This window comes from Paraburkholderia sp. EG286B (assembly GCF_040965655.1).
GTDB lineage: Bacteria > Pseudomonadota > Gammaproteobacteria > Burkholderiales > Burkholderiaceae > Paraburkholderia.
In genome coordinates this window covers 1-224,684 of record NZ_JBFRCF010000010.1, presented here as the reverse complement: position 1 = coordinate 224,684, position 224,684 = coordinate 1, and the positions used below count along the sequence as shown (strand labels likewise).

At 64.2% G+C, this 224,684-nt stretch carries 203 protein-coding genes and 7 pseudogenes (1 of these 210 running past the window's edge); 106 read left to right on the top strand and 104 right to left on the bottom strand.

Annotated features, from left to right (window positions below):
- The 10 genes from AB4Y42_RS22965 to AB4Y42_RS22920 all read left to right on the top strand — a co-directional run.
- Positions 1-1,122 carry the 3' portion of a cyanate transporter gene (locus AB4Y42_RS22965; RefSeq protein ID WP_368695431.1) on the top strand. It extends 183 nt beyond the left edge of the window, so the window shows 1,122 of its 1,305 coding nt (coding positions 184-1,305); the start codon falls outside the window, past its left edge; its stop codon occupies positions 1,120-1,122.
- Positions 1,123-1,356: 234 nt separating this feature from the next.
- Positions 1,357-1,689, top strand: coding sequence for a hypothetical protein (locus tag AB4Y42_RS22960; RefSeq protein ID WP_368688519.1), 333 nt, complete (start codon positions 1,357-1,359; stop codon positions 1,687-1,689).
- 414 nt (positions 1,690-2,103) lie between these two features.
- Positions 2,104-2,796, top strand: coding sequence for an NADPH-dependent FMN reductase (locus tag AB4Y42_RS22955; RefSeq protein ID WP_368695430.1), 693 nt, complete (start codon positions 2,104-2,106; stop codon positions 2,794-2,796).
- 356 nt (positions 2,797-3,152) lie between these two features.
- Positions 3,153-3,368 carry a hypothetical protein gene (locus tag AB4Y42_RS22950; protein ID WP_042266627.1) on the top strand — a complete coding sequence of 72 codons (216 nt, stop codon included), beginning with the start codon at positions 3,153-3,155 and terminating at the stop codon, positions 3,366-3,368.
- A gap of 63 nt (positions 3,369-3,431) precedes the next feature.
- Positions 3,432-4,352: a ferritin-like domain-containing protein gene (locus AB4Y42_RS22945; RefSeq protein ID WP_368695429.1), complete on the top strand. Its 921-nt coding sequence runs from the start codon at positions 3,432-3,434 to the stop codon at positions 4,350-4,352.
- A gap of 63 nt (positions 4,353-4,415) precedes the next feature.
- Complete coding sequence (gene iaaH, locus AB4Y42_RS22940) at positions 4,416-5,870, top strand: indoleacetamide hydrolase (protein ID WP_368695428.1); 1,455 nt, start codon at positions 4,416-4,418, stop codon at positions 5,868-5,870.
- A 264-nt stretch (positions 5,871-6,134) separates the two neighbouring features.
- Complete coding sequence (locus tag AB4Y42_RS22935) at positions 6,135-6,386, top strand: FeoA family protein (protein ID WP_342918972.1); 252 nt, start codon at positions 6,135-6,137, stop codon at positions 6,384-6,386.
- A complete protein-coding gene (locus tag AB4Y42_RS22930; protein ID WP_368695427.1) occupies positions 6,383-8,230 on the top strand; it encodes a ferrous iron transporter B in 1,848 nt (615 codons plus the stop codon). Before AB4Y42_RS22935 ends, AB4Y42_RS22930 begins: the two co-directional genes overlap by 4 nt.
- The gene (locus tag AB4Y42_RS22925) at positions 8,227-8,529 is read left to right on the top strand and encodes a DUF6587 family protein (protein WP_368688525.1); all 303 of its coding nucleotides are present in this window, start codon (positions 8,227-8,229) and stop codon (positions 8,527-8,529) included. The genes AB4Y42_RS22930 and AB4Y42_RS22925 overlap by 4 nt, the downstream gene beginning before the upstream one ends.
- Positions 8,530-8,684: 155 nt before the next feature.
- The gene (locus AB4Y42_RS22920) at positions 8,685-9,452 is read left to right on the top strand and encodes a CDP-diacylglycerol diphosphatase (RefSeq protein WP_368695426.1); all 768 of its coding nucleotides are present in this window, start codon (positions 8,685-8,687) and stop codon (positions 9,450-9,452) included.
- A 23-nt stretch (positions 9,453-9,475) separates the two neighbouring features.
- Here the strand turns inward: AB4Y42_RS22920 and AB4Y42_RS22915 are convergent, their stop codons facing one another.
- The gene (locus tag AB4Y42_RS22915) at positions 9,476-9,982 is read right to left on the bottom strand and encodes a MarR family winged helix-turn-helix transcriptional regulator (protein ID WP_368688527.1); all 507 of its coding nucleotides are present in this window, start codon (positions 9,980-9,982) and stop codon (positions 9,476-9,478) included.
- 66 nt (positions 9,983-10,048) lie between these two features.
- Here AB4Y42_RS22915 and AB4Y42_RS22910 point away from each other — a divergent pair, with 66 nt between their 5' ends.
- Positions 10,049-10,525, top strand: coding sequence for a carboxymuconolactone decarboxylase family protein (locus AB4Y42_RS22910; RefSeq protein WP_368688528.1), 477 nt, complete (start codon positions 10,049-10,051; stop codon positions 10,523-10,525).
- 220 nt (positions 10,526-10,745) lie between these two features.
- On the opposite strand, the gene AB4Y42_RS22905 is transcribed toward AB4Y42_RS22910, so the two are convergent.
- Genes AB4Y42_RS22905 through AB4Y42_RS22895 form a run of 3 tightly spaced genes read right to left on the bottom strand, consistent with a single transcriptional unit; the run spans position 10,746 to position 11,396 of the window.
- On the bottom strand, positions 10,746-10,964 hold the full coding sequence (locus AB4Y42_RS22905; RefSeq protein WP_368695425.1) for a hypothetical protein: 219 nt from the start codon (positions 10,962-10,964) through the stop codon (positions 10,746-10,748).
- A gap of 36 nt (positions 10,965-11,000) precedes the next feature.
- The gene (locus tag AB4Y42_RS22900) at positions 11,001-11,177 is read right to left on the bottom strand and encodes a hypothetical protein (RefSeq protein ID WP_368695424.1); all 177 of its coding nucleotides are present in this window, start codon (positions 11,175-11,177) and stop codon (positions 11,001-11,003) included.
- A gap of 54 nt (positions 11,178-11,231) precedes the next feature.
- Positions 11,232-11,396 carry a hypothetical protein gene (locus tag AB4Y42_RS22895; protein WP_368688531.1) on the bottom strand — a complete coding sequence of 55 codons (165 nt, stop codon included), beginning with the start codon at positions 11,394-11,396 and terminating at the stop codon, positions 11,232-11,234.
- Here AB4Y42_RS22895 and AB4Y42_RS22890 point away from each other — a divergent pair.
- Positions 11,395-11,529, top strand: a complete 135-nt coding sequence (locus tag AB4Y42_RS22890) for a hypothetical protein (RefSeq protein WP_281175080.1) — start codon at positions 11,395-11,397, stop codon at positions 11,527-11,529. The genes AB4Y42_RS22895 and AB4Y42_RS22890 overlap by 2 nt on opposite strands.
- 90 nt (positions 11,530-11,619) lie before the next feature.
- Here the strand turns inward: AB4Y42_RS22890 and AB4Y42_RS22885 are convergent, their stop codons facing one another.
- From AB4Y42_RS22885 to galU, 3 genes are all read right to left on the bottom strand, one after another.
- Positions 11,620-12,948: an ATP-binding protein gene (locus AB4Y42_RS22885; protein ID WP_368695423.1), complete on the bottom strand. Its 1,329-nt coding sequence runs from the start codon at positions 12,946-12,948 to the stop codon at positions 11,620-11,622.
- Entirely contained in the window at positions 12,945-13,682 is a 738-nt protein-coding gene (locus tag AB4Y42_RS22880) for a response regulator (RefSeq protein ID WP_028202613.1), read from the bottom strand. Before AB4Y42_RS22880 ends, AB4Y42_RS22885 begins: the two co-directional genes overlap by 4 nt.
- Positions 13,683-13,840: 158 nt before the next feature.
- Positions 13,841-14,785, bottom strand: a complete 945-nt coding sequence (gene galU, locus AB4Y42_RS22875) for a UTP--glucose-1-phosphate uridylyltransferase GalU (protein ID WP_368688533.1) — start codon at positions 14,783-14,785, stop codon at positions 13,841-13,843.
- Between the two features lie 313 nt (positions 14,786-15,098).
- On the opposite strand from galU, the gene AB4Y42_RS22870 reads away from it, so the two are divergent.
- The gene (locus tag AB4Y42_RS22870; RefSeq protein ID WP_368695422.1) at positions 15,099-15,944 is read left to right on the top strand and encodes a helix-turn-helix domain-containing protein; all 846 of its coding nucleotides are present in this window, start codon (positions 15,099-15,101) and stop codon (positions 15,942-15,944) included.
- A 163-nt stretch (positions 15,945-16,107) separates the two neighbouring features.
- Here the strand turns inward: AB4Y42_RS22870 and AB4Y42_RS22865 are convergent, their stop codons facing one another.
- The 4 genes from AB4Y42_RS22865 to AB4Y42_RS22850 are packed head-to-tail and all read right to left on the bottom strand — an operon-like array spanning position 16,108 to position 21,782.
- A complete protein-coding gene (locus AB4Y42_RS22865; protein ID WP_368688535.1) occupies positions 16,108-18,117 on the bottom strand; it encodes an acetyl-CoA carboxylase biotin carboxylase subunit in 2,010 nt (669 codons plus the stop codon).
- 33 nt (positions 18,118-18,150) lie between these two features.
- Positions 18,151-18,939: an enoyl-CoA hydratase/isomerase family protein gene (locus AB4Y42_RS22860; RefSeq protein ID WP_368695421.1), complete on the bottom strand. Its 789-nt coding sequence runs from the start codon at positions 18,937-18,939 to the stop codon at positions 18,151-18,153.
- 18 nt (positions 18,940-18,957) lie between these two features.
- Positions 18,958-20,565: a carboxyl transferase domain-containing protein gene (locus AB4Y42_RS22855; RefSeq protein ID WP_368688537.1), complete on the bottom strand. Its 1,608-nt coding sequence runs from the start codon at positions 20,563-20,565 to the stop codon at positions 18,958-18,960.
- A gap of 35 nt (positions 20,566-20,600) precedes the next feature.
- Positions 20,601-21,782: an isovaleryl-CoA dehydrogenase gene (locus AB4Y42_RS22850; RefSeq protein ID WP_342946745.1), complete on the bottom strand. Its 1,182-nt coding sequence runs from the start codon at positions 21,780-21,782 to the stop codon at positions 20,601-20,603.
- A 194-nt stretch (positions 21,783-21,976) separates the two neighbouring features.
- Between AB4Y42_RS22850 and AB4Y42_RS22845 the strand changes: the two genes are divergently transcribed.
- Positions 21,977-22,702 (top strand): TetR/AcrR family transcriptional regulator, encoded by a 726-nt coding sequence (locus AB4Y42_RS22845; RefSeq protein WP_368688538.1) that lies wholly within the window; start codon positions 21,977-21,979, stop codon positions 22,700-22,702.
- Here AB4Y42_RS22845 and AB4Y42_RS22840 read toward each other — a convergent pair.
- On the bottom strand, positions 22,699-22,908 hold the full coding sequence (locus tag AB4Y42_RS22840; protein WP_368695420.1) for a chemotaxis protein CheW: 210 nt from the start codon (positions 22,906-22,908) through the stop codon (positions 22,699-22,701). The genes AB4Y42_RS22845 and AB4Y42_RS22840 overlap by 4 nt on opposite strands.
- 559 nt (positions 22,909-23,467) lie before the next feature.
- On the opposite strand from AB4Y42_RS22840, the gene AB4Y42_RS22835 reads away from it, so the two are divergent.
- Both AB4Y42_RS22835 and AB4Y42_RS22830 read left to right on the top strand, forming a co-directional pair.
- Positions 23,468-23,857 (top strand): hypothetical protein, encoded by a 390-nt coding sequence (locus tag AB4Y42_RS22835; RefSeq protein ID WP_368695419.1) that lies wholly within the window; start codon positions 23,468-23,470, stop codon positions 23,855-23,857.
- A 25-nt stretch (positions 23,858-23,882) separates the two neighbouring features.
- Entirely contained in the window at positions 23,883-24,431 is a 549-nt protein-coding gene (locus AB4Y42_RS22830) for a hypothetical protein (protein WP_342918989.1), read from the top strand.
- A gap of 88 nt (positions 24,432-24,519) precedes the next feature.
- Here AB4Y42_RS22830 and AB4Y42_RS22825 read toward each other — a convergent pair whose 3' ends face one another.
- The gene (locus AB4Y42_RS22825) at positions 24,520-27,693 is read right to left on the bottom strand and encodes a transglycosylase domain-containing protein (protein ID WP_368695418.1); all 3,174 of its coding nucleotides are present in this window, start codon (positions 27,691-27,693) and stop codon (positions 24,520-24,522) included.
- A 225-nt stretch (positions 27,694-27,918) separates the two neighbouring features.
- On the opposite strand from AB4Y42_RS22825, the gene AB4Y42_RS22820 reads away from it, so the two are divergent.
- The gene (locus tag AB4Y42_RS22820; RefSeq protein WP_028202622.1) at positions 27,919-28,251 is read left to right on the top strand and encodes a hypothetical protein; all 333 of its coding nucleotides are present in this window, start codon (positions 27,919-27,921) and stop codon (positions 28,249-28,251) included.
- 221 nt (positions 28,252-28,472) lie between these two features.
- Complete coding sequence (locus AB4Y42_RS22815; protein WP_368688721.1) at positions 28,473-28,742, top strand: hypothetical protein; 270 nt, start codon at positions 28,473-28,475, stop codon at positions 28,740-28,742.
- Positions 28,743-28,845: 103 nt separating this feature from the next.
- Here the strand turns inward: AB4Y42_RS22815 and AB4Y42_RS22810 are convergent, their stop codons facing one another.
- The gene (locus tag AB4Y42_RS22810) at positions 28,846-29,580 is read right to left on the bottom strand and encodes a response regulator transcription factor (protein WP_368688543.1); all 735 of its coding nucleotides are present in this window, start codon (positions 29,578-29,580) and stop codon (positions 28,846-28,848) included.
- A 373-nt stretch (positions 29,581-29,953) separates the two neighbouring features.
- Here AB4Y42_RS22810 and AB4Y42_RS22805 point away from each other — a divergent pair, with 373 nt between their 5' ends.
- Positions 29,954-31,255, top strand: coding sequence for an MFS transporter (locus AB4Y42_RS22805; RefSeq protein WP_368688544.1), 1,302 nt, complete (start codon positions 29,954-29,956; stop codon positions 31,253-31,255).
- A 127-nt stretch (positions 31,256-31,382) separates the two neighbouring features.
- Positions 31,383-32,852 (top strand): MFS transporter, encoded by a 1,470-nt coding sequence (locus AB4Y42_RS22800; protein ID WP_368695417.1) that lies wholly within the window; start codon positions 31,383-31,385, stop codon positions 32,850-32,852.
- 25 nt (positions 32,853-32,877) lie between these two features.
- On the opposite strand, the gene AB4Y42_RS22795 is transcribed toward AB4Y42_RS22800, so the two are convergent.
- From AB4Y42_RS22795 to AB4Y42_RS22785, 3 genes are all read right to left on the bottom strand, one after another.
- The gene (locus tag AB4Y42_RS22795; RefSeq protein WP_324160986.1) at positions 32,878-33,147 is read right to left on the bottom strand and encodes a hypothetical protein; all 270 of its coding nucleotides are present in this window, start codon (positions 33,145-33,147) and stop codon (positions 32,878-32,880) included.
- A 70-nt stretch (positions 33,148-33,217) separates the two neighbouring features.
- Positions 33,218-33,655 (bottom strand): DoxX family protein, encoded by a 438-nt coding sequence (locus AB4Y42_RS22790; protein WP_368695416.1) that lies wholly within the window; start codon positions 33,653-33,655, stop codon positions 33,218-33,220.
- A 234-nt stretch (positions 33,656-33,889) separates the two neighbouring features.
- Positions 33,890-34,051 (bottom strand): hypothetical protein, encoded by a 162-nt coding sequence (locus AB4Y42_RS22785; RefSeq protein WP_165979491.1) that lies wholly within the window; start codon positions 34,049-34,051, stop codon positions 33,890-33,892.
- A 187-nt stretch (positions 34,052-34,238) separates the two neighbouring features.
- Between AB4Y42_RS22785 and AB4Y42_RS22780 the strand changes: the two genes are divergently transcribed.
- The 7 genes from AB4Y42_RS22780 (at position 34,239) to AB4Y42_RS22750 (ending at position 44,469) form a co-directional block, all read left to right on the top strand.
- The gene (locus tag AB4Y42_RS22780; RefSeq protein ID WP_368688547.1) at positions 34,239-35,069 is read left to right on the top strand and encodes a helix-turn-helix domain-containing protein; all 831 of its coding nucleotides are present in this window, start codon (positions 34,239-34,241) and stop codon (positions 35,067-35,069) included.
- A gap of 495 nt (positions 35,070-35,564) precedes the next feature.
- The gene (locus tag AB4Y42_RS22775) at positions 35,565-39,368 is read left to right on the top strand and encodes a nitrate reductase subunit alpha (RefSeq protein WP_368695415.1); all 3,804 of its coding nucleotides are present in this window, start codon (positions 35,565-35,567) and stop codon (positions 39,366-39,368) included.
- Positions 39,365-40,888, top strand: coding sequence for a nitrate reductase subunit beta (gene narH, locus AB4Y42_RS22770; RefSeq protein ID WP_368695414.1), 1,524 nt, complete (start codon positions 39,365-39,367; stop codon positions 40,886-40,888). The genes AB4Y42_RS22775 and narH overlap by 4 nt, the downstream gene beginning before the upstream one ends.
- Positions 40,889-40,890: 2 nt before the next feature.
- Positions 40,891-41,586, top strand: coding sequence for a nitrate reductase molybdenum cofactor assembly chaperone (narJ, locus tag AB4Y42_RS22765; RefSeq protein WP_368688549.1), 696 nt, complete (start codon positions 40,891-40,893; stop codon positions 41,584-41,586).
- Between the two features lie 56 nt (positions 41,587-41,642).
- On the top strand, positions 41,643-42,326 hold the full coding sequence (gene narI / locus AB4Y42_RS22760) for a respiratory nitrate reductase subunit gamma (RefSeq protein WP_368688550.1): 684 nt from the start codon (positions 41,643-41,645) through the stop codon (positions 42,324-42,326).
- A 34-nt stretch (positions 42,327-42,360) separates the two neighbouring features.
- Positions 42,361-43,149: a peptidylprolyl isomerase gene (locus AB4Y42_RS22755; RefSeq protein ID WP_368688722.1), complete on the top strand. Its 789-nt coding sequence runs from the start codon at positions 42,361-42,363 to the stop codon at positions 43,147-43,149.
- A 33-nt stretch (positions 43,150-43,182) separates the two neighbouring features.
- Entirely contained in the window at positions 43,183-44,469 is a 1,287-nt protein-coding gene (locus AB4Y42_RS22750; RefSeq protein WP_368695413.1) for a nitrate/nitrite transporter, read from the top strand.
- A gap of 43 nt (positions 44,470-44,512) precedes the next feature.
- Here the strand turns inward: AB4Y42_RS22750 and AB4Y42_RS22745 are convergent, their stop codons facing one another.
- Entirely contained in the window at positions 44,513-44,974 is a 462-nt protein-coding gene (locus AB4Y42_RS22745; RefSeq protein ID WP_133187752.1) for a universal stress protein, read from the bottom strand.
- Positions 44,975-45,877: 903 nt separating this feature from the next.
- Here AB4Y42_RS22745 and flhD point away from each other — a divergent pair.
- Both flhD and flhC read left to right on the top strand, forming a co-directional pair.
- Positions 45,878-46,198 carry a flagellar transcriptional regulator FlhD gene (flhD, locus tag AB4Y42_RS22740; protein ID WP_042266670.1) on the top strand — a complete coding sequence of 107 codons (321 nt, stop codon included), beginning with the start codon at positions 45,878-45,880 and terminating at the stop codon, positions 46,196-46,198.
- An 11-nt stretch (positions 46,199-46,209) separates the two neighbouring features.
- Positions 46,210-46,812, top strand: a complete 603-nt coding sequence (gene flhC / locus AB4Y42_RS22735; protein WP_051481243.1) for a flagellar transcriptional regulator FlhC — start codon at positions 46,210-46,212, stop codon at positions 46,810-46,812.
- Between the two features lie 148 nt (positions 46,813-46,960).
- On the opposite strand, the gene AB4Y42_RS22730 is transcribed toward flhC, so the two are convergent.
- The 9 genes from AB4Y42_RS22730 to AB4Y42_RS22690 form a co-directional block, all read right to left on the bottom strand.
- The gene (locus tag AB4Y42_RS22730; RefSeq protein ID WP_368688553.1) at positions 46,961-48,286 is read right to left on the bottom strand and encodes an Nramp family divalent metal transporter; all 1,326 of its coding nucleotides are present in this window, start codon (positions 48,284-48,286) and stop codon (positions 46,961-46,963) included.
- A 52-nt stretch (positions 48,287-48,338) separates the two neighbouring features.
- Positions 48,339-49,529 carry an acyl-CoA dehydrogenase family protein gene (locus tag AB4Y42_RS22725; RefSeq protein ID WP_368695412.1) on the bottom strand — a complete coding sequence of 397 codons (1,191 nt, stop codon included), beginning with the start codon at positions 49,527-49,529 and terminating at the stop codon, positions 48,339-48,341.
- Positions 49,530-49,613: 84 nt separating this feature from the next.
- Positions 49,614-50,270 carry a methionine ABC transporter permease gene (locus tag AB4Y42_RS22720; protein ID WP_368695411.1) on the bottom strand — a complete coding sequence of 219 codons (657 nt, stop codon included), beginning with the start codon at positions 50,268-50,270 and terminating at the stop codon, positions 49,614-49,616.
- Complete coding sequence (locus AB4Y42_RS22715; RefSeq protein ID WP_368695410.1) at positions 50,263-51,378, bottom strand: methionine ABC transporter ATP-binding protein; 1,116 nt, start codon at positions 51,376-51,378, stop codon at positions 50,263-50,265. Before AB4Y42_RS22715 ends, AB4Y42_RS22720 begins: the two co-directional genes overlap by 8 nt.
- Before the next feature lie 29 nt (positions 51,379-51,407).
- A complete protein-coding gene (locus AB4Y42_RS22710; protein WP_368695409.1) occupies positions 51,408-52,244 on the bottom strand; it encodes a MetQ/NlpA family ABC transporter substrate-binding protein in 837 nt (278 codons plus the stop codon).
- 212 nt (positions 52,245-52,456) lie between these two features.
- On the bottom strand, positions 52,457-54,025 hold the full coding sequence (locus AB4Y42_RS22705; RefSeq protein WP_368695408.1) for an efflux transporter outer membrane subunit: 1,569 nt from the start codon (positions 54,023-54,025) through the stop codon (positions 52,457-52,459).
- Between the two features lie 23 nt (positions 54,026-54,048).
- A complete protein-coding gene (locus tag AB4Y42_RS22700; RefSeq protein WP_368688559.1) occupies positions 54,049-57,234 on the bottom strand; it encodes an efflux RND transporter permease subunit in 3,186 nt (1,061 codons plus the stop codon).
- A 103-nt stretch (positions 57,235-57,337) separates the two neighbouring features.
- Positions 57,338-58,555 (bottom strand): efflux RND transporter periplasmic adaptor subunit, encoded by a 1,218-nt coding sequence (locus AB4Y42_RS22695; protein WP_368688560.1) that lies wholly within the window; start codon positions 58,553-58,555, stop codon positions 57,338-57,340.
- Positions 58,556-58,624: 69 nt separating this feature from the next.
- On the bottom strand, positions 58,625-59,518 hold the full coding sequence (locus AB4Y42_RS22690; protein ID WP_368695407.1) for an alpha/beta hydrolase: 894 nt from the start codon (positions 59,516-59,518) through the stop codon (positions 58,625-58,627).
- Between the two features lie 188 nt (positions 59,519-59,706).
- On the opposite strand from AB4Y42_RS22690, the gene AB4Y42_RS22685 reads away from it, so the two are divergent.
- Both AB4Y42_RS22685 and AB4Y42_RS22680 read left to right on the top strand, forming a co-directional pair.
- On the top strand, positions 59,707-60,711 hold the full coding sequence (locus AB4Y42_RS22685; RefSeq protein ID WP_368688562.1) for a LysR family transcriptional regulator: 1,005 nt from the start codon (positions 59,707-59,709) through the stop codon (positions 60,709-60,711).
- A gap of 198 nt (positions 60,712-60,909) precedes the next feature.
- Complete coding sequence (locus AB4Y42_RS22680; protein WP_368695406.1) at positions 60,910-61,182, top strand: DUF4148 domain-containing protein; 273 nt, start codon at positions 60,910-60,912, stop codon at positions 61,180-61,182.
- A gap of 203 nt (positions 61,183-61,385) precedes the next feature.
- Here AB4Y42_RS22680 and AB4Y42_RS22675 read toward each other — a convergent pair whose 3' ends face one another.
- The 4 genes from AB4Y42_RS22675 to AB4Y42_RS22660 form a co-directional block, all read right to left on the bottom strand.
- Entirely contained in the window at positions 61,386-62,291 is a 906-nt protein-coding gene (locus tag AB4Y42_RS22675) for a cation diffusion facilitator family transporter (protein WP_342919008.1), read from the bottom strand.
- A 7-nt stretch (positions 62,292-62,298) separates the two neighbouring features.
- Positions 62,299-63,366 carry a selenide, water dikinase SelD gene (gene selD, locus AB4Y42_RS22670; protein WP_368688564.1) on the bottom strand — a complete coding sequence of 356 codons (1,068 nt, stop codon included), beginning with the start codon at positions 63,364-63,366 and terminating at the stop codon, positions 62,299-62,301.
- Between the two features lie 97 nt (positions 63,367-63,463).
- Positions 63,464-64,246 carry an alpha/beta fold hydrolase gene (locus AB4Y42_RS22665; RefSeq protein WP_368695405.1) on the bottom strand — a complete coding sequence of 261 codons (783 nt, stop codon included), beginning with the start codon at positions 64,244-64,246 and terminating at the stop codon, positions 63,464-63,466.
- On the bottom strand, positions 64,243-65,277 hold the full coding sequence (locus AB4Y42_RS22660) for a M14 family zinc carboxypeptidase (RefSeq protein WP_368695404.1): 1,035 nt from the start codon (positions 65,275-65,277) through the stop codon (positions 64,243-64,245). The genes AB4Y42_RS22665 and AB4Y42_RS22660 overlap by 4 nt, the downstream gene beginning before the upstream one ends.
- 375 nt (positions 65,278-65,652) lie before the next feature.
- Here AB4Y42_RS22660 and phnC point away from each other — a divergent pair, with 375 nt between their 5' ends.
- The 4 genes from phnC (at position 65,653) to AB4Y42_RS22640 (ending at position 69,409) form a co-directional block, all read left to right on the top strand.
- The gene (gene phnC, locus AB4Y42_RS22655) at positions 65,653-66,480 is read left to right on the top strand and encodes a phosphonate ABC transporter ATP-binding protein (protein ID WP_254316685.1); all 828 of its coding nucleotides are present in this window, start codon (positions 65,653-65,655) and stop codon (positions 66,478-66,480) included.
- A gap of 58 nt (positions 66,481-66,538) precedes the next feature.
- Entirely contained in the window at positions 66,539-67,525 is a 987-nt protein-coding gene (gene phnD / locus AB4Y42_RS22650) for a phosphonate ABC transporter substrate-binding protein (RefSeq protein WP_368688579.1), read from the top strand.
- Between the two features lie 8 nt (positions 67,526-67,533).
- Entirely contained in the window at positions 67,534-68,415 is an 882-nt protein-coding gene (gene phnE / locus AB4Y42_RS22645; protein ID WP_368688580.1) for a phosphonate ABC transporter, permease protein PhnE, read from the top strand.
- 157 nt (positions 68,416-68,572) lie between these two features.
- Positions 68,573-69,409: an EamA family transporter gene (locus AB4Y42_RS22640; protein WP_368695403.1), complete on the top strand. Its 837-nt coding sequence runs from the start codon at positions 68,573-68,575 to the stop codon at positions 69,407-69,409.
- 22 nt (positions 69,410-69,431) lie between these two features.
- Here AB4Y42_RS22640 and AB4Y42_RS22635 read toward each other — a convergent pair.
- Positions 69,432-70,601 (bottom strand): annotated as a pseudogene (locus AB4Y42_RS22635) (PLP-dependent aminotransferase family protein); the annotation flags it as partial.
- 180 nt (positions 70,602-70,781) lie between these two features.
- A pseudogene (locus tag AB4Y42_RS22630) lies at positions 70,782-71,069 on the bottom strand (GntR family transcriptional regulator); the annotation flags it as partial.
- Positions 71,070-71,196: 127 nt separating this feature from the next.
- Between AB4Y42_RS22630 and gabT the strand changes: the two are divergent.
- Both gabT and gabD read left to right on the top strand, forming a co-directional pair.
- Complete coding sequence (gene gabT, locus AB4Y42_RS22625) at positions 71,197-72,489, top strand: 4-aminobutyrate--2-oxoglutarate transaminase (RefSeq protein WP_368695402.1); 1,293 nt, start codon at positions 71,197-71,199, stop codon at positions 72,487-72,489.
- A 115-nt stretch (positions 72,490-72,604) separates the two neighbouring features.
- A complete protein-coding gene (gene gabD, locus AB4Y42_RS22620) occupies positions 72,605-74,056 on the top strand; it encodes an NADP-dependent succinate-semialdehyde dehydrogenase (RefSeq protein ID WP_368695401.1) in 1,452 nt (483 codons plus the stop codon).
- 92 nt (positions 74,057-74,148) lie between these two features.
- Here the strand turns inward: gabD and AB4Y42_RS22615 are convergent, their stop codons facing one another.
- Entirely contained in the window at positions 74,149-74,766 is a 618-nt protein-coding gene (locus AB4Y42_RS22615) for a hypothetical protein (RefSeq protein ID WP_368688584.1), read from the bottom strand.
- 374 nt (positions 74,767-75,140) lie between these two features.
- On the opposite strand from AB4Y42_RS22615, the gene AB4Y42_RS22610 reads away from it, so the two are divergent.
- Entirely contained in the window at positions 75,141-75,605 is a 465-nt protein-coding gene (locus AB4Y42_RS22610) for a hypothetical protein (protein WP_368695400.1), read from the top strand.
- Positions 75,606-75,702: 97 nt separating this feature from the next.
- Here AB4Y42_RS22610 and pcaF read toward each other — a convergent pair whose 3' ends face one another.
- The 6 genes from pcaF to AB4Y42_RS22580 form a co-directional block, all read right to left on the bottom strand.
- Complete coding sequence (gene pcaF, locus AB4Y42_RS22605; protein ID WP_368695399.1) at positions 75,703-76,905, bottom strand: 3-oxoadipyl-CoA thiolase; 1,203 nt, start codon at positions 76,903-76,905, stop codon at positions 75,703-75,705.
- 294 nt (positions 76,906-77,199) lie between these two features.
- Positions 77,200-77,520, bottom strand: coding sequence for a cytochrome o ubiquinol oxidase subunit IV (gene cyoD / locus AB4Y42_RS22600; RefSeq protein ID WP_254353663.1), 321 nt, complete (start codon positions 77,518-77,520; stop codon positions 77,200-77,202).
- Positions 77,521-78,132, bottom strand: coding sequence for a cytochrome o ubiquinol oxidase subunit III (gene cyoC, locus AB4Y42_RS22595; RefSeq protein ID WP_368688588.1), 612 nt, complete (start codon positions 78,130-78,132; stop codon positions 77,521-77,523).
- Entirely contained in the window at positions 78,132-80,141 is a 2,010-nt protein-coding gene (gene cyoB / locus AB4Y42_RS22590) for a cytochrome o ubiquinol oxidase subunit I (protein WP_368695398.1), read from the bottom strand. The genes cyoC and cyoB overlap by 1 nt, the downstream gene beginning before the upstream one ends.
- A 5-nt stretch (positions 80,142-80,146) precedes the next feature.
- Positions 80,147-81,040 carry a ubiquinol oxidase subunit II gene (cyoA, locus tag AB4Y42_RS22585; protein ID WP_368688590.1) on the bottom strand — a complete coding sequence of 298 codons (894 nt, stop codon included), beginning with the start codon at positions 81,038-81,040 and terminating at the stop codon, positions 80,147-80,149.
- Positions 81,041-81,397: 357 nt separating this feature from the next.
- A complete protein-coding gene (locus AB4Y42_RS22580; protein ID WP_368695397.1) occupies positions 81,398-81,700 on the bottom strand; it encodes a hypothetical protein in 303 nt (100 codons plus the stop codon).
- On the opposite strand from AB4Y42_RS22580, the gene AB4Y42_RS22575 reads away from it, so the two are divergent.
- Entirely contained in the window at positions 81,699-82,523 is an 825-nt protein-coding gene (locus AB4Y42_RS22575; protein ID WP_254353659.1) for an IclR family transcriptional regulator, read from the top strand. The genes AB4Y42_RS22580 and AB4Y42_RS22575 overlap by 2 nt on opposite strands.
- Positions 82,524-82,582: 59 nt before the next feature.
- Here the strand turns inward: AB4Y42_RS22575 and AB4Y42_RS22570 are convergent, their stop codons facing one another.
- The 4 genes from AB4Y42_RS22570 to phnF all read right to left on the bottom strand — a co-directional run bounded on the left by AB4Y42_RS22570 (position 82,583) and on the right by phnF (position 85,657).
- Positions 82,583-83,503, bottom strand: coding sequence for a LysR substrate-binding domain-containing protein (locus tag AB4Y42_RS22570; protein ID WP_368695396.1), 921 nt, complete (start codon positions 83,501-83,503; stop codon positions 82,583-82,585).
- A gap of 125 nt (positions 83,504-83,628) precedes the next feature.
- Positions 83,629-84,180 carry a phosphonate metabolism protein/1,5-bisphosphokinase (PRPP-forming) PhnN gene (gene phnN, locus AB4Y42_RS22565; protein ID WP_368688592.1) on the bottom strand — a complete coding sequence of 184 codons (552 nt, stop codon included), beginning with the start codon at positions 84,178-84,180 and terminating at the stop codon, positions 83,629-83,631.
- Entirely contained in the window at positions 84,177-84,905 is a 729-nt protein-coding gene (locus AB4Y42_RS22560) for a DUF1045 domain-containing protein (RefSeq protein ID WP_368695395.1), read from the bottom strand. Before AB4Y42_RS22560 ends, phnN begins: the two co-directional genes overlap by 4 nt.
- Entirely contained in the window at positions 84,902-85,657 is a 756-nt protein-coding gene (gene phnF / locus AB4Y42_RS22555; RefSeq protein WP_368688594.1) for a phosphonate metabolism transcriptional regulator PhnF, read from the bottom strand. Before phnF ends, AB4Y42_RS22560 begins: the two co-directional genes overlap by 4 nt.
- Positions 85,658-85,877: 220 nt before the next feature.
- On the opposite strand from phnF, the gene phnG reads away from it, so the two are divergent.
- The 10 genes from phnG to AB4Y42_RS22505 all read left to right on the top strand — a co-directional run bounded on the left by phnG (position 85,878) and on the right by AB4Y42_RS22505 (position 96,094).
- Positions 85,878-86,396 carry a phosphonate C-P lyase system protein PhnG gene (gene phnG, locus AB4Y42_RS22550; RefSeq protein WP_368688595.1) on the top strand — a complete coding sequence of 173 codons (519 nt, stop codon included), beginning with the start codon at positions 85,878-85,880 and terminating at the stop codon, positions 86,394-86,396.
- Complete coding sequence (gene phnH / locus AB4Y42_RS22545; RefSeq protein ID WP_342919028.1) at positions 86,393-87,034, top strand: phosphonate C-P lyase system protein PhnH; 642 nt, start codon at positions 86,393-86,395, stop codon at positions 87,032-87,034. The genes phnG and phnH overlap by 4 nt, the downstream gene beginning before the upstream one ends.
- Complete coding sequence (locus tag AB4Y42_RS22540; RefSeq protein WP_368695394.1) at positions 87,034-88,164, top strand: carbon-phosphorus lyase complex subunit PhnI; 1,131 nt, start codon at positions 87,034-87,036, stop codon at positions 88,162-88,164. The genes phnH and AB4Y42_RS22540 overlap by 1 nt, the downstream gene beginning before the upstream one ends.
- A complete protein-coding gene (locus AB4Y42_RS22535; RefSeq protein WP_368695393.1) occupies positions 88,161-89,090 on the top strand; it encodes an alpha-D-ribose 1-methylphosphonate 5-phosphate C-P-lyase PhnJ in 930 nt (309 codons plus the stop codon). Before AB4Y42_RS22540 ends, AB4Y42_RS22535 begins: the two co-directional genes overlap by 4 nt.
- The gene (gene phnK / locus AB4Y42_RS22530) at positions 89,087-89,857 is read left to right on the top strand and encodes a phosphonate C-P lyase system protein PhnK (protein WP_342919031.1); all 771 of its coding nucleotides are present in this window, start codon (positions 89,087-89,089) and stop codon (positions 89,855-89,857) included. The genes AB4Y42_RS22535 and phnK overlap by 4 nt, the downstream gene beginning before the upstream one ends.
- 10 nt (positions 89,858-89,867) lie before the next feature.
- Positions 89,868-90,638 carry a phosphonate C-P lyase system protein PhnL gene (gene phnL / locus AB4Y42_RS22525; protein ID WP_368695392.1) on the top strand — a complete coding sequence of 257 codons (771 nt, stop codon included), beginning with the start codon at positions 89,868-89,870 and terminating at the stop codon, positions 90,636-90,638.
- 46 nt (positions 90,639-90,684) lie between these two features.
- Positions 90,685-91,818: an alpha-D-ribose 1-methylphosphonate 5-triphosphate diphosphatase gene (locus AB4Y42_RS22520; RefSeq protein WP_368695391.1), complete on the top strand. Its 1,134-nt coding sequence runs from the start codon at positions 90,685-90,687 to the stop codon at positions 91,816-91,818.
- A gap of 478 nt (positions 91,819-92,296) precedes the next feature.
- A complete protein-coding gene (locus AB4Y42_RS22515) occupies positions 92,297-93,064 on the top strand; it encodes an ABC transporter substrate-binding protein (protein WP_368695390.1) in 768 nt (255 codons plus the stop codon).
- 245 nt (positions 93,065-93,309) lie between these two features.
- On the top strand, positions 93,310-94,425 hold the full coding sequence (locus AB4Y42_RS22510) for a succinylglutamate desuccinylase/aspartoacylase family protein (protein WP_368695389.1): 1,116 nt from the start codon (positions 93,310-93,312) through the stop codon (positions 94,423-94,425).
- Between the two features lie 502 nt (positions 94,426-94,927).
- Complete coding sequence (locus tag AB4Y42_RS22505) at positions 94,928-96,094, top strand: porin (RefSeq protein ID WP_368695388.1); 1,167 nt, start codon at positions 94,928-94,930, stop codon at positions 96,092-96,094.
- A 155-nt stretch (positions 96,095-96,249) separates the two neighbouring features.
- On the opposite strand, the gene AB4Y42_RS22500 is transcribed toward AB4Y42_RS22505, so the two are convergent.
- Positions 96,250-96,591 carry a zinc ribbon domain-containing protein YjdM gene (locus tag AB4Y42_RS22500; protein WP_368688602.1) on the bottom strand — a complete coding sequence of 114 codons (342 nt, stop codon included), beginning with the start codon at positions 96,589-96,591 and terminating at the stop codon, positions 96,250-96,252.
- A gap of 167 nt (positions 96,592-96,758) precedes the next feature.
- On the opposite strand from AB4Y42_RS22500, the gene AB4Y42_RS22495 reads away from it, so the two are divergent.
- A complete protein-coding gene (locus tag AB4Y42_RS22495) occupies positions 96,759-97,175 on the top strand; it encodes a DUF6232 family protein (RefSeq protein ID WP_368695387.1) in 417 nt (138 codons plus the stop codon).
- A 55-nt stretch (positions 97,176-97,230) separates the two neighbouring features.
- Here AB4Y42_RS22495 and AB4Y42_RS22490 read toward each other — a convergent pair whose 3' ends face one another.
- Positions 97,231-99,684 carry a glycogen/starch/alpha-glucan phosphorylase gene (locus AB4Y42_RS22490; protein ID WP_368688604.1) on the bottom strand — a complete coding sequence of 818 codons (2,454 nt, stop codon included), beginning with the start codon at positions 99,682-99,684 and terminating at the stop codon, positions 97,231-97,233.
- A 605-nt stretch (positions 99,685-100,289) separates the two neighbouring features.
- Here AB4Y42_RS22490 and AB4Y42_RS22485 point away from each other — a divergent pair.
- Positions 100,290-101,642, top strand: coding sequence for an MFS transporter (locus AB4Y42_RS22485; RefSeq protein WP_368695491.1), 1,353 nt, complete (start codon positions 100,290-100,292; stop codon positions 101,640-101,642).
- 81 nt (positions 101,643-101,723) lie between these two features.
- Here the strand turns inward: AB4Y42_RS22485 and ltaE are convergent, their stop codons facing one another.
- A complete protein-coding gene (ltaE, locus tag AB4Y42_RS22480; protein ID WP_368695386.1) occupies positions 101,724-102,728 on the bottom strand; it encodes a low-specificity L-threonine aldolase in 1,005 nt (334 codons plus the stop codon).
- A 153-nt stretch (positions 102,729-102,881) separates the two neighbouring features.
- Positions 102,882-103,604, bottom strand: a complete 723-nt coding sequence (locus AB4Y42_RS22475; RefSeq protein WP_368695385.1) for a peptidoglycan DD-metalloendopeptidase family protein — start codon at positions 103,602-103,604, stop codon at positions 102,882-102,884.
- Positions 103,605-103,894: 290 nt separating this feature from the next.
- Here AB4Y42_RS22475 and AB4Y42_RS22470 point away from each other — a divergent pair, with 290 nt between their 5' ends.
- Together AB4Y42_RS22470 and AB4Y42_RS22465 are read left to right on the top strand one after the other, a co-directional pair.
- Complete coding sequence (locus AB4Y42_RS22470; RefSeq protein ID WP_324161282.1) at positions 103,895-104,215, top strand: hypothetical protein; 321 nt, start codon at positions 103,895-103,897, stop codon at positions 104,213-104,215.
- Positions 104,216-104,345: 130 nt separating this feature from the next.
- The gene (locus AB4Y42_RS22465; protein ID WP_342919043.1) at positions 104,346-105,158 is read left to right on the top strand and encodes a DUF2968 domain-containing protein; all 813 of its coding nucleotides are present in this window, start codon (positions 104,346-104,348) and stop codon (positions 105,156-105,158) included.
- Here the strand turns inward: AB4Y42_RS22465 and AB4Y42_RS22460 are convergent, their stop codons facing one another.
- The 12 genes from AB4Y42_RS22460 to AB4Y42_RS22405 all read right to left on the bottom strand — a co-directional run bounded on the left by AB4Y42_RS22460 (position 105,159) and on the right by AB4Y42_RS22405 (position 117,000).
- On the bottom strand, positions 105,159-106,082 hold the full coding sequence (locus tag AB4Y42_RS22460; protein WP_368695384.1) for a dihydrodipicolinate synthase family protein: 924 nt from the start codon (positions 106,080-106,082) through the stop codon (positions 105,159-105,161).
- Positions 106,083-106,099: 17 nt separating this feature from the next.
- Positions 106,100-107,827 carry an IlvD/Edd family dehydratase gene (locus AB4Y42_RS22455; RefSeq protein ID WP_368695383.1) on the bottom strand — a complete coding sequence of 576 codons (1,728 nt, stop codon included), beginning with the start codon at positions 107,825-107,827 and terminating at the stop codon, positions 106,100-106,102.
- A gap of 494 nt (positions 107,828-108,321) precedes the next feature.
- The gene (locus tag AB4Y42_RS22450) at positions 108,322-108,648 is read right to left on the bottom strand and encodes a DUF4148 domain-containing protein (RefSeq protein WP_368688609.1); all 327 of its coding nucleotides are present in this window, start codon (positions 108,646-108,648) and stop codon (positions 108,322-108,324) included.
- Between the two features lie 209 nt (positions 108,649-108,857).
- Complete coding sequence (gene gndA, locus AB4Y42_RS22445; RefSeq protein ID WP_368695382.1) at positions 108,858-110,270, bottom strand: NADP-dependent phosphogluconate dehydrogenase; 1,413 nt, start codon at positions 110,268-110,270, stop codon at positions 108,858-108,860.
- Between the two features lie 119 nt (positions 110,271-110,389).
- Complete coding sequence (locus AB4Y42_RS22440) at positions 110,390-111,010, bottom strand: DUF938 domain-containing protein (RefSeq protein WP_368688610.1); 621 nt, start codon at positions 111,008-111,010, stop codon at positions 110,390-110,392.
- A 42-nt stretch (positions 111,011-111,052) separates the two neighbouring features.
- The gene (locus tag AB4Y42_RS22435) at positions 111,053-111,670 is read right to left on the bottom strand and encodes a pyridoxamine 5'-phosphate oxidase family protein (protein ID WP_368688611.1); all 618 of its coding nucleotides are present in this window, start codon (positions 111,668-111,670) and stop codon (positions 111,053-111,055) included.
- Between the two features lie 28 nt (positions 111,671-111,698).
- Entirely contained in the window at positions 111,699-112,565 is an 867-nt protein-coding gene (locus AB4Y42_RS22430; protein WP_368695381.1) for an NAD-dependent protein deacetylase, read from the bottom strand.
- Positions 112,566-112,585: 20 nt separating this feature from the next.
- Entirely contained in the window at positions 112,586-112,846 is a 261-nt protein-coding gene (locus AB4Y42_RS22425) for an oxidoreductase-like domain-containing protein (RefSeq protein WP_368695380.1), read from the bottom strand.
- Between the two features lie 86 nt (positions 112,847-112,932).
- Positions 112,933-113,697: an SDR family oxidoreductase gene (locus AB4Y42_RS22420; protein ID WP_368688614.1), complete on the bottom strand. Its 765-nt coding sequence runs from the start codon at positions 113,695-113,697 to the stop codon at positions 112,933-112,935.
- A 27-nt stretch (positions 113,698-113,724) separates the two neighbouring features.
- Positions 113,725-114,402 (bottom strand): transporter substrate-binding domain-containing protein, encoded by a 678-nt coding sequence (locus AB4Y42_RS22415; protein ID WP_368695490.1) that lies wholly within the window; start codon positions 114,400-114,402, stop codon positions 113,725-113,727.
- Positions 114,403-114,584: 182 nt separating this feature from the next.
- On the bottom strand, positions 114,585-115,478 hold the full coding sequence (locus AB4Y42_RS22410; protein WP_368695489.1) for a LysR family transcriptional regulator: 894 nt from the start codon (positions 115,476-115,478) through the stop codon (positions 114,585-114,587).
- A 112-nt stretch (positions 115,479-115,590) separates the two neighbouring features.
- A complete protein-coding gene (locus AB4Y42_RS22405; RefSeq protein ID WP_368695379.1) occupies positions 115,591-117,000 on the bottom strand; it encodes a DUF2252 domain-containing protein in 1,410 nt (469 codons plus the stop codon).
- A gap of 252 nt (positions 117,001-117,252) precedes the next feature.
- Between AB4Y42_RS22405 and gltS the strand changes: the two genes are divergently transcribed.
- The 3 genes from gltS (at position 117,253) to AB4Y42_RS22390 (ending at position 120,344) form a co-directional block, all read left to right on the top strand.
- Positions 117,253-118,467, top strand: a complete 1,215-nt coding sequence (gene gltS, locus AB4Y42_RS22400) for a sodium/glutamate symporter (protein ID WP_368695378.1) — start codon at positions 117,253-117,255, stop codon at positions 118,465-118,467.
- An 86-nt stretch (positions 118,468-118,553) separates the two neighbouring features.
- On the top strand, positions 118,554-119,174 hold the full coding sequence (locus tag AB4Y42_RS22395) for a LysE family translocator (protein ID WP_368688617.1): 621 nt from the start codon (positions 118,554-118,556) through the stop codon (positions 119,172-119,174).
- A 192-nt stretch (positions 119,175-119,366) separates the two neighbouring features.
- Positions 119,367-120,344, top strand: a complete 978-nt coding sequence (locus AB4Y42_RS22390) for a 2-dehydropantoate 2-reductase (RefSeq protein ID WP_042268416.1) — start codon at positions 119,367-119,369, stop codon at positions 120,342-120,344.
- A 124-nt stretch (positions 120,345-120,468) separates the two neighbouring features.
- Here the strand turns inward: AB4Y42_RS22390 and AB4Y42_RS22385 are convergent, their stop codons facing one another.
- Positions 120,469-121,590 carry a LysR family transcriptional regulator gene (locus tag AB4Y42_RS22385; protein WP_368695488.1) on the bottom strand — a complete coding sequence of 374 codons (1,122 nt, stop codon included), beginning with the start codon at positions 121,588-121,590 and terminating at the stop codon, positions 120,469-120,471.
- Between the two features lie 22 nt (positions 121,591-121,612).
- Positions 121,613-122,965 (bottom strand): oxalate/formate MFS antiporter, encoded by a 1,353-nt coding sequence (oxlT, locus tag AB4Y42_RS22380; RefSeq protein WP_368688619.1) that lies wholly within the window; start codon positions 122,963-122,965, stop codon positions 121,613-121,615.
- 372 nt (positions 122,966-123,337) lie between these two features.
- Here oxlT (AB4Y42_RS22380) and AB4Y42_RS22375 point away from each other — a divergent pair, with 372 nt between their 5' ends.
- A complete protein-coding gene (locus tag AB4Y42_RS22375; RefSeq protein ID WP_110383445.1) occupies positions 123,338-124,282 on the top strand; it encodes a LysR family transcriptional regulator in 945 nt (314 codons plus the stop codon).
- 103 nt (positions 124,283-124,385) lie between these two features.
- On the opposite strand, the gene AB4Y42_RS22370 is transcribed toward AB4Y42_RS22375, so the two are convergent.
- The 5 genes from AB4Y42_RS22370 to AB4Y42_RS22350 form a co-directional block, all read right to left on the bottom strand.
- A complete protein-coding gene (locus AB4Y42_RS22370) occupies positions 124,386-125,360 on the bottom strand; it encodes a hypothetical protein (protein ID WP_368695377.1) in 975 nt (324 codons plus the stop codon).
- A gap of 51 nt (positions 125,361-125,411) precedes the next feature.
- Positions 125,412-126,224 (bottom strand): fumarylacetoacetate hydrolase family protein, encoded by an 813-nt coding sequence (locus tag AB4Y42_RS22365; protein WP_368688622.1) that lies wholly within the window; start codon positions 126,222-126,224, stop codon positions 125,412-125,414.
- 15 nt (positions 126,225-126,239) lie between these two features.
- The gene (frc, locus tag AB4Y42_RS22360) at positions 126,240-127,487 is read right to left on the bottom strand and encodes a formyl-CoA transferase (protein WP_324160147.1); all 1,248 of its coding nucleotides are present in this window, start codon (positions 127,485-127,487) and stop codon (positions 126,240-126,242) included.
- 462 nt (positions 127,488-127,949) lie between these two features.
- Positions 127,950-128,678 carry a GntR family transcriptional regulator gene (locus tag AB4Y42_RS22355; protein ID WP_133185668.1) on the bottom strand — a complete coding sequence of 243 codons (729 nt, stop codon included), beginning with the start codon at positions 128,676-128,678 and terminating at the stop codon, positions 127,950-127,952.
- Positions 128,659-128,895 (bottom strand): hypothetical protein, encoded by a 237-nt coding sequence (locus AB4Y42_RS22350; RefSeq protein ID WP_368688624.1) that lies wholly within the window; start codon positions 128,893-128,895, stop codon positions 128,659-128,661. The genes AB4Y42_RS22355 and AB4Y42_RS22350 overlap by 20 nt, the downstream gene beginning before the upstream one ends.
- A gap of 557 nt (positions 128,896-129,452) precedes the next feature.
- Here AB4Y42_RS22350 and AB4Y42_RS22345 point away from each other — a divergent pair.
- Positions 129,453-129,866: a DUF2917 domain-containing protein gene (locus tag AB4Y42_RS22345; RefSeq protein ID WP_368688625.1), complete on the top strand. Its 414-nt coding sequence runs from the start codon at positions 129,453-129,455 to the stop codon at positions 129,864-129,866.
- A 117-nt stretch (positions 129,867-129,983) separates the two neighbouring features.
- Here AB4Y42_RS22345 and AB4Y42_RS22340 read toward each other — a convergent pair whose 3' ends face one another.
- On the bottom strand, positions 129,984-131,147 hold the full coding sequence (locus AB4Y42_RS22340; protein WP_368688626.1) for a porin: 1,164 nt from the start codon (positions 131,145-131,147) through the stop codon (positions 129,984-129,986).
- A 625-nt stretch (positions 131,148-131,772) separates the two neighbouring features.
- Here AB4Y42_RS22340 and mprF point away from each other — a divergent pair.
- From mprF to AB4Y42_RS22325, 3 genes and pseudogenes are all read left to right on the top strand, one after another.
- Positions 131,773-134,382: a bifunctional lysylphosphatidylglycerol flippase/synthetase MprF gene (mprF, locus tag AB4Y42_RS22335; protein WP_368688627.1), complete on the top strand. Its 2,610-nt coding sequence runs from the start codon at positions 131,773-131,775 to the stop codon at positions 134,380-134,382.
- Entirely contained in the window at positions 134,379-135,752 is a 1,374-nt protein-coding gene (locus tag AB4Y42_RS22330; protein ID WP_368695376.1) for a virulence factor family protein, read from the top strand. The genes mprF and AB4Y42_RS22330 overlap by 4 nt, the downstream gene beginning before the upstream one ends.
- 231 nt (positions 135,753-135,983) lie before the next feature.
- Positions 135,984-136,241 (top strand): annotated as a pseudogene (locus AB4Y42_RS22325) (HigA family addiction module antitoxin); the annotation flags it as partial.
- 11 nt (positions 136,242-136,252) lie between these two features.
- Here the strand turns inward: AB4Y42_RS22325 and AB4Y42_RS22320 are convergent.
- Positions 136,253-136,516 carry a cupin domain-containing protein gene (locus AB4Y42_RS22320; protein ID WP_368688629.1) on the bottom strand — a complete coding sequence of 88 codons (264 nt, stop codon included), beginning with the start codon at positions 136,514-136,516 and terminating at the stop codon, positions 136,253-136,255.
- A 467-nt stretch (positions 136,517-136,983) separates the two neighbouring features.
- Between AB4Y42_RS22320 and oxlT (AB4Y42_RS22315) the strand changes: the two genes are divergently transcribed.
- On the top strand, positions 136,984-138,327 hold the full coding sequence (gene oxlT / locus AB4Y42_RS22315; protein WP_368695375.1) for an oxalate/formate MFS antiporter: 1,344 nt from the start codon (positions 136,984-136,986) through the stop codon (positions 138,325-138,327).
- A gap of 75 nt (positions 138,328-138,402) precedes the next feature.
- Here the strand turns inward: oxlT (AB4Y42_RS22315) and ahpF are convergent, their stop codons facing one another.
- The 3 genes from ahpF to AB4Y42_RS22300 form a co-directional block, all read right to left on the bottom strand.
- Positions 138,403-140,004 (bottom strand): alkyl hydroperoxide reductase subunit F, encoded by a 1,602-nt coding sequence (gene ahpF / locus AB4Y42_RS22310; protein ID WP_368688631.1) that lies wholly within the window; start codon positions 140,002-140,004, stop codon positions 138,403-138,405.
- Between the two features lie 188 nt (positions 140,005-140,192).
- A complete protein-coding gene (gene ahpC, locus AB4Y42_RS22305) occupies positions 140,193-140,756 on the bottom strand; it encodes an alkyl hydroperoxide reductase subunit C (protein WP_321926040.1) in 564 nt (187 codons plus the stop codon).
- Between the two features lie 312 nt (positions 140,757-141,068).
- Positions 141,069-141,977, bottom strand: coding sequence for a LysR family transcriptional regulator (locus tag AB4Y42_RS22300; RefSeq protein WP_368695374.1), 909 nt, complete (start codon positions 141,975-141,977; stop codon positions 141,069-141,071).
- Positions 141,978-142,104: 127 nt separating this feature from the next.
- Between AB4Y42_RS22300 and AB4Y42_RS22295 the strand changes: the two genes are divergently transcribed.
- The 6 genes from AB4Y42_RS22295 to AB4Y42_RS22270 all read left to right on the top strand — a co-directional run bounded on the left by AB4Y42_RS22295 (position 142,105) and on the right by AB4Y42_RS22270 (position 145,190).
- Positions 142,105-142,830 (top strand): pirin family protein, encoded by a 726-nt coding sequence (locus AB4Y42_RS22295; RefSeq protein WP_342919069.1) that lies wholly within the window; start codon positions 142,105-142,107, stop codon positions 142,828-142,830.
- A 133-nt stretch (positions 142,831-142,963) separates the two neighbouring features.
- A complete protein-coding gene (locus AB4Y42_RS22290) occupies positions 142,964-143,377 on the top strand; it encodes a DoxX family protein (RefSeq protein ID WP_042268447.1) in 414 nt (137 codons plus the stop codon).
- Between the two features lie 79 nt (positions 143,378-143,456).
- Positions 143,457-143,723 (top strand): FCD domain-containing protein, encoded by a 267-nt coding sequence (locus AB4Y42_RS22285; protein WP_368688727.1) that lies wholly within the window; start codon positions 143,457-143,459, stop codon positions 143,721-143,723.
- Between the two features lie 57 nt (positions 143,724-143,780).
- Positions 143,781-144,338 (top strand): FUSC family protein, encoded by a 558-nt coding sequence (locus tag AB4Y42_RS22280; protein WP_342919072.1) that lies wholly within the window; start codon positions 143,781-143,783, stop codon positions 144,336-144,338.
- 266 nt (positions 144,339-144,604) lie between these two features.
- Positions 144,605-144,733 carry a hypothetical protein gene (locus AB4Y42_RS22275; protein WP_281282727.1) on the top strand — a complete coding sequence of 43 codons (129 nt, stop codon included), beginning with the start codon at positions 144,605-144,607 and terminating at the stop codon, positions 144,731-144,733.
- 40 nt (positions 144,734-144,773) lie between these two features.
- Positions 144,774-145,190: a rubredoxin gene (locus AB4Y42_RS22270; protein ID WP_368695373.1), complete on the top strand. Its 417-nt coding sequence runs from the start codon at positions 144,774-144,776 to the stop codon at positions 145,188-145,190.
- Between the two features lie 26 nt (positions 145,191-145,216).
- On the opposite strand, the gene AB4Y42_RS22265 is transcribed toward AB4Y42_RS22270, so the two are convergent.
- Positions 145,217-146,071, bottom strand: a complete 855-nt coding sequence (locus tag AB4Y42_RS22265; RefSeq protein WP_368688728.1) for a response regulator transcription factor — start codon at positions 146,069-146,071, stop codon at positions 145,217-145,219.
- A gap of 130 nt (positions 146,072-146,201) precedes the next feature.
- Between AB4Y42_RS22265 and AB4Y42_RS22260 the strand changes: the two genes are divergently transcribed.
- Both AB4Y42_RS22260 and AB4Y42_RS22255 read left to right on the top strand, forming a co-directional pair.
- The gene (locus AB4Y42_RS22260) at positions 146,202-147,032 is read left to right on the top strand and encodes a carbon-nitrogen hydrolase family protein (protein WP_368695372.1); all 831 of its coding nucleotides are present in this window, start codon (positions 146,202-146,204) and stop codon (positions 147,030-147,032) included.
- 132 nt (positions 147,033-147,164) lie between these two features.
- Positions 147,165-148,520 carry an APC family permease gene (locus AB4Y42_RS22255; RefSeq protein ID WP_368695371.1) on the top strand — a complete coding sequence of 452 codons (1,356 nt, stop codon included), beginning with the start codon at positions 147,165-147,167 and terminating at the stop codon, positions 148,518-148,520.
- 97 nt (positions 148,521-148,617) lie between these two features.
- Here AB4Y42_RS22255 and AB4Y42_RS22250 read toward each other — a convergent pair whose 3' ends face one another.
- Positions 148,618-149,289: a GntR family transcriptional regulator gene (locus tag AB4Y42_RS22250; RefSeq protein ID WP_368688638.1), complete on the bottom strand. Its 672-nt coding sequence runs from the start codon at positions 149,287-149,289 to the stop codon at positions 148,618-148,620.
- 385 nt (positions 149,290-149,674) lie between these two features.
- On the opposite strand from AB4Y42_RS22250, the gene AB4Y42_RS22245 reads away from it, so the two are divergent.
- Positions 149,675-150,832, top strand: a complete 1,158-nt coding sequence (locus tag AB4Y42_RS22245; RefSeq protein WP_368695370.1) for a branched-chain amino acid ABC transporter substrate-binding protein — start codon at positions 149,675-149,677, stop codon at positions 150,830-150,832.
- Positions 150,833-151,217: 385 nt separating this feature from the next.
- The gene (locus tag AB4Y42_RS22240; protein WP_368695369.1) at positions 151,218-152,315 is read left to right on the top strand and encodes a DUF2242 domain-containing protein; all 1,098 of its coding nucleotides are present in this window, start codon (positions 151,218-151,220) and stop codon (positions 152,313-152,315) included.
- Between the two features lie 76 nt (positions 152,316-152,391).
- Here AB4Y42_RS22240 and AB4Y42_RS22235 read toward each other — a convergent pair whose 3' ends face one another.
- Positions 152,392-153,018, bottom strand: coding sequence for a LysE family translocator (locus AB4Y42_RS22235; RefSeq protein WP_368688641.1), 627 nt, complete (start codon positions 153,016-153,018; stop codon positions 152,392-152,394).
- 390 nt (positions 153,019-153,408) lie between these two features.
- Here AB4Y42_RS22235 and AB4Y42_RS22230 point away from each other — a divergent pair, with 390 nt between their 5' ends.
- Positions 153,409-153,891: an Lrp/AsnC family transcriptional regulator gene (locus AB4Y42_RS22230; protein WP_028202732.1), complete on the top strand. Its 483-nt coding sequence runs from the start codon at positions 153,409-153,411 to the stop codon at positions 153,889-153,891.
- Between the two features lie 39 nt (positions 153,892-153,930).
- On the opposite strand, the gene AB4Y42_RS22225 is transcribed toward AB4Y42_RS22230, so the two are convergent.
- The 6 genes from AB4Y42_RS22225 to AB4Y42_RS22200 all read right to left on the bottom strand — a co-directional run bounded on the left by AB4Y42_RS22225 (position 153,931) and on the right by AB4Y42_RS22200 (position 159,925).
- Positions 153,931-154,593 (bottom strand): flagellar motor protein MotB, encoded by a 663-nt coding sequence (locus AB4Y42_RS22225; protein ID WP_368695368.1) that lies wholly within the window; start codon positions 154,591-154,593, stop codon positions 153,931-153,933.
- A 6-nt stretch (positions 154,594-154,599) separates the two neighbouring features.
- A complete protein-coding gene (locus tag AB4Y42_RS22220) occupies positions 154,600-155,403 on the bottom strand; it encodes a flagellar motor protein (protein ID WP_368688643.1) in 804 nt (267 codons plus the stop codon).
- A 20-nt stretch (positions 155,404-155,423) separates the two neighbouring features.
- Positions 155,424-156,647 (bottom strand): cyclic nucleotide-binding domain-containing protein, encoded by a 1,224-nt coding sequence (locus AB4Y42_RS22215; protein WP_368695367.1) that lies wholly within the window; start codon positions 156,645-156,647, stop codon positions 155,424-155,426.
- A gap of 317 nt (positions 156,648-156,964) precedes the next feature.
- Positions 156,965-157,195, bottom strand: coding sequence for a DUF2783 domain-containing protein (locus tag AB4Y42_RS22210; RefSeq protein WP_368695366.1), 231 nt, complete (start codon positions 157,193-157,195; stop codon positions 156,965-156,967).
- A gap of 18 nt (positions 157,196-157,213) precedes the next feature.
- Complete coding sequence (locus AB4Y42_RS22205) at positions 157,214-158,926, bottom strand: FAD-dependent oxidoreductase (protein WP_368695365.1); 1,713 nt, start codon at positions 158,924-158,926, stop codon at positions 157,214-157,216.
- A 39-nt stretch (positions 158,927-158,965) separates the two neighbouring features.
- Positions 158,966-159,925, bottom strand: coding sequence for an MBL fold metallo-hydrolase (locus AB4Y42_RS22200; protein WP_254320125.1), 960 nt, complete (start codon positions 159,923-159,925; stop codon positions 158,966-158,968).
- A 274-nt stretch (positions 159,926-160,199) separates the two neighbouring features.
- Here AB4Y42_RS22200 and AB4Y42_RS22195 point away from each other — a divergent pair, with 274 nt between their 5' ends.
- The 3 genes from AB4Y42_RS22195 to AB4Y42_RS22185 are packed head-to-tail and all read left to right on the top strand — an operon-like array spanning position 160,200 to position 163,439.
- Positions 160,200-161,072 (top strand): IclR family transcriptional regulator, encoded by an 873-nt coding sequence (locus tag AB4Y42_RS22195; RefSeq protein ID WP_368695364.1) that lies wholly within the window; start codon positions 160,200-160,202, stop codon positions 161,070-161,072.
- 59 nt (positions 161,073-161,131) lie between these two features.
- Complete coding sequence (locus AB4Y42_RS22190; RefSeq protein ID WP_368695487.1) at positions 161,132-161,938, top strand: IclR family transcriptional regulator; 807 nt, start codon at positions 161,132-161,134, stop codon at positions 161,936-161,938.
- A gap of 49 nt (positions 161,939-161,987) precedes the next feature.
- The gene (locus tag AB4Y42_RS22185) at positions 161,988-163,439 is read left to right on the top strand and encodes a cytochrome P450 (protein WP_368695363.1); all 1,452 of its coding nucleotides are present in this window, start codon (positions 161,988-161,990) and stop codon (positions 163,437-163,439) included.
- 3 nt (positions 163,440-163,442) lie between these two features.
- Here AB4Y42_RS22185 and AB4Y42_RS22180 read toward each other — a convergent pair whose 3' ends face one another.
- The 3 genes from AB4Y42_RS22180 to AB4Y42_RS22170 form a co-directional block, all read right to left on the bottom strand.
- Positions 163,443-164,354: a MurR/RpiR family transcriptional regulator gene (locus AB4Y42_RS22180; protein ID WP_028202741.1), complete on the bottom strand. Its 912-nt coding sequence runs from the start codon at positions 164,352-164,354 to the stop codon at positions 163,443-163,445.
- A gap of 76 nt (positions 164,355-164,430) precedes the next feature.
- Complete coding sequence (locus AB4Y42_RS22175) at positions 164,431-165,492, bottom strand: ABC transporter ATP-binding protein (RefSeq protein ID WP_368688648.1); 1,062 nt, start codon at positions 165,490-165,492, stop codon at positions 164,431-164,433.
- A 59-nt stretch (positions 165,493-165,551) separates the two neighbouring features.
- Positions 165,552-166,334, bottom strand: coding sequence for an SDR family oxidoreductase (locus AB4Y42_RS22170; protein ID WP_368688649.1), 783 nt, complete (start codon positions 166,332-166,334; stop codon positions 165,552-165,554).
- Between the two features lie 299 nt (positions 166,335-166,633).
- Between AB4Y42_RS22170 and AB4Y42_RS22165 the strand changes: the two genes are divergently transcribed.
- The 3 genes from AB4Y42_RS22165 (at position 166,634) to AB4Y42_RS22155 (ending at position 169,798) form a co-directional block, all read left to right on the top strand.
- A complete protein-coding gene (locus AB4Y42_RS22165) occupies positions 166,634-167,866 on the top strand; it encodes an ABC transporter substrate-binding protein (RefSeq protein ID WP_368688650.1) in 1,233 nt (410 codons plus the stop codon).
- A 184-nt stretch (positions 167,867-168,050) separates the two neighbouring features.
- The gene (locus tag AB4Y42_RS22160; RefSeq protein ID WP_368695362.1) at positions 168,051-168,956 is read left to right on the top strand and encodes a carbohydrate ABC transporter permease; all 906 of its coding nucleotides are present in this window, start codon (positions 168,051-168,053) and stop codon (positions 168,954-168,956) included.
- Complete coding sequence (locus tag AB4Y42_RS22155; protein ID WP_324140996.1) at positions 168,953-169,798, top strand: carbohydrate ABC transporter permease; 846 nt, start codon at positions 168,953-168,955, stop codon at positions 169,796-169,798. The genes AB4Y42_RS22160 and AB4Y42_RS22155 overlap by 4 nt, the downstream gene beginning before the upstream one ends.
- A 15-nt stretch (positions 169,799-169,813) precedes the next feature.
- Here the strand turns inward: AB4Y42_RS22155 and AB4Y42_RS22150 are convergent, their stop codons facing one another.
- From AB4Y42_RS22150 to AB4Y42_RS22140, 3 genes are all read right to left on the bottom strand, one after another.
- Complete coding sequence (locus AB4Y42_RS22150; RefSeq protein ID WP_233884092.1) at positions 169,814-170,017, bottom strand: glycine zipper 2TM domain-containing protein; 204 nt, start codon at positions 170,015-170,017, stop codon at positions 169,814-169,816.
- Positions 170,018-170,080: 63 nt separating this feature from the next.
- Positions 170,081-171,022: an AEC family transporter gene (locus AB4Y42_RS22145; protein ID WP_368695361.1), complete on the bottom strand. Its 942-nt coding sequence runs from the start codon at positions 171,020-171,022 to the stop codon at positions 170,081-170,083.
- Positions 171,023-171,091: 69 nt separating this feature from the next.
- Complete coding sequence (locus AB4Y42_RS22140; RefSeq protein ID WP_368688730.1) at positions 171,092-172,579, bottom strand: DHA2 family efflux MFS transporter permease subunit; 1,488 nt, start codon at positions 172,577-172,579, stop codon at positions 171,092-171,094.
- A gap of 223 nt (positions 172,580-172,802) precedes the next feature.
- Between AB4Y42_RS22140 and AB4Y42_RS22135 the strand changes: the two genes are divergently transcribed.
- Complete coding sequence (locus AB4Y42_RS22135) at positions 172,803-173,246, top strand: MarR family transcriptional regulator (protein WP_342919094.1); 444 nt, start codon at positions 172,803-172,805, stop codon at positions 173,244-173,246.
- Positions 173,247-173,265: 19 nt separating this feature from the next.
- Here the strand turns inward: AB4Y42_RS22135 and AB4Y42_RS22130 are convergent, their stop codons facing one another.
- Both AB4Y42_RS22130 and AB4Y42_RS22125 read right to left on the bottom strand, forming a co-directional pair.
- Entirely contained in the window at positions 173,266-174,756 is a 1,491-nt protein-coding gene (locus AB4Y42_RS22130) for an aldehyde dehydrogenase (protein ID WP_368695360.1), read from the bottom strand.
- 82 nt (positions 174,757-174,838) lie between these two features.
- Positions 174,839-175,390 carry a cupin domain-containing protein gene (locus AB4Y42_RS22125; RefSeq protein ID WP_368688655.1) on the bottom strand — a complete coding sequence of 184 codons (552 nt, stop codon included), beginning with the start codon at positions 175,388-175,390 and terminating at the stop codon, positions 174,839-174,841.
- Positions 175,391-175,835: 445 nt separating this feature from the next.
- On the opposite strand from AB4Y42_RS22125, the gene AB4Y42_RS22120 reads away from it, so the two are divergent.
- The 12 genes from AB4Y42_RS22120 to AB4Y42_RS22065 all read left to right on the top strand — a co-directional run bounded on the left by AB4Y42_RS22120 (position 175,836) and on the right by AB4Y42_RS22065 (position 189,910).
- Positions 175,836-176,060, top strand: a complete 225-nt coding sequence (locus tag AB4Y42_RS22120) for a hypothetical protein (RefSeq protein WP_236596917.1) — start codon at positions 175,836-175,838, stop codon at positions 176,058-176,060.
- Between the two features lie 278 nt (positions 176,061-176,338).
- Positions 176,339-177,148 (top strand): gamma-glutamyl-gamma-aminobutyrate hydrolase family protein, encoded by an 810-nt coding sequence (locus AB4Y42_RS22115; protein ID WP_368695359.1) that lies wholly within the window; start codon positions 176,339-176,341, stop codon positions 177,146-177,148.
- Positions 177,149-177,179: 31 nt separating this feature from the next.
- Positions 177,180-178,514 carry a glutamine synthetase family protein gene (locus AB4Y42_RS22110; protein WP_133185707.1) on the top strand — a complete coding sequence of 445 codons (1,335 nt, stop codon included), beginning with the start codon at positions 177,180-177,182 and terminating at the stop codon, positions 178,512-178,514.
- Positions 178,515-178,532: 18 nt separating this feature from the next.
- A complete protein-coding gene (locus tag AB4Y42_RS22105; RefSeq protein ID WP_368688657.1) occupies positions 178,533-179,975 on the top strand; it encodes an aspartate aminotransferase family protein in 1,443 nt (480 codons plus the stop codon).
- 75 nt (positions 179,976-180,050) lie between these two features.
- Positions 180,051-181,172 (top strand): polyamine ABC transporter substrate-binding protein, encoded by a 1,122-nt coding sequence (locus AB4Y42_RS22100; protein ID WP_368688658.1) that lies wholly within the window; start codon positions 180,051-180,053, stop codon positions 181,170-181,172.
- Between the two features lie 250 nt (positions 181,173-181,422).
- A complete protein-coding gene (locus tag AB4Y42_RS22095; protein WP_368695358.1) occupies positions 181,423-182,574 on the top strand; it encodes an ABC transporter ATP-binding protein in 1,152 nt (383 codons plus the stop codon).
- A 25-nt stretch (positions 182,575-182,599) separates the two neighbouring features.
- Positions 182,600-183,559 (top strand): ABC transporter permease subunit, encoded by a 960-nt coding sequence (locus tag AB4Y42_RS22090; RefSeq protein ID WP_368688731.1) that lies wholly within the window; start codon positions 182,600-182,602, stop codon positions 183,557-183,559.
- Positions 183,556-184,470: an ABC transporter permease subunit gene (locus AB4Y42_RS22085; protein WP_133185711.1), complete on the top strand. Its 915-nt coding sequence runs from the start codon at positions 183,556-183,558 to the stop codon at positions 184,468-184,470. The genes AB4Y42_RS22090 and AB4Y42_RS22085 overlap by 4 nt, the downstream gene beginning before the upstream one ends.
- A gap of 114 nt (positions 184,471-184,584) precedes the next feature.
- Positions 184,585-186,165, top strand: a complete 1,581-nt coding sequence (locus AB4Y42_RS22080; protein WP_368695357.1) for a DUF3138 family protein — start codon at positions 184,585-184,587, stop codon at positions 186,163-186,165.
- Between the two features lie 61 nt (positions 186,166-186,226).
- Positions 186,227-187,519, top strand: coding sequence for an NAD(P)/FAD-dependent oxidoreductase (locus tag AB4Y42_RS22075; protein ID WP_368695356.1), 1,293 nt, complete (start codon positions 186,227-186,229; stop codon positions 187,517-187,519).
- Positions 187,519-188,820, top strand: a complete 1,302-nt coding sequence (locus tag AB4Y42_RS22070; RefSeq protein ID WP_368695355.1) for an NAD(P)/FAD-dependent oxidoreductase — start codon at positions 187,519-187,521, stop codon at positions 188,818-188,820. Before AB4Y42_RS22075 ends, AB4Y42_RS22070 begins: the two co-directional genes overlap by 1 nt.
- A 115-nt stretch (positions 188,821-188,935) precedes the next feature.
- Positions 188,936-189,910 (top strand): aldo/keto reductase, encoded by a 975-nt coding sequence (locus AB4Y42_RS22065; protein ID WP_368695354.1) that lies wholly within the window; start codon positions 188,936-188,938, stop codon positions 189,908-189,910.
- Here AB4Y42_RS22065 and AB4Y42_RS22060 read toward each other — a convergent pair.
- A complete protein-coding gene (locus tag AB4Y42_RS22060) occupies positions 189,858-191,390 on the bottom strand; it encodes a PLP-dependent aminotransferase family protein (protein ID WP_368695353.1) in 1,533 nt (510 codons plus the stop codon). The genes AB4Y42_RS22065 and AB4Y42_RS22060 overlap by 53 nt on opposite strands.
- 100 nt (positions 191,391-191,490) lie before the next feature.
- Between AB4Y42_RS22060 and AB4Y42_RS22055 the strand changes: the two genes are divergently transcribed.
- Entirely contained in the window at positions 191,491-191,955 is a 465-nt protein-coding gene (locus AB4Y42_RS22055; protein ID WP_368695352.1) for an N-acetyltransferase family protein, read from the top strand.
- A gap of 18 nt (positions 191,956-191,973) precedes the next feature.
- On the opposite strand, the gene AB4Y42_RS22050 is transcribed toward AB4Y42_RS22055, so the two are convergent.
- The 3 genes from AB4Y42_RS22050 to AB4Y42_RS22040 form a co-directional block, all read right to left on the bottom strand.
- Positions 191,974-192,555, bottom strand: coding sequence for a DUF3501 family protein (locus AB4Y42_RS22050; RefSeq protein ID WP_368688666.1), 582 nt, complete (start codon positions 192,553-192,555; stop codon positions 191,974-191,976).
- Between the two features lie 39 nt (positions 192,556-192,594).
- Complete coding sequence (locus AB4Y42_RS22045) at positions 192,595-193,932, bottom strand: heterodisulfide reductase-related iron-sulfur binding cluster (protein ID WP_368688667.1); 1,338 nt, start codon at positions 193,930-193,932, stop codon at positions 192,595-192,597.
- Positions 193,933-194,075: 143 nt separating this feature from the next.
- The gene (locus AB4Y42_RS22040; protein ID WP_069261580.1) at positions 194,076-194,498 is read right to left on the bottom strand and encodes a rubrerythrin family protein; all 423 of its coding nucleotides are present in this window, start codon (positions 194,496-194,498) and stop codon (positions 194,076-194,078) included.
- 306 nt (positions 194,499-194,804) lie between these two features.
- On the opposite strand from AB4Y42_RS22040, the gene AB4Y42_RS22035 reads away from it, so the two are divergent.
- From AB4Y42_RS22035 to AB4Y42_RS22020, 4 genes and pseudogenes are all read left to right on the top strand, one after another.
- Positions 194,805-195,164 carry a DUF3564 domain-containing protein gene (locus AB4Y42_RS22035; protein ID WP_042268533.1) on the top strand — a complete coding sequence of 120 codons (360 nt, stop codon included), beginning with the start codon at positions 194,805-194,807 and terminating at the stop codon, positions 195,162-195,164.
- 243 nt (positions 195,165-195,407) lie between these two features.
- Positions 195,408-195,857, top strand: a pseudogene (locus AB4Y42_RS22030) (DNA/RNA non-specific endonuclease); the annotation flags it as partial.
- 250 nt (positions 195,858-196,107) lie between these two features.
- The gene (locus tag AB4Y42_RS22025) at positions 196,108-196,380 is read left to right on the top strand and encodes a hypothetical protein (protein WP_368695351.1); all 273 of its coding nucleotides are present in this window, start codon (positions 196,108-196,110) and stop codon (positions 196,378-196,380) included.
- 331 nt (positions 196,381-196,711) lie between these two features.
- Positions 196,712-197,314 carry a phospholipase D family protein gene (locus AB4Y42_RS22020; protein WP_368695350.1) on the top strand — a complete coding sequence of 201 codons (603 nt, stop codon included), beginning with the start codon at positions 196,712-196,714 and terminating at the stop codon, positions 197,312-197,314.
- A 43-nt stretch (positions 197,315-197,357) separates the two neighbouring features.
- Here AB4Y42_RS22020 and AB4Y42_RS22015 read toward each other — a convergent pair whose 3' ends face one another.
- Entirely contained in the window at positions 197,358-200,687 is a 3,330-nt protein-coding gene (locus AB4Y42_RS22015; protein ID WP_368695349.1) for a UvrD-helicase domain-containing protein, read from the bottom strand.
- A gap of 8 nt (positions 200,688-200,695) precedes the next feature.
- Positions 200,696-201,574: a hypothetical protein gene (locus tag AB4Y42_RS22010; RefSeq protein WP_368695348.1), complete on the bottom strand. Its 879-nt coding sequence runs from the start codon at positions 201,572-201,574 to the stop codon at positions 200,696-200,698.
- 333 nt (positions 201,575-201,907) lie between these two features.
- On the opposite strand from AB4Y42_RS22010, the gene AB4Y42_RS22005 reads away from it, so the two are divergent.
- Positions 201,908-202,876, top strand: coding sequence for a hypothetical protein (locus tag AB4Y42_RS22005; protein ID WP_368695347.1), 969 nt, complete (start codon positions 201,908-201,910; stop codon positions 202,874-202,876).
- A gap of 158 nt (positions 202,877-203,034) precedes the next feature.
- On the opposite strand, the gene AB4Y42_RS22000 is transcribed toward AB4Y42_RS22005, so the two are convergent.
- The 5 genes from AB4Y42_RS22000 to AB4Y42_RS21980 form a co-directional block, all read right to left on the bottom strand.
- Positions 203,035-203,982 (bottom strand): hypothetical protein, encoded by a 948-nt coding sequence (locus AB4Y42_RS22000; protein ID WP_368695346.1) that lies wholly within the window; start codon positions 203,980-203,982, stop codon positions 203,035-203,037.
- Positions 203,983-204,086: 104 nt separating this feature from the next.
- Complete coding sequence (locus AB4Y42_RS21995; protein WP_368695345.1) at positions 204,087-205,778, bottom strand: alpha-ketoglutarate-dependent dioxygenase AlkB; 1,692 nt, start codon at positions 205,776-205,778, stop codon at positions 204,087-204,089.
- A 569-nt stretch (positions 205,779-206,347) separates the two neighbouring features.
- Positions 206,348-207,436, bottom strand: a complete 1,089-nt coding sequence (locus tag AB4Y42_RS21990) for an AAA family ATPase (protein WP_368695344.1) — start codon at positions 207,434-207,436, stop codon at positions 206,348-206,350.
- Positions 207,433-208,257 carry a hypothetical protein gene (locus AB4Y42_RS21985; protein ID WP_368695343.1) on the bottom strand — a complete coding sequence of 275 codons (825 nt, stop codon included), beginning with the start codon at positions 208,255-208,257 and terminating at the stop codon, positions 207,433-207,435. Before AB4Y42_RS21985 ends, AB4Y42_RS21990 begins: the two co-directional genes overlap by 4 nt.
- A gap of 314 nt (positions 208,258-208,571) precedes the next feature.
- The gene (locus AB4Y42_RS21980) at positions 208,572-208,853 is read right to left on the bottom strand and encodes a hypothetical protein (RefSeq protein WP_368695342.1); all 282 of its coding nucleotides are present in this window, start codon (positions 208,851-208,853) and stop codon (positions 208,572-208,574) included.
- 86 nt (positions 208,854-208,939) lie between these two features.
- Between AB4Y42_RS21980 and AB4Y42_RS21975 the strand changes: the two are divergent.
- Positions 208,940-209,217, top strand: a pseudogene (locus AB4Y42_RS21975) (recombinase RecA); the annotation flags it as partial.
- Positions 209,218-209,223: 6 nt separating this feature from the next.
- A pseudogene (locus AB4Y42_RS21970) lies at positions 209,224-210,086 on the top strand (OB-fold nucleic acid binding domain-containing protein); the annotation flags it as partial.
- Between the two features lie 126 nt (positions 210,087-210,212).
- Here AB4Y42_RS21970 and AB4Y42_RS21965 read toward each other — a convergent pair.
- A pseudogene (locus AB4Y42_RS21965) lies at positions 210,213-210,359 on the bottom strand (H-NS family nucleoid-associated regulatory protein); the annotation flags it as partial.
- A 383-nt stretch (positions 210,360-210,742) separates the two neighbouring features.
- Between AB4Y42_RS21965 and AB4Y42_RS21960 the strand changes: the two are divergent.
- Positions 210,743-212,143, top strand: coding sequence for a hypothetical protein (locus AB4Y42_RS21960; protein WP_368695341.1), 1,401 nt, complete (start codon positions 210,743-210,745; stop codon positions 212,141-212,143).
- On the opposite strand, the gene AB4Y42_RS21955 is transcribed toward AB4Y42_RS21960, so the two are convergent.
- Positions 212,074-212,307, bottom strand: a complete 234-nt coding sequence (locus tag AB4Y42_RS21955; protein ID WP_368695486.1) for a nucleotidyl transferase AbiEii/AbiGii toxin family protein — start codon at positions 212,305-212,307, stop codon at positions 212,074-212,076. The genes AB4Y42_RS21960 and AB4Y42_RS21955 overlap by 70 nt on opposite strands.
- Positions 212,308-212,598: 291 nt before the next feature.
- Between AB4Y42_RS21955 and AB4Y42_RS21950 the strand changes: the two genes are divergently transcribed.
- The gene (locus tag AB4Y42_RS21950) at positions 212,599-212,940 is read left to right on the top strand and encodes an H-NS family nucleoid-associated regulatory protein (RefSeq protein WP_368695340.1); all 342 of its coding nucleotides are present in this window, start codon (positions 212,599-212,601) and stop codon (positions 212,938-212,940) included.
- A 38-nt stretch (positions 212,941-212,978) separates the two neighbouring features.
- Here the strand turns inward: AB4Y42_RS21950 and AB4Y42_RS21945 are convergent, their stop codons facing one another.
- Positions 212,979-213,233, bottom strand: coding sequence for a hypothetical protein (locus tag AB4Y42_RS21945; protein ID WP_368695339.1), 255 nt, complete (start codon positions 213,231-213,233; stop codon positions 212,979-212,981).
- Positions 213,234-213,583: 350 nt separating this feature from the next.
- On the opposite strand from AB4Y42_RS21945, the gene AB4Y42_RS21940 reads away from it, so the two are divergent.
- Both AB4Y42_RS21940 and AB4Y42_RS21935 read left to right on the top strand, forming a co-directional pair.
- A complete protein-coding gene (locus tag AB4Y42_RS21940) occupies positions 213,584-214,804 on the top strand; it encodes a DUF2235 domain-containing protein (RefSeq protein ID WP_368695338.1) in 1,221 nt (406 codons plus the stop codon).
- A gap of 12 nt (positions 214,805-214,816) precedes the next feature.
- The gene (locus AB4Y42_RS21935; protein ID WP_368695337.1) at positions 214,817-215,266 is read left to right on the top strand and encodes a hypothetical protein; all 450 of its coding nucleotides are present in this window, start codon (positions 214,817-214,819) and stop codon (positions 215,264-215,266) included.
- Positions 215,267-215,449: 183 nt separating this feature from the next.
- On the opposite strand, the gene AB4Y42_RS21930 is transcribed toward AB4Y42_RS21935, so the two are convergent.
- On the bottom strand, positions 215,450-215,857 hold the full coding sequence (locus tag AB4Y42_RS21930; protein ID WP_368695336.1) for an SOS response-associated peptidase family protein: 408 nt from the start codon (positions 215,855-215,857) through the stop codon (positions 215,450-215,452).
- A gap of 677 nt (positions 215,858-216,534) precedes the next feature.
- Between AB4Y42_RS21930 and AB4Y42_RS21925 the strand changes: the two genes are divergently transcribed.
- Positions 216,535-220,323 (top strand): hypothetical protein, encoded by a 3,789-nt coding sequence (locus tag AB4Y42_RS21925; protein ID WP_368695335.1) that lies wholly within the window; start codon positions 216,535-216,537, stop codon positions 220,321-220,323.
- 313 nt (positions 220,324-220,636) lie between these two features.
- Entirely contained in the window at positions 220,637-224,575 is a 3,939-nt protein-coding gene (locus AB4Y42_RS21920) for an NACHT domain-containing NTPase (protein ID WP_368695334.1), read from the top strand.
- Positions 224,576-224,684: the final 109 nt, after the last annotated feature.

Genomic DNA, 224,684 nt, shown 5'->3' with positions numbered 1-224,684 from the left:
CTCACGAGCCTGCCCGTCGTCGCGATGGGGCTCGGCGCGTTCGGCACCGGCTTGCTCGCGCGCCGGCTCGGCGAAACGCGCGGCGTCGCGCTCGGGCTCGTGGCGATTGCCGCGGCATGCGCGGCCCGCGCGTTCGCCGCCAGCGGCGGCGCGCTCATGCTCACGGCCGCCGCGGCCGGCGCGGGGGTCGCGGCCATCCAGGCGCTGCTGCCCGCCGTCATGAAGCAACGCTTCGCCGCGCAGGTGCCGCTCGCAATGGGGCTGTTCTCGGCGTCGATCATGGGCGGCGGCGGGCTCGGCGCGAGCCTGAGCCCGCTCGTCGCGCGGCTCAGCGGGTCGTGGCATGCGGGGCTGGCCGTCTGGGCATTGCCGGCGCTGGCCGCGCTCGCGATCTGGGGCGTGTTGAACGGCGGGTTCGGCGCAGGCCGGCGCGCGCAGCACGCCGCCAGCGCGCCCTCGCAGGCGCATGCCGACGCGGTAGCGGTGCCGGTCTGGCGCAAGCGCCGGGCGTGGACGCTCGGTTTGCATTTCGGCCTCGTCAACGGCGGCTATACGAGTCTCGTCGCGTGGCTGCCCGCCTACTATCAGCAGCACGGCGCGAGCGTCGAAGCGAGCGGCTCGCTGCTCGCCGCGATGACCGTGTTCCAGGCCGCCAGCGCGCTGCTCCTGCCGCTCGCCGCGGCGGCGTTCACGGACCGGCGTCCGTGGCTCGTTCTGGGCCTGTGCGGCCAGCTCGTCGGCGTGATCGGCCTAGCCGCATGGCCCGACGCCGCGCCGCTGCTGTGGGTCGCGGCGGCCGGCGCAGGGCTCGGCGGCACGTTCTCGGTCACGCTCGTCACCGCGCTCGACCATTGCGCGGACCATCGCCTGGCCGCGCGCCTCGTCGCCTTCGTCCAGGGTCTGGGCTTCGTGATCGCCGCGCTCGCCCCCATCGTGGCCGGCCGCGTGCGCGACCTCACGGGCGGCTTCACGGGCGCGTGGATCATGCTCGCCGTATCGATCAGCGCGATGATCGTGCTCACGCTCGCGTTCTCGCCGCGCAGCTACGGGCGCTGGCTCGGCGCACACGGCCCGGCCGCGAACGGCGCGATCGCGCAAATCCGGGCGACGCTCGACGCCTGAACCGCCCGCACACGCCAGATTGAGCGTCGGCGCAAGCCCCGCAGGGCCGCGGCGCGCCCATGCAACACATGGCCCGCCGCACGTCGTGAAACGTTTGCATAAGCGCCTGTATGAATGTACAGTGCGTGCAGCCGGCCGTTCGTGCCGCCCGGTCGCCGTACCGGGTTACGCCGCCCCATCGCGTCCCGGCGCATGGCGCGGCCCCGGCCTGTACATCGAAACGGAGAACACGACGTGCGATTCTTCATCACGGGGACCTTGCTGGGCGTCCTCGCGTCCACCGCGATCGCCGGGGAACACTACATCGAGATCTGGAATCCGCCGGAAGCGCGCACGCCCTCGGCGCATGCGGGCAATGCCGGCAAGAAGGCGCATCACGGCACGAAGCACAAACTGGCCTCCGCCGACAAGCTCACCACCCGCAAGGTCGCCGAACCGGCCGTGCGCGCGCCCGCGCCCACGCTGCCGGTCACGCCGGGCGCCCCCGTGCGTACCGCGCCGGGCAAGGGAACCCTGCCGGAAATTCCGCCGCAAATCGGCCCCGACGGCAACGTCCTCACGGTTTGAGCTAGCGCGTAGCCGCAGTCAGCGGCGCAAAGCACGTCACACAACGCGGCACGCAGCTGCTGCCGCGATCACGGCCTCGAAGACCTCGAAACGCCGCCCATTCCCGTCTCCAGAAAAAAACAGCCCCGTCACCGGAGAAGTGCGGGGCCGAATCCCATGTCAAGGAGATGTCATGGAGGAGACGGCTTCATCTTAGCCACGGCCCGCCTCGTGTCCAACCAATGGTTTCGCATATGCATTGCGGGCCGCATGGCGCAGCGCAACGTAGCGCCGCCGGCATATGGATAGAACAAAAAGTCGTTTCGCGCCGTGCGGCGCGCTCTCTAAGATGACCCTTTCCAGCCTGCCAGGCTTCGTGGCTGCGTAGCCCGATCCCGCACGAGCCAGGTCTCATCGCAATTCAGGGAGTTCCGCTTGAGCATTTCCGATTCGCATCGCCGCCCGCTCGTGGTGGGCATCGGCGGCACGACGCGCGCCGCCTCGTCGACCGAGCGCGCGCTCGCTTTCGCGCTGCGCGGCGCCGAAGACGCCGGCGCGCGCACGCAATTATTCGGCGGCACGTTCCTGCACACGCTGCCGCATTACGCACCCGAAGACCCCGTTCGCACCGACGCGCAGCTCGAACTGATCGAAGCCGTGCGCGCCGCCGACGCCGTCATCATCGCGACGCCCGGCTATCACGGCGGCGTATCGGGGCTCGTGAAGAACGCGCTCGACACGCTCGAAGAACTGCGGGCCGACGACCGCCCTTATCTGGACGGCCGGGCAGTGGGCTGCATCGTCACGGCCTATGGCTGGCAGGCCGCGGGCTCGGTGCTGACCTCGCTGCGCGCGATCGCGCACGCGCTGCGCGGCTGGCCGACACCGTTCGGCGCGGGCATCAACACGCTGGAGACACGCTTCGAGAGCGCGCAGCAGTGCTCCGACGCCAAGGTCGCCGAACAGCTCGCAACGGTCGGCCGCCAGGCGGCGCAGTTCGCGCTCGCGTTCGGTGGCCAGGGCCAGGAACACTACGCGGCGCCGCTGGCGAGCGCGTTGAACAGCGTCGGCGGCGCACAGGCCGCCAACGCGCCGCGCACCGAAAAGCGCCTGAGCCTCGCTGTCTGAGACGCTGCCCGACCTCTCCCGCTCGCCCAACCGCACGCCGTCGAGTGCGTGGAGCGGGAAACGTTCCCTAACCCACATTGCCGGCGTCGCGCGGCGCACATCGCGTGCGCCATCCCACAGACGCCGCATATCGTCCGGTCCACATTGAAGCCGGATGCACCCCTCGCCTCATCCGGATCATTCTGCTGACCGTTCCAGGCCACACGTGATTTGCTTGCGACGAATGATTGGTTCCATCGACACATGGCGGCCCGTACGCTGGTCCGTGTCGGCACAGTGAGTGGGCAGCAAAACACACGCGCCACCGAGAACGAGAACCCGGGCAAATCAGCAGAAGATCAGCAGGAAGCGCGGCCATGAACACTCCACTACGCTACAAAGGCTATGTCGTCGCCCCCAGCGCGCGGCAGCTCCCGAACGGCCTTTTCGCCGCCAATCTCACCATTGGCACGCAACCGGGCGCGCAGCATTCGTTCGACGAACTCGATTATTTCTTCGAAGAAAGGCACGCGCTCGCCTACGCCTGCCGCTGGGCGCGCATGTGGATCGACCAGCAGCGCCGCTGCGCGTGAGCGCGCATGCTTCCTTACGGTTGTGACAGAATAGGAGTCATACCCCCTTCAGATTAGATGCTCATGTCCGAAACCCTGACGCATCCGGACGAAGGCGCAGCCTTCCTCTCCGACCAGGACGCCGCGCTGCGGCGCTGGACTCACGGCACGCCAGGGCCCATCAGGATCGGATCGGACGAACACCGCAAGATGTTCTGCCGGATGCTGCTCGACACCCACGACCCGTACCGCCCCGCCGTGCTCGACTGGCCGAAGCTCGAGCCCGACGCGCTCCACCGCCTCACATCGCTGCCGATCTGGGACATGGCGGTGCAAACCGAAGGCCGCGCCTCCATCCGCGTGCTGACTTATGCGCAAACCCTGTGCGACCCGCTGCTGCGCGAAGCAATCGAAATGGATGCGGCCGAGGAAGCGCGCCACAAGGTCGTGCTCTCGCATCTCGTGCAGGCCTACGGCATCGAACTTGCGCCTGAACCCGCATACCCGCCGCCCAGAAAGGCGGAATGGGCGTGGATGTTCACCGGCTATAGCGAGTGCATCGACAGCTTCTTCGCGTTCGGCCTGTTTCGCTCGGCGCAGCGCTCGGGCTTTTTCCCGCCAGACCTCGTCGACACCTTTGAACCGGTGATTCAGGAAGAGGCGCGCCATATCCTCTTCTTCGTCAACTGGGTGGCGTGGTATCGCAAGACCATGCCCTGGTGGCGCAGGCCGTGGCATTCCGTGCGCGTGGCCGCCATCTGGTTCATGCTGGTGTGGGAGCGGCTTGCGATCGCGCGAGGCATCGACGCCAGCGGCAACGCGCGCGACTCGAACTTCCTGCCTGCGAACCGCGAGGTGCTGGGCGACTCGCTCGAACCGCGCGAGATGATCGAGCTCTGCCTCGAAGAAAACGACGCGCGCATGAGCGGCTACGACGCGCGCCTCTTGCGGCCGACGCTCGTGCCCACGCTCGCACGCTTCGCGCTGCGCCTCTTGAAGAAGTAGCGCCACAACGCAAAACGCGTGCGTTGTTAGCATGGCTGTATAGCCGCACGAGGAGAACGCTGCATGACCTGGACTGTCGACCAGCAACTTGAACTGAGCGCGACCGAAGCCGTCGAGGCGATCCATGCCGGACAACTGAAGGCCGCCGACTACGTCGCGACGCTGCTCGCGCGCGCGCAGGCGCTCTCCAACCTCAACGCGCTAACCGTGCTCGACGTGGAAGGCGCGCTCGCCGCCGCGCAGCGCATCGACGCGCTCGGCGCCAGCGAGCGTGCGCGACTGCCGCTCGCCGGACTGCCCGTGGTCGTGAAAGACAACATCAATACGCGCGGCCTGCAGACCTCGGCGGCCACGCCCGCGCTCGAAGGCTTCGTGCCCGCGCGCCACGCGCCTTCGGTGCAGCGCCTCGTCGATGCCGGCGCGATCCTGCTCGGCAAGGCCAATATGCACGAACTGGCGTTCGGCATCACCAGCACGAATCTCGCGCCGCATGCGGGGCCCGTGCGCAACCCCTGGGATCCCGAACGAATTCCGGGCGGCTCCTCCGGCGGCACCGCAGCCGCCATTGCGGCGCACATCGTGCCCGCCGGACTCGGCACCGACACCGGCGGCTCCACGCGCATTCCCGCCGCGCTGTGCGGCATTGTCGGCCTGCGCCCGAGCGTGGGCGACGGCGGCACGCAACGCCGCTATCACGACCCACAGGCCGTCGTGCCGATCAGCCATACGCGCGACACGGTCGGGCCGATGGGGCGCACGGTAGCCGATGTCGCACTGCTCGACGCCGTGATCACCGGGCACGGCCCGCTCTCGCCGGCCGCCGTGACGAATCTGCGCATCGGCCTGCCCGCGCCGCTGTGGGAAGGCCTCGAAGCCGCGCTCGAAGACGTGGCGCGCGCCGCGCTCGCGAAGCTCGAAGCCGCAGGCATCACGTTCGTACCGGTCGAAATGAGCGAGCTGCTCGCGCTGAACGACCGAGTGAGCTACGCAATCGCATTGCACGAGCCCATCGACGATCTCGCCGCATGGCTCGTTGCGAACCACGCACCGGCGCAAACCGTGGCCGAAGTCGCCGCGCGCATTGCGAGCCCCGACGTGCGTGCGGCCTACGACGCGGTGCTCGCCGACGCGCGCCGCGGCGACTATCACAGCGCAATGACGGTGTGGCGGCCGCGTCTGCAGCAGCTCTATGCGCAGACTTTCGCGGCCAGCGGCCTCGACGCGCTGCTCTTCCCCACGACGCGGCTCGCCGCCGTGCCGATCGACGAACTAAACGGATCGTCTCGCGTGTCGATCGACGGCGCGGCGCCGATCGACGAGATGGAGGCGTATCTGCGCAACACCGATCCGGCGAGCAACGCCGGCATTCCGGGCCTCGCGCTGCCCGCGGGCCTTGTCGACGCGCGCCTGCCAGTCGGGCTCGAACTCGACGGACCGGCCGGCGGCGACCGCAGGCTGCTCGCGATCGGTCTCGCGTTCGAAGCGATTCTCGGGACGCTGCCTGCGCCGGAAATTTGAGCGCACGGGCCACCCTGGCAACGAGCACGCCGCGCGGCGCATGCTTGCCGCGCCGATCGTTTGATTAGCGATCCGGAATAAACCGCCTTCGCGCCGGACACCGCGCGCAACTGCGGCACATGAGCGCACGCGCCGCCGCTACCCCGCGTCGGCCGCGGGTTCCCCGCCCACCTCGACGGACCCAAGGCGCATTTGCCGCCACAACGACCGCGCTGCCGCTACAATGAGAACGGTTCTCATTCGTTGTAAGCAAGCCCTCCACCTATGCGTCTGACCGATCTGTCCAAAGGAGCGACCGCCCTCGTTGAGCGTGTCGAGGATATCCATGCCCCCGACCCGATCGCGCAGCGTCTGCGCGACCTCGGCTTCGTTGCGGGCGAGCCCGTGCGCGTGGTTGCGCGCGCACCCTGGGGCGCGGACCCGCTGCTCGTGCAGATCGGCTCGACCCGCTTTGCCCTGCGCCGCGCGGAAGCGCAGCGCGTGAGCGTGACGACGAACGGGGAGACCGCGCAATGAGCCTGGTCCCGGTTACGCCGCTGCGCGTGGCGCTCGTCGGCAATCCCAACTGCGGCAAGACCGCGCTCTTCAATCTGCTGACCGGTGCGCGCCAGAAGGTCGCCAACTACGCGGGCGTGACGGTCGAGCGCAAGGAGGGGCGCTTCGCTACGCCCTCGGGGCGCAAGGTGCAGCTGCTCGATCTGCCGGGCGCGTACAGCCTCAATTCGACGAGCCCCGACGAGCGCGTGACGCACGACGTGCTGCTCGGCCGCTACCCGGGCGAGGCCGCGCCGGATCTGATCGTCTGCGTGGCCGACGCGACGAATCTGCGCCTGCATCTGCGCTTCGTGCTCGAAGTGCAGCGCATGGGACGCCCGATGGTGCTCGCGCTGAACATGATGGACGCCGCCAGGCGCCGCGGCGTCGAGGTGAACGTGGCGGAGCTTGCGCGCCAGCTCGGCATGCCCGTGGTCGAAACCGTGGCCGTGCGGCGCGGCGGCGCGCAAGCGCTCATCGAGCTGATCGAGCGCACGACGGCTGAAACACCGCAGACGCAAGCAGCAGCGGCCAACGACGACCTGCACGGCACGGTGCGCGCCATCCTCGCGAGCGCCGTGACGATGCCGCGCGCCACCGACGCGCGCGACGACGCCATCGACCGCTTCGCGCTGCACCCCGTCCTCGGCCCGCTGATCCTCGCGTTCGTGATGTTCCTCGTGTTCCAGGCCGTGTATTCGCTCGGCAAGCCGCTCACCGACGCCATCGGCGACGGCTTCACCTGGCTCGGCGCGGCCGCCGGCGCGGCGCTGCCCGACGGCCCGCTGCGCAGCCTCGTGACGGACGCGCTGTTCGGCGGCGTCGGCACTGTGCTCGGCTTTCTGCCCGAGATTCTGGTGCTGTTCTTCTTCATCCTCGTGCTGGAGGAGTCGGGCTACCTGCCGCGCGCGGCCTTCCTGCTCGACCGCATGATGGTGGCGGTGGGTCTCACCGGGCGCTCGTTCATCCCGCTGCTGTCGAGCTTCGCGTGCGCGATTCCCGGCGTGATGGGCACGCGCAGCATCTCCGACCCGCGCGACCGGCTCGCCACGATCCTCGTCGCGCCGCTCATGACGTGCTCGGCGCGCTTGCCCGTTTATGCGCTGCTGATCGGCGCCTTCATTCCGCACCGCATGATCTTCGGCGTGTTCAACCTGCAGGGCCTCGTGCTCTTCGCGCTCTACGCCGCCGGCATCGTCGGCGCGATGGCGGTGGGCTGGGTCATGAAGAAGCTGCGCCGCGACCACCGCGAACACGCGCTGCTCATGGAGCTGCCCTCGTACCGGCTGCCGCGCGCACGCGACGTCGCCATCGGCCTGTGGGAGCGCGGCGCAATCTTCCTCAAGCGCCTCACGGGCATCATCCTCGCGCTCACGGTGCTGATGTGGTTCATCTCCACGTTCCCCTCGCCGCCCGCAGGCGCGACGCAGCCCGCCATCGATTACTCCATCGCCGGCTATCTCGGCCGCGCGCTGCAATGGCCGTTCGCGCCGCTCGGCTTCAACTGGCAAATGAGCCTTTCGCTGATCCCCGCGTTCGCCGCGCGCGAAACGGCGGTGGCCGCGCTCGCCACGGTGTACTCGGTGGCGGGCGGCGACGCGGATACCGCCGCGCTCGGCCACACGCTCGCGCAGAACTTCTCGCTCGCCAGCGCGCTCTCGCTGATGGTGTGGTTCGCATTCGCACCGCAATGCATGTCCACGCTCGCCGTGATCCGCCGCGAAACGCGCTCGTGGCGCGCCGTCGTGGTGTCGTTCGGCTACATGTTCGTCGTGGCCTACGCGGCCTCGTTCGTCACGTATCAGATCGCGAGGCATTTCGTATGAGCGCCGGACTCGTCGCGCAATATGCAGTGATCGCGCTGCTCGTGGCCGCGAGCTTCGTCTATACGCTGCGCAAGCTCGCGCCGAAAACGGCTACGCGCGTGCAGGCCGCCATGGCCGCCGCACTGTTGCGCCCGCAACGGAGTGCATTCATGCAGCGCCTCGGTCGCTTCGTGCAGCCCAAAGGCGCGACCGGCGATTGCGGCGACGGCTGCGGCACCTGCGGAACGTGCGGACCGACGCCGGCGGCAACGGACGCCTCGAACACGCAACCGGTGACGTTTCATCCGCGCCGCAAATAAGCCGCGCCAACCGCGCACAAGCGACTGTCACGGGCATTGCGCTACACTGCGCGCTGCGTCGCGCCGCGACGTGTACAGGCTTCGCAGCGCGGCGCGTTTGATCGAGTGAACCCAGACACTTCGTGCCGATGCGATCCTTGCGCCTTGCCCCTTTCATGCGGATGTCCCGGCTTGCCGTCGCCACGGCGGCCGTCGTTGCGCTCGCCGCGACCGGCGCCTGTGTGCGCCTCTCCGCGGTCGATTCCAACGGTCTCTGGAAGGTCGTCGGCGGCCAGTGCGTGCCGAACATGCGCGACAAGGGCCAGCCCGGCCCCTGCACCACCGTCGATTTCCAGAAGCGCTATGCCGTGCTCAAGGACATCGCAGGGCGCGCGCAGTATCTCGTGATTCCCACCGACCGCGTGGCCGGCATCGAGAGCCCCGAGATTCTCTACGGCGGCGCGCCCGAATACTGGGTCGGCGCATGGGGCGCGGGACGCTTCGTGGAGGCGAAGGTCGGCATGCCGCTCGCCGGCGACCAGCTCGGCCTCGAGATCAATTCCTCGGAGCGCCGCACGCAGAATCAACTGCATATCCACGTCGATTGCATGCGCCCCGACATCACGAAAGCGCTCGCGCCGTATGGCGGCATCGCGCCGGGCACGTGGCGCTGGACCACGCTCGACGGCTCGCGCTACCGCGTCACGCGCGTGACGAGCCTCTCGGACAACAACAATCCGTTTCGCGTGGTCGAGCGCGATCTCGGTCCGCAACAGACCATGGCCGTGCAGACGATACTCGTGACGGGCGCAGGCCCCGATGCAAAACGCGACGGCTGGCTCGTCGTCAACAGCGGGCTCGATGTCGATGGCGGCACCGGCACGGCGGAAGGCCTGCTCGACCATGCGTGCAGCCTCGCGCAAACGAAGGGCGCTACGCAGTAACGCGCAGTCGCGCGCGGCTGCATTCAGCCCGCGTCGTCCTCGCGTGCGACGCTCACCAGCCAGCGCCTTATCACCTGCTCCTCTTCGGCCGTGAAGCCCGCGGCCATGCGCGCCTCCAGTTTCTTCACGCGCGCGCGGCACTGCCTGAGCAGCGCTTCGCCCGCATCGGTCACGTCGATCTGCTGAATGCGCCCATGCACCGCGTGCGGGCGACGCACGATCGCGCCGCCACGCTCCAGATTCGCGACGATCACGCTCACCGTTTGCGGCGTGAGCGCCGCGAGCCGCGCGAGATCGGCGCCCGAAATGCCGGGGTAGGCGGCCAGCATGGTCAGCACGACGAATTGCGGCGGCGTAATGCCGAGATCGTCGAGCGCGCGTTCCATGCGCAAACGGTGCGCCCCGCCCGCCTGGCGCAGCAGGTAGCCGAAATAGCCCGCCTCGCCGCGCTTGCCCTCGCCGACCGCCGGAATGGCGCTCGTGGGTCCGCCCCTTTCCAAAGCCGGGTCTTTCTTCGCCGTCTTGCGCATGATGTCAGAGTTCGAATATGATGTTCGTGCTCTGATATTAACGGCCAAACTTCGCGAGGTCCAGTCATGTCCAGCACGTCTACCCGCATTGCTTACGAAACCTTCGTACGCGACGCCGCCCCGGTGGCCGCCGCGCTCTCCGCCATGAGCAAGGCGGTCGACGCCTCGGGGCTCGAAAAGCCGCTCACCGAGCTGCTGAAAATCCGCGCCTCGCAAATCAACGGCTGTGCGTTCTGCATTCAGTACCACCTCAACATTGCGCGCGAGAAAGCCGTGCCGCGCGTCAAGCTCGATCTCGTGGCCGCATGGCACGAGGCGCCGGAATACTTCAGCGAGCGTGAACGCGCCGCGCTGGCTTACACGGAAGCGCTGACCGCAAAGCTCCATGACGGTGTGAGCGACGCGCTCTACGAGGACGTGGCGCGCCAGTTTCCCGGCGAGCAGATGGCATTCTTGACCGCCGCCGTGGCGAATATCAATGCATGGAACCGCATTGCGGTAGCGCTGCGCTTCGCGCCGCCGGTGCGCGACGAAGCAGCCTGAGGAAAGGAAAAGTAAGGATTGCACGCATTCCTTACCTGAACTCTTTCCTCGAATTACAAAGCCGCCCCCCGCGGCGAAAGACGACATACGATTGCGCCGACTGAGTGGCCAGACCAGCCGTCTCGGTCGGGCATCGACCATATCGCACATTCACCGGGGGGTTAAACATGTCGATAAGCGCGTTATCCAGCTCCAACTCACTCTATTCGACGTGGGCCGCTTACCAGGCTGACGGGCAAAACACGAGCACCAGCCAGCTGTCGGGCATGCCCATGGCTTCGGACGCCTCGTCGGACTCGAACAACGTCAATCCGCTTGCCGCCGCCATTGCCTCGGCGCTCTCGTCGCTCGGCTTCACCACGGACAGCACGGCCAGCGCGTCCGCGAGCACCGCCAGTTCCGATTCTTCTTCCAGCTCCACCGATTCGACGTCCAGCACGTCGTCCACCTCGGCCGATGCGCTTGCCGCCGCGCTTCAGCAATTCCTCGGCGCGCTGTTCCAGGCCGCCGCACAACAGAGCGGCGTCACCACGACGGCCACGGACGACAGCAGCAACGGCAGCGCGGTGTCGTCGGCAAGCGCGACGTCGGCGACGTCGGCTTCCAGTTCCAGCACGTCGTCCACGTCGAGCGATACGAGCACGACGACCACTGCGGCAGCGATGATGCCCCCGCCGCCGCCTCCGCCGCCCTCGTCGGCAGGCGGTTACGGCAGCGATCTCGCCTCGGCGATCTCGAACCTCGCGCAGTCGCTTTCGTCGGCTTCGAGCAGCACGTCCTCCGATTCGAGCACGGCAAGCAGCAGCTCATCAAGCAGTAACAGTTCGGATAGCGAATTGACGTCCGACTTCCAGAACCTGTTGGCGGCCATGGGCGCCTCGTCGAGCAGTTCGTCGAGCGGCACGACGTCCGAGCTTCAGCAATTCCTCACGACGCTCGCGAGCAACCTGCAGCAGCAGGGCTCGGGCGCCGCGAGCGGCCTGTTCGTCAGCACGACGGCCTGACCACGACGTCCACGAGCGCCCGCTTTTTCAAGCGTTGGCACGTTTGCGCGCCGGTCCGCGAGGGCTCGGCGCGTTTTTTGTGGTGGCGTATCAGCCGTGGGCGACAGGAAAGCTGAGCTGCACGAGCAAGCCGCCATCGGGGTGGTTCTTGACGTCGCATTGGCCGCCGCTATCGCGCACGAGCCGCGCGACGATGGCCAGCCCAAGGCCGCAGTGGCCTTCGCCGCCGCGCGCCGCATTCAGGCGCACGAACGGCCTCATGGCGGCGGGAATACGCTCGGGCTCGATGCCGGCGCCGTGATCGCGTACGCGTATCTGGAACGATCCGCCTTCGATCGCCGTCGAGATTTCGACCGGCGGGGCGCCATACTCGAGCGCGTTATCGACCAGATTCGTGACGAGCCGGTCCAGCGAGACCTGCGGCAGCTTGAACCGGCGACCGGCACGCAGATCGAGCACGAACAGCGGCCCGTTGCCGCCTTCGATTTCGTCAGGATTGCCAAACTGGCTTTGCAGAAACCCGTCGACGCTCAATAGCCTGCCCGCGTCGGGCGACTGCTGTGCGAACTCCAGAAACTGCTGGACGATGTGGGTGAGCGAATCGACGTCGCGCAGCATGCCGTTGCGCTCCGCCTCCTCGGCCATCAGGGTCGCTCGCAGCTTGAGCCGCGTGAGCGGCGTCTTCAGATCGTGCGCGATGCCGCTCAGCATCACCACGCGGTCGTCTTCGGCCTCGTTCACGCAGCGCATCATGTCGTTGAACGACGCACTCACGTCGCGCAGTTCGCGCGGCCCCTTGCCTTCGAGCGGCGCAATGCGCTCGCCGGTGCCGAACCGGCGCGCCGCCTGGGCGAGGCTCGCGAGCGGCTTCTGGATCTGCCAGGCAGCGAGGAACGACAGCGTGAGCGCCGCCAGCAGCATCGAAATCCCTTCGATGACGAAGCGCGGCGGCGGCGGAATATCGACCGGCACGACGACCCAGCTCGTGCTGCCCGGAAAGCGCACCCACAGTTGCGGCGGCCGCGCGTCGTCCACGGCGAACTGCGTGCCGGGCGGCAACTGTTCGCGCAGATGACGCGTCAAGTCGACGAGCGGCCTGCGCTTCGGTTCGTGCAGATGTACGTCCTTGGGCACGTTCCACACCGGCACGCGGTGCACGCGCAACACGTCGCTCAGGTCGCCCCCCCTCGGTGGCTCGAGCGAACCGCCGAGGTGCACCGGGGGCGGCAGCGTGCCGCCGCCGACGTGCTCTTCGCTCGCCACGCGCAGCGCGAGCAGGACACCACGGGCGAAGCCATCGACTTCATGGCGTGGCGGCTGGCGGGCAAGCAGCAAAAACCAGCCGAGCTGCATGGAAAGCAAAACCGCCGCCGAGAGCAACGCCATGCGCCCGAACAGCGTATTCAACGGACTTCTCACTGAATTGCTGCGCCGTGCGCCTCCGAATAATTCGCCGGATCCGGCACGAATACGTAGCCCTTGCCGCGCACGGTCTGGATATGGCGCGGATTCGACGGATCGGCTTCGATCACGCGGCGCAGACGCCAGATCGGCACGTCGAGGCTGCGTTCGTGGAACTCGCGCTCGTCGCGATGCACGATATCGTGGATCAGCGTGCGCGAAAGCACTTTGTAGGGATGCGTGGCGAATACCTTCAGCAAGGCGAATTCGCTCTCTCTCAGCGGGATCTGCGTGTCGCCGCAAGAGAGCGTGCGCATCGTGAAGTCGAGCTCGAAGTCGCCGAACCGGTAGCGCCGGCGCGCCTCCGGTGCGCTGGCGGTGGACGGGCCGCGCCGGCGCAGGATGTTCTGGATGCGCACGAGCAGTTCGTGCGGATCGAAGGGCTTGGGCAAATAGTCGTCCGCCCCGAGCGAGAGCCCGCGAATGCGGTCGCTCACGGCGCCGCGCGCGGTGACGAAAATGACGGGAATGTCGTCGCCGGCCGCGCGCAGGGCGGCTATGGCCTCGAGGCCGTCGGTCTCCGGCATCATGATGTCCAGCACCACAATGGACGGACGTTCACGCTCGAGGCGGCGCTGGAGGTGGACGCCGTCGTGCAGCACGGCCGTATCGAAGTTATGCGAGCGCAGGAAGCGGCTCAGCAGATCGCGCACGACGGGATCGTCGTCGACAATGAGGACGCTGGGGTTCATGCCGCGATTTTAAAGCAGTGCGGCGGGCGGAACCTTGCACGGTTTCTTACCAATCCTTTCTTCACATCGCCTTGAAAAAGGGTGGAATCGTCAAAACGATGTCATCGAGGTTGCTCGCTCGCGGCTAACATTCAATTCTCCTATGCAAAGGCATGGCTTCAATGCGCGAGCCCAGGCGCGACCGGCGCCGGTTGGCTCAGCATCGAACCCGCTGCCCACGCATCCAGTTGCGCCGCGCCAATGCGCTCGCGCAGCCACGCATCGAAGGTTTCCTGCAATTCCGCATGCCGCAGGGCGAAGTCGACCGTCGCCTGCACATAGCCGAGCTTGGTGCCGCAGTCGTAGCGCTTGCCAACGAACTCATAGGCCAGCACCTGCTCCTCTTCACGCATTGAATGAATAGCGGGCGTGAGCTCGATCTCGCCGTTGGCATCGGGTTTCAGCGCGCGCAAATGGTGGAAGATGCTCGGCATCAGCACGTAACGCCCAGCCACGCCAAAGCTCGACGGCGCCAGTTCGGGCGTCGGCTTTTCGATGATGCGGCTCACGCTGATCACGCGCTCGTCCCAATGCCGGCCGTCGATCACGCCATGACTCGTCGACTCGCACGACTCGAATTCCTCCACGGCGAGAACCGAGGAATCGTAATGGCTGAAGATATGGACCATTTGTGCGAGAACGGGAGGCTTGCCGTCGAGCAGATCGTCGGCGAGCACGACCGCGAACGGTTCGTCGCCAATCAGCTTTTCCGCGCAAAGTACGGCGTGCCCGAGACCGAGCGGTTCGGCTTGCCGAACATAGACACACTCGACATTCGCCGGCTTGATGCTCTGCACGAGTTCGACGAGATTCTGCCTGCCGCGCGCCCTAAGCACGTGTTCCACCTCGTAGGACCTGTCGAAATGATCTTCGATGACGCGCTTTCCGCGGCCCGTCACAAAGATCAGCTCGGTAATGCCTGCACCGATGGCTTCTTCAACGGCATATTGAATGAGCGGTTTGTCGATGACCGGCAGCATTTCCTTCGGGCTCGCCTTCGTTGCCGGCAGAAAGCTCGTATCGATTCCCGCCACCGGGAACACAGCCTTACGAACACCAAGCATGATGACCTCACCTGTCTGGTAGCGGGGCGGTACGGCCATGGTGAAGGACGCTGGGATTTGCATTCCGACCCCAGATCCATCCATGAGACGGATCAGCTCGGCGACAAGTCCAGGGTTCGGCCGGAGAGGTCTGCCGAAAGCCAAGCTCAATGATCGCACTGTTTTTGCGCGAAGTGCGCGCGAGTGGAGGTGGCCGTACGCGGCGCGCGCAATGCCTGTGCTGCGCGGCGATTACATGGCATGTAATTGGCGAGCCGCGCATGAGCGCCTATTCTCAACACATGATCGAGTCCGCATCCAACCAGGAGAATCGATGAACCCCACGCGCCCCGACCTGAACGCGCCGCAAAGCGAACTCGGCACCCTGCTGCGCTACTGGCGTGATGCGCGTGGCGTGAGTCAACTCGATTTGTCGCTGGACGCCGGGATTTCCCAGCGGCAAATCAGCTTCATTGAGAGCGGGCGCAGCGTACCGGGCCGCGACACGCTGCTGACCCTCGCACAGACGCTCGACGTGCCCCTGCGCGAGCGCAACGCCCTGTTGCTCGCCGCCGGCTACGCGCCCGTCTATTCCGATGCGCCCTGGAACGCGCAGGAAATGCAGCATGTCGTGCGGGCGCTCGAGCGGGTCATTCGCCAGCACGATCCGTTTCCGGCCATCGTCATGGACCGGCACTGGAACGTGCTGATGGCCAACGACGCCGCGCCGCGCTTCTTCGGCCACTTCATCGACATGGCGGCGCACCCAGCCCCACGCAACTTGCTGCGTTTGATGTTCGACCCTCAGGGCATGCGCCCATTCCTCGCGGACTGGGAGAACGTTTCGCGAAGCCTGCTGCAACGTGTGTATCGCGAAGCGGTCGGCCGCGTGATCGACGAAGAAACACGCACACTACTTGATGAATTGCTCGCGTTCCCCGGCGTGCCGGGCGACTGGAAAGCGCATCATGGGTCGGCCGGCACGCCCACCATGCCGGTCATTCCACTGAGTTTCATCGACGACGGCAGTGTGCTGCGCTATTTCTCGATGGTGACGAGCGTGGGTACGCCGCAAAACATCGCTGCCCAGGAATTGCGCCTCGAATGCATGTTCCCCGCCGACGACGCCACCGAAGCGCGGCATCGGGAACTGCTCGCCGCGCATGCGCAGGAACATTGAGCGGTTCTCATCCACAAGCGCGAAAAAAAGGGCGCTCCGCTTTAGCAGAGCGCCCCAGGGCAAAACTCTCACGTCGTTCTCCGGCTACAGGGGAAGCCGGAAGGGACCGATTGGCCCTGCAAGTCAAACCGCCTCAAGCAAGTTCAAGCGGGTTCAAGCAAGTTCAAGCGGCTTCGAGCACGAGCAATTGCGCGCCGTCGGCCACCTGGTCGCCTACGCCATACAAGACTTCGGTGACCTTACCGGCCGCAGGTGCGCCGATCGTGTGCTCCATCTTCATCGCCTCCATGACGATGAGCGGTGCGCCCTTCTCGACCACGGCGCCCGGCTCGACCAGCACGGCGATCACCTTGCCCGGCATGGGCGCGGTCAGACGGCCCTCGCCGTGCTCCGCATCGGCCGCATGCGCGAGCAGGTTCTGCCACTCGAACGCCATCGCCGTGCCGAGGCAGAACACATGAAACACGTCGCCGTCGATGAATACGCGGCCCGTCACGCGCCTGTCGCCGATGGTCGCGCCATATTCGTCGGCGCCCTCGCCACGCCACCACGTGTAGCGCGCCGCGTGCCCTGCATAGGCGAGGGTTTCCTCGCCGCCGTCATGCGTATGCGCCACCGTGAACGCGGTATCGCTTTCGACCTCGCGCCAGGAGAGCGATTGCGCGAAGCCGCTATTCAGGCGCCAATGCGAAAGCGCGTGCCACGGCGACGCACCATGCGCCGCGCCGCCCTCACGGCCCAGCAGCGCCGCACTCGCGAGCGCGAGCGCTTCGCGCACCGGCTTCTGCTGCGGCGAGAACAACGCGTCATGGTTACGCTCGATCAGGCCCGTGTCGAGATCGGCATTCGCAAATGGCTCGCAGGTCACGAGCCGCTGCAGAAACTCGACGTTCGTATGCGGCCCCACCACCTCGCACGCTTCGAGCGCACGCTTCATGCGCGCAAGCGCGTCCTCGCGCGTGGCGCCGTGCACGATCAGCTTCGCGATCATCGGATCGTAGAACGGCGTGATGGTGTCGCCTTCGCGCACGCCGCTGTCGATGCGCACGCTCGCGCGCTGGCCCGCTTCGCCGAGCCGGAACTCGACGCCCTCCGGCATGCGCAGATGCTTGAGCGTGCCCGTGGAGGGCAGGAAGCCGCGCGCCGGATTTTCCGCGTAAATGCGCGCCTCGAGTGCATGGCCCGTGATCGAAAGCTGCGATTGCCCGAGCGGCAGCGGTTCGCCCGCCGCCACGCGCAACTGCCATTCGACGAGATCGAGGCCCGTGATCATCTCCGTCACGGGGTGCTCGACCTGCAGGCGCGTGTTCATCTCCATGAAGTAGAAGTTAGCGCCCGTCATGATGAATTCGACGGTGCCCGCGCCCTCGTAATGCACCGCGCGCGCCGCGGCCACGGCCGCCTCGCCCATGGCGCGGCGCACCTCGTCTTCGAGGCCCGGCGCGGGCGCTTCTTCGAGCACTTTCTGGTGACGGCGCTGCACCGAGCAGTCGCGATCGAACAGGTAGACCGCGCCGCCATGCTTGTCGGCGAACACCTGGACTTCGACGTGACGCGGCCGCGTGAGGTACTTCTCGATCAGCACGCGGTCGTTGCCGAAGCTGCTGGCCGCCTCGCGCTTGCACGAAGCGAGCGCCGCCACGAAGTCCTCGCTGTGCTCGACCACGCGCATGCCCTTGCCGCCGCCGCCCGCGCTCGCCTTGAGCAGCACGGGGTAGCCCATTGCATCGGCTTCGCGCTGCAAGAGCGCGGGGTCCTGGTCGTCGCCGTGGTAGCCCGGCACGAGCGGCACGGCCGCCGCGTGCATCAGCGCCTTCGCGGCCGCTTTCGAACCCATGGCGGCGATCGCCTCGACCGGCGGCCCGATGAAGACGATGCCGGCCGCCTCGCACGCGCGCGCAAAGTCTTCGTTCTCGGAAAGAAAGCCGTAGCCGGGGTGAATGGCTTGCGCACCCGTGGCGCGCGCGGCTTCGATGATGCGCTCGTAGCGCAAATAGCTTTGCGCCGCAGCCGCTTCGCCGATATGCACGGCTTCGTCGCAGGCCGCGACGTGCTTGGCGTTCGCGTCGGCGTCCGAGTACACGGCCACGCTCTTTACGCCGAGCCGCCTGCAGGTCGCCGCGACCCGGCATGCGATTTCGCCGCGGTTGGCGATCAGGATTTTGTTGAACATGTGCTGTCCTCGCTTCGTTTCCTGCTTCTTGCCTTATTGATCGCGCCAGCGCGGCGTGCGCTTTTCAAGGAACGACGACACGCCGTCGCGCCCTTCTTCGCTCGCGCGAATACGCGAGATGCGAACGGCGGTATCTTCGATCAAGGCGTCGTCGATCGTCTGGCCGGCGATGTCCTGCACGAGCTGCTTGCACTCGCGCACGGCATTCGGGCTGTTCGCGCAGAGCGTTTCGGTGATGCGTTGCACGGTGGCGTCGAGGTCTTCGGCGCTCACCGCTTCGCTCACGAGGCCGAGCCGCTGCGCGGTGACGCAGTCGAAGGCTTCGGCCGTAACGAAGTAGCGGCGCGAAGCCTGCTCGCCCAGCGCGCGGATCACGTAAGGCGCGATCGTGGCGGGCATGAGACCGAGGCGCGCTTCGGAAAGGCAGAAGTGCGCACTTTCCACGGCCACCACGATGTCCGCCGCACACACGAGACCCATGCCGCCCGCATAGGCGTCGCCATGCACGCGGGCGACTACCGGCTTCGGACAGCGGTAGACCGCCGAGAGCATCTGCGCGAGACGCATGGCGTCCGCGCGGTTCTCCGCGTCGGAGTAGCCGGCCATCTTGCGCATCCAGTTCAGGTCCGCGCCTGCGCAAAAAGCCTTGCCGCTGCCGGCGAGCACGATCGCGCGCACGTCGTCGCGCGCGCCGAGCGCGGTGAACGCGGCCGTGACGTCCGCGATCATCGCTTCGTTGAACGCGTTGCGCACTTCAGGGCGATTGAGCGTGACGGTCGCCACGTGTCCGGCAACTTCTACGGTGAGCGTTTCGTATTGCATTGTCTGGTCCTCAATGCATCACATGCGGAACACGCCGAAGCGCGTCTCTTCGATCGGCGCGTTCATCGTGGCGGAAAGGCCCAGGCCGAGCACATCGCGCGTTTGCGCCGGGTCGATCACGCCGTCGTCCCACAGGCGTGCGCTCGCGTAATACGGATGGCCCTGCAACTCGTATTGATCGCGAATCGGCTGCTTGAACGCGTTTTCTTCTTCGGCGCTCCACGTGCCGCCCTTCGCTTCGATGCCGTCGCGGCGCACCGTGGCGAGCACGGATGCGGCCTGCTCGCCGCCCATCACCGAAATGCGCGCGTTCGGCCACATCCACAGGAAGCGCGGCGAATACGCGCGGCCGCACATGCCGTAGTTGCCCGCGCCAAACGAACCGCCAATGATGACCGTGAATTTCGGCACCTTGGCCGTGGCCACGGCCGTCACCATCTTCGCGCCATTGCGCGCAATGCCCTCGTTTTCGTACTTGCGGCCCACCATGAAGCCCGTGATGTTCTGCAGGAACACCAGCGGAATCTTGCGCTGGCAGCACAGCTCGATGAAGTGCGTGCCCTTCAGCGCCGACTCGGAAAACAGAATGCCGTTGTTCGCGATGATGCCGACCGGGTGGCCCCAGATGTGCGCAAAGCCGGTCACGAGCGTGGTGCCGTAGCGCGCCTTGAATTCGTCGAAAGCCGAGTCGTCGACGATGCGGGCGATCACCTCGCGCACGTCGAAGGGCTTGCGCGTATCCACGGGAATCACGCCATAGAGGCTTTTCGCGTCGAAGCGCGGCGGCAGCGGCTCGCGCAGCACCACGGGCGGTGTCTTCGTGCGGTTCAGGTTGCCGACGATCGAACGCGCAATGGCCAGCGCATGCGCATCGTTCTGCGCGAGATGGTCGACCACGCCGGAAAGACGCGTATGGACGTCGCCGCCGCCCAGGTCCTCGGCGCTCACTTCCTCGCCCGTCGCCGCTTTCACGAGCGGCGGGCCGCCGAGGAAAATCGTGCCCTGGTTCTTCACGATGATCGACTCGTCGCTCATGGCCGGTACATACGCGCCGCCCGCCGTGCACGAGCCCATCACCACCGCGATCTGGGGAATGCCCTGTGCAGAGAGATTCGCCTGGTTGTAAAAGATGCGGCCGAAGTGATCGCGGTCCGGAAACACCTCGTCCTGGTTCGGCAGGTTCGCGCCACCCGAATCGACGAGATACACGCAAGGCAGGTTGTTTTCCTGGGCGATTTCCTGCGCGCGCACGTGCTTCTTCACCGTGACCGGATAGTACGTGCCGCCCTTCACCGTGGCGTCATTGCAGACGATCACGCATTCCTGCCCCGCAATGCGGCCAATGCCCGTGATGATGCCCGCGCCCGGTGCGTCGTCGTTGTACATGCCGTAGGCCGCGAGCTGCGAGAGCTCCAGAAACGGCGTGCCCGGATCGACCAGTTGCGCGATGCGATCGCGCGGCAGCAGTTTGCCGCGCGAAAGGTGCTTGTCGCGCGAGGCCTCGCCGCCGCCCAGTGACAGCTTCTGGATCTTCTCGCGCAGGTCCGCGACGAGCGCTTCCAGTGCCGCGGTATTGGCCTTGAAGTCTTCCGAACGCGGGTTGAGCTTCGATTCGATGACCGGCATCCCGTCCTCCCTTCGTTACCGTGAGTTGCTCAGGATTACATGGTTTCCGCGAACAGCTCGCGGCCGATCAACATGCGGCGAATCTCGCTCGTACCCGCGCCGATTTCGTAGAGCTTCGCGTCGCGCCAGAGACGCCCGACCGGATACTCGTTGATATAGCCATTGCCACCGAGGATCTGGATCGCTTCGCCCGCCATCCACGTGGCTTTTTCCGCGGTGTAGAGAATCACGCCCGCGCAGTCCTTGCGCACCTGGCGCACGTGGTCCCGGCCGAGCGTATCGAGCTGGCGGCCCACCGCGTAGAGATACGCGCGGCACGCCTGGTAGGTCGTATAGAGGTCCGCGACCTTGCCCTGGATGAGCTGGAATTCGCCGATGGCCTGACCGAACTGCTTGCGGTCGTGGATGTACGGCACGACCGCGTCCATGACCGCGGCCATGATGCCGGTGGGACCGCCCGCCAGCACGGCGCGCTCGTAGTCCAGGCCGCTCATCAGCACCTTCACGCCGCCGTTGAGCTGGCCGAGGATGTTTTCTTCGGGCACCTCCACGTCCTGGAACACCAGCTCGCCCGTGTGCGAGCCGCGCATGCCGAGCTTGTCGAGCTTCTGCGCAACCGAAAAGCCCTTCATGCCCTTCTCGACGATGAACGCCGTAATGCCGCGCGAACCCGCTTCAGGGTCGGTTTTCGCGTAGACGACCAGCGTGTCGCAATCCGGGCCGTTGGTGATCCACATCTTCGTGCCGTTGAGCACGTAGCGGTCGCCCTTCTTTTCGGCGCGCAGCTTCATGCTCACGACGTCCGAGCCGGCGTTGGGCTCGCTCATGGCGAGCGCGCCGACGTGCTCGCCGGAAACGAGCTTCGGCAGATATTTGCGCTTTTGCGCTTCGGTGCCGTTACGGTGGATCTGGTTCACACACAGGTTCGAATGCGCGCCGTACGACAGGCCGACCGACGCAGACGCGCGCGAAATTTCCTCCATCGCGACCATGTGCGCCGTGTAGCCCATGTTCGCGCCGCCGTATTCCTCCGAGACCGTCATGCCGAGCACGCCCAGGTCGCCGAACTTGCGCCAGAGGTCCATCGGGAACTGGTCGGTGCGGTCGATTTCGCCCGCGCGCGGTGCGATTTCCTTCGCCGCGAAGCCAGCGATGCTGTCGCGCAGCATTTCGACTTCTTCGCCAAGCGGGAACTGCAAACCGGGTACGTTGCTCATGTGTGTCTCCAGGGAATCTCGAACCGGGCGTAGCTTCGCCCCATGGACGCACATTTCACGCCAGATTTACGTTAACGTCAATAGGTATTTCTGAGTGACGCTCAAGTTGTCATGTAGATGAAATTTCCTTGTCTGGCGGCGTTTTTTTCGCGGATAATTCATTCCATCCTGACGTAAATTGAATCAAGCTCAATATGGAAGCCGTTGCCCCGAAAGCCGTCCTGCCCGCGTCGCGCCGCCAGCCGGCGGGCCGCAAGTCGCAGCAGCGCGTGCGCGAGATCCTGCAGGCGGGGCGCGAAGTGTTCTCGGAAAAAGGGTACGCACGCGCCACCACCGCTGAGATCGCCCAACGCCTCGGTGTGTCCGAGGCGACCGTGTTCAGCTACTTTCGGGGCAAACGGGAGTTGTGCGCGCGCGTGATCGGCGACTGGTATGACGAATCGATCGCCGCGATCGAAGGCGGCCTGCCGCGCGACGGCACCGTGCGCCAGCAGTTCGCATTCATCGTGCGCATGCATCTGCAGTTGATGCTGGAGAGCGGCACCGGCATCTGCGAACTGGTGCTCTCGGAAGGCCGCACGCGGCACCACGATCTGAGCGAAGCGCTCGTGGAAATGCAGCGCCGCTACACGGCGCCGCTCATGCGCGTGCTCGCGCGCGGCCAGGAGAGCGGACAGATCCGCAACGACCTGCCGCTGCGGCTGCTGCGCTCGCTGGTCTTCGGGCCCATGGAGCATGTGCTGTGGGACGCGACGCTCGCCAACCGCCGCACGGACATCGACGCCACGGCCGAGCGCCTCGTCGATGCGCTCTGGTCGGCGCTGCAGCCGCCCAACCTCGAACTCGCCGCGCTCGCGCAGTTCAGCCAGGACGTGGGCGAAGCCGTGCGCCGGCTCGAGCGCGAACGCGCCGCGCGCTAGCCGGCGCGCCCTGGCCGGGGATCAGACGGCCGCTTCCTCGGCAACGCGCGCGCTATCTTCGGCCGCCATTCAGGCAGCAACTGCTTCAGATCGACCACGGAAATCAATGTGGCGCGCTGGTTGAAGAGCCCGAGCCGATACGGCGGCGCGAGCGGGACGGCCGCCAGCGTCTCGGGCGGATTGATGACTTCCTGCAAGCCGGCCACCGGCAGCGCACCCGGCACGGGCCAGATGGAACGAGCCGTACAGTTCGACGTTCGGACCGGCGGCAAGCGCAGTCCACCGACGAGGCCAGCAGCATCGCGACAAGACAAGCAAGCATTTTATTCATGTCGCAATCCTTATTAATTATGAAAGGACGCCGTGGCGCGCCCTGGCGGTGAGGCGCGCACGGTCTACGTCACTCTGACGAAGGGCGTGTGCCCGGAAAATCGATACGGCGTCTTGATTTGTGATGGCGAGGAGAGCCGTCCACGTCGTATCGAGCACAGGCGGCAAGCGCATCGATATCCAATTATTACAACCGGTCGAGGCACGCTCGCACCTCATTGCACGCATTTCTGGGAAAAATGGAGCGCGAAGCGAGCCGTTGCGCGCCGAACGCACTCCGGGGGCCCTTTGCGCCCTGCCAGCCCGGCACCTTCTGTAACAACTCGAAAAATCGGTGCAACTCGCGTAATTGCATTGGTTCCGGCAATGTCATAGCGTTCGATAATTGGCTGGCGCGCGCCGTTGCTCCCGCCTGCCCGTTTCTGGAGATCGTGTGTGAGAAGGTCGAAACTGTTTCTCGGGGCCGCTGCGGCCGCGCTGATCGGCGTGTGCGGCGTAGCACAGGCGGCGCGCGTGGGCGTGTATTTCGGCGCCGGCGTACCGTATTACTACCCGGTCGCGCCCGCGCCCTACTACTACGCGCCGGCGCCCGTCATCGTCGCGCCGCCGCCGCAGGCGCCCGACTACATCGAGCAGGGGCAGGCCCCCGCGATGGACCCGCAGCAAGGCCCCGTCAACGCCGCGCCAGGCGATGCGGCGGGCGACCAGCAGGCAAACCCCGACACCTGGTATTACTGCGACGAGTCGAAAACCTACTATCCATATGTGAAGCAATGTTCGTCGGGCTGGCGCGCGGTTCCCGCCCAGCCGGCGCCGTCGAACTGAACACCTTGAAAATATCGAGCCGCACATGAAATACACGTATCTCGCGCTACTCGCCACAGCGGGGCTGCTGAGCGCATGCGCCGTGACGCCCACGGGGCCGAGCGTGATGGCCCTGCCTGGCACGGGCAAGACTTTCGATCAGTTCCGTGCCGACGACGCGAACTGCCGCCAGTTCGCTTTCCAGCAGGTAGGCGGCGTCACGGCGAACCAGGCGGCAACCGGCGCCGGCGTGGGCAGCGCCGTGGTCGGTACGGCGCTCGGCGCTGCCGCGGGCGCCGCATTTGGCGGCGGCCAGGGCGCGGCCATCGGCGCGGGCGCGGGCCTGCTCGCGGGCAGCGCGGTCGGCATGGGCAACGCACAGGGTTCCGCATGGGACGTGCAGCGCCGTTACGACTACGCTTATCTGCAATGCATGTACGCCACCGGCAACCGCATCCCGGCGCCCGGCAACATGACGATGTCGCAGCCTCAGCAGTTCCAGGCGCCTCAGCAGCAGTTCCAGACAGCGCCGCAACCGCGCTATTTGCCGCCGCCCCCGCCGGGGTCGCCGCCTCCGCCGCCGAGCGGATACTGAAGCTGAAGCGGATATAAACCGCATAAAGAAGAACGCGAGACCTGGTGCATCTGCACCAGTCTCGCGTTTTGCTTTGGATTCCGAATAATCAGTGCGCGTCGTCGAATTCGAGCCCCTTGCCGTTCCACACCACACGGCGCATTTCGCCCGACTGCGGGTCGATGAGCGTCATCTGCTGCGCGGCGTGGACAGGATCGGTTTTCTCATCGCGGTCCGTCGCAGACCTGGATTCGAGCAGCGGCTGCAGCACCGGCGCGAGCGACTTCAGCAGTTGCACCGACAACGCGCTCGTGAACGTATAGCGCGCCGCGTACGGCTCATGCACCCATGCCGTGAGCGTGCCGTAGAAGCGGTTGCCGATCACGAACACGAAGGTCGCGCTGCGGTTCACCTTGCGCGATTCGATGAGCCGCGCGCCCGGCGCGTACACGTTGAAGCGCTGGTCGCCGGTACCGGTCTTGCCGTACACGGGCAGCGTCTTGCCGTCGGGGAGCGTCATGCCGTCCGCGAGGCGCTTGGCCGTGCCGCCCTCCACCACCGACGTCAGCAGCTCGCGCACCACCTGCGAAATTTCCGGCGAGATCAACGCCTGCGGCTGCGCGGACGCATGCACGAAGTGCGTCTCATACGGCGTGCCGCGCGCGAAGTCGAGCGACTCGAAGCTATGCGTCGGCAGCTTTTCGCCATTGCTCGAAATCAGGCCGATGAGTTGCGCGAGCGCCGCGGGCCGGTCGCCCGACGCACCGATCGCCGCGCCATAAGAAGGCGTGATGCTGTCGAACGGATAACCGACCGCGCGCCATGACTTGCCGATCGCGTCATACGCCCGCAGCTCGATCATGTGGCGAATGCGCCGGTTCTGGGTCGCGTGATACTTCGTCTTGAAGAGCCAGCTGTAGGTGTAAAGGCGCGTGTCGCGGCTCTCCTGCTGGACCTGCGCGAGCGTCGCATCCGGGTGCACGCGCATGTAATTCAGCAGCCACAGTTCGAGCGGATGAATGCCCGCAATATAGCCGCGGTCATTGAGGTTGAATTTGTCGATGGCGTACTTGTCGTAGTAGTGCGCGAGGTCTTCGTCGTCGAGCCACTGGAACTTCGTGTTCTTGAGTTGCGCGCGCATCTGTGCATCGAACCACGGCAGCTTGCCGTCGGGTTTCACGCTGCGCAGCACGGTCGCAATGCGCGCCGGGCCCTTGCGCGTGTGCTGCAGCAGGATCGCCAGCGCTTCGTCGTTGCTCTTGCCCGCATAGCGCGTGTAGAAGCGCTTCATATAGACCTGGCTCTCACCATCGGCAAACTGCGTGAGAAAACGCGTGCGCACGACAGGATCGTCGAGCCATTGCGCGGGCGGCCCCGACGTCTGGATCATCTCGTAGTGGACGATATCGCGCATGAGCCGCACGAATACCAGATTCACCGAATGCTGGAACGCGCGGTGCACGGTCAGAATCTGCGCGTTGTCGCTCGACTCGAAATTATTGAAGCTCTGCGCGCCGCCACCGGTGTAGAACGTCTCGCCCGGGCTGGCCGAGTACTTGCGCTCGACGGCCGCTTCCAGCATGGAATGCAGCGAGCGGTCGGACGTCTTCGAAAGATAGTCGATCGCCCAGCGCGTGAGTGCGTCGCTCGGATCGACTTGCGGCAGCATCGCGCGCAGCGACTTCGCGTCGTCGGCCGCGTAGCGCGCGTGCAGCGCGCTCACGATCTGCAGATACGTCACGAGCGTGCGCAGCTTGGCCGTCGACCCCAGATTGAGGCGCGCGCCCGAATTGATGTCGAACGGCTGGTTCACGCTGTCCGTTTGCACGCGCACGAGGTTCTCGCCGCTGCTGCGCTCGAACAGCGTGAAGCTATACGCGATCTTCGAAGGATCGTCGGCGGGACGCAGCATCTCGAAGCCGACCAGACCCGCCTGGCGCGCGCCGTCCTTGGTCGCGGCGTCGGCGAGGCGGTCGCTCACGGCCTGCTGCACGCTGTCGACGAGCGTGGCCGTGGCGGTCAGATCGAGGCGGTCGAGGTCGTAAAGCGTCTTCAGCCCCAGCGCCTGCATGAGCTGGGTGCGCAGCGTCAGCACCGCCTTGCGCTCCACGAAGGAAACCGGCACGCGCTGCGACGGCTTCGAGCGGTCGAGCGTGAGCTGCGTGCCGAGCGCGGCGTCGCGCAGCGCCGGCGTAATCACGCCGCCGGCGCCGAGCAGGCGGATATAGCTGTCGGTCAGCTTCGCGAGCGCCTCGTTGTTCTTTTGCAGGAAGTACGAAGGCGCGCGCTGGGCGATCAGCAGCGAGAGCACCTGGCGGAACGCCAGCGCCTGCGCGTCGAGCGTCTCGGGCGTCAGCGGCGCGCGCAGGACGCGATTGACTTCGCGGAAGTCGCGCCCATACCAGGCGGCGAGGCCGTCGCCGAGACCGTTGACTTCGCCCACACCCGGCTTGGCGGAGAGCGGCACGGAATTCAGGTAGTGCACGAGAATCTGCTGGCGCGCAGGCATGGTCTGCGGGCCGTCCAGATACGCGCGCAGCGACGCGGACGCGATCTGGCGCAGCTTCTCCGGCGGCGTGGAGGTGCGGCCGCCTGTCGAGTGCCGGAACTTCTCGATCTGCGTGGCGAGCGTGCTGCCGCCCGGCGTTTGCTGATGCTGGTTCACGAGGCGCGCACCCTGATCGACGAGCGCGCGGCTAAAGCGTCCCCAGTCGATGGCGGGATTGCGGTTCGGCTGGTCCTGGGCCAGCAGGTATTTGTCTTCGATGAAAAGCAGCGAGTCGCGCACCACAGCCGGCACCGCGTCGAAATTCTCGTATGCGCGCTGCGGATATCGCGTATGAAAGAGCGTCGCACCGGAAGCGTCGCGCAGTACGATGCCGGCCTGATCCTTTTCTTCGAACGGCAGAAAAAGCCCCTCGTCGGCGACGGCGATCATGCGATCTGAATCGCGCGCCTGCGCGGCAATCGCGAAACCGCGTTCCGCAAGCCGGTTCTCGAAGGTGGGCAGTTGCGCATAACCGAGCCGCACGTCGTACGGCCCGTTCGCGGTGGGAAAGCGGATGTTGTGGCTCGGCCCGTTCTCGACCGTAAAACCGATGTCGCGCGTGAGTTCGGAGAGATAGCGCGCCTGCAGGCGCGACGTGTCGATTTCGATCTGAACGATGCGCGCGATGATGACGAGGGCAGCCAGAAACGCGACGACGAATCCCCACTTGACCCACCTGAAGAGTGAGCCAGCGCCAGCGGCGCGAACAGGAAAGCGTACCGATGGGCGGTTCATGCGTATTCTCCTGACGTCACGTCAGATTTCCAGACGGCACCCCTTAAATAGTCTATCTCGCTCCGTAGGTTCTTGCGCGCCAGTATGTAGGGCTTCGCACGCACGTCGCACTGCCGCAACACCGATGCCCGGCGCGTGACAGTTTTGCGGCATTTTGCGCCGGCGCCGTGGCACGGCACATGCTCCCGATATAATAATTGACTATTTCGTTGGATACCGGGAAATATGAAGAAGCTTGCCGTGCCCCTTGCCCTTTCGCTCACGCTCGGCGCGTGCGCGTGGTTTCAGAGCAACCCGGACGCCGGTCAGCCGGTCATCGATTCCACAACCAACCGGTCGGTCCAGGACGTCATCTCGTGCCTGACCGTCGAAGCCTCGCGTCACGGCGCCAGCTTCACCACCTCGCCGCTGCCGCAAGGCCAGATGCTCGAATTCGGCGACTCGAACGTCATCAAGGTTCGCACCGACAACGGCGCGACGACCTACCGCTATTACGCCGGCAAACGCCACGCCTCGAACCTGTGGATCGAGGGTGCGAGTAAAACCTGCGCGCCTTGAACATTTGACAGGCCGTTTTTGCCGGGCCGCCGTCGCGCGGCGTTTCGCGGCGCCCTTCGCGCCCTTTCTATTACAGCCTTTTACATCGATGCGCGCCGTGTAGCGCGCTGACACATTTTCGGCGGGCGTTTTAAGAATCGCTTAAGTCTTCGTCCGCATCATCGCTTCATCTAGAAGAAACGAACGCTGCAGGAGGTTCCGTGAAACAGCAAGACCCGCAAATCCAGGCGACCAGTCAGGTCGACAGCGAGGCCACGCCCGGCGCGAAGCCCGCTCGCCGCACCTTGTTGCGCCGGTTGCTGAGCCACCACGAGCTTGCGACCCTCCTGTTGCTGCTGCATGCGCCGATCGACGCGCACGCCAAACCGGAGATTCCGATGCTCAAGGAAGCCGGCCTCGTCGAGCAGGTGCAGGACGACGCCGGTGACCCGCGCATCCGCCTCACGACGGAAGGCAACGCCGTGCTGCAAGGACTCGGCCTCGCGCGCTGAGGTTGCCGCGCGCGGCGCGCGACGCACCAGACAAGACGGCGGCACGCCATGCGTGCCGCCGTCTTTTTTTATCGAACTACAGAATGAATCGCAGCGCTTCGCCTCAAGCCGACTCGAGTTCCGCGTCTTCGGCGGCGAGCGCCTCATTTTCGTCCTGCAGGCACAGCAGCCGGTAGCCGCTCTTGTAGACCGGCTGCAGCCGAAAGCCGTTCGGCGTGTCGATCTCCAGCAGCAGACGCAGCCGCGACACGTGGCTGTCGATCGTGCGGGTCAAGGTCTGCAACTCGCGCCCCCACACCATCGCGTAGATGTGATCGCGCGAGAGCACGCGCCCGATATTCGAGAAGAACAGCGCCGCCAGCCGGTATTGCGTGGTCGAGAGCAGCACAGGCTTGCCGTGGACGCTGACCGCCTGATGCCGCAAGTCGAAGTGATAGGCGCCGGCGTCGATCGTCAGGTTCTCGAAGCGGTCGGGAAACGCGCGGCGCAGGAGCGCGTGCACGCGCGCGCGCAGCACCGAAGGACAGACCGGCAGGCACACGTAGTCGTCGGCGCCGATAGAAAACGCTCGCACCACGTTCTCGTCGGAAGCGTCCTCCGAGACGAACAGCACCGGTATCTGGCTACCGTTCACGGCCCGCAAGGTTTTCAGCAGCTCCGCGCCGGCGATTTGCGAGCCCTGCCAGTCGAGCAGGAGCATATCGACGGTCGAGGCGGCCAGCGTCCTGGCAAGCAAGAGTGCGTCGCCGGACGCAACGCAGGCGTGACCGCATTGCGTCAGCACGCGCTCGAGCTGCTGGCGATGGTCAGCGTCGCGCTGGAGAATCGCGATGCGCATGGTGGGGGCCTCTGATGGATCGATGATGAAACCGGGCAATTTTGTGGATATGTGCAAAATCTGCCCATCGGACGAGTCCGAATTCGAGAGCGCTTCACCGTTTTCCCACAGCGGCGCGGCAGCGTCCCGACGGGTCGCGCAGCGGGCAGCTCGCAGGCTTCCTGTAGAATCGCGCTCTGGCCTGAAGTCGTCGCACGTCCGCCCACCCTCGCGGACGCGCTGTTGCCGTGCCCCACCCTTGCGCCCGCCTATCCGACGACCGCCGCCCCGCGCCACGCGCGCACCAGGCAAATTCGGCCATCACGGACGTCCACACGCGTTCCGCACGCGCTACATACAACGTCGTACATAACAACACCCTGGTTTTTCGGAAATGCAAGCAACAGAAATTGGCGTGCGCACGCCTGCCGCTGCGCGCGCGCTCGCCCGCAGCGACTACAAGACGCTCGGGCTCGCCGCGCTCGGCGGCGCTCTCGAGTTCTACGACTTCATCATCTTCGTGTTCTTCGCGCCGGCTATCGGCCAGTTGTTCTTCCCCGCAACGATTCCCGACTGGCTGCGCCAGCTGCAGACTTTCGGCATCTTCGCGGCGGGCTACCTCGCGCGGCCGCTCGGCGGCATCGTCATGGCGCACTTCGGCGACCTGCTCGGCCGCAAGCGCATGTTCACGCTCTCCGTGCTGCTGATGGCGCTGCCCACGCTCGCCATGGGCTGCCTGCCCACTTACGCGACGATCGGCGTGCTCGCGCCCGTGCTGCTGCTCGCGCTGCGCGTGCTGCAAGGCGCGGCCGTAGGCGGCGAGGTGCCGGGCGCGTGGGTGTTCGTCTCCGAGCACGTGCCGCGCCGCCATACCGGCTATGCATGCGGCACGCTCACGGCGGGCCTCACGTTCGGCATCCTGCTAGGCTCGCTGATCGCCGCGGCGGTCAATCATCACTACGCCCCGGGCGACATCGCCGCCTATGCCTGGCGCATCCCGTTCCTGATTGGCGGACTGTTCGGCATGTTCTCGGTGTATCTGCGCCAGTGGCTGCACGAAACGCCCGTGTTCGCGGAGATGAAGGCGCGCAAGTCGCTCGCCGACGAAATCCCGCTCAAGGCCGTGCTGCGCGATCACGGCCGCGCCGTGATCGTCTCGATGCTGCTCACGTGGATGCTTTCGGCCGCCATCGTCGTCGTGATTCTCATGACGCCGCCGCTCCTGCAGAAGCAGTTCCATCTCGACGCCACCACGTCGCTGCTCGCGAACTGCGTCGCGACGCTCTTCCTCACCGTGGGCTGCGTGAGCGCGGGCGCGCTCGCGGACCGCTTCGGCGCGCGCCGCGTGCTCGCCATCGGCGGCATTGCCCTCGCCATTGCCTACTACACGCTGTTCCGCCAGATCGCCGTGGACAGCTCGATGCTCATGCCGCTCTATGCGCTTTGCGGGCTGCTGGTCGGCACGATCGGCGCGGTGCCCTACGTGATGGTGAATGCGTTCCCGCCCGTGGTGCGCTTCTCGGGCATCTCGTTCTCGTACAACGTGGCGTACGCCGTGTTCGGCGGCCTCACGCCGATCGTCGTCGCGCTGCTGATGAAGTCGGCGCCGCTCGCGCCCACCTACTATGTAGCCGCGATCTGCGTGCTCGGTGCGATCACGACGCTGTTCTTCAAGGACCCGCAGCGGGAGGACTAAGTGCGCCGCGGTGCGCACTGAATGCGCACGGGACGGCCGCCACTGATCCGGCACCTTTTTGCCGCCGGCTTCGATGTTTCACCTCGCGCTGAAACGTCGAAGCCGGCGAGCGCCCTACCATGGGCGCATGAATACCTCACACCCCACCCCCGTCCATTTCACGCCCGCGCTCACGCGTATCGTCGCGACCGTCAGCGTCGGGTTCGTCGTCACGCAGCTCGACGTCACCATCGTCAATATCGCGCTCGCGCGCATTGCAACCGATCTCCATGCGAAGGTTGCGGGCCTGCAATGGATCGTCGACGCCTATACGCTCGCCTTCGCCGTGCTGATGCTCTCGGGCGGCGTGCTCGGCGACCGCTACGGGGCGCGCCGCCTCTACGCCATCGGGCTCGTGGTGTTCGCGCTCGCCTCGCTGGCCTGCGGGCTCGCGGCCAATCCGGTCATGCTGATCGCCGCCCGCGCGCTGCAGGGCGCGGGCGCGGCGGCCATGCTGCCCAATTCGCTCGCGCTGCTCAACGAAGCATGCCGCCACGACCGGGCGCTCAGGGCGCGCGCAGTGGGTTTCTGGACCGCCGCCGGCGCGATCTCGATCGCCGCCGGCCCGGTGGCGGGCGGTCTGCTGATCGCGGCGTTCGGCTGGCGCAGCATTTTCCTCGTGAACCTGCCGCTGTGCGCGGCAGGCCTGTGGGCCGCGCTCGCCTGGATTCCCGCGCCGCGCCGCCCTGCGCACGATGCCAGCGCCGCCGGCGCGCCCGCCGTGCGCAGCCTCGACGTGCGCGGCCAGCTGCTCGCCATCGTGGCGCTCACGGCCTTTGCGGGCGCCGTGATCGAATGGCGGCCGCTCGGCTTCACGCACTGGGCGGTGGCGGGCGGCTTTGCGCTCGCCCTCCTCGCAGGTTTTGCGTTCGTCTCGCTCGAAGCGCGCACACACGACCCCATGGTGCCGCTCGGCATGCTGCGCAACCGCACGTTCAGCGCGGCGGTGCTGTTCGGTATCTGCGTAAATCTCACCTATTACGGCACGGTGTTCGTGCTCGCGCTCTATCTTCAGCATGCGCGCGGCGAGACGCCGTTGCAGGCGGGCCTCGCGTTCCTCCCGCTCACCGGCGGCTTCCTGCTCTCGAACCTCGTGAGCGGCCATGTGGTGGCGCATTACGGCACGCGCCGGCCGATGATCATCGGCGCGCTGATCGCGGGGGTCGGCTACGCGCTCTTGATCGGCGTGGACGCCTCGACGCCGATCGCCTTCGTGCTGCTCGCCTTCCTGCTGATTCCCTCCGGCATGGGCCTGGCGGTACCGGCGATGACGACGGCCGTGCTCTCCTCGGTGGAGCCGGCGCGTGCGGGGACGGCCTCGGCACTGCTCAATACGGCGCGTCAGGCGGGCGGTGCGGTGGGGGTGGCGGCGTTCGGCGCGCTCGCGGGCGGGGCGGGCGCGGCGCAGGTCGTGGCCGGCCTGCGTGCGGAAAGCGCGGTCTCGACGGCGCTCCTGCTCACGGCGGCCGGGCTGGCCTGGTTCGTGAGGACAGAGCCGGCGCATGCGGGCGTGCGCCACGTCGCGCCGGCGCGGGTGAACGAATCGGAATCTCGCTGAGACAACCGCGAGCCGGCGTGCGGCACTACAGCGACGCTTCCTGGATCGCGCCGGAGTCGATTGCGCGGGCGATCAAGCCATCGTTCTGTGCCTTGCGGATGGCGTGAGCGATCAGCTGGTCGGGCTCCTCGAGCTCGGCCTTGAGCGTGCCGATAAGCCCGGAGGCGTCGAGGATCACCAGCGTCTTCGCGGTATCCGCCTCGCTGATGAACACGCGCCGCGTGCCGTCTTCCGCAAGACTCGCGCAGAACTGCCCGGTCTTGCCTGCCACGTTGAAGTCGAAGTTCTGTATCAAGGCCTGCTCCCTCTACACCCGGTTGCCCGGTGGTTGCAAATCGACACTCGCGCCTCGCCACGCGAAGGCGTCAGCCTCGCAGGCCGCCGCCGCCGCGCGGCGCGCGCAGACCATCAATGGAAGCACGTCCCGCGCCCGTCACGGTCAGCAGCAGGAAACCGCCTGCAATCGCCACGTTCTTCCAGAAATGAATGACCGCCTCCTGTTGCGCCGCGGCCTGGGTCATGTTCCAGAAGTCATGCCCGAGTATCGCCGTGACGATAGCGTACACGGCCAGCAGGAACGCAACCGCGCGGGTGCGCACGCCCAGCACGATCGCAATGCCACCGAGCAGTTCGACGGCGGTTGCGACGATCGCACCGTACGAGGCATACGGCACGCCCTTCGAGTGCAGGTAGCCGACGAACCCCGCGTATCCCAGCAGCTTCATGGCACCGCCCCAGAGAAACAGAATGGCGAGCGCGATGCGGGCGATGAAGACGATGAAGGAATCAGCGGGACGGGTCATGGAGGGCTCCGGGATGCAATATCGGAATGACCGCGGGGCGCACGCTCAGTTCCCTCGACGTGAGGCGGCAGTGGCAGACGATGCGGCACGCGGAATGGCGTGCCATGCGCTGGAGCGAAACGAACTAACTCGGGAGTTGATTCGGAATGCTATGGAATTTGCCTGGCGCACCGTGCCGCGATTCGTTCGCGATGCCCCCGAGCGATTGCGCAAACCGACGCGGTGCTGGCACGCTCAATGCTTGTGATGCATGCCGTGCGGCCGATGCGCGTCGAGCCAGCGAGTCAGGCGCGCTTCGAGCGTGCCTCTGCTGCGGCGCGACACGGCCCACATGGCCGCACACACCAGCAACATGACGCCTGGTCCGAGCAGATAAGCAGCAACGGTTTCCCTCATGGCAGTCTCCTCTGCGCGACGCCACAGTCCTGAGAATTTTTATTCTAGGCGATAGCGCGGCACACGGTAAACGTCGTCCACGAATGCAGCAGGGGCGTAAACCCGAGGTTTTCATATATCCGTTGCCGGCCGCTTCTTTACCTCAGACGTAATCGCCTTGCTCACGCGTTTCGCTAGAATCGCCAGCATGAACACGCTCGCTTCCCTCCTCCCCGCCGCGCCGTCCGGCGCCGGGCGCCCCAGCGTCGGCGAGATGCTGCGCGACTGGCGCATGCGCCGACGCATGAGCCAGTTGCTGCTCGCAACCGAAGCCGAGATTTCGACGCGCCATCTGAGCTTCGTCGAATCGGGCCGCGCGCTGCCGAGCCGCGAGATGGTCATGCATCTGGCCGAGCAACTCGATGTGCCGCTGCGCGAGCGCAACGCACTGCTCGTGGCGGCGGGCTATGCGCCGCTCTATCGCGAGCGCGCGCTCGACGACCCGCAGCTCGCCGCCGCGCGCGAGGCGGTCGATCTCGTGCTGCGCGGTCACGAGCCCTATCCCGCCGTGGCCGTGGACCGCCACTGGAATATCGTCGCGACGAACGGTGCGCTCGCGCCGCTCATTGGCGACGCTTCGCCTGCGCTGCTCGCCGCGCCCATCAATGCGCTGCGGCTCTCGCTGCATCCCGAGGGCATGGCGCCGCGCATCGTCAACTGGCATGCGTGGCGCGCGCATCTGCTCACGCGCCTGCAACGTCAGATCGACGCAAGCGCCGACCCCGCCCTCGCCGCGCTGCACGAGGAACTCGCAGCGTATCCCACGCCGCCGGGCGTAGCGAGCGCGAGCGCCGAGCCGATCACGCATCACATTGCCGTGCCGCTGCGCGTGCGCACGGTGCTTGGCGAACTGGCGTTCTACAGCACGACCACTGTGTTCGGCACACCGGTCGACATCACGCTCTCCGAACTGGCCATCGAAGCGTTCTTTCCCGCCGATCCGCACACCACTCAGGCATTGCGCAATCACTCGCCTTGACGCGCGGAAAGCAGCCGCGCCGGGTGCGTCGGATAATAAGTCGGGGGCGTGAAACGACCGGGAAAAATCATTCTAGATTCATGCGCACGCAACGATCGCGCCATTCTTCGCGTCGCAAAGTATTAGATCGACGCGAATCTCAATCAATTACAAAAAAATCGCGTGTCCTTTTGCACCTGATTTACGCCTCATTTCCAGCTCGAAGATGCAATCGAGAGAAAGCCACACTCCGCTCTACCGCACGATTCACCCATGAATTCATGGGGATTTCCTTCATCGACTGAAAACTTTAAAACACGGGTCGTTTTCAAACATTTCCGCGTGATAACGTGCATTTTGCATAACCGACGTTTTGCCATCAGCCCGACAAATAGTGCAAAAAGTAGTTATATCCGCTCAAATACATCGAAAGCAATTACATTCATCCCCTTTACATCTTCTTGTTCCTACTTTTAAATACGGATGTCCCCGACGCACACACAAGCTGGAGATGCCATGAGCCATTTTCTGGATCGTCTGCGTTACTTCACGGCGGCACGAACACAATTCGCAGACGGTCACGGCGCCGTCACAGACGAAGACCGAAAATGGGAGGAGGCGTACCGCACACGCTGGCAGCACGACAAGATCGTGCGCTCCACACACGGCGTGAATTGCACGGGCTCCTGCTCGTGGAAGATCTATGTGAAGGGCGGCATTGTCGCGTGGGAAACGCAGCAAACCGACTACCCGCGCACGCGCCCCGACATGCCCAACCACGAACCGCGCGGCTGCTCGCGCGGCGCATCGTATTCGTGGTACCTCTACAGCGCCAATCGCCTCAAGTATCCGCTCGTGCGCAGCGCGCTCGTGAAGCTGTGGCGCGAGAAGCGCCGCACGCTCGACCCCGTTGCCGCGTGGGCCGCCATTGTCGACGACGAGGCCGCGCGCAAAAGTTATCAAACGCGGCGCGGTCTTGGCGGCTTCGTGCGGGCAGACTGGAGTGAAGTGCTCGAAATAGCGGCCGCAGCGAACGTGCACACCATCAAGCGCCACGGCCCCGACCGCGTGATCGGCTTCTCGCCCATTCCCGCGATGTCGATGGTGTCGTACGCCGCCGGCTCGCGCTATCTCTCGCTCATCGGCGGCGTTTGCCTATCGTTCTACGACTGGTACTGTGACCTGCCGCCCGCCTCGCCGCAAACGTGGGGCGAGCAGACCGACGTGCCCGAGTCCGCCGACTGGTACAACTCGTCGTTCATCGTGATGTGGGGGTCGAACGTCCCGCAAACGCGTACGCCCGACGCGCACTTCATGGTGGAAGCGCGCTATCGCGGCGCGAAGATCGTGTCGATCTTCCCCGACTATGCCGAAGGCGCGAAGTTCGGCGATATCTGGCTGCATCCCAAGCAGGGCACCGACGCGGCCCTCGCGCTCGCCATGGGCCACGTGATCCTCAAGGAGTATCACCTCGCCGGCAAGAGCGCCTATTTCGCCGACTACTGCAGCCGGTTCACCGACATGTCCTGCCTCGTCACGCTCGTCGAGCGCGACGGCCAGTACGTGCCCGACCGCTATCTGCGCGCCTCCGACTTCGACGGCGCGCTCGCGCAGGACAACAACCCCGAGTGGAAGACCGTGGTGATCGACAGCGCGACCCACGAGTTCGCGGTGCCACTCGGCTCGGTGGGCTTTCGCTGGGGCCAGCAGGAAGGCGCCGATCGCGGCAAGTGGAACCTGCGCGAGGAAAGCGTCAATGGCGCGCCGCTCAAACCCGCGCTCTCGCTCGTGGAAAAGCACGACGATGTGGTGGACGTGCTGTTCCCCTACTTCGGCAACGTCGCGCATCCGCATTTCCCGCACACCTCGCACGGGCCGGTGCTGAGCCGGCGCATTGGCGTGCGGCGCGTGGCGACGCCCGCCGGCGAGCGGCTCGTCGCTACCGTCTACGATCTGTTCGTGGCGAACTACGGGCTCGACCAGGGTCTGGGCGGCAAGGACCTCGCGCACAGCTACGACGACGACGTGCCCTACACGCCCGCATGGCAGGAAGCGATTACGGGCGTGAAGCGCGCGGACGTCATCAACGTCGCGCGCCAGTTCGCCGAAAACGCCGACAAGACCGAAGGCCGCTCGATGGTGATCATCGGCGCGGGCATCAATCACTGGTTCCACATGGACATGGCGTATCGCGCCATCATCAACTTGCTCGTGATGTGCGGCTGCGTCGGCAAGTCCGGTGGCGGCTGGTCGCATTACGTTGGCCAGGAAAAGCTGCGCCCGCAAACGGGCTGGACCGCGCTCGCGTTCGCGCTCGACTGGAACCGGCCGCCGCGCCAGATGAACGCCACCTCGTTCTTCTACGCGCACACCGACCAGTGGCGCTACGATCCGATGAACCCCACGGACCTGCTTTCGCCACTCGCGAACAAGGCCGACTACCACGGCGCGCCGATCGACTACAACGTGCGCGCCGAACGCATGGGCTGGCTGCCTTCGGCGCCGCAACTCACGAGCAATCCGCTCGAGCTTGGCCGCTCGCTCGAAGACCCCGCGAAGGCCGGCGCCGAAGTCGCGCGCCGCCTGAAAGACGGCAGCCTCAAGCTCGCCTGCGAGGACCCCGACAGTCCCACCGTGTTCCCGCGCAACCTGTTCGTGTGGCGCTCGAACCTGCTCGGCTCGTCGGGCAAGGGGCACGAGTACTTCCTCAAGCATCTGCTTGGCACAACGAACGGTGTGCAAGGCGAGGAAGTGGTGAAGGACGGCGTGCCGCGTCCCGAAGAAGTCGTCTGGCACGAGGAAGCGCCCCAAGGCAAGCTCGACCTGCTCTGCACGCTGGACTTCCGCATGTCCACCACCTGCATGTACTCGGACATCGTGCTGCCCACGGCCACATGGTACGAAAAGGACGACATGAACACGTCCGACATGCACCCGTTCATTCACCCGCTTTCCGCTGCGGTGGACCCCGCGTGGCAGGCGCGCAGCGACTGGGAAATCTTCAAGGCCATTGCGAAGCGCTTTTCCGAGCTGAGTGTCGGCCATCTCGGCGTGGAGCGCGACGTGGTGCTCGCGCCCATCGCGCACGACGCCGCGGGCGAACTGGCCCAGCCCTTCGGCGTGGACGACTGGAAGCGCGGCGAATGCGAGCCGGTTCCGGGCAAGACCATGCCGGGCGTGGTCACGCTCGAGCGCAATTACCCCGAGACCTATCACCGCTTCACCTCGCTCGGGCCGCTCATGGACAAGCTCGGCAACGGCGGCAAGGGCATTAGCTGGAATACGGAGGACGAGGTCCACGAGCTCGGCGCGCTGAACTACCGCGACCAGTCCGAAGACGCCGGCGACGCGAAGGGCCGCCCGCGCATCGAGACCGCGCTCGACGCCGCGGAAACGATCCTCTCGCTCGCGCCCGAAACGAACGGCGCGGTCGCCAGGAAGGCATGGGAAGCGCTGTCGAAGTTCACGGGCATCGAGCACGCGCATCTCGCCGACGCCCGCGCCGACGAAAAGATCCGCTTCCGCGATATCCAGGCGCAGCCGCGCAAGATCATTTCGTCGCCGACATGGAGCGGCATCGAGTCGGAGCACGTGTCGTACAACGCGGGGTATACGAACGTGCACGAGCTGATACCGTGGCGCACGCTGAGCGGCCGCCAGCAGCTCTACCAGGACCACGCGTGGATGCGCGCGTTCGGCGAGGCGCTGTGCGTGTACAAGCCGCCGATTGACACGGGCAGCTACGAGAAGATGACCGGCACGCGCTCGAACGGCAACCCCGAACTTGCGCTGAACTTCATCACGCCGCACCAGAAATGGGGCATCCACAGCACCTACACCGACAACCTGCTGATGCTCACGCTCTCGCGCGGCGGGCCGATCGTGTGGATTTCGGAGAAGGACGCGGCGCAGATCGGCGTGGTCGACAACGACTGGATCGAGTGCTTCAACGCGAACGGCGCGCTTTGCGCGCGCGCCGTGGTGAGCCAGCGTATTCCGCGCGGCATGGTGATGATGTACCACGCACAGGAAAAGATCGTGAATACGCCGGGGTCCGAAATCACGGGCACGCGCGGCGGCATTCACAACTCGGTGACGCGCATTTCACTCAAGCCCACACATATGATCGGCGGCTATGCGCAGCTCGCTTACGGCTTCAACTATTACGGCACGGTCGGTTCGAATCGCGATGAATTCCTCATCGTGCGCAAGATGAAGAACGTCGACTGGCTCGACGCAGAGGAAACGCCCGTTGGTCCCTTGCCTGCCGCTGTCGATGCGGCCGTGAAACCGGCCGTCCGCGAAGGAGAGAGCTCATGAAAGTGCGTGCGCAGATCGCGATGGTGCTGAACCTCGACAAGTGCATTGGCTGCCATACGTGTTCGGTCACCTGCAAGAACGTCTGGACGAGCCGCGAGGGGATGGAATACGCGTGGTTCAACAATGTCGAGACGAAGCCCGGCATCGGCTACCCGAAGGAATGGGAGAACCAGGAGCGCTGGCGCGGCGGCTGGGTGCGCAAAGCCGACGGCCAGATCGAGCCGCGTCTGGGCGGCAAGTGGCGCCTGCTCGCGCAAATCTTCGCGAATCCGCATCTGCCGGAAATCGACGACTACTACGAGCCCTTCACGTTCGACTACGCGCATCTGCAGGAAGCGGGCAACACGAAGGCCACGCCGGTTGCGCGGCCGCGCTCGCTCGTGAGCGGCGAGCGCATGGAGAAGATCGAGTGGGGCCCGAACTGGGAAGAAATTCTCGGCGGCGAGTTCGAGAAGCGTTCGAAAGACTATAACTTCGAGAACGTGCAGAAGGAGATCTACGGCGAGTTCGAGAACACCTTCATGATGTATCTGCCGCGCCTGTGCGAGCACTGCCTGAACCCGGCGTGCGTGGCGGCGTGCCCTTCCGGATCGATCTACAAGCGCGAGGAAGACGGCATCGTGCTGATCGATCAGGACAAGTGCCGCGGCTGGCGCATGTGCGTTTCTGGCTGCCCGTACAAGAAGATCTACTTCAACTGGAAGAGCGGGAAGGCCGAAAAGTGCATTTTCTGCTATCCGCGCATCGAGGTGGGCCAACCCACCGTGTGCTCGGAAACCTGCGTGGGCCGCATCCGCTATCTGGGCGTGCTGCTCTACGATGCGGACCGCATTCAGGAGGCCGCCAGTGTCGCCGACGAAAAGGATCTCTACCAGGCGCAGCTCGACGTCTTCCTCGACCCGTTCGATCCCGCCGTAATCGAGCAGGCCACGCGCGACGGCGTTCCGCAGGCGTGGATCGACGGCGCGCAGCGCTCGCCCGTGTACAAGATGGCGATCGACTGGCGCATCGCCTTCCCGCTGCACCCCGAGTACCGCACGCTGCCGATGGTCTGGTACGTGCCGCCGCTCTCGCCCATCAACGCGGCCGCCAATAGCGGCGAGCTCAGCATGAACGGCTGGCTGCCCGACGTGCATTCGCTGCGCATTCCGCTGCGCTACCTCGCGAACCTGCTTACCGCCGGCGACGAAAAGCCGGTGCAGGTCGCGCTGGAGCGTCTGCTCGCCATGCGCGCGTTCATGCGCGCGCGCCAGGTCGACCGCGTGGACGCCCCGCAGGTGCTCGCGCAAGCAGGGCTCTCGCTCGCCCAGGTCGAGGAGATGTACCGCTATCTCGCGATCGCGAACTACGAAGACCGCTTCGTGATTCCCACCACGCACCGCGAGTACGCGGAAGACGCCTTCGACTTGCGTTCGTCGTGCGGCTTCACGTTCGGCAACGGCTGCTCGGACGGCAAATCGGAGGCGAGCCTGTTCGCGCCGAAGAGTGGGCATCGCAAGATTCCGATTCAGGAGATCTGACCATGTTCGCGGCTCGTCCCCAGCCCATGACGTACCGGCTCGTTGCGTCGCTGCTCGAGTATCCCGATGCGCAGCTCATCGAGGCCGTGCATGAACTGCGCGCGATGGTGCGCAGCGAGCGCGCGTTCGGCGCCGATGCACGTGAGAAGCTCGAACGCTTCCTCGACTATCTCGGTTCGCGCGATCTGCTCGCACTGCAGGAGAACTACGTCGCGTTGTTCGACCGCGGCCGCGCAACGTCGCTGCATCTGTTCGAGCACGTGCACGGCGAGTCGCGCGATCGCGGCCAGGCGATGATCGACCTCGTCCAGACCTACGAGAAGCACGGCATGCTGTTGCAGCCCGGCCAGTTGCCCGACTACCTGCCCGTGTTTCTCGAATACCTCTCGATTCTGGAGGCGAACGACGCGCGCGCGCTGCTGGGCGAAACCGTCGCGATCCTGCAGTCGATCACCGACGAACTGAGCCGGCGCAACAGCCATTACGCGTATGTGATCGGCGCGCTGCTGCCGCTTGCGGGCGCGGGCGGCGCCGACCTGCCCGAGGCCGCGCACGACGACGACGCGGGCAAGCCGCACGACAAGGAGCATCTGCGGGCGCTCGACGCGGCCTGGGCCGACGAGCCCGTGCAATTCATGGGCGCCGAGCGCCCGGCCGTCGCGCCCGTGGCGTTCCACCCGCGCCGCGCGCCGCGCTGAACACCGCAACACGCTAGCTAAGTACGCCGTTCGAACACCGCAAGCAAGGAGCCGTCATGGGCCAATACTTCCATCAGTTTCTGTTCGGCATCTATCCGTATATCTGCCTTGCGGTGCTGCTGTTCGGCTCGCTCGTGCGCTTTGACCGCGAGCAGTACACGTGGAAGAGCGACTCCTCGCAACTGCTGCGGCGCGGCGCGCTGCGCCTTGGCAGCAACCTGTTCCACTGGGGCATTCTGGTCGTGGTGATGGGTCACTTCGTCGGCTTTCTCGCGCCGCACTGGCTCGTCGCGCCGTTCATCTCGGCCACCGTGCACCAGTTGCTCGCCATGGTCGCGGGCGGCGTGGCCGGCAGCTTCGCCATCGTCGGGCTCACGATCCTGATCGTGCGGCGGCTCGGCGACACGCGCATTCGCGTGAACAGCAAGGCGTCGGACATCCTCATCGTGTTCATGCTGTGGGTGCAGCTCGCGCTTGGCCTCGCAACCGTGGTGCTCTCGTCGCACCACATGGACGGCCTGATGTTCGAGCAGCTCACCGATTACGTGAAAGGCGTCGTGACGTTCCGGCCCAATATCGCCGGGCTGCTCGACGGCGTGCCGCTCGTCTATCAAACCCATATCGCGCTCGGCTTCACGATCTTCCTCGTTTCGCCCTTCACGCGCATGGTGCATATCTGGAGCGGCATCGCTTCGGTGTTCTATCTGATCCGTCCGTACCAGCTCGTGCGCAAGCGCTAAATCGCACCAACCGGAACCAGGAGCGCCATCGATGATGAATGCGGTCCCCAATCAAGACCAGCCAGGCCTGCCCGCCCGCGTGAACGACGTCGAGATCGGACTCGCGGCGATCGAGGCCGAACGCGGCAATCACGCCGACGAGCCGGACCCCGCGCTCGCCGCGCGGCGCACGCTCGTCGTGCACGAACTGCTGCGCCAGCGCGCCGTGGCGCTGGACCTGCTGGCGCCCGACGCCGAACTCGACGACAGCGCGATGGATGCGCTGCTGGAACGCGAGCTGCGCGTGCCCGAGCCCACGCGCGATGACTGCGAGCGCTACTACACGCAGCACGCAAAGCGCTTCGTGCGCAACGAACTCGTGTATGCGAGCCACATCCTCTTCGCCATTACCGACCGCGTGCCGCTCGCGCTGCTGCGTCAGAAGGCCGAAGAGACGCTGCGCGAATTGCAGCAGGCGCCGGATACCTTCGAGGCGCTGGCGCGCCAGTTCTCGAACTGTCCGTCGGCGGGCGTGGGCGGCAGCCTCGGCCAGCTCACGCGCGGCGACACGGTGCCCGAATTCGAAGCGGCGCTGTTCGACTGCGCCGACATCGGCGTGCTGCCGCGTCTCGTGCGCACGCGCTTCGGCTTTCATCTCGTGCGTGTGGACCAGCGCGTGCCCGGCAATCGGGCGCCCTACGACGAAGTCTCGGGCGACATCGCACGCTTTCTCAGCGAACGCGTGCGCCATAAGGCCATCCAGCAGTACGTATCGATCCTGGCTTCCGAAGCGACGCTCGAAAACGCGGCGCTGGAAGCCGCGACGAGCCCGCTCGTCCAGTGAAGTCGACGTGCACCCCCATGCGATGGAGGCAACATGAATCTGCGTAGCGAACCGGCGCGCCCCGTAGCGAGCGCAGCCCAACCCGAGAAAGTCGGCGCGAAGGCATGGTCCGTCCTGCTCGTCAGCACGCTCGCGTTTCTCGTGTGTTTCGTGGTGTGGATGATGTTCGGCGTGCTGGGCGTGCAGCTGCGCGAGGAGCTCCAGCTCAACAGCACGGAGTTCGGCCTGCTCACGGCCACGCCCGTGCTGACGGGCGCGCTCATGCGCCTGCCGCTCGGCGCGTGGACCGACCGCTTTGGCGGACGCATCGTCATGACCACGCTGCTCGTGGTCTGCGCCGTGCCCGTGTACATCGTCAGTTACGCGAGCGAGCTGTGGCAATTCCTGCTCATCGGCCTCTTTCTCGGTTGCGTGGGCGCCTCGTTTGCGGTGGGTACGCCGTATGTGGCGCGCTTTTTCCCGCCCAGCCAGCGCGGCTTCGCCATGGGCTTTTTCGGCGCGGGCACGGTGGGCGCCGCCGTCAACCTGTTCGTCACGCCGCAGCTGGAGAACCTCTACGGCTGGCGCTTCGTGCCGCGCGTCTACGCCGTCGCGCTGGTCGTGACCGCCGTGATTTTCTGGCTCGGTTCGGCGCGCGACCCGGGCGCCGGCAAGTCGGGCGGCTCGCTGCTCGACTCGTTCAAGGTGCTGGCGGACCCGCGCGTGTGGCGGCTATGCCAGTACTACTCGATCACCTTCGGCGGCTTCACGGCGCTCTCGCTGTGGATTCCGCAATACCTGAAGGCCGAATACGGCATGTCGCTCGTGATGGCTTCGGCCTTCGCCGCGGGCTTTTCGCTGCCGGGCTCGATCCTGCGCGCCGTGGGCGGCGTGCTCGCCGACAAGCTCGGCGCGCACACCGTCACGTGGTGGGGCCTGTGGGTGGCGTGGATCTGTCTCTTCATTCTCTCGTACCCGCCCACCGACTTCGTGATCCACACGATCGACGGCCAGGCGGCGCTGCATATCAGCATGCCGGTGTTCGGCTTCGTTGCCGTGGCCTTCGTGCTGGGCGCGGTGTTCGCGTTTGGCATGGCCTCGACGTTCAAATACGTGGCCGACGACTTTCCCAGCAACATGGGCGTCGTGACCGGCATCGTCGGGCTGGCAGGCGGCCTGGGCGGCTTTCTGCTGCCGATCCTGTTCGGCATCCTGCTCGACTGGCTCAAGATCCGCTCGAGCTGCTTCATGCTGCTCTACGGCATCGTGTGGGTCTCGCTGATCCTGCTTTATATCTCCGAGGTCAGGCGCACGCCGATTCTTGGCGAACCGAGCGCCTGAGCGCACAGCAGTTACATTTGCTTCACGTCGCCTCTGCGGCGGCTCAGGCCGCCGCTTTCGCGGGCTCCGGGTCCGCCGCGGTAACGACCAGCACGCTGCACGACACGCGGTCGAGCAGCAGGCGGTCGTCGCGCCCATCCCACCAGCGCTTGAGCGGTCCGCGCCGGTGGTGCGCCACCACGATGAGATCGGGCTGGAGTTCCGCGCAGTAGCTTGCGATCACGTCGATCGGCCGGCCCACCACGAAGTGCCCGGTTGCCACGAGCCCCTTGTCCTGCAGGCACGCCACCCCGTCACGCAGAATCTCGCGCGCCGCCTCTTCCGCGGCTTCGAACGGCACGGCGGAGGCGATGTCCGTCCCCCATTGCAGCGGCGCCTGGTCGAGCACGGCCAGCAAATGCGTTTGCGCGTGGCATTCGCGCGCAAGGTCGGCGCCCTCACGCAAAGCCCGGCGGCCTTCGCGCGTTGCGTCGTAACACAGCAGAATCCTGTTGAACGAGGCCATGATCCCTCCCCCGATGATTTCCAGCGCCGGGCGGCCGAACGCGCCATGCCCGCAACGCCGCCTTGATTATTTCAGTTATATCACGTCGTGATATAACTGGCACATCGGCAGTCGCTGTATACGGTATAGAAGGTGCGACGGTTATCGACAACGACTTTGAAATCGCCAGGCTGCCCTTCACCCGCGTATCGTCGGCGCGCGGGCTGGTCTGTTTACTGGGCGCCGCCCTCATCGAAGCAGTGCCCTGGCTGACCTGAAGCGGCAAAAAAAATCGCCTCACCCGGATTGCGTCTCGACAGCGGCTCGCAAACGTTTCACAAGTGCGATCTTCGCGCAATATCCAGCCTGCATATTTTCCAGAAACCAACGGTGTGTCCCACCGTCTGCACTCGTAACATCTTAGTTACACATTGCCCTGTTACAGGTCGTCAGGGTCGAAACATCTGTTACAAACTCAATAGTCATAGGTATTAATCCGCAGAGCCGTATTTTTTACCTGTCAACCCAACTCCTTTCTAAACGTTTATTCCACCGGGCGGCGTTTTTCGTCCTTCGGCGATTCGTTGCGCAGGCCCCGTCGATCTGGCGAAAACCCTGATAAACCAAGGTGCTACGGCCTGTTTGAGCGCCCCCGCCAGTGTCGCGAGGGCGCGTCGCCAGCCTGGTATCAAATTGCAGCAAAACTTACCGAAAATAATTTACAACAGTACGATTATTTTTGATCCGAGGGATTGATTTCTGAGATAAGCCCTCATACAATTCCCTCCAAGGTTGTTACGAGATGTAACAACCTGTATCAAAGAGTCAGATCGAGCCAAAGAGCGAAGATCGACCACAAGACCAGAAAAGATACAACGGCGAAAAAGCCGGGGGGTTAAATTCGGGGCTTCGGAAACTAGAGAAATGGACCGCAGCAGCGAGACGCTGGAATCTATCCGCGAAATTAATTTGTCGTATCTGATGCTCGCACAGCGCATGCTGCGCGAGGACAAGCCAGTCGGCATGTTCCGACTGGGACTGTCGTCGGAACTGGCCGATCTGCTTGGCGCTCTGTCGCTCGCGCAGATCGTCAGGTTGGCCTCTTCCGACCAACTTCTCTGTTTTTTCCGCTTCGACGATCATGCGATGTTGTCCGCGCTCACGCAGACTTCCAGGCATGCCGACGTGGCGGCTACCCATGCGGCCATCCTGCTTGCGGGACAGCCGGCTGGTCAATTCGCCTGAGGGTGACGTCCATGACTACGCGGCGCAGCCTCACCGAAGACGCTCAGGAAGTATTCCGCGCGATCGCACTGATCGAGCTGGGCGCACGCATGCAGGTGCTCGAAAGCGAACTCACGCTCTCGCGCGATCGCATGATCCGCCTGTATCGCGAGATCCGTGGCGTATCGCCGCCCAAAGGTATGCTGCCGTTCTCGGCGGACTGGTACATGACGTGGCTGGCCAACATCCACGCCTCGCTGTTCTATAACACGTACCTGTTCCTCAAGAACGAAGCGCGTTGCTCGCATCTCGACGCGCTCACCAAGGGGTTCCGGCTGTATCTGGAACACTGCCGCCACAGCGGGGCCGAGCCGGCGCTCGACCTCACGCGTGCGTGGACCCTGGTGCGATTTTTCGATGCCGATATTCTGCAGTTGACGCCTTGCTGCCGTTGCGGCGGTAAGTTCGTCGCGCATCGCCACGACCTTCAGCACAACGTCGTGTGCGGCGCATGCCAGCCTCCTTCGCGAGCCGGCAAGACGAAAAAGGCGGCTGCAGCGCGACGGGGCGCCGAGCAGACCGAGAGCGACCTTCCGGTAGTTGTAACATCGGATGGCATTGCCGAGGCTGCGTAAGCGTAGGAGAGCAGATCCGGACTAACCGGACGCGAGACCAAGACGCGAACCCGTCCGGTGCCTGAGCGCACCGGACGGCGAAGCGCTTTCTGATTGCCGCCGTTGCTTGCCGCCTGCATGGCGCGCGCCTGTTACACCTTTCCCTTCTTTAGCTTCCGCTGAACGTCTGCCAGACGAGCCACAGGTTCGCCGCCGAGATCACGACGAACAGGAACCACGCCAGCAACCGCGTGGGCAGCCGGTTCACGAACTCGCCCATCAGCGCACGATCGTTCGTCATGCGAATGAGCGGCCACAGCGCGAACGGCAGCTGCAGACTCAGCACCACCTGGCTTGCCACCAGCAGCTTGCCCACCGCGCCGTTGCCGAGCAGCGCGACGCCCGCGAACGCGGGAATCAGCGCGAGCACGCGCGTAATGAGTCGCCGCTGGTAGCACGGAATCTTCATCCTTAGGAAGCCTTCCATGATGACCTGGCCCGCCACGGTGCCCGTGAAGGTCGAGCTTTGCCCGGAGGCAAGCAGCGTGATCGCGAACAGCACCGCCGCCGCGCCCGTGCCGACGATCGGGGCGAGCAGCTTGTAGGCCTGTTCGATATCGGTGACCTGGGTGTGCCCGTTGGCGTGAAAGGCCGCCGCGGCCAGTATCAGGATGGCCGCGTTGATGAGCAGCGCGATCAGCAGCGAGACGATCGTGTCGAGGCGCGACAGGCCGATGGCCTGTGCGAGGCTCGCACGGTCGCGCTTGACGGCGCGCGTCTGCACGATCGACGAATGCAGGTAGAGGTTGTGCGGCATGATGGTCGCGCCGAGAATGCCGATCGCCAGATACAGCGGCTCCGCCGAGGAAATGGCGTGCCACGACGGCACCGCGCCCGCGAACACCGACGGCCAGTGCGGCTTCACGAGCGCGAGCTGGATCACGTAGCCCAAGCCTATCGTGGCGATGAGTCCGGCCATGATCGCCTCGAGCGAGCGGAAGTTCTTGCCCTTCAAGCCCAGCACGATGAGCGTGTCAAACGCCGTGAGCACCACGCCCACCATCAGCGAGCAGCCCAGCAGCAGGTGGAACGCGAGCGCGCCGCCCAGCACCTCGGCAAGATCGCAGGCGATGATCGAAAGCTCGGCGAGCACCCACTGGCCGAGCACCACGGGCCTTGAATAGCGCTCGCGCGAAAGCTCCGCGAGATCGCGCTGCGTGACGATGCCAAGACGCATGGAAAGGCATTGCAGCGCGATCGCCGCGAGGCTCGAGAGCACGACCACGAACAACAGGCTGTAACCGAAGCGCGAGCCCGCCTCGATGTCGGTGGCCCAGTTGCCCGGGTCCATGTAGCCGATCGACACCAGCAGGCCGGGGCCCGCGAATTGCCAGAACTTCTTCCAGAACGGCGCACGCGGCGAAAACTCGATGCTGCCCTGCACTTCGGACGGGCAGAACGGCGCCGTCGCCGTAGTCGGTAGTCGGAATTCCAACGCTTCCATCCTCAAGGGTTGACGCGTCGCGGCACGTGACGCGATCGGGCCCTCAAGTGTACAGCGTCGGCTGCGGCACTTCTCTCAAGAGCGTATAGCGGCCCACGTCGCGCAGGCGATAGTCGAGCGGATCGTGCAGCGTATGCACGCGCGCATTGCGCCAGAAACGGTCGAGTGCGAGCGCCGCGCCCGTGGCGCGCGCGCCGCACGCCTCGAAGAGCTGCTCGCCGCCCTGGAGCGCGGCGCGGTGCGCGACGATCTTCGCCTCCGAAATCGCGAGCGAGACTTCGGCGCGCGTAATCGTGCTCAACGCCTCGCCTTCGTCCCACGCGGCGTCGAGCAGTGCGCCCGCACGATCGGCCAGCACCGCCGCCGCGAGCGACTGCACGCGCATTTCGCCGAAGCGCTGCTGCAGAAACGGGTCGTCGGCCACGTGCTGCACGCCCGAATTGACCCACGGGCGGCCGTTCGCGAGCACGTAGGCGCGCGCTTCCTCGAGCGCGCCTTCGGCGAGGCCCACGAACAGATTCGTCAGCACGCCTTGCGAGATCAGCGTGCGCAGCGTGGCGCGCGGCGTGTCGGGGCGCTGCAGCACTTCGGCGGCGCGCACTTCCACATTCTCGAACGACACCGTGCCGCTATCGGTCTGACGCTGGCCAATCGGGTCCCAGTCGTCGTGCACCGTGATCCCGGCGCGCGTGGTGGGCACGACCGCGAACACCGGGCTGCCCGTGGCAGGATCGTGCGCGCTCACGGTCATCATCTGCGAACCGTAGGTCCCCGAACAGAATCCCTTCCTGCCATGCAGACGCCAGCCGCCTTCCCTGTCCGGGTGCGCGACGAGCCGCGTGTCGATGGGATTCACGGCATTGCCCCACCACCAGCGATGCTCGACGGTGCCTTGTAGCCAGGTCGCGCGCTGCGCGGCGCTGCCCCACAATGCGACGCTCGCCACCTGCAGGCACTGAAAGCCGAGCAGATGCGCAAGCGCGCTGTCGACGCGAGCGAGCGCGCGGATCGTCGCGTAGATCTCGCTCCAGCGCACGCCATCCCGACCGAACGGCCCGCCGAATTCGCGCGGCACGGCGAGCGTGAGCAGCCCGGCATCGGCAATGCGCTGCTTTTCGGCGGCTGCGTGGCCGCCTGCGAGATCGCGTTGCGCCGCGTTCGCGCGCAGCGCTTCGAGCAGCGCGGCGAAACGCGCGTCCTGTTCCTGCCCGCGTGGGCGCTGTGCTTCGTTCATACCCATAGTTCCCGAATGTGATGCCCGAAAAGCGAAGCGCGCAGCAAGCGGGCTGCGCGCGTCATGTCGAACGGCTCGCGCCGCTCAGGTTCGCCGCAAAAGACGCCGCACCAGCGCGTCGCCCGTGAACTGCACCACCGCGACGATCGCGATCAGCAGCACGATCACGGTGACCATGACCGTCGTGTCGAAGCGCTGATAGCCGTAGCGTATCGCGAGATCGCCGAGACCACCCGCGCCGACGGCGCCCGCCATCGCCGAGGAGCCGATCATCGCCACCACGGTGATCGTGAAGCCGCCGAGCATGCCGGGCAGCGCCTCGGGCAGCAGCACATGCCATACGATGTGGCGGCGCTGTGCGCCCATGGCCTGGGCCGCCTCGATCAAACCGCGATCGACTTCGCGCAAGCTCACCTCGGCCACGCGCGCGAAGAACGGAATGGCCGCAATGGAAAGCGGCACCACGGCGGCCCACACGCCGATCGTCGTACCAACAAGGAAGCGCGTGAGCGGCAGCAGCGCGACCAGCAGGATGATGAAAGGCGTGGAGCGGAACGCATTGACGAGCGCCCCCAGCGTGGTGTTGAGCGCGGGCCGCTCCAGGATGCCGCCGCGCGCGGTCGTGACGAGCAGCAACGCGATGGGAATACCGATCAGGAGTGCGAATATCGCCGATACGCCGACCATCAGCAACGTGTCGCGTATGCCTGCGAGGAGTTCGGTGATCCACACGTCAGACATAGCCCAGCACCTCCACGCGGCTCGCATGACCACGCGCGCGCTCGGCAAGCGAAGCGGCCTCGGCGGCGTTCTGCGCCGGCGCGCTAACAACTAGCCGCCCTTGCGCACGCCCCTGGATCCGCTCGATACCGCCATGCACGAAGCGCACGCCCTGCGCGCCGAACGCCTGCGCGAGCGTGGCGAGGTCGGGCTCTTGCGCCTCGTCGCCGGTGAAGCGCACTTCGAACAGTGCGTGCGCGCCCGCTTGCGGTTCAGCGTGAATACGCGCCGCCAGATCGTCGGGCAACTCGTGGCCGGGCGTGTGCAGGAGCGCGCGCGTCGCTTCGTGCCGGGGATCGCCGAACACGCGCCACACGGGCCCCTGCTCCACCACCTCGCCGCGCTCGATCACCGCAACCGTGTCGCAAACGTCGCGTATCACCTCCATCTCGTGCGTGATGAGCACGATCGTGACGCCGAGCCGCCGGTTGATGTCGCGCAGCAGCGCGAGAATGGCGCGCGTGGTTTCCGGGTCGAGCGCCGAGGTCGCCTCATCGCAGAGCAGGATATCGGGCTCGTGCACGAGCGCGCGTGCAATGCCCACGCGCTGTTTCTGGCCGCCGGAAAGACGCGCCGGCCACGCGTCGCGGCGTTCGCTCAAGCCGACGAGATCGAGCAGCACGTTCACGCGCGCCTCGATGTCGACCTTCGGCACACCCGCGATTTTGAGCGGCAGTGCGATGTTGTCGTGCACGGTCTTGGCGGAAAGCAGATTGAAGTGCTGGAACACCATGCCGATGCGCCGCCGCAGCGCCACCAGAGCGCGCTCGTCGAGCGCACCTACGTCCACGCCGTTCACCCGTACGCCGCCGCTCGTGGGCTTTTCGAGCCCGTTCACGAGCCGCAGCAGCGTGGACTTGCCCGCGCCGCTGCGCCCGATGATGCCGAACACTTCGCCGCGCGCCACCTGCAAGCCGACGCCCGCTAGCGCCGCCTGCACGCCTGGCGCATAAGTCTTGCCGACGTTTTCGAATACCACCGCAGGCTGCGATGCATCGGCATTGCTCTGCCCCTCCCCCGCCGCCGGCCCCGCCTCGATAAAGCGCGCCGCTCCGAACCATTTCATCATCGCTGCTCCTCGTGCGTGAATTGCGCGCGTTACCAGGCGACCGCGTAGAGGTTGCCGAAGGCCTTGTCGAGTTCCTTGCGCACGGCCGGCGAATGCTGGTAGATGTCGATGAACTTGCGGATGCGCGGATCGTTCACGCTCTCGGGCCGCACCACGAACTGGATCGCGAACGCCTTGTTCTCCACGCCATCGAAGAGCAGCGCGCTATTCGGATCGGTGGTGCCCGCGAGCTTGATGAAGCTCGGGTAGCCTTGCGCGAGATCGACGTCGTCGAGCGAGCGCGCCAGTTGCGACGCTTCGAGCTGCACGATCTTGAGGTGTTTGGGATTGGCAACGATGTCGAGCGTCGTGGCGCGATAGTCCACGCCCGGCTTGAGCTTGATGAGGCCCGCGCGCTGCAGCAGCAGGAGGCCGCGGCCGCCGTTCACGGGATCGTTCGCGATGGCGACCGTCGCGCCATCCTTCAGGTCTTCGAAGCGTTTCACCTTCTTCGAATACAGGCCGATCTTCATGATCGTGCCCGGCGCGATGGCGACGAACTTGTAGCCGCCCTGCTGTTCGGCGTTTTCCAGAAACGGCTTGTGCTGGAAGTAGTTGGCGTCGATGTCCTTGTTCGCCAGCGCGGCGTTGGGCGTATTCCAGTCGGTGAATTCGATGATCTTCACGTCTACACCCTGCGCCTTCGCCTCGCGCGCCGCTTCCTGGAGCGCGGGCGTTTGCGGCGTGGTGGCAATGCCGATCTTGAGCGTCGCAGTGTCGGCGTGCGCGTCGAGCGCCGCTGCCGCAAGCGACACGGCGATTGCCGTCAGCAGACCGAAGCGCTGGAAAAAGGAAGGGCGCCCCACGGCGCGCACGGCACGGATCATCGCTTTCCCCGGATGGAAGTTGGACTTCGTTCAGTGAGGAGCGACGCGATGAGGGCCCATCGCGTTGGCTCCAGATGGGTCCAGACGATAATAGAGGCGCGGCGGGGCCGGGTCTACGAAGCGATTGCGCAAAGGAAATCGCCGCCTGCGATATGCACAGGCGGCGAGCGTTTTGGCTTCTTACGCGGGGTTAGCGCACGGTTCAACGCGGTTTAACGCGCCGCGAGCGGCGCCGGCGGTGGCGGCGTACCGTCGCCGGGCTTCGCGTCGCCCCAGCCGCCGCCCAGCGCGCGGATCAGGTTGACGGTCGCCACGGCCTGCGAACCCTGCAGATGGCTGGCCTGCAATTGCGACACGAGCACCGTCCGTTCGCTGTCGATCACGTTCAGATAGCTGACCTCGCCTTCTTCATACTGCGTACGCGAAAGCGACGCCGACTGCTGCGAGGCGCTCACCGCGTCGTTCTGCTCGCGGATCTGGTCGTCGAGCAGGCGCAGGTCGGATAGATTGTCCTCGACATCGCGGAACGCCACGAGCACCTGTTGGCGGTATTGCGCAACGTCTTCGTCGTACTTGGCGCGCGCCTGTGCAAGATTCGCCTTGCGCCGGCCACCGTCGAACAGCGGCAGCGTGAGCGCCGTGCCCGCGAGCGGCCCGAGCAGGAACGCGCGGCTCGACCACATGAACAGGTCGCCGAGCGTGGCCGACTCGAAGCCAGCTGCACCCGTGATGTTGAGCTGCGGGAAGAACGCCGACTTTGCGAGACCCACGCGCGCGTTTGCGGCCGCCATCGCACGCTCGGCCGCGGCGACGTCAGGGCGGCGTTCCAGCAACGTGGAAGGCAGGCCCGGCGGCACTTGCACGAGCACGGGCGCGAGCGGCGTTTCGGGGAACGTGAAGTCGGCGGGCGCCTTGCCGAGCAGGATTGCGAGGCTGTGCTCCGAAGCCGCGCGCTGACGCGCGACGCCCACCGCGTCGGCACGCGCGCTCGCGAGTTCGTTGCGCGCCTGTGCCACGTCCAGCGCGCTGATGTCGCCTTCCTTGAAGCGGCGCTCGACGAGCTTGAGCGCGTCTTCACGCAGCGTCACCGTGCGGCGGTACAGATCGACGTCCGAGTCGAACTGGCGCAGCTGGAAGTAGTTCTGTGCAACGTCGGCCTGCAACGCGAGCAGCACTGAGAGGTACAAGGCTTCGCTCTGCTGGGCGTCTGCCTGGGAGGCGTGAACGTTCGAACTCACGCGGCCGAACAAGTCGACTTCATAGCTTGCCGTAGCCTGTGCGCGCCACAGCGTTTGAGCGGGCACGTTGTAGTTTTGCGGGAAATACAGCGAAGCCGGCGAGGCACGCTGATACGTCGGGCCGAAGCCCGCATCGATCGACGGGAACCACGAGGCGCGCGCGGCCTGCGTCACGGCGCGCGCCTGCTGCACGCGCGCGGCGGCCGCCTTGAGGTCCTGGTTCGCTTCGAGCGCCTGTTGCTCGAGCTTGTCGAGCGTCGCGTCGCCGAACACCGTCCACCATTCGCCGCGATGGGTGTCGTCGGCGGGCTGCGCGGGCGTCCACGTGCCCACGTCGTGCGGATTCGTGCTCTGCGTTTGCTGCGGCGTTTCCTTGTAGGCCGCTGGCACGGCGGCGTCGGGCACTTTGTAGGTCGGCTCGACCGAGCATGCCGCGAGCCAGGCAAAGAGCGCGACGCTCGCCGCGATTCGGGTGATACGCGCGAGATGCCCGCCTCCCGGCGCGGCATTCGCGCTAGAGCGCAAGATGGATTCGTTAGTCATGTTGATCATTTTCCCTTGTCGCTTTACGCGTCGACCATCGACTGCGGCTTGCGCGCATTGTCCTTCTGCGCGACGTGAATCTTGCCGCCCGCGAGCGTGCGCAGCACCACATAGAACACCGGCGTCAGCAACAGGCCGAACGCGGTCACGCCGAGCATGCCGAAGAACACGGCCACGCCCATTGCATGACGCATTTCCGAACCCGCGCCGCTCGAGAGCACGAGCGGCACCACGCCCATGATGAACGCGATGGACGTCATCAGGATCGGGCGCAGACGCAGACGGCTCGCCTCGATGGCAGCGGTAAGCGGCGTGTGTCCGTCATGCTCCAGCTCGCGCGCAAACTCGACGATCAGGATCGCGTTCTTCGAAGCGAGCCCCACCAGCACCATCAGGCCGATCTGCGTGAAGATGTTGTTGTCGCCCTGCGTGAGCCACACGCCCGTCAATGCACACAGCACGCTCATCGGCACGATCAGGATCACGGCGAGCGGCAGCGTCAGGCTCTCGTAGAGCGCCGCCAGCACGAGGAACACGAGCAGCACGCTGATCGGGAACACCCAGATGCCCGCATTGCCCGCCAGCACCTGCTGGTACGTGAGGTCGGTCCACTCGAACTTCACGCCGCGCGGCAGCACTTCAGCCGCGATGCGTTCCGCCGCTGCCTGCGCCTGGCCCGACGAATAACCGGGCGCCGGGCCGCCGTTGATGTCGGCCGCGGTGTAGCCGTTGTAGCGCACCACCATCTCGGGGCCATACGTGGGCGTGACCGTGACGAGCGACGAGAGCGGCACCATTTCGCCCGCGGCGTTGCGCGTCTTCAGTTGCAGGATGTCGTCGGCCCGCTGGCGGAACGGCGCATCGGCCTGCACGCGCACCTGATACACGCGCCCGAAGCGGTTGAAGTCGTTCACGTAGAGCGAACCCAGATAGATCTGCATCGTGTCGAACACGTCCGTGACCGGCACGCCGAGCTGCTTCGCCTTCGTGCGGTCGAGATCGACGTTCAGCTGCGGCACGTTGATCTGATAGTTCGTGAACGTCGGGCCCAGCTCCCGCGTTTGCGCCGCGCGCTTGACGAAGTCCTGGGTCGCACGGTTGAGCGCCTCATAGCCGAGCGCACCATGATCCTCCAACTGCATCTTGAAGCCGCCCAGCGTACCGAGGCCGAGCACCGGCGGCGGCGGGAACACGGCGATGAACGAATCCTTGATGCCGGCGTACTGCTGGTTCAGCGCACCCGCAATCGCACCTGCGGAAAGCGCCTTGCCCTTGCGCTCCTTGAACGGCTTGAGCGTGACGAACACGATGCCCGCACTCGAACTATTCGTGAAGCCGTTCACCGAAAGGCCCGGGAACGCCACGGCGCTTTCCACGCCGGGCTGCTTGAGCGCGATGGCGCTCATGTCGCGAATCACGTTCTCGGTGCGGTCGAGCGCGGCGCCGTTGGGCAGTTGCGCGAACGCGATCAGATACTCCTTGTCCTGCGCGGGCACGAAACCGCCCGGCACCACACGCGCCATCAGCACCGTGGCGGCGATCAGCACCACATAGACCGCGAGCATCGCGCCCTTGTGGCGCAGCACGCCGTTCACGCCGCGCCCATAGCTTTCCGAGCCGCGATGGAACACCTGGTTGAAGCGGCGGAAAAAGCCGCCCAGCACGAGGTTCATCCCACGCGTGAGCCAGTCTTCCTTCTCGCCGTGACCGCGCAGCAGCAGCGCCGAAAGCGCGGGCGAAAGCGTGAGCGAGTTGAACGCCGAGATCACCGTGGAAATCGCGATGGTCATCGCGAACTGCTTGTAGAACTGGCCCGTGAGACCGCTCATGAACGCGAGCGGCACGAACACGGCCACGAGCGTGAGCGCAATGGCGATGATCGGTCCGCTCACCTCCTGCATGGCCTTGTACGTCGCGTCGCGCGCGGATAACCCGCTGGCGATATTGCGCTCCACGTTTTCCACCACCACGATTGCATCGTCCACCACGATGCCGATGGCGAGCACCATCCCGAACAGCGATAGCGCGTTGATCGAGAACCCGAACGCGAGCAGCAGCGAGAACGTCCCGACAATCGACACCGGCACCGCGATCAACGGAATGATCGAGGCACGCCATGTTTGCAGGAACACGATCACCACGATCACCACGAGCGCGATCGCTTCGAGCAGCGTATGCACCACGGCTTCGATACTGGAGCGCACGAACTGCGTGGGGTCGTAGACAATCTTGTAATCCACGCCCGCCGGCATGTCCTGCTTGAGCTCCTTCATCGCCGCGCGCACCTGGTCCGAAATCGCGAGCGAGTTCGCGCCCGGTGCCTGGTTGATGGCGAGTGCAACGGCCGGCTTGTTGTCGAGCAGCGAGCGCAGACCGTATTCCGAGGCCGCCAGCTCGATACGCGCGATGTCGCGCAGGTACGTCACGCCGCCATCGGGATTCGTCTTGACGATGATATTGCCGAACTCGCTTTCCGTGCGCAGACGGCCGCGCGCATTGACGTTGAGCTGGAACGGCGTGCCAGGCACGCTCGGCGACGCGCCGATCACGCCCGCCGCCACCTGCACGTTCTGCTCGCGAATCGCGTTGACCACGTCGTTCGCGGTGAGATTGCGCTGCGCCACCTTCTGCGGATCGAGCCAGATGCGCATCGCGTAGTCGCCCGAGCCCCACAGCTGCACCTCGCCCACGCCCTGGATGTTCGAGAGGCGGTCCTTCACGTTGAGCAGCGCGTAATTGCGCAGGTACGTCATGTCGTACCGGTTGTCCGGCGAGATCAGGTGCACCACCATCGTGAGCGTAGGCGAGCTCTTGATGGTCGTGATGCCGAGACGCTGCACGTCTTCCGGCAGGCGCGGCAGCGCCTGGTTCACGCGGTTCTGCACGAGCTGCGTGGCCTTGTCCGGGTCGGTGCCGAGACGAAACGTGACCGTGAGCGTGAGATTGCCGTCGCTATTGGCTTGCGACTGCATGTACAGCATGTTCTCGACGCCGTTGATCTGCTCTTCGAGCGGCGCGGCGACGGCTTCGGCGATCACCTTCGGGTTCGCACCCGGATACTGCGCGTGGACCACCACCGAAGGCGGCACGACCTCGGGATACTCGGAGATCGGCAACTGGAACAGCGCGATCACGCCGGCCAGCAGGATCAGCACGGACAGCACGCCCGCGAAGATCGGCCGGTCGATGAAGAATTTCGATATGTTCATGGGTTGCTCTTGTTCATGACGCTCAATTTGACGCGAATCTTGCTGCTTAGGCCTCCTGATGGACGTACAGGCGCAGGCTGCGATCGCCTGCGCCCGCCGCCCGTCAGGACGTTTTCGCTGCCTTGGCGCCGGGGTTCGCTGCCGTATTGGTCGAATCGGCGTCGGGGTCGCCGTTCATCGGCACCATGTGCGAGCGCACGGCTTCACCGGGGCGTACGCGCTGTGTGCCGTTCACCACTACGTGGTCGCCCGCCTTCAGGCCGTCCAGAATCACGCGCAGGTTGCCCTGCTGGCCCCCCGTTTGCACCGTGCGGTAAGCGATCTTGCCGCTGTTATCCACGACGTAAACAAACTTCTTGTCCTGGTCGGTGCCGATGGCGGCGTCGTCCACGAGCAGCGCCGGGTGCGGGGCGCTGCCGCTCACCTTGATGCGTGCGTAAAGCCCCGGCACCAGCGCGCCGTCGGCGTTGTCGAAGCGCGCGCGCACGCGGATCGTGCCCGAGGTGGTGTCGAGACGGTTATCCACCGACTCGATCGTGCCCGTGCGCGAATAGCCCGATTCGTTCGCCAGACCCAGTTCCACCGGCACCTTCGAGCCATTCTTCATGTGGCTGATGTAGTCGAGATAGGTCTGCTCGTCGGCGTCGAACTCGGCGTAGATGGGCGAAACGGAAACGAGCGTCGTGAGCGGCGCGGCGCTCGCACCGGCGGATACGACGTTGCCCACCGTGATCTCGGCGCGCGACACACGCCCGGCAACCGGCGCGACGATGCGCGTGTAGCCCAGGTTGATCTGCGCGGCTTCGAGCGCGGCCTGCGCGGCCTTGAGATTAGCGTTTGCTTCGCGCGAGGCGTTCTGCTTCTCGTCGTAATCGCGCTTGGCGATGGCGTTGTCGCCAATCAGACGCTGCGCGCGCTCCCAGTCGCTTTGCGCGTAGCCCGTGCGCGCCTGGGCGGCGGCAAGCTGCGCCGCGGCCTGATCGACGGCCGCCTGGTACGGCCGCGGGTCGATCACGAACAGGGTCTCGCCCTGCTTCACGAGCGCGCCGTCACGGAAGTTCACGGAGACGATCGTGCCGGAAACCTGCGGACGTATCTCCACTTTCTCGACGGCGGCCATGCGGCCCGAGTAGGTCTGCCAGTCGGTGATCGTGCGGTTGAGCACGGGTGCGACATCGACCTCCGGTGCGGGCGGCGCTTCAGCGGCAACGGCAGGGTGCGAGTCGAGGCGGATGGCACCGAGGGTGCCGAGGCCCGCGACCACCAGCACGCCAATGACCGCTAGCGCGATACGGGTTCGGGATTGCGAAAAAAGTGACATGTCGGACTCCAGAAATAATGGTTGATTGTTCTTCACTGGTTCGGCAGCACCGCCGCAAGGGTGCTTCGTCTATGACGCCCCCGCGTCGAAGCAACATTGGAAAAACCGTACGGCTTCGCTGAGCGCGGCCGGATGCGCCGCGAGGTTCGCGTGCGAAACGCTCGGGTAGCGCACCACCTGGGTGCGCACGCCCGCGTCGATCAGGCGGCTCGCGTACTTCTCCGCTTCGATGTGCAGCACGTCGTTCTGTGCGGTCACGATGAGCGTGGGCGGCAAGCCGCCAAGACGCAGCGATTCGAGCGGCGCGGCGTACGGATGCATGCGCTGCGTCGCATCGGGCAGATACGCGCGATAACACGCCGCGCATTCGCTTGCGGTGATATCCGAGCCAAGGCGCGCCTCATCGCCAAGACGCGTGAGGCTCGGGTCGAGCATCGGCGCAAACAGGGCCTGCGCCGCGAGCTTTACGTCGCCGCGATCGCGGCCCATGAAGGCGAGCACGTTGGCGATCTGGCCGCCCGCGTCGTGGCCCGCCGCGATCACGCGCTTCGGACTGCCGCCGAACGCGCGGGCCCGCGTGAGCGCCCACAGCGCCGCGCGATGCGCATCTTCGGGTGCGGCGGGAAACGGGTGCTTCGGCGCGAGCGAATACCCCACGCTCACCACGAGCGCTGGTAAGCGTTCTGCGAGAAACCGCCCCACCGCATCCGCTTCCTCGATCGTCCCGCGCACGAAGCCGCCGCCGTGGAAATACAGCAACACCGGCAGGCCATTCGCGGCTTCGGGGCGGTACAGGCGCAGCGGAATCTGCTGGGCGTAGCCTTCGATCACGACGTCGGTCGTGAGCAGCGCGCGCACCTTGCCAGGCTTGGCGGACGCGGTATCGGGCAGGGCCGCGGGCACTTCGGCCAGCGGCGCTTCCTCCGCGGAGGTCCAAGACGTTGGGCGTTTAAAGACATCCATGTCAAATCGGCGCAATGCGCGAGAGTAGATTCGAATGAGGCGAATTGTGGGTTCGGCAGACTTGCAAATAAATGCCTATAATCCGGCAACACAATTCGGCGCATCTGAACAATCTGTCTCCTCTTTCTGCGCGGGCGTTTCTTTCGAATGCCGCGCGCCGTGCGACCGAAGCTTTTTGGAGAGTGGCAATGGACCGCCTTCAGGCCATGCAGGTGTTCACCCGCGTCGTCGATACCAACAGCTTCACGCGTGCTGCCGAAACGCTCGACATGCCGCGTGCTTCGGTCACGACGATCATTCAGAATCTCGAAGCGTTTCTCGGCGTGCGCCTCATGCATCGCACCACGCGCCGTCTGTCGCTCACGCCCGATGGCGCGGCGTACTACGAGCGCTGCGTGCGCATTCTCGCGGACGTCGAAGAAACGGAAACCACATTCCAGGATCGCAACCGCAAACCGCACGGCAAACTGCGCATCGACATGCCCGGCTCGATCGGGCGGCTCATCGTAATTCCGTCGCTGTGCGAATTCCACGGCCGCTATCCGGACATCGACCTGCAACTCGGGCTATCCGATCGCCCCGTGGACTTGCTGCAGGAAGGCGTGGACTGCGTGGTGCGCGTGGGGGCGCTGCAGGATTCGTCGCTGGTCGCGCGGCGCATCGGCATTTTCGAAGGCGTGTCGTGCGCGTCGCCGTCGTATCTGGAGCGCCACGGCACGCCGCAAACGCTCGAAGAACTGGCCGAGCATCGCGCCGTGAACTACTTCTCGTCGCGCACGGGACGCGTGATGGACTGGGCGTTTCTCGTCGACGGCAAGGAAGTGGAGGTCAAGCTCAAGAGCATGGTCTCGGTGAACGACGCGGACGCTTACGTGACCTGCGGCATCGAAGGCTTCGGCCTGATTCAGGGGCCGCGCTACATGGTGCTGCCGCACCTGAAGTCGGGCGCGCTCGTTGAAGTGCTGCCCGATTACAAGCCGCTGCCCATGCCGATCTCGGCCGTCTATCCGCACAGCCGCCATCTGTCACCCAAAGTGCGCGTGTTCGTGGACTGGATCGCAGAAGTGTTCGACCGCTGCCCGCTCCTGAGCGGCCGCGCCTCGCTCGACAAGGCCTGCACGATGCGCACGCTCGAAGAGCGCGAAAACGCGCCGTCACTCGAAACGCCCGTTATCTCCGAGTGGGCCGCATAGGCCGGGTCGCGTAACGCCGTCGCGCTGCGCCAACCCTCGAAGCCGCGCCCGCAAAGGCTTGCGCGGGCGCGGCGCAGCGATTGTTCCGGATTTTCGACAATTGCTTTCGCGTTCGAGCCGTTTATCGCAAACGGCTGCGCAACTACATTTGCTCCTGTCGCCGCGACCCACGTGGCACCAGTACAAAAGGAGCAGATCATGAAACGCACTCTCGCAACCGCCATTGGCGCCACGCTCGTTCTCTCGCTCGCCGCCGGCGCTTCGGTCTTCGCCCAGGACAACAGCGCCCCGAAAACCCGCGCCGAAGTGAAGGCGGAAATCGCCGCCGCGTACCGCGACGGCACGCTGCCCTCGCTGAACAAGACGAGCTACCCCGAGCAAAGCCTGATCGGCCGCACGCAAGCGCAACGCATCGCGCTGCAGGAAAGCCGCGCGAACAACGCCCAGCGCGTTGCGCAGACTGGCGAATAAGCCCGCAAGACGCATCGGCATTTCGATTGCAAGACGAAAAACGTAGGAGTCCAACATGAATCCCAGCGTACCTTCCGAACTCGAGCAGTGGGGCAACACCACGCCCGTGTGGACGCCGTTTCGGCATTGAAATGTGAAGCGCGCGTGAAGATGTGAAACGTGTGCAAGGGCTCGGCGGTTTATGCAACCGCCGGGCCCTTGCATTACCGGTTCACGAAATCCGGCTCGAAAAACACCCAGCGCACGAGGGGAAAGCGCGCCTGCAGATCGGCTTCGATCTCGTTGATCGCTTCGACCATGGTGCGGCTGTGGTCGTACTCGAGCATTTCGCACTGCACCGCCACCATCACCTCCTTGCCCCATTGCAGGGTAATGAGGCTGATGATGCTGCGAATCTCGGGCCGCGCGCGCAGGAACGATTCGATATCGCGCCGCATTTCCGGGCTGGCCGATTCGCCGACGATCATCGACTTCACTTCGCGCGCGATGAACCACGCGATCAGCATGAGCAGAATGCCCACGCCGATCGAGCCGCAGGCATCCCATACGGGATTGCCCGTGATGACCGTGAGCAGCACGGCGGCGAACGCAATGGCGAGACCCGCCAGCGCGGCGATGTCCTCGCCCGCCACGACGAGCAGGTCGGAATCGCGCGTTTCTCGCGCCCAGCGCCACAGCGATTTGGTGGGCGCGCCCTTGCGAATCTCGCGCATCGCGCCGTAAAGCGAGAACGCTTCGAGCACCACCGAAATGCCGAGGACGACGAGCGCCACATAAACGAATCGCAACGGCTCGCGAGCGATCAGCCGATGCACGCCCTCGTAGACCGAGAACGCGCCGCCCACGAAAAACAGCAGCAGCGCCACGAGCAGCGAATAGAAGTTGATCGCGCGGCCCGTGCCCATGGGATGCAGCGGCGTGGGCGGCTCGCGCGACTGGCGCAGGCCGAACAGCAAAAGCAGCTGGTTGCCGCAGTCGGCCGTGGAGTGAATCGCCTCCGCGAACATCGATCCCGAGCCCGTGAACGCCGCGGCAGCGTACTTGCAGACCGCTATGCCGAAGTTCGCAGCGAGCGCGTAGAAGATGGCTTTCGGCGATTCTCCGCTCATACGGCCCTCACGCGACGTCCACGCGTGCCGGGCCTTCGCTCAGTTCGCCGATCACGCGCGCGTCGCCAAAGCCTTCCGTGCGGAAGATCGCCAGCACGTCGTCGACGCTTGCCGGCGCGCAGGCCACGAGCAGGCCGCCTGAGGTTTGCGGGTCGGTGAGCAGCGTGCGCGCGCTTTCGGGCAGGCTGGACGCGAGCGTGACGGCGTCGCCGTACGAGGCCCAGTTGCGGCCCGAGGCGCCCGTGTACACGCCGTCATCGACGAACTTCTGCACGCCCGGCAGCCACGGCAGCTCGGCGTAATGCACGCGCGCGGTGAGATTCGCGCCGCGCGCAATTTCGAGCGTGTGGCCGAGCAGGCCGAAGCCCGTCACGTCGGTCATGGCGTGCACGCCCGGCAGTTCCGCCAGCGTCGCGCCCGGCTTGTTGAGCAGGGTCGCGGCGGCCACCATCGCCTTGTAGCCCGCGTCGCCGAGCATTTCCTTCTTGAGCGCGGCGGACAGCACGCCCACGCCCAGAGGCTTGCCGAGCACGAGCACGTCGCCGGCTTGTGCCGACGCGTTGCGCTTCACGCGCTCGGGATGCACCACGCCGAGCGCCGCAAGGCCGTAGATGGGCTCCACCGAGTCGATCGAATGGCCGCCCGCCACGGGAATGCCCGCGGCTGCGCACACGTCTTCGCCGCCGCGCAGCACCTGCGCGATCACGTCGTGCGGCAGCACGTTGATCGGCATGCCCACGAGCGCCAGCGCGAGGATCGGCTTGCCGCCCATGGCGTAGACGTCCGAGAGCGCGTTGGTCGCGGCGATGCGGCCGAAGTCGTACGGGTCGTCGACGATCGGCATGAAAAAGTCCGTCGTCGCGACGATGGCCTGCTCGTCGTTGAGCTTGTAGACGGCAGCGTCGTCGGCGGTCTCGGTGCCGACCAGCAGGTTCGGAAACGCGGTGGTGAGCGGCGTGCTGCGGGCGAGCAGCGCGGAAAGCACGCCCGGCGCGATCTTGCAGCCGCAGCCGCCGCCGTGCGAAAGGCTCGTGAGGCGCGGCACGGCGGCGCCAATGGCGGGTTTGTCGTTCATGTCTGGAAATCGTCCTGAAAGTGCCGGATGAGTTTTCGTATTATGGGGCAATCGCCGGACTGGCGATGCGGGCGGCGCGCACGCGCCGCGGCACCGCTCAGCCGCGGCCGGCGGCCCGGCTCGCGGGATTCGCGGCGACGTCGCCCGCGTGGAGCGTATCGACGAGCCATTGCGGATCGTCGTGCGGCAGATCGTGCCCCGCCCACGGATGCGCCACGTGCGGCGCACCCCAGGCCCGCGCGAGCCGCGCCGAGCACACCGGGTTCACGAGCCGGTCGCCGCGCGACGACACCACGAGCACCGCACAGCGCGGCACGGCGCGCGCCTTGAAGCGCGCGGCGGCGGCCAGCTGGCGCAGCGCGTTCACGCGGCTCACGTGGGCGCTCGCGCGGATCGCGCCCCACGCTTCGAGGTCGGCCGCGAGCGTGTCGTGGCGCGCACAGGTGAGCCCGTGGATCAGCGTCTCGGCAATGTTGCCGCTGTCGCCGCCATCCCAATGCCGCGCCACGTGCAGGAGCGCGGGCCACGCCGAGGGCCGCAAGCGCTCGTCCACGCGGCTATGCGGCCGCATGCTCGTGTTCACGAGCACCAGCCGCCCGACTTCTTCGGGGTATCGCAGCGCCCACGCCGTCGCCACCATGCCGCCGAGCGACATTGCCAGCACGCGGTAAGGCGCGCGTGCGCCGTGCCGCTGCGCCTCGGCACGCAGCGCGTCCACGTAGTCGTCCACCGCGAGCGGCGAGCGTACATGCGCCGCCGTGCCGTTGCCCGGCAGGTCGATGGGCAGCACGCCGTCGCGCGCCGCGAGCAGCGTGGCGAACGCGCCCCAGTGGCGCGATTCGCGCGTGAGGCCGCGCAGCAGGATCCACGGTTCGCTCATGTGCCCGGCTTGCGATACCAGTGCCCGATCGCGCTTTTCAGCACCTCGTCGCGGATCACGCCCTCGGGCAGCCAGCGCTGCGAGGAATACGCGGCGCGCGTCAGAAACTCGAACAAGTTCGCGTGACGCCGCAATACACGCGCGGTGCGATGCTGCAGGAGCGGATTGAACATGCCCTGGCGCGAAAAGATCTGGCGCGGGTTCTTCTTGATCCACAGCCACGAGCCCAGTTCGAGTGTGAGCGGCAGGAAGATGTTGCTGTCGGGCGCGCGATCGTACGCGCAATCCCACAAGTCGCCGTGCAGCAGATATTGATGGCTCTGCGGTTCGAAGGTGTAGCCGTGGTGCGGATGCGCGCGCTCGAACATCGTCTTGAGCACATACATTTCGGGCAGATGGCGGATGAGACGGCGCGTGCGCGCGTACGGAAACCAGATGCTGTCGGTCCAGCCGTAACCGGAATGGCAGTCGAGCGCGAAGGAAAGCGGGCGCCGCGTGAGTTCTTCGTCGACGATCTTCAGGAGCGCCTGCGCCTCGATCTCCATGGCCGCGCCGCGCCGCCCCCGATACCACGGCAGCCACGAGCCGACGCGCTGGCCGCCCGCGAGAAAGGGCACGCGCTCGTCGGCGTCCTGCGGCGCGTTGCGCATGAGGTCCACGCCGTTCGGATTCGCGCGCGTCGCAAGCCACATGCCGCCGGGATTGAGGATCGGCGCGAACACGATGCGCACGGACTCGAGCTGGCGCAGGAGCAGTTTGTCCCAGGCGAGACGCCCCACCAGCGCGCGCATGTAGTCGAGCACGAGCTGCGAGCCAATGCGCTCGAGCCCATGGATGCCGCCGAAAAAACCAATGCCGGGCGCGGCCGGATCGCGCGAGCCGATTGCCGCCACATAGAGCGGAAACGTGCGGCCGCGCACCTCGACTTCGCCCTCGCTGCGAATGTCGAGCCAGCGTGCGCCGGCATCGAGGATCATCTTGAGGTCCTCGTATTCCTCGAAGCTGTCGGGTAGGAAGCTCAGTGCCTGCATATGGCGCCGGGTTTCGTCGCTCGTTCGGATGGAGCCGCCCAGGTGGGGCCGCCCAGGTCGGGTCGCGCAGACTGCGGCCGCCGCGTGCGGCCGCATTGTCTACAACTGCCTTGCGAGTGCCGCCCCTGTCGACAATGAGTCAGCAACAAGTCAGGAAAACCAGGGACAGCACGTACGTTGCCCCTCAATATAGCCGCTTCCCATGATATTGAGCGTGACAGATGTTTGGCGTCATGCCTCTGTCACATCTCCTGCGATTTTTTCCGCCGCGGGAAGGTCGAAAGACATGTAGTCGTCTAGACGTCGCGACACCTTCACTCAACCGTCACAGTCGCTTCCTAGAATGACCCCTCGACTACACAGCGACGGATTGTTATGGACGCCATACGCATCGAACGCCTCTCGAAAAGCTTCGACAGCGGCCGCAAGGCACTCGACGAAATCAACCTGCGCGTAGGCGTTGGTGAGATGGTCGCGCTGATCGGCGCATCGGGCTCGGGCAAATCGACCCTGCTCCGCCATATTGCGGGCTTCACGGCTTCCGACCCGCAGCCTTCGCGCATCGAGATTCTTGGTCGTCCTATTCAGCAGGACGGCCGCATCGTGCGCGAAGTGCGCCGCATTCGCCGCGACATCGGCTTCGTGTTTCAGCAGTTCAACCTCGTGCATCGCCTCACGGTCGAAACGAATGTGCTGATCGGCGCGCTGTCGCGGCTGCCGTTGTGGCGACGCCTCACGGGCCGCTTTCCGCGCGCCGAGCGCGAGCTGATGCTGGCCGCGCTCGGCGAAGTCGGCATCGCGCACAAGGCCGCCGAGCGCGCCTCGAATCTCTCGGGCGGCCAGCAGCAGCGCGCGGCGCTCGCCCGTGCGCTCGTGCAGCGCGCGCGCCTGATTCTCGCCGACGAACCCATCGCCTCGCTCGACCCCGCATCGTCGCGCCGTGTGATGGACATGATGCGCATGCTCAACCGCGATCACGGCTTGACGGTGGTCGTCTCGCTGCATCAGGTGGATATCGCCATGGAGTACTGCCCGCGCACCATCGCGCTGCGCGACGGGCGCGTGGTGTACGACGGCGCATCGTCGGCGCTCACGCCCGCCCTGTTGCAACAGCTTTATGGCAACGCCGCGCGCGAGCTGCTCGAACCCGATGCTGCACCGTCCGCGGCAACGCGCTTCGGCGCGCAGCCGCGCGCGGCCTGATCACGCAAGCCAACCCTTTTCCAACCCGCAACCTTTCACCTCACCACGGACCGCCCCAATGAAACTGTTCCGCTCCATGCTCTCCTGGTGCGCCGCCGGCGCCGTCGCGTTTGCCTCGCTCGGCAGCGCGGCCGCTCACGCGGAAGACCTCAGCTTCGGCATCATCTCGACCGACTCGTCGGCCGTGCTCAAGCAACGCTGGCAACCGTTCATCGACGACCTGAACAAGCAGACCGGCCTGCACGTGAATGCGTTCTTCGCCACCGACTACTCGGGCATCATCGAAGCCATGCGCTTCAACAAGGTGCAGATCGGCTACTTCGGCAACGCTTCGGCCATGGAAGCCGTGGATCGCTCGAATGGCGAAATCTTCGCGAAGGTGCTCTACGCGAACGGCGACGCGGGTTACAAGTCGGTGCTCATCACCAACGTGAACAGCCGCGTGAAGTCGATCGACGATGTGTTCAAGAATACCAAGGATCTCACGCTCGGCTGGGGTGACCCCAATTCGACCTCGGGCACGCTGATTCCGGGCTATTACCTCTTTGCGAAGCGCGGCATTTCGGTGAACGCGACGAACTTCAAGACCGTGCTGCCTTCGAGCCATGAAGCGAACCTGCTTGCCGTAGTGAACAACAAGGTGGATATCGCCACCAACAACACCATCGAGCTTTCCACGCTCCAGCAAAAGCACCCGGAGCGCTTTGCCCAGGTGCGCGTACTGTGGACCTCGCCGCTCATTCCGTCCGATCCGCTCGTGTATCGCAAGGATCTGCCTGAAGCTACCAAGCAGAAGTTGCGCGACTTCTTCTACCACTACGCCAAGACCGATCCGCGCGAGAAGAAGATCATGGCCGACATCACCGGCTATGCAGGCTTCGCGCCCGCCACCGACGAGCAGCTCCTGCCGATCCGCCAGGTCGCGCTGTTCCAGCAGAAAGAGAAGATCGCCGCCGACACGCATCTCTCCGACGACGACCGCAAGAGCCAGATCGCGGCCATCGACGCAAAGATCGGCGCGCTCGCCGCACCTGCGAAGCAGTAATGGGCGCAATGGATTTCGACAGCTCACGCGCCGTGCCGCAGTCAGAAGCCGCAAGGCCCGCTGCCGGGCCGGCGGCGGCGCCCAACGTCGCCGCCGCGCCGCAAGCGGCCGCCCTTGCGGCGAGCGGCCTGGCAGGCAAGCGCAGCTGGTCCTCGCTCGCGCTCTGGGCCATCGTGTTCGTGCTGCTCGGCGTGGCGTGGCAAGGCGCCGACATGCGCCCGCTCGACCTGTTCACCGACTCTGCGAACATGGGCACGTTCGCGCGCGGCTTCTTCCCGCCGAACTTCTCGGAATGGCGCACGTATGCCCACGAAATGTGGGTCACGCTCGCGGTGGCGCTGTGGGGCACGGCGCTCGCCATCGTCTGCGCGGTGCCGTTCGGGCTCATGTCGGCGCACAATCTCGCGCCCGCGTGGGTGCTGCATCCCGTGCGGCGTTTGATGGACGCATGCCGCGCCATCAACGAGATGGTGTTCGCGATGCTCTTCATCGTGGCCGTGGGCCTCGGGCCGTTCGCCGGCGTGCTCGCCTTGTGGGTGCACACCACCGGCGTGCTCGCGAAGCTCTTTGCCGAAGCGGTGGAAGCCATCGACCCGCGCCCCGTGGAAGGCGTGCGCGCGACGGGCGCCTCGCCGCTCGACGAGATCATCTACGGCGTGCTGCCCCAGGTCATGCCGCTGTGGATCTCGTATGCGCTCTACCGGTTCGAGTCGAATGTGCGCTCGGCGATGGTGGTGGGCATGGTGGGCGCTGGCGGCATCGGCGTCGTGCTGTATGAGGAAATCCGCTCGTTCGATTATCAGCAGACCAGCGCCGTGCTCATCATGGTGATCGTCGTCGTCACGGCCATCGATCTCATCTCCGCAAGACTGCGCGCGCGCGTGATCTGACGCGTTCCCCCAAAGCCGCGCGAGCCGAATAGAAACCCAACCACGGCTCGCGCGGCTTTTCCCTATTTCTGGCGCCCACACGCGTTCGCTGGAATAATCACACGATTGCGGCCGCAACGGCCCGCGTCTCCAACACACCATTCGATTCGCAATCCCGATGGCCAGTTTCGTCGTTCTGCTGGTCCTGCTCTCGGCGCTCATGCACGCGAGCTGGAACGCCTTCCTCCATCTTTCGGGCGACCGCCTTTGGCTGCTCGGCATGTTCTCGGTGCCGTACATCGTCGTGAGCGCGATCGCCGTGTGCGTGCTGCCGCTGCCCGCGCAGGCGAGCTGGCCGTATATCGCCGCTTCGGTGGTGCTGGAGTTCGTGTACTGCTTCACGCTGATCCGCGCCTATCGCAGCGGCGACTTCGGGCAGATCTACCCGATCGCGCGCGGGCTTTCGCCGCTGCTCGTGTTCGGGGGCGCGCTCGTGTTCGCGCACGAAGACCTGCATGCGCTCGCGGCCACCGGCGTCGCGCTCGTATCGCTCGGCATCATGTCGCTCGCCTTCCGGCGCGGCATGCGCTTTTCGGGCGAGAGCGTGCCATACGCGCTGCTCACGGGCCTTTTCATCGCGATGTATTCGGTCGTCGACGGCCTCGGCGCGCGCCTCGCCGGCAACGGCATCAGCTACATCATGTGGGTGTATCTGCTCTGGAACGTCCCGCAGTTTCTCGTGGTCTGCAAACTGCGCGGCGGCGCGGCGCGGATGTTCACGTCGAAGGCCGCGGTCGCGCGCGGCATGCTCGCGGGCGTGCTCGCGCTCACGGCGTATTGCCTCGTGATCGAGGCGTTCCGCTATTTGCCTATCGCGATGGTTTCCGCGCTGCGCGAACTCTCGTCGATCTTCGCCGTGCTGATCGGCTGGCTCTTCATGAACGAGAAGCTCACGGCGCGCCGCATGGTGGCGTGCGCGCTCGTGACTTGCGGGGCGGTGCTGATCCGGCTGTGAGCGGCCTGCGCCTCCGCTTCGCTCACACGAACGCGGGTAAGGTCGTATCGATCGCCTCGGCAAGCGTGTCGAACGCCGGCGCGATCTCCTCGTCGGGCACGCAGGCATAGCCGATCAGCAAGCCCGGGTTCGCGCGCTCGCGCGACGAGTAATACCCCGAAAGCGGCCGCACCACGATATTGCGCGCGAGCGCGGCTTCGGCCACGGCGCGGTCGTCGCTGCCCTCGGGCAGCTGCATCACGACGTGCAGGCCAGCGTCGCCGCCCATCGCGGGCAACGCGTCGCCGTAGCGGCGCGCAACGGCGTCCAGCAACACCTGGCGGCGCTGGCCGTAGAGCGCACGCATCTTGCGGATATGCGAGGTGAAGTGCCCTTCGGCGATGAACTCCGCGAGCACGGCCTGCTGCAGCAATTGCCCCTCGCGATACAGCTCGGCGCTCGCGGTCGCGAAGCTTTCCGCCAGCGCTTCCGGCGCGACGAGATAACCCACGCGCAAGCCCGGAAACAGCGTCTTGCCGAAGCTGCCCACGTAGATCACCTGCCCCGCCGTATCGAGTCCCTGCAACGACGCAAGCGGGCGGCTGCCGTAACGGAACTCGCTGTCGTAGTCGTCCTCGATGATCCAGCACTGATGCTGGCGCGCGTACTCGAGCAACATGCGCCGGCGCGCGAGGCTCATCACCATGCCGAGCGGGTACTGGTGCGAAGGTGTGACGAGCATGAGCCGCGGCGGCGGCGCGGCGAAGTCGCCGGCCGACGGGTTGAGCCCTTCGCTGTCCACGGCGATCGGTCGCGTATTGAGGCCCGAGACGTGCAGCACGCTGCGCACGCCCCAGTAGCAGGGGTCTTCGGTCCAGATGGTGTCGCCGGGGTCGGAGAGCAGACGCACGGCAAGGTCGATGGACTGGTGAATACCTGTCGTGATGATGATCTGCTCCGGCGAGCAGCGCACCGAACGAGAGGTGCGCAGATAGTCGGCCAGCACGTGGCGCAGCAGCGCGAGACCGCCGCCGGGCGCGTAGGTCAGCAGGTCCGGGCGCAGGCTGCGCCAGTACTTGTTGTGCAGACGGGTCCATACGCGCGCGGGGAAGCGGGAGACATCGGGCACGCCGGGCATGAACGCGCCGCCCTGGCGCTTCGATACGCCCGCGCTGGTAATCAGGCGCGTGCCGCGTGCCGAGAGTGCGCGCGCTATGGGGCGCTGCGCCTGCGTGGCGGCTTCCAGTCCGCTTGTCGCAGCGGCTGCGGGTGCCCCCGCAGCAGGCGTTTCCGTGCCCTGCGCGCGGGGGCTGTTAGTTGCAACGTCTCCCGCAGGCAGCACGGCTCCTGACTCGCGGCTATTTTTCCGCGTTTGCATAGAGCCAATTTCCGTCGCCCCGACAATCTCGTCGGGTGACGTGTCCGCCACGAAAGTGCCGCGCCCCGTCGCCGACGTGACATAGCCTTCGAGCACCAATTGTTCGTAGACCTGGGTCACGGTATTGCGCGCAATCCCCAGTTCGGCCGCCAGCAGGCGCGACGACGGCACCCGCGCCCCGGCCGGCAGCTCGCGCGACAGGATCGCCTGCTGCAACAGCTTGTGCAGTTGCCGGTACACCGGCTGGGCGCTGCCGCGGTCGAGCCGTTGCGCCAGCCAATCAGACAGAACACTCGCACGCATCTAAATTGGCTCCTAAAGATTGCACTGAATGGCTCTGAAATTTAGAGCCAAACGTGAGTATAGTCGCGACATGGACTGCTTGCCGGTCCGCCAGCCAACTTCAGAACTGACACCGATTCCACAGGAGATGAACGTGAGCAAGAACGCCGATCTGCAAAGCCGCAAGAACGCCATTACCCCGCGCGGCGTGGGCGTGATGTGCGACTTCTACGCCGAGCGCGCCGAAAACGCCGAGCTGTGGGACGTGGAAGGCCGCCGCTTCATCGACTTTGCCGCCGGTATCGCCGTGTGCAACACGGGCCACCGCCATCCGAAGATCGTCGCCGCCATCAAGGCGCAGCTCGACCAGTTCACGCACACGGCTTACCAGATCGTGCCGTACGAGTCGTACGTCTCGCTGGCCGAAAAGGTCGCCCAGCGCGCGCCGGGCAGCTTCGCCAAGAAGGCCGCCTTCTTCACGACGGGCGCCGAAGCCGTCGAAAACGCCGTCAAGATCGCACGTGCCCATACGGGCCGTCCGGGCGTGATCGCCTTCGCGGGCGGCTTCCACGGCCGCACGATGATGGGCATGGCGCTCACGGGCAAGGTCGCCCCTTACAAGCTCGCGTTCGGCCCGTTCCCGGCCGACGTGTACCACGCCCCCTACCCGAACTCGGTCCACGGCATCAGCACGGCCGACTCGCTCAAGCACATCGAGATGCTGTTCAAGGCCGACATCGATCCGAAGCGCGTCGCCGCGATCATCTTCGAACCGGTGCAGGGCGAAGGGGGCTTCTATCAGGCGCCGGCCGACTTCGTGCGCGGCCTGCGCAAGATCTGCGACACGCACGGCATCCTGCTGATCGCCGACGAAGTGCAAACGGGCTTCGCGCGCACCGGCAAGCTGTTCGCGATGGAACACTACGACGTCACGCCTGACCTCATGACGATCGCCAAGAGCCTGGCAGGCGGCATGCCCCTCTCGGGCGTGGTGGGCCGCGCGGAAGTCATGGACGCGGCAGCGCCCGGCGGTCTCGGCGGCACGTACGCGGGCAACCCGCTGGCCGTGGCGTCGGCGCACGCGGTGATCGAGATCATCGAAGAAGAAAAGCTCTGCGAGCGCGCCACGAAACTCGGCGACAAGCTCAAGGCCAGGCTCAACGCGATGAAGGCCGACGTGCCGCAAATCGCCGACGTGCGCGGCCCCGGCGCGATGAACGCGGTTGAGTTCTGCAAGCCGGGCACAAACGAAGCCGACGCCGACTTCACGAAGCGCGTGCAGACCGCCGCGCTGAACCGCGGTCTGCTGCTGCTCGTGTGCGGCGTGTACTCGAACGTCGTGCGCTTCCTGTTCCCGCTGACGATCCAGGACACCGTGTTCGACGAAGCGCTCGCGATCCTCGAAGAGTCGGTCAAGGAAGCCGTGGGCGTGCCGGCGTAAGCCTCCACCACCTGCTGGCCCGCGAGCAGCGGGCCATCCGCGAAACGGCACACCGGCGCTTGCCGCTGTGCCGTTCGTCGTTCTAAATGAATCGAAGTCAGTCCGGAGTGCAAGCATGAATCTGAAAGACGCATCGCTGCTGCAAACCAGCGCCTTTATCAACGGCGAATGGCAAGGCGCCGAAGACGGCGCCACGTTCGAAGTGAAGAACCCCGCCACCGGTGCGGTCATCGGCACGGTGCCGCGCATGGGCGCCGCCGAAACGCGCCGCGCGATCGCCGCCGCGAACGCCGCCTGGCCCACCTGGCGCGCGAAGACCGCGAAGGAGCGCAGCGTCATCCTGCGCAAGTGGCACGACCTGATGATGGAAAACGCCGACGACCTGGCGCTCATCCTCACCACGGAACAAGGCAAGCCGCTCGCCGAGGCGAAGGGGGAGATCGGCTACGCCGCGTCGTTCCTCGAATGGTTCGCGGAGGAAGGCAAGCGTATTTACGGCGACACGATCCCCACGCCCGCCAACGACAAGCGCATCGTCGTGACGAAGGAACCCGTGGGCGTGTGCGCCGCGATCACGCCGTGGAATTTCCCCGCCGCGATGATCACGCGCAAGGTCGGCCCCGCGCTCGCCGCAGGCTGCGCGATCGTGCTCAAGCCCGCCGAAGCCACGCCGTTCTCGGCGCTCGCGCTGGCCGTGCTGGCCGAGCGCGCGGGCGTGCCGCGCGGTGTGTTCAGCGTCGTGACGGGCGACCCGAAGGCGATTGGCGGCGAGCTCACGAGCAACCCCACGGTGCGCAAGCTCTCGTTCACGGGTTCGACGCCGGTGGGCCGCCTGCTCATGAGCCAGTGCGCCTCGACGGTCAAGAAGGTCTCGCTGGAACTGGGCGGCAACGCGCCGTTCATCGTGTTCGAAGACGCCGATCTCGATGCGGCCGTCGCCGGCGCCATCGCCTCGAAGTATCGCAACAGCGGCCAGACCTGCGTGTGCACGAACCGCTTCTACGTGCACGACGCCGTGTACGACGCGTTCGCGGCCAAACTGCGCGACGCGGTGGAAAAACTCAAGGTCGGCCTCGGCACGGAGGCGGGCGTGACGCAAGGCCCGCTCATCAACGAAGCGGCCGTGCTGAAAGTGGAATCGCATATCGAAGATGCGCTCGCCAAAGGCGCTCAGGTGACCACGGGCGGCAAACGCCACGCGCTCGGCCACGGCTTTTTCGAGCCGACCATCCTCACCGGCGTCACACCCGCGATGAAGGTGGCGCGCGACGAAACCTTCGGGCCGCTCGCGCCGCTGTTCCGCTTCTCGTCCGATGAAGAAGTGATCAGGATGGCGAACGATACCGAGTTCGGCCTCGCCGCCTACTTCTACAGCCGCGACATCGGCCGCGTGTGGCGCGTGGCCGAAGCGCTCGAATATGGCATGGTGGGCATCAACACCGGCCTGATCTCGAACGAAGTCGCGCCGTTTGGCGGCGTGAAGCAGTCCGGCCTGGGCCGCGAAGGCTCCCACTACGGCGTGGACGACTACGTGGTGATCAAGTACATGTGCATGGCGGGCATGTAACGACCAGACGAAAAACGGGCACCTTCTGAGGCGCCCGTTCGGATCGTAACAAGAAGCCGGCGCCGCGATGCGCCGGCCTTTTTTTTGCGCGCTTACTGCGTGGCGGCAACCGGTGTCACCTGCGTCGCATAAGCGGAAACGAACACGGCGTGAACCGTGTCGCCGACTTTCAGGGTCTTGAGGTCGATATCGGGCGTGGCTTGCAGCGTGACGGTCTGATACGCGCCGCGCAGCGTCACCTCGCGCTTCTTCGCGTTGATATGCTGCACCGTGGCCTGGACTTCGACCTGGCGCGCGGCGTCGTAGCCCGACGACGCGGGCAGATACACGTTGGTATCCACACGCTTGCGAATACCCTTGTCCTTGCCCGTTACCTTTTCGGCCGTCATGAGGAGCGCGTTCTTGTAGAGCACGTCGACGGTGTCGCCCACGTTGAGCTGGTCGAAGTTGCTGACCTGCGGGCTGAGCGCGATATCGACATCATTGCCGCGCGGCCCCCGCAGCGTGACGACGCGCGCAGCGCGATCGATGCCGACGATCTTCGCGTGGATATGCACCGGCTCTGCGTTGGCAATCACTTCCTGCGCCGCGCTGGTGAGCGCGGTTTGTCCCTGCGGCGCCGAAGCAGGCGCGTCGTTTTGCGCAAACGCCCCCTGCGAAAGGCCAACGCCCACCACCCATGCCGCCGCCAGAATCGCTGCTTTCGTCATTCACATTCTCCTCGTCAAACGGGTTTGAACTGATTGCCGTATTTGCATCGGCGTGTGGCGCCGAAGTGCGGCCGATTCTACGCGCGGCTTTTAAAGCGCGGACGCTACCTGGCCGGAAGCGGGTCAAGTTACCGCCAACAAATACGGCTGATTGCCGAGGGGTTTGCTGAGGCGCAAATTCTTGTGCGATTGTGTGTTGAAACAGATCGCGCAATTGTTGCCAGGCGCGAAATGCTTGCTCTTTGCGTGGCGTTGCCAACTGCATCTGCAGGACAGACTCGATACAGCACTTACAGACGATTACACATGGGGCACACCCGGCGATCGACGCTGCTCATACAATCGACGCGTCGAAAGTCCTGGGGGAGACGAGAGTGAGGAAAGCACGAACGATCATTGCAGCAGCGGCCTGCGTGCTGGCTTGCGCATCGGTTACGGCTTACGCGCACGGCGGCGGCAATGGTGGCGGTAGCGGCGGCGGCAACGGCGGCGGAAATGGCAATGGCGCCGCACTGGGTGCGGGCGTCGGCGTTGGGCACTCGGATGTTGGCCACATGGACGGGATGTCGCTGGGCCATATGAGCCATGTGGGATTCAGCAACACGAAGAGCCACGTTTCGGCGGACCGTGACAGGGGGCTGGCCCGAGCGGGCGACCGGGCGGGGCATCACGCACGCGGCCACAGTTTGCATGCGGACGGCAGGTCGGCGAGCCATATGAGCGAGAGGGGCTTGAGCGAAACGAACAGCCACATCTCGGCCGACCGCGACATGGGCCTTGCGCGGGCGGCAGACCGTTCGGCGTTGCCGTCGCAACCGCACGCAGGCGACCCAACCTGAACGAGAGCCCCACAAGGGAAGACGAGGGCGCGCAGCAAAACAAAAAAGCCGTGGAGCAAATCGATCCGCGGCTTTTTCAATTCAGGGCGAACAGATATCAGACACGCTCGATAGCGATCGCAATCCCCTGCCCCACGCCGATACACATCGTGCAAAGCGCAAAGCGCCCTTGCGTGCGATGCAGCTGATACGTGGCGGTCGTCACGAGCCGCGCGCCGCTCATGCCGAGCGGATGCCCAAGCGCAATCGCGCCGCCGTTCGGGTTGACGCGAGGATCATCATCGGCAACGCCGAGCATGCGCAGCACGGCGAGCCCTTGCGAAGCAAACGCTTCGTTCAACTCGATCACGTCGAACTGGTCGATGGTCATGTTCAGACGCGCGAGGAGCTTCTGCGTAGCCGGCGCGGGGCCGATACCCATCACGCGCGGCGCGACGCCAGCCGTCGCGATGCCGAGCACGCGCGCACGCGGCACGAGCCCGAAGCGCTTCGCGTTTTCCTCGTTGGCGAGGAGCAGCGCGCAAGCGCCGTCATTTACGCCCGAAGCGTTGCCAGCCGTCACCGAGCCATCCGGGCGCACGACGCCCTTGAGCTTGGCCAGCGCCTCGAGGCTCGTCTCACGCGGATGCTCGTCGCGCGAGAAAACAATCGGATCGCCCTTCTTCTGCGCAATCGTCACCGCGACGATCTCCTGCGCGAGCGTGCCATCCGCCTGTGCACGAGCGGCCTTCTGCTGGCTGCGAACCGCGAACGCATCCTGATCGGCGCGGCTCACGTTGTAGTCGACGGCGACGTTTTCGCCCGTTTCCGGCATCGAGTCCACGCCGTACTGCTGCTTCATCAGCGGATTGACGAAGCGCCAGCCAATCGTCGTGTCGTAGATCGCGGCGTCGCGAGCAAAGGCGCTCGCCGACTTGCCCATGACGAACGGCGCGCGGCTCATGCTCTCCACGCCGCCCGCAATCATCAGCCCGGTTTCGCCCGACTTGAGCGCGCGCGCGGCAATGCCCACGGCGTCCATGCCGGAGCCGCACAGGCGGTTCACCGTCGAGCCCGGCACGGCCTGCGGCAAGCCCGCCAGCAGCGACGACATGCGCGCGACGTTACGGTTGTCCTCGCCCGCCTGGTTCGCGCAGCCGTAGATGACGTCGTCGATCGCCGTCCAGTCCACGTCCTTGTTGCGCTCCATCAGCGCCTTGAGCGGCACGGCGCCGAGGTCGTCGGCGCGAACCTGGGCCAGGGCGCCCGCGTAGCGGCCGATAGGCGTGCGAACCGCGTCGCAGATGAATGCTTCCGTCATGTGAGTCTCCTTTCGATCGCAGGCACTTGATGCGATCCCATGCAAAGATGATTGAGATTGACGGACTGCGCGGGCGAAAATGGCAGATCGAACGCGCACGTCCTCGTGCGATTTGTTCGACTGTCGAACCGATGATCGTTAATCGAACAATTTGACGGCCATAATAGGCGCGTCCTGGGACGAGTGTCAAGCACACGGACCTGGCTCCAAAAACGAAAAAGCCGCACAGGCCGGGTGCCCGTGCGGCTTCGCGAGTTCAGGCGGGCGCGAGGCGCCAGCCAGTGAGGCGAACGCTTAACGCGACATCATGAGCGCGCCGACGTTGTGCATCACCCAGATGGTGCCGAAGATCAGGAATGCGGCGGCCAGCACCGTGTACGCGAGCGACAGCACGTTCCAGCCCTGCCCCGGCGACGTGTTCAGATGCAGGAAGAACACGAGGTGCACGACTACCTGCACGAAGGCGAGCACCGCGATCACGATCAGGGCCGTGGTGGCATCGAGCGTACCGTGCAGAACGACGCCGAATGCGCCCGCGGTAAGCAGCACCGAAAGAATGAAGCCCGCCACATAGCTGCCGAGGCTGCCGTGCGACTCTGCATGAGTTTGAGCCATTTAGAGCACGCTCCCGAGATAGACAAAAGTAAACACGCAGATCCACACGACGTCGAGAAAGTGCCAGAAGAGGCTCAGGCACGTGAGGCGGCGGACTTCCTGCTCGCCCAGTTCGCGCGTGCGCACCACCTGGATCATCATCACGAGCATCCAGAGCAGGCCGAAGAACACATGCAGCCCGTGCGTGGCGACCAGCGTGAAGAACGACGACAGGAACGCGCTGCGCTGCGGCCCGGCGCCTTCGGCGATCAGGTGCGAGAACTCGCGCAGTTCGAGCACGAGGAACGACGCACCTAGAATGAAGGTGACGGCGAGCCAGCCGAGCACCACGCCGTTCTTGCGCTGGTGCGCGCCGAGCATCGCGAAGCCGTACGTGATGCTCGAAAGCAGCAGCACGGCCGTTTCGAGCGCCACGCCCTGAATGTCGAACAGGTCCTTGCCCGTGGGGCCGCCCGCGAACTGCTGGCTCAGCACGCCGAACGTGGCAAACAGCGCCGCGAACAGCAGGCAGTCGGTCATCAGGTAGACCCAGAAGCCGAATACCGAGTGCGACTGCGGGTGATCGTGGTGATCGAGTTCGGCAAGGGTTGCCGCATTGGTTTTCTGTAACATCAGACTGCCTCCTCGGCGACCAGGTCGCGCTTGGCCACGGCGGCGCCGGTGCCAAAGCGGCTTTCTTCGATCTCGCGGACCTTCGCGGCCGGAATGTAATAACCGTCGTTGTTGCCGAAGCTCTTGAGGATCACCGTCAGCACGACGCCAATGAACCCAAGCACCGCCAGCCACGTGATGTGCCACACGGCCGCGAAACCCAGCACGAGGCTGAACACGCCGATGAAGAGGCCGGCCGACGTGTTCGACGGCATGTGGATGTCACTGTATTTCGCGGCGAGGCCTGGAGCGCGGCCCGTTTCCTTCATGTGCGCGAAAGCGTCGATGTCGTCCACGCGCGGAATGACCGCGAAGTTATAGACCGCCGGCGGCGACGACGTTGCCCATTCGAGCGTGCGGCCGTCCCACGGATCGCCGGTCACGTCCTTGCATGCGGCCTTGTTGCGGTTCACGAAGGCCATGACCCACAAGAGGACCTGGAACACGATGCCGAGCGCGATGATCGCAGAGCCAATGGCGGCGACGACGAAGTACGGATGCCACTCGGGCACGTCGTAGTGGTTGGTACGACGCGTGGCGCCCATGAAGCCGAGCACGTAGAGCGGCACGAAGGCCACGTAGAAGCCGACGAACCAGCACCAGAACGACGCCTTGCCGAGCTTTTCACTGGGCTTCAAGCCGAACACCTTCGGGAACCAGTACTGCAGGCCGGCGAGGTAGCCGAACACCACGCCGCCGATAATCGCGTTGTGGAAGTGAGCGATCAGGAAGAGCGAGTTGTGGAGCACGAAGTCCGCGCCCGGAATCGCGAGCATCACGCCCGTCATGCCGGCGATTGAGAACGTCACCATGAAGCCGACGGTCCAGAGCACGGGTGCGGTGAAGTGCACGCGGCCGCGATACATCGTGAACAGCCAGTTGAAGATCTTCACGCCGGTGGGAATGGCGATGATCATCGTCGCGATACCGAAGAACGCGTTGACGTCGGCGCCCGCACCCATCGTGAAGAAGTGGTGCGCCCACACGAGAAACGCCAGCACCATGATCGCGCACGAGGCGTAGACCATCGTCTTGTAGCCGAACAGCGGCTTCTTGCAGAACGTGGCCATCACTTCCGAATAGATGCCGAACGCAGGCAGCACGAGGATGTACACCTCGGGGTGGCCCCACGCCCAGATCAGGTTCAGATACAGCATGGCGTTGCCGCCAAGCTCGTTCGTGAAGAAGTGCGTGCCGACGTAGCGGTCGAGGCCGAGCAGCGCGACCGCGATCGTGAGGATCGGGAACGTGGCCATGATGAGCACGTTCGAGCACAGCGCCGTCCACGTGAACACGGGCATCTTCATGAGCGTCATGCCGGGCGCGCGCATCTTGATGATCGTGACGAAGAAGTTCACGGCCGTGATCAAGGTGCCGACACCGGAGAGCTGAACCGACCAGATGTAGTAGTCCACCCCCACGTCTGGACTGAACTGCAGTTCAGAGAGCGGCGGATACGCGAGCCAGCCTACCTTCGCGAACTCGCCGATCACGAGCGAGAGGTTGATGAGGATCGCGCTGATCGCCGTCATCCAGAAGGAGAGCGAGTTCAGGAACGGGAACGCCACGTCGCGCGCGCCGATCTGCAGGGGCACGACGAGGTTGAAGAAACCGACCATGAGCGCCATCGCCATGAAGAAGATCATGATGACGCCATGCGCCGTGAAGATCTGGTCGAAGTGATGCGGCGGCAGATAGCCGGGCGAATCGAACGCCATGGCCTGCTGGATACGCATCATGACCGCGTCGGCGAAGCCGCGCACGAGCATGAGCACCGCCACGATCATGTACATCACGCCGATGCGTTTGTGGTCCACGCTCGTGAGCCACTCGGTCCAGATGTACTTCCACTTGCCGGTCACGGTAACGAGACCGAGCACGCCGACGACGATCAGCGCCATGAACGCCGCCGCGCCCATGATGATGGGCTGATCGAACGGGATCGCCTCTAATGTGAGTTTTCCGAACATGCTGCTTACCCCTTGGTCACGCAGGACGGGTCGAAATTCGTGACGTGCCCGTTGTTGTACTTCGCGATGATGTTATTGAAGAGCTTCGGGTCGACGGTCGAGAAGTACTGCACCGGCGCCTTCTCCTGCGGCTTCGCGACCGTTGCGTACTCGTCCATCGAAAGCTGGATGGACGACGTCTTCACCTTCTGCACCCACGCGTCGAAGTCCTGCTGGCTCGTGGCGAGCGTGCGGAACTTCATGTCCGAGAAACCCTTGCCGCTGTAGTTGGACGAGAGACCGTCGAAATCGCCCGCTTCGTCGGCGATCAGGTGCAGACGCGTTTGCATGCCCGCCATGGCGTAGACCTGGGTGCCCAGCTGCGGGATGAAGAACGAGTTCATCACCGAGTCCGACGTGATGCGGAAGTTGACCGGCGTGCCCACCGGCACGGCGAGCTGGTTCACCGAGGCAATGCCGAGATCGGGGTAGATGAAGAGCCACTTCCAGTCGAGCGCGACGACCTCGACGTTGATGGGCTTCACGCTCGACTCCAGCGGCTTGTAGGGGTCGAGCTCGTGCGAGGTGCGCCACGTGAGGATGGCGAGGAACAGGATGATCGCGGCCGGAATGGCCCAGACCACCACTTCGATCGCCGTGGAGTGGGCCCACTTCGGCGCGTAGGTCGCGTTGCGGTTCGAGGCGCGGTAGCGCCACGCGAACAGGAGCGTCAGGATGATGACGGGCACCACGACCAGCAGCATGGCCCATGTGGCCGTGAGGATGAGCGACTTCTCGGCCGCGCCCACGCTGCCCTTCGGGTCCAGCACGGCAAAATTGCCGCTGCACCCCGCAAGAGAAACGAGCAGCCCGCTGCCGAGGGGGATTAACCACCTTTTAAAGGCTTTTCTGTCTTTCATGTTTGCCTGTTCTTCCGTTGTCCACCAAAACGCGTAACACCCAACACATTTGCATCGCAAATTCGCCACGCAAAATGCACCCGTATCGTATTCAGCGCGATTCTACGGAATGCACCAATCTCAAAATTTGATCTTTGCTAAGGATTAGCCAGCGGGACAAAGCTCGCCCAGGCGAGCGCGACGGAAAGCCGCAAATATCTTTCCAATAGCTTTCACCGCGCAAACACTTACTGTGTGAAGGTTTCGGCGTGATGGACAGCGCGCGTGCACGCGAAGACAGGGCGCGAAGATACGCGCGCGGCACAATCGAAGAATGGTCGAAAAATGCGCCGATTCATTCGAATTTCGACATCACTTTTATTTCTTTGTAAATTCGGGCCCCGTCGATATTCGGCTTTTTAACAATCGATTCACACGACAATCATTTTTTGGCCACAATGAATTGACTATAATCAAATAACTGAATGTCGAATGATCTGGCGCGCGCATTTGACGCATGTCATGCCACGCGGCACTATCGATGTCGACGCGGGCGCCCTGCCGCGAAAGTGTGCGCCCGCCTCGCCCTCGCCGCCTTTGCCGCTTGTTGGCGAAACCGATCGCTTGGGTTATCTTGATAGGTTCTTCAAGCGCCGCAGCAAGACCGAACGCCACGCCCATGAATTCTGCTTCCAGTGCCTCGCCAGACCGCTCCGCCGACCAGCAGGAGATTCCCGAAAAACCGGGCGACTCCTATGTGCAGTCGTTCGCGCGCGGGCTTTCGGTGATCCGCGCGTTCAACGCCGAGCATCCCGAGCAGACCCTCACCGACGTCGCCGCTGCCACGGGCCTCACGCGCGCCGGGGCGCGCCGCATTCTGCTCACGCTGCAGACGCTCGGCTACGTCGAAGCCGAGGGACGGCTCTTTCGCCTCACCCCGCGCATTCTCGATCTGGGCTTCGCTTACCTCACGTCGATGCCGTTCTGGAATCTCGCCGAGCCGGTCATGGAAGAGCTGTCGCAGGAAGTGCACGAGAGCTGCTCGGCGGCCGTGCTCGACCGCACCGAGATCGTCTATGTGCTGCGCGTGCCCACGCACAAGATCATGACGATCAACCTCTCGATCGGCAGCCGCCTGCCCGCCTACTGCACCTCCATGGGGCGCGTGCTGCTCGCCTCGCTCGACGACGCCGCACTCGACGAAACGCTCGGCTCCTCGCCGCTCTATGCGCATACGGGGCGCACGGTCACCGACGTCGGCGAACTCAAGAAGATCATCGCCCAGGTGCGCCAGCAGGGCTGGGCCATCGTCGATCAGGAACTGGAAGGCGGGCTCATCTCGATCTCCGCGCCGATCCGCAACCGGCAGGGCCGCGTGATCGCCGCGATGAACATCAGCGGCAACGCGCAGCGCACCTCGGCGAAGCAGATGGTGAAGACCTTCCTCGATCCGCTTCAGCAAGCCGCGGCGCGTGTGTCCGGCATGGTCGCGCGGCGCACGTAAAGGCAACTGACCGCAACCGGGCGCGACCGGGCGAACCGCCCCGGCGTGCTCGAGCCGTTTCAGGCAACCTCGGCAAACACCTGTACGAGCCAGTCGGCGAAAGCGCGCACGCGCAGCGACAACTGGCGGTTCTGCGGATACAGCACCGAGACCGGCAAAGGCGGCGGCGGATGAGCGTGCAGCACGACGCACAGTTCGCCGTTGGCGAGCAGGTCGCGCACGCGGTAGCGCGGCACCTGCACGATGCCCAGCCCCGCCAGCGCGCCCGCCGCATAGAGTTCGGCGCCGTTGACGGCCACCGGACCCGGCAGCGTCACGCGGGCGATGCCGTCGGCGGTCGTGAATTCGAGCGGGAGCGCGCGGCCCGTGGCCGGCGAAACATAATTCACGGCACGATGGCCGGGCCGGCCCGGATTGTCCGCGTGCGTGCCTGCGAGTGCCTCGATCGACCCCGGGTCGCCATGCCGTTCGAGATACGCGGGGCTCGCGCAGGTCACCTGCTCGAGCAGCGCCACGCGCCGCGCGATCATCGAAGAGTCGGCCAGCTCGCCCGCGCGCAGCACGCAGTCCACGCCCTCGCGCACGAGATCGACGAAGTGGTCGCCCGAGCCGATGAAAAGCTCGACGCGCGGATAGCGCGCGAGAAAGTCGGGCAGGCGCGGCATCACGAAATACTGCGTGAGGGTGCCCTGCATGTTCACGCGCAAGCGCCCCTGCGGATCGGTGTCGCGAAACGCCTCCTCGGTTTCCTCGAGGTCGGCGAGCAGGCGCGTGCAGCGCTGGTAGTAGGCGTCGCCGTCGAGCGTCGGCTTGACCTGGCGGGTGGTGCGTTCGAGCAGGCGCACGCCGAGGCGCGCTTCGAGACGCTTGATCGAGTTGGTGACCGTCGCGCGCGGCAGGTTCAGATCCTCGGCCGCCTGCGTGAAGCTGCGGCGGTCGACGATGCGCGTAAAAATCTGCATCTCCTGGAAACGGTCCAAGGGCATTCTCGTTGAGTTCTCGGGTCGCCTGCATCTTCTCATGGCAACCGCACCCAACCAAAAATCCCCCGGCCCATTCGAGCCCTCAAGCGGCTGTTAAGCGGTGCTCGAGGACGGCGCCGAGACTATCCGGCCGCCACCTGCAGTACGAGCTTGACGAACGCCCCGCCCGCCTCCTCCAGGTGCCCCGAGTTGTCGATGCGCGCGAACGCGGCGCCCGACGGCACCTCGAACGGCGCGCGCCGCGCGAGACGCAACGCAACCTGCTCGGGCGTTTCGCGCGCCCGGGAAGCGAGGCGCGCAGCGAGCACGTGCTGCGCGGCCTCGACATGCACGAGCGTCATGCGCGGGTAGCGCTCGAACGCCTCGCCCGCGTAGGCGCGCGAACCATTCACCACGACGGTGCAGCCAAGCGCCATCCATTGGTCGATCTCCACGCCCACGCCATAGCGCAGCGCGTGGCTGCGCCATTGCAACGCGAACAGGCCGCGCTGCGAACGCGCCTCGAATTCGGCCTCGGTGAGTGCGATGTGGTTCTCGCCGCCGCTGTCTTCGCGCGTGATGTAGCGATGCGCGAAGACGACGTCTTCGCCGGACAGGCGCTCGCGCGCGTAGCGCAGCAGCGTGTCCTTGCCCGCGCCCGAAGGCCCCATTACGTAGATCAGGCCGCCCTTCATGCGCGAGCCCCCGCGAACGGCAAGCGGCGCCACAGCGCGAATGGCGCGCCCGGCCCGGGCTCGACGAAGAGTGCCGCGCCGTCCACCGGCAGCGGGTTGGCATCGTGCATCTGCCTGTTCCAGGCATCGACCAGTTGCGCGCACGTTTGCGCGTCGTTCAGCGAATCGGATAGCGTCATGTGAAAGCGGAATTCTTCGAACACGTACGGATAGCCCCATGTTTCGACATAAACGCGCTGACGCTGCGTGAGCGGCGCGTCGAGGCGCTTCGCGAGTTCGGCGGGCGTTTGCGGGGCGCGCAGCGAGCCGAGCGCGCGCAGTGCGTTGGCGGCCAGCTCGCGCAGCGCGGTTTCAGCGGCATCGTCGGCGGGGCGCAGCGCCACGAAGCGGCCGAGCAGCGCTGCTTCGACACTGGCTTCGAAGCGCGCCTGCCCCTGCGCCCACTGCTGCGCGGCGGCCAGCAGCGCGGCTGGCGTCACGCCCGGCGCGAGACGGAACGGCGGCACGAGGGTGCCGTGCCAGCCGTAGCGGCGTGGCGCGACCGTGAGCGTTTCCAGCGGCTGCGTCAAGCCCGCGAGCCACGGCGGCGGTGCGAGGGTGTCGCCCGTCTCCGGATCGCGGCCAAGCCACGCGCAGCCCGCCCGCCACCACGCCGACTCGCGCGGCGGCGCATAGTAAAGCGCGAAGCGCGTGGCTTCGTTCCAGTCTTCGTGCAGCACGCTCATATGTCGTGCTCCACCATCAGCTGCACGCGGTCGGCGGCGAAGTGCGTGATGCCGTACTTGATCGGCACGCCATCAAGGTCGACGTCGACGTTTTCGACCCACAGCACCGGCTGCTGCCGGTTGATGTTCAGGCGCCGCGCCACCTCGGCCTCGGGCAGCACGCTGCCGATCCGGCTCCACTTGCGCAGATAGTCGGTCACGCCGAATTCGGCGAGCGCCTTCGACGTGCTGTCGACGCGCTCCATGACCACGGGCAAATCGGCGAAGCGCGCGGCGGGATACCAGCTGCGCGCGTAAGTGAGCGGCACGCCGTCCGATTCGTGCAGCGTTTCGAGCCGGTAGACGAGCGCGCCCGCGCGCAGGCCCAGGGCCTTGGCGACCGTGGGGTCGGCCTTGCCACGCGAGGACGACAGCAGCTTGCCCGCCGCAGAATGCTGATGGCGCTTCAGGTTCTCGGTAAAACGCGTGCGCTTGCCGATGGTGTAGTCGATCGCGCCGGGCTGCACGAAGGTGCCGCGCCCCTGCTCCACGCTCACGAGCCCCAACGCCGCCAGACCCAGCATCGCGCGCCGCACCGTGTGGCGGTTCACGTCGAAGCGGCGCGCAAGCTCGCCTTCGCTAGGCAGCCGGCCGTCTTCGCCGAAGCCCTTCGCGGCGATCTCGGCCGCAAGGATCTGCTCGATCTGCCGCCACACCGCCACACCCGCGCCGCGCTCAAGCAGACTGGACGGCGCCTCGTCGTTCGATGTCATGGTGCTGTCATTCCTCTCGGTTCCAATAGCGTTTTGTGCATTGTAGTGCGCAGGGCGTGATGGAAATATGAAAACCTTCATTGCGTCCGAACTGGACGACTGTACTACTAAACGTCTAGACGTTTAGATGAATAGATGGTTCAATCGAGGTCCAGACAAGGCTGTTCGAAAGGCGCAGTTGCCATGTCCGTTCTCCCCCGTTCACGACACAGGAACTCCGATGAACGCTTCCTCCACCCCATCCTCCGCACCGGCGAGCCGGCGCGCATGGATGGCCGTTCTCGCGCATACCCCGCGCGCCGAGCTTGAAGCGGCGCTGAGCGCCGCGCTCGCCGGTGCGCCCGAGCCCGCCTTCGACTGGCTGCGTCCGCCACAAACCGGACTGGCCATGGTACGCGGGCGCATTGGCGGCACCGGCGACGCCTTCAATCTGGGCGAAGCCACCGTCACGCGCGCCACGCTGCGCCTGCGCGCCTCAAGCACTGAACGCACCGAAGGCGGCGATGCCGGCCAGTCCGGCCCGGTCGGCGTGGCCTGCCATCTGGGCCGCGACAAGCGCCGCGCCGAGCTGGCCGCGCTCGCCGACGCGCTGCTGCAGCTCCCCGCGCGCCACGACCAGTTGCACGCCAGCTTGATCGAGCCGCTCGCCGCGCGTCTCGCCGCACAGCGCGACGCGCGCCGCGCCGACGCCGCCAGCACGCGGGTCGAGTTCTTCACGATGGTTCGAGGTGACGCATGAGCGACCAACGCAATGCCATGACGCCCGATCTGCTCGCGGCGCTCGCGCCGGGCTTCGGCGATCCGGTTCACGACACGCAGACTGTGTTCCGCACGCTGCTCGACGCGCTCGCGCGCCCCGGCACGATCGGCGTGGTCGAAACCCCGCTGCCGGCGGCCACGGCGGCGGATGCGTCCCCCGCGCGCGCCGGCCTCGCCGCCTTCGCGTCGCTGCTCGCACTCGCAGACTACGCCACACCGGTGTGGCTCGCCCAGCCCGACGCCGCACTCGCGGCCGCGCTGCGCTTTCACGCAGGTGCGCCGCTTGCACAGCAAGCGCGCGAAGCCGCGTTCGCCTATGTGCACGACGCCGCCGCCCTGCCGCCGCTCGATGCCTTCGCGAGCGGCACGCCCGAGTCGCCGGAGCAGTCGGCCACGGTGTTCGTGCGCGTCGATTCGCTCGCCGGCGGCGCACCGCTCACGCTGCGCGGCCCCGGCATCGAAACGACCTGCAGCATCGCGCCCGTCGGCCTGCCCGAGCGCTTCTGGCGCGAACGCGCCGCCCTCGCGCCGCACTTTCCGTGCGGCATCGACTTCTATCTCGTGTGCGGCGACCGCCTGATGGGCCTGCCGCGCACCACTCTCGTGGAGATGCACTGATGTACGTCGCCGTCAAAGGTGGAGAGCGCGCGATCGAAGCGTCGTGGCGTCTGCTCGACGAGGCGCGCCGCGGCGATACGCGCGTGCCCGAGCTGAGCGTCGCGCAGATCCGCGAACAGATGCGTCTGGCCGTGGCGCGTGTGATGGCCGAAGGTTCGGTCTACGACGAAGAACTTGCCGCGCTCGCGATCAAGCAGGCCGCCGGCGATCTCGTCGAAGCGATCTTTCTGCTGCGCGCGTATCGCACCACGCTGCCGCGTTTTGGTTACACGCAGCCGGTCGAAACGGAGAACATGGTGGTGGAGCGCCGCATTTCCGCGACCTTCAAGGACGTGCCCGGCGGCCAGGTGCTCGGCGCGACCTACGATTACACGCAGCGCCTGCTCGACTTCGCGCTGCTCGCCGAAGGCGACGATGCCACGAGCGCCGCGCCCCAGGCGCCGCGAGCAACCCCGCCTGAAGAAGCGATGCCGCGCGTGGTCTCCCTGCTCGACAAGGAAGGCCTGATCGAGCAGGAAACGCGCTCGCCGCAGGCGCGCGAGCCCGGCGACCTCTCGCGCGAACCGCTAGCGTTCCCCGCCGACCGCACCGTGCGCCTGCAGAATCTCGCACGCGGCGACGAGGGCTTCCTGCTCGCGATGGGCTATGCGACGCAGCGCGGCTACGCGCATTCGCACCCGTTCGCGGGCGAGATCCGCTTTGGTTCGGTGTGCGTAGAAATGATGCTGGACGAACTCGACGAAGCCGTGGAAATCGGTGAGATCGACTTGACCGAGTGCCAGATGATCAACCAGTTCGCGGGCGCGAAAGACGTGCCGCCGCAATTCACGCAAGGCTACGGTCTCGCGTTTGGCCACGCAGAACGCAAGGCCATGGCGATGGCGCTGGTGGATCGCGCGCTGCGCGCCGAGGAGCTGGGCGAGACGATCGCCTCGCCGACTCAGGACATCGAATTCATGCTCTCGCACAGCGACAACGTGGAAGCTTCGGGCTTCGTACAACACCTGAAGCTGCCGCACTACGTGGACTTCCAGGCCGAGCTGGAACTCGTGCGCAAGCTGCGCGCGCAGCACGAAAACGGCACCGGCACCGATGCCGATGCCGACGCGCAAAACAGGGAGGCCGCATGAACGCGCCCGATACCTTGCAATCCACCGCAGCCGAAGTCGCGTCGCACGAAACGCAGGCCGTCTCGGGCTACAACTTCGCCTACCTCGACGAGCAGACCAAGCGCATGCTGCGCCGCGCCCTCCTCAAGGCCGTGGCCGTGCCGGGCTACCAGGTGCCGTTCGCCTCGCGCGAAATGCCGCTGCCGTATGGCTGGGGCACGGGCGGCATCCAGGTGACGGCGGCGATCATCGGCGCGAAGGACACGCTCAAGGTGATCGACCAGGGCTCGGACGACACCACGAACGCCGTGAACATCCGCCGCTTCTTCGCGCGCACCACGGGTGTGGCCACCACGCGCCGCACGAGCGAGGCGTCGATCGTCCAGACGCGGCACCGCATTCCCGAAACGCCGCTCACGGACAAGCAGATCCTCGTGTACCAGGTGCCGATGCCCGAGCCGCTGTTCCGGCTCGAGCCGCGCGTGGCCGAATGCAAGAAGCTGCATGCGCTGGCCGACTATGGCCTCATCAGCGTGAAGCTTTATGAGGACATCGTGCAGCACGGCAGCATCGCCACGACGTATGACTACCCGGTGACCGTGAACGGCCGATATCTCACGTCGCCCTCGCCGATTCCGAAGTTCGACAACCCAAAGCTGCATATGAACGCCGCGCTGCAGCTGTTCGGCGCGGGCCGCGAGCGTCGCATCTACGCGATTCCGCCGTACACGCCGGTGAAGAGCCTCGACTTCGACGACCATCCGTTCGAAGTGCAGCGCTGGGAGCACGCGTGCGCCCTGTGCGGCTCGCGCGAGAGCTTCCTCGACGAGATGATCGTCGACGACGCAGGCAAACGCATGTTCGTCTGCTCGGACAGCGACTACTGCCACGACCGGCGCGAACATATCGATGCGCACGCAACGAATGAAGCAGGAGAGAACGCATGACGCCGCTGTTAAGCGCAAGATCGCTCACGAAGCAGTATGGCGGCCGCAACGGCTGCCGCGACGTGAGCTTCGACCTGTATCCCGGCGAGGTGCTGTGCATCGTCGGCGAATCGGGCTCGGGCAAGACCACGCTGCTCAACACGCTCGCGCTGCGCACCGAGTCCGACTCGGGCGCGCTGCACTACACGAGCGCGAACGGCGAAACGCTCGACCTGCGCACGCTTTCCGAGCCGCGCCGGCGCCTGCTCGCGCGCACCGAATGGGGCTTCGTGCAGCAGAATCCGCGCGACGGGCTGCGTGCGGGCGTCTCGGCCGGCGCCAATATCGGCGAGCCGCTGATGGCCGTCGGTGCGCGCCACTACGGGCAAATCCGCAGCACGGCGCAGCAGTGGATGCAGCGCGTGGAGCTGGACGCCATGCGCATCGACGAATTGCCCTCGGCGTTTTCGGGCGGCATGCAACAGCGCCTGCAAATCGCGCGCAATCTCGTTACGGGCCCGCGCCTCGTGTTCATGGACGAGCCCACGGCGGGTCTCGACGTGTCCGTGCAGGCGCGCCTGCTCGACTTGCTGCGCACGCTCACGACCAACCTGCATCTTTCGGTACTGATCGTCACGCACGACATCGGCGTGGCGCGCCTGCTCGCGCACCGTTTGATGGTGATGCAAGGCGGAACGGTGGTCGAATCGGGCCTGACCGACCAGGTGCTGGACGACCCGCAACACCCCTATACGCAGACGCTGGTGGCATCCGTGCTGCCGGTCTAGGATGAAAGACATGACTCTGAACTCATCAGCGGGCGCGCGCGCGTTCCTCGAAAGACCGGCGCTCATGCTGCGCGCCGAAGACGTGCGCAAGACCTTCACGCTGCACTGCCAGGGCGGCATCGGCATCGAAGCGCTCGCGGGCGTTTCGCTCGACGTGGAGCGCGGCGAATGCATCGTGCTGGTCGGGCCCTCGGGCGCGGGCAAGAGCACCTTCCTGCGCTGCCTGTACGGCAACTATCTCGCCAGCGGCGGCTCGATTGCGATCCGCGACGAGGGCGCGCCGCTCGAGCATCTGGAGATCACGGGTGCGGCGCCTCACGACATCCTGCGCCTGCGCCGCAACGTGATGGGCTACGTGAGCCAGTTTCTGCGCGTGATCCCGCGCGTGAGCGCGCTCGACATCGTGGCCGCGCCGCTCGTTTCGCGCGGCGTGGAGGAAGGCGAGGCACGCGAGCGCGCGCAAACGCTGCTGGCACGCCTGAACGTGCCGCAGCGCCTCTGGCCGCTCGCACCCGCCACGTTTTCTGGCGGCGAGCAGCAGCGCGTGAACATCGCGCGGGGCCTGATCGCGCAGCACCGCGTGCTGTTGCTGGACGAACCCACGGCCTCGCTCGACGCGGAAAACCGCGAAGTCGTCGCGAGCCTGATTGGCGAGGCGCGCGAGCGCGGCGCAGCGATCGTCGGCGTATTCCACGACGAGGACACGCGCGAGCGCGTCGCCACCCGCGTACTCGAACTCAGCGCGCCGCGCGCGCAAGCGCCGCTCGGCGCCGCGGTCTGAAACCCGCCTGAACGGCGCAAACCGATATCTGATACGGAGCCTGACGATGTTGATCAAGAACGCTCGCATCGTGACGCGAGACGACGTTTTCACCGGCACGCTAAGCGTGGCAGACGGCAAGATCCGCGACATCTCGCGCGGCTCGACCGCCGCGCCCGAAGCCGAAGACTGGGAAGGCGACTTCCTGCTGCCCGGTCTCGTCGAACTGCACACCGACAACCTGGAAAAGCATCTCGCGCCGCGCCCCGGCGTGCACTGGAACACCGACGCCGCATTCGTCATTCACGACGCGCAGATCGCCGCTGCCGGCATCACCACGGTATTCGACGCGCTGGCCATCGGCACGCGCCTCGCCGTGGGCGTGCGCGGCCGCGACGTGCAGCTCGCGAGCGCCAGGGCGCTCACGCGCTTTTCCGAGCGCAACCTGCTGCGCGCCGAGCACTTCCTGCACTTGCGCTGCGAAATCGCCACCGAAGACGTGATCGAGCTGTTCGACACGTTGAGCGACCACCCGCTGCTGCGCCTCGCCTCGGTGATGGACCACACGCCGGGCCAGCGCCAGTGGCACGACCGCGAGCAATGGCGCAAATTTCAGGAGCGCCACGGCAAGTGGACCGACGAGCAGACCAACACCATGCTCGCCGAAATGGCCACCGAGCAGGAACGCTACGCCGACGCGCACCGCCTCGAAATCGTGCAGCGTTGCCGCACGCGCAACATCCCGCTCGCGAGCCACGACGACACGCTCGTGGAGCACGTCGAGCAGGCCGCCGCCGAAGGCATCGTGCTCGCCGAATTCCCGACCACGCGCGTGGCCGCCGAGGAAGCGAGAAAGCGCGGCATCGCGACGATCATGGGCGCGCCGAACGTGGTGCGCGGGGGCTCGCACTCGGGCAACGTCTCGGCGCTGGAGCTGGCGCAGGCCGGTTTGCTCGACATCCTCTCGTCCGACTACGTGCCGTCGAGCCTCCTGACCGCCGCGTTCGACCTCGTGACCAAGGCCGACTGGACGCTGCCGCGCGCACTCGCCACGGTCTCGTGGGAACCCGCCAGCAAGTCGGGCCTGCACGACCGCGGCGCGATCGAGCCGGGCCTGCGCGCGGACTTCGTGCGGGTGACGATGCTCGATTCGCTGCCCGTGCCGCGCGCGACGTGGCGCGCGGGCGTGCGCGTGGTCTGACGTCATCGACGCAGTGCAGCCGATGTGACTGCTGCATCGCAACAAAAACGGCGCGCCGCCCGGCCCCATTTGAGCCGAAAGCCAACGGCACGCCGTCGATTCAATTTCAATCTCCCTTCAAACTACTGACGATGCCGCGAGCGCGCGGCATCGCATTCTTCCGACTGTTGCGGCAGAGCATCGCGCAGCCCATCCCTAGCCCCTCGTAGCGGCCTGTCCCCATTGGCCTGCACGCCTTGCCCGACAAGGCTTCGCGTTAAATCGTACAAGCGCACGGGCGTACACTTACCGGCACCCTTTCCCGCTATCCGGTATTACACTAGCGACGCAGCAATTTTGACCTGGTAAGCTTGCGCGCGCTTCGCTGGCCGCAGGCTGGCGGGTCCAACAATAATCCTGCGCGAGCCGCGCCGGAAAATGCGCCACGGCGGCACAACCGCACGCGGCGCGTCCTGAACCATCTCGAGGAGTACCCATAGTGAAGAAACTGCTTGCCACCCTCACGGTTGCCATGCTCGCCGTCTCGGCCGGCGTCGCCCATGCGAAGGACTGGTCCACCGTGCGTTTCGGCGTTGACGCCAGCTACGCACCGTTCGAATCCAAAGCACCCGATGGCAAGCTGGTCGGCTTCGACATCGACCTCGGCAACGAAATCTGCAAGCGCCTGAACGCCAAGTGCGTGTGGGTCGAGCAAGACTTCGACGGCATGATCCCGGGCCTGAAGGCCAAGAAGTTCGACGGCGTGCTCTCGTCGATGACGATCACCCCGCAGCGCGAGCAGCAGATCGCCTTCTCGGCGAAGCTGTTCAATACGCCGACGCGCCTCGTCGCCAAGAAGGGCTCGAGCCTCGCCCCGACGGCCGACTCGCTCAAGGGCAAGTCGGTTGGCGTCGAGCAAGGCACGATCCAGGAAACCTACGCGAAGGAAAACTGGGCGCCGAAGGGCGTGAACGTCGTTCCTTACCAGAACCAGGACCAGGTCTACGCCGACCTGATCTCGGGCCGTCTAGACGCCGCGCTGCAGGATGAAGTGCAAGCGGATCTGGGCTTCCTCAAGACGCCGCGCGGCGCTGGCTTCCAGTTCGCCGGCAAGGAAATCCCGACGGGCGCCGCCGCCATCGGCCTGCGCAAGGAAGACGCCGACCTGAAGGGCAAGATCGACAAGGCCATCGCCGACATGATCAAGGACGGCACATACAAGAAGATCGAATCCAGGTACTTCGACTTCGACGTGTACGGCGGCTAAGCACCGCATCGCGCCGGCGCTGCATCACGGCGCGCGAAGCCCGGGCTTTCCGCCCGGGCTTTTTCTTTTCCGAAATTTTATTTCGGATTCCCTATTTTCATGACGATGTCGCAGATGCGCGCGGGCGCGCTGGTTCCGGCGGCGCGTCGAATCGGCTAAGATCGGTCTACGGCCCCTGCGTGTGCTAACGGGGCCATCGTTCACTCCAACACCTTTTGCGGGCCGCCGCGCCTCGCGCACCCATCATGCAAACCCGAAACCACCCGTTGATCGCGCCCGCCCTCGGTACCGCGCGGGAACTTGCCAGTTTCCACTACGGCAAAGCCGGCGGTCCCAAGGTCTATATCCAGTCCTCGCTGCACGCCGACGAATTGCCGGGCATGCTCGTCTCGTGGGCGCTGCGCCGCAAGCTCGCGGACCTGGAAGCTGCGGGCCGCCTGCGCGGCGAGATCGTGATCGTGCCGGTGCCCAACCCCGTGGGCCTGAATCAGCACTGGCTCGGGCATATGATCGGCCGCTTCGAATCGAACACGGCGCAGAACTTCAACCGCAATTTCCACGAGCTCACCGCGCTCGTGCTACCCAGCATCGAAGCGCGCCTCGGGTCCGACGAAGCCGCGAACCGCACCGCGATCCGCGCGGCCATGGGCGAAGCGCTGGCCGCGCAGAAGCCGAGGACAGAACTCGATTCGATGCGCCTCGCGCTCCAGCGCCTTTCGTACGACGCCGACATCGTGCTGGACCTGCATTGCGACTGGGAAGCCGCCATGCACATCTACACGAACCCCGAACTATGGCCCGAAGTCGAGCCGCTCGCGCGCTATCTCGACGCCAAGGCGTCGCTGCTCGCGCTCAACTCGATCGGCAATCCGTTCGACGAGATTCACAGCTTCTGCTGGTCGGAGCTGCGCGAGCACTTCGGCACGCGCTTCCCCATTCCGTACGGCTCGATTTCGGTGACGGTCGAGCTGCGCGGCCAGCGCGACGTCTCGCACGAGCTCGCCGAGCACGACGCCCAGGCCATCGTCGACTATCTGATCGGGCGCGGCATCGTCGAAGGCACGGCCGCGCCGCTGCCGCCGCTCGCCCATGCTGCCACGCCGCTCGCCGGCACGGAGCCGATCGTGGCGCCTGCCAGCGGCGTGCTCGTGTTTCGCGTGGATTGCGGCACGTGGGTGGAACGCGGCGCGGCCATTGCCGATGTCATCGACCCGCTCGCCGACACCGTGACGACGCTGCACGCGGGCGTGAGCGGCGTGATGTACGCACGCCATAGCGCGCGCTTCGCCACGGCCGGCATGGAAGTCGCACGCATTGCCGGCGAAAAACCCATTCGCAGCGGCTCGCTTCTTTCGCTGTAACGGCAACGCCATACCGTAAAAAGGCTCGCATCACGGATGCGAGCCTTTTTTACATGAGCGTTTCCCGCCATTTCAATTACTTCGGTGAACTAATTTTTGCTTCTATGAATCGACGGCAATCAACCATGTAAAGCGCGCATTGATCGGCCGTTAATGCGCCCTTGAGATAAATCAAACTCAGCCCTGAAGCCAGATTCAAAAGTTCGATTAACCCGGCAAATAGAAGAAAGCTTAGAAAAAATTTTTATAAGGCCGATTGCCGCAGTCCAGCCTTTCAAATTGACAGGAAAATCGCACGCAAAGCCAACAACGGCGGGCTTCGGGCGCCGCTCTCCCCGGGTGCAACCCGCGTGTCGCATCCACACAACAGAATGGCGACATTTTCCCTACAAAGCCTTACTGTCACATTCCTTTCGTTATCGACCCTTAAATTGCAGCCCGTCACATTGACCGGCCCATAAGAGGCCGGAGTAGTCATCTCGTCCTTTACCCGGAGAAACAGTTGAAAAAGAAAATTCTGACCACCGCTATTCTGGCCTCGATCGCAGGCGTTGCCCACGCACAAAGCAGCGTGACGCTGTACGGCGTGATCGACGCGGGTGTGAATTACATCAGCAACGTGAAGAACGCGACGGGCGGCAGCTCGCATCAGTTCTCGTACGGTGACGGCGTGGCCCAAGGCAGCCGTTGGGGCCTGCGCGGCACGGAAGACCTGGGCGGCGGCCTGAAGGCAATCTTCGTGCTCGAAAACGGCTTCAACAGCGGTAACGGCACGGCAGGCCAGGGCGGCGCGATGTTCGGCCGTCAAGCATTCGTCGGTCTGACGCAGTCGAACATCGGTTCGCTGACGTTCGGCCGTCAATACTCGTTCAGCACGGACATTCTCGGCTCGCAGTACTCGACCGGTGGCAACACGGTTTCGGGTAACTGGGCCTACCACTTCAACGACGTCGACCAGCTGACCTCGAGCCGCATCAACAACGCGGTCAAGTTCCAGAGCGTGAACTTCTCGGGCTTCACGTTCGGCGGTCTGTATGGCTTCTCGAACTCGACCTCGTTCGCCGGCGCACCGACGACGGCTTCGACGGCTTCGTCGCGCGCCTACAGCTTCGGCGCGAACTACGGCTACGGCCCGTTCAGCCTCGGCGCGGCCTACACGAACATCACGTACCCGGGCAACACCACGCAGTCGACGACCTCGATCGCCAACCTGCCGGCAACGCAACAGGCCAACTTCGCGCTGAAGGGCCTGCGCTCGTTCGGCGTTGGTGGCCGTTACATCGTCGGCCCGGCCACGCTGTGGGCCCTGTGGACCAACACGCTGCTCTCGCCGATCGCCACGTCGTCGACGCTCTACAACGCGTATGAAGTGGGCGGCAAGTACGCCTTCACGCCGGCTATGTCGGCTGGTCTCGGCTATACGTACTCGCGCGCGTCGGGCAGCCAGACGGCTCACTGGAACCAGGTCAACGCATCGCTTGACTACGCGCTCAGCAAGCGCACCGACGTCTACGGCCTCGTGTCGTACCAGGACGCATCGGGCACGCTCGCGAACGGCCAGAAGGTTCAGGCGCAGATTGGCGACTCGAGCTCGAGCATCTACCAGCCGTCGGGCACGGGTTCGCAGGATCAAGTCGCGGTTCGCGTCGGTATCCGCCACAAGTTCTAAGCAGCGTCACGTACGCAACAGCGGCGGCCGGCGACTCATAGCGCCGGCTCTGCTCGGCGCGCCGCAGCTCACGCGCCGCGCCTTACCGGACGGGGCATCCCTTGGGATGCCCCGCTTTTTTTTGCTTCATCGCAGTCGGTGCGCGACGCCCTTCGTCACGCCTTCTTGACGAATTCCGATTTGAGGCTCATTGCGCCGAAGCCGTCGATCTTGCAATCGATATCGTGGTCGCTGTCCACCAGCCGGATGTTCTTCACTTTGGTGCCCATCTTGATCACGCCACCCGAACCCTTGAGTTTCAGGTCCTTGATGACCGTGACGGTATCGCCGTCCTGCAGGACATTGCCGGCCGAATCGCGATAGACCTTGCCCGCTGCTTCGGCGGGCGACGTGGCTTGCGCCGACCATTCATGGGCACACTCCGGGCAGATGTAGACGCCCCCATCTTCGTAGGTGAACTCGGAATTGCATTTCGGACAGCGTGGCAGTGCGCTCATGGAGAATCCCTGGTGTCGACGGGGGCATTAAAAGCGCGCAAGTATAGCGGCTTCGGCAGGTGCCCCAACCCGCCATGCGTCCGGCCTGCGACGTTATGTCCGCCGCGACCCCGCCCTGGCCCCGCTTCTGGTACGCTGCGCTCTCTCACCTCGCAGCTATCGAACCGATGGAACTCCCTTTCAACGAAGCCGCCGTCTCGGTCACGCGCAACGCGCTCTCCGCAGCCGGCCAGGTCTTCCCCATGCGCGACATCGAGGACGTGCGTATCGTCATCGGGCGGCGCAGCCGCGTCGTGCCGATCGCGATTAGCCTGGTCGGCGCCGCCGGGGCCGTCGTGGGCGGCGTGCTCGGCTCGGCGGCCGGTCTCGCGTGCGGCGTGATGGTGATCGTGGTGGGCTGGCTCGCGTGGCTCTGGCAGGAAGCCGTGCACCGGCTCTACGTCGTGACGGGCGGAGAATCGCGCGAAGCGGTCACGAGCCTCGACCCGGCATTCCTCGAACGCGTGCAGGAAGCCGTGCGCACCGCCAAGGCCGCGCAAGCGGCGCAGGCCGAAGGCGGAACGACGCGGCCCGCAGCGCCCTGATCCCGCCGGAAGCACCGCTGGAAGCACCGCCGGCAGAACCGCGGGCGCTCGCCCCTCACTCCATCTCGATCGACTTCACGTGCCAGATATCGCGGGCGTATTCCGCGATCGCACGGTCCGACGAGAACTTCCCCATCCCCGCTACGTTTTCGATCGCGCTCGCGGTCCACGCCGGCACGTCCATGAAGCGCTGGTCGGCGGCGTCCTGGGCCTCCATGAAGGCCGAATAGTCGGCCAGCACGAGGTAGTGGTCACCCCAGTCCACGAGCGTATGAAAGATGTCCGTGTAGCGTGCCGAATCGTGCGGTGAGAAGAAGCCCGTGCGGATCTGGTCGAGCGCGCGGCGCAGCTCGGCGTTTTCCTCGTAGACCTGGCGCGGCCGGTAGCCCGCGCAACGCAGCTGGTCGACCTGGTCGGACGTGTGACCGAAGATGAAGATGTTGTCCTGCCCCACGGCCTCGCCGATCTCGATGTTCGCGCCGTCCAGCGTGCCCATGGTGAGCGCGCCGTTGAGCGCGAGCTTCATGTTGCCGGTGCCCGAGGCTTCGGTGCCCGCCGTCGAGATCTGCTCGGAAAGGTCCGCCGCGGGAATCAGCACCTCGGCCACGCTCACGCCGTAGTTCGGCACGAACACCACCTTGAGCCGGTCGCCCACCACGGGATCGTTGTTGATCTTCGCGGCCACGTCGTTGATGAGGTGGATGATCATCTTCGCCATGCGGTACGCCGACGCGGCCTTGCCCGCAAACAGCACGACGCGTGGCACCCAGTCGCGCTCGGGCGCTTCGAGAATGCGGTTGTAGCGCGTGATCACGTGCAGCACGTTGAGCAGCTGCCGCTTGTACTCGTGAATGCGCTTGACCTGCATGTCGAACAGCGCGTCGGGATTGAAGACGATGCCCGTGCGCTGCAGGGCGCGATGTGCGAGACGCACCTTGTTGCTGCGCTTGGCCGCGCGGAACGCGGCTTCGAACGAAGCGTCGCCGCGCAGCTTGCGCAGCGCGCCCAGTTCGAAGAGATCGCTGCGCCAGCGCGGCCCGATCGCTTCGTCCACGAGGTGCGCGAGCGGCGGGCTCGCCTGCGCGAGCCAGCGGCGTGGCGTGATGCCGTTGGTCACGTTGGTGAAGCGGTCGGGAAAGAGGCGCGCGAAGTCGGCGAAGATATCGCGCGTCATCAGTTGCGAGTGCAACTTCGACACGCCGTTCACCTTGTGGCTCGCCACGATCGCGAGATAAGCCATGCGTACGCGGCGCTGGCCATATTCGTCCACGAGCGAGATGCGGCGGATCAGGTCGAGGTCGTGCGCGCCGCGGTCGCTCGCTTCGCGCAGAAATGCCGCGTTGATGTCGAAGATGATTTCGAGGTGGCGCGGCAGGAGGCGCGCCAATAGTTCGATGTCCCAGGTTTCCAGCGCTTCGGGCATCAGCGTGTGGTTGGTGTACGAGAACACGCGGCGCACGTGGCCCATCGCCTCGTCCCATGGCAGATGATGCACGTCCACCAGCAGGCGGATCAGCTCGGGAATGGCCAGCACCGGGTGCGTGTCGTTCAGGTGCACCGCGACCTTTTCGGAGAAGCGCCCGAACGTGCTGTGCGTGCGCAGGTAGCGGCGAATCAGGTCCTGCATCGTCGCGGAGACGAAGAAGTATTCCTGGCGCAGACGCAGTTCGCGCCCGGCCATCGTCGAGTCGTCGGGATAGAGCAGCCGCGAGACGTTCTCGGAGATGTTGCGCGCTTCCACCGCGCGCTGATAGTCGCCCTGGTTGAACGCCGAGAGATCGAGCTCTTCATCCGCGCGCGCGGACCACAGCCGCAGCGTGTTGGTCGCGCTGGTGGCGTAGCCGGGAATCACCGTGTCGTAGGCCATGGCGTTCACGTGCTGCGTGTCGACCCATTCCACATTGCCGTTGCGCTGCATGGTGCGCCCGCCAAAGTGCACGGAATACTGCACCTCGGGCCGCGGAAATTCCCACGGATTGCCATAGCGCAGCCAGTAGTCGGGCGCTTCGACCTGTTCGCCGTTCACGATCTGCTGACGGAACATGCCGTAGTCGTAGCGAATGCCATAGCCGAAGCCCGGAATGCCGAGCGTCGCCATCGAATCGAGAAAGCACGCCGCGAGCCGGCCGAGACCGCCGTTGCCGAGCGCCGCGTCGGGCTCGTAGTCGAGCACCGTGTCCATGTCGACACCCACGCTCGCCAGCGCCTCTTTCATCTGGTCGTGGATGCCGAGCGCGATCAGCGCGTTCGAGAACGTGCGGCCGATGAGAAATTCCATCGACAGGTAATAGACGCGTTTGACGTCCTGGTCGTACTGGCGGCGCGTGGTGATCATCCAGCGCTCGACGAGCCGGTCGCGCACGGCGAGCGCCGCGGCGTGCAGCCAGTCCTGCGGACGGGCCGTCACGGCGTCCTTGCCGACACCGTACATCAGGCGATTGGAGAGGGAACGGCGCAGCGCTTCGACGCTGCTTTGCAACTGATCGAACTCGAGACCGATGGCTGTCATCGATTGACTCCTGTCGAGTGCACCTGGTGCAGAGCGCCTGGTGCAGTCCCACGCATAGCGCTGGAAATGGCGGCGCGCCCATAAAGGGTGCAGGGCGCGCGGTTGTTCCGGGCCTGCGCCGCGCGCGGCGGTACGGAACGATGACGCATCGGCGCCACGGCGGAAATGGCCGGCACCGCTCGCCAGCGAGCGCAGATCAATTTGCAGAGTAGTGCATTTTCAAATGGCGTGCGGCGGCGCGCCATGCGGGCGCGGAGCGCGGCCGCCAGCCACGCGGAACCTGCCGGCCGCCTCGATCCCTTGCCATGCGGACGGTTGCGCGCGCGCAGCGCGGCGCCACACCCGCGCGTGACGGGCTTGGCAGTTAGTTGCGATATGCCGGCGCGCGATGGCGGTCGCGCGCGCCACCCACTGCCTTACAGTCGCCCCACGCTCTGGAGCGTCTCCTGCAGAACCCGGCGGCCTCTGTAACAATCGCAAAATTCGTCCGCTCGGCCCGCGCCGCAGCCTTCATCGTCCATCCGCCCGAGACTGTCTTGTCCGAAACCTTTTCCGCGGCGCGCGAAACCCGCAATACCCTCAATACCGAGCCGCCCGACGCGCCGATGTCCGCGAAGAACCGCCGCGCCATGGGCGCGGTGATGCTCGCCGTCGCGCTCGCCACGCTCGATACCGCCATCGCCAACACCGCGCTGCCCGTCATCGCCACCGACCTGCACGCGGCCCCCGCCGCCTCGGTGTGGATCATCAACGCGTACCAGCTCGCGATGGTCGCCACCTTGCTGCCGCTCGCCGCGCTCGGCGACATCATCGGCCACCGGCGCATCTATATCAGCGGCCTCGCGATCTTCACGGTCGCCTCGCTCGCCTGCGCGCTCGCACCCACGCTCACCGCGCTTGCCGGGGCGCGCGTGCTGCAGGGGCTCGGCGCGAGCGCCATCATGAGCGTGAACACCGCGCTGATCCGCTTTCTCTACCCGCCGCACCGGCTCGGGCGCGGGCTCGGCATGAATGCGCTGATCGTCGGCGTTTCGTTCGCCGTGGGTCCGACCGTGGCCTCGCTGATCCTCTCCGCAGGCACCTGGCCATGGCTCTTCGCGATCAACGTGCCGCTCGGCGTGCTCGCGCTCGTGTTCGCGCTGCCCGCGCTGCCGCAGACGGCGCGCGGCAAGCACGCCTTCGATCCCGTCGCGGCGGTGCTCAACGTGATCACGTTCGCGGCGCTGGTCTTCGCGCTCGGCGAGGCCGCGCAGCGCGCACCCGGCATGGAAGTGGGCATTGCGGCCGTCGTCGCGCTGGTGTTCGGCGCGCTGCTGATCCGGCGCGAGGCCGGGCATCCCGCGCCCATGCTGCCCGTGGACCTGTTCCGCCGGCCGGTTTTCGCGCTTTCGTCGGTCACCGCGATCTGCTCGTTCGCGGCGCAGGGCCTCGCGTTCGTCTCGCTGCCGTTCTATTTCGAAACCGTGCTGATGCGCAGCCAGGTGGAGACCGGCTTCCTGATGACGCCCTGGCCCGTGGTCGTGGCCGCCGCCGCGCCGATTGCGGGACGCCTCTCCGACCGCTATCCGCCGGGCCTGCTCGGCGCGATCGGGCTCGCCATTCTCTCGGCGGGCATGGCGTCGCTGGCGCTGCTGCCCGCGCACCCCTCGGTGACGGACATCGTCGTGCGCATGGCGATCTGCGGCGCGGGCTTCGGCTTTTTCCAGTCGCCCAACCTGCGGGCGATCATGGCGAGCGCGCCGCCCGAGCGCAGCGGCGGCGCGAGCGGCACCATCGCGGTCTCGCGTCTGCTCGGGCAGACCACGGGCGCGGCGCTGGTGGCGCTGTGCTTCGGGATCGTGGGCCGGCACGGCCCGACACTCGCCCTGGGCCTTGGCTGCGCCTTTGCGGGCGCGGCGGCCATTGCGAGCGGGCTGCGGCTGTTCGCGCCGTCGCACCGGGCGGTGCAGCGCGGGTGATGCGGGTGGTGCGGGCGGCTGAGGTCTGAGCCAATGGCGCGCGGGAAACGCGCGCCTTCGCCAGCTAGCCCGTCGACCGGCTTATCGCGCGAAGTAACCCTTCACCGCCGCCACGAACGTGTCGATATCGGCGGCCGTCACGTCGAGGTGCGTGACGAAGCGCGACGCGTACAGCATCTGCGTGAGGATGCCGCGCTCCTTGAGATACGCCTCCAGCGGCGCGCAGTGTTCCTGCGGGAACTGCACGAACACCATGTTCGTGGCCTGCGACATCACCTTCACCTGCTCGATCTGCGCGAGACCGGCGGCGAGACGCGCGGCGTTCGCATGGTCGTCGGCGAGACGCGCGACGTTGTGATCGAGCGCGTAAAGGCACGCGGCCGCGAGCACGCCCGACTGGCGCATGCCGCCGCCCAGCACCTTGCGCCAGCGATGCGCCGCGTCGATGAGCGCGCGGCTGCCCACCAGCACCGACCCCACCGGCGTGCCCAAGCCCTTCGAAAAGCAGATCGACACCGAGTCGAAGCCCGCCGTGAGCGCCTCGAGCGGCTGGCTCGAGGCGACCGCCGCGTTGTACACGCGTGCACCGTCGAGGTGCGTGGCGAGCCCGCGTTCATGCGCGAGCTGCGTGGCCTTCGCGACGTAATCCGCCGGCAGCACCTTGCCGCCGATGGTGTTTTCGAGCGCGAGCAGGCGCGTGCGCGCGAAGTGGTCGTCGATCGGCTTGATCGCCGCGGCGATGCGCTCGAGCGGGATCGAGCCGTCTTCGGCGTTGTCGAGCGGCTGCGGCTGGATGCTGCCCAGCACGGCCGCGCCGCCGCCCTCGTACTTATAGGTGTGGGCCGCCTGGCCGACGATGTACTCGTCGCCGCGCGCGCAATGCGCCATCAGCGCGGCGAGGTTGCTTTGCGTGCCGCTCGGAAAGAAGAGTCCCGCCTCCTTGCCCGCCTCTTGCGCCACGCGCGCCTGCAGGCGCAGCACGGTCGGGTCGTCGCCCCATACGTCGTCGCCGGTTTCGGCGCGGGTCATGGCGGCGAGCATGGCTTCGCCCGGACGGGTGACGGTGTCGCTGCGCAGGTCGATCATTGCGATGAAATCCTCGTGGTTGAAGCACGCGCGGGACGCACTGGCGCGCGCCTGGTCGAGCGCGCGCCGCGCGGCGTGGGAACCATCGAGTGTATTTTCAAACGGCGGCCCAGCGCAATGCCGGGCCGGGCGCAGAGCGCGCTTTCGCCGTGGCTAGTGCGCGAGCAGCGGCAGCGGATCGACGGGCTTGCCGTCGCTACGGACTTCGAACTGAACGCCGCCGGTGCCCATTTCCGCGATCGGCTGGCCTTGCGAGACGGCGTCGTCTTCCTTCACGAGCAGCTTGCCGTTGCGGCCGTAAGCGGTCACGACCTGGTCGTTGTGCTTGATGATCACGAGCGGCCCGTAGGCCTCGATCCCCGTGCCCGCGTAGACCACGCGGCCAGCGGCGGCGGCCTTGACCTCCTCGCCGGGCGTGCCGCCGATCACGATGCCGGTGGACTTGCCCGGCACGAAGCGCTGCAGGATCGGCCCGCGCGCAGGCCACGCGAGCGCGATGCTGGGCGCGACGGGCGCCGGCATGGCGACGCCGGCGGCGGCGGGCGCGCCGCCAGGCATCTGCGCCTGCGGCGCAGCCGCTGCGTAGTTGGGCGGGGGCGCGACGCGCAGCACCTGGCCCGGCAGCAGCTGGGCGTTGGCCGAAGGCAGCTGGTTCCAGCTCGCGATGTCCTGGGGACGCTGGCCGAAGGCCCCCGCCACGCGCGAGAGCGTGTCGCCCGGATTGACGCGGTAGTAGCCCGCGGGCACGCCGCTCGTGGACATGGGGGGCGCGCTCTGGCATTCCCATGGCGTAAAGGTGCTGCTACAGGCGCTGCAGACGAGCGTGAGGGCGGCCAGCGCCGCATACGCGCCCGGGTTTCGCCGTTGTCGATTCATCTTGCTGTTCCTCGCTTGGTCCTCGCGTATGACGAAAAAATACGCATGTGGAGTGCGCGGCGGGCCGCAGGCGTTCGCTTGCGCGCCACCTTCCGCGCGAATGAAGACGGAATAAGCCGGAAATGGCGAACGTCCCCCATTATATCGTTCATGCTCCAGCCGCCTTTTTTCGCCGGCATGCTCGCCCGGCCTGCGCTTGCGCGGGTCAACGCCTATACTGGTTCACGCGTCACCCGATAATCAGATGAAAGGCCTCTCGCTGCAGTCCCATGGCCCTGAGGGATCCGAGAATGAACAAAGCCACCTTTCTTTCGCTGCAGCTCAACGTCGAAGATGTCACGTCGTCGCCGGGCCTCGTCGAATTGTTGAACAACCATCTCATCTTTGCGGCCGACGTGGCCGAAGCCGCCGACGAACTGGTCCAGCACGCCAGCATCGCACGGCTTTCCGGCGCCACCGAGGCGTCCGTGGAAATTCCCGCCGTAGTCATCGAGCGCCTGCGCGATGCGCTCGACACGCTGAGCGGCTATGACGAAACCTGGCTTTTCGCGCTCGAGCCCGGGCGTGCGCTCTTCGACGACATCGCACGCCGGCCGCGCCTGCTTCACTAGTACGCGAACCCGGAGCGGACGGCGCCCTACCCGCATCGCCCGCCCCATTTGCCTGCGCGCCGGCGCCCGTATGCCACGCTGCCGCGCGCGGAGCGCCTTGTTTTTGGCGCGCCAAACTGGGGGAACCGCCGTGAAATCCATTTTGAACCGCCGTAACGCCGCGCTCTCTGGCGCACCATCACGAATCCTGGCCGTCGCCCATGATGCCGCCACGCAGCGCGCCGTCGCAAGCGAAGCCGCGAGCCGCGTCCCGCAGTCCGCGGCCGAGCCTACCGTGACGCCGCCCGAGGCCCCCGTCGAGATCGAATCTCGCGCGGAGCCGGCCGCGGGCGCGGCCGTGCAGCCCGAAGGCGCCGGCGGGCCACGGCCGGTCTCCACGCTCCATCCGGTACCGGTGATGCCCGCGCACCTGAACGGCCGCCCGGTGCAGATCGCCGACGGCGCCGCATTCGAAGCCCTCCACGCCGCCGACGAGTTGATGACGTTCCGCGTCTTCCGCTGCTTCGCGTATACGGTCAGCCTCTTCTTCCATCCGCCCACGCTCGGCTACTTCGTCGCGCTCCATCAGGAAAGCGTACTGTGGCGCGCGCTGAAAGCCAACGACCTCGACGCGGCCGGCTCGGCGTTTCACCTGATGCAGGAGCAAGCCACGCGCCTCGCCGACGGCGAAACGCGCCGCGTGCAACTCGTCGCGCAAAACGCGGAACTCACGCGGCAGATCGAGGAGTCGGAAGCCCAGGCCGAACGCCTGCGCGTGGACCTGCAGCGCCATGCGGAACAGGAACAGACGGTGACGGGCCGCCAGCACCAGATACGAAAGGACGTCGCTCAGCTGGAGGCGCAGCGCATCGCCGCGCAGGCCCAGTTGAACAAGGCCCACCGGGCGCTGCATCAGCTAAAGGTCGCGACGAGCGAGGGCGTGCCCCATCTGCATGCGCGGTGATCACGCGAGCGGGCCCAGTTGCCGCGCGAATCGCCGGGCGGCTTCGAGGCCGAAGCGGCTCGGCGCCAGCTTCACGTCGCGCTCGTGCTCGACGTCGATGCCCATGCGCCATGCCGCGATGCGCTTGCCGTAGCAAATCAGCGTATCGAGCGACTGCATGACGAAGACGATGGCGGGCAGCACCTGCTGGTACAGGGCTTGTGCGCGCTCGAGATCGCCTGCGCAATACGCGGCGTACACCTGCTGCTGCCAGTCGAAGCAATCGGGCGCGACGATCATGCCCGCGCAGCCCGCGCGCAGGTTGTCGAGCAGTTCCAGGCCGCCGCGGCCGTTGAGCACGGGCATCAGGTCGCCGATCTGCGCGATCGTTTCGGCGATCGTCACCGCCGGGCCTTCGCCCTTGAGCACGCGAAAGTTCGGGCATTGCGCGGCGAGCGCGCGCAAACTGGCCGGCGCGAGCCCGACGCCCAGATACTCCGGCGCGTTCTGGATGCCGACCGTCACGTCGAGCCCCGCCATCACGCCAGCGAAGAAGTCGAAGTAGAACGATTCGGGTTGCGCAGGCTCGCCTTGAGCGCGCGCGGGCGGCTGGAGGATTAGCCATGCCGCGCCGCGCCCGATCGCGTGTTGCGCGAATTCGCGCTGCGCCTGCACCGTGGGGCCGCTCACCGTGACGGCAAGCGGCAGCGCGCCGCCGCTGTCCTCCTGGGCCCAGTCGATCACCTGCTCGCGTTCGGCGCGCGAAAGCTTGTTGACCTCGGTGGCGAGCCCGAGCACCGCGATGCCCGGCGCGCCGCCGCGCACGGCCGCTTCGACCTGGCGCCGCATGGCGGCGCGGTCGAGACGGTTATTGCGATCGAAGAACGCATAGAGGATCGGGTAGATGCCGGCGATGGCACCGGCGGCTTTGGCTGGCGCGCCCATCGCGTGCTCCGGCGCGCTCAGTGGGAGTCGCGCGGCACGGCCGCGCCGCTCGCGCCGACAAGAAAGTCCAGGTCGGCGCCCTTGTCGGCCTGCAGCACGTGTTCGACGTAAAGCCGGTAATAGCCGCGCTCGGGCAGCTCGGGCGCCGTCCACTCGGTCTTGCGGCGCGCGAGTTCTGCGTCGGAGACTTCCAGATGCAGACGCCGCGCCGCGACGTCCAGCTCGATCATGTCGCCCGTGCGCACGAGTGCGAGCGGACCGCCCGCCGCCGCTTCTGGCGACACGTGCAGCACGACCGCGCCATACGCCGTGCCGCTCATGCGGCCGTCCGAAATGCGCACCATGTCGGTAATGCCCTTTTGCAGCACCTTCTTCGGCAACGGCATGTTGCCGACCTCGGCGAAGCCCGGATAGCCCTTCGGCCCGGCGCCCTTGAGGACCATGATGCAATGCTCGTCGATATCGAGCGAATCGTCGTCGACCTTCGCGTGCAGTTCCTCGACGTTCTCGAACACCACCGCGCGGCCGCGATGACGCAATAGCGCGGGCGTGGCGGCCGAAGGCTTGATGACCGCGCCGTCGGGCGCGAGATTGCCCTTGAGCACGGCGATGCCGGCTTTGGGCTTGAACGGCTGCGCGAACGAGGTAATGACTTCGGCGTTGTAGTTCGGCGCGTCGGCCACGTTTTCCCAGAGGGTTTTCCCATTGACCGTCAACGCGTCCCGATGCAGCAGCCCTTGCTCGCCCAGTTGCCGCAGCACCGCAGGCAGGCCGCCCGCGTAATAGAAGTCCTCCATCAGATAATGGCCGGAAGGCTGCAGATTCACGAGGCAAGGAACATCGGAGCCCAGCTCCCAGTCGTCGAGCGAAAGCGGCACGCCGATGCGCCGCGCGAGTGCGATCAGGTGCACGACGGCGTTGGTCGAGCCGCCGATGGCCGCGTTGGTGCGGATCGCGTTTTCGAACGCCGCACGGGTGAGGATCTTCGACATCGTAAGGTCCTCGCGCACCATCTCGACGATGCGCCTCCCGGCGAGTTGCGCGAGCACCTGGCGGCGCGCATCGACAGCAGGAATGGCCGCGTTGTGCGGCAGCCCCATGCCGAGCGACTCGACCATCGAGGCCATCGTGGACGCCGTGCCCATGGTCATGCAGTGGCCGCGCGAGCGGTTCATGCACGACTCCGCCTCGACGAATTCGGCCTGCGACATCGTCCCCGCGCGCACTTCCTCCGACATTTGCCACACGCCCGTGCCCGAGCCGATCTCATGGCCCCGGAAGCGCCCGTTGAGCATCGGTCCGCCCGAGACGGCGAGCGCGGGCAAGTTGCACGACGCCGCGCCCATCAGCAGCGCCGGCGTGGTCTTGTCGCAACCGACGAGCAGAATCGTGCCGTCGATCGGATTGCCGCGAATCGACTCCTCGACGTCCATGGACGCGAGATTGCGAAACAGCATCGCGGTGGGCCGCAGGTTCGATTCGCCGAGCGACATGACGGGAAATTCGAGCGGCAGGCCGCCGGCTTCGTACACGCCTTTTTTCACGTACTCCGCGAGTTCGCGAAAATGCGCGTTGCACGGCGTGAGTTCCGACCACGTATTGCAGATGCCGATGACGGGACGGCCGTCGAACGCGTCGTGAGGGATGCCCTGATTCTTCATCCACGAGCGGTGAATGAAGCCGTCCTTGTCGGCTTTGCCGAACCAGGCCTGGCTGCGCAAGGGCTTGCGGGTGGAGCGGGTCATGGCGGGGCGTCTCCTGTAGCGAGGCAACTTCAGGGAAACTGCCGCCCGATCATAGGAGTGACGTTCGGACCCGTCAATGTTTGATATGGCGTCCTTAGATATGGACAAACCACGCCACAAAAAAGTACGGGCCGGTGGAGAACCGGCCCGTGCTGGACTGCCTTGCAACAACGTACTGCCTACTGCGTTCTGCGTACTGCAACTGCACGGCTGCACCTCTCACTGCGCCAGCCAACTTCAACTACCTTCTGCTCTCTGCGTACTGCAACTTCCTGACTGCAACAACTCACCTACTGCGTACTGCGTACTGCGTATTGCAACTGCACACTGCACACTGCGAACTGCACCTTCTACTGCAACCACTCACTGCGTATTGCAACTGCAACTGCAACTCACTGCTCACTTCTGCTGCAACAACTGACTACGTACAGCGACAACTCACTACAGGGGGTAGCTTGCCGGAACCGCCTGAAGCGGTTCCGTTCGGTCAGGGCTTAGTGGCCGAAGTAAATGCGCTGGTTCGGTGCGACTTGCGCCGGTTGCACCGCGGCACCCGACTGCGACGTGCCGACTGCCGGTGCGCCGTAACCGCTGGTATCGCCGGCGGCCAGCTTTTCCTGGCTCACGCGCGCTTGCGCGGCCTGCAGGTTTTCCGGGTAGTTCACATGGTCAGCCGACGGGTTGTAGCCAGCGTGCTCGAGTTGAACCAGTTCCGCGCGCACTTGAGCGCGGGTCAGGCCCTGTTCGCTCGACTGGGCGAACGAGATTGCCGGGATGGCAAGAGCGGCGGCAACGACAACTGCGGGGATAAGCTTGTTCATGATCGGACCTCCATCTGTTTTATTTCCGCTTCGGAACACCGTGTTCGTCAGCGATTGATTACAGTGTAGGCGTCCGATCACGCTAGGGAAAACCCTAATTCGTCAAAACACCATTGCGATTTCGGTAATAAAAAAAGGTGAGCCCTGCGGACTCACCTTACGATTCCAACAAAGACCGCAACGACAGTGCGGCCTTCTGTCTTGCGACCTTACGACCAGTCGGCGTGGAAGCTGCCCGGCTTGTCGATGCGCTCGAACGTGTGCGCGCCGAAGAAATCGCGCTGCGCCTGCACGAGGTTGGCGGGCACGCGCTCCGAGCGGTAGCCGTCGAAGTACGCGATGGCCGACGAGAACGCCGGCACCGGCACGCCCGCGCTCACCGCCTGGATCACGACATCGCGCAGCGCCGACTGATAGTTGGCCGCGATGTCACGGAAATAGGGATCGAGCAGCAGGTTGTCGAGCTGCGGGTCCTTCGCGTAGGCGTCCGTGATCTTCTGCAGGAAGCGCGCGCGGATGATGCAGCCCGCGCGGAAGATCTTGGCAATCGTGCCGTATTGCAGGTCCCACTTGTACTCGTCGGAAGCCATACGCAGTTGCGAGAAGCCTTGCGCGTACGAAATCACCTTCGAGAAGTACAGCGCGCGGCGCACCGACTCGATGAACGCCTTGCGGTCGCCCGAGAACGGCTTCGCGTCGGGGCCCACAAGCACCTTGCTCGCGGCCACGCGCTGCGTCTTGAGCGACGACAGCACGCGCGCGAACACGGCTTCGGTGATGAGCGGCAGCGGCGCGCCGAGATCCAGCGCATTTTGGCTCGTCCACTTGCCGGTGCCCTTTTGTGCGGCGCGGTCGAGGATCACGTCGACGAGATCCTTGCCCGTTTCCTCGTCCTTCTTGCCGAAGATCTTCGAAGTGATCTCGATCAGATAGCTGTCGAGCTCGCCTTCGTTCCACTCGGTGTAGACCTTGCCCATTTCCTCGTTCGAGAGGCCGAGCACCTGCTTGAGCACCGCGTAGCTTTCGGCGATCAGCTGCATGTCGCCGTATTCGATGCCGTTGTGCACCATCTTCACGAAATGGCCCGCGCCGTCCGGGCCCATGTAGGCCACGCACGGCTCGCCGTCCGTCGGCGCCTTCGCGGCGATTTCAGTGAGGATCGGTGCAACCAGATCGTAAGCATCGCGCTGGCCGCCCGGCATGATCGACGGCCCCTTGAGCGCGCCTTCCTCGCCGCCCGACACGCCCGTGCCGATGAAGTGCAGGCCCGACTTCGCGAGTTCCTGGTTGCGGCGGATGGTATCGGTGAAGTGCGTGTTGCCACCGTCGATCAGGATGTCGCCCTTCTCCAGCAGCGGCTTGAGCGCGGCGATGGTGTCGTCGGTGGGCGCGCCGGCCTTCACCATCATCAGAATGCGGCGCGGCTTTTCCAGCGAATCCACGAACTCTTCGAGCGTGTACGCCGGCACGAGCTTGCGATCCGGATACTCGGCGATCAGCTCGTCGGTTCGGGCGCGGCTGCGATTGAACACCGAGACCGCGTGGCCGCGGCTTTCGATGTTGAGCGCCAGATTGCTACCCATCACGGCCAGACCTACAACGCCGATTGGCTGTTTGCTCATGTTGTTTCTCCACTTCATTCATTGACGGCGCCGCAACGGGGCGCCAACCGTGCAAGCATAAGGGAAACGTAGCGGCGCTGCGCGAACGCGCGCATGCGCGCCGGACGTTTGCCGACTGCTTAGCGTTTTCGGAACACCAGGCTGAAATTGTTCGCGGGCATCGGCACGCGCGCTTCGCACTCGAAGCCTTGCGCCTGGGCCAGCGACTCCACGTCCTCCATGTCGCGCACGCCCCAGGACGGGTCGCGCGCGCGCAAGTCGGCGTCGAAGGCCTCGTTGCTCGGCGCCGTGTGCGCGCCTGCGCGCCGGTACGGCCCGTAGAGCACGAGCGCTCCACCCGTAGCAACGCGCGCGCCCGCGCCTTGCATGAGCGCCTGCGCCGCTGCCCACGGCGCGATGTGAATCATGTTGATGCAGACCATGGCGTCCACCGCGTCGATCGGCCAGGGCTCGCGGCACACGTCGAGATCGAGCGGCGCGCGCAGGTTGGCGAGACCCGAGTGCTCGCGCCAGGCGTCGATCGAGGCGCGGGCGCGCGCGTCGGCGTCGCTCGGCTGCCAGGCGAGGCCGGGAAACGCGGCCGCGAAGTGGACGGCATGCTGGCCGGTGCCGCTCGCGATTTCGAGCACGGTGCCCCGCGCGGGCAGCGCGCCGCGCAGCACCTCCAGGATCGGCGCGGCGTTGCGCTCGGCGGCGGGCGCGGACAGGCGTTGGGCGGCTTGCGGGTCGTTCATCGTCATGCTGTCTTTCGGCGTTCGGTCGGCGTTCGGTCGGTTGTTCACTCAGTACAGCGAGTTCTTGATGCGCTCGGCGAGCCCGGCTTCGTAAGTCTCGGCGTCGAACGTCTCGCCATATTGCTCCTCGTTCACGCGGCGCAGCATTTCGCCCGCGCCCGGCAGGTGCGAGCGTTCGACGTGGCGCGACGGGTCCCACAGCTTCGAGCGCACGATGGCCTTGGAGCAATGGAAGTACACGCTTTCCACGTCGACCACGAGCACCGAGCGCGGCGGCTTGCCATCCACGGCGAAGCTCGCGACGAGCGCGGCGTCGGTGCTCACGCGGCCACGCCCGTTCACGCGCAGCATCTCGCCTACGCCCGGCACCATGAACAGCAGCCCCACCTGCGACGAGGCGATCACGTTGCGCAGGCTGTCCACGCGATTGTTGCCGGGCCGGTCGGGCAACGCGAGCGTGTGCTCGTCGAGAATGCGCACGAAGCCGGGTGCATCGCCGCGCGGTGAGCAGTCGAGACCTTCCGGACCGCCCGTGGCGAGCACGACGAACGGCGAACTCTCGATGAAGCGCCGGTAATCCGCGTTGACGTGATCGATTTCCTTGCGCAACGCGCGTTCGTGCGGCGTGCCGTAGTGCGCTTCGAGGTCGGCTAGCGTGGTCAGCATGTCGTCGGTTCCGTGGGGTCGTGAAGTGTCAGGGGGCGAGGCGCGCACCCAGCGCGTCGAGCACGGCCGCGCAGGGAGCTTCGAGCTTGAGGGCGAGGAGCGGGTCGGCACGCGTCTTGCCCATGTTGATCGCGGCCACGGGTTTGCCGCGCTGCTGCGCCCACGCGCAGAAGCGGTAGCCCGAGTAGACCATGAGCGAGGAGCCGACCACGAGCACGGCGTCGGCCTCGTCGAGCGCGTTCGAGGCGCTCGCGACGCGCTCGCGCGGCACGTTCTCGCCGAAGAACACCACCGAAGGCTTGAGCATGCCGCCGCACGCCGCGCATGCGGGCACGTGGAAGGCATTGGCGCCGTCGAAGTCGAGATGGGCGTCGCCGTCGGCGGCGGGTTCCGCGCTCGCGCCCGCGATGGCCGGGTTGCGCGCCTCGAGTTCCGGCTGGATCGAGGCGCGCGAATACTGCGCGCCGCAGTCGAGGCAATGCACGTGCGCGATGCTGCCGTGCAGCTCGATCACGTCGCGGCTGCCCGCGCGCTGATGCAGGCCGTCCACGTTCTGCGTGACGAGCGTGCGCGCGTAGCCCGCCGCACCGAGGCGCGCGAGCGCGCGGTGCGCGCCGTTGGGCTGCGCGAGCCCCACCGTGGGCCAGCCGATCAAGCTGCGCGCCCAGTAGCGGCGCCGCATGCTTTCGGAGCCGAGGAATTCCTGCAGCGTGATGGGCGGCGAGCGCTTCCAGGCGCCGTTCTCGTCGCGGTAGCCCGGAATGCCCGAATCCGTGCTGATGCCCGCGCCGGTCAGCACGAACAGGCGTGGATGACGCTCGACGAACGCCTGCAGCGCGTCGAGGGCGGCGGCATCGAGGACGGGAGCGTTGGCAACGAGGATGGATTCGGTCATGGCGGCAGGCAGTAGGCAGTTCAGCGCGAGGGCTTGCCGCCCGACGGCGCGGCCGCTGGCGAAGCCGGTTTTGCGGCTCGCTTGCGCGGGGCTTTCGCCTGCGCCTGCCGTTCGGCTTCGCGCGCTTCCCACGCGGCCAGCGCGGCGCGGTACCGGCCGTACTCCTCGTCGTACAGATCGAAGATGCAGGGGTCGCAGCCGCTATGGCAGCAGTCGTCGTTATCGGGGCATTCGGGCGGCTGGGGACGGGGATCGTCGTCCGGACGCGGGGGCAAAGACATGGGCGCTCGGGCGTCGTAGTGGTTCAGCGGCCAGTATACGGGACGTGGCGGCCGGGCGTGCGGCAGCGCCCGCCCGGCCTGCGCACTCAGCCGCGCCCCACGAACGGCATCTTCGTCGCCATGATGGTCATGAACTGCACGTTCGCTTCGAGCGGCAGCTGCGCCATGTGCAGCAGCGCGTCGGCCACGAGTTCGACGTCCATCAGCGGCTCGACGGCGATCTCGCCGTTCGCCTGCGGCACGCCGCGGGCCATGCGTTCGGCCATCTCGGTCGCCGCGTTGCCGATGTCGATCTGCCCGCACGCGATGTCGTAGCGCCGGCCATCGAGCGAAACGGTTTTCGTGAGGCCCGTGATGGCGTGCTTGGTCGTCGTGTAGGCGGCGCTGAACGGCCGCGGCGCGTGCGCCGAAATCGAGCCGTTGTTGATGATGCGCCCGCCTCGCGGCGTCTGCCGCTTCATGAGCCCGAACGCCGCGCGCGTGCACAGGAACACGCCGGTGAGGTTCGTATCGACCACGGCGCGCCAGTCGTCCACCGAAAGCTCGTCGATGTCCACGGCCGGCGCGTTGCGGCCCGCGTTGTTGAAGAGCAGATCGAGCCGGCCGTAGCGCGTGCGGATCGTCTCGAAGAGCGCCTCGACGGCCGCCGCGTCGGTCACGTCGCAAGGCGCCGCCAGCGCCTCTTCGCCGCGCAAGCGGGCCTCGCTCGCGAGCGCTTCGAGCGGCGCGGGCCGCCGGCCCGCCAACACGACGGCAAAGCCGTTGGCCAGCAGCCTTTGCGCGCACGCGCGGCCAATGCCGCTGCCCGCGCCCGTCACCAATGCGATCTTGCGTGGTTCCGTATCACTCATCGTTGCCTCTTTGTTTCGGTTGAGCCTTCAATCGAGCGGGTGGTCGTTGGGATGCGCGAAAAGCGCCTTCATCGGCTCCGACATCGGGTAGTCGAGGTTCACGCCCGCAGGCGGAATGGGCGACTCGAACCAGCGCCGGTAAAGCGCGAGCGCCTCGCCCGAGCGCTCCATCTTCGCGACGACGATGCGCATGTTCATCGCGCGCTCCATGTTCCAGCGGCGCAGCAGGCGCTCTTCCGACGTGCCCGCGGTCGTGACCACCGTACGGCCCGCGAGATCCCCGAAGTCCTTGACCGGCGAGCCGCGCTTCACGAGCATGCGCACGCCGTACTCGAAGATGCTGTTGGAGAACGCGACGTCGTTCTCGCGCTCGCGCGTATGCGTCGTGGTGCTGCATTCGAGGTCGATCGTGCCGTTCTGCACGAGCGTGATGCGGTTCTGCGGCGTCACGACGAGTTCGCGCACGCGCAGCTCGGGGAGCTTGAGCGTTTCGCGCACGTTATCCACGATGCGCTGGGTGATCTCGTACGAGTAGCCCGTCGCGTGCTCGCCACCGGCCATATAAGAGAACGGCACGGTGGCCTCGCGCACGCCGATGACGATCGTCCCGGTGTCGCGAATCTTGCGCAGCGTAGGGCTTTCCAGTTCATCGGCGTGCCCCGCGCCTGCAAACACGCAGGCGCCCGCGAGCGCGACGTAGCGCATGTGGCCGCACAGCCTTCTGGCGATACCCAACGGCTTTGACTCGCGCTTCAACAGTGTCTCCCCTGGATCTCTCGTTCGTTCGCGTGGAGCGCGCGCACAGCGGCGCTCCCCTCATGCGCGCGATTGTACCGGCGGCCCGTGCCGGCTCGCGTGATGCGGCGTTGGCTCCCGTGTCCGGGCGCTCACGCCGTGCACGCAGCGGCGAGGCAGCCACGCAGCACTTCCACGAACGCGTTGCCCGCCTGCGAGTCCATGCCGCCTTCGCGCCACATCGCGAACACGCCGACCGTGAGCGCCGGCTCGACGCGCCGGATCGCCACCGGCTCGCCCGCCCCGCGCGCGCTGAGTTCGTCGAGCAGCACGCGGCCGATGCCGCGCGCCGCGAGTGCGCGCGCGACGTGCCACGTCTGCGCCTCGACGGCCGCGAGCCGGTCGTCCACGCCTTCGGCTTCGAGCAGGTTGCCGATCGCCTCGCCGAGCGGATCGACGTTGCCGATGCTGATCCAGTCGCCGTCGACCAGATCGCGCAACGCGAGCGGCGCGTGTTCCGGCGTCGGGTCGTCGGGCGGCCCGACGCAGACCACGGCCGTGCGCGCCAGTTCGACCGCGGCGATGCCCGGCCGCGCGGGCGGATTGAGCGCGACGCCCAGATCGAGTTCGCGCGTGAGCAGCGCGTCGAGCAGTTCCGCCGTGTGGCGCGTCTGGATCCTGAGCGACACCTCGGGATAGCCCGCGCGAAACATCTGCACGGCGGCCGGTATCAGGCTCATGCCGAGGCTCGGCAGGCAGCCGATGCGCAACAGCCCTTGCGGACGCAGCGCGAGATTGCGCGCGAGATCGCGAATGCTGTCGAGGTTCGATTGCAGCTTCTGCGTTTCGGCGAACAGCAACTCGGCCTCGCGCGTGGGCTGCAGGCGGCCGTGCGCGCGGCTGAAGAGCTTGAGGCCCGCGCTGCGCTCCGCATGCGCGAGCACCTTGCTGACCGCGGGCTGCGAAACGCACAGCAACTCGGCCGCCTTGGAGAGCGAGCCGGTGCGCATGATCGCGTGAAAGACTTCGATATGACGTAGACGCATGGGGCGCATGCCGGGCATGCGTACGAGGCTCATGCGCGGCGCGATGAAAGAAAAGCGCAAGGATAGCGCGTTCGGCTGCGCGCTTCGCCTGCCGGTTCGATTCAGGCTCTGCTCAAACGCGGAAATCGGCGGCCATGTCGTCGTCGCTGCGCGCGACGATCGCGCCGCTGCGCGCGGCCTCAAGGAACACGTCGTAATCGCGCTCGACCTGGTCGGCATAGCTGAACGCGTAGCCCGTGAGCGCCTCAGCGAACTGGTCGCTGCGGCCGATGTACGAAGAGATTTCAATGGCGGCGCTGCCCGACTTCGCATGCGCGCGTGCAAGCGCCCAGCCGCACAAACGCGCATAGCCGCAGAGCAGCGTGCTGTCGAGCAGCTGGAGATCGACCGAAAGCTTCATGTCGCGCAACTGGCGCACGTAGAAATGACGCCCGTTGGGCCCCGTGGTCCAGCCAAGGAAGATATCGCTCGCGGCCTGCAGCAGCCGCTGGCCGTGCACGACGCGCGCGCCTTCGTGCTTGATCGAAGGCGACTTGAAGTACTGCGAAACGACCGAGCGACGCGCCTCTTTCACTTGCAGGAAAAGCGGCTTCTCGTGATGATCGACGAGCAGCATCACGAGGCAGCGCGTGCCCACGCTGCCCACGCCCACCACCTTGAACACCAGGTCCTGAATCGCGAAGTGATCGAGCAGTTCGCGCCGGTCGGGCGCGAGCGTCTTCGCGTAATCCTCGTACATGGGCTCGATCAGCGTGCGCCAGTCACCGAGCGTGAACCAGTCGTCTTCGGGTTCGAACAGCGTGTTGACGCCGTGCACGTGAAAGAGCGCGGGCGGGGCGTCGTGAATCGTCCAGTGGTCGCCATCGCGCTCCGCGAGCTTTTCGAGCAGGTTCTCGTGCGTGCGATTGGCGGCCTTCTCCATGCCGCGCCGGATCAGGCGGCGGCCTTCGGGCGTGAGCGCGGTTTCGACCATGCGGTCGAAGGTGATTTTGTCGTACCAGAGATCGAGCGCGCCGTACTCCGCGTACTGGCGCAGGCGGTCGCGATAGCTGGTGACGGCCGTCATCACCAGTTCCTCGGCCACGCCGCGCGAGTAGCGCATGTGCCGCGCCGCCACGACGAAGCTCGCCACGAGGCGCTTCACGTCCCACTCCCACGGCCCGGGCGCGACCTCGTCGAAGTCGTTGAGATCGAACACGAGCTGGCGCTCGGGCGTGGCGAAGGCGCCGAAGTTCAGCAGATGCGCGTCGCCGCAAATCTCCATCGCCATGCCGGTGTTGGGCACACCCGCGAGGTCGTGCGCCTGGAGGATCGCGCTGCCGCGAAAGAACGTGAAGGGCGAAACGATCATGCGCCCGTAGCGCAACTGCACGAGGTTCGGCACGCGGCCTTCGCTGCTCGAGCGCAGCAATGCGAGCGGATCGCGCTTGATGGTGCCGGTTTCCTTGTGGCTCGAACGCTTCGAGCGCTCGCGCGCGGCACGCCCGGCCGCCTCGCGATCAGCAACGGTGCTCCCATTCATGACCTTCTCCGGTTCTTGTACGGTCTCGCGCCATCGTGGCGAACGGGGAAATGCGGGGGTATTCGTCCTGCATGGGCGGCGGCTTTGCACCTGTGAATGTCTGCCAATTTAAGCGTGGGGCCCCGTTTCGTGCAAGCAACGTGGCCGGCGCCGCGCTGCGCACCATGCGCGCAACGCGCAGGCGCCTGATGTACCGTGCGCGAAAGATGCGCCGCCAGCCTGGCCCCCTCATCGCCCCGCCGGACACTCGCCATGAACGTCAAAGTCTACGGAACGCTCGTCGTCGCATCGCTCGTGCTGCTGGTCGGCCAGTGGCTCGTCGCCGCCGTGCCGGTCCTGCGCAAATGGACGATACCGGAACCCGTGGCAGGCGGCATCGTCGCCGCGCTGATCGTGTTCGGACTGCACAGCTTCGCGCACATGGACGTGGTCTTCGACACCTCGCTGCAGGCGCCGCTCATGCAGGCGTTCTTCGCCACCATCGGCCTCAATGCGAACCTCGCCAACCTGAAACACGGCGGCCCGGTACTCGTGCGCTTTCTTGCCGTCGTGGTCGCCCTGCTCGTGCTGCAAAACGTGCTGGGCATCTCGCTCGCCATGGCGTTCGGTGTCGATCCGCTGTTCGGGCTGCTGGGCGGGTCGGTCTCGCTCGCGGGCGGGCATGGCACGGGCGCCGCGTGGGGCGCGGTGTTCACCGAGCATCACGGGCTGCAGTCCGCGACCGAAGCGGCCATTGCGTGCGCCACCTTCGGGCTGATCATGGGCGGCATTCTCGGCGGGCCCGTCGCGCAGCACCTCATGAAGCGCATCGGCGCTCAGGGCGGCGACGCCGCGTCCGGCGCCAGCGGCGCGGCGACACCCGATCCCTACGCATTCGAGGAGCCGAAAGCCGAGCAGCCCACCACGCCGGGCGCGTTCATCAACACGCTCACGCTCATCGCCATCAGCCTCGCCGTGGGCGAAGCGCTCTCCGGGCTGATCGCGGGCACCGCGTTCGAACTGCCCACCTTCGTGTGCGTGCTGTTCGTCGGCGTGCTGCTCGCCAATGGGCTCTCGCTCATCGGGCGGCCGGTGGCCGAGCACGCCGTCGCGCTGATCGGCAACGTGAGCCTCGCGCTCTTTCTCGCCATGGCGCTCATGACGCTGCGCCTGTGGGACCTCGCCGCGCTCGCGCTGCCGGTGTTTACGATCCTCGTCGCGCAGACGCTGCTCATGGTGGTCTACGCGATCTTCGTGACGTTTCGCGTGATGGGCGCGAACTACGACGCCGTCGTGCTTTCGGCAGGCCACTGCGGCTTCGGCCTCGGTGCTACGCCGACGGCGATTGCAAACATGCAGGCGGTCACGGCGCGCTTCGGCCATTCCCATCTGGCGTTTCTCGTGGTGCCGATGGTGGCCGCGTTCTTCATCGACATTGCCAACGCCATCACCATCAAGCTCTTTCTCATGCTGCCGGTTTTCCATTGAGCGGCCAGGCGGTTCGCGCGAGGCGCGCTAGAATGGCGCAATTCCCCGCGCGCCGCGCACGGCGCTAACGTTTTTCGAGCGTCATCATGTCCCTCACCGCCTGGCTGTTCTTTCTGCCCGCCTGCTTCGCACTGAACATGGCACCGGGGCCGAACAATCTCCTCTCGATCAACGTGGCCGCGCGGCACGGCTTCCTGCGCGCGTTCGTTGGCGGTACGGGCCGGCTCGTTTCGTTCGCCGCAATGATCGCGCTCGCGGCCGCGGGTCTGGCCGTGGTGCTGCGCGCTTCCGAGGCGGTCTTCTTCGTCATCAAGCTCGCGGGCGCCGCTTACCTCGTGTGGCTCGCCGTGCAGCTCTGGCGCAGCGACGCCAACCCCATCGGCGAGAGCATGGATAGCGACGCCTCGCTCGCGCGCCTCGCGTGGCGCGAGTGCCTCGTGGCGGCGGGCAACCCCAAGGCGATTCTGGTTTTCACGGCCTTCCTGCCGCAATTCGTCGATGTCGCGAGGCCCATCGCGCCGCAGTTCGGCGTGCTCGGCGCGAGCTTTCTCGTGCTCGAATGCGTGGCCATCGCGCTGTACTCGCTCGCCGGCATGTACCTCGGCCGCTGGCTCACCCGCACCACCGTGCGCCGCTGGTTCAATCGTACCTGCGGCGCATTTCTCGGCCTGATCGGCGTGAGTTTTCTGCTCGTGCGGCGCGCCTGAACAGCCTCGTCACACGTCCTTCATCCATAAGTTTCTCTTGATGATTTCCGCCAGAAACTTTAACTGTCGTTAATCGACAGCACCCCCTATGCTCAAACCATCGTCCGGGGTCGCGGCGAGCGGGCAGCTTTTCCCCAACGCTTGCGAAACGCCCTGCGGACAAGCGGTTTTCAACGTCATTGGGGTTTCAACATGAAGATCTGCATCTTTGGAGCGGGCGCCATTGGAGGCATGATGGGCGTGCAGCTCGCACGCGCCGGCGCCGACGTGAGCTTCGTTGCCCGCGGCCCGCATCTGGCCGCGATGCGCGAGAACGGCGCCCGCCTGCTGATGGACGGCGAGGAGTACGTGGCGAAGGTGCGCTGCACGTCCGATCCGCGCGAACTGGGCGTGCAGGACGTCGTCATCATTACGCTCAAGGCGCATTCGGTGGCGGGCGTGATCGACGCGATGCAGCCGCTCCTCGGCAAGCACACGGCCATCGTCACGGGCACCAACGGCATTCCCTACTGGTACTTCTACCAGCACGGCGGCAAGTTCGCGGGCACGCGGCTCGAAAGCATCGACCCGGACGGCGCGCAATGGAACCGTCTCACGCCCGAGCGCGCGATTGGCTGCGTGCTCTACCCGGCCGCCGAAATCGACGCGCCTGGCGTGATCCGCCACGTGTACGGCAAGAAGTTTCCGATCGGCGAGCCTTCGGGCGAGCGCACGCCGCGCATCGTCCAGCTTCATGAAGCCATGCAGGCCGCCGGGTTCGAGGCGCCGATCCGCGAGAACATCCGCGACGAAATCTGGCTCAAGCTGTGGGGCAATCTCTGCTTCAACCCGATCAGCGCTCTCACGCACGCCACGCTCGACGTGATCACCAGCGACCCGGCCACGCGCGCCGTGGCGCGCACAATGATGCTCGAGGGCAAGCGCATTGCCGAGCAGTTCGGCGTGAACTTCCGCGTGGACGTGGAGCGCCGCATCGACGGCGCGGGCGCGGTGGGCGCGCACAAGACCTCGATGCTCGTCGACCTCGAAACGGGCCGGCCGATGGAGATCGATCCGCTGATCACCGTCGTGCAGGAAATGGGCAGGCTGGTCGGCGAGCCGACGCCGGCGATCGACACCGTCCTTGCGCTGGTCAAGCAGCGTGAGCGGATGGCGATGCAGCCGGCGTAACGTCAGTCATCGCGAAGGGGCGGCGCGTGCGCCGCCTTTTTTCTGTGCCGGTTCCGGTGCCGGAAAAACAAAAACGGATCGCTTCGAGCGATCCGTTTTGCTTTGCAGAAGAAAGAAACGCGCGCTATTCGATGCGGGCGTGGGTGCGGGTCACCTGGAGCGGCGGCGGTGTATCGGCGCCGCGCAACGCGACGCGCATCGGCGTGCCGTTCGAGCCACGCATCGGCGAGCCGTCGATGGACGTTTGCGGCAGCGCCTCGCTATCCGGCGATGGGGCCTCCGGGTCCGAACCGTCCGCGACTGGCCCGTCCGGCATGAACTGCGACCACGCCGCCTGAGCACAAGGCCGTAGCGAACGATGGCGACGCCGCACGAGCATCGTCGTCACGTTGACGACCGGATGCAGCAAACGCGTGACGAGCGGCCCCGCGGGCACGGGCCAGTGACACGTTGCGTGCGCAACGTCGCCCGCACGCTGCGCGTGCCCCCCGCGCGCGCCATCCGTGCACACCGGCAACACCCCGATGCCCATGCCGAGCTGCGCCATGCGCGCGACGCCCGCCACGTGCGCGAACTCCTGCAGCGGCCTCCCCTCAGGCCGCAGACCGTCCAGCGCACGCATCACCGCGCCTCGGCAACCGGCGTCGCGATTGAGCGTGACGAGCGGTTCGCGCGCGAGATCGTCCCATCGCAGCGCCCCCTGTAGCGCAAGCGGATGGTGGGCGGGCAAGAGCGCGCAAAGCGGCGTGGCCGAAAGCGGCTGCACGTCGAGGTTGCCGCTCGCGAACGGCACGCTTTCCGCGATCACGCCGAAATCGGCCTCGCCCTGCTCGACCGCGTGCAGCACGGCCGCCTGCGGCAAGTCCTGCAGTTGCAGCGTGAGTGAAGGAAAAGCCGCTGCGCAGCGCGCGAGCGCGGCGGGCACCCAGGTCGACGAAAGCACCGGGTTGCTGGCCACGAGCACGACGCCGCTATGCGCCTGGTGCGCGTCGCGGCCTTCGTTGAGCGCCATCTCGATCTCGTCGAGCAAGCGGCCGATGCGCCGCTCGAAGCCGCTGCCCGCAAGCGTGAGCTCGACCTGGCGCGTGGTGCGGTCGAACAGCTTGAGCTCGACCGCTTCTTCCAGTTCGCGCACGCAGCGGCTCACCGCCGACTGCGTGAGCCCGAACTCGCGCGCGGCGCGCGTGAAGCTGCGCGCCCGCGCCACCGCGACGAACACCTTGAGCTGCTGGAGCGATACGTTCATCGACATGGCCGGCCCGCGCGCCTCATTCGCCGCTTTGGTTGGACCAGTGCGGCAATCCCGCGCCCGTATTCGTGGCCAGCGTGACGTTGGACTCGTTGCTCGCGTCACTGCCTTCGCTGCTCTGCTCGATCAGCCGCTTGCGCATCGGTGCGAGGAAGAACTTGGCGCTCACGCCCGCCGCGATCGTGATGACCGCGGCCGCGATGAACACCGCGCTCCAGCCGCCCGTGGCAGACAGCACCGAGGCCACCGGCACGAGCAGCGCTGCCGTGCCCTTGGCGGTGTACAGCGTGCCGGCGTTCGATGCGGCGTACTTGCTGCCGAAGGTGTCCGCGCAGATGGCCGGGAAGATCGAGAAGATCTCGCCCCAGAACAGGAAGATGAGCGCGGCGAAGGTCATGAACGCATACGGGTTCGTGCCGAACTGCATCATGCCGAGCAGCGCGAGCCCTTCGCCCACGAAGATCAGGAACATCGCGTTCTCACGGCCGATCTTGTCGGAGATGAAGCCGCACAGCGGACGCGTAAAGCCGTTGCAGATGTTGTCGATCGACAGCGTGAGCGTGAGGAGCGGCAGCGTCATGCCGAACACCGTCATCGGAATGCGGGCGAGGCCCCAGTCCTTGGCGATCGGGCCGATCTGCGCCGTTGCCATCAGGCCGCCGGCGGCCACCGCGACGAAACAGACATAGATCACCCAGAATACCGGCTGCTTGACCATCTGGCCAGGCGTGTAGTCGACGCGCGAGACGAGACGGCGGCCTGCCACGGCGACGGGGCGCGTCACGGGCTTCACGAGCAGGAACGAGAGCACGAGAATCGACACGCCCTGGAGCACGCCGAAGAAGAAGAACGTGTGCTCGTAGCCGGAGCGCGTGATCATGTTCGCAATCGGAATCACCGTCACGGCGGCGCCGGCGCCGAAGCCCGCGGCCGTGAGGCCCGCGGCGAGGCCGCGGCGGTCCGGGAACCACTTGAGCGCGTTACCCACGCAGGTGCCGTACACGCCGCCCGCGCCGATGCCCGCGATCACGGCCGACACGTAGAGCATCGGCAGCGTCGTGACGTAGGAGTTGATCACCCAGGCGAGGCCTGCGCAAACCGCGCCGCCCGCCACGACTGGACGCGGCCCGAACTTGTCGACGAGCCAGCCTTCCACCGGCACGAGCCAGGTCTCGGTCAGAATGAAAATCGAGAACGCCAGTTGAATCTCCGCCTGGCCCCAGTGGTGGCGCGAGTTCATCGGTGCGACGAACAGCGTCCATGCGTACTGCAGATTGGCAACGAGCGCCATGCATAGCATGCCCACCACCAGTTGAAACCAGCGGTTCGTCCAGAACGGACCGCTCTCGCTCCTCTGACCGATTGCATTCATATCGCTTGTCTCCGCTATCTATTCATTGCAGCCTGCATGATTACGGGTCTGCATAAATTGAGGCTTATGGTTTTAACTTTTCACTTCGCTACGCTGTGTTTTTTATTCGCAGGGTGAATCAAAAATCGGAATGAAAATCCGTCAATCCTCATTCACCCTGGCATTACGTCAGACCCCTGAAAACATCGTTAAACAAGGGCTTTTCTACGTGTTGTCCCTTATGAAATCGTAGTTCCGAGCGTTAACCCGAACGTAGCTTCGAGCGCTTTGCGCGGCATTCGGACTCCTTTCAACTTATGCTAGGGTGATTGCTGAATTACTCACAATTAAAGTTTGTTATTATGTGGATTCAGTATCCTTTATGGTTCGGCCATGACGATGCGAAACGCCACGCTGCGCCAGCTCAAGGTCTTCGAGACCGTGGCGCGCCACCTCAGTTTTTCGCGTGCTGCGGAAGAGCTGCATCTCACCCAGCCGGCCGTTTCCACGCAGGTTCGGCAGCTCGAAGATCACGCAGGCCTGCCGCTCTTCGAGCAGCTCGGCAAGAAGATCTATCTCACGCCCGCGGGCACGGAGATGCTGCATTACAGCCGCGCGATCATGCAGCAGTTCCACGAAGTGGACGAGGCAATGAGCCAGCTGAAGGGCGTCTCGGGCGGCAAGCTCAACGTCGCCGTCATTAGCGCCGGCGATTACTTCTTTCCGCGCCTGCTGGCCGAGTTCACGCGCCGCTACAAGGGCGTCGCGCTCAACCTCTCCGTGCACAACCGCGAGCAGCTGCTCCAGCAGCTCGCCACCAACCAGACCGATCTCGCCGTGATGGTGCGTCCGCCCCACGCGACCGACGCCATCAACGAGCCGTTTGCGCCCCACCCGTACGTCATCGTTGCGGCGCCCACGCATCCGCTCGCCAACAAGCGCGCCATCAAGCTCAGCACCCTCGCCAACGAGGCGTTCATCGTGCGCGAGCGCGGCTCAGACACATGGAACTCGATGGAAGAAGGCTTCGCCGGGAAGATCACGAACCTCAAGATCGCCATGGAGATCCAGAGCACCGAGACGATCAAGCAGGCCGTGATCGCGGGCATGGGCATCGCGTTTCTTTCGGCGCATACCATCAGCCTCGAATTGCAGGTCGGTCACCTCACCGTGCTCGACGTCGAAGGCTTCCCGGTCATGCTCAACTGGTACGTCGTGCACCGGAAAAACAAGCGCCTGCCGCCCGTCGCGCTCGCGTTCAAGCGCTTCCTCATGGAGGAAGGCGCGGCGCTCATCGAGAACATTACAAAAGTGTCAGAAGCGAGTTTGCATAAGTAAGGTTTGATGGTTTTTACACGAACCATCATGCATGACTAATCGTTCGCGTCGCAGTGCGCGTTCTGTTGTTTTCCCCTGGTCCCGCAGGATGGTCGTTGCGACGTCAGTGCGGCCCTTGCCGCTGACGCAGTGGGCCGCCCCGGCTGCGCCGCCGCCGTGGCAAGTCCTGCGACGCGTGATGACCGGCGCGCCCCGCGCCGCCCTGTGGCGGGTCGCTCGCGGCCAGCCAGGCGGGTTCGAACGCGCCGCCGCCGCAGGCCGCGACCAGCAGTTCGTCCGGCACACCCGCAAAACTTGCGTTGAATGTCGCGCTGAAGGGCTCGCGCGGCGGTGACGCCTCGACGGCGCCCGTGCGTGCGAGCCGCGCCCGCCGGCCGCCGTTCATGAACCGCGCGCCCAGCGCCGCGCACAGCACGCTCGCCGCGACCAGCACGGAGATTTCGAAATCGGGCGATTCACGCGCGCTCAGGAATCCATAGCCGAGCGCCGCGCCTAGCAGCAGCGCGATGACATGCATGACGCGGTCGCCGCGGCCGAACGGCACGCGCCTGCGCGCCGCGCCGCTCGCTTGCGCGCCACGGCTGAAGAGACTCAGCGCGCCGCCGGTCAGCAGCGCGCCGGTTGCCGCCGCAACGAACAGTGCCACACGTTCGCCAGCACTACGCTCGGGCTGCAGCACGTAGCCAGCGAACGCGCCGATCAAGACACTCGCGCCCGCTACCCCGCCCAGCAGCGCCGCCGTCCGCGCGCGCCGCGTGAGGTCGCGCCGGCCAGCCAGGCACAAACCGCCCAGCACGCCGGCTTCGACTGCAACCGTCGCGTCGGGCGCATGCATCCAGCCCGCGGCGATCACGCCAGGGGGCACGGTCAGCAGCAATGCGAACGAAATGGCGAAGGCGAGCCGATGCGTGTGCGGCGCACCAGCGCGCCTGGCGCAGCGCAGCGCGGCGCGAGAACGCGACAAAGGCCACGCACGCACCGGCGCGAGCGCCGCCAGTTGTGCAAATGCACAGCCGAGCCATGCGAACAGCGCGCCGGCGCCCAGCCACGCCAGGTCGCCAGCCAGTTGCTCCGGCATCTCTCCTCCTCGCGCGTCATCGCTGCTGCGCGCGTCTTTGGTTTTAGAGCGTCAAGCCGCGCCCTCGACGGCAGCGAGCGACTCGATTGGCGCCGGCGCGGCGCCCAGCGCATTGCTCAACGTACCGATCCCTTCGATGATGACTTCGACCGTTGCGCCATCAACGATCGAGCCTACGCCGAGTGAGGTGCCGCACGCAATCACGTCGCCGGGTTCGAGCGTCAGGTCCTGTGAAATGAGGCTCACCTGCTGCGCCGGCGAAAACACCATGTCGTCGAGCGGATAATTCTGCCGCTCCACGCCATCGAGTTTCGTGACGACGCGCGCACGTTGCCAGTCGAACCCGGAAACGATCGCCGGGCCCAGACAACAGAACGTATCGAAACCTTTGGCGCGGCACCATTGCGGGAAGTGCGGATTCTCGGTGATGAGGCCCGCGGCCGTGACGTCGTTGACGATCGTATAGCCGAAGATCGCCGACTCGGCCTCTTCGACGCTCGCGTCGCGGCAGCGCTTGCCGATCACGATGCCGAGTTCGCCTTCGAAGACGATTTTTCCCGCATAGTGAGCAGGACGCCGAATCAATTCCGAAGAGCCGATCACCGAAGCCGCCGGCTTGATGAGAAAAAGCGGGTGCGAGGGCACCGGTTTTTCGAGTTTCGCGGCGAGTGCGTGAAAATTGTTCCAGAGCGCGACGACCTTGCCGGGCGCACAGGGCGCGAGCGGTGTGAGCGCGCGCAGCGACAGCACCGCCCCAGTGGGCACCGGCTGATCGAGTCCTTCGTATTCGTGCAAGTAACCGTTCTCGACGCGGCCGAACACGATGCTGCCGTCGCTCGCCATCAAACGCATCCACGTTTCCATGTTTCCTCCTGGGTTTCAAACGGCGCCAGAAGCGCGCAGCGAGTGGATCTCGTCCTTCGTGTAGCCGAATTCGGCGAGCACTTCGTCGGTGTGTTCGCCCAGCATCGGCGAGCGCGTGACTTCGGTCGGGCTGTCCGAGAGCTTGATCGGGTTGCCCACCGTGAGGTACTTGCCGCGCACCGGGTGATCCACCTCGACGATCGTGCCGCTCGCGCGCAGCGATTCGTCGCTGGCGATCTCCTTCATCGAGAGAATCGGACCGCACGGAATGTCGTAGCGGTTGAGCACGGCCATCGCGTCGAACTTCGTGCGATGCATGGTCCAGTGCTCGATCTCGTCGAAGATCGCCTTCAGGCGCGGCAGGCGCGCATTCGGCGTGGCGTAGTCGGGATCGTCGATCCACTCCTCGCGCCCGATCAGCTTGCAGATGCGGTCCCACACGGGCGCCTGCGCGATGAAATAGATATAGGCGTTCGGATCGGTCTCCCAACCCTTGCACTTGAGAATCCAGCCCGGCTGGCCGCCGCCCGACGCATTGCCGGCGCGCGGCACGGCCTCGCCGAAGCCGTCGTTGGGATACTGCGGGTACTCCTTCATGACGCCGGTGCGCTCGAGCCGCTGCTGGTCGCGCAGCTTCACGCGGCACAGGTTGAGCACGCCGTCCTGCATGGCCGCGAGCACCTTCTGGCCGCGCCCCGTGTGCGTGCGCTGATAGAGCGCCGTGACGATGCCGAGCGCGAGATGCAGGCCCGTGCCGCTGTCACCGATCTGCGCGCCCGAGACGACCGGCGGGCCATCGTCGAAACCCGTCGTCGATGCGGCGCCGCCCACGCACTGCGCGACGTTCTCGTAGACCTTGCAGTCCTCGTAGGGGCCGGGGCCGAAGCCCTTCACCGAGGCGACGATCATGCGCGGGTTCAGCGTCTGTATATGCTCCCAGCTGAAGCCCATGCGCTCGAGCGCGCCCGGCGCGAAGTTTTCGACCAGCACGTCGCAGTCGCGTATGAGCCGCTCCAGCACACGCTTGCCTTGCGGGTTCTTCGTGTCGAGCGTGAGCGAACGCTTGTTGCCGTTGAGCATCGTGAAGTAGAGGCTGTCCGCGTCCGGCAGGTCGCGCAGCTGCTCCCGCGTGATGTCGCCGGCGCCTGCGCGCTCTACCTTGATCACGTCCGCGCCGAACCAGGCGAGCAGTTGCGTGCAGGTGGGTCCCGACTGCACGTGCGTGAAATCGAGGATGCGCACGCCGTTCAATGCCTTGCCCATGTCATGTCTCCTTATCTAATCGTGGCCGGGCGAGTTTTCGAAAATCGGTGGGGTTGCGTGGGCAGAGGCATTTCGCGCGATGGCGAGTCATCTGCGTCCCTGAACAATACGATATGTGATATATCAGAACGAAGCAAGAGGGGAATTGCCCATCGGGAATGCCATTAGAATCGCGTCGAAGCCTTATCCAGCATGGTTTTGGCGCACTTCGACGGTGTTGATGCGCCGCACAAGAGGGAAAACCCCGAGCATTTGCTGCATCTGATATGCCAGATTCCGTGTGAAGGATGCTGTCTGGCAACAGGAGTTGGTCAGGGATGCCAAGGGTTGATGCGCATAAAGTCGGCTGTCGGAGGTCGTTCAGCCGACGCGTGCTGAATGGGCGTGAAGGGACGTAAACGCAAAACGGGAGACCCGAAGGTCTCCCGTTTTGCCCTGAATTCGCGGCGCTAGGTGTCCGTCTCAGTCAAGGAAATCGCAGTTCTTCTCGACATAGACCGCGAGATCGAGCGAATGCTGGCGCACGAGCTTTTCCGCCAGTTCGGTGTCGCGCTTCTCCAGCGCCTCGATAATGCGCAGATGATCGACGATCGAGCGCGAAGCCCGGTCGCTCTGCGAAATCGTCATGCGGCGAATGGCGCGCACGTGCACGAAGATGTTCTTGATGGTGTCGAGGATGATCTGCGAGCGGGAAAGCTCGACGATTGCCTGGTGGAACGCGATATTGGCGTCCGAGTACTCGGCGATGTGTTCGGCAGGCGTGCTGTCGCGGAAGTCGTCGAACATGTGGCGCAGCCGCGCGATTTCCTCGTCGGTGGCGTGGATCGTGGCGAGGCGCGCGGCCATGCTTTCGAGCGCGGCCCACATCTGGATCATCTCGACGATCTCGCGCTTGCTCTTGCGCACGATATAGATGCCGCGGCGCGGCACCATGCGCAGGAAGCCTTCCTGCTCGAGCAGCGTCATGGCCTCGCGCACCGGCGTGCGGCTCACGCCGAGCGATTCGCTCAGCACGCGCTCGTCGAGCCGGATTTCCTCGCGCGACTGGTAGATGTCGGCGTCGGCAATGGCCTGGCGCAGCATGGCGTAAGCCTGATCGCGCAGGCTCAGTGTGGCGTTGATGGGCTGCAGCGCCAGCTTGAGCGGCGCCGCTTCCCGGCTTGCTACAACTTCAGTTTGTTCTGACGACATTGATTACCTCTTTTCCGACCTGCGGACGGATTCGCGGACCGAATTGTGCACGACGAACGGCCCTGGCGCGCGGCGCTTCGCCCAAACCAGCGTACCGGCCATGCTGCGCGGCCTGCTCAATGGCAGACTGCGGCAGCCACCTGGCGATCATGACTGTAGCAGCTGCACCCAGACCCACAACCGCTGCACTGAACAGTGCGAGAGAAACGAAATCCATTTGAAGCTCCGCATGATTGAGTAATCGAATAACTCAATCATATGCTGCGTCGCGACAAAAATCAATATTCTGTATGTGATATATCAGATGCAGTCGTTTCCACACGACACTTCGATGCGGCGGGGGCTTATCAGGGTGCGCTCCCACATTGTGGGCGCGGTCGACCGGATCTCCATGAAAAACAACCAATCCTAGTGAGAAACCGGTGTTGCCCGCAAGGGGGTATGCCATCGAAGGGCACGATCGCGTCGTGCAAAGGCGCGCACGAGACTCGCACGCAACACAAACTACGGCCGCCAATGCCATTTAAGCATTTCAGGTTGACAGCGCTGCGAGGCACCCCGCACACTCGACCCATGCACACTTCCTTCACCCACCTCGTCATCGCAAACACGATGAATCATCCGTGGAAAACCCATACGGGTATTCCACGGGGATGGTGTGCGTACTAGCAGTCTGTCGTCACGCAAATCACAAGCCCCGCCGGCATCGACGGGGCTTTTTGTTTTTCTGGGTGACAGCGCTCCGTTCGTCGGCTCCAAAAACTGGAGAAAACGATGGATGACGCTTTTCAGGCAGCCTCACTGACCGCTTCACAACCCGCTCTGCATGCCGTTGCGGACGCAACCGACCGTTTCGACGATCCGTTGCCCGTCCAGTCTGTCCACTTTGCCGTGCCGCCCATGCGCACGATCACCTGGCGCGTGAATGCGTCGGCCACACTGCGGGTTCAGGTGGCCCAGGTGTGGGTCACGCGCGCCCGCTCGCCCTACGACCACTGGCTGCAACCGGGCGAGACGCTTCGGCTCGAGCGTGGCGAGCGCATCTGGCTCAGCACCGAGGCCGCCTTGCCGGCGCGCGTGAGCATCACGAGCGCCTGGCAGCCGCCGTTTGCGGGCGTGCGGCGCGGTATGGAGCGCCTCGCCGCCTGGCTTGCGCTGCTCACGCTCCGGCGCTCGCGCGAGGCGTGATGTGCGAAGCCCTGGCGCTTGATGCGCTTTGAGGCTAAGCCAGAGCCGCAAACGCCAAAACGCCGGATGCGCCGCCCAACTGGCGCATCCGGCGTCGTCATAAGTCGAAGCACGCGATCAGAACTTGTGCCGCAGCCCGAGGTTCACGATGGTCTGGTTCGACGTGCCCGAGTAACCATACGAGCCGACCGAAGCCTCGGCCGGCATTGAGCCGCCCGTGCCGTTGCCGGTATCGCCGCTCGCATGCTGCCAGGCCGCCGTCATATAGAGGTCGGTGCGCTTCGAGAGGCTGTAATCGGCGCCGAGCGACACCTGGTTGTAATTCGCCGACGTATCGCCATTGGCGTGCGTGTAGCTGTAGCCAATGCCGAGCAGCAGCGCGGGGTTCAGCTGATAGTTCACGAAGCCCTGGCCGGTGTTGTACTTTTGCGTCTCGCGGAACACCGAGCTGCCGTCCGGCGAGTAGCGCGCGTTGCTGTAGCCGAGGCCGAGCGTGAACTGGCCGAGCTGATACTGCGCCGCCGCACGCGCGATGGTGAGCGAGTGTGCCGTAGCGTAGCCGGAGTTGATCGGGCCGTCGAAGGTGCCGTCCGAAGTGCTCGTCCAGCCGCCGGTGCGAATGCCGTTCACGGCCTGGCTGTTGGTCGCGTAGAAGTAGCCGCCCGCCAGTGCGAGCGGACCGTTGGTGTAGTTGACCGCCGCCGAGTACGACTGTTCGGCGCCTGTCGAGCCCGCAATGCCGCCAAACGAGTACATCGCCGCAGCCTGGAGGCCGCTCCAAACGGGCGTGGTGTACTTGACGGCGTTGTTCACGCGGAAGCTGTTGTCGTAGTTGTCGACGTCGCCGGGCGTGGCGAACACGGAGCCGAAATAGTTGTCCGCCGTGATGCCCTGCACGAGGTCGATGAGCGGGTCATACTGCCGCCCGAGCGTGAGCGACCCGTACTGCTCGGCTGTCAAGCCCACGTATGCCTGTCGGCCGAACAGCCTGCCACCCTGCGCGAGCGCGCCGGTGGACGGGTTGAAGCCGCTTTCCAGCTGGAAGATCGCCTTGAGGCCGCCGCCGAGATCTTCGGCGCCCTTCAAACCCCATCGCGAGCCGGAGAGATTGCCGAAGCTGCTGTTGCCGAGCGTCCAGAGGTTTTTGCTGCCGTCGGCGTGATTGACGTAGGTGATCGACGTGTCGATCGTGCCGTACAGCGTCACACTGGTCTGTGCCTGAGCCGTGCCGGCAACCCCGAGCGCGGCCAGCGAAAGGGAAGTCAAGGCTAGTCTTTTCACGTCATTCTCCCGGCGCAGTAAAACAACTCTTGACCAAAGCAGACTAACTCGCCCGTCGCGCATTGTAAAAGGAATAAACAAGCTGTCTCGAATTAGTGACAGCGATTTCAGGAAGCGCCTGACTCACAGCCCAAACATTATCTCCGGCTGCGAAACAATCACGAAGCGCCCGCCTGCAACGCCCGCCACGCAAGGCTTGCGGCGAACCGGCCTGATCGGCGCGTGTTTCAGTATGCGATAAACGCCCGCCCATTACTCACAACTTAACGATTACCTTGCCGTTCAATCCCTCTGTTAATTAGGCTCTGCAAACATCAATCACGAAAAGATTATTCCCTAATTAAATCCACTAGTTACGGCGCGCCATCGCGCCGAATTGATCCGCACCCAATAGCGGTTTCTTGCACCGGGGCGTCAACCGGCGGGTAGTCCTATGCGTTTGCTGAGCTTAACTAGTCCTTTCCGAACGATTACGATTCGGCTCGAATTTCCGGTTCGCGCGCGAGGTGCGCGAGAACCGGCCTCGAAAGAACGTAAGCGCAAAACGCGAATAAACACGATGTCACCGCCGGGGAAGCTGTAACAGTCGATACGGCGACATCGCAGAGAGCCACCAGACCGATCCATGTCTCAATCGCATTCTTCGCGCGCGGCGCGCGCCCTCGGGGCGCTGCGCCGCCGTGCCGGTGCCCTGCACCTGCAGCGCTTCGTCGCGCCGGTGTTCGCGCTCGGCATCTGCGCGTTGCTGCTGGTCGTGTTCCAGCACCTCTCGCGCACGGTCGACTACCACTCGGTGATCCGCCAGCTCTGGACGCTCACGCCGGCACAATGGGTCGGCGCGCTCGCCGCCACGGCCGTGAGCTTCGTCGCACTGGTCGGCCGCGACGCCGTGGGCCTGCGGTACCTCGGCGCGCGCGTCTCGCGCGGCGCGCTGTGGGCCGGCGCGATCGCCGGCTCGGCGCTCGGCAACGTCACCGGCTTCGGCGCGCTCACGGGCGGCGCCGTGCGCTGCCGCGTGTATGGCGGCGCGGGCGTCACCGCCGCGCAGATCGGCCGCATGACGGTGTTCACGAGCGTCACGCTCGCCCTCGCCCTCGTGCTCATGACCGCGCTCGGCATGGTGGGCGCCGCCGGCACGCTCTCCGGTCTGCTGCACCTCTCGCCCGACGAGCTGCGCCTGATTGGCGGCGTGGTGCTCGGCTGCGGCGCGGTGATGGTCATCCTTTGCCCCGCAAGCGCGCGCGAGATCGAGCCGTTCGGCCGCGCCTGGCTGCGCTTTGCGGTGCCGGCGCGGCGCGACCTCGTCGCGCAACTGCTGCTGGCCGCGCTCGACGTGGTTGGCGCCGGGCTCGCGCTCTGGTCGGTCATGCCGCATGCGCTCCTCGGCTTCACTGACTTCCTCACTGTGTATTGCGCCGCCATGCTGCTCGGCCTGATCGGCCACACGCCCGGCGGCATCGGCGTGTTCGAAGCCGCAATGGTCTACGCGCTCGGGCCGAGCGTCCCCACGTCGAAGGTGCTTGCCGCATTGCTCGCCTATCGCGCGATCTACTTCGGCGCGCCGCTCGCGCTCGCCGCCGCGGTGCTCGCCGTATTCGAGGGGCGCGCGCTCAAGACCCCGCTCAGCGCCCGCTTTGCGAAGCGCGGCGCCGACGGCGTCTCGCAACTCGCGCCGCTCTTCCTCGCCATCGTGACGTTCGTGACCGGCAGCATGCTCGTGATCTCGGGCGCCACGCCCGCGTTCTCCAAGCGCATCGCGTTGCTGCAAACCATCGTGCCGCTCTGGGTGCTCGAAAGCTCGCAACTGATGGGCAGCCTCTTCGGCGTGTTGCTCCTGTTCGTCGCGCGCGGTCTGCTGCGGCGTCTGGACGCCGCCTGGTGGCTCGCGCTCGTGATCGCCGTGGCCAACCTCGCGCTCTCGCTCGCCAAGGGCCTTGCCTTCGTCGAAGCGGGCGTGCTGGGCGTGCTGATCGTGCTGCTCCTCGGCACGCGCAAGCGCTTCAATCGCCACTCGTCGATGTTCTCCGAACGCTTCACGCCGGCCTGGCTCGCCTCGGTCGGCTGCGTGATCGCGCTCGCCGTGTGGGTGCTGCTGTTCGCGTTCCGCGACGTACAGTACTCGCAAAGCCTCTGGTGGCAATTCGCCTTCCACAGCCGCGCCCCGCGCGCGCTGCGCGCCACGCTCGGCGCCGGCGTGTTCGCCGCCGCGCTCGCGCTGTGGCAACTGCTGCGCCCCGCCGCCGGCCGCTTCGTGATGCCCCCGAGCGAAGACCTCGAAGAGGCCGCGCGTATCGTGCGCGCGCAGGAGCGCAGCGACGCGGGACTCGCGCTGATGGGCGACAAGAGCTTCCTCTTCTCCGCCTCGCGCAAGGCATTCCTCATGTACGCGAAGCGCGGCCGCACATGGGCGGCGCTGCACGATCCGGTCGGCCCACGCGAAGAGTGGCCCGCGCTGATCCGCGAATTCGTCACGCTCGCCCATGCTCACAACGGCCGCGCGGCGTTCTATCAGGTACGCGCCGACGCGCTGCCGCTCTATCTCGACGCCGGCCTCACGCTGATGAAGCTCGGCGAGGAAGCGCGCGTGATGCTGCAGGAATTCGATCTCAGGGGTCCGCAGCGCGCGCATCTGCGCTACGCGCTCAAGCGCGGCGAACGCGACGGTTTTTCGATCGAGCATATCGAGCCCACGCAGATGGGCGCGAGCCTGCCGGTGCTGCGCGCGATCTCCGACGCCTGGCTGCAGGACCGCGAAGCGCGCGAGAAGAGCTTCTCGGTGGCCGCGTTCGACGACGACTATCTCGCCGCGCAGTCCGTGCTGCTCATTCGCCAGAACGGCGAGCCGCTCGCCTTCGTCACCTTCATGACGACCGATCTGAACACCGACGCGACGGTGGGCGTCATGCGCCATCTGCCGGGTGCCTCGCCCTATGCGATGGAGTATCTGTTCACGCAGCTCGCGCTGCATCTGAAGGCCGCCGGCTACCAGTCGCTCTCGCTCGGCATGGCGCCGCTCTCGGGCATGGGCCCCTCACCGCTCGCGTCGTCGTGGCACCGGCTCGCGGGCTTCATCTGGCGCTTCGGCGGCCGTTTCTATAACTTCCGGGGGCTGCGCGGCTTCAAGAACAAGTTCGCGCCGCGCTGGGAACCACGCTATCTGGCCGCCTCGGGCTCGATCAGCGTGTTCATCACCCTCGCCGATCTATCGCTGCTGGCAGGAGGCTGGCGCTCATGACATTCCGTATTCCCAGGCTGCCGCGCATCGCAGGCACGGCAGCGGGCGCCGCTGCGCTCGCGTTTTGCGCGGTTCACGCCAACGCGGCTTCGACGCCCGCCTCGACGCCCGCCTCCGCCGCGACGATGCACGTTTCCGGCGGCCGTTACGGCGAAGTCGCGGTGACGAAACAGGCTGGCGCGATGCGCGGCTTCACCGTGCTGTTCTCGGCGGACAAGCACTGGAGCGCCGCCGACCAGACGCGCGCCGACGCGCTCGCGCAGCATGGCGCGCTCGTCGTGGGCGTGGATACGGAGCGCTATGCGCAGAACCTCGCCGCCGTGAAGAACGAGACCTGCCACAAGCTCTACAGTGACGCCGAAGCGCTGAGCCACCAGCTCGAACGCCAGCTGGGCTCCAGCGAGTACTACGCGCCGATCGCCATCGGCAGCGGCGAAGGTGCGCTCATCGCACAGCACATGCTCTCGCAGGCGCCCGCGAACACGATGGCGGGCGCCGTGTCGCTCGATCCGGCCGCGAAGCTCGACGCGCGCTTCGCGCCCTGCCCGGCCGATCCAACGCTCTCGCGCGGCAATGGCCTGCCCGGTTTCTTCGAGCAGGGCGTGACGACGAAAGATGCGCGCGCAACGGGTCCTGGTGCATCGCGCACCTTCGCCCCCGGCGTTGCCGACGCCGACAAGATAGTTGCGCTCACATCGAATCACCTGCGCGTCGTGACGGAAAGCGAAGAGGACGTGTCGGACCTGCCGCTCGTCGAACTGCCCGCGGCGCACCCCACCGACATGCTCGCGGTGGTGATCTCGGGCGACGGCGGCTGGCGCGATCTCGACAAGACGATTGCAGAAGCGCTGCAAAAGCAGGGGATTTCGGTCATCGGCTGGGACGCGCTGCGATACTTCTGGAGCGAAAGGACGCCCGAGCAAACGAGTCACGATCTCGCCCGCGTGCTGAAGACTTACGGCTCGCGCTGGCATGCGCAGCACATCGCGCTGGTGGGCTACTCGTTCGGCGCGGACGTGATGCCGTTCGCCTACAACCGTCTGCCCGACGCGTTGCGCGCGAAGGTGTCGTACATGTCGCTGCTCGGCTTCGCGCCGGACGCCGACTTCCAGATCCGCGTGACGGGCTGGCTCGGCATGCCCGCCAGCGACAAGGCACTGCAGGTGCGCCCGGAACTCGCGAAGGTGCCGCCTTCGATCGTGCAATGCGTGTATGGTGCGGGCGAGAAAGACACGCTGTGTCCGGCGCTCGTGAATACCGGCATCGACGTCGTCAAAACGAACGGCGATCACCACTTCGACGGCGACTACAACGCGCTCGCCGGGAAGATCATTGCGGGGTGGAAGAGGGAGATCGCGGTGCGGGGGTAAGGGAGCGCGTCGCATTTCCAGGTTCGCTTGACGCGAACGGACTTTGGTCGACTATAACGCCGTGCGTCATATGACGCACGGCGTTATGTTTTGGCATGGCGATCCAAAACTTCCATGACAAGGAAACGGCACTCATCTGGTCCGGTGCGCAGTCGCCGCCACGCCCATGACGTCGAAATCGTCGACTACCACTGAGGTGCGGACTATGAAAAAACTCCGAAACGCCATCCCGGCGAAGTGCTGCAGGAGGAATTCCTCACGCCGATGGAGATGAGCCAGAACGCGCTGGCGCGAGCCATGAAAGTACCGCCGCGGCGCATCAACGAAATCGTGCATGGCGCGCGCAGCGTGACCGCTGACACCGCGCTGCGTCTGTCGATCGTATTCGGCACCGCACCGCGGTTCTGGATGAACCTCCAGAGCGACTACGATCTGGAGGAAGCCGCAGCAAACACCGACCTCTCGGAGCGTCGGCCCCTCGCGGCATAGGCGCCCCGCCCTCACTTCCTCCCCACCAGATACTGCACGCCCTGCGGCCCGTAGCGCTCGGCGTGCGGCAGGTTGGCGGCGAGATGAAACACGTCGCCGGCCTTGTAGAGCCGCTCCTCGTCGCCCACGCGGATGTGCAGTGCGCCCTCGATGACCAGCGCCTTCGCTTCGAACGGATGCGAATGAACCTCCGTGACGCCGGCTTCGCGCGTCACGACGACGGGCTCGGGAAAGCCTTCCTCAGCCAGGCTGCGGATGAATGTTTCGCGCTGCATGATTCGTCTCCTCGATCGGCGGTGTCGACCCGCCGGCAGCCAGTTTGGCACGCTGCACGACCTCGCGTCCTGCCGGGCCGCCAACTTGCGCGCCAAACCGGCGGCCAACCTTTCACTCAAATCAATCTGAAAGGCTTTAGAAAAATTTCCCCTTACATTACCAAAAGCTTTCACCTATAACGACATCACATGTCGCGATTTCCGCTATCTCGCGCATGCCTCGGCCCGCCCGGCCTAGCCGGCGGGCTTTTTTTCTGGCTCCGGCCGCATCGGTGGAAAACTTTCAAAAACCATACTCATCAATGCCCGGAGCTAGTAGAAGCCCTGACATGTCTTCCGCTTGACTTCATTGATATATCACATATTGTGTAAACGACTGTCGGCTAAACGACAGGAATCGTGACTGCGATCCGGGCAACCGCCGCGCTTCGCAGATGGCCATTCATTCGAAGAAACCGGAGACACACATGGAGCATCGGCAAGGAGGGGCGGCGCGATTCGCGTCGCCGTGGACGCAACTCGTGCTCGGCGTCATCTGCATGGCAATGATCGCGAACATGCAGTACGGCTGGACGCTGTTCGTCACTCCGATCAACGAGAAGTATCACTGGGGGCGCGCCGCGATTCAGGTCGCGTTCACGATCTTCGTCGTCACCGAAACGTGGCTCGTGCCCGTGGAAGGATGGCTCGTCGACAAGTACGGGCCGCGTCCCGTGGTCGTGGGCGGCGGGCTGTTGTGCGCGGTTGCCTGGGTGCTCAATTCGGTCGCCGCGTCGCTGCCCGTGCTCTATATCGCGGCCGCCATCGGCGGGCTCGGTGCGGGCGCCGTCTATGGCACCTGCGTCGGCAACGCGCTCAAATGGTTTCCGAACCGGCGGGGGCTCGCGGCCGGCATCACGGCGGCGGGCTTCGGAGCCGGCTCGGCGGCGACCGTCGTGCCGATCGCCAACATGATCAAGAGCAGCGGATACGAATCCACCTTCCTCTGGTTCGGTCTGGGGCAAGGGATCGTCGTGCTCGTGCTCGGCTTCGCGCTCAGCGCGCCCGCCTCGCACGGCGTCGCGGCAGCGAAACGCGCCATCGGACAAATGGGACACGCGGCGAAGCAGGTCGCGCAGAGTGCGAGCGCCGTCTACAACGCTAGCCCGCGCGAGGTGGTTGCGTCGCCCATCTTCTGGGTGATGTACGCCATGTTCGTGATGATGGCCGCAGGCGGCCTGATGGCGACCGCGCAGCTCGGCCCCATCGCGAAGGACTTCGGCCTGCACGACGCGCCCGTCTCGCTGCTCGGCCTCACGCTGCCTGCGCTCACGTTCGCGCTCACCATCGACCGCGTGCTCAACGGTCTCACGCGGCCCTTCTTCGGCTGGGTATCGGACCGCATCGGCCGCGAGAACACGATGTTCGTCGCGTTCGGCATCGAGGCGATCGGCATCGTGCTGCTCTCGCAATACGGCCACAGCCCGACGGCGTTCGTCGTGCTCACGGGCATCGTGTTCTTCGCATGGGGCGAGATCTACAGCCTTTTTCCCGCCACCTGCGGCGACACCTTCGGTCCAAAGTTCGCCGCGACCAACGCGGGTCTGCTCTACACCGCGAAGGGCACGGCCGCGCTGCTCGTGCCGTTCACGAGTGTGATCACCGCGGCAACCGGCAGCTGGCACGCGGTATTCATGCTCGCCTCGGGCATGGCGGCGGTCTCCGCCCTGCTCGCCGTGTTCGTGCTCAAGCCATTGCGCCAGGCCCATCGGCAAAAGCATGCGGAACCGGCGACCGACTTCCCGTATGGCAGCCCGCTCGTGCAGGACTGAGCCGCCTCATCTCGCGAAACCATAAAAAAACGCCGGCGTGAGCCGGCGTAAAGAGAGACTGCTACAACCCTTTGCTTAGGCGACCACAGGCGCCGCCTTCGCGTCTTCTTCCTGTTCCACCGACGAGCGGATCAGGTAATCGAATGCGCCGAGCGATGCCTTCGCGCCTTCGCCCACGGCGATCACGATCTGCTTGAACGGCACGGTCGTCACGTCGCCCGCAGCGAACACGCCCGGCACCGACGTCTGGCCCTTCGCGTCCACTTCGATCTCGCCGTGCTTCGACAGCGCCACCGTGCCCTTGAGGAACTCGGTGTTCGGCACGAGGCCGATCTGCACGAACACGCCTTCGAGTTCGAGATGACGCTTCTCGCCAGACGTGCGTTCGAGAAAAGCGAGACCCGTAACCTTCTGGCCGTCGCCGGAAATCTCCGTGGTTTGCGCATTCACGTGCACCGTGACGTTCGGCAGGCTGCGCAGCTTGCGTTGCAGCACTTCGTCCGCACGCAGTTGCGCGCCGAATTCGAGCAGCGTGACATGGCTCACGATACCGGCCAGGTCGATCGCCGCTTCCACGCCCGAGTTGCCGCCGCCGATCACCGCCACGCGCTTGCCCTTGAAGAGCGGCCCGTCGCAGTGCGGGCAGTAGGCCACGCCCTTGTTCTTGTACTGCTGCTCGCCCGGCACGTCGACATTGCGCCAGCGCGCACCGGTGGCAAGCACCACGCTCTTCGCGCGCAGCGTCGCGCCGCTTTGCGTGCGCACTTCGAAGCCGTTGCCCGTGGGCACGAGCGCATCGGCGCGCTGCAGGTTCATGATGTCGACGTCATAGGCGCGCACGTGCTGCTCCAGCGCCGTGGCGAACTTCGGCCCTTCCGTTTCCGTGACCGAGACGAAATTCTCGATGGCCATCGTGTCGAGCACCTGGCCGCCGAAGCGCTCGGCGAGCACGCCGGTCTTGATGCCCTTGCGCGCCGCGTAGATCGCAGCCGCGGCGCCAGCGGGGCCGCCGCCGACGATGAGCATGTCGAAAACATCCTTCTGGTTCAGCTTCTCGGCGGCACGCGACGAGGCGCCGGTGTCGAGCTTCGCGAGAATCTCTTCCACGCCCATGCGGCCCTGGCCGAACACTTCGCCGTTCAGGTAGATGGTCGGCACGGCCATGATCTGGCGTTTCTCGACTTCGTCCTGATACAGCGCGCCGTCGATGGTGACGATCTGCACGTTCGGGTTGAGCGCAGCCATCGCGTTGATCGACTGCACGACTTCCGGGCAGTTCTGGCACGACAGCGACATATAGACTTCGAACGAGAACGCGCCGTCGAGCGCCTTCACCTGTTCGATGGTGTCGTTCTCGAGCTTGACCGGATGGCCGCCCACCTGGAGCAGCGCCAGCACGAGCGACGTGAATTCGTGGCCCATCGGAATGCCCGCGAACGTGACCTTCACGTCGGAATTCGCGCGCTTGATGTCGAACGAAGGGGTACGCGCGTCGCCGGCTGCGGCGCCACGGCGTTCTTCGTAGGAGATGCGATTCGAGAGCGATGCGATGTCCTGCAGCAGTTGCTGCAGTTCTTGCGACTTCTCGCCATCGTCCAGGTACGCAACGATCTCGATCGACTGCGTGACTTTTTCGAGGTAGCTTTTGAGTTGATCTTTGAGGTTGGCGTCGAGCATGGCTTTTTTTCCGGCTAGAGAAGAAGCGGGGGAATTCTAAGTATTGCCTGGCAATTTCGCCGTTCCGCTTATGGCGTCGAGAGGCGAACAGGGCACCCGGGCCGCGGCCGCGTGGGCGCGGCCCGGGGATACAGCTAGTCAGACTTCGGCGTCATGCGATCAGGGCGATCGCATTTGCACAGCGACGCTTAGATCTTGCCGACGAGGTCGAGCGACGGCTTGAGCGTTTCAGCGCCCGGCGTCCACTTGGCGGGGCAGACTTCGCCCGGGTGTGCTGCCACGTACTGAGCAGCTTGCACCTTGCGCAGCAGTTCCTTGGCGTCACGGCCGATGCCGTTGTCGTGGATTTCGCACAGCTTGATCTCGCCTTCCGGGTTGATCACGAACGTGCCGCGCAGTGCCAGGCCTTCTTCTTCGATCATGACGTCGAAATTGCGCGTGATTGCGCCCGTCGGGTCGCCGACCAGCGGATACTTGATCTTGGCGATCGTGTCCGACGTGTCGTGCCATGCCTTGTGCGTGAAGTGCGTGTCGGTCGACACACCGTAGACTTCAACGCCCAGCTTCTGGAATTCTGCGTACTGGTCAGCCAGGTCGCCGAGTTCCGTCGGGCACACGAAAGTGAAGTCGGCCGGGTAGAACACGACAACCGACCACTTGCCCTTGAGGTTTTCCTCAGAGACCGGAACGAACTTACCGTTGTGGTATGCGGTTGCCTTGAACGGCTTGACTTGCGTGTTGATGAGAGACATGCGTTGTTTCCTCGCTCTGGGTTGGGAAAAGGTATGGACGAAGATTACGGGAACCGCGTCCGTTTGAAAAATTGGTTGCTTTGATCGCGGGTATTAACCCTGCCTATCGGACCCCATAGCGTCCGTCAAAGCCCGCCGGCATGGGGGTTCCGCGCCCGCATCGCGCGGCCCGAGCAACCCTCGGGGCGGTGAGCATACAACGAAACTGCGACAATGCGCCTCACGCGGCGGCGCTGTCATGATGCGTTCACGAAGCTTAAGCGTTAGATGCAGGCGCAACGGCCCTTCTGCAAGGGCCGCAGGCTTGCTGCGTCAAAGCGCCCCACCACGCGCAGTTGCCGCACGCGCCGCCAGCCGCTCGCGCAGGTATTGCGTGAATGCGCGGATCGTCACGGAAGCTTCACGATGCTGCGGGTACAGCGCATGGAGCGCGTTGGGCGGCGGCATGAACGGTTCCAGCACCTCCACCAGCAAGCCCGCATCGACCGATCCCGCCACGATGAAGTCCGGCAGATAGCAGATGCCGAGCCCGGCAATGGCCGCGTCGCGGATCACTTCGCCGTTGTTCGCGCGCAGCGGCCCGTGCACGTCGAAAGGCGTGCGCACGCCGTCGACGATGAATTCCCACGGCGCGCGGCCCTGCTGCCCGTACGGCAGGCAGGCGTGCTGCGCGAGCTCGGCGGGCGTTTGCGGCGCGCGCCGCCGGCGCCGGTAGCCCGGGCTGCAGCAGGCGATCATGCGTACGTCGATGAGCTTTTGCGCGACCAGCGTGGAATCGGCGAGGCGGCCGATCCGCAGCGCCATGTCGAAACCCTCGCCGATCACGTCGACGGTGCGGTCGCTCAGATCCATGTCGAAGCGCGCGTCCGGATGCTCGCGCAGAAATTCGGCGACGAGCGGCGAAAGGTGCGCCATGCCGAATGACATCGGCGCGCTCACTTTCAGGAGGCCGCGGGGCTCGCTGCGCCGGTCCGACATGGCCTGCTCGGCCTCCGAGACGTCCGCAAGGATGCGCTTCGCGCGCTCGTAGAAGTCCTGGCCGAGGTCCGTGACCGCCAGCTTGCGCGTGTTGCGCACGAGCAGGCGCGCACCCAGATCGGCCTCCAGCGCCGCCACGCGCCGACTCACGAACTGCTTGGAAAGCCGCAGCCGATGGGCTGCCGCCGTAAAATTACCCGCATCTACGGTATTCACGAAGATCCGCATGTCGTCGAGTTGCATTCCGATTGTCCACTTCAATGTGACAGTGAGTCGTATTTTACGTCGATTCAAGTCGATTTGATTGACCTAAAATTCTTTCATCGCAACCAGTCAACTGAATCGAAACGATTCACACAGAGAGACGAAAATGATCGAACTTCGCAAGGCAGACCAACGCGGCCGCGGTGAACATGGCTGGCTCAGCTCGCGTCACACGTTTTCGTTTGCCAACTACTACGATCCGAAGCAAGTGGGCTTCTCGGACCTGCTCGTGATCAACGACGACCGCGTGGCCCCGGCTCGCGGCTTTGGCAAGCACCCGCACCGCGACATGGAAATCTTCTCGTACGTGCTGGAAGGCGCGCTGGAGCACAAGGACTCGATGGGCACGGGCTCGGTGATCGTCCCCGGCGACGTGCAGCTGATGAGCGCCGGCACCGGTGTCGCGCACAGCGAGTTCAACCACTCGGCCGACGAAGGGGTGCACTTCCTGCAGATCTGGATTGCGCCGAACGTGAAGGGTGCGCAGCCGCGCTACCAGCAGAAGAACATCGCCGATGAGGAGAAGCGCGGCAAGTTCCGCCTGATCCTCTCGCCCGACGGCGCCGAAGACTCGCTGCTGCTGCGCCAGGACACACGCGTGTATGCCGGCCGCCTCGACGGCGCGGAAACGGCGAAGGTCGAAGTGGGCGCCGACCGCTACGCCTACGTTCACGTGGCGCGCGGCAGCGTAAAGCTGAACGGCGTGGAACTGGGCGAAGGCGATGGCGCGCGCATCCGTTCCGAGCGCGAGTTGAGCTTCAGCGACGGACACGATGCAGAGGTCCTGGTGTTCGATCTGCGTAATATCGAAGTGTCGGAGCTGTGGTCCTGACTTCGGCGTTGCGCCTGAGGTTATGCTGGCGCAGTCCGGCGCGCGGCGGTCCGCTCTCTGAGAGCGGCCCGCCGCCCGGCAAAGCGCGAACTGATACGTAGTGAACTGCTTAAAACTTCTTCGGAGAAAAACCATGCGATACAACCTGTTCGGGCCGGGCAACGACGTCGTGCTGCTGGTCTCGCGCATTCTGCTGACTTCCCTGTTCATCCTGTTCGGCTGGTCCAAGATCACCGGCTTTTCGGGCACCGTCGACTACATGGCGCACGTGGGCGCGCCCGTGCCGATGCTGTCGGCCGTCATCGCCGTGATCATGGAGTTCGCGGTCGGCATCCTGCTGCTCGTGGGCTTCTACACGCGGCCGCTCGCCGTGCTGCTCGCGATCTATACCGTTGCGACCGCCTTCATCGGCCATCACTTCTGGACCATGACGGGCGCCGATCAAATGGCGAACATGATCAACTTCTACAAGAACATCAGCATCGCCGGCGGCCTGCTCGCACTCGCAGTGACGGGTCCGGGAGCGATCTCGATCGACAGGAAATAACGCACGTTTTGTTTGACTGCCGAAAGGCGCGATGCTGGATGGCATCGCGCCTTTTTTGTATGCGTGAGAATTTGATCAAATTCGCTATCGCGCGAGCGGATCTGCGCTGCTCGTGGATCTGATCGAAACGGTGTGGCTCCAGGTGGGCCCGATCTCGAACCTGCTGTTCGACGACGCCGACTTCACGCGCACGCTCGACGATGCGCACGAAGGCCTCATGCACCGGCTCAAGCGCCGCGACGCGCAAGGCGCGCGGCGCGCCGTCGAGCGCGACCTGCGCCACGCGGCGAAGCCGTTGCGCATGCATTGCCTGCCCGACGATCCGCACACGGCAAACACGGCTTGATATGCTTGGCAGCGCGCCCGCCTGGCCTCACGTTTTCCTTACGACCGATCACGCGCAATGCACGACCCACAAGACAACCTCTACGCCTATCTCACTTCACTCCAGCAATCGGCGCTGGGCGCGCTCAAGCGCCTGCCGCTCAGGAGCCGCGCCGCGCAAGGCACGCTCATGGCGCTGCGCGCCGTCTGCGCGGCAGGTCTCGCGTACAGCATCGGCCGCGCGCTCCACACCGAACAGGCGTTCTGGGCCGCGATCACGGCGATTGCCGTGACCCAGCACGATTACGCCGATACGCTCGCGCAGTCGCGCGACCAGTTCATCGGCGCGATTGCGGGCGGCGCGGTGGGGCTCGCAACGGCGGCGTTCGGCCCGGAAAATCTCGCGGCCTACCTCGTCGCCGTGAGCGTGGTGATCATCGGCTGCTGGTGCCTGAGCGTGAGCACCGCCGCGCGACTGGGCGCGATCACCACCACCATCGTGCTGCTCGTGCCCATGAACGGGCCGGTGTGGGACGTCGCGCTCTTTCGCGTGGCGCAGGTCGCCATCGGCATGGCCTGCGCGGTGCCGGTCAGCTGGCTGTTTTCGTATGTCGAACGGCGCTGGCTGCAGTTGTGAGCGGCTTCTCTCAACGCCTGCGAAATAAACCATCTCCGTGCGCTCAGGAATCCGGGCCGCATTAGCGGCGATAATCAGTCCCGCTGTGCGGCGCAGGTTGCCGGGGGCGAAATCTGCGGCGCGTGCGCACAGTCGCCGCGCAAATGCCCCCGTCGATGCGAAATCGTGCGAAACTCCCCCGCCGCGCTCTGCCGCCGTCATGCCGATGATGGCGATTTTTCGGGGCGCAATCGAGACTGCAACCCACGCCGCCGCAAGATCACCCTATGAACACCACCACCCGTCCCGCCGCTTCGAACGCCAAGTCCAGCAAGTCCATCTCGCTCCTGCAAATGCTCGCGCTGATCGGCGCTGTCGGCATCGCGGCCTCGCTGCTGTTCCGCTACTTCCTGTAAGCGCAGCGCGTCCGGGGCATCAAGCCAACCGTTTTCGCTTATGTACAAGAAAGGCGTCGCCCTCGAAATCCAGTTCTCGCCCGAACGCCTGAATGACGGCGCAGGCGACCCGTACTGGATCGACCTCACCACCGACGAAGCCGCAGCGCTGCTCGCCACGCTGCAAAGCAAGCTCGCTGAACGCGAGAGCACCGCAGCGCCGCTCGTCGTCGCGCTCGACAGCCCGCCCGAAGGCGCCGCGCTCGAGGCACCCTCAAGCGCCTCGACGGCTGCGTCCAGCGCCGACGACGGCCTCAAGCAATGGGTCTGCGTGATCTGCGGCTGGGTGTACGACGAAGCCGCAGGCGCCCCCGACGACGGCCTCGCTCCCGGCACCCGCTGGGCCGACGTGCCCGACGACTGGCGCTGCCCGCTCTGCGACGTGGGCAAGGAAGACTTCGCGCTCGTCGAGTTCTGACGCGCGCCGTCAAAGGCGCGCGGCGCTCATGCGCCCACGCGCCCGAGTGGCTCGTAGAAGAGCGCAAACAACTCCGACTGCGAACTCACGCCGAGCTTCGCGTAAATATGCTTCTTGTGCGCACGCACGGTCTCGAACGAAATTTCGAGCCGCTCCGCAATCGCACGCGTGGAAAAGCCGCTCAGGCTCAAACGCACCACTTCGATCTCGCGCGCGGTGAGCGCCACGCGTCCGCTTTGCTGCGTGACCGCCTCGATGCGGCTGGCGAAGCCCGCCTCGCTCAACTGCCCCTGCTGCGCCGCGCTGTCGACTTCGGCCACATCCGACGCGACCGCCTCGGCGACACCCTCGGCAAACGTCTCATACGCGAGCCGCTGCTTCATGAGCGCGACCACCCACGGCGCGAACATCGCGAACAGCGCAATATCGCGCTCCGTGTAATGGTGCTTTGCGCCTAGCGAGAAAATCAGCGTGCGCGCTTCGTCGAGCGGCACGTTGAACTGCACTTCGTCGCCGATGATGTTGCTCTTGAAGTAGCGCTGGTAATAGTCCGTCATGCTGAAATTGTCGGGCGCGACTTCGGCGAGCGTGACGAGCCCCGCGCGCGGCTTCTCGCTCGCGTTCAGATAGAACGGATCGAGCAGGTACATCCCCTCCAGATACGCACGGAACAACAGATCCACGGTGCCGTCGGGCATAGGCGACTCGGCGCATACGAGCGGCGCGCGGTCGCGCCGGAAGACGAGCGCAACCCAGTTGTCGAACGCGACGAAGCGCTCGACCACACGCGTCATGCGGGTCCAGAAGTCGGGGCCGTCGAGGGCGTCGATCAGCGTCGCGATATGGTGATGGAACGCACGGTCCTGCCAGTCCAGTTCCATGAGGGGCTCCATGGGTCCTCCGATCAGGGTACCCCTGCAGGGTAATTTCTCGACAAAAATAACGTGGAGATAATAGCCGCTCCAGACGCCCACGCGGTGCTTTACGTAATACATAAGGAAGGAGACAGGCATGCAACTCGAACTCGCGCAGATCCCGGTCGTGGACGGCGCAGTCGCTCCCAACCTCTCCCGCGTACTCGACGCTACGGCCAAACGCCGCGCAGGCAGCGATCTCATCGTCTTCCCCGAAGCCACGCTCACGGGCTTTCCCACCCGCGAAAACGTGCGCGATGTGGCCGAATCGCTCGACGGTCCGTCTTTGAGCAAAGTGCGTGACGCCGCGCGCGCTGCCAACATCGGCGTGGCGGTCGGCCTCGCCGAGCGCGACGGCGACCGCTTCTACAACACGACCGTGCTGATCGACGAACGCGGCGACATCGCGCTGCGTTACCGCAAGACGCATCTGTGGGCCACGGACGTGGGCGTGTTCACGCCCGGCGACCGCTTCGAAGTGTGCGAATACAAGGGCACGACCGTTGGCCTCTTGATCTGCTACGACATCGAGTTTCCCGAAACGGCACGCGCCGTGGCCTCGCTCGGCGCGGAAATGCTCGTCGTCACGAACGGCAACATGGATCCATTCGGCCCCGTGCATCGCCGCGCGATCGTTGCGCGCGCGATGGAGAACCAGATGTTCGCGGCGCTCGTGAACCGCACCGGCGACGGCGACGACAACCTCACGTTCCCCGGCGAAACGGCGCTCGTGAGCCCGTTCGGCGACGTGCTCTGCGAGTTGAAGAACGAAGACGCGGTGCTGCACGCGAAGGTGGATCGCGCGCTGCTCGCCCAAAGCCGCGAACACTACAGCTATCTGCACGACGCACGCATTGCGCTCAATCTCGCGGACGAGAACGACGCGCAAGGCCGTCGCTCGCTCAGTATCCGGCCGCGCACGCGCTAATGGCCTTAGCAGCGTCAAGCAGCAAAACCCGGTAACAAGCCCGGCAACCAGCGATCCGGCAAGCCGCTTCTCGCGGCTCGCCAGGCTCGCCCATGCCTGCCAGAACCGCAGCACCCAGGAGACAACTGCATCATGAAGCCTACCTCGCCGTCGCATGAACGCGGCACTCAAGAACCTCACCTGAAGCGCACGCTCGGCCTGCCGTCCGTGCTCCTGTTCGGCCTCGCCTATATGGCGCCGCTGATCGTCTACGGCACCTACGGCGTGCTCGCCGGCGCGAGCCAGGACACCGCCGCCCTCGCGTATCTCATCGCGCTCGTCGCAATCGTGTTCACGGCGCTCAGCTACGGCAAGCTCGCGCGCCTTTTCCCGGTCGCGGGTTCGGCCTACACCTACACGCGCAAGAGCTTCAATTCGCACCTGGGCTTTATGATCGGCTGGGCCACACTGCTCGATTACTTCTTCCTGCCGATGGTGATCTGGCTGATCGGCGCGGCGTATCTTGGCGCGGCGTTCCCGAGCGTGCCTACGTGGATCTGGATCGTCGCGTTCATCGTGCTCACGAGTGCGCTGAACGTGATCGGCATCGAACTCGCGGCGCGTTTCAACATCGTGCTGATGATCGTGCAGCTCGGCATTGCGGCCATGTTCGTAGTCCTGTGCTTGCACTACGCCTCCGCGGCCGCGGGCCCGGGCGGCCTGATCACGGCGCAGCCGTTCTTCCAGCCGCACGTGCCGCTCTCGGCCACGATGGCGGGCGCCGCGATCGCCGCGTATTCGTACCTCGGCTTCGACGCCGTTTCCACGCTCACCGAGGAAACCATCGAACCTGAAAAGACCATTCCGCGCGCCATCGTGCTGATCGCGCTGGTGGGCGGCGCGATCTTCGTGATCGCCGCGTACACGCTGCAGCTCGCGCATCCGGGCGCGGTCTTCAAGGACCCCGATTCGGCCGCATTCGAAATCGCGCGCAAGGTGGGCGGCGATATCTTCGTGACGATTTTCCTCGCGGGCCTGATCCTCGCGCAGTTCGCCTCGGGCATCTCCGCGCAGGCCAGCGTGGGGCGTCTGCTCTATGCGATGGGCCGCGATGAAGTGCTGCCGAAGTCGATCTTCGGCTACATCCACCCGCGCTTTCGCACGCCTGCGATCAACATTGCGATTGCCGGTGTCGTCGGGTTGATCGCGCTGAAACTCGACGTGGCCACCTCCACCTCCTTCATCAACTTCGGCGCGTTCCTCGCGTTCACTTCGGTGAACCTGTGCGTGATCCGCCAGTACTTCAGCGGCGCTGCGGGCACGCGTGGCTTCGGGCTGCTCGGCGGTCTCGTGTTCCCACTGATCGGCGCCGTGACCGACATCTGGCTGCTGTGCAGCCTCGAAAAGACCGCCATCGTGCTCGGCGTGGTCTGGTTCGTACTCGGCCTCGTGTACCTCGGCTGGATCACGCGGTGCTTCCGCCAGGCGCCGCCGGAAATGGCGGTGTAAGCGCAGCGCTCCACACGTAAGTTTGCTGCGAAGAAAACGGCGAGCGTCCCTCACGGGGCGCTCGCCGTTTTTCCATCTGCGCAGCGAAAAGAAACGCTTAGTTATCCAGACCAGCCAGCCGCGCCGCGGCCATCACCTCGCGTTTGGTATCGAGAATATGCCGCTCGATCAGCGCCACCACTTCATCCACGGCGCGCCGCTTGCAGGCGTCGACGATCGCGTAGTGATCGCTTTGCACCTCGTTCTTCTCCGTATCGAGCGACATGCGCAGATGCGGATATCGATTCGTCGTGCTCAGGCAGTACTCCTCGATCATCTTGCGCAGACGCGCGTTATTCGCTGGCGCGCACAGCGCCAGATGGAACTGGCGGTTGCATTCGGCCCACTCCGCGGGTGACGAAGCGGCGTCGTACGCCGCGAGAATGCGCTTCATCACGTCGATGTCGCCGGCCACCATGTTCGGCACCGCGAGCTTCGCCGCGTAGGTCTCCAGCGCCGCGCGAATGTCGAGCAGCTCGCAGATCTCCTGCGTGGACATGGCGATCACCACCGCGCCGCGATTGAGCTGGTAGCTCACGAGCCCTTCGGCCTCGAGCTGGCGCAGCGCCTCGCGCACGGGAATGCGGCTCGCGCCGAAGCGCTCCGCCAGGCTCTCCTGGCGCAGCTGCGCACCGGGCGGCAGTACGCCGCGCAGGATCTCGTCGCGCAGCTGGTCGCGGATCGTTTGAGGCAGCGATCGCTGGTCTTCCTTGGCCTGCACTGTCGTCATGAGCTCGTGGGCGCCGGACGGACGAACGCCGTCCGACGAAAAAGTGTTGTCGTCAATATTTTTGCCTGCCAGAATTGGATACAATCCAATCACTTCTGGATATTTATGCTGACAGTACGGATCCGCCAGCCATTCCCACTGTGCCGTTTCCTTCTCTGGAGACTGTATAGGTTTCTGTAAGCATCTGAAAACCAAGCAATTTTAGCGTATCCACCGGGCCGTCCCGGGGCTGTTGCGTGCGCAACGGCTTCGCCCGGCAAACCGCCATCCGGCGGCCGGTTCCTTTTGCTTCACCCCTGCGCAAAAAGGCACGCCGCGCGCTCCGAACGCGGTGCGGGCCCGGCTGCGCCCATGAAAAACGTAGACCACTGAGGAGAGAACCAGAATGAACCCAAGCAAACCCCATCTGCGCCTGCGCGCGCCCGTTGTGCTTGCCGCTGTCGCGGCCCTGTGGAGCGCCGGCGCGCTCGCCCAGGCCACCGACGTCAAGATCGGCTTCGCCGCCCCGCTCACGGGCGGCCAGGCTCACTACGGCGCGGACTTCCGCAGCGGCGTGCAAATGGCGATCGACGACGAGAACGCCACGAACCCGACCATCGGCGGCAAGCCGGTGCGCTTCGTGCTCGACGCCTACGACGACCAGGCCGACCCGCGCACCGGCACGACCGTCGCGCAGAAGCTCGTGGACGACGGCGTTGCGGCCGTGATCGGTCACTTCAACTCGGGCACCAGCATTCCCGCCTCGCCGATCTACGCGAAGGCCGGCATTCCCGAAATCGCCACGGCCACCGCGCCCACCTATACGCGCCAGGGGCTGCCCACCACGTTCCGCCTCGTCACGTCCGACGCGCAGCAAGGCAGCGTGCTCGGCGAGTACGTCGTGAAGGACTTGAAGTTCAAGCGTTTCGCCGTGATCGACGACCGCACGGCCTACGGTCAAGGCGTGGCCGAAGAGTTCGCCAAGGCCGTGAAGGCAGCGGGCGGCACGGTGGTCGCGCAGGAATTCACCAACGACAAGGCCGTGGACTTCCGCTCGATCCTCACGCACATCAAGTCGGCCGACGCCGACGCGATCTTCTACGGCGGCGCCGACACCCAGGCCGCGCCGATGCTCAAGCAAATGAAGTCGCTCGCGATCAAGGCCACGCTGATCGGCCCCGACATGATGCACTCGGACGAACTCATCAAGATCGCCGGTCCGGCGGCCGATGGCGCGCTCGCTTCGTCGGGCGGCAGCCCGCTCGACCAGATGCCGGGCGGCAAGCGCTACGTCGAGCGCTACACCAAGCGCTTCAACAAGCCGGTCGAACTGTACTCGCCGTACGCGTACGACGGCACGCGCGCCGTGTTTGCCGCCATGAAGAAAGCGAACTCGACCGATCCGCACATCTACCTCGCTTCGCTCAAGACCACCAACATGAAGGGCGTGACCACGAACGAGCTGGCCTACGACCAGTACGGCGACCTCAAATACGGCGGCGTGACGGTCTACAAGGTCGTGAACGGCAAGTGGCAGCCGCTCACGACGGTCGGCACGAAGTAAGTCGACGGAACGAACCGATGAAGTGAGCCCACACTGACGCCGCGTTGCGGGCGCGGCGGCCAGTGTGGCCCGACGATTTAGCGCACTGCGCACAGGAACAGCCGGCGGTACCCGGCTGCGGCGCACGCCAGCGAGTGCTCTTCTCCGCTCGCTGTCCCGGGCGCCGGGTTGGCACGGGCTTTCGCGTTGGGCGGAAGCCCGTTTTTTTCGTCATGTGGGATGTAAGCTTCGGGACGCCTTCGTCCGGCTTTCGAAATCCCTCGAAAAAACGAGCGTTCGGTCGTGCGCAGCGGAACCGAACTACAATGCATGCCGTCCGATGCAATGCCGCATTGCTGCCCTGTTTGCCCCGAACATGTCCCGTTTTTTGAAAGTTGTCCCTCGTTTGCCCGTCCAGCTTCGCAGCGCCGCCCTCGCCGTAACCACGGTGACGCTCGCTGCTGCGCTCGGCGCGTGCTCGTCGCCCAAGCCCAAGTTCCAGGAAGATCAGCTGCTGAGCACGGCGCCGAGCCAGTTCTCGCGCAGCTTCAACTACGCGAGCACTGACGCCTGCGAGTCGTCGCGCCGCGCGCTGCTGAGCCAGGGCTACATGACGACGATGACGCGCAACGACACCGTCGACGCCACGAAGAATTTCCAGCCGACGATGGATCAGCACATCGTCGTGGAGGTGCACGTCGTCTGCACGCCGGGCGACGCGAGCAATACCAGCATGGTGTACGTGAACGCCGTGCAGAACGGCTACGCGCTCAAGAAGAGCGATACCTCGGCGAGCGTCGGGCTCTCGATCCTGGGGTCGGTTTCGCTGCCGATCCGCTCGAACAGCGACGAAATGGTGAAGATTTCGAGCGAGACGATCCAGTCGGGCCCGTTTTACTCGCGCTTCTTCGATCTGGTGGGGCGCTATTTGAGCGCTTCGGCGCGCAGCGAGCCTGTGCCGGGCGTTGGCGCGATCAAGATTTCGCCGTTGCCGCCGCCCATTGAGCCGGTCACGGCAAGCGCCGCGCCCGCCGCGACCACGGTCGGGTCGGCTGCGCCGGCAGCCGCCGCGGCGGCTGCGGCGACGGGCGCGGCGGTGTTGCATGGCAGCACACTGCCTGCCGCGCCGGTTGTGACAGCGCCACCGGCTGCGCCCGCGTCTGCGCCGGCGCCTGCCACGGCGGCACCGGCACCCGCCGCCTCTGCGCCGGGCGCATCCGCACCGGTCGACCACGGCGCTGCGGCTGCGGCGGCGATCATGGGCGTGCCGGCGCCGGCTGCGGCAAACCCGCAGGCTGCGGGGCTCGCGACGAGTGTGACCACTCACAATGCGGCGATGCCCGCGGCGGCGTCTGCGGCCGTGGCGGCGTCGGCTAGCGTAGCGGCGGCACAAACGCTCGCGTCGGCCTCCGGCACCCAGAGCGTGGCAGCGGACTCGGCAACGCCATCAGCTGCCGCCGCCACGTCGACTGCAGCGCCGGCCGCATCGCCCCCCTCGCCTTAAGCGCCGCCGCGCGCCAAACCGGCGTCAGGCCAGCCGGCTCGCGCACCCTCGCGCGAGCCATCCGCCGCCTGCGCGCTCAGCGCAAGCCGGCCATCATCGCGCCCATTCCGACAAGCAGGCTGCCCATCAGGCGGTTCACGGCACGCATGCGCCTCGGCCGCTGCAGCACGTGGCGCAGCCGGTGCGAAAACAGCGCCATCGAAGCCACGCCGCCCGCAAACAGCAGCGCGAACGTCGCCGCCAGCAGCCAATACTGACGGTTGGCGCTCCAGGGCGCATCGGCGCTCATGAACTGCGGGAAAAACGACGGGAAGAACAGCAAGGTCTTCGGATTGAGCCCGGAGGTCGCGAATCCGCGCCAGAACAAATCGCGACGGCAGGCATCGTCGGCATCGGCAGGCGCATCCGTGCCCGTCAAAGAGCGGCTGCGCCACTGCTTGCACCCCAGCCAGATCAGATAGGCCGCGCCCAGCCAACGCAACAACGTAAGTGAATGCTCACTAATGAGCAGTAGCGAATTGAGGCACAGCGCCGTCAGCGCGAGCTGGAGCAGCACCGCGAGCGTGCCGCCCCAGACGCAGGGCAGCGCGCGGCGCCAGCCGGCGTGGAGCGCCTGGCTCATGGTGAGCACGTTGACGGGACCGGGCGTGTAGACAAGGACGAGCGCGGCGGCGAGAAAAGAGAGATACAGCTGGATCGACATTGCGGGGCGTGCTGGCGAAGACGGGGTGACGAACGGCGCTCGGGGTCGCGGGTATTAAAAACGGGCAACAAAAAACCGCGCGAAAGCGCGGTTTTTCAAATGCCATCTGCCTGACCGGACACTGCTGGCTGCGTGGTGAACGCGCGCAACGCCCGGTAGCCGCCGCAGGGTGCAACGGAAACGGCCCTGACGGACCACCGCGGCTCGTGGCTGCGGTGGCGCTCCCCACAGCGGGGAGGTGGCCGCGTGGGTCGTGCCAGGCAAGAAGGCATGTGGAAAATATACCGGGGAATTACGTGGATAGGCTTCCGGTTTTCAGGCAAAAACGGCCAATAGACAGAATCTTCTTCCGCTAGAATTTCATCTACCTGTACAAGATTCTTTTTCGCCATGAGCCCCCGTGAACGCCCGCCCAAAGCGCTCGACAACCAGGATCGCAAGATCCTCAGCGCCCTGCAAAAGAACGCCCGACTTTCCAACGCCGAACTGGCCGAGCAGGTGGGCATGTCCACCACCGCGTGCTGGAATCGCACCCGCCAGCTCGAAGCCGATGGCTATATCGACGGCTATGTCGCGCTCGTGAACCAGCAAAAGCTGGGCTACGCCGACATCGTGATTCTGGAAGTGACGCTCGACCGCCACGAAGACGACGCGCTCGCGCGCTTCGGCGCCGAACTCGCGGCGCTGCCCGAAGTGCTGGAGGCCTATCTCGTCTCCGGCGAGTACGACTACTGGATCAAGGTGGCGGTGGATGGCACCGCCGGCTACGAGCGCTTCCTGCGCGAGAAGCTCTATCGCATCTCGAGCATTCGCCACAGCCGGTCGATGTTCGCCTTGCGCTGCATGAAGGATGTGCCGTCCATGCAGGTGTGACGCGCGTTTGCCTTGGCGACCACGCGAAAGGCGTGAGCGTCAGCGCTGCACGATCAGCGTCACGCGCCGGTTCAGCGCGCGGCTCGCGGGGTCGTTGCCTGCCACGAGCGGGAAGTTGTCGGCGCGGCCAATCGCGGCGAGCCGGTGAGGCTCGATGCCGCGCTCGACCAGAAAGCGCACCACCGCGCCCGCGCGCGCCGAAGAGAGCTCCCAGTTCGAAGCGAATTTCGCGTTCGCGATCGGCGTGCTGTCGGTGTGCCCTTCCACGAGGATATTGCCCGCCGGTGCCGCGCGCAGCACCTCGGCGATACGCCCCAGCACGCCAAGCGATTCGGGCAGCAGCGTGGCATCGCCCGCGTTGAACAGGATCTTCGCGTTGATGCCGATCTCCACGCCGCGCGCCGCTGGCACGATCGTGATTTCGCCGCGCTCGCGCAGCGTTTCGAGCGAGGCGAGCAACGCCTGATCGACGGCGGGCATATTCCCGACCGCTGCCGCCGTGCTCGTGCGCTGCGCCGCCGAGCGTATTTCGGATTCCTTATGCTTTGCGAGCTGCATCGCATAGAGCGCGAGGAACAGCACCATCAGCGTCGTGATCAGGTCCGCGTAGGAAATGAGCCAACGGCCCGAACTCGATTCGCCGCCTTCGTCCTCGTCGTGATCGAAATGCGCCGTGAGCGGCAAGTCTTTATCGGAAAGCATGGGCGGTCAGCTCGCGTGCGTCGTGTCCAGCGCCCAAACGTTCGCTTCGCCCTGCAAACCGCCGCTCTTGCCGCCCACCTCGCCAGCAAGACGCGTGGCGATCGTGTGCGGCGACTCCTTGCGCGAAATAGCGAGCAGGCCGTCAAGATAGAGCTTGCGCAGACGCAGTTCGCTTTCGATATGCGCGCGCATCTTGCCATACAGCGGCAGAAAAACCAGGTTCGCGAAAGCCAGGCCATAAAGCGTGGCGATGAAGGCCACGGCAATGCCGGGCCCGAGTTCCGCAGGCTCGATCAGATGCCCCGTGACCTGAATCAGGCCGAGCACCGAGCCGAGAATGCCGAACGTGGGCGCATAGCCGCCCGCCTGCTGCCACACACGCGCCGCCGCCATGTGCTTGCGCCCGGAGGCTTCGAGTTCGCGATGGAGCGCATCTTCGAGCACGGCAGTCGAAACGCCGCTCGCAAGCAGTTCGAGCCCGCGCCGCGCGAACGGATGAATGCCCTGCAGATCCATCGATTCGAAGGCGAGCAGACCGTTGAGCTTGGCCTGATCGCCCCACTCCAGCACGGCGGCGAGGCTCGCTTCATCTACACGTGGCGCTTTCACGAAGGCCATGCGCAATTGCTTGATGGCATCGAAGAAGCGCGCCCACGTGTTCTGGATCATCACGGCGCCGAGCGTGCCGCCCAGCACGATGGCCAGCGCCTCGGGCTGAAGCAGCGTGACGAAATGGCCGCCTTCCAGCGAGAAGCCCGCGACCACAGCGAGCGCGCCGATGGCGATACCGATCAGGGTAAGCAGATCCATGCGTGTCTCCCCATCCCCACTCAGCGATCCGCGTGGCGCGCGCCAGGCGACTTGAGTGCACGCACCGCTTCAAGCAGGCGCTGCTCGATATCTTCGACTTCCACGGGATCGATCTTGATGTCGCGGCGCATGACCCACGACACTTCGTTCTTGCGTGCGTCCGCCATCACCGAGAGCAGGCGCTCGGATACGGCCGGATCCTCGATCGAGGCGAGCAGTTTCGCGAGATCGTAGGTATCGAGCGCGCTCACGGCTTCGAACAGCGTGCGCTGATCGACGAACAACAGATCGTCGAGCGCCTTGAGTTCACCCGAACCGCGATTCGTGCGCTTCGAGAAATACGCCACGCCCTTTTGCTCGACGAAGTTGAGCACCTTCGACTTGCGGAACGCGAAGACCTCGTCGGCGATTTCGGCGTGCGAGAGCTTGTTGAGAATGACCTTGCGCTCCACGCCGATCAGCGCTTCGAGATCGCCCAGTTCGATCAGTTCGAGTTCGCTGTTGATCGACACATCGAGATCGCTGTCTGCGACCTGTGTCGCGCGCTCCACGATGCGCACGGGGTCGAACGTCACCACCTGGCGGCCCAACGCGCCTTCTGCCGCCGCCGCGTTGTTGGCGAGGTGCGTGGCCTGCCCGCTTTGCATCGCGACGAGATTGAGCTTTTCCATACGCCGGAGCATGGCCATCACATGCGGACGAGAATGGCCGGCCACGGCACGGCATTTCTGCACGACGTCGGCGAGCGGCACGCTCACTTCGGCGCCGCTCGCGCCGTGTCGCGACCAGGTATCGCCACCTTCGGCGCGATCGCTCGCCCCTGCGATCAGCGCGAGCACGTGCGCGTAAGACAGTACACCCGGCATGAAGTCGGCATGGGTGTAGGTGGCGAGCAGATCGTCCTTCGCCTTGACGCGCCGCGTGAGCGTGCGCACCACATGGCGCAGCATCGGCGTGACGCGTTCGAGTTCCTCTTCGATGAGACTCGCCGGCACGACGGTCAGTTGGCAAAAGCTGAGCGCCTTCGCCGTGTTCGGTCGCGGTTCCGCGCCGAGCAACGCCGTCTCGCCGAAAAATTCGCCGCGTCCGAGCGTGGCCATCACGACTTTCTTGTCGTCGCAACGGGTGGAGATTTCGACCTTGCCGTCGGCGATCACGAAAATCAATCGTTCGCCTGCAAAGCCTTCCGAATAAATGATCTCGCCCGGCGCCGCCGTACGCGACCATGTTTGACTGCGATTCAAGTTCTATCCCCGGAAAACGATTCCATCGCCCGCATTTGTCTGACTATCTTATGCGTTTGCGAAGTGAGTGCTATGAGCCGCGTTTACGGCGTTTTCCAGGACGTTCTTGAATCAGCTTGCATAGTTGGCCCGCGTGGAAAGCATGCCGAAAGCCCTTGTCGCGAGTCTATGCGCCGAGGTGTCATGCGCGTTTTGCGAACGCAAACGATTGCTTGCGCGAGAAGTGCTGCAAATGGCGATGAATTGCGTGCGGGAAAATGAATGCGGCCAGTTTGCACTGGCCGCATTCATTAACGCTATCAGTCTCTTTCAGTCTTTCACGCCGCAAGTTTTCCCGTCGCACCGTTGCTCGCTGTCGCACTCACGCCTGCGCGCGCGAAGCGAAGCGCTTGCATCAGCGTTTCGTGCTCGCCGATGTGGTTCGCGAGCAGCAGGATCAGTTGCGCATTGGCCGATTGACTCTGCGCCTCGTCGAGATCGCGATGCATGTCGATCAGCGCTTCGTAAAAGTCGTCCGGTCTTGCCAGGTTCGGTTGGGTGTTCAGCATGGTTGTCTCCTCGCTCCTCTATGCCGTGCCTTGCACGCACAGCGCCCGCTTGAGCGCGCTCTCCACGCGCGCCGCATCGGCGCGCCGCCAGCGTGCGCTCACGTGCTGGTCCGGACGAATCAGATAGAACGCGCCGTCCTGCGCGCCGTAGCGCTGCGCCGCCAGGCCTTGCACGTCGCGCAACACCGCCGTCGATGCCGGCAGGCCTGCCGGCACAGCCGCATCGCCTTCGAGCATCACGACGAACTTGAGCGGCACCGCAGAACGCGAGAGCGCCTGCAGCGTGTCGAGCGTCGCGGTATCGAACGCCGAGCCCGCACCGCTGAACACGAGGCCCGCGAACTGGTCGCCCAGATGCGCGAGCAGCCAGCTCTCGTCACCCGACGCGTTTTGCACCGGCGCGTCTGCACACGAAGCGCCCGGCTCCATCTGGCCGTCGAACGTCTCTTCGTCGGGCGTGTTCAAGGTCGATTCGCGCAGCACCGCCGGCACGGAAAGCCGGCCGCTGTTCACCAGTTGCCGCGCAAAGGCATGCTCGCGGGCAAGCGTGAGCACGGCGTCGCGGAACACGCGGCTCACCGCGCTCTTGGGCGTGATGAAGTCGGTCGAGCGCGTGGAGTTGCGGATGTTTTCGTCGGCGGCGTATTCGCGCTCGCTCGCATAGGTGTCGAGCAGCGCGTCGGGCGCATGGTTCTCCAGCACCATCGCGAGCTTCCATGCGAGGTTCTCGCCGTCCTGGAACCCGCTGTTCGCACCGCGCGCGCCGAACGGCGAAACCAGATGCGCCGAGTCGCCCGCGAACAGCACGTTGCCCTGGCGAAAGCTGTCCATGCGCAGACACGAGAACGTGTAGATGCTCACCCATTCCAGCTCGAACTTCACGTCGGGCCCGAGCAGTGCGCGCACACGCGGAATCACGCGCTCGGGCGTTTTTTCGAGCACCGGGTCGGCGTCCCAGCCGAGCTGGAAGTCGATGCGCCAGACGTTGTCGGGCTGGCGATGCAGCAGCACCGACTGGTTCGGATGGAACGGCGGATCGAACCAGAACCAGCGTTCGGTGGGGAGGTCGGCTTCCATCTTCACGTCGGCGATCAGGAAGCGGTCCTTGAAGGTGCGGCCGTGGCTGTCGAGACCGAGCAGCTTGCGCAGCGGGCTGCGCGAGCCGTCGGCGGCCACCACGTAGCGCGCGAGCAGCGTGTACGGGCCGTCGGGCGTTTCGATTTCGAGCGCGACGTGTGCATCGGCGGCGCCCGGCGTGCCGTGCTGCGCGACGCCCGTCACCTTGTTTTTCCAGCGGATTTCGAGGTTGGGCAATGCCTGCGCACATTCGAGCAGGTAGCCTTCCACGTAGTACTGCTGAAGATTCACGAAGGCGGGCCGATGATGGCCGCTTTCGGGCAGCAGGTTGAACGTGTAGACGAGTTCGTCCTTGCGAAACACCTTGCCCACGTTCCAGCTCACGCCCTTCTCGACCATGCGGTCGCCGCAGCCGAGGCGGTCGAAGATATCGAGCGAGCGCTTGGAAAAGCAGATGGCGCGCGAGCCCGTGGAAAGCGTGCAGTCGTCGTCCACGAGCACCACCGGCACGCCTTGCCGCGCGACGTCGATGGCCGTCGCGAGACCCACCGGCCCCGCGCCGACCACCACGACCGGACGCACGCACGCGGCGGCGTCCGGAGTTTGTTCGCTGCATCGCGCGTAGTCGAAGGTCAGCGTCTGATAGTCGATCATCGTTTTGTCTCCACCGTCTTCAGCCTGTCAAGCAGCACGTCAATCCTGCAGCGCGTCCCACATCTCCTTGTCGCGCTGCGCCGTCCAGATGCGCGGATGCGTAATGCCGCTCGCCTCGTCATACGCGCGCGTCACGTCGAACGGCAGGCAGTGCTCGTAGATGAACACGTGGCCGAACTTCGGGTCCATCGCCTCGCGCGTGAGCGACATCGCGCCCTTCAGGTCGAGCTTCTGCGCCACGGCGGCGCGGCCTTGCGCGAGCAACGTAGTCACGAAGTCCTTCGTGTAGTCGAGACCCTTGTTGACTTCCGCGGGGTTGAGCAGCGCGGGGCCGCGGCCCGGCACGAGCTTTTCGGCGCCCAGCGAGCGCAGCGCTTCTAGCGTGGCGGGCCAGTCGGCGAGCTGGGCGTCGCCGCAATAGCACGCAGCGTCGTATTCGACGAGGTCGCCTGAGAACAGCACCTTCTGCTGCGGCAGCCACACCACCGTGTCGCCCTTCGTGTGACCCGAACCGAGGTGCGCGATCTTCACTTCGAGCTTGCCGAGGAACAGCGTGATTTCCTTCTCGAACACGAGCGTGGGCCACGTGAGGCCCGGCACCGTTTCGACGCCCGCGAACAGACGCGGGAAGCGCTCGATTTCCGACTTCATGTCGGCTTCGCCGCGCTCGACGATCATTTCATACGTACCGCGGCTCGCGATGATCTGCTGCGCGCCTTCCTTGAAGTACGCCGAAGCGCCCAGCACGCGCACCGCGTGATAGTGCGAGAGCACGACGTACTTGATGGGCTTGTCGGTAACGGTGCGGATCTTCGCGATGAGGTCCTGCGCCATGGCGGGCGTGGCCGTGGTGTCGACGATCAGCACGCCGTCGTCGCCGATGATGACGCCCGAGTTGGGGTCGCCTTCCGTGGTGTACGCGTATGCGTTTTCCGAGAGCTGCGTGAAGGTGACCTTCTTTTCTTCGAGGTCGGCCTGGGATGCGAACGCCTTTGCCATGTTGAGTCTCCGTATCGAGGGGCTCTTGAAGCCGGGGCGGGGCGAAGCGCGCACGGGCCGGGCGCGTTGGGCGCCAGCCCTGGTTGTCTCGCCCCGTTTGAAATTGAAATGAACCGCTGTTGTGCCGGGGTGAGGCCATGATGGTCTTCCCGTTTTTATTTGTCAATAGCGAATCATACTGCTATAGGTTAATTTCTGGCTAAAGCATGCTGCTGTCCGTGCGGCTGCCGCCGTTCAGTTAACATGGACCCTTTTTCAGCCAGAGAAAAGCGCCATGAGACGTCGCAACGACAGCGCCGCGTCCGCGCCGGAAAGCAACGCGACGGCGGCCCGCACGCAGCGCGGCATCCAGAGCGTGGAGGTGGGCGGACGCCTGCTGCGCGCCCTCGCCGACGCGCGCGCGCCGCTTGGCCCCACCGATCTCGCGGCGAGCGGCGACATTCCGTCGAGCCAGGCGCACGCCTATCTCGTGAGCCTCACGCGCCTCGGGCTCATCAAGCGCGACGCGCTTTCGGGGCGCTATGAGCCCGGGCCGCTCGCGCTGCGCCTCGGCCTGCTGCATCTCGCGCAGCAACCCGCGCTGCGCGAGGCCGTGCCGCGCGCCGCCGCGCTCGCGCAGGCGCTCAACTGCAGCGTCGCGCTGTGCATTGCCGGGCCACAGGGGCCGACCATCGTGCGCTACGAGCACGCGAGCCTGCCGCTGCACGTGAACTTGCATGTCGGCACGGTGATGTCGCTGCGGGCCACGGCCACGGGCCGCGTGTTCTGCGCGTTCCTCGGGTCCGAGGCGCTCGAAGCCGCATGGGCCACGCAAACCGCGCAGCCGGTGTGGCGCGGCACCAGCCACGTGGCCAGTGCCGCGAGCGCGCCCCAGGAAAGCACGCCCGATGCCGCCTTCCTCGCCTCGCTCGACGCCATCCGCGCGCGCGGCTACGAACTCGCCATCGACGCACCGAGCCCAGGCGTGAGCAGCGTCTGCGTGCCCGTGCTCGGCCCCGGACGCGAACCGAGCCTCACGCTCACCGCCATCGGCGCGAGCGGAGTGATCGACGTGCGCGCGAACGGCGCGGTCGTGCGTGCGCTGCGCGACGCCGCTGCCGAAATCACCGCCGCCGCTTTTTCATCGACACCGACATGCCCCGAGTAAGCTCCAGGCCTCCGCGCGACGACGCAACGCAAGCCGCCGGCGAAGACGCCGTGGTCGGCATGGCAGCCGAAGCCGCCGACAAACCGCAACGCGGCATCCAGTCGCTCGATGTCACGGGCGAACTGCTCGCCGCGCTCGTCGCGGCGGGCACGCCCTTGCCGTTGCGCGACCTCGCCGCCGCCGCGGGGATGGCGCCCGCCAAGGCTTTCCCGCACCTCGTGAGCCTGCAGAAGATCGGCCTGCTCGCGCGCGACGCCGCGGGCCGCTACGAAGCGGGACCGCTCAGTCTCGAACTCGGCCTGATCGGCCTCGCGCGTCTTTCGCCGGTTCGCGAAGCCGACGTCGAGCTGGTGGGCCTCGCCGCCGCCACCGCGATGAGCGTCGCGCTCGCGGTGCCGGGACCGCTCGGCCCGACCGTCGTGCGCCTCGAAGAATCGGCGCTGCCGCTGCACGTGAGCCTGCGCCCCGGCACGGTGATGTCGCTCGTCAACACGTCGATCGGACGCGTGTTCGCCGCATCGGTCGACGACGATGTGCGCGCGGCCCTGCTCGCCCAGGACGAGCTGCGGCTCGCGGGCGCGAAGCCGCGCGAGGGCGCCACGCCCGCCTACCTCGCGCGGCTCGCCGCCATTCGCGCCGAGGGCGTGGACACGGCGCTCGACAAACCCATTCCCGGCATCAGCACCGTGACCGCGCCCGTGTTCGACCACACCGGCAGCGTATGCCTCGTGCTCGCGGTGATGGGGCCTTCGGGTAGCCTCGACATCGCACGCGAAGGAACGGCGGCGCAACTGCTGATCGCCGCCGCGGAACGCCTCTCGCGGCGCTTCGGTTACATGGAAGGGGCGGCGGCCGCGCCGCTATGAGCGCCTTTCGCACGCGATATAAAAACGACCACGTGATGAGAACCACCCCATGAGCACGGCATCCACCGGACAAGCATTGCGCCAGATCGCCGATTTGCCCTGCCCGCGCGGCCTGCCGCTCGTCGGCAATCTGCTGCAGCTTTCGCCGCCGCGTCTGCATCTGATCCTCGAACAATGGGCCGCCGAACTCGGCGCACCCTACCGCTTCCAGGTGGGCGGCATCCCCATTACGATCTGGACCGATACCGAGCTGATCCAGCAGATCATGCGCGAGCGTCCGCATCGCTTCCGCCGCTATCAGCCGATCGAAGCGGTGTTCGAGGAGATGGGCTTCAACGGCCTTTTCTCGGCAGAAGGCGTTGCGTGGGAACCGCAGCGCAAGCTCGTGATGCAGGCGCTCTCGATCCCCAACATCAAGGCGTTCTACCCCACGCTGGCCGATATCACGCAGCGTCTTCACACCCGCTGGCAACGCGCGGCCGAGCGCGGCGACACCGTCGAGATGACCGACGACCTCAAGCGCTACACGGTGGACGTGACGAGCGCGCTCGCGTTCGGCGAAGATCCGCGCACGCTGGAGCGCGATCACGGCGTGATTCAAGAGCACCTGGAGCGCATCCTGCCGGGCGTGATGAGGCGCACCAACGCGCTCTTTCCGTACTGGCGATATGTCAAGCTGCCGGCGGACCGCAAGCTCGAGCGCTCGCTCGAGGAAGTGCACCGCTACGTCAACGCGATGATGGCGCGCGCCCGCGAGCGCATGCGCGACGATCCGTCGGATGCGCCGCGCAATCTGCTCGAAGCGATGCTCGCGCAGCAGCAGGCGCCGGGCGGCGAGACGACCATCAGCGACGCGCAGATCCGCGCGAACGTGCTCACGCTCCTGATCGCGGGCGAAGACACGACCGCCGACTCCATCGCGTGGACGCTGCCCTATCTCGCCGAAGATACGTCGTTGCAGCAGCATCTCGGCGACGAAGCCTCACGCGTGCTCGGCAATTCGACGGTCTGCCCCGACTACGCCACGTTGAAGGACCTCGATATTTTCGAGGCGATCTGCATCGAAGCCACGCGTCTGCGCCCGGTGGCGTCCGTGCATTCGTTCGAGCCGCTGGAAGACGTGGTGGTGGACAACGTGGCGTTGCCCAAGGGCACGCGCATGTTCTTCGTCGCGCGTCCCGCCATGCTCGACGCGAAGCATTTCGCCGATCCGCAGCATTACGATCCGTGGCGCTGGATGAAGCGCGGCGAACGCGAAGCCGATGACGGAAAAGCCCATGACGCGCGCGCTTATCTGCAGTTCGGCGCCGGGCCGCGCGTGTGTCCTGGCCGCCATCTCGCGACGGTGGAAATGCGCCTCGCGCTCTCGATGCTGATGCAGTCGTTCACGATCGAACTGGCAATCGATGCCGCGAAGATTCAGGAAGTGCAGGCGTTTACGATGGTGCCGGATACGATGCCGGTGAAACTCAAGCCGCGCGAGCGCACTGCGGCTGCCTAAGCGTCAACGCCCGTCTTCGGGCGTGCCCACCGTGGAAGCATCGTCGGGCGCGCCGTCGCTGCGCGCCTGCGCATCGCGCATCTTGGCAAGCGCCTTGGGCCCGAGGCCGAGCGACACGCCCAGCGCGAGCGCATCGAGCACCGCGAGATGCGCGATGCGCACCACGGCGGGCGCGTGCGCATCGCTCGCGGCGGGCACGCGCAGCAAAAGCGGAATATCCACCACCCACGCGAGACGCGAGCCCGCACTCGTGAGCGCGATGGTCGTCGCGCCGCGCTCCTTGGCGATCTGTATGCTCTCGTTCACCTCCACGCTGCGCCCCGACTGCGAGATCGCGAACGCCACGTCGCCCGGTTCGAGCAGCGCCGCGTAAAGGCGCTGCAGATGTGCATCGGTGAACGCGCTCGCGGCGATGTCGAGCCGCAGCAGGCGCAGCGCCGCGTCTTGCGCAACGAGCCCCGAACCCGCGCCCACGCCGAAAAAGTACACGCGCCGCGCGCTGGAAAGCGCCGCGACGGCAGCCTCGAACACCGCCGTATCGAGCGAAGCGCGCGCATGGGTCACGCCCTGCACGACCGACTCCGTCACCTTGTCGAGCAGGGTGCCGACCTCGCCGGCCCACCCGGCGCCACTTGCCTCGCCGCCCGTCATCTCCGTGGCGAGCGCGAAGGGCACGTTGCCTGCCGCGCTCTGCGCGAGCCGCATCTTGAAGTCGCGCAGGCCGTGCGCACCCACCGCGCGGCAAAAACGCGTGACGGAGGGCTCGGACACGTCCGCGCGCAACGCGAGCTCGGTGATGCTCGCGCGCATGGCGAAGTCGATGTCGGCAAGCACCATCTCCGCGACCTTGCGCTCGGCGGGACGCAGCGACTCCGCGACATTGCGGATGTGATGGATCAGGTTGGAGACCGGCAAGCTGTTTTTCCCGTGGAAGATACCAGGTTCTGCTCACATGAGGGCCCGCTATCCAGTTTCGATGCGTGCTTCCGCTTCAATCGAGCCGCTTGCCGCTTTCAGTATCGAACAGATGCAGGTGCGCCAAAGGCAAACCTAGCGTCATGCGCTGGCCCGGAGAAACGTCCGGGCGCGCGCGCGTGGTGACGCACCATGTCGTCTCGCCTATTTTCCCGTACAAGTGGGTCTCCGCGCCAGTCGGCTCGATCACGTCGACGTTGAACGGCACGTCGCCGCCCGCCTCGATGTGCTCGGGCCGCACGCCGAGCGTCACGCGCGCACCCGCCTGGGCCTTGCCTTCCGGCAGCGCAATGCGCACGCCGTCTTCGAGCACGAGCGCCGTGCCGCGCGCGTCGCTCATCACCGTGCCCTCGGCGAAGTTCATCGAAGGCGAGCCGAGGAAGCTCGCCACGAACAGGTTGCCCGGTTTGTCGTAGAGGTCGAGCGGGCGGCCGATCTGTTCGATGCGCCCCGCGTTCATCACGACGATGCGGTCGGCCATCGTCATCGCCTCGATCTGGTCGTGCGTGACGTACACCACCGTGTTGCGCAGACGCTGATGCAGCGCCTTGATCTCGGTGCGCATCTGCACGCGCAGCTTGGCGTCGAGGTTGGAAAGCGGCTCGTCGAACAGGAACAGCGCGGGCTCGCGCACCACGGCGCGGCCCATGGCGACGCGCTGGCGCTGGCCGCCCGAGAGTGCGCGCGGCAGGCGCTCCAGGTAGCCCGACAGGTTGAGCATTTTCGCGGCGGCTTCGATGCGCGGCTTGAAACCATTCTCGCGCTCCTTGCGAATGCGCGGACCGAACGCGATGTTGTCGTACACCGAGAGGTGCGGGTAGAGCGCGTAGCTCTGGAACACCATCGAGATGTTGCGCTGCTGCGGCGGCAGCGCGTTCGCCCGCGTGCCGCCAATGGTGAGGTCGCCGCCGGAGATGTCTTCGAGGCCGGCGATCATGCGCATCACCGTCGTCTTGCCGCAACCCGAGGGGCCGACGAGCACGACGAATTCGCCGTCTTCGATGTCGAGGTCGACGCCGTGCACGACCTGGGTGTCGCCATAGCGCTTGTAGATGCCGTTCAGTTGTACCGCTGCCATGCTGTCCTCGTTTGCGTGAAGTCTTTTCAGGTCGCTCAGGTCAATGCGCCGCGCGCGCCTCAGAACGGATCGAGCGTCAGTTCGTTCGCCATCATCCGGTTGCCCGCCATGAGGCCCGCGTCCACGGGCAGCGCCACGCCCGTGATCACGCGCGCCTGCGGCGAGGCGAGAAACTGCACGGCGTCGGCGATGTCCTCGGGCGTGGCCACGTCGCCGAGCGGATACCACTTGCTTAGTTCTTCGAAGATCTTCGGATGCTGTTCGACACGCGCGCGCCACGCGGGCGTCTTCACCGTGCCGGGGCAAACGATGTTCGCGCGTATGCCGTGCGGGCCCAGCTCCATGGCGAGCGCCTTCGTGTAGCTCACGAGGCCCGCCTTCGCCGCGCTGTACGCGGGGTGGCCGAGCGCCGACAGGCCGTTCACCGAGCCGATCAGCACGAGCGCGCCGCGCCGGCGCTCGATCATCGAGGCGCGCACGGCTTCGACCGTGTAGTAGGTCCCGTTCAGGTTCAGGTCGATGTCGCGCCGCCAGCTCGCGGCGTCGGTATGCGCGAGCGTCGTGCCGAGCGCGCCGCCCGCGTTCGCCACGGCCACCTCCACCGGGCCGCGCGCCGCCACGCCGCGCGCCACGGCTGCGGTCACGGCGGCCTGATCGCTCACGTCGGCGGCGAGCGTCTCGAGGCGCGCCGCGCCCGCTTCGCCGAATTCGGCCGCGAGTTGTTGCACGCCCGCCGCGTCTCGGTCGAGCGCGAGCACCGTGTCGCCCGCTTCCAGAAACCGTTTGCACAGCGCGCGGCCTATGCCGCCGCTCGCGCCCGTCACCAGCACCACCCGGCTCATGTCGACTCTCCGTGCGGCTCGCCAGCCTTGCCGGAGAGCCTGAAAATTTCCTACATACGAATGACAGACAGTGGTCCGTATGCGGGTTTATACCGAGCGCGCCGCGCTGCTGCAGCGCATGAATTTCCCCTGTTTTACAGCATGTTATGCAAATTTCTGCGCTCGAAACAATATCGAGTTTACCAGGTGACAACGCTTTTTTCATCCTGTAGGATTTTTTCAAACAACGCAACCCAGCAGCCGGGTCAAGGCGGCGGCATTAGTGGAAAGCGCAGGAACAACCACCAAGGAGAAAGAGAATGTCGTTTCAGGCACGTGCAACCACCATGCTCGGCAAGCTCGCCGTCGCGCTAGCATTCGCCGGCATCACCGCCGCGGCGCACGCCGATACGGTCCGCGTGACCGTCGCCCACTACAGCGACGCCACCGCCCCGTACTTCGAGAAAATGGCCAAGCAGTTCGAGGCCGCCAATCCCGGCATCACGATCAAGATCGAAGACGTGAACTGGGACTCGCTGCAACAGAAGCTGCAAACGGACATCTCCGGCGGCGCGAACGCCGACCTCGCGATCATCGGCACGCGGTGGCTGCTCGACTTCGTGAAGGACGACATTGCCGAGCCGCTCGACCCGTACATGGACGCGAACTTCAAGGGCCGCTTCATCGGTCCGTTCCTGGCTCCGGGTCAAATCAACGGCAAGACCTACGGCCTGCCGATCGCCGCTTCGGCGCGCGCGCTGTACTACAACAAGGACATGCTCGCTTCGGTTGGCTATCCGCAAGGCCCGAAGACCTGGAACGACGTGATCGACGCCTCGAAGAAACTGAAGGCGAAGGGCATTGCGGGCTTCGGTCTGCAAGGCAAGGAAATCGAAACCGACGTGTACTTCTACTACGCGTTGTGGACCCACGGCGGCGAAGTGGTGGGCAAGGACGGCAAGGCGGCATTCAACTCGCCGGCTGGCGTGAAGGCCGCGACGCTCTACAAGAGCATGATCGACGAAGGTCTCACGCAGCCGGGCGTGACGGGCTACAGCCGTGAAGACGTGCAGAACCTCTTCAAGCAGGGCCGCGTGGCGATGATGATCTCGGCGCCGTTCCTCGCCAAGCAGTTGCAGAAGGAAGCACCGAACATCAAGTACGGCATCGACCCGATCCCGGTAGCCACGACGCCCGCCACCTACGCGGTGACCGACTCGATCATGATGTTCAAGAACTCCAAGGTGAAGCAGAGCGCCTGGAAGTTCCTGGACTTCCTGTTCACGAAGGAACCGCGCGTGCAGTTCACGAGCACCGAAGGCTTCCTGCCGACCACCAAGGCTGAAGCGAGCGACCCGGCTTTCCAGAATCCGGACACGCAAGCCTTCATCGCGCTGCTGCCGCATGCGAAGTTCGCGCCGACCGTGACGGGCTGGGAAGACACTGCCAAGGCCGTGACCAACGCGATGCAGTCGGTCTACCTCGGCAAGTCCAAGCCGGCCGATGCGCTGAACCAGGCGGCCACCGAAGCGAACAAGTCGCTCGGCAAGTAAGTCTGGCAAACAAGCCTTGATGGCAACCCCGGCGCGCGCCCGCAGTTTCCGGCGCGCGCCGGAGCGCCTCAGAACCGACGTTTCGAAGCACTGACGATTCGACATGACTACGGGTCCCCTGAAGCCCTCGCCCGCCACAGCACCGGCCGGCGATGCCCCCGACCGATCACGCGCACGAACCCGCATGAGCCGACTACCCCGCGCCGTTTCCGCGCCCCGCGCGCCCTGGCTCCTGATCGTGCCGAGTCTCGTGCTCGCGCTCTTCATCATCAGCTATCCGATCTTCAACATCGTGTATCAGTCGCTGCACGATGTGTCGCGCTTCGGGCAGATTCGCGACTTCAGCGGCCTGCAGAACTTCTATAACGTGTTCGGCGACCCGGTGTTCATGAGCGCCCTGAGGAACACGCTGATCTGGACATTCTTCGTCGTGGTGGGGACGGTCGGGATTTCCGTGCCGGTCGCGCTCGTGCTCAATCAGGACTTTTACGGCCGCGGCATTGCGCGCACGATCGTCATGCTGCCGTGGTCCGTCTCGCTCACGATGACGGCCGTGGTCTGGCGCTGGGCGTTCAACGACGACTACGGCATGGTCAACGTCACGCTGCAACGCCTCGGCCTCGTTTCCGGGCCGATCCACTGGCTCGCGACGCCCGAGTATGCGTTCCCTGTCGAGATCTGCGTGGGCATACTCGTCTCGATCCCCTTCACGACCACGATCCTGCTGGGCGGCCTTTCCTCGGTGCCGGGCGATATCTACGAAGCCGCGCGCATCGACGGCGCAAGCGCCTGGCAGCAGTTCCGCCAGCTCACGCTGCCGCTGCTCAAGCCGTTCATCAACATGGCGGTCCTGCTGAACGTGATCTACGTGTTCAACTCGTTCCCGATCATCTGGGTGATGACGCAAGGCGGCCCCGACGACAGCACGCATATTCTCGTCACGTACCTTTACGAACTCGGCTTCCGGTTAGGACGACCGGGCGAAGCTGCCGCCGTCTCGCTCATCATGCTCGTCATCCTGTTCGCCTTCTCGGTGGCCTACCTGCGCCTGCAGGCAAAACGCGGCGGCGCCGAAGGAGACCTGGCATGAACCGCAAGCTCAAACGCTCGATCTGGTGCTGGCTCGCGCTCTCGCCGCTCGTCGTGGCCGTGCTGTTCCCGTTCGCGGTGATGTTCTTCACCTCGTTCAAGCCGGCTTCGGAAGTGTTCGTGTTCCCGGCGCGTTGGCTGCCCATGCAGTGGCGCTGGCAGAACTACGTCGACATGTGGCAGGCCGCGAACTTCGGCGTCGCGCTGCGCAACAGCATCGTGGTGAGCTGTCTTTCCACGGCGCTCGCGCTCGCCGTGAGCCTGCCGGCCGCTTACGCGCTCGCGCGCTTTCCGTTCCGCGGGCGCGGCCTGTACCGCCAGTTCCTGCTCGTCACGCAGATGCTCTCGCCCATCCTGCTCGTGGTCGGCCTGTTCCGGCTCGCCGCGATGATTCCGTACGGCGACGGCAATCTCGTCGATTCGAAGATCGGCGTGATCGTCTCTTATGCGGCGTTCAATATCGCGTTCGCCGTGTGGATGCTGTCGTCGTATTTCCAGACCGTGCCGCGCGATCTCGAAGAATCGGCGTGGCTCGAAGGCTGCAGCCGCACGGGCGCCGTGTTCCGCGTGTTCCTGCCGCTCGCGGTGCCGGCCGTGGTGGTCACGGCGATCTTCACGTTCATCAGCGCGTGGAATGAGTTCGCCGTGGTCTACACGCTGATCCGCTCGCCCGAAAACAAGACGCTCACGGTGCAGGTCACCGACATGGTGGCCGGCAAATACACAGTGGAATGGCAACTCGTCATGGCGGCGACGCTCGCGGCCACGCTGCCGGTGTCCGTGGTGTTCGCCTGGTTGCAGCGCTACATGGTGAAGGGACTCGCACTAGGCGCCGTGAAGTAACAGGAAGTCTCGCGCCTACTTGCTCAGTTCATGGCCGATCACGCCGCCGGCCACGGCGCCGCCCACGGTGCCGACCGCGCTGCCGTTGGTGGCCCGGTTGCCGACATAGCCGCCCGCGGCGGCGCCGCCCAGCGTGCAGGCTCCCGTGCCCGCTGCGGTGAGCACGACGGTGATGACGAGTGAGGCGCGCGCGGCGCTTAAGCGTCGTAGCCAGTTCATCGCCGATTCTCCTGATCGATGGTCCTGGCTTTCATGCCAGCAAGCATCGTGCCGCGCCGGCTTTCAGCCGTGGTGCAGGTGCAGCAGGATCAGCGTGAGCGTGACGAGCGAACCGAGCGTGGAATGCAAAATGGTGCGCGAAGTGACGTGCGCCTCGCGCCGGTAGTACTCGGCGAGCATGAACGGGCCGGTGCCCGTGGGCAGCGCCGCGAGCAACACCGCGATCTCCACGAGCGGGTCGGACAGCCCGAATACGCGATCGGCCAGCCACCACGTAAGCAGCGGCTGCGCGACGAGCTTGCAGAGCGTGAGCCACCACGACGACTCACGCGGCGCCTCGCCGCTCGCGCGGCGTTCGGCGAGAAAGAGCCCGAGGCTGACGAGCGCACACGGGCTCGCCGCGCCGCCCAGCAGCTTGAGGAAGGTTTCCGCGCTGTCAGGCAGCGTGACATGCGCGGCCGAAGCGACCGCCCCCAGCGCCGGCGCGACCAGCAGCGGATTGCGCACGAGCGAGCGCACGACCTTGATGGCGAGCCGGTGCGGGCGGCGCTCGCTTTGCAGTCCCGTTTCGATCAGCACGATGGCGATGGCGAACAGCACGCAGACCACGAGGATCGTCGCGATGGTCGTGGGCGTGAGGCTCGACGGCCCGAAGGCGATCATGCACAGCGGGAAGCCCACGTAGCCGGTATTCGGATACGCGGCAGCAAGCCCGTCGATGCTCGCATCCGCGAGCGGGCGGCCGAGGAACACGCGCGCGCCCACCACGGCGACGAACACGGCGAGCCCGGCAAGACCGAATGCAGCAACGAACGCCGGCTGATAAAGCTCGTGCCACGTTGCATGCGCAAGGATATCGAAGAGCAGCGCGGGAAGCGCGAGCCACACGACGAAGCGGTTCAGCTCGGAAGCCGCAGCGGGGCCGAGGACATTCGTGCGACGGCAGGCGAAGCCCGCGAAAATGAGGCCGAAAACCGGCAGGAGAATGGAAACGGCAGAAAGCATCGGGATTCGTGAATGCAAAGCGCGCGGGAGTGCCGCGCGCCAGGGTCAAACGGAAGACGATCCGTTCCGCTAATCCATCGCCGCGTGACTCGTATCGACGGTGGCGGCGCTCGGGCCGGTGCGGATCAGAAAGAGCAGCGGAATCACGAGCAGCGTCGCCACGAACATCATCTTGAAGTCGTTCAGATACGCGATCATCTGGGCTTGCTGCGTGATCGACTGGTTGAGCAAGGCGAGATCGTACCGCGAACCGCTTTCGAGCATCTGCTGAACCGCCGGATTGAACGGCGTGATGTTCGCGGCGAGGTCCGAGTGCGCGACCTGCGCGCCGCGCGTGACGAAAGTCTGCACGATCGAAATGCCGATACTGCTGCCGATGTTGCGCATGAGGCTATAGGTGGCCGTGCCATCCGCGCGCAGTTGCGGTGTCAGCGTCGAGAACGTCAGCGCGGAAAGCGGCACGAACACGAAGCCGAGGCCAAAGCCCTGCACCACGCCCGGCCACACGATATCCGAGGGCGACAGCACGAGCGTGTACTGCATCATCTGCCAGAGCGCGTACGCGGAGACCACGAAGCCGAACAGCAGCATGATGCGCGCGTCCACGCGTTTCAATATGCGTCCCGCTATCAGCATGGCGACCATGGTGCCCGCGCCGCTCGGCGCAGTCACGAGCCCGGTGGTCGCGACCGGATAGCCCATGAGGTTCTGCAGCATCGGCGGCAGCAGCGCGCGCGTGGCGTAGAGCACCGCGCCGATCACGAAGATGAAGAGCGTGCCCGTGGCGAAGTTGCGGTCCTTGAGCAGCTGGTAGCGAAAGAACGTGCCGGGCCCCGAGGTGGCCGTATGCACGATGAAGAACGCAAAGGCAATGGCCGCAACCAGCGCTTCGATGCGGATCTCCAGCGAGCCGAACCAGTCGAGCTGCTCGCCGCGGTCGAGCAAGGCCTGCAGCGCGCCGATGGCAAGCGCGAGCGTGGCGAAGCCGAACACGTCGAAGCGTTGCGTGCGGCCCGGCACGCGGGCAGGCATGAAGGTCGAGACGCCGAAGAACGCAAACAGGCCGACCGGCACGTTGATGAAGAACACCCAGCGCCAGTTGTAGCTGTCCGTAAGCCAGCCGCCGAGCGTCGGCCCTAGCACGGGGCCGACCATCACGCCCATGCCCCACACGGCCATGGCCTGCCCCTGGCGTTCGCGCGGATTGATGTCGAGAAGAATGGACTGCGAGAGCGGCACGAGCGACGCGCCGAACACGCCCTGCAAGAGCCGCGAAGCGACGATCTCGCCAAGCGTTTCGGAAAGCCCGCACAGCGCCGAGGCCACGGTGAAGCCCGCAATCGCCACGCCAAGCAGCCGCTTGACGCCGTAGCGGTCGGCGAGCCAGCCCGTGAGCGGCGTGGCAATGGCGGCCGCGACGATATACGAGGTGAGCACCCAGGTGATCTCGTCCTGGGAGGCAGACAGCGTGCCCTGCATGTGCGGCAGCGCGACATTGGCGATCGTGCTGTCCAGCGTCTGCATCAGCGTGGCGAGCATGATCGAGAGCGTGATCATGCCGCGATTGAGCGGGGCTTCCTTGCCAGCGTCTGCCCGATGCTGCGCGGCGGCGCCGTCCTGCATGACTGCGGTCATCGTGCGATTAGCGTGATTGGGGGGCGGAGCGCGTCAAATTAATAAGCCTGCTTATTATACGACTCGCACCCGCCGACGCAATCGGTATCGCCAGGCAGGGGACGCTCGCGAGAAGGCGCGAGCCGTGCGCCCGTATAATCGCGCGATGACTACCGACCTCGAAAAGCGCTTTGGCTTCCTGGTCGTCGACGTGGGCCGGCTCTATGGCAAACGTTACGACGAGCTTGCGAAGTCGTCGCTCGAACTCACGCGCGCGCAGTGCCGCATGATCGCGTACCTCGCGCACTACGGCGACATGAACCAGGCGCGCCTCGCCGAACTGCTGGAAGTGGCGCCCATTTCCGCGGGGCGGCTGCTCGAGCGCATGGAAGAAGGCGGCTGGGTCGTGCGCACACCCAACCCGGACGACCGCCGCGAATTGCTGGTGAGCCTGACGCCCAGGGCGGCAGGCGTGCTCACGGGCGCGCGCCGCGTGGGCGACGAAGTCCAGGCGGAAGCCCTGGCGGGCTTCACGCCTGAAGAAGCCGAGCAGTTCGGCACGATGCTTCAGCGGGTGCGCGCCAATCTCGGCGCGCTGGTGGAACGGTAACCCGCGGCGATAGCTCGCGTTATCGCAGCCGCACGAGCGTGGACTTGAGTTCCGTGTACTTCTCGAGCGCGTGCAAAGACTTGTCGCGACCGTTGCCGGATTCCTTGAAGCCGCCGAACGGGAAGTTCATGTCCCCGCCTTCGTCGTAGCAGTTCACCCAGACCGTGCCCGCGCGCAGCCTGCGCGAAATTTCATGCGCGTGCGTGAGGTTCGCGGTCCAGACGGCCGCCGCGAGCCCATAGTCACTGTCGTTGGCAATGCGCACCGCTTCGTCGATCGTGCTGAACGTGATGACCGACAGTACCGGCCCGAAGATCTCCTCGCGCGCGATCTTCGTGTCGTGATGCGTATCGAACACCGTGGGCTCCACGTAGAAGCCACCACCCTCGGCATTCACGCGTTCGCCGCCGGTCAGCAGCTTCGAGTCCTTGCGGCCGGCCTCGATATAGCCCAGCACCCGCTCCAGCTGAATCTTGTCGATGATCGCGCCCATCGACACCTCCGGATCGAGAGGATTGCCAGGCTTATAGGCCTTCGCGGCCTCGACGAGCTTGGCAAGGAATACGTCCTTGATCTCGTGATGCACGAGCAGGCGCGAACCCGCCGTACACATTTCACCCATGTTGTAGAAGATCGCACCCGCCGCCGCACGCGCCGCGCGGTCGAGATCCGGGCAGTCGTGCAGCACGATGTTGGGCGACTTGCCGCCCAGCTCGAGCCACACGCGTTTGAGGTTCGACTGGCCCGCGTACTGCATGATCTGCTTGCCCACGTTCGTCGAGCCCGTGAACGCGATGCAGTCCACGTCGCGATGCAGGCCGAGCAGCTTGCCGGGCTCCCCGCCACCGGGCAGCACGTTGAACACGCCCGCCGGAATGCCGGCCTCGTGCGCGAACTGCGCCACGCGAATGGCCGTGAGCGGCGACTTCTCCGAAGGCTTGAGCACAACGCTGTTGCCCGCCGCGAGCGCGGGTCCGAACTTCCACGAGGCCATCAGGATCGGGAAATTCCACGGCACGACGGCGGCTACGACGCCAATGGGCTCGCGCGTGACGAGGCCAACGAGATGATGATCGGCGGGCACGACTTCGCCGCCCACCTTGTCGATGGCTTCCGCGAACCATTCCACGCAATAAGCTGCGCCCGGCACATCCACGGTCGTCGTGTCGCCAATGGGCTTGCCTGCGTCGAGCGTTTCGAGCAGCGCGAGTTCGTCGAGATGCTCGCGCATGAGCGCGGCCCAGCGCAGCAGGACGGCCTTGCGCGCACGCGGATTCAGGCCGGCCCAAACCCCTTCGTCGAACGCACGGCGAGCGGCGCCCACCGCGGCATCGACATCGGCTGCGCCGCAATCGGCCACGCTGGCGAGCACGCGGCCGTCGATCGGGCTCACGCAATCGAACGTGCGGCCCGAATACGCGTCGCGATACGCGCCGTCGATGAATGCGCGGCCTTCGATCGAAAGCGTCGCGGCCTTGTCCTGCCAGTAAGTGAAAGTTTTCTTTTCCATCAGGATGCCTCAATGATTTGCGATCCACCTTGCACGCCGCAGTGCAGCGTCACAGGTGAAACGGGTTCGCGCGATCAGGGAGTCAGAAGGTGGGCGGCGAATTGGCCGACACCACTTCGCAGACTTCGTTCGCGCTGGGATTGCGAAACCGGTGCGGGAAGCGGCTTTCGAAGTAGTAACTGTCTCCGGGGTCGAGCAGCCAGGTCGTGCCGTCTACGGTCAGCTCGAGTTGTCCGGCCACCACCACGCCGCCTTCGTGCCCCGCGTGCGCCAGCATTTCAGGGCCGGTATCGGCAAGCGGCTGATAGACCTCGCGCATGATGCCCATGTTGCGATCTTTCACATTCGCGCCGGCCAGATAGAACTCGATCGACGCGTTGCCGAGGTTCGGCATTTCGCCACGCCGCGACACGACTTCTGTCCCTTCCGTCAGGTCGAATGTGAAGAATTCGGCGAGGCTCATCGGAATGCATTCGAGCAGCTTCTTGAGCGAGCCCACCGAGGGACTGACGCGACTTTGCTCGATCAGCGAAATCGCGCCATTGGTCACGCCTGCGCGCTTGGCGAGTTCGCGCTGCGACAAACCATAGCGTTTGCGGACATAACGCAGGCGCGTGGCGACTTCGGATGACACAGAGGCGGACTCGGACACGATGAAGGACCGTTGGCAGTGAGCGCGCGTAGACAGGGCGCGGTGGACGTGTTGAATATTCTAATCAGTTTGCTTTATTTTGCGTCAGTACAAACCCCTGTAAGTTATTCGAAATATAAGTGTAGGAGCCGATATTTCGCACAGCGTGCTATTTCACAAGACTCTCGGGGAAAGTGCTGACATCAAAAACTTGAAAAAATAATTGACGCCCTTTTTGACTCGTATATGCTGAACTACAAGTCGAACACGACATCGTTTCTGCCGCATTGCAACGCAAAAAGCGCGTTTTATGCGAGAAACATAGCGAGTCGGCGCAGTTTGGAAAGCAATACATCGATGTCGTTCAATGTTTAATGCATTACTCAAATTGGCGACCTCGAGTGCTTGAACCAAACGCCTCTTTCAACGCAACCAGTCGAGTGTTATTGTGAGAGTCCGTGGCCCTCTGGTGAGGTGGGATCGTAGTCATGCGAGGTGTCTTCGCAGTGACTGCACCGCCATCGCCGACGGCAGTAGCGGCAGGCTTGCCTCTCGCCTGTTCCTGTCCGTCTTCACGATCCTTTCCCGCCGCTCTGTGCGGCGTCACAACTCGGTCTCCGCACGCGCCTTCATTGCCGTCCACACGGACGAAGTCGCGTCGCTTCTGCCCTAGCGCCTCTCCCTCCCGCGCCGTTCGTTTTCTTCGCCGTCGTTGGTTCGCGAAGTGTCCTGTCGCGCCTTCGCGATATGGCTGCGCACGCCTGAACACCGTCGCGCCTCACAACGGCAAGAAACGAACCGCCTACATGATCTCCACGCGCAGCGCCATCCGTTAGCGCCGCTGCGCGGAGCACACAGGGTTTGTAGTTTTGCGTCCCGCAAGGCTGCAAGGTCATGTCACGCCCGTAGCGTCGATACATCGCGCACGGGCAAGCAAGCGAATCATTAGTCATGCGAACCAGACCAGTAGTTGGCGTTACTGCCGACCGCACGATGATGGGACCGCACGCGTCACATGTTGCCGGTGAGAAGTACATCGCCGCGGCTGTGGATGGAGCAGGCGCGCTCGCATTCGTGCTGCCCGCCCTGGGCGAGCGGCAGGCTGCGGCCGACATTCTCGAAGCCGTGGACGGACTGCTTTTCACGGGCAGCTATTCGAACGTCGAGCCGCATCGTTATGGCGGCGCGGCGAGCGAGGGCGGCACGCTGCACGACCCCGCTCGCGACGCCACCACGCTGCCGCTCATGCGCGCCGCGATCGAGGCCGGCGTGCCGGTGCTCGCCATCTGCCGCGGCTTCCAGGAGATGAACGTGGTGTTCGGCGGCACGCTCCATCAGCAGGTGCACAACGTTGCACGCTACGACGACCATCGCGAGAACAAGGACGATCCGCTCGACACGCAATACGGTCCGGCGCATGCGTTGAAGCTCGTGGAAGGCGGTGTGCTGCAACAGCTTGCGGGCGGCGCGCGCGAAGCCCGCGTGAATTCGCTGCACGGTCAGGGCATCGAACGGCTGGGCGCGGGCCTCGTGGCCGAGGCATTCGCACCCGACGGCCTCATCGAAGCCGTGAGCGTCGCGAACGCACCCGGTTTTGTGCTTGGCGTGCAGTGGCACCCCGAATGGAAGTACGCCGACGACGCGCTGTCCACCGCTATCTTCCGCACGTTCGGCGAAGCCTGCCGCAACCACATGCTGGCCCGAATACCGGGCGGGGCCGGACTCGACGTGGCGCATGCGCCGCGCGCCGCCCACGCCTGATGCCGGCCCATACAGAACAGAGAGAAAGATCATGCATGAAATCGACGAATTCCTGAAAAAGCATCACATCACCGAAATCGAAGCCATCATCCCCGACATGGCGGGCATTGCGCGCGGCAAGATCATCCCGCGCAGCAAGTTCGAATCGGGCGAGTCGATGCGCTTGCCGCAAGCCGTGATGATCCAGACCGTGACCGGCGACTATCCCGAAGACGGCAGCCTCACGGGCGTCACCGATCCCGACATGGTGTGCGTGCCCGACCCGTCCACGATTCGCATCATTCCGTGGGCCGTCGATCCCACCGCACAGGTGATCCACGACTGCGTGCACTTCGATGGCTCGCCCGTCGAAATCTCGCCGCGCCGCGTGCTGCGCCGCGTGCTCGAACTCTACGAGGCAAAGGGCTGGAAGCCCGTCATCGCGCCGGAGCTCGAGTTCTATCTCGTCGACATGAACAAGGATCCGGACATTCCGCTCACGCCGCCGATCGGCCGAACGGGCCGTCCCGAAACGGGCCGCCAGGCGTACTCGATCGAAGCGGTGAACGAGTTCGATCCGCTCTTCGAAGACATCTACGAGTACTGCGATATTCAGGACCTCGAAGTCGACACGCTCATTCACGAAGTGGGCGCGGCGCAGATGGAGATCAACTTCCTGCACGGCGATCCGCTCAATCTCGCCGACCGCGTGTTTCTCTTCAAGCGCACGGTGCGCGAGGCGGCGCTGCGCCACCACATGTACGCCACCTTCATGGCGAAGCCCATGGAGAACGAGCCGGGCTCGGCCATGCACATCCATCAGAGCCTCGTCTCGGCGGAAAGTGGCCAGAACCTCTTCACGGGCTCGGACGGCAAGCCGACGGACATGTTCTATGCGTATATCGCGGGACAGCAGAAGTACACGCCCGCGCTGATGCCGATCTTCGCGCCGTACATCAACTCGTATCGTCGCCTTTCGCGCTTCATGGCAGCGCCGATCAACGTGGCATGGGGCTACGACAACCGCACGGTGGGCTTCCGCGTGCCGTACTCGTCGCCGGCCGCGCGCCGTGTGGAAAACCGCATTCCGGGCGTGGACACCAACCCGTACCTCGCGATCGCCGCGACGCTCGCCGCCGGCTACCTCGGCATGACGCAGCACCTCAAGCCCACGGAACCGCTCGTGAGCGACGGCTATTCGCTGCCCTACCAGTTGCCCCGCAACCTGGAAGAAGGCCTCACGTTGATGAGCGCAAGCGAACCGCTCATGGGCATCCTCGGCGAGAAGTTCGTGCGCGCCTACCTCGCGCTCAAGGAAACCGAATACGAAGCCTATTTCCGCGTGATCAGTTCGTGGGAACGCAAGCACCTGCTGCTGCACGTGTAAACGAAAGGAGACATAGCAATGAGCTATCGAATCGACGCCCCCGCCAGCGCGCTGCAGGAAGTGCCGACGACGCTACGCGCGCAATCCAGCCGAACGGCGCGCTCGACGAGCGAGTACCGCGCGCTGGACGCCGCGCATCACATTCACCCGTTTTCCGACATGGGCTCGCTCAACCAGACGGGCAGCCGCGTGATCGTGAAGGCGAAAGGCGTGTACCTGTGGGACTCGGAAGGCAACCAGATCATCGACGGCATGGCCGGGCTCTGGTGCGTGAACGTGGGCTACGGCCGCAAGGAACTGGCCGACGCCGCCTACGAGCAAATGCAGGAACTGCCGTTCTACAACACGTTCTTCAAGACCACGCACCCGCCGGTCATCGAACTCTCGGCGCTGCTCGCGCAGCTTTCGCCCGAGCCGTTCAATCACTTCTTCTATTGCAACAGCGGCTCCGAAGGCAACGACACGGTGCTGCGCATCGTGCATCAGTACTGGCTCACGCAAGGCAAGCCCTCGAAGAAGGTCGTCATCTCGCGCAGGAACGCGTATCACGGCTCGACCATCGCGGGCGGCACGCTGGGCGGCATGGGCTACATGCACGAGCAGATGCCCTCGAAGGTCGAGAACATCGTGCACATCGACCAGCCGTACTTCTATGGCGAAGCGCAAGGCAACCTGTCGCCCGAAGAATTCGGTCTCGCACGTGCGCAACAGCTCGAAGCGAAGATTCTCGAAGTGGGCGCGGAGAACGTGGCCGCCTTCATCGGTGAGCCGTTCCAGGGCGCGGGCGGCGTGATCTTCCCGCCCTCGACCTACTGGCCGGAAATCCAGCGCATCTGCCGCAAGTACGACATCCTGCTCTGCGCCGACGAAGTGATCGGCGGCTTCGGCCGCACCGGCGAATGGTTCGCGCATCAGCACTTCGGCTTCGAGCCCGATCTCATCACGATGGCCAAGGGCCTCACGAGCGGCTATGTGCCGATGGGCGCAGTGGGCATTCACGACCGCATTGCGAAGGCGCTCATCGAGAACGGCGAGTTCAATCACGGCCTCACATACTCGGGGCATCCGGTCGCCGCCGCCGTGGCCGTGGCGAACCTCAAGCTGCTGCGCGACGAAGGCATCGTCACGCGCGTGAAGAACGACACCGGCCCGTACTTCCAGCAACGCCTGCGCGAGACGTTCGCCAATCATCCGATCATCGGCGACATCTCGGGCGCGGGTTTGGTGGCGGGCCTGCAGCTCGCCGAGGACCCGAAGGCGCGCAAGCGCTTCGCGAATGGCGGCGAGGTGGGCACGCTGTGCCGCGACTTCTGCTTCAACGGCAATCTCATCATGCGCGCCACGGGCGACCGCATGCTGCTCTCGCCGCCGCTCGTCGTCACGCGCGGCGAGATCGATGAAATCGTGTCGAAGGCGAAGAAGGCCATCGACGCAACTGCGCAACAACTGGGTCTCTCTTAACGCGACTTGTCCACGGCGGGCGGCGCAACGGGGTGCTGGGCCTCCCGCCGATCTTCATCTTCAGGGGAAAGCAACATGAGTGTTAGTCATCTTCGTCATGCGGTCGCGATCGCGGCCCTCGCTGCGTGTGCCGGCCTCACGGCCCTTCCCAGCGAGCCAGCGCACGCGGCCGACGGCGATCTGAACGTCTACAACTGGTCCGACTACATTGCGAAAGACACGATCCCGAACTTCGAAAAAGAAGCGGGCATCAAGGTCAAGTACGATAACTACGACAGCGACGACACGCTGCAAGCCAAGCTGCTGGCCGGCAGCTCGGGCTACGACATCGTCGTGCCCACCTCGAATTACATGGCCAAGCAGATTCAGGCCGGCGTCTACCAGAAGCTCGACAAGTCGAAAATCCCCAACCTCGCGAACCTCGATCCCGTGCTCATGCACATGATTGCCGACGCCGACCCGGGCAATCAGTACGGCGTGCCCTGGGCGTTCGGCACCGACGGCATCGGCTACAACAAGCAGGCCGTGGAGAAGGCGCTCGGTCCGAACGCGCCGGTCGACAGCTGGGCACTCGTGCTCGATCCGCAAAATCTCTCCAAGCTCAAGGGCTGCGGCGTGTCGTTCCTCGACCAGGCCGTGGACGTGTTCGCCGCGACGCTGCAATACATGCACAAGGACCCCAACAGCACGAACCCGGCGGACTATCAGGCCGCATTCGAAGTGCTGAAGAAAGTCCGCCCGTACATCACCCAGTTCAATTCGTCGGGCTATATCAACGACCTCGTGAACAACGATATCTGCGTTGCCGTGGCATGGTCGGGCGACGTCGGCATCGCGCACCGCCGCGCCGAGGAAGCCAAGCGCTCGTACGACGTCAAGTTCTCGAACGTGAAGGAAGGCGGCCTGCTGTGGTTCGACGTGATGGTCATACCCAAGGACGCACCGCACCCCGAAAACGCAATGAAGTGGATCAACTACATCTCGGATCCGAAGGTCAACGCGCAGATCACCAACGAAGTGTTCTACCCGACGGCGAACAAGGCCGCGCGCCAGTTCGTCACGCCGGCAGTGGCGCAGGACGCGACGGTGTACCCGTCGGAAGACGTGCTCAGGAAGATGACGCTGATGAAGCCGATGCCGGCCGACATCCTGCGCCTCGAAAACCGTCTGTGGGCCCAGTTGAAGACCGGCCACTGACACGCTGACTCCCCCTGAAGGAAACAATAAGGAGACGACGCGGAAGAGGGATCGCTCGACCCCTCTCCGCCTGAAGTACGCAATTCCGAAGTCAGGCCGCGCAGTGCCGCCCCCCTTTTTTGACGACGCGCGCGAGCCTTTCCCGAGCTCCGTTCGCAGTACTAAGTCGCGAGTCGCGCTAGCGCCCCGTGCGGGCCGGCTCGCGCCGGAAAAACGTGTACTGCGATCAGAAAGGAACCAAGGTCAGATCATGAATTCGACGTCCAAAGTCAACGCCCCAGAAGCTTCGCGCGCCAACGCGACCCCGGCCAGGAACGATGCGTTCGTGCGTATCGAAAACGTCGTCAAGAAGTTCGGCGATAGCACCGCCGTGGACAACGTGAACCTGAACATCGCCAAGAACGAGCTGTTTGCGCTGCTCGGCAGCTCGGGCTGCGGCAAGTCCACCCTGCTGCGCATGCTCGCGGGCCTCGAAACGGCCACCTCGGGCCGCATCTTCGTCGATGGCGAAGACCTCGCGTCGCTGCCGCCGTACCGCCGCCCCGTCAACATGATGTTCCAGTCGTATGCGCTCTTCCCGCACATGAGCGTGGAGTCGAACGTCGCGTTCGGTCTCAAGCAGGAAGGCGTGCCGAAGAACGAAATTCGCGAGCGCGTGGCCGACGCGCTCAACCTCGTGCAAATGGGCCGTTACGCGCAGCGCAAACCCCATCAGCTTTCGGGCGGCCAGCAGCAGCGCGTGGCGCTTGCGCGCTCGCTCGTGAAGCGCCCCAAGCTCCTGCTGCTCGACGAACCGATGTCGGCGCTCGACAAGAAGATCCGCCAGAAGACCCAGCTCGAACTCGTGAACATCATCGAGAAAGTCGATGTCACCTGTGTGATGGTCACGCACGATCAGGAAGAGGCGATGACCATGGCCAACCGCCTCGCCGTGATGAGCGAAGGCCGCATCGTGCAGATCGGCTCGCCCGGCGAAGTCTACGAGTTCCCCAACAGCCGCTTCTCAGCCGAGTTCATCGGCTCGACCAACCTGTTCGAAGGCAAGGTCGTCGAGGACGAGCCCGATCACATTTTCGTGGAAAGCGAAGACCTCGAAACGCGCATGTACGTGAGCCACGGCGTCAGCGGCCCGCTCGGCATGCCCGTGGGCATTTCGGTGCGGCCGGAGCGCGTGCGCGTGACGCGCGAGAAACCAGGCACGCCGCACAACTGGGCGCGCGGCGTGGTCACGGATGTCGCCTACATGGGCAGCTATTCGCTTTATCACGTGCGCCTGCCGGGCGGCAAGGTGGTCGTCTCGAACCTCTCCAGCTCGCACCTCATGAACGAGGGTGCGCCCGCCTGGAACGACGATGTCTACGTGTCCTGGTCGCCGGCCAGCGGCGTCGTGCTTACGCAGTAAGGAGGCCTCAATCATGAGTACCACTATTCCCACCACGCCCGGCTCCGGCCGCGCAGCCGCAGATGCGCGCCGGGGCGCGCTCGCGCGCTTCTTCTCGCGCTTCGTGCCTTCGGGCCGCACCGCCGTGATCGGCGTGCCGTTCATCTGGCTCACGCTGTTCTTCGCGCTGCCGTTCGTGCTTGTGCTGAAGATCAGCTTCGCCGACCAGGTGATGGCCGTACCGCCCTACTCGAATCTGGTCGAGATGAAGGACGGCGTGGTGCACTTCGCGCTGCAACTGGGCCACTACGCGTTCCTGCTGCAGGACAGCCTGTACATCGCCACGTACATCAGCTCGCTGAAGATGGCGGCAGTCTCGACGATCTTCTGCCTCTTGATCGGCTACCCCATTGCGTACTACATCGCGCGCTCGAACCCGGCCACACGCAACCTGCTCATGATGGCCGTGATGCTGCCGTTCTGGACTTCGTTCCTGATCCGCGTCTACGCGTGGATCGGCATTCTCAAGGACGACGGCCTGCTCAACCACGCGCTGATGGCCATCGGCCTGATCCACTCGCCGCTGCGCCTCTATCACAGCGACGCAGGCGTCTACATCGGCATGGTCTATTCGTACCTGCCCTTCATGGTGATGCCGCTCTACGCGCACCTCGTGAAGATGGACCTCACGCTGCTCGAAGCCGCCTACGACCTCGGCGCGAAGCCCTGGGTGGCGTTCACCCGGATCACGCTGCCGCTCTCGAAGAACGGAATCATCGCGGGCAGCCTGCTCGTGTTCATTCCCGCCGTGGGCGAGTACGTGATTCCCGAACTGCTCGGCGGCGCCGACACGCTCATGATCGGCCGCGTGATGTGGGACGAGTTCTTCAACAACATGGACTGGCCGATGGCCTCCGCCGTCACCGTCGCGATGGTGCTGCTGCTGCTCGTGCCGATGGCTCTCTTCCAGCACAACCAGGTCAAGGAACTGGAGGACCGCAAATGATCAAGCCTAATCGCGCACTCTCCGCAGGGGTGCTCACGCTCGGCATGCTGTTCCTGTATATCCCGATCGTCAGCCTCGTGGTGTATTCGTTCAATGAGTCCAAGCTCGTCACTGTATGGTCGGGCTTCTCGCTGAAGTGGTACGCCGCCCTGCTGCAGGACGACGAACTGCTCAGCGCCGCGTGGCTGTCGCTAAAAATCGGTCTGATGACGGCGTTCGCCTCTGTCGCGATCGGCACATGGGCCGGCTACGTGCTCGCCCGCATGGGCCGCTTCAGGGGCTTCGCGTTCTTCGCGGGCATGATCAACGCGCCGCTCGTGATTCCCGAGGTCATTCAAGGCATCTCGCTGCTGCTCCTCTTCGTCGCAATGGAGCAGTTCCTCGGCTGGCCAAAGGGACGTGGCGTACTGACCATGTGGATCGGCCACGTCATGCTGTGCGTGTCGTATGTCGCGATCATCGTGCAGTCGCGTGTGAAGGAGATGAACAAGTCGCTCGAGGAAGCCGCGCTCGATCTCGGCGCCACGCCGCTCAAGGTGTTCTTCGTCATCACGCTGCCGCTCATCTCGCAGGCCCTGCTCTCGGGCTGGCTCCTCTCGTTCACGCTTTCGATCGACGACCTCGTGCTGTCCGCGTTCCTCTCCGGTCCGGGCTCGACCACGCTGCCGCTCGTCGTGTTCTCGCGCGTGCGCCTCGGCCTGAACCCGGAGATGAACGCGCTCGCCACGCTCTTCATCAGCGCGGTGACGATCGGCGTGATCGCCGTGAACCAGCTGATGAGCGCACGCGAGAAGAAGCGCATGCGCGACATGCAGCTCGCCTTCGTCCAGCCCGATGCCGCCGAAGCCATCACGCCAGCCGCCGCCCCTGCCGGCGCGGTGGGTGCGCCGATCGGACGGCGCGCGGCGTGATGCGCAATCCATAAGAAGCCATATGCGACCCGTGCGGGTGGCGGCGCGCGCCGCCCGCCGGGCCCCAGCCACACGCCGAAGTATCTGTAATAACGACCAACAAGGAGAATTCCAATGAAGAAGAAGTTAATCTGTCTGCTGGTGGCCGGGGCGTTGCCAGGGCTCGCTTTTGCCGACTCGACCAGCGAACAGATCAAGGCCCTGCAGGAGCAGCTCAACGCCCTGCAAAAAGAGGTCAAGTCCCTGAAGACCGAGCTGGCACAGTCGAAGAGCACCGGCAAGGTGGTAGCCGCAGCACCCGTGACACCCGTAGCCGCAGCAGCGCCGGTCGACATCAGTTCGCCCGATTACGGCAAGGCGCAGGCGAACCTGACCAACGACCAGGTCGATGCGATGAAGCAGCAGATCGCGAACCAGCAGCTCAAGGTCGATTCGCTCACCGACGCCGCCAACACCGGTCCGCTCGCGGGCCTTTCGATCACCGGCTACATCGACCCGACGTACATCTACAACCGTGCACCGGGCACCTCGTCGTTCCTGTTCGCGAACCACACGGGTTCGTATAACTACTTCAACAGCACGTTCGGCGATGTCTATCTCGACATCAAGAAGACCTTCGGCGTGGGCCCGATGGCGCCTTCGGCCGAAATCACGCTCATGCCGAACCGCGGCAATGGCATCACGCTGCTGCAGAACGAGCACGGCGAGATCGGCAACAACATCCTGAACACTGCCGTCGTGACCGTGCCGGTGACTTCCACGGGCACGTTCGTCGCCGGTCTCATGCCGAGCTTCGGCGGCTACGAGGTGCAGCAGTCCAACCAGATGCTCACGCTCACGCATAACCTGCTCTACGACTTCTCCGATCCGGGCAGCTACGTGGGTATCGGCTGGAACTACACACCGGGCGGCAGCCAGTGGGCGTTCAAGTTCATGATCGGCAACGAGCAGTACCGCACCAACGGCGCGGTCGTGCAGACGGGCCAGAATGCGCTGGGAGACCCGATCACGACGAGCAACAGGATCCCGACGTTTACGGCACGTGCCGACTACACGTGGTCCAGCGCACTCGATATTGGCGGCTCGTTCAACATCGGCCGCCAGACGCTGCCGAGCGCGTTCGATTCGACGACGGGCCAGGCCGTGTACGGCGTGGGTGGCCAGGCATCGAGCTCGGGCGGCTACTTCTTCTTCGGCGAAGTGGACGCAAGCTACACGCTCGCGGACATCCAGTACAACGCCGAAGTCGATTACGGCCAGCAGCAGCGCGCGGCATTCAACGGCGGCAATGCGCAGTGGTACGGCTTCTCACTGCTCGCGCACCGCAAGTTCTTCGCGCCGGTGGTGGGCCGCATGGGCGTGACCGCACGCTACGACCTGCTCGCGAACAGCAAGAACGGCGGCGGCGGCGGCGGTATCGTGCTCAACTCGAACGGCATGGATACGGCCAACGGCTTCGGCATTGGTGCGGACTGCCTGGCGAACTCGAAGGCCGGCGGCGGCTTCGGCTTCGAGTGCAAGGGCGCGACACGCCAGGACGTGGCGCTCGACCTGCTGTTCTTCCCGACGCAGCAGATCCAGGTGAAGGTGGAATATCGCCACGACTGGGCCACGCAGCGCGTGTTCCTGAACAGCGACGGCTCGTACAGCAAGAGCAACGACTTGCTCGGCGCGCAGTTCATCTACTCGTTCTGATGAAGTCGCGGCGGGCGGCGGCCTCGTGCTGCCGCCCGCCGTTTCCCGATTCGCTTTCCCTATGCTCAAATTCGCCAATCAGCCTCATGCCCCGTCCTGGTACGCGGCCACCGCCCACGACACCACCGCGCACCCGGTGCTCGAAGGGGCGCTCGATGCCGATGTCTGCGTGGTCGGCGCGGGCCTCACGGGCGTTTCCGCCGCGCTGAATCTCGCCGAACGCGGCCACCGCGTCGCGCTCGTGGAAGCCTCGCGCGTGGGGTGGGCCGCAAGTGGGCGAAACGGCGGACAGTTGATCGGCGGTTTTGCCTGCGATATCGACACGTTCGCGCAGTTCATGCCCGAAGCCGAGGTCCAGCAGATCTGGGACATGGGTCTGGAAACGCTCGACATCGTGAAGCGGCGCGTCAGGCAGCACAACATCGACTGCGCGCTCACGGCAGGTTATCTCACCGCCGCGAACAAGGCACGCGACGTCGATGCGCTCAAGCGCTGGCGCGACGAGGCGGCGCAGCGCTTCGGCTACGACCGCTTCCAGTACGTGGACGGCGACGGGGTGAGCCGCTACGTGGCGTCGTCGCGCTATCCGGGCGGCCTCTACGATCCCGATAGCGGGCATCTGCATCCGCTCAACTACACACTCGGGTTGGCGCGCGCGGCAGTCGTTGCGGGCGTGCGCGTGTACGAAAACAGCCCCGTCACGCGACTGCGCGAAGAGAACGGCGCGCACGTGGTCGAGACCGCGCGCGGCAACGTGCGTGCGAAATTCGTCGTGCTCGCCTGCAATACGTATCTGGGCGATCTCGCCCCCGCGCTCGCGCGCAAGATCATGCCCGTGGGCACTTATGTGATCGCCACCGAAAAACTCGGCGCCGAACGCATGAATGCGCTGATGCCCGCCCAGGCTGCCGTATGCGACAGCCGCTTCGTGCTCGACTACTTCCGTCCCGCTGCGGACACGCGCCTGCTCTGGGGCGGCAAGGTGAGCTATTCCACCATCGCGCCGCCCAATCTGGGCGAAGCCATGCGCCGCGACATGCTGAAGACGTTTCCGCAACTCGCCGACGTAAAGGTGGACTACGCGTGGGGCGGCTACGTTGACATCACGATGAACCGCGCGCCGCACTTCGGCCGCCTCTCGCCAACGGTGTATTTCGCGCAGGGCTTCTCGGGCCACGGCGTGAACGTCACGGGACTCGCGGGCACGCTGATCGCCGAGGCGATCCACGGCCAGGCCGCGCGCTTCGACCTGTTCGGCAAGATCCGTCACCGCGATTTCCCCGGCGGCGCTACACTGCGAACCCCTGCCCTCGTGCTCGCGATGGCGTGGTATCGAATGAAGGACCTGCTTTGATGACACTCGACCTCGACGCCCAGTCGGACGCCCTCGCCCGCCACTCGTACTACGAAGCCACCGCGACGCGCCCCGCCGACGACCCCGTGCTCGAAGGCACGCTCGACGCCGACGTGTGCGTAATCGGCGCGGGCTTCGCCGGGCTCTCGGTCGCGCTCGAGTGCCGCGCACGCGGCCTTTCGGTCGTGGTGCTCGACGCCCATCGTCCCGGCTGGGGCGCCTCGGGCCGTAATGGCGGCCAGACGCTCGTGGGCTTCGCGAAAGACGAAGTGCTCGAAAAGCAACTCGGCGCGCAGGGCATACGCGCGGCGTGGGCGCTCTCCATCGAAGGCGTGAACCTCGTGCGCGAGCGCATTGCGCGCTATGGCATCGATTGCGACTTCACGCCGGGCTATCTGACCGTCGCGACGAAAACGAAGCGCGTGCCCGATCTACGCGCATGGATGGACGCGGCGCGCACGCGCTGGGGCTACGATCGCCTCGAATGGCTCGACACCGACGCCACGCGCGCACGGGTGGCGTCGCAGCGTTATATCGCGGGCGTCTACGATCCGGTCTCGGGACATCTGCATCCGCTCAAGTACTGTCTTGGCCTCGCCGCCGCCGCGCGCCGCGAAGGCGCGCAACTCTTCGCGCATACGCGTGCGCTCGAAGTCGTACGCGGTGCCCGGCCCGTGGTCAGAACGGCGCACGGCGAAGTACGCTGCCGCTTCGTGGTGTCGTGCTGCAACGCCGCGCCGGGCGGCGTGCTGCCCGGCAGCGTGGCCGCGCGCATCGCGCCCATCGCCTCGTACATCATCGCGACCGAGCCGCTAGGCCGCGAACTGGCCGGCTCGTTGATCGCGCAACGTTCCGCCGTGTGCGACAACAACTTCTTTCTCGACTACTTCCGCGTCTCGGCCGACCACCGCATGCTGTTCGGCGGCCGCGCCGATTCGACCGGCGCCGCGCCCGAACGCCTGACAGCGGCCATGCAGACGCGCATGAGCGATACCTTCCCGCAGCTCGCGGGCGCGCGCGTGGAATACGCGTGGGGCGGCTTCGTCGATGTCACGCGCAACCGCGCGCCCGACTTCGGCGCGATCGACCCGAATTATTACTATGTGCAAGGCTTTTCGGGGCACGGTGTGGCGCTCACGGGCATGGCAGGGCGTCTCGTTGCGCAGGCCATCGTCGGCGAGCGCGCTTCGTTCGATCTGTTCGCGCAGCTGCGGCACGCGCGCTTCCCCGGCGGCCCCGCGTGGCGGCGACCCGCGCTCGAAATCGGCATGCTCTACCACCGCGTGATGGAAATGTTCTAACGCGGCACGCCCTGCACGTTCTGCCGGCCTGTTATACCCTTGCGAAAGTCCGCCGCCCTCGCGCGGCGCACGCACTTCCTCTGCTTGAATCGCCTTTTCGCCAGGAGCAACAGCAATGGATTACGTCAGGTTCGGCTCGACAGGGCTGCAGGTTTCGCGTCTTTGTCTCGGTTGCATGACCTACGGCGTGGCCGAGCGCGGCACGCACCCGTGGACGCTCGGCGAGGACGCCAGCCGCCCGCTCATCCGCCAGGCGCTCGACGCCGGCATCAACTTCTTCGACACCGCGAACACCTACTCGGACGGCACCTCGGAAGAAATCGTCGGGCGCGCGCTGCGCGACTTCGTCAAGCGCGACGACATCGTGCTCGCCACGAAGGTCTACAACCGCATGCGGCCCGGCCCGAACGGCCAGGGTCTGTCGCGCAAGGCCATCCTCACGGAAATCGACCATAGCCTCAAGCGCCTCGGCACCGATTACGTCGATCTCTACCAGATCCATCGCTGGGACTACAACACGCCCATCGAAGAAACGCTCGAAGCGCTGCACGATGTCGTGAAGGCCGGCAAGGCGCGCTATATCGGCGCTTCGTCCATGCACGCGTGGCAGTTCAGCAAGGCGCTCTACACCTCGCGCCTGAACGGCTGGACCGAGTTCATCAGCATGCAGGACCACGTGAATCTGCTCTACCGCGAGGAAGAGCGCGAAATGCTGCCGCTGTGTGCCGATCAGGGCATTGCCGTGATGCCGTGGAGCCCGCTCGCACGCGGCCGCCTCACGCGCGACTGGAACGAATCGAGCGAGCGCGAGGCCACCGACAAGTTCGGCAAGACGCTCTACGGCGCCGATGCAGATAAAGCCATCATCGATGCGGTTGCCACCATCGCGCGGGCGCACGACGTCCCGCGTGCGCAGGTCGCGCTCGCGTGGTTGCTGCATAAGCTCGCCATCACGTCGCCGATCATCGGCGCGTCGAAACCGCAGCATCTCGAAGACGCCGTCGCGGCGCTCTCGCTCAAGCTCTCCGACGAAGAGATCAAGACACTCGAAGCGCCCTATCTGCCGCATGTGATCGCGGGCCATCAGTAAGCGATGAAGCCGCTGGCAGACGTTCACGCACGATGCGCGCGAGCGTCTGCATGAGCGTGTCGGCAACCTGCGGCGGCGTTTCCGCATAGCCGAGCAGGAAGCCGTTGTAGCGCGTGGCGTCCGGTGCATCGACGCAATACGCGCTCAATGGCGACAGATGCAAGCCGTGTGCACGCGCGGCTTCGCTCACCTCGGCATCGGAGAGCGGCGCGTCGAGGCGTACGCTCAAGTGCATGCCGCCCGCGTCCGCCGACACCGTCATCACGCCGGCGAGATGTTTGTCGATGGCGGCGACCAGGCCGTCGCGGCGCTCTTCGTAGAGCTTGCGCATGCGCCGCAAATGGCGCGCGTAACGCCCGCTTTCGATGAATTCCGCCAGCGCCAGTTGTTCCGCCACGCGCCCCTGGCGCACGAGCGTGTGATGCGCCTGCGCGAACGGCGCCGCCACACGCTTCGGCACGATCATGAAGCCGATGCGCAGCGCCGGAAACAGCGTCTTGCTGAAGGTGCCGAGATAGATCACGGGCGCGTCGTCGGCGAGGCCCTGGATCGACGGCAGCGGCGGCCCGTCGTGGCGCAGCTCGCTGTCGTAGTCGTCCTCGACGATCCACGCGCCGCACGCGCGCGCCTGCTCGATCAGCGCGAGACGCCGCTCGAGGCTCAGCACGCAGCCCAGCGGATACTGGTGCGACGGCGTGAGATAAACGAGTCGCGGCGGCCGCTCGCGCCAGTCCTCGGGGCGCGCCGCCATGCCCGCCGCATCCACGCTCATCGGCACGAGTTGCAGCCCCGCGGCCGTGAACGCCACACGCGCGCCGAGGTAGCCCGGATTTTCGATCCACGCGCGCTCGCCCTCGTCCGCGAAGAGACGCGCGCACAGGTCGAGGCTCGACTGCGTGCCGTCCGTGACGAACACCTGGTCGGGCTGGCAGCGCACGCCGCGCGACACGCGCACGTATTGCGCAATGGCCTGACGCAGCGCGGGCATGCCTGCGCTGTCGCCATAGCCGAGATCGTGGGCGCGCAACTCGCGCAGCGCGCGTTCGACCGCCGTGCGCCATTGCGCGTAGGGAAACGCGTCGAGCGCGGGCACGCCCGGGCGCAGCGCCTTCGCACCGTGGCGGCCCGAGCGGCGCGGCGGCAGTTCGCGCACGCGGCGCGCAAGCGCAGGCACGGGCTCTTCGCGCTGCGCGGTCTGGGCCGGCGTTGCCGAGGCACCGGCGCTGACCGCGTTGACGACCGAACCGTGGCGCGTCGCGCTGACGAAGCCCTCTTCCACGAGCCGCTCATAGGCATAGAGCACCGAATTGCGCGCGATGCCGAGTTGCTCCGCAAGCGCGCGGCTCGACGCGAGGCGCGTGCCGCGGCCAATGTCGCCGTCGAGAATCGCGCGGCGCAGGCTCTCGTAAAGCAGGTCCTGCTGCGTGAGCTTGCGCACGGCGCGCTTCGCATAGGCCGTCATCATCAACGCGTAGTCCAAACCCGTGGCTCCATTGTTTTTGGTTTCGGTGGGACTAACAATGGTGCCACAAGTCGCTTACGCTTGGGAGTTTGGGAAGCCCTGCCAACAAGGAGAAGATATGATCGACACGACGCTTCAAGTCCGCGCCGTCGCACCCGACGATTTCGCCGCATGGCTGCCGCTCTGGGACGGCTACAACCGCTTTTACGGCCGCTTCGACGCCACCGCATTGCCGGAACACATCACGCGCACGACCTGGTCGCGCTTCTTCGACGGCTACGAGCCCATGCACGCGTTCATCGCCGTGCGCGGCGAACGCGTGCTCGGCCTCGTGCACTTCATCTATCACCGCAACACGATTCTGGAAGGGCCGATCTGCTATTTGCAGGATCTCTTCACCATGGAAGACGCACGCGGCCAGGGCGTGGGCCGCGCGCTGATCGAGGCCGTGTATGCGCACGCGAAGGTGTCGAATTCGTCGCGCGTGTACTGGCACACGCACGAGACGAATCACACGGCCATGCGGCTCTACGACGACGTGGCCGTGAAGCCCGGCTTCGTCATGTACCGCAAGGACGTTTGATGAGGCAGGTGAAGCGCCTCAGGCGAGATCCTTGAGCAACGAGGCGCGCACCTCGCCGTCGATGGTCTGCGTCGGCACGCGGTAATTCGGATGATCGCAGCCTATCGTGAGCGCGGCGCCTTCGCGTAGCCGCGTCTTCATCTGCGGCGTGAGTTCGAAGCGGACGAAATGCACCGCCGAGGTCTTTTCGTCGTTCTCGCGTTCGAGGTCCTCGTCGGCGATCGCGTAGACGGGCGCCTCGCCATCCACCTGGACGAACACCTTGTCCTCGATGCCGATCAGCCGCGCCAGCGCCGCGCGCCGCTCGACTTCACTCTCGTATTCGAGCTGCATGGTCGCCTTCAGGTTGCCGCCGTCGGGCACGAGCGGCAGATAGGCCGCGAGTTCGCCCTGAATGCCGTCTTCGTCGAAGATCTTTTCGATGTGCAGCATCTCCTGGATCTGGTAGCGGATCGTGGTCTCGTCCTCGAACAGGAACGTCAGGTGATTGCCGAGCGGCACCACGCGCTGCTTCTTGTGCTCGATGATGCGTTTGCGCATGTCGCCCCGCACCCTGGCGTAGGCTTCCAGCGTCAACAGCGAATTTCTCGCGATCGTCATGAGTCGTGCCTCGTGAATGTTGCGGGTTGGCGTCGGGGCCTAGATGCCATAGGCGCGGCGCAGCAAGGTAATGGGGTGAGCGAGCGGCGGCTCGCCAAACTGGTTCTCTTCGATGCCCTGCGCAATGTGATGCCCCGCGAGCTGGCAATCAGAGGAGATGAAGTTTGGCTCGGCCTGCCCCATCTGCTTGAACACGGGCGTGCCGATCTTCATCGACATGGCGTGGAATTCCTTCTTCACGCCGAACGTGCCCGCGTGGCCCGAACAGCGCTCGACCACGGTCACTTTCGTTTCGGGCACGAGCGAAAGCAGGTCGAAGGTCTTGCGGCCGATGTTCTGCACGCGCGCATGACACGGCACGTGATACGACACGTTGCCAAGCGGCGCACGGAAATCGGTCTTGAGCAGGCCGTCGCGATGACGCGCCACGAGATACTCGAACGGGTCCCAGAACGCGTCGCTCACGGCTTTCGTGTTGGCGTCGTCGGGGAACATCAGCGGCAGTTCGTGCTTGTACATGAGCACGCAGCTCGGCACCGCGCCGATCAGCGCATAGCCTTCGCGCGCGTAACGCGCGAGCATCGGCATGTTCTGCGACTGCTTGTGCGCCACGCCCTCCAGATTGCCCTGCTCCAGCAGCGGCATGCCGCAGCACCACTCGCTCTTCACCAGCTCGTAGGGAATCTCGTTGTGGTCGAGCACCGCGAGCAGATCGTGGCCGATGCCGGGCTCGTTGAAGTTCACGTAACAGGTCGCGTAAATGGCGACCTTGCCCGGCGTGCGTTCGCCGTCGCGCACCTCGCTCGACGCCGCGCGCTTCGCAACGTTACGAAACTTGTGCGTGGCGAAGTCGGGCAGCCACGCCTTGCGATCGACGCCCAGCATGTCTTCCATCGCGCCGCGCATCGCCTTGGTGTGATTGATGGCGTTGACCGTTTGCGTGACGACGGGAATACCGGCGATCTGGCCGAGCGCGTCGGTATTCGAGAGCACGCGGTCGCGCAGCTTCACTTCGCCCTTGCGATAGTGAACGGCCTTGGCGCGCAGCATCAGATGCGGAAAATCCACGTTCCACGGATGCGGCGGCACGTAGGGGCACTTCGTCATGTAGCAGAGATCGCACAGATAGCATTGGTCGACGACCTTGTCGAACGACGCCTTGTCGACGTCGTGCGCTTCGCCGGTATCGGTTTCATCGACGAGATCGAACAGCGTGGGAAACGCACCGCAGAGCGACACGCAGCGCCGGCAGCCCGCACAGATATCGAATACGCGCGCGAGTTCCGTGTCGAGCTGGGCCTGGTCGTAAAAAGCGTCGGAGCGCCAGTCGAGCGGATGGCGGGTCGGCGCTTCGAGACTGCCTTCCTTGTGGGGCATGACGTCTCCTTCTTTTATTTATCAGCCAAATACGCGGCTAAACGAGCGCGCGTACGCGCGCCGGTGCTTGCCCGGCACGCGAAATATCAAGCGCGCGCGTCATGGGTGCGTGCCGTCAGGCACGCGGCGATGCCCGCCCCGCCTCAGTCCGCCAGCACGTCCAGCGCCTTCGTATAGCGGTTGGCGTGGCTGCGCTCCGCCTTCGCGAGCGTCTCGAACCAGTTCGCGATTTCGTCGAAGCCTTCGTCGCGCGCGACCTTAGCCATGCCGGGGTACATGTCGGTGTATTCGTGCGTTTCGCCCGCAATGGCCGCCTGCAGATTCAGACGCGAGGTGCCGAACGGCAGCCCGGTTGCCGGGTCGCCTACCGCTTCCAGATATTCGAGGTGGCCGTGCGCGTGGCCGGTTTCGCCTTCGGCGGTCGAGCGAAACAGCGCCGCGACATCGTTTTGTCCTTCTACGTCGGCCTTGGCTGCGAAATACAGATAACGGCGGTTGGCCTGTGATTCGCCGGCAAATGCATCCTTGAGGTTCTGTTCCGTCTTCGAGCCCTTTAGCTGTGCCATCTGTGCCTCCATCGTTCGACCTGAAATGTGGGGACGCGACGCAATTCGCCTCGTGCAATGCAGCATGCGTGGGCGACTTCGCCGCACTATCAATCTAGGTTGTGGCGTTTGCGTTCCCAATTGTGAATTTCAATCCCGGCGATAGCGTAGCCGGGTTTACGCGGGCAGAAATGCGCATAAACGGGGTAGGTCCAGGCACGCGCCATGCGCGCGGCGATCTGTCCTGCACTCTTCACTTTGCGCGCGCGCGGAGTCGTCCTAGACTTTGAAATTGCCGACGCGCCCGATCAATTTTGCGGAGATGCCATGCGACTTACGATCCTGATCAACGGTTCCGATCCGACCGTCAATCACGACTATGCAGTGCTCTGGCTCGACACCGACCAGCAACGCTGGTCCCGCGAGTCTCACGAAGGGATCGACCTGCCAGAATGGGGTGAATTGCGCGACGTGAATGGTGTCACGTCGCTGTGCGCACCGCTCGAAAACGAGCCGCTGTGCACGCTGCGCGGCCTGCATGTGAACCGCCGCCAGGAAATCAGTTCAGCACACGGCGACGCGACATGGTCGTGCGAAACCTCGCACTCGCCGATGGAAGGCCAATGGCGCCTTCAGGCGGTGGACCGCCAGATGGTCCGCGCCGAGCATTCGCTTTTTGCAGGCTGAGTCGTTGTTGATGATTTGACCGATTGAATGCAGGCGGCATCATTTGCCGCCTCGCTCCTCGCGCAGCAACGCAACGCTGCCGCGCTCATTGCATGTGTTTGTGCGTCACCTCTCGCTTGCGCCCGCCCTTGAGCGGGCGCGCGTTTTTTTGCGCCTGCATTTTGTCTCCCGCCTCCACGCGCGCCATGCGCCCGCTATACTTTCAGCCCGCTTGATCCCACCCCAGTCCAGCCTGTCCTTTCGATGAAGAAGCTGTTTGCCTCGCTTGTTGCCTCCCTGCTGCTCGCCGCCGCGAGTCATGCAATCGCCGCACCGGCCTGTTCGCAATTCGTGCCCGACGGCCAGTTCCCGACGCTCACGAATCAGCGCATGGCGCCGAAAACGCGCATGCTCTGCTATTCGGATTTTGTCGTGCTGCATTCGGGCGTCACGCACGGGCCGCTGTGGTCGGCCGAGCATCTCACGCGCGACCACCTCGAAGCCGCGAAGGACATGACGCGCACGAACCGCTTCTTCGAAGACGACCGCCTGCCCGAAGGCGAAGGCGCGACGCTCGCCGACTACAAGCGCAGCGGCTTCGACCGCGGCCACATGAGCCCGGCGGGCAACCGCTGGAATGCACAGGCCATGGCGGAATCGTTTTCACTCGCCAACATCGTTCCGCAGAATCGCGACAACAACCAGCGCCTTTGGAACCCCACCCCCAAAATATACTCATGCGCCTGGCGGGAACTCCAGACGGTTTAGTTCGATAGAATATTTAAAATGTTGCTCGGCAGCCAGCACGATGCCGAGCTTGCCTCGGGCGAGCACGCCCGAGGCATTCAATTACCTGAGTTTTATCTCTTGAATTCTGATTGATTTTGTACTAGATTTATCTGCCACATTACCTCACGTTTCCCAAAAAAATAGGATTTCTCATTCTTTACACTTGGAGGGGAGTATGAAATCAGAATATGAGGGACGCTTTGATGTGGTTATCGAATCCCTGAGAGATGAGCGCGCTCTCGCGTTTCTGATTTCAACAAAGGGGGAATCTGCCGTTCAGAATGCAGTGAAGCGGCTTTGCGGAAATCGCCGCCCCTACGTTTCAAATATTGCGAAGATTTTGGATGTCACAATCCCCGATGAAGTGCTCATCACCCCTCGCGATGAGGGAAGAGCCCGCCTTTCGGAAATCAAGAATATATTGAAATCACATAACATCAAAGGGTGAGAAATCAAAAATTGAGCCCAGTCATTTTTTTACGACAAATAATACGCTGTTAGATTGGAGATGATAATATAAATCCAAGAACAACAGCTAATGAAATTCGACTCGACGTTAGCCGGAAACTCAACGAACTACTCATATATTATTAAGGCCGCAGCCAAACGATTTAGCCTTGGCGAAACGTGCTTTACGATGTTAAGATGGCCGACGAAAGGGCATTGAAAAGAATACTTAGACGCTTCCAATAGTGCAACTCTTCAATCGTTCATTCTCTGTATGCGAATCGCACTTTTCATTTTCGCGCAACCATCGCCCAGCTTACAAAAATAGAATCGTGAATCTTCGTAATACTCTTTGCATTACCGCTCTCACCGCCGCAGTCGCTGCCAATACTTCGCTCGCTAACGCTCGCACATCGCTAAAAGACCTGTCGGCGAAAATCTTTGGGCAGCCGACCGCTGAAGCCACTTCGTTTGCTAACGGCGCGAGCTACCAATTGTGCTTTGTCCCCAATGGGGCGAGCTGCCAACAACTTATCATCAGCGCGATTGACGGCACGCAACACAAACTCCGGATTCAGGCTTATTCGTTCACCAGCCCGCCTATTGCCGCCGCAGTCAAACGAGCGAAAGAACGTGGCGTCGACGTAAAGGTCATCCTCGACAAAAGCCAGGCGTCTCCGAGATACACCGTCGCCACCTACCTGCGCAACGCGGGCATCGATGTAGTCATCGATACAAAACCGGCGATTGCCCACAATAAGGTAATGATTTTCGACGACAGCTCGGTCTTCACCGGCTCCTTTAACTTCACGAAGAGCGCTCAAGAACGCAACGCAGAGAACGGCATGTTGATTCGGGGCGACGCAAACATCGTGAAGTCCTATGCGGACAATTGGGCGTCCCGCTACGACGTTTCGACACCTTATCAAAAATAAGGGTCGAATTTCCACAGGGTGCCGGCGGCCCTCCTGAGCCGATTTAAACTGGCACAACCGGACACATCCCGAGATAGGCGCAACGCCCACAATGTCTGCCGGGCTTTGCGCTGCGGTCGTTTTCAACAAGGCGCAGAGCAGCCTTATATGCCCCGGTACGGGTGGGCGCTTTGCTCAGTTCGACATCGATTTCTTTCTCTGCAACCAACGTGTGAAGCACCATCGGCCCCGATTGCGCGTCGACAAGGTCGAGAAGCATCGGCCTCAGCGTATCTTTTACCTTGTCGGCCCCCCGGGCCGAAAATCGAATCAGGTGGTATTCAGGCCCCGGATTTTCAATCACCCAAGGCAGCTCCACTTCAATTCCACCGATTCTCGCGACGAGAGAATCGCGTAACAGTCCTTCGTTGCTCCGAAGAACATTTAGCCCCCGGCGACACGCGATGACGGCGTCGCGCTGGAGTCCGGCGTCCTCTGCTTTCGGCGGAAGCTGGTGGCTCTGCCACGCAGCAGCGAACGCGTCCTTTGACTTCGCACCGCCCTGTGCGATGACTTGAAGCGTCTCCATAACTGCCCAACGAGCTCTTATTGAAACGTCCGTATCCTGTTCGCGCCTCAGCCCGAGGTTATAGCGGTAATGATGCTGCAAAGGACAACGGATATACGCTTCAAATTCATCCAACAAGACGCGCTTCGGCGCGTGTGCTCCAGGCACGCTCTGGGTCGACTTGACCACGGACGCCACTATGCTCGCGTCGAACTTTCTTCGCCGGTAGTACTGCCGGCAATTGCGAAGCTGTGCGAGTCTGTCGCTTGAGAAACGAATGCCGCTTTCGTAGAGTTGGAGGTGCAGCTTCGCTCGAGACAAGGCGACATAGAAGAGGTTATTCCTCTCAATCGCTGACTCGAACGCAAACTCTTCGTCGGAGCTGCCCAATACCGCCGGCGGAACGAGATGGGTAATGGACTCGGAAGTCCCCCACCTCGGAGCTTCGGACCCGAAAAATGCCGGGTCCACGTAGCCTACATGGACCGATGTGAATTCGAGTCCTTTGCTGCCGTGGACAGTTAGCAGACGGACCGCATCCATTTCAGAAGCTTCCGGCGGAAGCTCCCTGTCTGAATATGTCTCTCCAATACGTTGCCGCAGTTGTTGCCGCAGCAAAAACCGCGATAGACGAGCCTGTCGGACGTCTCCATCTCCATTTCGGACCGAGTACGCAAACTGCCACAGGGCGATACGGATAGTCTGCGCTTCGAGGGAAACGTCATCAGGATGCGGAACAACGAATCGACGTTCCAATAGCAAGTCACAGACGAATTGCCAAGGATTGGTGTTACGGGTAAAGCCACGCAGCAATGTCTCCAAGTTCGCGCTGGCAGCGCACCCCATTGCCGACATACCCTCAAACGTCTTTCCGAGCCACCGACCTCTCTGCCACGCCACATCGCCGTGCGAGCACTCGAGCAGTCTGTGAATGTCCACCCATGGCATCGAGAGGCCAGGTACGTTCGCAAGACCGACCAGAGCCCGAGGTTCCCGTTCACAAAAGAGCTGCATAAGGCAAACCAGACGCTTGACTTCAGGCCGCTGTGCCAGTTCACCGATGTGGAGAACGGGAATTTTGGAGCGACGCAGGTAGTCCGACATAAACTCAATGTCAGCACTGCGCTTACAGAGAATAGCCTGATTTCGGAACGCGATACCTCTACCGTGGTCGTTCTGGCTCAGCACCTCCTGAGTGATTGCCTCGGCAATATCGATGCGTTCATCGCACGAAATTAGCTGTGGCAAGTAAGCGCTCTTACCGTTGACTGCGTGCATCTCATCTAACGGCAATTCGTCCTGCAACGTGTGAACTCGCCCGGCTTCGGAGACGAGGTCTAGAATCTCCTGCGAACTTCTGCGGTTTGAGTCGAGTGAATACTTCCGTGCACTGGACGTATCGCTGCTTCCCTTGAAGGAGTGCTCGAATTTCATCAGGCTTTTTACCGACGCACCTCGCCAGTGATGTATCGCCTGACGCACATCTCCCACGACCCATAGCGATTTTGCTCGCGCTGCGAGTTGGCGAACGAGCATCACCATCGCCTCGGTGACGTCCTGATATTCGTCTACGAGCACATGCTCGAAATGATTTGCAAACTCCGCAACGCTATCTCTATCATCTCGAATCCGTAGTGCCGGCTTCGCAACCAAGTCGACAAAGTCGACCATTTTCGCATCTGCGAGGACACGCTCGTGCAGTTCATACAGCGTGGCAATATCCTCGCGTTCGCGCCGAAGCTCTTCCGGGGCGGGGTCGAGTAACTTCAGTCTCTGTCTATACTCGCCTGGACTAACGAGTTCTTCCTTGAGGCGCTGGATACATTTGAGGACAGTCTGAAGCCAGTCATAAGGGTCTTCAACTCGCAGGTAATACTGCAAATCGACAACCGGCAGATTGCGCACAAGAAGCGTTACCTCGTGCAGTCTGTCCGCGACCAGCACGTCTTGGTCTAGTCCGTAATGCTGATGATATTTCCGCAGGAATTCCAAGCCAAAAGCATGGAATGTCCCCGCCCAAATGTCAGCGGCGCGCTGAATGCCCGCGACACGAAGCCTCTCAACGAGCTCGAAGGCTGCTTTATTTGTGAATGTGAGGACTAGAATACGACTTGGGTCTACATTCTGCTGCTCAATAAGGTATTTGACTCTGTGAACCAGCGTGGTCGTCTTTCCGGTACCGGGACCGGCGACAACGTTTACGAATCTCTCCGGGGCCTCAGCAGCTAATCTTTGGTCATCACTGGGAGCCGGCAAACTCCGAGGGGCAACCTGAGCTGCCTTTGGAAGCAATACGCCGTCAAGCATCTGCTGCCGGACCAACTCCAACGGAAGCACCAAAGCCTGCGCAATCTCACGAGGCCCTTTGCCTTGACGCCACAAAGCTGCAGCGACATCCCGAGGCAGCAGTAACTCCCGAGCGAAGACATTCGCTTGCAATTCCTGACGCTCGCGCGCGCCGTACGCTTCAACCTTTATTGCTGCGGGTGTACCTTCGCTTCCCATCAATGCTTTGAGGTCTGCGATGGTCAATTCCGGCTTGTCAGCGTCTAGCTTCCAGTGCCCTAGCTCATGAGCGACCAGGTACGAATATTCATCGTCGCTGACGGTGTTCCGAACGTAGATGAAGCATTCCTTTCTCTTCAGGACAGCACCGCCGCCACCAAGGGCAGCGAAAGCCGCAGGAACCTTCTCAATACAGAGCTCAAGCTCATCCTCGACGGACGAGAGCATTTCAAGGCTGTTTGGCACACCTTTTGTACAGCGATTCAATAATTGCTGCCGGAGCTTGTTTGCTTCAGTGCGTGCCCGCTCGAATGGGTTCATTAGTGACGTTAGTCTTTGAACTTCATCAGTCTGGTAGTTTCGTCATCGGACAATGCCAATGACCTGACTGCATCTTCCCATTTTTGAGGTTCAAGGTGTACGTGTGGCTTCACATGTTCGGATTTGAATGCCGGCACGGTAGACTCTTCAAACGATTCGGCGAGCACTTGTTTAAGTGCAATCCGGGATACGTCCAGATTCGCCGATATAGCATCAAGCAACTTTGGAGGTGTCTCGATAGTTCCTGCAAGCATCCCACTGACAAGAGGGGCATAGCTCCCTATCCCTACGTCCACCGCCAATCGCCGCACTTTTGGTCCCTTGACTGCTGCGACAGCGGCTCGTGCTAGGACAAGTTCTGTCTCAGTGGCAGCCGATTCAGCTAGGCGCTGTTGCCGAGAGAGCGAATCAGCCATGCACATTGCAACAAGCTGCGACGAGGATTTCCCATACTCCTTGGCAGTTAGCTTCAGTCGGATAGACAAATGGCGGCTCAACCTGACCATCCATTGAACAGTGTCATCACCGTCAAGAGCAGACAATCTCGACTCATAGTTCAAGAGAAGCTTAGTGGGACTTTCGCATCGACTCCTCTTTTCAAATTCCTCAAAGCCATCCGCCACGAGTTCACGCGCGACAGCTGCAACCGAATCCCCCCGGAGGTCTGCCAATTCGCCCACAGCCACTTGCAGCGCTCTCTTGCTGCTGACACCAATGGTGTCTTGGCGCTCCTTCGTACGGCTCGTTTCACTGGCGCGGTGCTGAGATTCGCTATGCATAACTGCCTCCGTGGGCTCATTACCTTTATCGAGTATTTTTTGGTATTCAGTGTCCCAGCCTGTCTCGCTGTGTGCCTCTAGCACCCTAGAGTTGAGCGTGCTCATCATTTCCAATGCCGCCGCTTCAGCTGAGCTAGCCGACACATCGAGAACCTCCTCATTCGGAAGAGTGACGGTACACCTCACAGCCGAGTCTCGAGCATCCGTACGGAATCTTGCGTTCGCAGACAAGACGCAAATCAGATGAGCCCATTGAGCAAACAAGTGGGCCGCGCGCGTGGCATCAGTTTGGGGCAGAATCTTGGCTCGCATGCTGGACAGTATGTTGGTTTGTATTTAGTATAAGCATGTATCAACAATATATCAAACTTGGGGGCCACCCTGATTCACGCTGAATTTTCCGCCGCTGTCCGAGCAGCAGTGCACCGTTGGCGTGCAGGAATGACACTTGAAGAGGCGTGCGACTGCCTCGCGGACCCCGTCAGCACCGGCGAAGAGCTGAGCAGGCTGGTTCGTGACGAGCTGGCGCGAACAGGTACGGACCTGAACGCTCTTCGGGAGCAGGCATGGACGGAGGCCTACATCCACCTGCCTAACGCCTTCGACGTGGCGGGCCTCCCAGCGACGCCAGAAGATTTTTTGCCGCTCCCAGACGCGGAAGGCACGCTTCTCGCCCGCGCATCGTCGATTGCGGCAATTGCGACGCTCGGGCTCGAAACCGTTTCGTATGGTTCCGAGAACGACGGCGAGTTGTTTGTCAACCTCGTTATCATCCCGGGTGACGGCTACGTCCCGGAGAAGTCACGCAGCTCGATGCACGGGCATACAGACGCGGTGAGCTTTCCGGTCCGTGGACAGTTTGATAGCGAGGAAGTGCGTATTTCACCGTCGCCAGATTTTGTTTGCCTGGCCGGTCTACGCAACCCGACGAATGCCGCAACGACTGTAATGCCGCTTTCGCAGATTCTTCCGCAGCTTACGGAAGGCCAAATCGCTGAGTTGAAGAAGCCTCAGTTCATTATCCGGGCACAAGGAACCTTCCGAGACGGGACGCAGCGCATCCTTGGAGAGGAACACCAGGTCGACGGCGGAGAATTGCTCTTCGACGTCAACGGCCAGTTGTGGGTCCGTTTCAGTCACAGTAGCGCAGGCGCAGACGACGAAGAGGGAGCGGCTGCAGATGCCGTCGAGGCGTTCGCAAACGCTTGCAAAACCTGTGCGACCGGCGTCGCAATCGCTCCGGGCGACATTTTGTTAGTTAACAATCGTATCGGCCTACATGGTCGAACAACTGTCGACGGTGAAGCCGGCGGCGAGTCGCGCTGGCTTTTAAGGACATACGGGCTGGACACCTCAGGTTTGAACGCGGAGCAGCGCTACGAAGATTCTGTCCACAAGCTTTTCCCCTGAGTGGCCTTGCCGCGATTCGCACCTTGCGCGATTACGAGCAGCAAGCGATTACACGCTGCTCGATAGAATATCGACCTCATCACAGAGCCTCGAATCACGAGGCCGCGCGCGCCTTTGACGACTTCTTGGCTGTGCCTTTAACCGGCAGGTCGTTATAGCTAGTTCATACGCGAATTACCACCGTCCAAAAATGACGTCGGCGAAATAATGATATCGGTCCCGGGAGTATGTTCCGGTGAGTCAATCTGAATGCGATAGTTCCGAATTGCGTGCTTGAACATTTTGTAATGTTCCTCAGCACGTCCAGCTATTTCGGCGCTACCCACTTTGCCGATGGCAGCACCAAAGTCATGTGCTGCGCGATGGAAGGCGGCCAAGTCTCCGCAGGGATAGTACAGTCCGTCACTGCGCGCGATAATAACCTTTAGGGGATACGTTTTCACGCTTCCAGCACCGCCATCTCCGTCGTGCGCTTCGGACAATGCCCTAAGGTAGGCGGACATTTCCGACAGGTCTAGACCCAAAGTTTGCGTGCCCCAAAGTAGCTCTGCTGCATCAAGCCTGTCGAGCGGCCTAGGGTCTGCTGGGTTCCTGACAATCGTCTCGTAATACCCAGTGCAAAGGAGGTTGATACGGTGGACACTAACTTCACCGAGCTTGCTCTCACGGCCACGCACTTCGGGGAAAAGGAGGTGATGTCCGCGCTTAGAAAAGCTGATGACCACATCGCCACCCGCCTTGGACTCGAGCGATTTCATGAACCTTGCCATGAACTTGTCCCGCTCGGAACGCATGGCCCTCTCTCCGGCCTTGACCTCAAGCAAGAAATACTTCTGACGGGATGAGGTGAGCACATCTCCGCTTGCACTCTCAGCATTCCCATCTAGCTTTAGCAGCATGTCCGGAGGCGAGTTGAGCTGTTGAATTGCCTTCTGCGCGGATTGTTGAGCCTCCTCGTCACCTGGGTTACGCAGCCATGCCTCAATCGACCTCCGGCTGTCACGGGCATGTTTCATCCACTGCAAATCGCGCAGCGCAATGATGACCGGGTCCTCCCAAGGCAACGGGACACCATCAGTGGAATCTTCGTCAGGCGTTGAGGGCATTCTGAGTCTCCTTTTGCCACTGGCGGGTGCCGAGCAGGCTGCGGATTATAAGGCAGCACGCCCGCTAGGCAGGGGAGACCCAAAGGCCGCACCTGCATTGCAAACTATGACTCGAAGCTCTTTGGTCGCGCTTGGCGCTTCGGCTTCGCCGCCTTGGCTACAACCTTGCGAAAGGTAATCGAAATTCGCCGGCCACGGACAACTGAACCTTCCTTCTTCAACTTCGGAATCTCGTGTGTCCAATTACTGCGGACCTCACCATCCAGGACCGTGGCACTGCAACGCGGCAAAAGTCTGCCGACCTTTCCGGTCCCGTTGCGCTCTACGAACTGCATGGTCCAAGCTTCTCCGAGGCTTATGGTCACGATTGCGCCTTCAAAACATTCGGGACAATCGACGTGCTTTCCTATTCCCTGATTCCCGACGTACTCGTTGACGATGACTTGGTCAGGCCTCTGGGTGACGAGTCCGGTTTTCATCAACCTATCGGCTAGTTCAGCTGCCCAATTCGGAAGAGGCCCGATGTAAGCATTTGGCTCTACGCTTCTCGCTTTATAGTCGTACTTCCAACCGTAGTGTTGTACACGACGGGCGAGGACCGTAAGCCAAGAGCTGCGGTCAATCTGCTCGAGTAGTGACTGCTCTTCAGCTTGCGAAATGAAATCCTGAATCATTGACAACCCTGGCGGGTCGTCTGGATGTCGCTGAACTTGTTTTTCAATTCTGTTCAGCGACAAAGAGTCTTCTGCGTGCTCACCCACAACCCTCTCGCTCACTATGGGCAAGCCAGACGCGGGTACCGATGGCAGCGACTCAGCAACGCTTCCAACGACAATCCAGTCTCTGAATTGGTCTATATCAAGCTCGTCTTCAATCGACACTGTGTCGCTCAGGGCGATGCTTACCGAGCCTTTCACCTTCAGCTTGGTACCCCCCTTATCGATGCTGAGCTTCCCCTCTCCTGAGAAGGGAAGCTCAGCATCCGAAATCCGGATACAGCGGCGCAAAGCCGCCGGCTGAATACGTCTCGAAAGCGCAAGTGCGGCCTGATACGTTGGCGCATCGTCGAAGTTCGCGCGGAACCATTCCCCACGGCGCGTCTGCTTTCGCTCTGCCCACGCGTGCGCATCATCTACGAACTGAATCTTCTCGCTGGACAACGTCCATGTCGGCTTCTCACCGTACGAGTCGGGCCAGCTTGCCGCTGCTGCCCCATCGCTACCGAACAACCGCCACGTACGCACTGCCATAAATTCCCGAGCAGTTCTCGGACCTCTATATTGCGGGTCGAGGTCGCGCATCCCGGTTAGCAGACCAGAGAGCATCGCTCCGCTCCACCAAACTGCGGGAGGCATCGACCGCTGGTCTTCCAGCCAGGTAACGAACTGGTCTACCGTTGGGCGAAGCAATACAAGTTGCAGCACCAAACCCAGCGGGTCGTGCTGCGCCCGCCGCGCATCGATGGAGACTCTGTCGAGCAAAAGTGCGTGTGTGTGCTCCCGGAGCTCGCCTAGCTTCGCTGCGTTCGCTCCCAGGTCAACAGCGGTTTCGACAATCGTGTCGAGCAGCTCCGACGGCCTCCACTCTTCCCTGTAATTGACGGCACCAAGGATTTCGCACATCGACGCCCAAAGCGGCATCGTCGCCACGTTTCTCGACGACCTCTCCCAAATCGGTGCGGCAAGCCACGGCGCTCCCAATGCTGCAGCAGCATTTGCTCGTGCGCCATCAGCCGAAAGCGACTCACAGAAGACATCCAGCCACGGGTCAATGAGCGGCACAGCGTACAGCGACATCGCGGCTGCCCCTCGAATGGCGTTCCATTTGCGCGGTGGGCAATAGCGGTGGCTGACCACTGGTTCGCCGGAGGCAGGGGGCCGGACGACAGTCGCTCGCACATCTATGGGATGCGGCGAGGCTCCAACATTGCTGTAGCTTTGGCTCATTGCGGCCAAGCGAGCCCGGTCTCTTTCGCTTGCCACGGAAAAGGCCGTTACTGCAGCTAGCGGTATTGGACCGGCGAAGAGAATTTCAGTGTCTCCATCGGCTATGTCCTCAATGGTCCCCTCGCGCCATCCTCGCTTGTTATGTATGGTGACACTTAACTTCGGAAGACGGTGTGCGTCAACCCAGACCACCACGGACGTGCCTTCCCCCGTTGATTCTCCGCAGATGCCTCCAAGCCCCAGACGGACAGCGTCATCGCTAACGGGTGACACCCACCATTCATCCGCTAGGAAGCTCAACCAATCCATGCTATCGAGCGAAAACGCCAAACGCGGGTGCGCATCCTCCCTCCGGCGGGAGCCAGTACGACCCTCGCCGTCGACAGGGAGCAGGTCCAATTGAGCTTCAGTTTTTCTTGTCATCTGGAGAGTAAATCTGGACCTGGAAGTTGCGATATCTGATTGGGGCTCAACGCTTCTGGCCCATTGACCAAAACGAGGCTATCACGTGCCCGCGCGCACAGCATGTACATGCGACGAAAATCCTCAGTGACGAGGCACGGCAACGACCTCTGCAAATTCTGCAAATATACAACATCGAACTCCAACCCAATCGCGGATTCGCTGCTCATGACGGTTACACCCGGCTCAAGCAAGCGAAAACTATTCGGCAGGTCGGGCCCATTACTCACGTATGCTTCGACGCGTGCGTCGTCCGGGAGCGCAGCTTTCAGCATGTCACGTAAGAGCTGTACCTCGTCACGACGAAATACGATGACCCCAATCACTTGAGCGCGGTTGACGAGACGTCGCGACACCTGAGCGACAAGGTCATCCCAGTTTTGAAAGCGCTCTAGGCGGGGAACCTCACCTCCTCGACGCCGCTGAACAATCGCAGGTGGCAGTGACTTCGAACGATGAAAGTGCTCCGCAACTGCTGCAATTTCCGCTGTGTTGCGGTGATTCATGGTCAGTCTTTCTGGAAGAGGCATACCTGCATTGCAGATATCCGCGAACGAAGAGCGTTCAGAATCGGTGGTCTGGTCCTCGTCCGCAAAAACCGTCAGGTTCTTTGCACCATAGCGGACTGCCCAGTTGAAGAACGCCGCTGGAAGATTCTGACCTTCATCAACGATAAGGTGGTCGAGGTTCGGAACCTCTTCGACCTCAGCCGATGCATCCATGATGGCGGCCCAGTTATAAACAAACGGGGCGAACTGAGGCAACGATTTTTTTGTCCGTGCGTAGAAGACGGTCCCCACAAACTGATTCATCGTGTACGTCTTCAATCCATCTCCGTCGAGCTGAGATGTCAACGCCGCCAACATTTTGTTGCGCGTTACAACGGCCACACTCTTCCCGAGATTTTTTAGGAATTTAGCTCTAAAAACCGCGAGACTTGTTTTCCCTGAACCTGGCGGGCCAGCAACGAAGAGATTCCTGTCCTCTTCCCAGAAGTGCACTCTTTTTTGCTCGTTAAACAGTTCGTCCAACTTTGGCAACTTCATCGCAAAACTCCCGGGACGGCAATCGTCGTCTGCGCTGGTCTACACAGAAGAGCGTAGTGCACGTGCTTTGGCTCTTTAGACGTGTCCGTAAACCACTCGATTTCATCGGCCTCTACGGTAAATCCAGCTTCGACGAAGGAATCGCGAAACTGCGGATATTTGGCATCCGCGTATTCGTGGGCACTATTGGTGTACAGGACGGCGACGGGTCCGGGGCCTACCCGCTGGAGCGCGTCAACGATTTCACGCACAAGTTCACTGGCGTCAACCGTCGGACTCGCAAGCAAGTATGACGCAACGACAATCGTCCACTCACCCCGCGAATACCCGAAATCGAGGTCCCCAAGGTTCCGCTCGAAATTCAGTGTTGTCTGAGGATGCATCGCATCGCGGCCCTTCGCCTCTTGCGCGAGCGAATATCCTAGTCGCAACATACTGTGAGCGCGGTCTACACCAAAGTAGCGAAATGGCCCTTGCGCGCCAAAGCACTCTGCAAAAGAAAGGCCTGCAGTAAAAGGACCGCAGCCAATATCAATCAATGTCGGTCTATGGATTTTTTCGCTTTGTCCCAGCAAACGTCCGAAAGCATGCGAAAGCTCATCAAGGTGACGTATTTGGTTGTATTTTGCGTATAGAAGCGCGCGGTCGTCTGGAGTCAAATGTCCAACGCCAGTATCGAAGTCCGCCTGACCACCGCCAATCACATCGCGAAAAATTCGATTACGCGGCCACCCCAAATACGTTGTACTTGTAGTTCGCGCATCGTCATTTAATCGTTGATTGATAACCTCAGAAATCGAATCCCGTAGCCAATTATTCACAAATCACCATTCGCTTTTCTTGTTCGCCCGGCTTTTCAACCGAACGTCCGATGTGGCAACTGAATTATTCGTATAGCATAAATTGTTATACAGCCTAATTCTTCTTTGGCGATTTTAAACGGCAAATCTTCGCAAGACTTTAGGTCAGCAGTGGATTTTATGCTATTTGCATTAAATTGCGCCAGTCAAAACCTTTTCCAAGCATGCGGATGTTCCTCCGTGCGTTTGCCTTAGTACTACATTCGCGATGCAGCCTTATGCTGCGCCTGCTCGCGTTAGAAGTCCGCCCAGATTTGAGCCGAGGAGCACATGCGTCATCTCCGTTGACTGCACCGGGTTTCGCTACCGATGCATGACCCGTCGCATCCCCGGCAGAAGTGCCGGTCCCGCACGCTGCCGTCGACGCGCCAGCTGTTCACTGCGACGGCAGCCTTCGTGCCCACCGTCCGGCCATTTTCGCGCGCGAAGAACGTCGGTTCGCCCGCTTTGCCACGCGCGACCGCCTGGTCAATGCTCGCATCCCCGAACGCTTGGCGCAATTCGGCCACGAACGTCGCAATCTCCGGCATCGGGTGCTTGCACACAGGCATATCCATCTTCGTCTCCGGTCACGACCCAAAACGGACACTTCACAAACGGGGCCTATACGATACTGTACATTCATACAGTACTTTTTGCAGCAATGGCCACCTTGCCCCAGCACATTGAGTCAATTCTTCCGTCGCTTTGGCGCGGGTCGCAGTTCGCGCGTGCCCATGGTAGGACGGTCGACACAGGCTACGCAGCCCTGTCGGCCGAGCTGCCCGGCGGTGGATGGCCATTGAGCGCGCTGGTGGAACTGGCGAGATGCGGCTCCTGAAGCCGGCGCTCGCGGAGCTGAGCACGCGGCCGATTGCGCTGCTGCAGCCCCCGCATGTTCCCAATTCGCTGGGGCTCTCATATCTCGGCCTGCCTGTGGAGCTCATGAACGCGGCAAGCTTCGCATTGCTCGTCTATGCGAGCAGCTGGCTTAAGTGCAACGAGCCGGAGGCGTTTCTTGCTGCGATGCTGAACAGCATGCCACTCGGCTTCTACTCAGCGTCGCACTAATTCAGGACGCTCACCGTAATGGTGTGAAGGTGCTGCCGGCCGACGTCACCATCAGCGGCTGGGACTCGGTCCTTGAGCGTCACGAATCTGCATCGACTCCGGCAGTACGTCTTGGGCTTTCGCTGCTGAAGGGCACGAAGGACGGCGCTGCAGAGCGCATTGAAGCAGCGAGGGCAGTGAGGCAGTTCGTGACTGTGAGCGACCTTGCAAAACGCGCGCAGCTCGACGGGAAGGACCTTCAGGTCTTGGCCACAGTGCCCGACCGCAACATCCTCGCCGATGCGCGCGTTGAGGAAGAGACGCCGGTGCTCGGTGCGCCGTCGGAAGGAGAAGACATCGTCGCTGACTACAACTCAATGAGTCTTACCCTGGGCCGGCATCCGCTTTCGCTGCTGCTGCCAGTGCTTCTCGAACAGCGTCTCGTCCCTGCAACAACGCTTATGACGTACCGCAATGGTAGGCTCGCTCGCGGTTGCGGGCTGGTCACCGTACGTCAGCGCCCAGGGACCGCGAACGGCGTGATGTTCGTGACCATCGAGGACGACACGGGCAACGTGAACGTCATCATCTGGCCGTCGCTGCAAGAGAAGTTCCGACAGGAAGCCCTGGGTGCGTCACTGCTTGCGGTGCACGGAACGTGGCAATGCGAAGGCGAGGTCCGCCACCTGGTCGCACAACGGCTCGTCGACATGTCGCACCTGCTCGGCGGCTTAACGGCCATCAGCCGAAATTTCTGTTGAGCGGCCACCCATTCGACCTGAACGTGTTGCCTATTTCTCGCGACTGCTCAGCTGCTTCGAGAATTATCAACGTCGCTGAGAATGCGTGATACACCGGACTCACCTCACCGCTTTCCGGGCCTCCGCAATCAGAAACTTCGAGCGGTCTTTAACGCTAACGAGCCAAGCCGGCGCGCGACCACGGCTGCTCCACGTCGCACCTTACTTCGGGTCGCGATAAAGCGCTGGCTGCGGACCTCTCACATAATTTCCGGCCTTCGCGGACTTCTTCGCCGCAGTCGGTGCGACTGACGAAGCTTCGAAGATGAGGAGCTTGCCCCGTCCTTCGCCTTTGCTGCTGCATGCGGCCCGAATGCTTGGGTCCCGTCGGCGGATGAGCCTTAATCCACGCACTGGCCATTTGCGAACATCACCGTGGGATGCGATTTTCAACCGTAGACCGTGATATTCATCCGCCGTAGAAATTGCAAGGCGGAAAGACGTCCGCATTCATTTCATTTCCAAGTTCACTGGAACGCACTCCTAAGTTTACGAATCTAGATTTAGTGGTGCCCGACGTCTACATTAGACGGTGGCGGCTGCAATAACCATTCCGCTGCCATGTTCGGTTGTGAGCTTAAGGAGTATTCGGCTCTTTCGAAATAAGGAGAAGGAAAATGAAAGGATTCCGGTTCTCGATGAAGCACACCCTTATCGTATTCATTCCGCTGGTAGCGTTTGCTTCACCAGGCATTGCACGCGCAGATTGGGGAAGCGCCGTCGGTGGATTAGCAATTGGCGTAGGGCTTGACAAACTTGGCAACGACATTAAAGACGCTATCGCGAATGCAGCAGCTAACGGCCAGCTTCTTGAAGCTCAGGCCGGTGGCCAAGTTTATATTGCAATTCAGCAGGCAAAGGAAACATACAACAGTGAGCTGGACCTGACCATTGACAAAGTGTCCGGGGCCGAACAGAACAGCCTGAACTCCATCGCATCCGTCGCGACAGATTTCGAAAACAAAACATACAAAGACCTGTCATCTCTCAATACGCAGGTACGCTCCACCATTCACGACCTTCCGTTTAGCAACTCATTCCCTCAGGTCTTGAGCTATGGTCCAGCTTTTCTCGAGGTGAATCCGCCGAGCGGCACCGTACATCTGGTGCTTGATGGGGATTTCTACGATTCCTTGCGAAACGATTACTTGCCGACATTGAGCATTAACGGAAAATCCTTATCTGCGACCTTGCGTACGTCGACTCAACTAGGCTTTGATATTCCGAAATCTGAATTTGGAGCATCGCCTAACGCATTAACCGTCAGCTACGCGACAGTGAACATCCCCTACAGCACCAAAACGTTTCTTATTTTCCCGTCAAAGAGCACGAGTTCTGTTTCCTTGGCTATGGCGACCTTGCCTAAAACTCCAGGAACTGTCCGGCTTGACGTCACCACAACCTCTCCCGGCATGGCAAAGCAGACGAAGGTATCTCCGGAAATGGCTCAGGAATCGGCAGACGACGATATTAAGTGCGGTGGTGAGCACGCCGACCTTGCACTTCATTTTTCAACGCCTGACTCGGGGTGGGCGGTAGTGCCTGACTCGACACAGTGGCAGGTGACCTGGCACCAAGGCACGCAGGGTGTCGGGCAAGACTGGTGGCTCGAGCGTACATGCAGCACGGCAACGACAGCTTGCGTTTGTGTGTCGACCGAGCATCACGGCGCGGGCACGAGCGGGAAGGTGCATTTTAAAATTCTATACACGGAAGAAAAGCCTGTCGTGAATTCGACTACCACCTCGTCGAACATTGACGTTGGCTGGGATGAGTCTCGGACTATCACGATACCGGCAGGCGCAACTTGGCAGCTTCAATACAACCGCTTTGATGGCAAGCAGATGCAAGTCGCGGGCATTTACGGGGACGCTTTCGTGAAGGTAAGCCAGACAGCAAACAGAGTGACGGTGAGCACGGCGCCGTTCAGTGACCTAGACGAAAACATTTACAACAGTGCGCTGCAAGCTGCAGTGCAGAAGGCACCAGGAGCACTTTCCGCTAACAATCCACAGTGAAAAAAGCCGCCTCGAAAGGCGGCTTCCTTTCTGTCAGTCACGAGTACAAGGTCGATGTCTTCCGAGTATCGAACCGCTGGCGCGAGATGGGCTTTGTGCAGTACTGTTCCGCCTCGCATGGCAACGTGTTGACTTAGAAACTTGTCCCAAAAAATGGCTGCCACGGATTTGGACAACAGATAGTCCTGCTCCACCTGGTCGTCGTTGGGCCACGGTGCGTGCGTTCGCCAGCTAATCTTGAGTTGACTCTAGAATGCATGGCAGTCCTCTCCGTGTCCGCGCCACTAACTTTACAGTGGGATACTTCTGAGGGGGAAGGTCACTAGCCCCCCGCCATCTTATCCTCTGGCTTGGACGGTCGCCACCGAGGACGCTGGTTCAAGCTGTGTTATCCTGGTGACAGACGACTTGAACTCATCTGCTCAAGAATTGTATTGAGAGCGGAGCACACGTAGATGGACGAACGAAAGCGAGACAGCATTGTGGCCTACCTGCGCCGCAGGATGGCCGAACTGGGAATCGAACCAGACGATGTAGCCGCGTCAATCGCGGCTGACCAAGAGAAACTGCGAGCGGCGCGCTACCGTGACGCCTTTGGAAATACCTGGGACGGCGAAGGCGACACCCCTCAATGGGTGGTCCAAGCGACTAGCGCGGGACAGTCGCTTAAGCACTTTGAAATCAGCGGGACGCATGAATCCGTGTCAGGCAAGCGCGCCAGTGTCGATTGGGGCAATGACCCGTTCGCCGGCAGCAGACTGGCCACCATCAAAACCGAACGCCTCGGGGTTGCCTGAGATTTGCCCCCTAGCCTGCTTCGGGCCCTATGTCATCGTCAATGAAAAGTGCGCTCGTCGTCTTCGTCGCGATAGCCATCAATGACGCCCATGCAGTACGCGACCCCGATGCGTGCCGCTGCGGCACGAGGAAACGGACCGCCAAGCACCCGCATGCCTTCCGCAGAGAGTGGTGCGAGACGTGGGTCAGCTCGGTCGACGATGCGGCAAGAGACGTCGGCTTCCCCAGACGAATTGGAGAAGATTTGCACATGAATCCTGAGCCCTAGAAAGTTGTCAGTGAACGTCTCCATATGAGGTCTCCAAGCGCGCCATGCGATTCATCCTAGCACACCGGGGCGCTTCATTTAGCGCGCTCGATGTCCTGCTTCCTGAACAGGCTTACGCTTTCCCACGTTTTCTCCGTCAAGGCCACCTCGTGGCTGAAAGTTATGCTTTTAGCGGATGCTTTTGGGCTACTCCCGTGAGCAGCCCTTTTTCCTGACTCGTTTGGGTACCGAACTAAACCCCGATGCTCGGTCAATGCTTCTGACGTTCACCAGACCAAGCCTGTCACACCACCTTGAGTAGCGCACCGGCCACGCAGATGGCAAGAGCACTATACTGACGGTCGTTACCCGCTCCGTAACTCCAATCAGATAAAGTGGCTAAAAATATTGTCCTTTTTATTGACGGCACATGGGAAGCAAACGATGGGCACGTCGAGACCAACGTCGGCAAACTGTTTGAAGCCTGCCGGTTCAAACAAAAGCCAGGAATTCAGACCGTCTACTATCTGCCCGGAGTGGGGACCGACGCTCAGCTGAGCCGGATGGGTTCAGCCTTTGGCGCTCCACGCCCGGACAACAACGTGCAAAGATGGGCAGCACCGCCTCTCGGAGCTTCAGTTTGGCCACTGAACCGCCTAACCGGCGGGGCGTTCGGATACGGCATGGGAGCAAGAATACGGGAAGCCTATGCCTTTCTCTGCAAGGAGTATCGTCGGAGCGAGCAAGACAAAATCTTCATTTTCGGGTTCAGCCGAGGTGCCTTTGCAGCACGCTCGTTGGCCGGATTCATCTCAAAAGTCGGAATCCTGATGCAGGGTTACGAGGATAGGATTCCCGATGCGTACAAAATATACGAATCTGGAACAGACGAAGTTGCGACGGACTTAAAGGAATATCTCCTTCAATTGACAGGGGCGAGTGCGCCCCAGCCCGAACTCAACGACTTGCCTATTCACTTCCTTGGTGTATGGGACACGGTTGGCGCCCTAGGACTGCCTTGGCGCATTTCAGAAAGCATCGCCAAGCGAACAGAGTATCACGATGTAGAGGTGCCCCCGAATGTGATGCACGCTCGTCACGCGATGGCGCTACACGAATTGCGGAAGCACTTCCCGGTACTCCTCTGGGAGAACAAACGAAACCATCAACACCTCAAGCAAGTCTGGTTCCCTGGTGCCCACGGCGACGTCGGCGGTGGTTATCCCGAAGATGAGTCCGGTTTGTCGACAAGTGCTTTGCGGTGGATGGCACACGAGGCAATGCACGAGGGCCTTCTGGTGGAGATGACCCACCCTGCGTTCGAGCCACAGCCCTCGAACGTCCGCCTTCACCACAAGATGACTTGGTTTTATGCACTATTCAAGCCGCAAGTCCGGTCACAATTGGCAGCGCTCCTTGAACAGTGCAAAGCCGCGAAGCCGGACATCGATGCTGCATGTCAGTTCAGCGCGAGCTGCAGGGACCATCTACTCTCGAAGCAGGAGTACCGTTTCTTCTCATCCCGAGTGAATGCAGCTCTGAGGCATGTGGACGACACCGCAGCCCAAGTTTGTTTCCTTTCGCGTCTAACATACAACTATCCATTTGCAAAATAGTTGGAGCCTCCATTGCTAGACATAGACAACCCCACGTGGATTCGAGCGGTAACTCAGGCAGAAGCCGCGAGTGCCGCGTCGACAATTAATGAGATTTTCTTCGCACTGGTGGCGTTATCGCCCCAAGATATGGTGCGCTTCAGAAGAGCGGCTTTGATGCTGCTCCTGCTAGAACGCACCGACGTTATTCGCGATGCTGTCGCGGAAATGCACGCAGGAGTCCGAGAAGAGAAGTGGTACTCCGAACGGCCTCCGCGCTTTCGTCCAGAAGACCTAGAGAAGGCATGCTCTATCGCACGTTCGTTGCTGAAATGTTTGGAGGAAATGGGAGGCACGTCATATGACGAGGCTCTAAAGCCGCCATTGGAAGCGTTGGGGATTCTCCGCACGGCCAATGACGCCATGGCTGCATCCGCGTCGGATAACACTGGCAAGAACGCAGTTTCGATTACAAGGCTCTAGAAAAGCGCCCGACTAATGCTTGCGTTCCAAGCCGATATGTTCCGCCGAAATCTCGGAGTAACGCCTGCTGCCTTCTTCGCGCGTGCCACGAGCGTGATGCCTGCTTCCCTACAGTGAGCGTCAACCGCCTAACGTTCGCCCAGCTCTTAGTGCAGCGCGCTGTTGCCGTGCGCCGTGCGTTGCTTAGCTATCCCACTCGCGCCAAAGCCCGGCAATCGCGAATGGTTTGCCGGAAGCCATGTTAATGCGCCATCGCTCAGCCTTCCCGCTTTCGTAATTTGGCTCGTAGAACGCTTCGCAGGGGATGAGGCATAACTGCAGCCGCTTCCATGCGCCGCTGAAGCTACGCTTCTCGCCCACTGTCTCCGCGCGCGCGTTCATTGTGTCGAAGACAAGCACGCTGGGCGGAATGTGCTTGCGCGGCACCATCCCGAACGTTGCGACGTCGGCTCTCTCGGCATCGCCCACGCACCTGACAATTGGCGCCGGATAGTCCTTGTACACCTCGTCTCGCCACGGGCTATCGGGCGGCTCGACGCCGAACCGCTTGAATATCCGGTCGCGGCGCGCCGCCGCGTAGTTCGTGCACATAGTGTTCCTCCGTCGAGGCAATCTTGCCCGCCCGCTTCCGTTCCCGGGTACACTGTACATCCATACAGTATTTTTGTCAGGTCATGGAGCCAGTTTGGGAATACAGGTGGGCAGTCTGGGACGAGGTCAAAACGCGCTTCGTTCCCACGCCGATATGGCTTACGGATGAGGAAGCCCGGTCAGACTGGTACGCCTACGACATGTGCGTGTACCGGCTCGACCATACGAAGCGGGACCGGATGCATTCGGTCGGCCCAGCCGTGGACCCACCGGCTGCCGACCTACCGTGGCATCGCGACCGCCGCGTGCGCGCTGAACGATGCAGGTACGGCCTGCCGCCGTTCGTCACGCCGCTTGACGACGAGTTGCGACGCCTCTGGAACCGGTATCCAGGGGATGAAATTGGTCGGCTCGCGCTTGAGGTGCAGACTGGGCGGTACGCCATCTCCGAACTTGAGGCGATTGCTGCAGAGGGCTACTGGCGCCTGCAGAAGGAACACGCGACCGTAGAGGAAGCCCGCAAGTCCTTGGGGCACCTAAGACGCCGCCTGATGCACGAACTACAGAGAATCGGGCCCATCAAGTGGGAACGACGGTAATCTGCTGCACATGTGCACATCCCTGTAGACTTTCGCACTGGGAATAGAACGCGATTCAAAAAGTCGCTAGGAAAAAAGATGAGGCGAATCGAAAGCATCGGGGTACCGGTTGAAACCCGGAAGTTGTTACGCGACAGGCTGCAGCGGTTTCTGCCCTCGCACGGTGTTCCATCTGGGCGACTGAACACCGCAGTGCGACCACCGGTTTTTGATGCCGAGTTGGTGGACTTCTACCGGAATCTCATATTTCTATCCGCCGACCAGGTTTCACGCGCTCGCGATGCATATGAGTTGGCGCGAGACGCACTGCTGAAATCGTCTAAGCAGGACAGTCGGAACATGGGTAACGAAGCCGTCGCACTTAGTCCGACGGCAGCAAGCACTCCGCCCGAGAACGCGGGTTCTCTTTTATCTGACCCGACTGCTTCGGCGCAAGGAAATACCCCCGAAGTGGGTTCCATCGGCACCAACAACGGGGCCTATGGAGACAAAAGACAAATCGACAGCGAACCGCCGCTGCCGGGTGTTACCTCAGAAATCATTTCCACTCCGCCGAGTCTCGATGCGCTCTCGCCACCGCCGCCCTTTGACGAGTTGGTAAATCAAGGCTGGATTTATATAGCTTGGGGCACGGTCATTGTCCCTAGTAGTGTCTTAATGACCGTCCTTCGCAGCAAAGAAGCTATTGCGGCCCCCCTCAGGGCGATAATCGAAGCACGTGGCATCGATGGCTACGCGTTTTCCAAAGACTTTGTCCCAGCTGAGTCAATACGGGAGTTCGCGAACGATGTCATGCGAGGGACGCGTCACCCATCCGAAATAGCGTGTATTTCTCCAGAGTGGATTGCAGCACGAATTTGGGACACCCCTCCGCACGGTCCCGACATCTCGCCAGACAATTTGGAGAGACACGTAAAGCACTGGACGAAATGTTGGCGGTCTCTGGGAGCTCCCTCCTTTTCATTGACTCAAATACTCGCATCGAATGAGGTCGAATCCTTCGTCAACACGGCACTCGATGTCCTTGCTCGACCATCTGTATCGCCAAACTGGGTAGAGCTGCAAGTGTTTGCTACCGCGCCAATGCGCTTAATGCAGCCACATCGAGTCAATCAATTCGACGATACGCCGCCCCCGCCACCAGCTTCGACGATTTCGCGCTTTCGATGCATGGAGGGCCACGCCATGCAGCACGCGTTCGCCGATTTCGCATTTAATGATGGCAATAGCTTAATGGCGGTGCTAACGAATGAGTTGCAAGAGTCCCCGCTTATTCGCGCAGCATGGGCCACACGTCTGTTCGACTTGGTGGTCGAGCGACCTATCTTGCTAGCGCAACTTGGCATGGCAGCAACGAGCACGCCAGTGATTCTCGCAGATATGCTGATGTCTGCGTCGACTTGCCCACTAGCGTGTTTCCTCGTCGCGCGTTGGGACTCCAAAGGAAGTGGATGGAACCGCTCATACGAAAACTATGCGAATCAAACAACAGCGGTGTTCGCGTTTGAAGACTCGCTCGCTATCCTGTCAAACCACATTGAAGCGGAACGGATACCCTCACACGAGATTGCCGCGTTATATCTCGAAATTTTTAAGCTAAGTCTGAATACCAACCAAGCATTCCGGCGACGTGAAACCCTTTCGTTGCTTCGTAGCGGGCTGAGCGCGACCCACGCGACATTTAAGACCGAGGTACTGCGTTCACTGCTTGCTATCGCGCGAACCGAGGTCTATCCGGCAGATGCATTCTGCGCAGCGCTGGACATGGCCACGGAAGGAGACGTTGCAAATTCTGTCGAACCAAATGAAATCGTAACCCTCTATCTCGACATGGTTCTGCCCAAGGCTGGTCTACTGCAGTTTGGGCAGTTGGACCTCAACAGTTCGCGCTTGTTATGCGAACTCGCATTGAGGTGCGAAGCGCAAGTACGTGAGAGATTCCTCAAACCACTCGATATTCAAGGTTGGCTGAGAGAGAACCCCACCGACGCTAGCGAGCTGTACGTATTTCGCGAACAACTCATCAGACGCATTAGACTTCACGTCCACTTGCTCGCGCGCGCTATCGCGGCGTGGCCGACAGCAGTTCCTCCCGAACTAGTTGGCGGGTTGCGTGTCGCAATACACACTGGTGCAATTGAGCACAGTGAGCGCAACCGTTTCGATGCGTTCAATGTCAGATTGACGACAGGCATTTTGGGCCCCAATCAGCCCTCCATTTCACTTGATTTGGCCGCAGCATTGCGCCGCGTTGACGGCGACCTCCTGCAATCCTTAGTCGCCGAACTGTGTCAAGTCGAGGAGCCGGCCGCTTTGGCCGAAATTATCGCGAATACTCCGGCAAGTCACAACGCGTTAATCGTGAACCGGCTGCGAGCACTCACGCCAGAAACATCTTCTAGCGTATGGAGTCTTCCTGCATTGCAGGCGAGAATAAATGCACTTCTCGCGACGGGCCTCACTGAAACGGCAGAAGCGTTTATTGCAGAGGAACGCAACGCCGTCACCGTCGGAAAGATACAAGGTCGACAGGTAGCCAGGATTCGGGTCGACCTCGGATTGCTAGTTATGCGCTCTGACTGGGACGGCCTTGCCACGTATGCTCTTCCAGAAGACTTAACACCCGCCGAGAGAAGTGATGCAAACGATGCACTCGATTTCTATCGCGCGCTGGCCGAGTTGAAGAAACAGCGTGGGAATTTTGCGGGCGCCGATGCCACCTTCGCCCGCCTAAGCGAGCGACATCCCACAGTGGTCGCATACGCCATCAACGCTTTCGTTAGCCGAGTTCATCGACTCTTGAACGACAACGTCTTCCGGGTACTTGCAGGCAACGACATTGCTGAGGCTAAGCGTATTCTTAGTGAAGCCGAGCGAGACGTATTGCCTCTCATTCAGCACTCGCCTCGCGACCTGAAGTCGTTCAATGTGAATCGCATCATGCTTAAGTTGGCTGTGGGTCAGCCGAGAGAGGCGCTTGAATTGTCGCTGCAATTGCGAGAGACAGGCTACGACGCGCACGTCGAGGGCTTTGCCGCAGTAGCTATGGCGAGACTAGGTAGCAGGCAGGAGGCGATTACGGCTCTTACCGAAGTCCAGAGAGCTTTTGGTCGCACCGAGTTCCTAGCTGCAGTAAGAGAAAACATCGACACGCACCGCCCCTATTCTAACGTTCCGAATCTTGCGGCCGAGAGCAACCCAATCCCCGGTCTGCGACATGCATTCGAGGCATTGGCTCGGCTTGGACACGATGAGCAGGCGCAAGTACTCCAGGAACGCGGCCGCATCGACCTATATTTGTTGGAGCAGGTGCGGGGTGCATGCGCGAGCCTCGTTGCCGTTGCGCCGATGATGGAAAACCTTGGAATGCTCCGCCTGGAAGACAATATCTCTGGTGTTTTGAAGCAGCTCCTTCTCTCGCGATTGCTCGTCCCACAATGGGCAGTGCAAGACCAACCTCGCGGCGGCAGGGCACCATCCGGTGGCGTAGGTGAGCGAGACATCGTAATCAGCAAGGGTACTGCAGAGCTCGCTGTCATCGAGGCGCTCGTTGTTCGGTCGGTCGACACGAACAATCTCACCTTACATTTTGAAAAGCTTTTTGCCTATGGTAGCTGCAGATTCTTCTTTCACGTCACCTACTCTCGCGGCGCTAATTGCGCGCGAATCGCGAGCTTCCTGAAGGAAACATGCGCCAAGCCTCCGAGTGGCATTAGCTATCAGGATGTCGAAAACCTACCCGACTACGATTCCTCACCGACTGGATTCAATGCTTTCTACACGGTTGACTCTCGTGAAGTCGTCATGACCTTTCTCGTCCTTGATATGGGACGACCGTCGCGAAGCGGTGTCGCTGCGTCGCAATAGCTCCCCCTTTCGGTATCGCGGCGCAGACAATCTACCTATCCACTCCGTTTCCGAACTGGCTATCTACCATGCGTGCGAGTGCCACAGGACTGTTGGGCACCCCACGTTGCGCTGCCGATAGTCCTATGGCGCTATGTCTGCACCTCGCGACGCCTCAAGCAGAGAAGAAGATTGAGTTTCCGCAAGACAGATTTAGCAATCGACGCCTGTAAATTAGGCCAGCAATGTCATCGTGACAAGCGCGGTGGATAGCCTTCGGTATGCAAGGGGTTCAAAGATATAATTTCACGATAACGACCAGATTAAAACAACCATGAGCTCAACAACCCACTCATTCGAAGTCTCGACCGAGCCGCCAGTTCTTAATCGGCGCGTAACGGTCATCGGCGCCCAGGTGCACGGAGCCAAAGAAGTCAGGTATGTGAGCGACTTGGTCAATTATCCATTTGTCGTCCTATTGGGTGAGCCAGGGAGTGGAAAGACTTCAACTCTAAAGGCGGAGGCGGCGAAAGAAGGTACCGTCGTATTTACCGCACGGGAGTTGACGTACAAAACTGACCCGAGAAATCCTCACTTCGAAGACCGGCTTGAGACACTTTATGTGGACGCTATCGACGAGTATCGAAGCGAGGGTAGCGCCACCGATAAAGCGTGGAACTTAACGACGGCCATGAGCGTGGCCAAACCCACAAGATGGCGTATTGCGTGTCGGTCCGAGGATTGGCGCAGCGACGCAGATATCAAACCGTTTCTGCAGTTGACCAATGGCGAAAGGCCAATCGTTGTGCAACTGCAACCGCTCCAAGATACGGAAGTACTGGCTATATTGCGCCATCTTGAGGAAGAAGCGCCTGAGCAATTTCTCGAGACCGCTTATAGTTTCGGCGCCCACGGTTTGCTTCAAACGCCACTCAGCGTCAAGCTCATGCATCGAGCAGTCAAACAAAACGGGGCGGTGTGGCCGGAAGGAAGATTTGCGTTGTTCGCCTCAGCGACAAAAGCGCTGGGAGAAGAAGATAACGACGACTATGAAGGTAAGCCGCGCCATTCAGCAGAACAGCGCCTAGCGCTCGCCGGCCGGATAAGTCTTATTATGCTCTTGTCCGGCGCGGAGTACATCTGGCGCTCCAATTCGAGCAAGGCAAAGGCGAGCATCGAACCTCGGCGGCTGGTGGATGCAGACGACCTCGGAATTGACCCTGGAGAGCTGTCCGATGTCCTTGACAGCTCTCTCTTCAAGGGCGAAGGCAAGCAATTTGAACCCATGCATCGAACGATTGCGGAGTTCCTTGCCGCAAGGACTCTGGCACTGACAGTTGCCGGTAAAAACACACTCGCTGCGCTCCCACTCTCAAGAGCTATCGCGTTGGTAAGCGGGTTCGACGGCTCTCCGCCGACGGAGCTACGCGGGCTATATGCGTGGTTTGCAGCCCATCTGTCCGCTTGCGGAGATATCGATGGAGCTGGACGATTGGTTAAAGCGGATGCCGTATCCGTGCTGGCCTACGGAGACGCCTCCGTTTTTCCAGTTGACTTAAGGCGCACGATTCTTCTCAGTCTGACCAAAGAAGACCCATACTTTCGCGCGTCCGGTGGCTGGCTCGGCACTGAGGTGGTGGCGTTCGGCGGCCTGGCCAGTGAAGAGCTGGCCGGCGATTTCGCGCGGGTATTAGAGGGTCAAGATAACGAGGGACACCTTCTCGTTACGATTTTTGAGGTACTGTCCACAGGCAAGCCAGTTGCCTCAATCCGTCCTTTGCTACGAAATATTGCCCTAGATTCGCAGCGACCAGACTGGCACCGTGTCCGAGCCGTGAGGGCATGGCTAAATTCTCCTGATATTCGCAATGAGCGTGAGGGCCTGCTCGACGCCCTTGCAATTGAAGCCCCATCGATAGCAAGAGAAAAAGTCCGCGCCGAGCTCATCTTGGCACACGCTGCCGGTCCGCTCGAGCAATCAATTGTTAAGTCGATTCTCTCGAGCTTCGAGGAATGTCCGGAAGACAACACGATTGGTCATCTGACAAATTTAAGACTCCGGATGTGTGCAGAACCACCTGTCGGGTTCTTTGACGAGCCTGTTTCGTCTTGGCGCAGCAAATCGCAACGCCGGCCACGCGCTTGGGAAGTAGACGAGCTACTGGACCAACTGCTCGCCGCCATGATAAGAAAAACGCCCAATCTCAGCGGAGAGAACGTCTGGGAGTGGGCGCGCAATCTCAATGTGAGCATTTGGACTGCTATGAAGAAGGAAAGCAGCGAGGCGCTTGCAGTTTGGATGTCAGAAAATGAAGAACGTGAGATTGCGCTGTTCGACGCAATATTGTCCTCAAGCGAGCAGTCGGATGCTCCGTGGTTACCTGGGAATATATATACGCAACTTGCAAGACGGCAGCCATCTCCCCCTATGATTCAGAGCTTGTTGCAAAAGGCTAGCCAAGAGGCCACCTCCGGCGCTCGTCAGCACTTGCTATCTATTGCCGTTGAAATTGTTCGTGCGCATACGCTAGGGAAAGCAGACGCTTGCTTCTGGGCCGTCCATGAGGCGCTCCTCAACGACCACAAGTTTCCTGACCTCCTCACTCGGTTAATTCAGGACGACTGGCCTAATGAGCTTCGCGGACTTTCGGCGCACCGAATCGACAGGTCGTCAGACGATGCGCAGACGGCCGCTTCAAACGTCGAAGAGCTCACGCCTTTACTAGCTGAAATCGCTGCAGGCCAACACCCGAACGTGCTACGCTGGGCAGCTGAATTGTATTTTGCCCCCAAGTCACACGACGACCTTCCTTGCGGGCTCAATCGCGTCATCTACTATTCCGACGCTCCGGTAGCGGCTGCCGTATCGGCCGGATTCCACGCCGCAGCGACAAGCCGTCTCGGAGGCCTTACTGTGACTGATATCGGCAAACTGGCCGCACAAAATCAGCACTATGCCGTTGAGATTGGTGCCGTTGCTGGCGTCGATATAATGCTTGAAGCGTCTGAGTCGTCTGCACTTAGTTTCATCGATATTGAAATCGCGATTTCGGCTCTGCGGTTGAGCTATTATGTGCAACCTAGAGAAAGGCGCGAACGCTTGGAGAAGTGGGCCAGCCTCCAAATTTGTAAGATACCAACCGCCGGCATCCGCAGCCTTACTGAATTCTGGCGCGCGGCGCTAGCCGCTGGGGCAACTGAACTCAGCCTTATTTCGCAGCTTTTGACAGATACCTCTGGTGCGTCGCACGTAGTCGGTAGCGCTATTGAGACCTTGTTAGTTGAGAACAAGGATATTCCCGCCGATGTGCTCAAGCAACTTATGCATGCAGCGTCACGGCTTCTTGCACCGAGACGGATTCTAGAAATCGCGGGAAGCAACTTCATCGACGAATCGGTACCAGAATTGAACCGCGTGATATGGAAATACGCGCTTTTCTATCTCAACCCGCAACAATATGGCGAGCAATTCCTGCGCGACAACGAAGGCAAAGGGCTTGTTGACCTGCTCGATTCGTTTTCCGGTAACGACCTTGCTGGTCTGTTAGCGACATCTGAAACCTCTGCTCGCATTGTCCGCTCGGATATCGCCGTTCGCCTGTTCGGCATCCTCGTTTTGCCGTCAGACGGATTGGAAACCAGTTCAGCACAAGGCCGCGCACGACAAATCGTCCAGACCTCCCTGCAATGGCTATCGGCAAATGATGCGCAAGAAGCTGGAGATGTTTTACAGCGCCTGTTAAAGGAGTCGTCGCTCGCGTCCTGGAAGGGATTCATTCAGCATGCTGCTGCTATCTTCAACAGACGAAGGCGCGACAGCAGCTTCTCTCATCCGGTGCCCGAGAGTATCAGGTCAGCACTCGAAGGTGGCCCACCAGCCAATGGTGCCGACCTTTTCTCAGTCGTCGTGGAGGAGTTGCGCAGACTGGCTAATGAGCTTCGGTCGGACGACGTAACCCCTTGGAAACGCTACTGGAATGTTGACTCTAAAGGTAAGCCAACAGGGCCACTGATAGAGAACGAATGTCGAGACCGGCTTCTAGAACGTCTTCGCGACCGGCTGAAGCCATACAAAATTGCACCGCCGATGCCAGAGGCAAGGCGCTCTGAAGAAACGCGAGCAGATATTATTTCGCTTACGGCCATTGGTCACACTGTGCCGATAGAGGCCAAGCGAAACAACCACTCTGAAGTCTGGACTGCTGCCGCCACGCAATTGCAAGGCTACGCGAATTCGGCGGGTGCTGATGGCCATGTGTTGACGGCTGTGTAATTCCGACACTAAACGGCGGCGCAAGGTCGAGTAAATCGCTCAACACCGAATGGGCCGCCGATGTCGGCCACCGGTGAGCGTTGATTCAGAACGGGTCCGCGATATCGTC

Excerpts from the sequence above, each read along its gene's own strand:
- AB4Y42_RS22950 (WP_042266627.1), top strand. The coding sequence starts at position 3,153 with ATGAACACTCCACTACGCTACAAAGGCTATGTCGTCGCCCCCAGCGCG.
- AB4Y42_RS22945 (WP_368695429.1), top strand. The coding sequence starts at position 3,432 with ATGTCCGAAACCCTGACGCATCCGGACGAAGGCGCAGCCTTCCTCTCC.
- iaaH (WP_368695428.1), top strand. The coding sequence starts at position 4,416 with ATGACCTGGACTGTCGACCAGCAACTTGAACTGAGCGCGACCGAAGCC.
- AB4Y42_RS22935 (WP_342918972.1), top strand. The coding sequence starts at position 6,135 with ATGCGTCTGACCGATCTGTCCAAAGGAGCGACCGCCCTCGTTGAGCGT.
- AB4Y42_RS22930 (WP_368695427.1), top strand. The coding sequence starts at position 6,383 with ATGAGCCTGGTCCCGGTTACGCCGCTGCGCGTGGCGCTCGTCGGCAAT.
- AB4Y42_RS22925 (WP_368688525.1), top strand. The coding sequence starts at position 8,227 with ATGAGCGCCGGACTCGTCGCGCAATATGCAGTGATCGCGCTGCTCGTG.
- AB4Y42_RS22920 (WP_368695426.1), top strand. The coding sequence starts at position 8,685 with ATGCGGATGTCCCGGCTTGCCGTCGCCACGGCGGCCGTCGTTGCGCTC.
- AB4Y42_RS22915 (WP_368688527.1), bottom strand. The coding sequence starts at position 9,982 with ATGCGCAAGACGGCGAAGAAAGACCCGGCTTTGGAAAGGGGCGGACCC.
- AB4Y42_RS22910 (WP_368688528.1), top strand. The coding sequence starts at position 10,049 with ATGTCCAGCACGTCTACCCGCATTGCTTACGAAACCTTCGTACGCGAC.
- AB4Y42_RS22890 (WP_281175080.1), top strand. The coding sequence starts at position 11,395 with ATGGGCGCCTCGTCGAGCAGTTCGTCGAGCGGCACGACGTCCGAGCTT.
- AB4Y42_RS22895 (WP_368688531.1), bottom strand. The coding sequence starts at position 11,396 with ATGGCCGCCAACAGGTTCTGGAAGTCGGACGTCAATTCGCTATCCGAA.
- AB4Y42_RS22880 (WP_028202613.1), bottom strand. The coding sequence starts at position 13,682 with ATGAACCCCAGCGTCCTCATTGTCGACGACGATCCCGTCGTGCGCGAT.
- galU (WP_368688533.1), bottom strand. The coding sequence starts at position 14,785 with ATGCTTGGTGTTCGTAAGGCTGTGTTCCCGGTGGCGGGAATCGATACG.
- AB4Y42_RS22870 (WP_368695422.1), top strand. The coding sequence starts at position 15,099 with ATGAACCCCACGCGCCCCGACCTGAACGCGCCGCAAAGCGAACTCGGC.
- AB4Y42_RS22865 (WP_368688535.1), bottom strand. The coding sequence starts at position 18,117 with ATGTTCAACAAAATCCTGATCGCCAACCGCGGCGAAATCGCATGCCGG.
- AB4Y42_RS22860 (WP_368695421.1), bottom strand. The coding sequence starts at position 18,939 with ATGCAATACGAAACGCTCACCGTAGAAGTTGCCGGACACGTGGCGACC.
- AB4Y42_RS22855 (WP_368688537.1), bottom strand. The coding sequence starts at position 20,565 with ATGCCGGTCATCGAATCGAAGCTCAACCCGCGTTCGGAAGACTTCAAG.
- AB4Y42_RS22850 (WP_342946745.1), bottom strand. The coding sequence starts at position 21,782 with ATGAGCAACGTACCCGGTTTGCAGTTCCCGCTTGGCGAAGAAGTCGAA.
- AB4Y42_RS22845 (WP_368688538.1), top strand. The coding sequence starts at position 21,977 with ATGGAAGCCGTTGCCCCGAAAGCCGTCCTGCCCGCGTCGCGCCGCCAG.
- AB4Y42_RS22830 (WP_342918989.1), top strand. The coding sequence starts at position 23,883 with ATGAAATACACGTATCTCGCGCTACTCGCCACAGCGGGGCTGCTGAGC.
- AB4Y42_RS22825 (WP_368695418.1), bottom strand. The coding sequence starts at position 27,693 with ATGAACCGCCCATCGGTACGCTTTCCTGTTCGCGCCGCTGGCGCTGGC.
- AB4Y42_RS22820 (WP_028202622.1), top strand. The coding sequence starts at position 27,919 with ATGAAGAAGCTTGCCGTGCCCCTTGCCCTTTCGCTCACGCTCGGCGCG.
- AB4Y42_RS22810 (WP_368688543.1), bottom strand. The coding sequence starts at position 29,580 with ATGCGCATCGCGATTCTCCAGCGCGACGCTGACCATCGCCAGCAGCTC.
- AB4Y42_RS22805 (WP_368688544.1), top strand. The coding sequence starts at position 29,954 with ATGCAAGCAACAGAAATTGGCGTGCGCACGCCTGCCGCTGCGCGCGCG.
- AB4Y42_RS22800 (WP_368695417.1), top strand. The coding sequence starts at position 31,383 with ATGAATACCTCACACCCCACCCCCGTCCATTTCACGCCCGCGCTCACG.
- AB4Y42_RS22790 (WP_368695416.1), bottom strand. The coding sequence starts at position 33,655 with ATGACCCGTCCCGCTGATTCCTTCATCGTCTTCATCGCCCGCATCGCG.
- AB4Y42_RS22785 (WP_165979491.1), bottom strand. The coding sequence starts at position 34,051 with ATGAGGGAAACCGTTGCTGCTTATCTGCTCGGACCAGGCGTCATGTTG.
- AB4Y42_RS22780 (WP_368688547.1), top strand. The coding sequence starts at position 34,239 with ATGAACACGCTCGCTTCCCTCCTCCCCGCCGCGCCGTCCGGCGCCGGG.
- AB4Y42_RS22775 (WP_368695415.1), top strand. The coding sequence starts at position 35,565 with ATGAGCCATTTTCTGGATCGTCTGCGTTACTTCACGGCGGCACGAACA.
- narH (WP_368695414.1), top strand. The coding sequence starts at position 39,365 with ATGAAAGTGCGTGCGCAGATCGCGATGGTGCTGAACCTCGACAAGTGC.
- narJ (WP_368688549.1), top strand. The coding sequence starts at position 40,891 with ATGTTCGCGGCTCGTCCCCAGCCCATGACGTACCGGCTCGTTGCGTCG.
- narI (WP_368688550.1), top strand. The coding sequence starts at position 41,643 with ATGGGCCAATACTTCCATCAGTTTCTGTTCGGCATCTATCCGTATATC.
- AB4Y42_RS22755 (WP_368688722.1), top strand. The coding sequence starts at position 42,361 with ATGAATGCGGTCCCCAATCAAGACCAGCCAGGCCTGCCCGCCCGCGTG.
- AB4Y42_RS22750 (WP_368695413.1), top strand. The coding sequence starts at position 43,183 with ATGAATCTGCGTAGCGAACCGGCGCGCCCCGTAGCGAGCGCAGCCCAA.
- AB4Y42_RS22745 (WP_133187752.1), bottom strand. The coding sequence starts at position 44,974 with ATGGCCTCGTTCAACAGGATTCTGCTGTGTTACGACGCAACGCGCGAA.
- flhD (WP_042266670.1), top strand. The coding sequence starts at position 45,878 with ATGGACCGCAGCAGCGAGACGCTGGAATCTATCCGCGAAATTAATTTG.
- flhC (WP_051481243.1), top strand. The coding sequence starts at position 46,210 with ATGACTACGCGGCGCAGCCTCACCGAAGACGCTCAGGAAGTATTCCGC.
- AB4Y42_RS22725 (WP_368695412.1), bottom strand. The coding sequence starts at position 49,529 with ATGAACGAAGCACAGCGCCCACGCGGGCAGGAACAGGACGCGCGTTTC.
- AB4Y42_RS22720 (WP_368695411.1), bottom strand. The coding sequence starts at position 50,270 with ATGTCTGACGTGTGGATCACCGAACTCCTCGCAGGCATACGCGACACG.
- AB4Y42_RS22715 (WP_368695410.1), bottom strand. The coding sequence starts at position 51,378 with ATGATGAAATGGTTCGGAGCGGCGCGCTTTATCGAGGCGGGGCCGGCG.
- AB4Y42_RS22710 (WP_368695409.1), bottom strand. The coding sequence starts at position 52,244 with ATGATCCGTGCCGTGCGCGCCGTGGGGCGCCCTTCCTTTTTCCAGCGC.
- AB4Y42_RS22705 (WP_368695408.1), bottom strand. The coding sequence starts at position 54,025 with ATGACTAACGAATCCATCTTGCGCTCTAGCGCGAATGCCGCGCCGGGA.
- AB4Y42_RS22700 (WP_368688559.1), bottom strand. The coding sequence starts at position 57,234 with ATGAACATATCGAAATTCTTCATCGACCGGCCGATCTTCGCGGGCGTG.
- AB4Y42_RS22695 (WP_368688560.1), bottom strand. The coding sequence starts at position 58,555 with ATGTCACTTTTTTCGCAATCCCGAACCCGTATCGCGCTAGCGGTCATT.
- AB4Y42_RS22690 (WP_368695407.1), bottom strand. The coding sequence starts at position 59,518 with ATGGATGTCTTTAAACGCCCAACGTCTTGGACCTCCGCGGAGGAAGCG.
- AB4Y42_RS22685 (WP_368688562.1), top strand. The coding sequence starts at position 59,707 with ATGGACCGCCTTCAGGCCATGCAGGTGTTCACCCGCGTCGTCGATACC.
- AB4Y42_RS22680 (WP_368695406.1), top strand. The coding sequence starts at position 60,910 with ATGAAACGCACTCTCGCAACCGCCATTGGCGCCACGCTCGTTCTCTCG.
- AB4Y42_RS22675 (WP_342919008.1), bottom strand. The coding sequence starts at position 62,291 with ATGAGCGGAGAATCGCCGAAAGCCATCTTCTACGCGCTCGCTGCGAAC.
- selD (WP_368688564.1), bottom strand. The coding sequence starts at position 63,366 with ATGAACGACAAACCCGCCATTGGCGCCGCCGTGCCGCGCCTCACGAGC.
- AB4Y42_RS22665 (WP_368695405.1), bottom strand. The coding sequence starts at position 64,246 with ATGAGCGAACCGTGGATCCTGCTGCGCGGCCTCACGCGCGAATCGCGC.
- AB4Y42_RS22660 (WP_368695404.1), bottom strand. The coding sequence starts at position 65,277 with ATGCAGGCACTGAGCTTCCTACCCGACAGCTTCGAGGAATACGAGGAC.
- phnC (WP_254316685.1), top strand. The coding sequence starts at position 65,653 with ATGGACGCCATACGCATCGAACGCCTCTCGAAAAGCTTCGACAGCGGC.
- phnD (WP_368688579.1), top strand. The coding sequence starts at position 66,539 with ATGAAACTGTTCCGCTCCATGCTCTCCTGGTGCGCCGCCGGCGCCGTC.
- phnE (WP_368688580.1), top strand. The coding sequence starts at position 67,534 with ATGGATTTCGACAGCTCACGCGCCGTGCCGCAGTCAGAAGCCGCAAGG.
- AB4Y42_RS22640 (WP_368695403.1), top strand. The coding sequence starts at position 68,573 with ATGGCCAGTTTCGTCGTTCTGCTGGTCCTGCTCTCGGCGCTCATGCAC.
- gabT (WP_368695402.1), top strand. The coding sequence starts at position 71,197 with ATGAACGTGAGCAAGAACGCCGATCTGCAAAGCCGCAAGAACGCCATT.
- gabD (WP_368695401.1), top strand. The coding sequence starts at position 72,605 with ATGAATCTGAAAGACGCATCGCTGCTGCAAACCAGCGCCTTTATCAAC.
- AB4Y42_RS22615 (WP_368688584.1), bottom strand. The coding sequence starts at position 74,766 with ATGACGAAAGCAGCGATTCTGGCGGCGGCATGGGTGGTGGGCGTTGGC.
- pcaF (WP_368695399.1), bottom strand. The coding sequence starts at position 76,905 with ATGACGGAAGCATTCATCTGCGACGCGGTTCGCACGCCTATCGGCCGC.
- cyoD (WP_254353663.1), bottom strand. The coding sequence starts at position 77,520 with ATGGCTCAAACTCATGCAGAGTCGCACGGCAGCCTCGGCAGCTATGTG.
- cyoC (WP_368688588.1), bottom strand. The coding sequence starts at position 78,132 with ATGTTACAGAAAACCAATGCGGCAACCCTTGCCGAACTCGATCACCAC.
- cyoB (WP_368695398.1), bottom strand. The coding sequence starts at position 80,141 with ATGTTCGGAAAACTCACATTAGAGGCGATCCCGTTCGATCAGCCCATC.
- cyoA (WP_368688590.1), bottom strand. The coding sequence starts at position 81,040 with ATGAAAGACAGAAAAGCCTTTAAAAGGTGGTTAATCCCCCTCGGCAGC.
- AB4Y42_RS22575 (WP_254353659.1), top strand. The coding sequence starts at position 81,699 with ATGAATTCTGCTTCCAGTGCCTCGCCAGACCGCTCCGCCGACCAGCAG.
- AB4Y42_RS22580 (WP_368695397.1), bottom strand. The coding sequence starts at position 81,700 with ATGGGCGTGGCGTTCGGTCTTGCTGCGGCGCTTGAAGAACCTATCAAG.
- phnN (WP_368688592.1), bottom strand. The coding sequence starts at position 84,180 with ATGAAGGGCGGCCTGATCTACGTAATGGGGCCTTCGGGCGCGGGCAAG.
- AB4Y42_RS22560 (WP_368695395.1), bottom strand. The coding sequence starts at position 84,905 with ATGAGCGTGCTGCACGAAGACTGGAACGAAGCCACGCGCTTCGCGCTT.
- phnF (WP_368688594.1), bottom strand. The coding sequence starts at position 85,657 with ATGACATCGAACGACGAGGCGCCGTCCAGTCTGCTTGAGCGCGGCGCG.
- phnG (WP_368688595.1), top strand. The coding sequence starts at position 85,878 with ATGAACGCTTCCTCCACCCCATCCTCCGCACCGGCGAGCCGGCGCGCA.
- phnH (WP_342919028.1), top strand. The coding sequence starts at position 86,393 with ATGAGCGACCAACGCAATGCCATGACGCCCGATCTGCTCGCGGCGCTC.
- AB4Y42_RS22540 (WP_368695394.1), top strand. The coding sequence starts at position 87,034 with ATGTACGTCGCCGTCAAAGGTGGAGAGCGCGCGATCGAAGCGTCGTGG.
- AB4Y42_RS22535 (WP_368695393.1), top strand. The coding sequence starts at position 88,161 with ATGAACGCGCCCGATACCTTGCAATCCACCGCAGCCGAAGTCGCGTCG.
- phnK (WP_342919031.1), top strand. The coding sequence starts at position 89,087 with ATGACGCCGCTGTTAAGCGCAAGATCGCTCACGAAGCAGTATGGCGGC.
- phnL (WP_368695392.1), top strand. The coding sequence starts at position 89,868 with ATGACTCTGAACTCATCAGCGGGCGCGCGCGCGTTCCTCGAAAGACCG.
- AB4Y42_RS22520 (WP_368695391.1), top strand. The coding sequence starts at position 90,685 with ATGTTGATCAAGAACGCTCGCATCGTGACGCGAGACGACGTTTTCACC.
- AB4Y42_RS22510 (WP_368695389.1), top strand. The coding sequence starts at position 93,310 with ATGCAAACCCGAAACCACCCGTTGATCGCGCCCGCCCTCGGTACCGCG.
- AB4Y42_RS22500 (WP_368688602.1), bottom strand. The coding sequence starts at position 96,591 with ATGAGCGCACTGCCACGCTGTCCGAAATGCAATTCCGAGTTCACCTAC.
- AB4Y42_RS22495 (WP_368695387.1), top strand. The coding sequence starts at position 96,759 with ATGGAACTCCCTTTCAACGAAGCCGCCGTCTCGGTCACGCGCAACGCG.
- AB4Y42_RS22490 (WP_368688604.1), bottom strand. The coding sequence starts at position 99,684 with ATGACAGCCATCGGTCTCGAGTTCGATCAGTTGCAAAGCAGCGTCGAA.
- AB4Y42_RS22485 (WP_368695491.1), top strand. The coding sequence starts at position 100,290 with ATGTCCGCGAAGAACCGCCGCGCCATGGGCGCGGTGATGCTCGCCGTC.
- ltaE (WP_368695386.1), bottom strand. The coding sequence starts at position 102,728 with ATGATCGACCTGCGCAGCGACACCGTCACCCGTCCGGGCGAAGCCATG.
- AB4Y42_RS22475 (WP_368695385.1), bottom strand. The coding sequence starts at position 103,604 with ATGAATCGACAACGGCGAAACCCGGGCGCGTATGCGGCGCTGGCCGCC.
- AB4Y42_RS22470 (WP_324161282.1), top strand. The coding sequence starts at position 103,895 with ATGAACAAAGCCACCTTTCTTTCGCTGCAGCTCAACGTCGAAGATGTC.
- AB4Y42_RS22460 (WP_368695384.1), bottom strand. The coding sequence starts at position 106,082 with ATGGGCGCGCCAGCCAAAGCCGCCGGTGCCATCGCCGGCATCTACCCG.
- AB4Y42_RS22455 (WP_368695383.1), bottom strand. The coding sequence starts at position 107,827 with ATGACCCGCTCCACCCGCAAGCCCTTGCGCAGCCAGGCCTGGTTCGGC.
- AB4Y42_RS22450 (WP_368688609.1), bottom strand. The coding sequence starts at position 108,648 with ATGAACAAGCTTATCCCCGCAGTTGTCGTTGCCGCCGCTCTTGCCATC.
- gndA (WP_368695382.1), bottom strand. The coding sequence starts at position 110,270 with ATGAGCAAACAGCCAATCGGCGTTGTAGGTCTGGCCGTGATGGGTAGC.
- AB4Y42_RS22440 (WP_368688610.1), bottom strand. The coding sequence starts at position 111,010 with ATGACGATGAACGACCCGCAAGCCGCCCAACGCCTGTCCGCGCCCGCC.
- AB4Y42_RS22435 (WP_368688611.1), bottom strand. The coding sequence starts at position 111,670 with ATGCTGACCACGCTAGCCGACCTCGAAGCGCACTACGGCACGCCGCAC.
- AB4Y42_RS22430 (WP_368695381.1), bottom strand. The coding sequence starts at position 112,565 with ATGACCGAATCCATCCTCGTTGCCAACGCTCCCGTCCTCGATGCCGCC.
- AB4Y42_RS22425 (WP_368695380.1), bottom strand. The coding sequence starts at position 112,846 with ATGTCTTTGCCCCCGCGTCCGGACGACGATCCCCGTCCCCAGCCGCCC.
- AB4Y42_RS22420 (WP_368688614.1), bottom strand. The coding sequence starts at position 113,697 with ATGAGTGATACGGAACCACGCAAGATCGCATTGGTGACGGGCGCGGGC.
- AB4Y42_RS22415 (WP_368695490.1), bottom strand. The coding sequence starts at position 114,402 with ATGCGCTACGTCGCGCTCGCGGGCGCCTGCGTGTTTGCAGGCGCGGGG.
- AB4Y42_RS22410 (WP_368695489.1), bottom strand. The coding sequence starts at position 115,478 with ATGCGTCTACGTCATATCGAAGTCTTTCACGCGATCATGCGCACCGGC.
- AB4Y42_RS22405 (WP_368695379.1), bottom strand. The coding sequence starts at position 117,000 with ATGAATGGGAGCACCGTTGCTGATCGCGAGGCGGCCGGGCGTGCCGCG.
- gltS (WP_368695378.1), top strand. The coding sequence starts at position 117,253 with ATGAACGTCAAAGTCTACGGAACGCTCGTCGTCGCATCGCTCGTGCTG.
- AB4Y42_RS22395 (WP_368688617.1), top strand. The coding sequence starts at position 118,554 with ATGTCCCTCACCGCCTGGCTGTTCTTTCTGCCCGCCTGCTTCGCACTG.
- AB4Y42_RS22390 (WP_042268416.1), top strand. The coding sequence starts at position 119,367 with ATGAAGATCTGCATCTTTGGAGCGGGCGCCATTGGAGGCATGATGGGC.
- AB4Y42_RS22385 (WP_368695488.1), bottom strand. The coding sequence starts at position 121,590 with ATGAACGTATCGCTCCAGCAGCTCAAGGTGTTCGTCGCGGTGGCGCGG.
- oxlT (WP_368688619.1), bottom strand. The coding sequence starts at position 122,965 with ATGAATGCAATCGGTCAGAGGAGCGAGAGCGGTCCGTTCTGGACGAAC.
- AB4Y42_RS22375 (WP_110383445.1), top strand. The coding sequence starts at position 123,338 with ATGACGATGCGAAACGCCACGCTGCGCCAGCTCAAGGTCTTCGAGACC.
- AB4Y42_RS22370 (WP_368695377.1), bottom strand. The coding sequence starts at position 125,360 with ATGCCGGAGCAACTGGCTGGCGACCTGGCGTGGCTGGGCGCCGGCGCG.
- AB4Y42_RS22365 (WP_368688622.1), bottom strand. The coding sequence starts at position 126,224 with ATGGAAACGTGGATGCGTTTGATGGCGAGCGACGGCAGCATCGTGTTC.
- frc (WP_324160147.1), bottom strand. The coding sequence starts at position 127,487 with ATGGGCAAGGCATTGAACGGCGTGCGCATCCTCGATTTCACGCACGTG.
- AB4Y42_RS22355 (WP_133185668.1), bottom strand. The coding sequence starts at position 128,678 with ATGTCGTCAGAACAAACTGAAGTTGTAGCAAGCCGGGAAGCGGCGCCG.
- AB4Y42_RS22350 (WP_368688624.1), bottom strand. The coding sequence starts at position 128,895 with ATGGATTTCGTTTCTCTCGCACTGTTCAGTGCAGCGGTTGTGGGTCTG.
- AB4Y42_RS22345 (WP_368688625.1), top strand. The coding sequence starts at position 129,453 with ATGGATGACGCTTTTCAGGCAGCCTCACTGACCGCTTCACAACCCGCT.
- mprF (WP_368688627.1), top strand. The coding sequence starts at position 131,773 with ATGTCTCAATCGCATTCTTCGCGCGCGGCGCGCGCCCTCGGGGCGCTG.
- AB4Y42_RS22330 (WP_368695376.1), top strand. The coding sequence starts at position 134,379 with ATGACATTCCGTATTCCCAGGCTGCCGCGCATCGCAGGCACGGCAGCG.
- AB4Y42_RS22320 (WP_368688629.1), bottom strand. The coding sequence starts at position 136,516 with ATGCAGCGCGAAACATTCATCCGCAGCCTGGCTGAGGAAGGCTTTCCC.
- oxlT (WP_368695375.1), top strand. The coding sequence starts at position 136,984 with ATGGAGCATCGGCAAGGAGGGGCGGCGCGATTCGCGTCGCCGTGGACG.
- ahpF (WP_368688631.1), bottom strand. The coding sequence starts at position 140,004 with ATGCTCGACGCCAACCTCAAAGATCAACTCAAAAGCTACCTCGAAAAA.
- ahpC (WP_321926040.1), bottom strand. The coding sequence starts at position 140,756 with ATGTCTCTCATCAACACGCAAGTCAAGCCGTTCAAGGCAACCGCATAC.
- AB4Y42_RS22300 (WP_368695374.1), bottom strand. The coding sequence starts at position 141,977 with ATGCAACTCGACGACATGCGGATCTTCGTGAATACCGTAGATGCGGGT.
- AB4Y42_RS22295 (WP_342919069.1), top strand. The coding sequence starts at position 142,105 with ATGATCGAACTTCGCAAGGCAGACCAACGCGGCCGCGGTGAACATGGC.
- AB4Y42_RS22290 (WP_042268447.1), top strand. The coding sequence starts at position 142,964 with ATGCGATACAACCTGTTCGGGCCGGGCAACGACGTCGTGCTGCTGGTC.
- AB4Y42_RS22280 (WP_342919072.1), top strand. The coding sequence starts at position 143,781 with ATGCACGACCCACAAGACAACCTCTACGCCTATCTCACTTCACTCCAG.
- AB4Y42_RS22275 (WP_281282727.1), top strand. The coding sequence starts at position 144,605 with ATGAACACCACCACCCGTCCCGCCGCTTCGAACGCCAAGTCCAGCAAG.
- AB4Y42_RS22270 (WP_368695373.1), top strand. The coding sequence starts at position 144,774 with ATGTACAAGAAAGGCGTCGCCCTCGAAATCCAGTTCTCGCCCGAACGC.
- AB4Y42_RS22265 (WP_368688728.1), bottom strand. The coding sequence starts at position 146,071 with ATGGAACTGGACTGGCAGGACCGTGCGTTCCATCACCATATCGCGACG.
- AB4Y42_RS22260 (WP_368695372.1), top strand. The coding sequence starts at position 146,202 with ATGCAACTCGAACTCGCGCAGATCCCGGTCGTGGACGGCGCAGTCGCT.
- AB4Y42_RS22255 (WP_368695371.1), top strand. The coding sequence starts at position 147,165 with ATGAAGCCTACCTCGCCGTCGCATGAACGCGGCACTCAAGAACCTCAC.
- AB4Y42_RS22250 (WP_368688638.1), bottom strand. The coding sequence starts at position 149,289 with ATGACGACAGTGCAGGCCAAGGAAGACCAGCGATCGCTGCCTCAAACG.
- AB4Y42_RS22245 (WP_368695370.1), top strand. The coding sequence starts at position 149,675 with ATGAACCCAAGCAAACCCCATCTGCGCCTGCGCGCGCCCGTTGTGCTT.
- AB4Y42_RS22235 (WP_368688641.1), bottom strand. The coding sequence starts at position 153,018 with ATGTCGATCCAGCTGTATCTCTCTTTTCTCGCCGCCGCGCTCGTCCTT.
- AB4Y42_RS22230 (WP_028202732.1), top strand. The coding sequence starts at position 153,409 with ATGAGCCCCCGTGAACGCCCGCCCAAAGCGCTCGACAACCAGGATCGC.
- AB4Y42_RS22225 (WP_368695368.1), bottom strand. The coding sequence starts at position 154,593 with ATGCTTTCCGATAAAGACTTGCCGCTCACGGCGCATTTCGATCACGAC.
- AB4Y42_RS22220 (WP_368688643.1), bottom strand. The coding sequence starts at position 155,403 with ATGGATCTGCTTACCCTGATCGGTATCGCCATCGGCGCGCTCGCTGTG.
- AB4Y42_RS22210 (WP_368695366.1), bottom strand. The coding sequence starts at position 157,195 with ATGCTGAACACCCAACCGAACCTGGCAAGACCGGACGACTTTTACGAA.
- AB4Y42_RS22205 (WP_368695365.1), bottom strand. The coding sequence starts at position 158,926 with ATGATCGACTATCAGACGCTGACCTTCGACTACGCGCGATGCAGCGAA.
- AB4Y42_RS22200 (WP_254320125.1), bottom strand. The coding sequence starts at position 159,925 with ATGGCAAAGGCGTTCGCATCCCAGGCCGACCTCGAAGAAAAGAAGGTC.
- AB4Y42_RS22195 (WP_368695364.1), top strand. The coding sequence starts at position 160,200 with ATGAGACGTCGCAACGACAGCGCCGCGTCCGCGCCGGAAAGCAACGCG.
- AB4Y42_RS22190 (WP_368695487.1), top strand. The coding sequence starts at position 161,132 with ATGGCAGCCGAAGCCGCCGACAAACCGCAACGCGGCATCCAGTCGCTC.
- AB4Y42_RS22185 (WP_368695363.1), top strand. The coding sequence starts at position 161,988 with ATGAGCACGGCATCCACCGGACAAGCATTGCGCCAGATCGCCGATTTG.
- AB4Y42_RS22175 (WP_368688648.1), bottom strand. The coding sequence starts at position 165,492 with ATGGCAGCGGTACAACTGAACGGCATCTACAAGCGCTATGGCGACACC.
- AB4Y42_RS22170 (WP_368688649.1), bottom strand. The coding sequence starts at position 166,334 with ATGAGCCGGGTGGTGCTGGTGACGGGCGCGAGCGGCGGCATAGGCCGC.
- AB4Y42_RS22165 (WP_368688650.1), top strand. The coding sequence starts at position 166,634 with ATGTCGTTTCAGGCACGTGCAACCACCATGCTCGGCAAGCTCGCCGTC.
- AB4Y42_RS22160 (WP_368695362.1), top strand. The coding sequence starts at position 168,051 with ATGAGCCGACTACCCCGCGCCGTTTCCGCGCCCCGCGCGCCCTGGCTC.
- AB4Y42_RS22155 (WP_324140996.1), top strand. The coding sequence starts at position 168,953 with ATGAACCGCAAGCTCAAACGCTCGATCTGGTGCTGGCTCGCGCTCTCG.
- AB4Y42_RS22150 (WP_233884092.1), bottom strand. The coding sequence starts at position 170,017 with ATGAACTGGCTACGACGCTTAAGCGCCGCGCGCGCCTCACTCGTCATC.
- AB4Y42_RS22145 (WP_368695361.1), bottom strand. The coding sequence starts at position 171,022 with ATGCTTTCTGCCGTTTCCATTCTCCTGCCGGTTTTCGGCCTCATTTTC.
- AB4Y42_RS22140 (WP_368688730.1), bottom strand. The coding sequence starts at position 172,579 with ATGATCACGCTCTCGATCATGCTCGCCACGCTGATGCAGACGCTGGAC.
- AB4Y42_RS22135 (WP_342919094.1), top strand. The coding sequence starts at position 172,803 with ATGACTACCGACCTCGAAAAGCGCTTTGGCTTCCTGGTCGTCGACGTG.
- AB4Y42_RS22130 (WP_368695360.1), bottom strand. The coding sequence starts at position 174,756 with ATGGAAAAGAAAACTTTCACTTACTGGCAGGACAAGGCCGCGACGCTT.
- AB4Y42_RS22115 (WP_368695359.1), top strand. The coding sequence starts at position 176,339 with ATGCGAACCAGACCAGTAGTTGGCGTTACTGCCGACCGCACGATGATG.
- AB4Y42_RS22110 (WP_133185707.1), top strand. The coding sequence starts at position 177,180 with ATGCATGAAATCGACGAATTCCTGAAAAAGCATCACATCACCGAAATC.
- AB4Y42_RS22105 (WP_368688657.1), top strand. The coding sequence starts at position 178,533 with ATGAGCTATCGAATCGACGCCCCCGCCAGCGCGCTGCAGGAAGTGCCG.
- AB4Y42_RS22100 (WP_368688658.1), top strand. The coding sequence starts at position 180,051 with ATGAGTGTTAGTCATCTTCGTCATGCGGTCGCGATCGCGGCCCTCGCT.
- AB4Y42_RS22095 (WP_368695358.1), top strand. The coding sequence starts at position 181,423 with ATGAATTCGACGTCCAAAGTCAACGCCCCAGAAGCTTCGCGCGCCAAC.
- AB4Y42_RS22085 (WP_133185711.1), top strand. The coding sequence starts at position 183,556 with ATGATCAAGCCTAATCGCGCACTCTCCGCAGGGGTGCTCACGCTCGGC.
- AB4Y42_RS22080 (WP_368695357.1), top strand. The coding sequence starts at position 184,585 with ATGAAGAAGAAGTTAATCTGTCTGCTGGTGGCCGGGGCGTTGCCAGGG.
- AB4Y42_RS22075 (WP_368695356.1), top strand. The coding sequence starts at position 186,227 with ATGCTCAAATTCGCCAATCAGCCTCATGCCCCGTCCTGGTACGCGGCC.
- AB4Y42_RS22070 (WP_368695355.1), top strand. The coding sequence starts at position 187,519 with ATGACACTCGACCTCGACGCCCAGTCGGACGCCCTCGCCCGCCACTCG.
- AB4Y42_RS22065 (WP_368695354.1), top strand. The coding sequence starts at position 188,936 with ATGGATTACGTCAGGTTCGGCTCGACAGGGCTGCAGGTTTCGCGTCTT.
- AB4Y42_RS22055 (WP_368695352.1), top strand. The coding sequence starts at position 191,491 with ATGATCGACACGACGCTTCAAGTCCGCGCCGTCGCACCCGACGATTTC.
- AB4Y42_RS22050 (WP_368688666.1), bottom strand. The coding sequence starts at position 192,555 with ATGACGATCGCGAGAAATTCGCTGTTGACGCTGGAAGCCTACGCCAGG.
- AB4Y42_RS22045 (WP_368688667.1), bottom strand. The coding sequence starts at position 193,932 with ATGCCCCACAAGGAAGGCAGTCTCGAAGCGCCGACCCGCCATCCGCTC.
- AB4Y42_RS22040 (WP_069261580.1), bottom strand. The coding sequence starts at position 194,498 with ATGGCACAGCTAAAGGGCTCGAAGACGGAACAGAACCTCAAGGATGCA.
- AB4Y42_RS22035 (WP_042268533.1), top strand. The coding sequence starts at position 194,805 with ATGCGACTTACGATCCTGATCAACGGTTCCGATCCGACCGTCAATCAC.
- AB4Y42_RS22025 (WP_368695351.1), top strand. The coding sequence starts at position 196,108 with ATGAAATCAGAATATGAGGGACGCTTTGATGTGGTTATCGAATCCCTG.
- AB4Y42_RS22015 (WP_368695349.1), bottom strand. The coding sequence starts at position 200,687 with ATGAACCCATTCGAGCGGGCACGCACTGAAGCAAACAAGCTCCGGCAG.
- AB4Y42_RS22010 (WP_368695348.1), bottom strand. The coding sequence starts at position 201,574 with ATGATGAGCACGCTCAACTCTAGGGTGCTAGAGGCACACAGCGAGACA.
- AB4Y42_RS22005 (WP_368695347.1), top strand. The coding sequence starts at position 201,908 with ATGACACTTGAAGAGGCGTGCGACTGCCTCGCGGACCCCGTCAGCACC.
- AB4Y42_RS22000 (WP_368695346.1), bottom strand. The coding sequence starts at position 203,982 with ATGCCCTCAACGCCTGACGAAGATTCCACTGATGGTGTCCCGTTGCCT.
- AB4Y42_RS21995 (WP_368695345.1), bottom strand. The coding sequence starts at position 205,778 with ATGTCGCTGTACGCTGTGCCGCTCATTGACCCGTGGCTGGATGTCTTC.
- AB4Y42_RS21990 (WP_368695344.1), bottom strand. The coding sequence starts at position 207,436 with ATGAAGTTGCCAAAGTTGGACGAACTGTTTAACGAGCAAAAAAGAGTG.
- AB4Y42_RS21980 (WP_368695342.1), bottom strand. The coding sequence starts at position 208,853 with ATGGATATGCCTGTGTGCAAGCACCCGATGCCGGAGATTGCGACGTTC.
- AB4Y42_RS21960 (WP_368695341.1), top strand. The coding sequence starts at position 210,743 with ATGAAAGGATTCCGGTTCTCGATGAAGCACACCCTTATCGTATTCATT.
- AB4Y42_RS21950 (WP_368695340.1), top strand. The coding sequence starts at position 212,599 with ATGGACGAACGAAAGCGAGACAGCATTGTGGCCTACCTGCGCCGCAGG.
- AB4Y42_RS21945 (WP_368695339.1), bottom strand. The coding sequence starts at position 213,233 with ATGGAGACGTTCACTGACAACTTTCTAGGGCTCAGGATTCATGTGCAA.
- AB4Y42_RS21930 (WP_368695336.1), bottom strand. The coding sequence starts at position 215,857 with ATGTGCACGAACTACGCGGCGGCGCGCCGCGACCGGATATTCAAGCGG.
- AB4Y42_RS21925 (WP_368695335.1), top strand. The coding sequence starts at position 216,535 with ATGAGGCGAATCGAAAGCATCGGGGTACCGGTTGAAACCCGGAAGTTG.
- AB4Y42_RS21920 (WP_368695334.1), top strand. The coding sequence starts at position 220,637 with ATGAGCTCAACAACCCACTCATTCGAAGTCTCGACCGAGCCGCCAGTT.